Genomic DNA, 220328 nt, shown 5'->3' on the forward strand with positions numbered 1-220328 from the left:
ACGGCGGGCGGGCTCCCCAACGATGGAAGTCCCCGGACACGCTGGAGTAACCCCCTCCAGCCCAGTCCCGCTCGATCACCCCCCGCCGCCGCATCGGTCGCTGGCCATGCGCCCTTTCCATGCGACGAGGTGAGACAAGGATACGGGAGGTTTCAGCGCAGCGGCGGTTGTGACGCTGATTTTTGTGCAGCGCGTTGAAAAAGCTGGAGTTTCGCGCGCGCCGAGCGGGGATAGAGCCGCGCCGATCCCCGCGAGGTCTTCCTTCTCCCCTTGCGGGAGAAGGTGGCCTGCAAAGCAGGTCGGATGAGGGGTCGAAAGCCCTGTCCGGAGAGTTCTGAGAGACCCCTCACCCGACCCCACGTCGTGGGGCCACCCTCTCCCGCAAGGGGAGAGGGATCGCGCGCCAAGCCCGCCTTCGCCCACGAAGGGCAGCCATCCTTACATCTCACGGCGAGACGATCGCCGGGCTGCAGCCTCCAAGAGATGTAAGGTTCGCACCGACCCCTGCGGGTCGGCTTTCGACCCGTTGCGGACGTTTGTTGGTGCCTTAGCCGAGCTCCGCGACACCCTCGGCTAGCGCGAAGAGGGTAAGCAAACCAAGCAGAAGCATCACCACGACATAGCCTGCCAGATTTTCCCGGCGACGGATGAAGTGAGGCTTCCACGGAGAGCCGCCGACGCACACCGCGCCTGACTTGAGGCCGAACGCCCACATTCCTCCAAACAGGGCGGACACCAGAAAATAGAAGATGGGCATCGCAAAACTTCCGGCGCTATTGGCGTCGCACTGTAGCTAGACGTTGTTCCGCTAACCACCCTAAGCCGGCCATCGGCGTTGTCCGCCGCCAGGCTCGGCCTCCCCCTCCGCAAAACCCCTTAGGCGGCGCTCCCTATTTGCGCGCGGGCCGGCAACCGCTTAATCCGCTGGGCATGACCGACGCCCTCTCCCTCGACCAGAAGAAAGCCACCGCCCGCGCCTGGTTCGAAAGCCTGCGCGACCAAATCTGCGCCGAATTCGAGCGCCTGGAGGACGAGGCCCCCGCCGACCTCTATCCCGGCCAGCCCGGCCGGTTCGTCCGCAAGCCGTGGGACCGCGAGGCCGGCGGCGGCGGGGTGATGTCGATGATGCACGGCCGCCTGTTCGAGAAGGTGGGCGTCCACTGCTCGACGGTGTTCGGGACCTTCACCCCCGAAATGGCCAAGAACATGCCCGGCGCCGACGAGGACCCCCGGTTCTTCGCCACCGGCATCAGCCTGATCGCGCACATGACCAATCCGCGCGTGCCGGCCGTGCACATGAACACCCGCTTCATCGCCACCACGAAGAGCTGGTTCGGCGGCGGCGGCGACCTGACCCCCCTGCTGGGCTACCAGCGCCGGCAGGACTTCCCCGACGCCATCGATTTCCACGCCGCCTACCAGCGCGCCTGCGACGCCCACCATCCCGACTGGCACGCCAAGTACAAGGCCTGGTGCGACGAGTACTTCTTCCTGCCCCACCGCAACGAACCGCGCGGCATCGGCGGCATCTTCTACGACCACCACGACAGCGGCAGCTGGGATCGCGACTTCGCCTTCACCCAGGACGTGGGCAAGGCGTTCCTGGAGATCTATCCGCAGCTGGTCCGCCGCCGCATGGGCGAGGCCTGGACCGCCGACGAGCGCGAGCAGCAGCTGATCCAGCGCGGCCGCTACGTGGAGTTCAACCTGCTCTACGACCGGGGCACGATGTTCGGGCTGAAGACGGGCGGGAACGTGGAGTCGATCCTGAGCTCCATGCCACCCGAGGTGAAGTGGCCGTAGGACACTCAAAAACTCCGCTCATCCCGGCGAATGCCGGGACCCAGATGGAATGGCTCTGAGCCTGACGCCATGAGCGCCGAGCCCTTCCAATCATCCTCAACGCCATAGGATCTGGGTCCCGGCATTCGCCGGGATGAGCGGAATTTTGGGGCCTAAACCGGCGGCCAGGTGGGCACGCCGCCCTTCAGGAAGTTCGCCGCGAACCTGGCCACCTGCTCCTGGGTCTCCCCGTCCGGGACCGAGGCCTTGCCCGGCGGGAAGTAGTTGCCGTGGTCGTATTTCGGATCGTTCGGCACGGTGAAGCCCCGCGCGGTGGGCTTGTGGGTACGCGGCCACTTGGCGCCGTAGCGGCCCAGGGCCCCGGCCAGGTCGTCGTCCTTGTCGCCGAAGAAGACGTGGCCGGCCCAGTCGCCGATCGGATAGGCCAGCTTCAGCACCATGTCCTCCAGCGAGGCCAGCCAGGTCAGCTGGTCGCTGTTGGCCACGGTGGTGTTGTAGGGCCGCTCCAGGCTGTCGGCGTCGGTGGCCGCCGCCGTCAGGCACACCCGCGAGGCCTTGCGGCTGAGCCCCGCCACCGCCTCCTGCGTCAGCCGCCCGCCCAGGCTGTGGGACAGGAAGCAGAAGTCGGCCGCCCCGTTCAGGACGGTGTTGGCGAACCGGGCCACGGCCTTGCCGCCGTTGACCGCGTCGCGCCACTCGCCCGGATAGTTGATCGCCGGAATGATGAAGTCGCCCGGCCACAGCACCCCCACCATCAGGAAGTGGGACGGCAGCAGGGGGACCAGCTTCTCCTCCAGCCGCGCCAAGGAGCACAGGCCCTTGGCGTAGGAGATGTTGAAGCCGTGGACGGTGAACACCACGGTGCGTCCGGCCACGCGCGCGGCCGCCTCGCTGTTGGTCAGCGAGCGCATCATCGGCTTGGCGGCCTGACCGTCGCCCTCGATCAGGTAGGGATCCTTGCGCAGGCCGCCGCCGACCGCCTCGTAGCGCAGATTGACGTAGAGACTCATGACCCGCCTCAGCCGTCGCGCGGCTTGACCGCCCGGGCGGCGGCCGTCAGGGCGCCGACCAGGTCCTTGGCGATGGGCGCGATCGGCACGGCCAGCAGGCCCACCAGGGCCGCCACGCGCAGGTCGATGGGCGCGGTCGGCGTGCTGAGCAGGTAGCCCGCCCCTACGGCCAGGACCACGGCGATGGCTCCGGCCAGGGCCCGGGCCTTGTTGCGATAGGCCTGCTCGGCCAGGTCGAAGGCCGCGTCCAGCCGCGCCTCGACCGACGACTCGACCCGTCCGATCAGGTTGATCTCGGGCTCGCCCAGCGGCGCGCCCTTGGACAGCTTGTCGGCCGCCTTGCTGAGCGCCGCCGGATCGACATTGCCGATGCCCGCCAGCTGCTCGGCGGTGTCGGCGTTGAGGCCCAGCCGCACCAGCGAGCGGATCGCCCCCACCTGGTCGTCACGGTCGCGGCCATTGATCCAGTGGGCCATGATCACGGCCTCCCACTGGTCGCCGGCGGCGCGGGCCAGCACCTTGTCGAACAGGCGCAGCACCTTGCGGATGTGGTTGAAGCCGACGCGCGAGACCCCGCCGCCGGGTATGGCCTTCATGACGTCGACCAGGGCCATGGCGGCCAGGCCCAGGCCGCCTGTCGCGGCGATGGTCGCCAGCACGTCGTCGAACTTTTCCATGCGTCCCCCCACCCGAATGGAGGAACGATACGGCGGATTCTCAGGATTGCATACCAGCGTTACGCAATCGATCCGAGCAGAGGCCTCAGGCCTTGGGGCACTTAGCGCCGGTGTCGATCCAGGCCTGGATCAGCGCGCCGAACTCCGCCTGGCTGCCTGGAGCGGGTTTACGGCCCTCGCCAGGGTTCCAGGCCCAGCCCACCAGGTGGTCTTCGGCCATGTGGTGGTGCAGCTCGGCCAGGCTGCGGCCGCCGTTGCGGGCGGGGTTCTTGATCTGGGCGCAGATGGCGCCCAGCGACTTGCCCTGCCAGGCCATTTCGATGGGGGCCAGGGCCCACTTCGGGTCGCCCGGGATCGACTTGATGTTCACCCCGTAGGTCGGGACGTTGGCCGGGCCGTGGCACGACGAACAGGGCAGGCCCACCGGCCCGTGGCCGCTCTGGCCCGCCACCATCGGCGGATTGTGCGGATGGCGGTCGTCGCCCTGGGTGGGGGCGCGCTGGACCGGGTGGCAGTTCATGCAGCGCGGGCTCTCGATCACCTTGCCGGCTTCCGTGAACAGGGCCACCGAGCGGGCGGCCGGATCCTTGATCGACACGAAATCGGCGGGGCTCTTCAGACCCTCGGCCGGAGCGGCGGGCTTGGTCTCGGGCGCGGCCAGGCTGACGCTGGACAGCAGCGCGCCTCCAAGCATCAGCGAACCGGCGGCCAGCACGATGGTGACGGCTTTCATGATCCCGATCTCCCGCGTTTCACCCGCAACGGCCAGGGTGCGCCCAAGGTTGCCAGATTTCCGACGGCCAGGCTTCAAGTTCCTTGGCTTAGAAAGGCCTCGATCCAGGCGGCGACGCGGCTCCGGTCGTTGGCCGCCTCCAGACTGGCCACCGCCGCGTCGGCCTGGGCCTGCGAGAAGCGGCTGCCACGCCGGGCCTCGATCAGGGCCCGCGCATAGGCCGGATCGAACTCGGGGTGGAACTGCATCGAGATGGCCGGGCGGTCGTCATAGACCAGCACCCCGGCGGGGGTGAAGGCGCTGCCCGCCACGGCCCGCGCGCCGGGCGGGATCACCACCACCTGGTCCTGGTGCGAGGCGGGGATCGCGACCTTGCCGGCGACCTCGCCCATCCACGGCTGGGGCTCGGCGATGTCGTAGGCGTGCAGCCCCACGCCCCAGCCCTTGTCGGACTTGACCACCTTGCCCCCGAACGCCTCGGCCATCACCTGGTGGCCGAAACAGACCCCGACCAGGGGCTGCTCGCGCGCCTGCACCAGGAACGCCTTCAGCGGCGCGATCCACGGCAGGTCGTCATAGACCCCCGCCGCCGAGCCGGTGACGATATAGGCGTCGCACTCGCCCGGATCGGCGGGCAGATGTCCGGCCTGGACGTCGTAGGTGACGTAGGTGTGCCCGGGGCCGAGAAGATCCTGGAACATCAGGCCGTAGCGGCCGAACTCGGGCTGCAGGGCTTCAGGCGGTTCGCCGGTCTCGAGCAGGCCGATCTTCATGGGGGCTCCGGGCGCAGCGGGTGATGAGCGGCATTTGTGGGCGCGAACGGCTGAGTTCAAGATTCCTTCTCCCCTTGCGGGAGAAGGTGGCCTGCGAAGCAGGTCGGATGAGGGGTCGAAAGCCCTGTCCGGAGAGTTCTGAGAGACCCCTCACCCGACCCCACTTCGTGGGGCCACCCTCTCCCGCAAGGGGAGAGGGAGATCGTGCGTCCTAGTACACCATCCCCTGCGCCACGGCCTTCAGGCGCTCGATCGCCGAGAACTTGTCTTCGATGAAGTCCTGGTCGATCCACCAGATCTCGACCTCGCGCATCACCTCGCCGACCATCGGGCCCTTGGGCACCCCGGCCTTCAGGACCTCCTCGCCGGTCAGGGGGAAGGCCGGCGGCGTCCAGCTTTCGCCCAGGGCCAGCAGGCCGCGCCATTGCGGGGTGGTGGCCGTGCGCCCCGCCCCGGCCCAGGCCAGCTTCACCCGGTCGCTGAACACCTTCACCCCCAGGGCGTAGACCGCCCGGCGCGTCTCGCGCGGGCTCATCCACGAGACGATGCGCGGCGACTTGCCCACCGCCTCGACCAGCCGCTCCTTCAGGGCGTTGGACAGGCGCAGGCGCTCGGCCATCTGCTCGGCGATCTTGGGATCGTCGGGGATCAGCGAGGCCAGGCGCAGCTCGGGATCGTTCTCGAACAGCTGCTCGGTCTCGATGGTCATCAGCCCCTCGAACCGGGCCAGCGATTTGACGAACGGCAGGATCGAGGACAGCACGCTGGTGGCCGCCATCATCCGCAGGGCGTGGCGCGGGTCGTCGGCCGCCAGCAGCTTCAAGAGCTCCTTCTGGGTGCGCTCGGCCGCGCGGCCCTCGACCATGCCCTTCAGCGCCTTGCAGGCGGCCAGGGCCTTCTGGTCGGCCTCGCCCTTGCCGTACCAGGCGTAGAAGCGGAAGAAGCGCAGGATGCGCAGATAGTCCTCGCGGATGCGGGTCATCGGGTCGCCGACGAACACCACCCGCCCCTCGCGCGCGTCGTTCACCCCCTCGCCGGTCGGGTCGTACAGCCGGCCGTGGATGTCGACATAGAGGGCGTTGAAGCGGAAATCGCGGCGCTCGGCGTCCTGATCCCAGTCCTGGGTGAACGACACCACCGCCCGGCGGCCGTCAGTCGAGACGTCGCGGCGCAGGGTGGTGATCTCGTAGGACTTGCCGCCGGACAAGGCCGTGACCGTGCCGTGGTCGACGCCGGTGGGGATGGCGCGCAGGCCCGCGTCGCCCAGGGCCTCGATCACCTGGTCGGGCGTCAGGGTGGTGGCGATGTCGATGTCGTCGATGGGCTTACCCATCAGGGTGTTGCGCACGCAGCCGCCCACGAACCGCGCGCAGCCCGGAAAGCCCCGGGCCTCGAGCGCGGCGATCACCGCCTGGGTTTCCGGCAACGCCATCCAGGGCGTTATGCCTATGGTCTCGGTGCTCACGCGACTCCCCCACTGGTACGCAACACGTTCCCCGCGCGCGGGGCGACGCATTTCAGACGATTATCGCGAGGGGACAAGCCCGTTGAGAAGCTTAACCATAGATTTCTCCGTGGTTTACCTAACGGAGACTAGCGGTCGTCGGATGTTTCGTCCGGCGCGTGGAGCCGCTCGTACAGGCCCCGCAGCATGCCCGCCGTCGCGCCCCAGATGAACCGCTCGTTCCACGGCATGGCGTAGAAGAACCGCCGCTCGCCGTCGGGCAGGTCGCGGTGCTGGCGCTGGTGGTTGGAGGGATCCATCAGGAAGGCGAACGGCGTCTCGAAGACGTCGGCCACCTCGTCGGGGCTGGGGACGAAGGTCGCGGCCGGATCGACGAAGCCGACCACCGGCGTGACGTGGAAGCCCGTCACCGTGCGATAGCCGTGCAGCAGACCGGCCAGGGTGACGAACTTGGGATCGAGCGCGATCTCCTCCTGGGCCTCGCGCAGGGCCGTCTCCCACGGCGTCTCGCCCGGGTCGCAGCGGCCGCCGGGAAAGGCGATCTGGCCGGTGTGGCTGCGCAGGGTGTCGGCCCGGCGGGTCAGCAGCACCGACAGGCCGTCCTCGTGCTCGACCAGCCCCACCAGCACCGCGGCCGGGCGCAGGGCATGGGGATTGTCGGGGCGCAGGGTCGGATTGAGGTCGAAGTCCGAACGCGGGGCGTCCAGGGCCGGATCGTAGTCGCTGATCGGATCCAGCTTGCCGGCGATCCAGGCGCGACGTTCGTCTCGTGTCAGGCTCACGACCGATGCGCCCCGGCCGGGGCGATGGGGAACCAGGCGCCGTTCGAAGACACGCCCAGGCGCGGTCCTTCGGGCGTGTCGCGCTCGGTCGCCAGCTCGGCCAGCTCGTAGAACACCGCCCGGGCGATCAGGGCCTCCAGGCCGCGCCGCACGTGCACATAAGGCCGGGGCTCGCCGGTGGCCGGGTCGGTCTCGACGCGAATGGGATTGTCGGGACCCGCCTCGACCTCGTCGCCGACATTGGTCTGGAAGCGCAGGGTCTCGCCCACTTGGTCCACCCGCGTGGCGATGAACGGCGCGTCCTCGACCTGGATCTTCAGCTTCTCGACGGGCGTGACCAGGTGATAGCCGTCCGGGTCCAGCCGCAGCACGGTGGAAAACAATCGCACCAGGGCCTCGCGGCCGATGGGCGTGCCCTCGTGGAACCATACCCCGTCCTTGCGGATGCGGATGTCGATGTCGCCGCAGTGCTCCGGATGCCACAGATGCACCGGCGGCAGGCCGCGCCGGCCGGCTTCCTTGGCGGCGGCGGTCACGCCTGCGAGGCCAGAGGGGGTCGGGTCAGCGGTCATGGGTTTCAGGTAGGCCAAGCGGGCGTCGGGCTCAAGGCTCGCTTCGCGAGCCCCCTCCGGCCCTCTGGGCCACCTCCCCCAGAGGGGGAGGATCTGTCGCGGCGCAAATGCTCCCCCTCCGGGGGAGCTGTCGCGTAGCGACTGAGGGGGTCTTCAGCCGATCCGGATCGCCCCCGCCAGTCCCAGCTCACCGCCCTCGACCAGCGGCTTGACCAGCACGCGGCGCTGATCCGCTGGACCCGGCATGATCGCCTTCGACACCGGCGCGGCGGTGAAGCCGATGCGCGAGAAATAGGGCGCGTCGCCCACCAGCAGCACCGCGCGCCAGCCGGCCTTGGCGGCGGCCTCGCAGGCGGCCTCGACCAGGGCCTGGCCCAGGCCGTGCTTGCGCTCGCCGGCGTCGACGGCCAGCGGGCCCAGGAAGGCGACGGGGACGCCGCCCACGGTCACGGGCCACAGCCGCACGCTGCCGATCACCCGGCCTTCGTGCAGAGCCACGAACGAGCAGTCGTCCAGCTTGTGGTTGCCCTCGCGCAGGCGCTCGGACGACTTGGCGAAGCGGCCCGGCCCGAAGGCGCGGTCGACCAGCACCTCGACGGCGCGGGCGTGCTCGGGGCGCTCGACGATGACCGAGGGCGGGATGGACGAAGGGACGACGGCGGAAGACGACATGGCGCTAAACGATCCGGAACACGAAGGGGGACATAGCCCCGGATCGTGACGCGGCCGAGACGGCCGCCACCGGGGCGTTCAGTAGCGGACTCCGGTCCGCGCGGCGCAGGTTCGTCGCAGGCGTCGCATGACGTCCTTCCTCATTCCGAGGGGCGCGAAATAGGGCCTAGGGCGCTTGCCGTCAACGAAATCAACAGAGCTATCAAACAAACGCGATTGCGGCAGCGCTCGGTCGGGGACATGGTCCGCGCCCGATGACCGACCTCCCCCCCGATCCCGACTCCGTCCCGTCCGCCATAGAGGCGACCGACACTTCGATGCGCGCCCTGCTCAAGCAGAACGACTTCCTGTTCTTCTGGGTCGCGCGGTTCCTGGCCACCCTGGCGGTGCAGATCCAGGGCGTGACCATCGGCTGGCAGGTCTACACCCTGGCCCGCGAAACCGGGCACAACGAGGGCCAGGGAGCCTTCCTGCTGGGCATGGTGGGGCTGGCCCAGTTCATCCCGCTGTTCTTCCTGACCCTGACCGCCGGCGAGACCGCCGACCGCCACGACCGCAAGGCCATCGTCGGGGCGGCCATCGGGGTCGACATCCTCTGCGCCGGCGCCCTGGGCTTCCTGGCCTGGTCGGGCCACACGGCCCTGTGGCCGATCTTCGCCGTCGCCGTGCTGTTCGGCGCCGGCCGCGCCTTCCTGTCGCCGGCCTCCAGCGCCATGGGGCCGATGCTGGTGCCGCGTCCGCTGCTGCCGCGCGCCATCGCCTGGAACTCGCTGTCCTGGCAGAGCGGCTCGATCATCGGCCCGGCCCTGGGGGGCCTGCTCTGCGCCATCTCGCCGGCCACCGCCTTCGCCACCTCGGCGGGCCTGTTCCTGGTCGGCGGCCTGTGCCTGCTGGGCATCCGCCAGTCGACCAAGCCGGTCGTCCAGCCAGGCTCGCGCTGGACCCTGATCAAGGAAGGCCTCGTCTATACCTGGCGCAACAAGATCGTCTTCGGCTCGATCTCGCTGGACCTGTTCGCCGTGCTGCTGGGCGGGGCCACGGCGCTCTTGCCGGTGTTCGCTCGCGATGTGCTGCACGTCGGGGCCGAAGGCTTCGGCATCCTGCGCGCCGCCCCGGCGGTGGGCGCCACCCTGGTGGCGATCTTCCTGGCCAGCCACCAGATCCGCCGCCACGCGGGCCTGCTGATGTTCGGCGCCGTGGCGCTGTTCGGGGCGGCCACGGTGGTGTTCGGCCTGTCGAAATGGACCTGGCTGTCGGTCGGCGCCCTGGCCGTGCTGGGCGGGGCCGACATGATCTCGGTCTATATCCGCCAGACCCTGGTGCAATTGGTCACCCCCGACCCCATGCGCGGCCGCGTCGCCGCCGTCTCGGGCCTGTTCATCAGCGCGTCGAACGAGCTGGGCGAGTTCGAAAGCGGCGTCGCGGCGCGCTTCCTGGGCCCCGTCGGCGCGGCGGTGTTCGGCGGCGTCGGGGCGCTGATCGTGACCGGGGCGTGGGCGAAGATGTTCCCGGAGCTGCGCAAGGCGGATCGGCTGGAGTAACCCCCTCCGGCCCTCCGGGCCACCTCCCCCAGAGGGGGAGGATCTACGCCCAGCAATGCTCCCCCTCTGGGGGAGCTGTCGCGGAGCGACTGAGGGGGGTCTACCGCCCTGCCAGCTTGCGCAACGCATCCCCCGTCATCCGCCGCACGGTCCACTCGTCCATCGTGGCCGCGCCCAGGCTGTCGTAGAAGGCGATGGACGGGGCGTTCCAGTCCAGCACCGCCCATTCCAGCCGGCCCAGCTTCTCGTCCACGCAGCGCCGCGCCAGATTGGCCAGCAGGGCCTTGCCCGCGCCCGAGCCCCGCGCCGTCGGACGCACGAACAGATCCTCCAGATAGATCCCGTGCCGGCCCACGAAGGTCGAGAAGTTGTAGAACCACAGCGCGAAACCCACAGCCTCGCCGTCGATCTGCGCGATGTCGCAGAAGGCCTTGGGATTTTCGCCGAACAGCGCCACCGTGACGTCGTCCTGCGTGGTCGCCACCTCGTCGAGCAGCTTTTCGTACTCGGCCAGGTCGCGGATGAACCCCAGGATCAAGGCGCTGTCCTCGGGGACGGCCGGGCGGATGGTGACGGGCATATGGCGGTCTCTTCGGACTATCTGGATTTCGTGCTCGAGCAGCTCGCCCCGGTCGGACCGCTGACCCATCGCGGGATGTTCGGCGGAGTCGGGCTCTACGCCCAAGGCCTGTTCTTCGCCCTGATCGACGACGACACCCTCTATCTCAAGGGCGACGAGGCCCTGCGGCCCGACTTCGAGGCGGCCGGCAGCACCCAGTTCGCGCCGTTCGGCATGAGCCCCATGGCCTACTGGTCCGCCCCCGCCGAGGCGCTGGACGAACCGGACCTGATGGTCGACTGGGCGAGGCGCTCTATCGCCGTGGCGGCGGCGAGGAAGACGCGGCCTCCGAAATAATTCGCTCATCCCGGCGAATGCCGGGACCCAGATCCTATGGCTGTGTGGATGATTGGAAAAGCTTGGCGCTCATGGCGTCAGGCCCAGAGCCATTCCATCTGGGTCCCGGCATTCGCCGGGATGAGCGGTGTTTGAGTTACCCGATCACCACGCCGGGCGGCGGGACGCTGTCCTCGGGCACGAAGAAGTCCGGCATCAGGGTGGCGGTCGGGTCCACGCGATACTTGTCGAAGTCGCGCACGCCTTCGCCATACAGGAACGTGTCGTCGATCACGAACTGGCCGGTGAATTCGCGAGACGGCTTGAGGAACATGGCGTGGGCGGCGTCGGCCATGATCTCGACGGTGCGGCAGTGCTTGAGGCCTTCCTCGCCGGTCAGGGCGAACTGGATAGCGGCGGTGGCGATGGCGGTGCGGGGCCACAGGGCGTTGCAGGCCACGCCGTCGGCGCGGAACTCTTCCGCCATGCCCAGCATGCACAGGCTCATATTGTACTTGGCCATGGAGTAGGCCACGTGCGAGGCGAACCAGCGCGGATTGAGGTCCAGCGGCGGCGACAAGGCCAGGATGTGCGGATTGGCCGACTTCTTCAGGTGGGGCAGGCAGATCTTCGAGGTCAGGAACGTGCCGCGCCCGTTGATCTGGTGCATCAGGTCGTAGCGCTTCATGTCGGTGGCCAGGGTGCCCGTGAGCGAGATCGCGGACGCATTGTTCACGCAGATATCGATCCCGCCGAAGGTCTCGACCGTCTTGTCGACGGCGGCCTGGACGCTGGCCTCCTCGCGCACGTCGACGATCAGCGGCAGGGCCTTGCCGCCGGCCGCCTCGATCTCCTCGGCGGCGCTGTAGATGGTGCCCGGGAGCTTCGGGTGGGCCTCGGCGGTCTTGGCGGCGACCACGATATTGGCCCCGTCGCGGGCGGCGCGCAGGGCGATGGCCAGGCCGATGCCGCGCGAGGCGCCGGTGATGAAGAGGGTCTTTCCAGCGAGGGTGGTCATGCTTCTGCTCTCGATGCGGTTCTGGCCAGGATGACCCCGGCGGCGACGAAGCCCAGGGCGAAGCACCAGGCGGCCAGGCGGTGCGCCAGACCCTGATCCTTCAGGACCAGACCGGCAAGACCGATGACGAAGGCGGCGATCCACAAGGACGCGGCCATGCGGAAGGGGCCGCGTTTCAGCAGCAGCGCGGCGCCCACCACGACCATGCCGATCGACCAGATCGCCGAGGCTATCGTGTAGGACGCCTCGCCCCAGATCCCCGCCGCCGAGGTGCGCACCAGCAGCACCCCGCCGACGGCGATCACGAAGCCCAGCAGTCCCAGCCAGCCCATGACCCGCCCGGCCACCGACTGCACGCCCAGCATGCCGAAGAGCAGCAGCACGTCGATCAGCACATAGGTCGACAGCTTCAAGGGCTGGCTCAGGTGCGGATAGAGGGCCGGGCCGACGATGTCGATCAGCCCGCCCAGGATCGCGGCGACGCCCGCCAGGCGCCACACGGTCTGCTGGCGCATCAGGCCGCGTCCGCCCCGGTGGTCTCCACCGACAGGGCCCACAGCCGCTCGGCGGCCTCGGGGTCCAGCGCATGGGGCATGACGCCCGACCAGCCGGAGGTCTCGCCCCAGGGCGCGGCCTCGTGCAGGTCTTCCAGATAGAGCCCGCCGACGCCGTCCAGCTCGGCGCCGACGGCGGCCCAGACGCTGGTCGAGGCGCCCTGGGCGGGGGTCTTGAAGCCGTCCAGGATCTTGCCGTTCTCGTCGATCCAGCCCATCGCCCGCTGCTCCTCGATGGGCAGATGGCGCTGCAGCGGGGTCATGATGCCGCCGGGCATGACCGAGAAGGCCCGCACATTCCGGTCCTTGAAGCGCTTGTCGAAGCCGACCGCGAACAGGGCGTTGGCGGTCTTGGCCTGACCATAGGCCTCCCACTTGTCGTAGGGATGGCTGCGGAAGTGCGGGTCCTCGAAGTTCATCGGCGCGCGGCGGTGGCCGATCGACGACAGCGACACCAGCCGCGAGCCCCAGCCCGATTTCGCGCCCTCCACCAGGTTCGGGGCCAGCAGCACCGACAGCAGGAAGTGGCCGAAGTGATTGGTGCCGATCTGCATCTCCAGCCCGTCCTCGGTATAGGCGAGCGGGCAGGCCATGACCCCGGCGTTGTTGATCAAGAGGTTCAGCGGCCGGTCGCCCCAGCGTTCGGCGAAGGCGCGGATCGACTTGAAGCTGGAGAGGTCCAGCATCGACCAGCTGGCCTTGGCGCCCGTGGCGACAGCGTCGATCTCGGCGACGGCGGCCTCGGCGAGGTCCGGCTTGCGCACGGCGATGACCACCTCGGCCCCGCCCCCGGCCAGGGCCTTGGCGGTCTCGATCCCGATGCCCGTGGCCCCGCCGGTGACGATGGCGACCTTGCCGGTCAGGTCCTGGCCGGCCACCACCTCGCGGGCGTCGGTATAGGGCCCGAAGGCGGATTTGATACGCTCGGCCATGACGTGTCGCTCCCTGATTTTATCGTTGAGGTGACGCTACAACTTCAGAGCCAGAATTCCCAAGGCGATCGCCACGAGCCGGGGACATGCACTTGTGCGTGTCCCCATCAAGAAGCGCCGTGCCGAGACTTGGGGACACGCACAAGTGCATGTCCCCGGCCGTGTCAGCCAACCTTCGAGAAATCCGGCGCCCGGCGCTCAGCGAAGGCCATGAAGGCTTCGCGCGCTTCGGCGGTCTGCAGGCGTTGGCCGAACAGCTCGCCTTCCTTGTCCATCAGGGCCGAGATCGCCTCGGCGTCGCGCATCAGGCTCTTGGTCACCGTCAGGGCGCCCAGCGGACGCTTGGCCAGCTGGGCGGCGGCCTCCTGGGCCTTGGCGCGCAAGCTCTCCAGCGGCACGCAGGCGTTGGCGATGCCCCAGGCCGCGGCCGTCTCGCCGCTGACCGCCTCGCCCAGGGCGAACATGGCGTAGGCGCGGGCGTGGCCGATGCGGGCCGGCAGCAGCAGGCTGGACGCCGCCTCCGGCACCAGGGCCAGGTTGACGAACGGCACGGTCAGCTTGGCGTCCGGGCTGGTGAACACAAGGTCGCAGTGCAGCAGCATGGTCGTGCCCACGCCCACGGCCTGGCCCTGGACGGCGGCGACCAGCGGCCGGGTGGCCTTGGCCAGGTTCTTCAGGAACCGCATCACGTGCCGCTCGCCGGTGAAGGCGCCGGTGGCCTGGGCGGCGAAGTCCTGCAGGTCGTTGCCGGCGCTGAAGCTGTCGCCGTCGGCCTGGAACACCACCACGCGGATCGAGGCGTCGGTCTCGGCCCGCTCCAGGCTGTCGGCCAGCACGCCGTACATGGCGTTGGAGAGGGCGTTCTTCTTGTCCGGACGGGCCAGGGTGATGGTCATCACGCCGGCGTCGACGGCGACCGAAACGTGGTCAGTCATGGGGGTCTCCTTTGGGGAATTTCGATTGCAGGCTGACCAGCCAGCGGGACACCACGGCGATCTCCTCGTCCGTGAAGCCCTCGGTGAGATGGGCGTTGAGGCCCTCGACCCCGGCCTTGGCCTCGTGCCGCGCCTGCTCGCCCTTGGGCGTCAGGTGCAGGCGGAAGGCGCGGCCGTCCTTGGGGTCGGGGCGGCGCTCGACCAGGTCGGCGCGCGACATGCGGTCGATCAGGCCGGTCATGGCCGAGGGGGCCAGGTCCAGGGCCTCGGCCGCCTCGCCGATCAGGGCGCCGTCCTTCTGGCCGAGCACGAACAGGGCGCCGGACTGGGCGGCGGTCAGACCGCCCTTGGCGGCCATCTTGGCCTCGACATAGCGCGTCACCCGGCGATGGGCGACGTTGAGCAGGAAGACGAGGCGACGATCGGGCGGCGTGGTCATGGCGCGGGAGATTATAGTTCGCGCACGAAATATCAAACGAATGTTTCGGTCAGAGCCAGGATCCGGCGGGCGGCCTCGACGGCGCCGTCCTCGCGGGCCGCGACCTCGCCCAGGCAGGCCGCCTCGACCACCAGACCCGCATCGTCCAGCAGCCTGTCGACGGCGAACGCAACGGCCGCGTCCCGATAGGCCCCGCGCGCCAGGCCCGCCCCGACGCCGAGGCGGGCGATGCGCGCGCCGTTGTCGAACTGGTCGCCCAGATGCGGCACGACCAGCTGGGGGCGGCCGGCCCGCAGGGCCTGCTGGGTCGTCCCCACCCCGCCCTGGTGGACGATCGCGGCGGCGCGCGGGAACAGCAGGGAGAACGGCGCATAGGCCACGGCGACGGCGTCGTCGGCCCCGTCGGCGACTGACGGGTCTCCGTCCGGCCCGACCAGCAGCACGGCGCGGCGGTCCAGGCGGCGGGCGGCCTTCAGGCTCTCGCGATAGAAGTCGCCCGGGATGTTCACCGCCGCGCTGCCCAGGGTGAAGACCAGGGGCGCGGGTCCGGCCGCCAGGAAGGCTTCCAGCGCCGGCGGCAGGATCGCCGGCCCGCCCAGGTCGCTGTCGTAGGGCGCGTAGCCGACGACCTCAAAGTTGTCGGGCGCGTCGGGCTGGCGCGGTCCCAGCAGCGGCGAATAGAGCCCCAGCGACAGGGCCGCCCCGCGCCCGGCGTCGAAGAACAGGTTCTTCCGGCTGGACGGCAGGTCCAGCTCCCGCCGCAGGACGTCGACCGGACGCGTCCAGCCGTCGGTGGTCGCCCGGCCGATGGCGATGGTCGCGCGATTGAGCCACAGGCGCGGCCCGCCGGTCGCCGGACCCAGCCACGGCGCCTTGGGCAGCAGCGGCGGGTCGTAGGCCGAGAACACCACGGTCGGCTGCAGGGCCACCGAGACGAAGGGCAGGCCCAGGGCCTCGGCCGCCGTCGCCGCCCCCACCGCGAAACTGCCGCCGACGATGGCGACCGCGCCGCGCGAGACCTCGATCATCTGGCGCGTGGCGCTGGCCAGGTAGGGGTTCATGATCTTCTCGAACAGGAAGGTGTCCGAGGCGGCGATGGCCTGGGTCAGCTGGGCCAGGTCCATGCCGAGGTCGGCGTGCAGCCGCGCAAGACTCGGCCCCACCTCGTGGAAGCCCAGCCCCTCGACCTCGACCTTGGCGCGGTACTCGGCCGAAGTGGCGATCTCGGCCGCGAAGCCGACGGCGCGCAGGGCCTTGCCCAGCGCCAGGAACGGATGCAGGTCGCCCAGCGACCCGGCGGTGGCGAGGACGACGCGGCGCAAGGGGCTCAGCCCGCCGCCCGATACCAGTTCACCCCGTCATCGTCGGCCTCGCGCATCGCCAGTCCCCGGCCCATCAGGCAGTTGAGGTGGGCCAGGGCCTCGCCGGTGGCCATGCCCAGCAGGTCCGGCCCGATGGGCCGGGCGAACAGGGCGCCGAACACGTCGACCACCCGCTTGGGTTCGGACAGCTTGCCGGCCAGGCGCGACAGGCCCCGCTCGTGGCCCGAGATCAGGCCGTCGATACGGGCGTGCAGCCCCCGGAACGGATCGTTGTGGGCCGGCAGCACCAGGACATCGTCGGGGACCGTGGCCTTCACCTTGGCCAACGAAGTCAGCCAGTCGGTCAGCGGGTCGGCCTCGGGCTCGGTGGGGAAGACCGAGACGTTCGAAGAGATCTTGGGCAGCACCTGGTCGCCGGAGATCAGCACCCCCAGGTCCTGGCACCACAGGCAGGCGTGGTCGGGCGAATGGCCCTGGCCCGTCACCACGCGCCAGTCGTGGTCGCCGATGCGGAACACCTCGCCGTCGACCATGCGACGATAGCTGTCGGGCAGTTGGTAGATGGCCTTGCCGAAGCCGCCGAACTTGGCCTTGTAGCCGTCGATCCCCTCGTCGTCCCAGCCGGCGGCGTGGAAGAACTTCACCCCGTCCTCGGGGGCCGCGCGGCCGGTGTCGGCCACCAGCATCCGGCACTGGAAATATTCCAGCCGCGTCATCCACAGGCGCGCGTCGAACTTGCGGGCGATCCAGCCGGCCAGGCCGACATGGTCGGGGTGGAGATGGGTGACGATCACCCGGGTGACCGGACGCCCGCCCAGGGCTTCGGCGAAGGCCGCCCGCCAGCCCTGTGCGGTCTCCTTGGTCTGGATGCCGGTGTCGACCACCGCCCAGCCCTCGCCGTCGGCGATGGCCCAGACATTGATGAAGCCCAGAGAGCCGTCCAGAGGCTGACGCAGCCACAGCACGCCCGGCGCCACCTCGACCGCCTGGCCCGAGCCCGCCTCAGGCGCCGTCTCGAACGGAAAGACCAGCTTGGGCCGGCGCGGCTCGGCGCCCTCTTCCCCGCCGACGGCCTTGGCCGCGTCCTCGATCCCGTCGCGCATGTCGCGTCCTCCGCCCAGATCGCCGGCCAGACAGCCGGCCAGACAGGCCGTCCGGGGCCTCGCCCCGCCTGTCGCCATGATTGCGCCCCTGTCGGACGACATCTTGACCCTTGATGCAAGCGGGCCTTAAGTCCGCCGCGAGGAATTACCCCCAGGAGACATATCCCATGAGGCCTATCGCGATCGGCTTGACCGCCGCCCTCGCGCTCGCCGCGCTTATCCCGGCCGCCGTCATTTCGGCGCCGAAGGAGAAGGAAAAGCCCGCCGCCGTGGACGCCAAGTCGCGCGAAGCCGGCATGAAGGCCGCTCCCGCGATCGCCCAGGCCGCCGGCGTCACCTGCACGGTCTCGGACGCCCGACTGGTCGGCTCCGACAAGAAGGCCGCCACCGACTACTACGAAGTCGCCTGTCAGGAAGGCCTGGGCTTCGCCCTGGTCGCCAAGAAGGACGCCACGCCGCAGAGCTACAGCTGCCTGGAGACCGGACAACCGGCCGCCGACGGCAAGCCCAGCTCGCTGAAGTGCATCCTGCCCGGCAACGCCGACCCCAAGGCCGGCCTGGCGCCGTACCTGGCCAAGTCCAACACCGCCTGCGACATCGAGAACGCCCGCGCCATCGGCGCCGGCGCCAAGAACACCTATTTCGAAGTCGCCTGTAAGGGCGGCTCGGGCTACATCGTCACCACCGCCAGCCCGGTCAATGTCGGCCAGGACGTGACGGTCAACAGCTGCCTGCTCTACGAGGAAGGCGCCAACGTCAGCTGCAAGCTGACCGACAAGGCCACCCTGCTGAACGTGGTCGACACGCTGAACACCGCCGCGGCCAAGAACTGCGTCGTCAAGGACAAGCGCTACGTCCTCAGCACCAAGACCGACAACTACTTCGAAGTCGTCTGCGAGGACGGCAAGGGCTACGTCTACCAGCAGACGGCGGCCACCGGCGCCTTCGCCCGCTCGATCGACTGCGCCCAGGCCGGCTTCGTCGGCGGCGGCTGCACCCTGAGCGACGCCGTGGCGGCCCAGACCGAACAGGCCGGCCTCTACACCAAGCTGTCGACCAAGGCCGGCTTCGACTGCAAGGTCGCGAAGTACGGCATGCTGCCCAGCCAGGATCCCCGCAAGGAGATCGTGGAAATGCAGTGCTCGAACCGTCCTGACGGCGGCATCGGCATCTTCACCGCCACCAGCAACACCGTCTACGACTGCGTCACCGCCGAACTGAACGGCTATCGCTGCAGCTTCACCAAGGCCGACGCGGTCTATCCGCGCCTGACCGGCGACCTGAAGGCCCTGGGCAAGGGCAGTTGCACCGTCTCGGGCTCGCGCGTCCTGGGCCAGACCCCGACCCAGGGCTTCGTCGAAGTCGCCTGCTCGGACGGCCTGCCCGGCTGGGTCATGGCCTATCCGCTGAACCAGGCCGCCCCCAAGGCGACCGAGGTGCTGTCGTGCCTGCAGGCCAAGGACATGAACGGCGGCTGCAAACTGCCGACCAACGTCAAGAAGAGCTGATCGGGCTTACGGCCTGAAACGGCGAAGCCCGCCGGGAGCGATCCCGGCGGGCTTTTTCTTGTCTTCAACGGTTGTGGCTAGACCCCCGCCCCGACCTTCTCCAGGCCCGTGGCCATCTGCTTCAGCCGCTTGTCCAGCTCGGCCATGGTGCGGTTCAGCGCGCCCTCGTCGTCGCGCCAGACCTGCAGGGTGCGGGCCCAGACCGCCGACATGGCCGTCAGGCGCGCGGGGCTGGCGTCGACGCCGGCGGCTTCCAGTATGGCGCGGGCGGTGCGGGGAAAGCGCAGGGCCGAGACCACCACGCTCTCCGACCGGCTGATGGCGACCAGGGCCGCGCGGTGCGGCTCCATGGCCTCGATCCGCGCCATGGCCGCGTCGAACAGGCGGTCGTGGGTGGAGGCGTCATCGGCCGAGACCGTGCCCAGGGCGGCGCGGTCGAACCGGGTCGCCAGGTGGTTCAGCACCGCCGTCTTGCCGTCGGCCCGGGCGTAGAGCTCGGCGAACGGGATCTCGGCTTTCAGGGCGATGTCGCGCAGACTGATCTGGGTCCAGGGCCGGTCGGCGGCCAGGGACAGGGCCGCGGCGGCGGCGCGATCGAGGATGTCTTCGGCGGCGGTCATGGAAGGGAAATGGCGGGTGCGGAAGGCGCTGACAAGAACCTTCGCCTAAGACACGGCTGGGGACAGGCACATGTGCCTGTCCCCGATCCGTTCAACCGCCCAGTTCCACCGACCGCTGCACCGCCGCCGCCAGCGCCTTGGGCAGCAGGTCGCCGAACCCGCCCTCGCCCATCAGCACCGAGAGGGCCGCGGCGGTGGTGCCGCCCGGCGAGGTGACCTGCTTGCGCAGTTCGGCCGGCTCCTCGCCGCCCTGGCCCAGCAGGGCGGCGGCGCCGACGATGGTGGCGCGGGCCAGCTGGGCCGAGGCGGCCGGGTCCAGCCCCTGGCCGGCGCCCGCCGCTTCCAGGGCCTCGATGAAGGCGTAGAGATAGGCCGGCGCCGAGCCCGAGACGGCGGTGGCCGCGTGCATCAGGTCCTCGTCGTCCAGGTCGACCACGGTGGCCACCGGCGCCAGCAGGGCGTGGGCGCGGGCGCGGGCATCCGCCGTGTCTGCATAGATGCTGGCCGTGCCCAGGCCGATGGCCACGGCGGTGGTGGGCATCACCCGGGCGACGGCGCGGCCGCCGAACGCTTCGGAAATGTCGGCGGCGCGCACCCCGGCGGCGATCGAGACGATCACCGCGTCGGGGGCCAGGTGCGGGACGACGTCGGCCACGGCCTGGCGCCAGATCTGCGGCTTGACCGCCAGCAGCACGGTCTTGGCGGCGGCGAGGGCCTCAAGGAGCGGATTGACGCTGGCGCCGGCGAAGGCGGCGGGATCGACATTGGGATCGCGGACGATCAGGTCGCCGGCCGAAAAGGCGCCCGCCTTGGCCCAGCCCTCGATCAGGGCCCCGCCCATGCGCCCAGCGCCGAGAAGGAGGATGGGGGTGGTCATGGGCGGCTCCGCTGAAGTCGAGGCGGCCTGCCTAGCAGGTCGCGCGCGGGACCGCATCCGCCAAGGCGGGAATGTGGAGGGGACCGCGGCCGGGGACATGCCCTTGCGGCGTGTCCCCATCAGCTAGCGCCGAGCCAGGGTTTGGGGACACGCCCAAGGGCATGTCCCCGGCTGCGTCAGGCCTGGCCGACGGTCTCGAACATGCAGGCGGCCATGGCCTCGTCCGGGGTCTTGGCGCCGTGCAGCAGGAAGTCGAAGGCCGGATAGAAGCGATCGGCCGCTTCCACGGCGGCGTCGATCATCGAGGCGGCCTGGGCCATGGTCGGGCGCTCGCCCGACGGCAGGGCCAGGGCGTGGCGGAACACCACCTCGCCGTCCTCGGTCCAGACCTCGAAGTGGCCCAGCCAGACGCGCTGGTTGATCATCGACAGCAGTTCGTAGGCGCTGGCGCGCTTGGTCTTGGTGGCGCGCAGGTCCAGCGACAGGCACAGCTGCAGGCAGTCGGCCTCGGGCCGCCAGGCGAACCAGAGTTCGTAGTCCTTCCAGTCGCCGGTCAGGGCGAAGGCCAGGTCGCCGTCCTCGGTGCGGTCGAAGGTGAGGTTCTCGGCCGCCAGGACGTGCTCGACGACCTCGAGCGGATCCATCGCCAGCAGGACGTCGTCTTCTTCCGGTTGGGTGTCCATTTGAACCTTTTGCCCCCGGGGAGAGACGGGTCGTGGGACCCGACCAAATCACCCACTCGGAGGACTCTAATCTGCTTCGCGGGCGGCGTCACAACCACCTTCACGTCGAAAGGGAACGAAACTCGCCTATTCGGCCGCGTTATCGCTACCCGGCGCCGCCTTCTTGGCCGGCGCTTTCCCCGTAGTCTTTTGGGCTTTCAGGGCCGCGACTTCCTCGCGCAGCGCCGCCACCTCGGCCTTCAGGGCCTCGAAATCGTCGCGCCGGATCAGGTCGAACTCGGCGGCCAGGCGGTCGGCCTGGGCCCGCATCGCGGTCTTGGCTTCCTCGCCGGCGGTCTGGGCGATGCCCATGGCGGCCTGGGTCAGCTTGGCGAATTCGTCGAGGAAGGGGTTTTGGCTGTGCATCGAGATTCCAGAACGCGGCGCGGTTTGCGCGTCGCTTATATGGGAAACGAGGGATGAAAGCGAAGAGGAAGCACGCTACAGGTGCGGCCTACTGTCCCGCCAGGAGCTGTTCGGCGTGATCTTTCCCGACATCGACCCCGTCGTCCACATCGGCCCCTGGGCCCTGCAATGGGGACCGCTGGCCCTGCGCTGGTACGCCCTGGCCTATGTGGCCGGCATCCTGCTGGGCTGGCGCTACGCGGTCCGGCTGGTGCGCGATCCCAAGCCGTGGGGCGGCCACAAGCCCACGGCCACGCCGCTGCAGATCGACGACCTGGTGCTGTGGATCACCCTGGGCATCATCCTGGGCGGGCGGATCGGCTACATCCTGTTCTACATGCTGGTGAACGACCAGCAGCGCGACGGCCTGCTCCAGCACCCCATGACCGCCTTCAAGATCTGGGAAGGCGGCATGTCGTTCCATGGCGGCTTCCTGGGCGTCTGCGCGGCGATCGTGCTGTTCGCCCGCCAGCAGAAGATCGACATCCTGAAGCTGGGCGACCTGGTGGCGCCGGTCGCGCCCATCGGCCTGTTCTTCGGCCGCTGCGCCAACTTCATCAACGGCGAGCTGTGGGGTCGGGTCACCGACCATCCGTTCGGCATGATCTTCTGCAACGACACCATCCGGGCCGCCAACCAGGGCCGCTGCCCGGCCGGTCCCGAGCCGCGCCATCCCAGCCAGCTGTACGAGGCGGCGCTGGAGGGCGTGCTGCTGTTCGTGATCCTGTGGCTGGCCGCCCACAAGCTGAAGTGGCTGCAGCGGCGGGGCGCGCTGTCGGCGACCTTCCTGATCGGCTACGGCGTCTTCCGCTTCTCGCTGGAGGGCGTGCGCAATCCCGACCACGGCATGCCCGACTTCCCGTTCGGCCTGACCATGGGGATGATGCTGTCGGCCCCGATGCTGCTGGTCGGCCTGTGGCTGCTGTGGCGCGCCCTGCGCGAGCCGGTCGCGCAGCAAGACGCCCTCGCGGAAGACCATGAGCCTGCTTGACCGCCTGCGGGCGCAGATCGCCCAGGACGGCCCGATCAGCGTCGCCGAGTACTTCACCCGCTGCCTGCACGACCCGCGCGACGGCTACTACGCCAATCGACCTTCGCTGGGGGAAACCGGCGACTTCCTCACCGCGCCGGGCGTCAGCCAGATGTTCGGCGAGATGATCGGCCTGTGGCTGCTGGAGACCTGGAACCGCATGGGCCGTCCCGCGCCGGTGCGGCTGGTCGAGATGGGCCCGGGCGACGGAACCCTGATGTCCGACATCCTGCGCGCCGGGCGGCTGATGCCCGAGTTCCTGGAGGCCGCCGACCTGTGGCTGGTCGAGGTCTCCCCGCCCCTGCGCGCGGCGCAAGGCCGGCGGCTGGCGGACGCCGCCCTGGCCCCGCGCTGGGCCGACCGCCTGGAGGCCGTGCCCGCCGGCGCGCCCCTGCTGCTGGTCGCCAACGAGCTGCTGGACTGCCTGCCGGCCCATCAGTTCGTGCGGACGCAAACCGGCTGGGCCGAGCGGGTGGTGGGGCTGGACGAGGCGGGTGAGCTGGCGTTCGGACTGCGGGCCATCCAGCCCAAATCCCCCCTCCCCCTTGATGGGGGAGGGGTCGGGGGTGGGGGTGTCCACGGCGGCGGACGACACGCGGGCCGCGCCATATCCGCAACCGCCTTCACCCCCATCCCCGGCCCTTCCCCCATCGAGGGGGAAGGGAGCTATCCCGTCGGATCCGTCGTCGAATCCTCGCCCGCCCAGGCCGCCCTGGGTTCGGAGATCGGCCACCGGGTCGCCCGCGACGGCGGGGCGGCGCTGCTGATCGACTATGGCCGCGACGCGCCCGGGCCGGGCGACACCCTCCAGGCCCTGAAGGCGCACGAAAAGGTCTCGCCCCTGGACCAGCCGGGCCAGGCCGACCTGACCGTCTGGGCCGACTTCCCCGCCGTGGCCGCCGCCGCGCGCGAGGCGGGCGCCGGGACGGGGCCCATCCTGTCGCAAGGCGCGTTCCTGCGAGACCTGGGGATCGAGGCCCGCGCCCAGGCGCTCGCGGCCAGTCGCCCCGACCAGGCCGACAAGCTGGCCAGGCAGCTTGATCGCCTGACCGGACCGGCGCAGATGGGTGAGCTGTTCAAGGTCGCCTGCCTGTTCGCCCCCGACCTTTCGCCTCCGCTCTTCGAGGACGTCTAGCGATGCACGACCTTCCCACCGTCCAGTCGCCGCTGCTGGCCGCCGTCGCCGGGGTCAAACACGCCTTCTTCACCCGCCAGGGCGGGGTCTCGACGGGGATCTATTCCAGCCTGAACGTCGGGCGCGGCAGCAAGGACGAGCCGGCCGACGTCGCCGAGAACCGCGCCCGGGCCGCGGCCTGGTTCGGGGCCGCGCCGGAAGACCTCAACACCTGTTTCCAGATCCACTCGACCATCGCCATCGTCGCCGATGGCTCGTGGGGCGACGCGCGGCCCGAGGGCGACGCGGTGGTGAGCAAGACGCCGGGCGTGGTCTGCGGCGCCCTGCACGCCGATTGCGCCCCGGTGCTGATCGCCGATCCGGTGGCCCGCATCGTGGCGGCCGCCCACGCCGGCTGGCGCGGGGCGCTGGACGGGGTGGTCCAGGCCGCCGTCGACCGGATGGTGACCCTGGGCGGCGATCCGGCCCGCATGGTGGCCGCCGTCGGCCCCTGCATCGGGCCCCGGTCCTACGAGGTGGGGCTGGAGTTCCTGCACCGCTTCGAGGCCGACAGCCCCGGCTCGGGCCGATTCTTCGCGCCCGGCGCGGCCGACGACAAGCGGATGTTCGACCTGCCGGCCTTCGTGCTGGATCGTCTGGACACGGCGGGCGTGGGCGCCCGCGAGTGGGTCGGCCACGACACCCGCGCCGAGCCGGACCTGTTCTTTTCCAACCGCAGGGCCTTCCTGGCCGGGGAGTCCGACTACGGACGACTTCTCTCGGCGATCGCGCTCGAGGCATGACCCCGAAACATCGCCAGAAGAATAACCACGATCAATCGAGACTCGGGGTTGTTCCGTCGCCCGAGACTGCTAGAAGCCCCGGCAACGGCGACACCCCTCCCCGAGACAAGACCATGAAGCTGCTGTCCGGCAACTCCAACCGCACCCTGGCCCAGGCCATCGCGGAATATCTCGACATGCCGCTGACCCGCGCCCAGGTGCGCCGGTTCGCCGACCTCGAGGTCTTCGTCACCATCGACGAGAACGTGCGGGGCGAGGACGTCTTCGTCATCCAGTCGACCAGCTATCCGGCCAACGACAACCTGATGGAGCTCTTGATCTGCATCGACGCGCTGAAGCGCGCGTCGGGCAAGCGGATCACGGCCGTGCTGCCCTACTTCGGTTACGCCCGCCAGGATCGGAAGACCGGCGGCCGCACCCCGATCTCGGCCAAGCTGGTGGCCAACCTGATCACCCGCTCGGGCGCCGACCGCGTCCTGACGATGGATCTGCACGCCGGCCAGATCCAGGGCTTCTTCGACATCCCGACCGACAACCTGCTGCCCTCGCGCCTGCTGGCCGACGACATCATCCGCAACTACCAGCTGGGCGACGACCTGATGGTGGTCTCGCCCGACGTCGGCGGGGTGGTGCGCGCCCGGGCCCTGGCCAAGCGCCTGAACGACGCCGACCTGGCCATCGTCGACAAGCGCCGCTCGGGCCCCGGCCAATCGGAAGTGATGAACATCATCGGCGACGTCTCGGGCCGCCGCTGCATCCTGTTCGACGACATCGCCGACTCGGCCGGCACCCTGTGCAACGCCGCCGCCGCCCTGATGGCCCACGGCGCCACCTCGGTCAGCGCCTATGTCACCCACGGGGTGCTGTCGGGCGCGGCCGCCGAGCGCGTGGCCAATTCGGTGCTGACCGAGCTGGTGGTCACCGACTCGATCGAGGCCTCCGACGTCGTCAAGGCCTGCCCCAAGATTCGCTACGTCTCGTGCGCCCCGCTGATCGGCGAGGCCATCCGCCGGATCGCCAACGAAGAATCGGTCTCCAAGCTGTTCGACTAAGGCGGTTCGCGCTCCCGAAGCGAAACAACCGTCACGGGAGCCGTCACAAAGCGTTTCGGCTTTTTGACGGCCACGCTTGTCAAGACGTGGTTAACGGGCTGACTGTCACAATCTCGCCCGCGCGCCAGTGCTATGGGCGGGCGTTCTATTTCATTGGGGATGTTCCGGGTATGCTTTCCACCACGCGTACGCGCGCCGCCTTGACGGCGCTGGCCGTGGCCGCCGCCAGCCTGCTGGCCAGCTGCGAGACGCCGCCGCCCCCGCCGCCGCCCGTCGTGGCCGCCCCGCCGGCTCCGCCGCCGATCACCCTGTCGTCCAGCATCGTCGAGAAGGCCAGCGCCTTCCGCGGCTACATGCAGCGGGCCGGCGCCATCGGCTCCACCTTCGAGAACGGCGACCAGATCCAGGCCTCGCTGAAGGTCGGCGTCGGCTACGAGCCCAAGCAGTTCCTGTCGGGCGCCACGGCCTATGCCGCCGTCCTGGCCCTGCAGGACCCCACCTATGTGGCCTCGGTGCGCGCCTTCGCCGCCGATCCGGCCCAGCGCCAGTCGGTGATCAACCAGATCATCGCCGACCCGGCCTATGTGGTCGCCTTCAAGGGCAGCGACACCGCCGCCGGCCGCATCATCGACACGCTCGGCGGTCAGGGGCTGAAGGTCTACACCGCCGGCAAGGCCGTGAAGCAGGCCGCCTACGACGTGCAGCGCGCCAAGTGGTCGACCCTGCCCGTGCTCGACCGCGACGGCCGCCTGGCCTACGCCAAGACCATGTCGGCCACCCCGGCCCTGGCCGACAGCGCCGACATGGACCAGCTGAAGCAGGCCTCGGTCGGCGGCGTTCCGCTGGTGGACGCCCCGCGCGCCGCCGCCCCGCCCTACAAGCCCCTGGTGATCCGCGGCATGGCCGTGGCCGCCCTGGCCGCCCTGGGCTACGCCGGCGACGACAAGCTGACCCTGATCGACCAGGTGATGGCCGAGCCGGCCAGCGCCATGTGCCTGAACATGGCCAAGCTGAACCTCTACCAGTGCCTGGCCGTGGCCAAGCCGCACTACGAGGACGTCTTCTGCCTGGGCCAGCACATCCTGATCGACACCGGCGCCTGCGTGATCAAGGCCGCCGGCGCCGAGATGCCCTACGAGCCGCCCCCGCCGCCCAAGCCCGAGCCGGCGGCCACCAAGAAGAAGCCGGTCGCCAAGAAGGCCCCGGCCAAGAAGAAGAGCTAGAACTCGTCCTTCTCCCCTTGCGGGAGAAGGTGTCAGCGAAGCTGACGGATGAGGGGTCGCACGGCGCCAGCCATGCGGCCCTTCTTCGTTTGGCGACGGAGAGACCCCTCATCCGACCTCCTTCGGAGGCCACCTTCTCCCGCAAGGGGAGAAGGGCGACCTTTGCGCCCGTTGCAACGGGCGGCCGTTCTGTGTATGAGGCGCGACCCAAAAACGTCGACCGGGCGAGACAATCCAGTCTTGTGCGGCGGCTCCGCATTTCGAGAGCATGGGGCTCTCCAGAGAGACAAGACATGGCCGAGATCATTCTCAACGTCGAACTTCGCGACCGCGCCGGCACCGGCGGTTCGCGCGAAACCCGCCGCCAGGGCAAGGTCCCGGGCGTGCTGTACGGCGGCGCCCAGGCGCCCGTGAACATCGCCGTGAAGACCAACGAATTCCGCAAGGCGCTCTACACCGGCAAGCTGCTGGGCCACCTGGTGACCCTGAAGTACGGCGAAGAGAAGCAATCGGTCATCGCCAAGGCCGTGCAGTTCCACCCCGTCACCGACGAGCCGCTGCACTTCGACCTGTACCGCGTCGACGAGCACCAGCTGATCAAGATCGAAGTGCCGGTGCACTTCAAGAACCACGAAACCTCGCCGGGCCTGAAGAAGGGCGGCACGCTGGAAGTCATCCGCCACACCGTCGAGCTGGCCTGCCCGGCCGACCAGATCCCGGAAGAGCTGGTCATCGACCTGGCCAAGCACGACCTGGGCGACGTGATCCGCATCTCGGAAGTGAAGCTGCCGGAAGGCGTGCGCCCGGCCCAGGACCGCGACTTCGTGATCGCCAACCTGAAGGCCTCGGCCTCGGCCCAGTCGGACGCCGGCGACACCACCGTCGAGGGCTAATCGCCCCTCGGTCGGGTGACCGAACCGATCTAAAGAGCGGGCGGGCCTTCGGGTCCGCCCGTTTTCGTTTGACCGCCCTTTTTCGTTCGAACTGTCGAGCACCAAGCGATGCTGATCCTCGCCGGCCTGGGCAATCCCGAGCCCAAGTACGAGAAGAACCGCCACAACGTCGGCTTCATGGCCGTCGACGCCCTGGCGCGGAAATGGGGCACGTCGCCCTGGCGCGCGCGCTTCCAGGGCCAGGCGTGCGAGGGCCAGGTGTCCACCCCCGACGGCCCGGTCAAGCTGCTGCTGCTCAAGCCGCGCACCTACTACAACGAAAGCGGCCGCGCGGTGGGCGAGGCCATGAAGTTCTTCAAGCTCAAGCCGACCGACGTGATCGTCTTCCACGACGAGATCGACATGGCCCCCGGCCGCTTCCGGATGAAGGCCGGCGGCGGCGCGGCCGGCAACAACGGCATCCGTTCGGTCACCAGCCAGATCGGCGACACGTTCCGCCGGGGCCGCATCGGCGTGGGCCATCCGGGCCACAAGGACGCGGTCATGCACTACGTGCTGGGCGACTTCCACAAGGTCGAGCACCAGTGGCTGGACCCGATGCTGGACGCCCTTTGCGACGCCCTGCCGTTCGCGGCGGCCGGCGACGACGAGCGCTATCAGGCCGAGGTGCTGCGCCTGGCCCCCGCCCCCAAGGCCGACCCTAAAAAAGCCGCGCGCCAGCCGGAGTAAGCCGACGATTGACGTATGCTCGCCCAGGGGACAAAGACCCAAGGTAGAGCTTGGAGTTTCCGATGTTTCCCGCCCTCGGCCTGTCGCTGATCTTCTCTATCGCGCTGTGCGTCCACGTGGTGCGCACGGGCCAGCAGATGTACTGGCTGATGATCATCCTGCTGTTCCAGCCGCTGGGCGGGATCGTCTATCTGCTGGCGATCATCGCGCCCGAGTTCCTGGGCGGGGCCAAGGCCCAGCGGGTCGGCAAGGCCGCGCGCGAGATCCTCGATCCTCAGCGCGAGTATCGGACCGCGACCCAGGCCGTCGACGACGCCCCCACCGTGGCCAACCGCGCGCGCCTGGCGGCGGCGGCCTCGGGCCTGGGCAAGCACGCCGAGGCCGAGCGGCTGTACGCCGAAGCGCTGCAGGGCCTGTACGCCGACGACCCGCAGCTGCTGCTGGGCCGGGCCAACGCCCTGATCGAGCTGGACCGCGCCGCCGAGGCCCTGCCGATCCTGGAGGGCCTCAGCGCCCAGTCGCCTGCCGCCCGCACGCCCAATGTCGCCCTGGCCATGGGCCGCGCCTATCACGCCCTGGGCCGCGACGCCGAGGCCGACACCGCCCTGCGCTGGGCCGCCGCCCACCTGCCCGGCTTCGAGGGCATGGCCCGCTACGCGGTGTTCCTGGCCAAGACCGGCCGCAAGGACGAGGCGCGCGACGCCCTGGTCGAGATCGACAAGCGCCTGGCCAAGACCCATTCCCACTTCCGCAAGGAAGCCCGCGCCTGGCGCGACCTGGCCGCGACGGCGGTGGGTTAGTCCCGCTCGCGCCCGTCGCCGATCAGCAGGTGGCCGACCCAGCTGACCAGCCCGACCACGATCGAGCCGAAGATCCCGGCCCACAGGCCGTCGACCACGAAGCCCTTCATCATCAGCCCGACCAGGCCCAGCATGGCGGCGTTGACGACGAACAGGAACAGACCCAGCGTCACCACCGTTAGGGGAAGGGTGAGCACGAAGACGATCGGCCGGACCACGGCGTTGACCACCCCCAGAAGGACCGCCGCGATCAGCAGGCTGGTCCAGCCGCCCGGAACCTCGATGCCCGGCACGATCTCGGACGCCAGCCACAGGCCGGCGGCGGCGATCAGGGCCCGGATGATAAGACGCAACATGAAAAGCCTCCTTGGGCGTCAAGCGCGACCATTAGATGAGCATGCGCCGCGCCCCGGCAAGGCCGTGCGCCGACTTGCGTCGACCATCCGACAGTGAACATGTTCGTTCAAAGTTATGATACCAACCTCGGCCTTGGCCCGCGGGAACCCACGCCCTGATGACATCGCCGATCCTCGACTCTCCGCGCGCGGCCACCAGGCACCGGCATGACGGGCTGGAGGCGTTCGCCCGGATCGAAGCCTGGATGCGCGCGGCATGAATTTCCAGCTCCCCACCCAGGACCAGATCGACGGCTGCGACCGCGAGCCGATCCACATTCCCGGCGCCATCCAGCCGCACGGCGTGCTGCTGGTCCTGGACCGCGACACCCTGGAGGTTCGCCACGCCGCCGGCGACGTGGCGGGCGTGCTGTCGGTCGAGACCTGGATCGGCAGCGCCATCGGCGCGGTGCTGGACGACCGCCTGGCCCGGCGCATCGCCGCCCTGACCGCCTCCAGCGCGACCGGCGGCTTCGTCGGCACCCTTCCCGCACGCGGGCGCAACCTGGACGTCAGCGTCAGCTACCAGGGCGACAAGGTGCTGCTCGAGGTCGAGCCGGGCCTGGAACAGCCCCTGGCCGGCTCGCAGATCCTGGGCCAGCTGGAGGCCGCCGCCGCAGCCTTCGAACGCTGCGCGGGCCTGCAGGCCCTCTACGACCGCGCGGCCCTGGAGTTCCGCCACCTGACCGGCTTCGACCGGGTGATGATCTACCGCTTCGGCGAGGACGACGCCGGCCAGGTGGTGGCCGAGAGCCGCGCCCCGCACGTGGCCGGCTTCCTCAATCACCACTTCCCCGCTTCCGACATCCCCAAGCAGGCCCGCGCCCTCTATGTGCGCAACTTGGTGCGGGTGATCCCGGAGTCCAACTACGTCCCCGCCCCGCTGCTGCCGCCGCTGGACGCGCCGCTGGACATGAGCGACTGCGCCCTGCGCAGCGTCTCGCCCGTGCACCTGCAGTACCTGCGCAACATGGGCGTCACCGCCTCGGCCTCGGTGTCGATCGTCAAGGACGGACGGCTGTGGGGCCTGGTGGCCTGCCACCACGAGATCCCGCGCCTGCTGCCCTACGACATTCGCGCCGCCTGCCGCGCCCTGGCCGGCGGCCTGTCGCGCCAGATCCGCGCCAAGGAAGAGGCCGAGAGCTATCGCGAGCGCCTGCGCCTGCGGTCGCTGGGCGACGACCTGGTCGACGCCCTGGGGCGGTCCGACACCGGCGACCTGGCGCTGGAGGAGCATGCTCGCGACCTGCTGCGCCTGGGCGACGCCGACGGGGTGGCGGTGTTCCGCAACGACGGCGTGGAGACGGCCGGCAAGCCGCCGGCGCCCGAAGCCCTGTCGCGGCTGCGCGACTGGCTGCTGGAGGCCGAGGCCGGCGGCGCGCCGTCCACCGACCAGGCCGGCGCGGTCCTGCCCGAGATGGAGCCGCACCCGCTGGCGGCCGGGCTGATGGGGGTGGTGATCGAGCGCGCCCCGCTGCTGGCGATCCTGTGGACCCGGGCCGAGCAGGTGGAGACCGTGCGCTGGGCCGGCGAGCCGGTGAAGGCCACGGGGCCGGACGGGGTGCTGACCCCGCGCGCCTCGTTCGACGCCTGGACCCAGACCGTGCGCGGCCGCTCGCGCCCCTGGACCGCCGCCGAGACCGGCGCGGCCCTGCGCCTGCGCGACGAGCTCCTGGAACTGCGCCGCGCCCGCCGCACCGCCGAGCTGAACAGCCACCTGCGCGCCACCCTGCAGGACAAGGACGACCTGCTGCGCCAGAAGGATTTCCTGCTGCGCGAGGTGAACCACCGGGTGCAGAACAGCCTGGCCCTGGCCGCCAGCTTCCTGACCATCCAGATGAAGTCCATCGAGGACCCCGCCGCCCGGGGACCGCTGGAGGAGGCCAGCCGCCGCCTGACCGCCGTGGGCCTGGTCCACCGCCGGCTCTATCGCGGCGACCAGTTGGAGACCGTGGCCCTGGACCGCTACCTGGTCGAGCTGGCCGAGGAGATGACCGGCACGCTGGATCCCGAATGGGCGCGCCATGTGCGGGTCGAGGCCGCCCCCGTCACCGTGTCCACCGACAAGGCGGTGATCATCGGCCTGATCGTCACCGAGCTGTTCATCAACGCGGTGAAGTACGCCTATCGCGGCAAGCCCGGCCGGCTGGACATCGGCCTGGTCGAGGACGGCGAGGGCATGCGCCTGATCGTCGCCGACCAGGGCGGCGGCAAGCAGGGTCCCCGCGTCGGCTTCGGCAGCAAGATGATGGACGCCCTGGTTCGCCAGATGGGCGGAACCCTGGCCTATCGCGACAACGCCCCCGGCGTGCGGGCCGAGCTTTCCGTCGCGGCCTTATAGATTTTTAGGCTTGCGGTTTTGAGAATGAACGTTCATTCTCACTTTGTCTTCGAGGTCACTCGAAGGCGGTTTCGTCCAATACCCGAGCCGGGTTGTCGGACATTACAAATGCGTTACCCGCTCTTACCTTCGCTGTGACGCGTTCCTATCTCACCAATCTGGTGGGGGTGATGGCGCGCGAAACGACGGGCGGATCCGCACCAAGGGGATAGTTTTCCATGGCCGTGAATTCTCTATCGGTGATGTCGCCGGACGGCGGCCTGTCGCGTTACCTCACCGAGATCCGCAAGTTCCCCATGCTGGCCAAGGACGAGGAGTTCATGCTCGCCCAGCGCTGGAAGGAACACCAGGACAGCGAAGCCGCCCACAAGATGGTGACGAGCCATCTGCGTCTCGTGGCCAAGATCGCCATGGGTTATCGCGGCTACGGCCTGCCGATCGGCGAGGTGATCTCCGAGGGCAATGTCGGCCTGATGCAGGCCGTCAAGAAGTTCGAGCCCGACAAGGGCTTCCGCCTGGCCACCTACGCCATGTGGTGGATCCGCGCCTCGATCCAGGAGTACATCCTGCGCTCGTGGTCGCTGGTGAAGATGGGCACGACCGCCGCGCAGAAGAAGCTGTTCTTCAACCTGCGCAAGGCCAAGAGCCAGATCAGCGCCTTCGAGGACGGCGATCTGCGCCCCGAGCAGGTCAGCGCCATCGCCACCAAGCTGGGCGTGCTGGACAGCGAGGTCATCTCGATGAACCGCCGCCTGTCGGGCCCCGACGCCTCGCTGAACGCGCCCCTGCGCGTGGACGGCGAAAGCGAGTGGCAGGACTGGCTGGCCGACGAGGATCAGGTCTCGCAAGAGACGGTCGTCGCCGAGAACGAAGAGAAGTCCCTGCGGATGACGCTTCTGGAAGAGGCCATGGTCGAGCTCACCGACCGCGAGCGCCACATCCTGACCGAGCGTCGCCTGAAGGACGACCCCACCACCCTGGAAGACCTGGCCTCGCAATACGGCGTCAGCCGCGAGCGGGTCCGCCAGATCGAGGTGCGGGCCTTCGAGAAGCTGCAGAAGTCGATGCGCGAAGCCGCCATCGCCAAGAACATGGTCGAGGCCTAAAAGCCTTCCGACCCTGAATGACTGGAGCGCCCCGGATCGAAAGGTCCGGGGCGTTTTTCGATGACCGATCTTCCTCAATTGCTGCTCCTGCCCGGCCTGCTCAACGACGCCGAGCTGTGGCGCGACCAGGTCTCCGGCCTCTCGGACGTCGCCCGCTGCCACGTGCCCGACCTGACGCGCGGCGAGAGCATCCGTGCGCTGGCGCAGCAGGTGCTGGAGGAGGCCGAGCCGAGTTTCGCCCTGGCCGGCTTCTCGATGGGCGGCTACGTGGCCCAGGAGATCGCCCGGCTCGCGCCCGAACGCATCCAGCGCCTGGCCTTGATCGACACCGCCCTCCGCGTCGACACCCCCGAACGCGCCGCCCAGCGCCGGGCGACCAACGCCGCGGCCCAGCGCCCCGGAGCGTTCCTGGGCATCGCCGACCGGCTGATGGCCGCCTATGTCGATCCCTCGCGGCTCGAAGACAAGGACCTGACCGGCCGCATCCAGGCCATGACCCAGCGCCTGGGCCGCGAGGTCTTCGTGCGCCAGAACAGCCTACCGCGCGAGGACGGCGCGGCCGCCCTGCGGGCCCTCTCCTGCCCCATCGTCATCGTCTGCGGCGAGCACGACGCCATCACGCCTCTGGCCGGCCAGTACGAGATGGCCAAGGCCATCGGCTGCTCGCACCTGGTGGTGATTCCGAACGCCGGCCACATGACGCCGATGGAGGCGCCGGGCGCGGTCAACGGCGCCCTGCGCCACTGGCTGACGCGCGCGGCTTGACGCCCCGCCGCCGGCCGCCTACCGCTGGAGCCGTTCCCGTGGGGCGCATCGGCGACCGCCGAAAGGGCTAGGCCCGCCCGCTGAAACCTCAGCCGGAATGCGCCCATGCCCACGCTCGACACCTATCGCAAACACGCCAAGCTGCTGCTCCGCCGTCATGGCGAGGGCGACTATTCGATCGGCGAGCGGCTGCGCCGCCTGCCCCGCTACCGCGACCTGACCGACCGCCAGGTGCTGGACCTGCCCTTCACCCTGGCCCTGGCCCAGGAGATCGTCGCCGTCGAGGCCGGCCACGCCGACTGGGCGGCGCTGAAGGCCGCCAGCGCCGACGCGCCCAAGACCCCGCGCCCGCCAGCGGGGCCGCCGGTGCTGCGGACGGTCACCCCGATCCTGCTGGTGCGCGACGTCGCCGCCAGCGCGGACTTCTTCCGCGACATGCTGGGCTTCCAGGTCGACTTCCTGCACGGCGCCCCGCCGTTCTACGGCGCGGTGTCGCGCGACGGGGTCTGCCTGCACCTGCGCTTCGTCCACCAGCCCGTCTTCGCCCAGGCCGCGGCCGTGGAGACGTCCCTGATCCTGGCCACCATCGAGGTCTCGAACGTGCAGGGCCTGTTCGAGGAGTTGAAGGTTCGAGGCGCCCTGTTCAGCCAGACCCTGGTGAAGCAGCTGTGGGGCGGGACCGATTTCCACGTCCGCGATCCCGACGGCAACGTCCTGTCCTTCGTCTCGTTCGACTAGGTCGGCGAGGACGGATCGCTAAATTTCAGCTGTCATCCCGGCCGAAGAGCCGGGACCGACGCGTGAACTCAGCGCTCCACGTCGGTCCCGGATCAGCGCGCTACGCGCTTGTCCGGGATGACAGTTGAATGGCCCCTACAGCTTCAGCGCCTTCTTCACCGCCCGCCAGTCGACCAGCTTGAAGTTCTGGCGCTCGCGGGTGGTGGAGGCCGCCTCGCCGTCGACGTCGACATCGTCCTGCATGACCACCAGCCCCTCGGCATAGGGACCGACTTGGCCGCCCAGGGCCGCCACGCCGTCGGTGCCGGTCACCCCGTCCACGCCGTTGGCCGCCACCACCGAGAAGCGCCCAGCATAGACAGGCTGCGCACCGTCCACGCGCCAGACGGCGAAGGCGCTGTCGCCCTGGCTGGAGGCGATCAGCCAGGTCTTGGCGCCCTCGCGCAGCAGGGTCAGGCCCTCCACGTCGGGCTTGAGCATGTCGGACGGCGCCCCGGCCACCAGGGTGCGGGCAGCGCCCTTGGCGGGATCCAGGTCGTAGCGCCAGATGCCCTTGGCCTCCTCGCCGATGTAGAGCACGCCCTTGGCGTCGTCGACGACGCAGCCCTCGGTCTGGCTGCCGACCGCGAAGCGCTGCTGCTCGGTGGCCACCGGCTTGCCGTCGGCGCCGACGGCGACGCGCAGTTGCCGGACCTGGCCGTCCGTGCCGTCGACGATCACGACGAAGTCCTGGCCGCGACGGCCCACGCACAGGCCGTAGGGCTCGGCCAGGTCCAGGGGCGCCAGGCCCCACGGCTCGACCTTCAGGGTGGCCGGATCCATCAGATAGAGGGCCGCGCCCATCCGGCCGCGATCGCTGGCCGCGACCAGCACCCGCTCGCCCTTGGCCGTGGCCAATCCGCCACGCAGGTCGACATTGTTCAGCTTGCCGTCGGGAATGAAGCCCGTGACCTTCCCGCTCAGATCGTACGTGTACAGACCAGCCTGCTTGTCGGTGCCGAAGATCACCACGCGCGAGGGGTCCTTGGGGTCGACCCAGATTTCCGGGTCGTCAGCCGCGTCCGCGCGCTGTGTGGCTACCGATTGGGTCTCTCCGGCTGCGGGTACGGGCGTGCCGACGCCGACCAGCATCTTGTCGGAATCCGATTTCGCCTCCGGATCGGGCGCGCCACAGGCGGCCAGAAGGAGAGAAATTCCAACCGTTGTCACAAAACAGAGATAAAAACGTCGAAGAAACATCACTGGCCCCAGGTTCGTGGCGAATTTATGCCCCGCCGCGTGAAATCACGTGCGAACGGCCACGTCAACGGCCGCGCCGATGACCGGGGGTACCTTATGAAGAAGACCGCACTGTTCGCGCTGGTCGCGCTCGCGCCCATCGCCTTGGCCGCCGCGGCCCAGGCCGCCGAGGTCGATGCGCCCATCGCCACGGCCGCGCCCGTGCTGGACGAACCGACCCTGGCGTCGGAACTGGTCGTCCAGGCCAAGATCGCCTACCGCAACCGCTCCGACGAAGCCGCTCCGGTCCTGAACTACGACCTGGACTACTTCCAGCGCTTCGAGCCGCTGACCGCCGGCGACGCCCTCAAGCGCGTGCCCAGCGTGGCCTTCCTGTCGGACGTTCTGGAATCGGACGGCGTGCGCCTGCGCGGCCTCGACCCGGCCTACACCCAGATCCTGATCAACGGCGAGAAGGTGCCGGGCGCCGGTTCGGGCTCGGGCGCGTTCGGCTCGGGCGCCGACTCGGCCTTCTTTGTGGACCGCATCCCCGCCGAGCTGATCGACCGCATCGAGATCTATCGCGGCGCCTCGGCCAACCGTAGCGGCGATGCCGTGGCCGGCGCGCTGAACATCGTGCTGCGCGACTCCTACGCCCTGGACGGCGGCTTCGTGCGCGTCGGCGCCCTGCGCTTCGACGACAGCAAGGTGCGCGGCACCGTGGGCGGCGTCTGGGGCGGCCAGGTCGGCCCCGGCCGCCTGCTGATCGGCGCCAACGTGCAGGGCCGCCGCAACCCCAAGAACAAGTTCAGCTATCGCTATGACGAGCCGGGCGCGCCGATCAACAACAGCGAGGTCCAGACCGACGTCCGCAACGGCACCGACTACTCGTTCAACACCAGCTACCAGACCCCGCTGGCCGGCGGCGAACTGGACCTGAGCGGCTTCTACGTCCACACCGACCGCTACCAGGACGAGGACTCGATCGAGTACAACGAGGACATCCGCGACGACGCCCACCTGAGCACGGTCAACGACAACGACGTCGACATCGAGCAGGACAGCTACTCGATCAACGGCAAGTACAAGCACGACATGTTCGGCGGCTCCACCAGCCTGAAGCTGGGCTTCGCCTCGTTCAAGAACAAGGAAGCCGAGTTCGAGGACGAGACCGAATATCTGCGCGACGCCACCCCCTATCCGGACGGCGACCGCATCACCCGCGACAAGTCCAAGACCGACCTGGAAGACACCGAGTTCTCGGCCAAGCTGGAGCACAAGCGCGACCTCTCCGAGGGCGTGACCCTGCAGTTCGGCGTGCAGTACGAGAAGAAAGAGCGCGACCTGCTGGTCACCGAGGTTCCGCGCAACCGCTACAACCTGCCCAACGCCAGCCCGCCGGCCTTCGGTCCGTACGAAGTGATCGACGGCGGCGACGCCTCGTTCGAACAGACCCGCCTGGATCCGTACGTGATGCTGAACGGCAAGTCGGGCGCGGTGAAGTGGGAAGCGGGCCTGCGCTACGAGACCACCGAGGTCACGCTGGAGGACCGCACCGTCCCCTCGACCACCGACATCGACTACAACTTCCTGCTGCCCTCGGCCTCGCTGCGCTACAACGTGACCGACGACGACCAGATCTATGTCTCGGGCGCGCGCACCATCCGCCGCCCCAGCTTCGACTACCTGTCGCCGGCCCTGCTGACCGCCGAGCTGGGCGACAACGACTTCATCGGCAATCCCGAGCTGAAGCCGGAAAGCGCCTGGGGCCTGGACGTGGGCTATGAGCGCCGCCTGGGCAAGTCGGGCGTGGCCGGGGTCAACGTCTTCTACCGCAAGGTCAAGGACCTGATCGAACTGACCAACACCGGCGCGGAAGGCGACGAGGGTCCCGGCACCTTCGTCTACTCGGCCCGCAACACCGGCGACGGCAAGGTCTGGGGCGTGGAGTTCGACCTGTCGACGCCGCTGACCGTCATCGGCCTGGAAAACACCGGCGTGTTCCTGAACTACTCGTGGCTGGACAGCGACGTGAACGACGAGTTCGGCTCGCGCAAGTTCAACAGCCAGTCCGACTACGTGCTGAACGTCGGCCTGATCCAGGACGTCCCCACCTGGGGCGCCTCGTTCGGCGTCACCTACCGCAAGCAGGGCGAGGCCTATAGCCGCGTCGTGGGCGAGGAAGTGACCACCACCTACGGCGGCGACCTGGAAATCTTCCTCGAAAAGCGGATCGGCAAGGACCTGACGATCCGCCTGACCGGCTCCAACCTGCTGGACAGCAAGAAGGAAGAGACCTTCAACAAGTTCACCACCATCGAAGACCAGAACGACCGGAACTTCGACGAGTACGAACTGGAGCGCGAGAACGCCGGTCCGGTGTTCCAGCTGATCGCCCGCATGGCGTTCTAAGGAACGCCACCGCGCGAAACGACGAAGGGCGGCGTCTCGCGACGCCGCCCTTTTTCGTGTCCGGTCTTCGGATCGATCAGGCCGCGCCGCGACCGCCGTCGTCGTCGGCCGCCATGAAGCCCAGCAGGCCGTCGATGCGCTTGAGCAGCTCGGCGCGGCCCATGCCGCCGGTGGTGACGGCCTCCAGGGCGTTGGCCGCCTCGACCAGGCGCGCGTCCTTGACCGCCTCGCCCACCTTCTTCAGCTCCACCGCCTGGGCGGTGAGGGCGCGGCGGGCCTGGGCCGGATCGGTGTCCAGGGCCTGGGCCGCCGACTTGACGATGCGCAGGGCCTGGGAGAGGCGCGCGGCGGGCGTGCCGGCCGCGTCGGCCTTGCGCTTGCGCGGACCCTTGTATTCGGCCGAGTTGAAGCGGCGGCGGTCGGGACCGACATATTGCACCGCCTCGACCCAGTCGCGGGGCTTCAGGGTCACGGCCTGCAGGCGAAGCTCCAGATCCTTGATCGTGAACGGCTTTCGCATGAACTCGTGGATGCCCGCGTCACGCGCGCCGAAGATCGCCTCGGCCGTCGCTTCGGCCGTGCACATGATGATCGGGTTCTCGCGGCAGGCCAGGTCGCTGCGACGGATCTTGCGGGCCAGGGCCAGGCCGTCGACGCCGGCCGAGGCGTGCTCGACGAAGACCAGCAGCGGATCGACGGTGCGGGCCATCGACCAGCCGGCCTCGATCGAGGTGGCGTGGAAGACCTGGATGTTGCCGACGTGGCGCAGCTGGTCGCTCAGCAGCCGCACGGCCGCGGTGTTCGGGTCGACGACCAGCACGCGCTGCATCTTCGCCGCGATACGCTGCAAGGTGCGGGGATTGCCGTCGAACACGAGACCCGGGAGCTCCAACTCTGACTCGCCGCCATCCTAACGCGGCGATGGTAAAAAACCGCTTATGCCGTCGCGCCTGCGACAAATTCTACTTCAGAACGCTCGGCTGGTGCTTAGGCCCGCGTCGAAATCCTGGAAAATGTCGACGGCTTCGTCCACGTCGGCCACCAGCGGTTGTCCCGGCTGGAAGCGATAGCGCCAGAAGCTGGCGATGTGGGCGATCACCCCGACCTTCTCGCCCAGCGACAGGAACATGTCCGGGGCGCGCAGCAGGAACTCGCGGAACGCCTGGGGCTTTCCGTTGTCGATCAGGTCCTCGAAGGCCCGGTCGTAGACGTCCAGCGCCCGCATGATCGACTTGCGCTCGACCACGATGCCCTGGCGCAGGCGCTTGCGGGTGTCTTCGATGTAGCGGGCGGTCTCGGCCTCGCGGTTGCCGGTCACCGACAGCCGGGCGATCTCGCCGCCCACCGCGTTCAGCTCGGGCCACAGCCGGGTCAGCATCCACTTGTAATAGAGGAAGCCCTTCCAGCTGAAGACGCCCTCCTTGAAGCTCTCGCCGTCCATGACCAGGGTCTCGCGCAGCGGCTCCAGCCGCTCGTCGACGTCGGTGGACAGCAGGGCCTCGACCAGGCGGGCGGTGTGGGCGCCGGGCACCACGCGACCGGCGTCGCGGAAGGCCAGGTTGATCAGCTGCGAGATCTCGCCGGCCACGAAGCTCTGCATCTGTTCCAGGTCGGCGGTCGACAGGGCGAAGTAGCAGGCCGCCACCATCACGCCGTGGCGACGCAGGTGCTCGCGCAGCAGGAACGGGTCCAGCGACGGCAGCTGGTCGATCAGCCGCAGGGTCGCGAGATCCCGGGCCATGTCGGTGTGTTCGTTGCAGGCCTCGCGCAGCAGCTCGACCCAGCCGCGCTGGCCCACGAAGAACGACTGGCCGCCCAGGCCCAGATCGCTGCGCTCGAACGGGATGATGATCTTGGTGGCGTTGGGCCGGATCTCGTCGAACAGGAAGATGTCGTCGGTCCGCAGGCGGTGCTTGACCACCAGGGCGGTGTTGAGGATCCGGTTGCGGAACAGCGGCGCCTCGCCGTGCTCGGGCCGATGGCTGCTCTGCGCCTCGATGGCCAGCAGGTTCAGCACGCGGCTGGTCGAGGCGGTGCGGTCCAAAGCCCGCAGGCTGCGGGTCAGGCGATCCGCCTTGTTCACCGGCCTTGGTTTGCGACGCACTGCGGACAAGGCCCGGCTTCCCCCTCGCTAGAGAAGGAAGCTCATAAACCCTGTCCTGCTAAGCAATCGTAACCATGACCGTATCCGAAGTCGGACAATTTGGCGCGCCGGCCGCCCCTCTCGCACCCACACGCGAGGCGAGAGGGGCGGCGCGGACGATCAACCCTGGAACGGGTCGCGCATCAGGATAGTGTCGTCGCGCTCGGGGCTGGTCGACAGCAGGGCCACCGGGGCGCCGATCAGCTCCTCGACGCGGCGCACATATTTGATGGCGTTGGCGTTGAGGTCCTTGAACGAGCGGGCGCCGGCGGTGCTTTCGCTCCAGCCTTCCATCTCCTCGTAGATCGGCTGGGCGGCGGCCTGATCGCGCATGCCGGCGGGCAGGTAGTCGACGGTCTTGTCGCCGATCTTGTAGCCGACGCAGATCTTCAGGGTCTTCAGGCCATCCAGCACGTCCAGCTTGGTCAGGGCGATGCCGTCGATGCCGTTGATGGCCACGGACTGGCGCACCAGCACCGCGTCGAACCAGCCGCAGCGGCGCGGACGGCCGGTGTTGACGCCGACCTCGCGGCCCACGGTCGACAGGTGCTTGCCCACTTCATCGTCCAACTCGCAGGCGAACGGGCCCTCGCCGACGCGGGTGGTGTAGGCCTTGACGATGCCCAGCACGTAGCCCGGCCCCTTGGGCCCCATGCCCGAACCGGCGGCGGCCTGGCCGGCGACGGTGTTGGACGAGGTGACGAACGGATAGGTGCCGTGGTCGACGTCCAGCAGGGCGCCCTGGGCGCCTTCGAACAGGATGCGCTTGCCGGCCTTGTACGACTGGTCCAGCAGGCGCCAAGCCGGCTGGGCGTAGGCCAGGATCTTGGGCGCGATCTCCATCAACTGGTCGAACAGCGCCTCGCCGTCGGCCTCGGGCAGGCCCAGGCCCCGACGCAGGGCGCCGTGATGGCTGAGCAGGCGCTCGATCTTGGGCTTCAGGGCTTCCGGATCGGCCAGGTCGGCCACGCGGATGGCGCGGCGGCCCACCTTGTCCTCGTACGCCGGGCCGATGCCGCGGCCGGTGGTGCCGATCTTCTGGCTGGAAGCCGCTTCGCGACCCTGGTCCAGGTCCTTGTGCAGCGGCAGGATCAGGGTGGCGTTGTCGGCCAGCACCAGCAGGTCGGGACCGATGATCACGCCCTGCTCGGCGATCTTGGCAATCTCGGAGAGCAGGTGCCAGGGATCGACGACCACGCCGTTGCCGATGACGGAAAGCTTGCCCTGCACCACGCCCGACGGCAGCAGGGCCAGCTTGTAGACCTTGCCGTCCACCACCAGGGTGTGGCCGGCGTTATGGCCGCCCTGGAAGCGAACGACGACGTCCGCCCGGTTGGACAGCCAGTCGACGATCTTGCCCTTGCCCTCGTCGCCCCATTGGGCGCCGACAACGGTCACATTGGCCATGTTCAGATATGCCTTATCACCTGCCGAAAAGCGCCCGCGGCCCTTCGACAGGACTCGGCGGCGGACGTTTCATATCTTGTGATCGGCGCAGCGGCCCCGCTTGAGGAGGCCGCCCGGTTCAGAACTTGTAGACCAGCCGGACCCCGACGTCGTCAAGCCCCTGGTTCTTGCCTTGGTGGAAGATCTGGCCGTTCGACAGGTGGGTGTAGGAAAGCTCGGTCGACCACTTGTCGTTGATGTCGTAGCCCAGGGCCAGTTCCGGCTCGAACAGCACCTGCGAGCCGAAGTCGATGCGGTGATAGTAGAGATACAGGCGGCGATCGATCTCTTCCTGGCTGATGCCCGGCTGGTTCACCGGCGGCAGGCCGGTTTCACCGTCGGTATAGGCCAGGCCCATGCCCGGACGCAGATAGAAGCCGCCCGGCTTGCCCAGCTCGATGCGCCAGTCGAAGCCGGCGGCCACGAAGTTGGAGGTGTTCTCGCTGTTGATCGACACCATGGCGTGGACCTGCGGCTTGCCCAGCCAGCGCAGGCTTTCGATCTTGTCGGTGCGATAGCCCAGATGGATGTCGACGCCGTCCTCGCGGCCCGCGGCGCCCAGGCCCACGGCCTTCCCCAGGAAGGTGACGTCGTGCTTGTAGGCGCCGACGAAGACTTCGCCGGCCAGGGCGGGCGCGGCGACGGCCACGGCGACGACGGCCGCGGCGGCGAACAGGGCTTTCTTCACGGAGTGCTCCCCAGCAGGATCGTGTGTCCTCTTATGGCTTGAACGGCGCAGCTGGCAAAGGGTTTCGGTCGTGTCGCGACGGGGTTAGACGTGTCACCCATGACCACCGCCCCAGCGATCTCCTTCGCCGACATCGAATCCGCCGCCGCGCGCCTCGCCGGCCTGGCCGTCCGCACGCCCCTGATCGAGAGCCCCGCGCTCAACGAACGCCTGGGCGGCCGGGTGCTGATCAAGCCCGAGACCCTGCAGCGGGCCGGCGCCTTCAAGTTCCGGGGCGCCTATAACCGCCTGTCCCAGCTGAGCGAGGAGGAGCGCCGGCGCGGGGTGGTGGCCTTCTCGTCGGGCAACCACGCCCAGGGCGTGGCCCTGGCGGCCCAGCTGGTGGGCTGCCCGGCCCTGATCGTCATGCCGTCCGACTCGCCGACGGTGAAGGTGGAGGGCACGCGCGGCTTCGGGGCCGAGATCCGCTTCTACGACCGCTTCACCGAGGACCGCGTCGCCATCGCGCAGGAGATCGCCGCCCAGCGCGGCTGCGTGGTGGTGCCCTCCTATGACGACCCGCACATCATCGCCGGCCAGGGCACGGCGGGGATCGAGATCGTCGAGCAGGCCCGCGCCTTCGGCGTGGCGCTGGACCGGGTGCTGAGCCCCGTCGGCGGCGGCGGGTTGATCGCCGGCGTCTCCACGGCGGTCAAGGCGCTGTCGCCGGGCACCGAGGTCTGGGGCGCCGAGCCGGCCGGCTTCGACGAGACCCGCCGGTCGCTGGCCTCGGGCCGGCGCGAGACCATCGACGAGGGCGCCCGCTCGATCTGCGACGCCTTGCTGACCCCGATCCCGGGCGAGCTGACCTGGCCGATCAACAGCCGGAACCTGTCCGGGATCGTCGCCGTCACCGACGCCGAGGTGGCCGAGGCCATGCGCTACGCCTTCTCCACCCTGAAGCTGGTGATCGAGCCCGGCGGCTGCGTGGCCCTGACCGCCGCCCTGACCGGCAAGATCGACCTGAAGGGCCAGGCGGCGGCCATCGTCTGCTCGGGCGGGAACGTGGACCCGGTGCTGTACGGGCGGATCCTGGCCGGCGAGATCTAGCCCTTCCCTCTCCTCACCCGCGCAGCGGGGGAGGTGGCGCGATGCGGATACGCATCGTGACGGAGGGGGCGTCCAGCCGCCGCACGACGCCCCCTCCGTCTCGTCGCTGCGCGCCCAGCCACCTCCCCCGCTTTGCGGGTGAGGAGAAGATCGCTAGGGTCCGCGCCCAGCGATCAAGATCTGCTCCAAAAGAGAGGCCCGATGAAACGCCTGCTGCTCGCGACCGCCCTGATCGCCATGCCTGTGCTGGCTCACGCCGCCGACGCGCCCAAGATCGACCCCGCCAAGCTGTCGGCCCATATCAAGACGCTGTCGTCGGACGACTTCGAAGGCCGGGGTCCGGCCACGGCGGGCGAGACCAAGACGGTCGACTATGTGGCGGGCCAGATGCAGGCTATCGGCCTGGAGCCGGCGGGCGACCTGAAGACCGACGGGACCCGCGCCTGGACCCAGGACGTGCCGCTGGGCCGGTTCCAGATCAAGGGTCCGGTCACCGCCCAATTCACCGTCGACGGCAAGGCCACGCCCCTGGCCCAGGGCGAGCAGATCGCCATCCGCGCCGCCATGACCAATGTCGACGCCGTCGCCATCAAGGACGCCCCGCTGGTCTTCGTCGGCTATGGCATCAAGGCGCCCGAGCGCAACTGGGACGACTTCAAGGGCCTGGACGTCAAGGGCAAGGTCCTGGTCGTGCTGGTCAACGATCCCGACTTCGAGACCGGTTCCGGAGACTTCGGCGGCAAGGCCATGACCTATTACGGCCGCTGGACCTACAAGTACGAGGAGGCCGCCCGCCTGGGCGCGGCCGGGGTGCTGATCGTCCACGAGACCGCGCCGGCCGCCTACGGCTGGGCCACGGTCAAGAATTCCAACACCGGCGCCGGCTTCGACATCATCCGCAAGGACCCGGCCAAGAGCCATCCGAACCTGGAGGCCTGGATCCAGCGCGACGTGGCCGTCGACCTCTTCAAGGCCTCGGGCCTGGATTTCGAGGCCCTGAAGAAGTCGGCCCAGACGCGCGGCTTCAAGCCGGTGACGCTGAAGGGCGCGACCTTCTCGGCCGACTACGCGGTGGACCATTCCACCATCGTCTCCAAGAACATCGCCGGCCGGATCAAGGGGACCGCGCATCCCGACGAGACGATCATCTACAGCGCCCACTGGGACCACCTGGGCGTGGGTCCGGCCGACGCCAAGGGCGACACGATCTACAACGGCGCCATCGACAACGCCGACGGCGTGGCCGCCATCCTGGAGCTGGCCCGCGCCTTCAAGAGCGCCCCCGCGCCGCAACGCTCGATCCTGTTCCTGGCCGTCACCGCCGAGGAGAAGGGCCTGCTGGGCTCGGAATACTACGCGGCCAACCCGCTCTATCCGCTGTCCAAGACCGTGGGCGACCTCAATATCGACGCCCTGTCGGCGGCCAGACCGGCCAAGGACATCTCCACCTCCGGCGACGGCAAGGTCGACCTGCAGGACCTGCTGGTGGCCAAGGCCAAGATCCACGGCCGCTATTTCACCCCGGACCCCAAGCCCGAGGCCGGCAGCTTCTATCGCTCGGACCACTTCTCGTTCGCCAAGCGCGGCGTGCCGGCCCTGTCGATCCGCTCGGGCGAGGACCTGGTGACGGGCGGCAAGGAGGCCGGCGCCAAGATCCGGGCCGACTACACCGCCAGCCGCTATCACCAGCCCGCCGACGAATGGTCGCCCGACTGGGACCTGACCGGCCAGGCCCAGGACATCGGCCTGTTCTACGACGTGGGCGCGGACCTCGCCAATTCCCGCACCTGGCCGGACTGGCAGGCGGGCTCGGAGTTCAAGGCGCTGCGGGACACGACGAAAGCCGACCGGAAGTAAGCCTCTACCGTCCGGGATGAAGGCGGGGACACACACTCACTCCAGGCGTTGGAGATTATCCGCGCCGTTCAGGGGTGAGTGTGTGTCCCCAAATCCGTTCCGGGCCGCCAAACGCGTTTGTGAAACCAAAAAATGACAGCCTCCGTCTTCGACCTCTTCAAACTCGGCGTCGGCCCGTCGAGCAGCCACACCATGGGGCCGATGACGGCCGCCAACCTGTTCGTCGGCCGGCTGCGCGACGCGGGCAAGCTGCCGGACGTCGCCCGGGTGGAGACGCGGCTCTACGCCTCCCTGGCCCTGACCGGGCGCGGCCACGCCACCGACCGGGCGGTGATCCTGGGCCTGATGGGCTTCGTCCCCGCGCAGCTCGACCCCGACGCCGGCGAGGCGGCCCTGCTGGAGGCCAAGGCGACCCAGTCGCTGAACCTGGGCGGCGACCACCCCATCGCCTTCGACGAGGCCAGGGACATCGTCTGGGCCGGCCATGAGCGCCTGCCCCAGCATCCCAACGGGCTTACCTTCACGGCCTTCGACGCCGCCGGCGCCGTCCTGGCCGAGCGCGCCTACTTCTCCATCGGCGGCGGCTTCGTGCGCGACGAGAGCGAGATGGGCCGCAACGCCCCGCCCGAGGAAGGCCCGCAGATTCCCCACCCGTTCGAGAGCGGCGCCGACCTTTTGCAACGGGCCGGCGACGCGGGCATCTCCATCGCCGGCGTCATGGCCGCCAACGAGCTGGCGCGGATGGACCAGGACGCGCTGGAGGCGGGGCTCGACCGCATCTTCCAGGCCATGGAATCCTGCATCGACAGGGGCATGCGCGAGAGCGGGACCCTGCCGGGAGGCCTGGACGTCAAGCGCCGCGCCCGCCAGATTCACCAGACCATCCAGGGCCGCCTGGAGCGCCAGATCAGCGATCCGCTGGCGGCCATGGACTTCGTCAACCTGTGGGCCATGGCGGTCAACGAGGAGAACGCCGCCGGCGGCCGGGTGGTCACCGCCCCGACCAACGGCGCGGCCGGCCTGATCCCGGCGGTGCTGCGCTTCTACCACCGCTTCCACAACGGCACGCCGCAGGGGGTGCGGATGTTCCTGCTGACGGCGGCGGCCATCGGCGCGCTCTACAAGAGGAACGCCTCGATCAGCGGCGCCGAGGTCGGCTGCCAGGGCGAGGTCGGCGTGGCCTGCTCCATGGCGGCGGCCGGGCTCTGCGCGGCGCTGGGCGGGTCCAACGACCAGATCGAGAACGCCGCCGAGATCGGCATGGAGCACAATCTGGGCCTCACCTGCGACCCCATCGGGGGCCTGGTCCAGATCCCCTGCATCGAGCGCAACGCCATGGGCGCCATCAAGGCCATCGACGCCGCGCGCCTGGCGCTGTTGGGCGACGGGCAGCATTCGGTGAGCCTCGACAAGGTGATCGCCACGATGAAGCGCACCGGCGAGGACATGAACGAGATCTACAAGGAGACCTCGCTGGGCGGGTTGGCGGTGGGGCTGTCGGTGAACCGGGTTGAATGTTGATCACTTGCCCCCTTCGGGCCTTCGGCCCTCCTTGCCCCATAGGGGGAAGAGGACGCCGCGCTTAAGTCCTCCGCCCCCTATGGGGGCGGACAGACGGCGCAGCCGTCAGGTGGGGGCAAGTGCGCAACCCACCGTCACACCGACACGTTAAGCCCCACCGTTCCCCACCGTCGGAGTTCCCCATGCGCCTTGTCCTGACCGCCGCCGCCCTGCTGGCCCTCTCCGCCTGCGCCGCCCACGCCTCCACGCCCGGATCGTGGAACGACCTGCGCGTCCGCTCCGACAAAGCCTGCGTCGCCGCCGCCAGCGAGCTGCGCAACGTGCGGGTCACCGCCTATGGCGACACCTATCAGTCGGTCACCGTCTCCAACCTGGAAGGCGTCTACAAGCCCAAGCACATGAAGGGCGCGCGCGGCAAAGCAACCTGCGTCTTCGACAAGCGCACCGGCCGCGCCGAGGTGCAGGAGCTGCAGGTCCGTCGCTAGATTTTTCGCTTCCGGTTTTCGCGGCCGCTGCTAGGGTGCGCCGCGAGAACAGGAAGGGAACACGGCATGACTGGCGTCATTCGCACCGGCATCGGCGGCTGGACGTTCGAGCCCTGGCGGGGCGCCTTCTATCCCGACGATCTCAAGCAGAAGGACGAGCTGAAATATGCGTCGTCCAAGCTGACCAGCATCGAGATCAACGGCACCTACTATTCCACCTTCAAGCCCAACAGCTGGCAGAAGTGGCGCGACGAGACGCCCGACGACTTCGTGTTCGCGGTCAAGGCCAGCCGGTTCTGCACCAACCGCCGGGTGCTGTCGGAGAACAACGACTCCCTGGAGAAATTCCTGAGCCAGGGGCTGGAGGAACTGGGCCCCAAGCTCGGCCCCATCAACTGGCAGTTCATGGCCACCAAGAAGTTCGACCCGGTCGACTTCGAGGGCTTCCTGAAGCTGCTGCCCAAGGAGATCGGCGGCCGCCCGGCGCGCCATGCCCTGGAGGTCCGCAGTCCGACCTTCGCCTGCCAGGAGTTCTACGATCTCGCCGCCAAGTACGGCGCGGCCATCGTCTACGCCGTCGACGACGAGGAGCCGACCTGGCCCTGCATCGACGAGCCGACCGCCGACTTCACCTATGCCCGCCTGATGTCGAGCAAGGAGGGCGAGCCCACCGGCATGAGCTCCGAGGAACTGGACGGCATCGTGGACCAGACCAAGGCCTGGGCCAAACGCGGCGACGTCTTCGCCTACTTCATCGCGGGGGCCAAGGTGAGAAACCCGGCGGCGGCGATGGCGCTGATCGGGAAGTTGAAATGAACCCTCTCCCAGAGGGAGAGGGCAGGGTGAGGGGTTAGAACGTCTGACGGCGTCCCGGCAGGGCGTTCGGTGCGAAATCGGTGAGGGCGTAACCCCTCACCCTCCCACCGCTACGCGGCGGGCCCCGCCCTCTCCCTCTGGGAGAGGGTTCGAAGAGGGCAGACACCCCAGCGCCCGCAAACTCGCCTCCACCGCCCGGTCCAGCGGGGTGTGCGGGACCTCGCCCAGGAAGGCGCGCAGCTTGCCGTCGTTCAGCACCAGTGGCTCGCGCCACAGGTAGCGCATCTCGGCCATCTCGCGGAACAGCGGCACGACCGGCGACAGGGCCACGATCAGCGGCCAGGGAAAGCCGCGCACCGGCAGCTTCGGCCGGCCCGTGACGCGCCGCACCGAGGCGGCCATCTCGCCCCAGCTCAAGAGATGCCCGCCGAAATGGAAGACCTCGAAGGCCGACAGCCGGCTCTCCTGGTCCAGCAGCCGGGCCATGGTCTCGGCTAGGTCGGGCAGATAGGCCCAGGCATGGGCCACGCCCTTGTCCGACGGCTCGATCACGGACCGCACCGCCGCGCCCGGCTTGACCACCGCCTGGCCGAACCAGTTGTTGCCGGCGTGCGGTCCGAAGAAGTCGCCGGCCCGCACGATCAGCACCCGCGCGCCGTCCGCCGCGGCCGCCTTCAGTCGCCGCTCCATCTCGACCCGGATCCTGCCCTTGCGGGTGGCCGGGGCCTGGGGCGCGGTCTCGTCGACCAAGGGGAAGGCCTCCAGGCCGAAGTTGTAGACCGTGCCCGGCAGCAGAATCCGCGCGCCCTCGGCCTTCGCGGCGGCGATGGTGTTGTCGATCATCGGCAGCACCAGCTTGCCCCAGTTGCGATAGCCGGGCGGGTTGGCGGCGTGGACGATCAGCTGGACGCCCCGGGTGGCGCGGGCCACGTCGGCGGCGACCATGGCGTCGCCCTCGATCCACTGGACGCCCGGCCGGGCGGGTTGGGGTCGGCGGGTCAGGGCCCGGACGGTCCAGCCGTGGCGGATCAGCGCCGTGGCGGCCTCGCCGCCGATGCCGCCGGTCGCGCCGATCACCAGGGCGGTGCGCGTGTCGTGCGAAGAGGTCATGTCCGTGTCTCCCGTGTTCGATGACGAGAAGATCGCCCCTCCACAGCCAAACGAGAATTGACGAACCGTCTTGATCTGCCATGCATGAATGAATGAGCGAGCCCGACTGGAACCTCTATCGCGCCTTCCTGGCGGTGCTGACCGAGGGCAGCCTGTCGGCGGCGGCGCGCGCCCTGGGCCTGACCCAGCCGACCCTGGGCCGCCAGGTGGCCGAGCTGGAGCGCGACCTCGGCGTGGCCCTGTTCACCCGCTCGCCCCAGGGGCTGAAGCCCACCGAGGCGGCCCTGGAGCTGGCGCCCCACGCCCGGGCCATGGCCGGGGCCGCCGGCGCCTTGGTCCGCGCGGCGTCCGGGGCGGGCGACACCGCCCGGGGGATCGTCCGCATCACCGCCAGCGAGATCGTCGGCGCCGAGGTGCTGCCCGCCATCCTGGCCGCCTACCGGTCGCTGCATCCGGGCGTGGTGGTGGAACTGTCGCTGGACAACCAGACCCAGGACCTGCTGCGCGGCGCGGCCGACATCGCCGTGCGCATGGTCCGCCCCACCCAGGACGCTCTGGTCGCCCGCCGCCTGGCCGACACCCATCTGGGCCTCTACGCCCACCGCCGCTATGTCGAGGCTCACGGCGCGCCCACCGACCTGGAGGGACTGCGCGACCATGCCATCGTCGGCTTCGACAAGGGCACGCCGTTCCTGCGGGGCCTGGTCCAGCGCGTGCCGCTGCCGCCCCAGGGCTTTTCTTTCCGCGCCGACAGCGATCTGGCCCAGCTGGCGGCGGTGCGCGCCGGTTTCGGCCTGGGCTTCGTCCAGCACGGGATCGCCCGCCGCGATCCGGACCTGGTCCCGGTCTGCGCGGGCCAGATCGGCTTCGACCTGCCCGTCTGGCTGGTCATGCACGAGGACCTGCGCGCCACGGTGCGGATGCGCACCATGTTCGACCACCTCGCCGAAGGCCTGGGCGCCTTCCTGGCCGCCTCACAGCCCTGAGCTTGCCCGCTGGAAGTCGGGCGCGGATCAGGCCACTAGGCGGATGGGATTTTCGAGGGGGACGAAGGATGAAGGTTTCGAGCGCTCTGGCCGTGCTGCTATCGCTGACCGCCGGGCCGACCCTGGCCCAGGACGCCCCGGCCGCGCCGATCCCCGCCCAGGTGAAGGCGCTCGAAGGCTGCTGGCATGGCGCGGGCGAGGTCATGGGCAAGCCGGTGACCCTGGACCTTTCCGTCCGGCCGGTCGCCCTGGGCGCGCTGGTCGTGATCGAGGCCGACAGCCAGGCCAAGGCCGATCCCGCCGACCGTTACGCCGCCCACCTGACGATCGGGGCCAAGGCGCCCAAGGGGGCCTTCCCGGCCATGCTGACCGGCTACTGGGCCGACAGCTTCGGCGGCGACTACACCGCCACCGGCGCCGGGGCGGTGCGCGAGGACGGCTTCGAGCTGTCCTACAGTTACCCGCCCTCGAGCTTTCTCAATCGCTGGGCCCTGGCGGGCGACAAGCTGACCTGGACGATCACGGCGCGCGAAGGCGACAAGAGCCAGGCCTTCGCCCGCTACGAAGCCACGCGCGCGACCTGCCCCGCGACCGGGAAACGTGGTTAACCAGACCTCAACGCCGCGCGGCTAGTCTGCCGCCATGCGCCGCGCCCTCGCCTGCCTGCTGATCCTGACCGCCCTGTCGGGTTCGGCCGTCGCCCAGACGGCCAAGCCGACGCGCGTGATCGTCTCGCCGGCGCCCGCCGCACCGGTCCAGGCCGCCGCCCTGCCCCCGCCGCTGATCCCCCTGACCGGCGCCGCCCAGGCCCGCGATCCGAACCAGTGCCGCTCGTCCTGCGACCGCACCTATTTCTTCTGCCGCGCCAACGGCGACGACGACACCTGTCCGACCAGTTGGATGCAGTGCAAGACCCGCTGCACGGCGACCTATTCGCCCCGGGCGCTGGGCAACTGAGACTGCCGCAACGGCAGTTTGACGGCTCGCATAACGCTGATACCCTCACCTGAACAACGATAAGTCAGGGAGGAGGCGATGACCTCCGCTACGCCACCAGCCAGGCTCCCGAAAGCCTGCATCATCGGCGCGGGCTGCAGCGGCTTCACCACCGCCAAGCGGCTGAAGGACGCCGGCGTCCCCTACGACTGCTTCGAAGCCTCCGACGACATCGGCGGCAACTGGTACTACAAGAACCCCAATGGACTCTCGGCCTGCTACGAGAGCCTGCACATCGACACCAGCAAGTGGCGGCTGGCCTTCGAGGACTTTCCGGTTCCGGCCGACTGGCCCGACTTCCCCCACCACAGCCAGGTCTTCCAGTACTTCAAGGACTACGTGGCCCATTTCGGCCTGCGCGAGACCATCACCTTCAACACCAAGGTCGAGAAGGCCGCGCGCACCGACGACGGCCTGTGGGCGGTGACGCTGTCGACCGGCGAGACCCGTCTCTACGACGTGCTGATCGTCGCCAACGGCCACCACTGGGACCCGCGCGTTCCGGAGTATCCCGGCCACTTCGACGGCCCCGCCTTCCACGCCCACAGCTACAGCGACCCGTTCGATCCGGTCGACATGCGCGGCAAGACCGTGGTGGTGGTCGGCATGGGCAATTCGGCCATGGATATCGCCAGCGAGCTGGCCCAACGCCCCATCGCCGGCAAGCTGATCGTCTCGGCCCGGCGCGGGGTGTGGGTGTTCCCGAAATATCTGAACGGCAAGCCGTCCGACAAATCGGCCATGCCGCCCTGGATGCCGCGCAAGCTCGGCCTGGCCATCGTCCGCAAGCTGATCCGCAAGCACGTGGGCAATATGGAAGACTATGGCCTGCCCAAGCCCGACCACGAGCCGCTGGAGGCCCACCCCTCGGTCAGCGGCGAGTTCCTGACCCGGGCCGGCTGCGGCGACATCACCTTCAAGCCGGCGATCAAGAGCCTGGAGGGCCGCCACGTCCGCTTCGCCGACGACAGCGTCGAGCCGGTGGACGTCATCGTCTTCGCCACGGGCTACAAGATCAGCTTCCCGTTCCTGGACGAGCCGGCCCTGGTTCCCGATGCGAACCACCGCCTGCCGCTGTTCAAGCGGATGATGAAGCCGGGCACGCCCAACCTCTTCTATATGGGCCTGGCCCAGGCCCTGCCGACCCTGGTCAATTTCGCCGAGCAGCAGTCCAAGCTGGTGGCCGGCTACCTGACCGGCCGCTACGCCCTGCCCGCCCGCGCCGAGATGGAGCGCATCACCGCCAAGGACGAGGAGCGCCACACCGGCCAGTTCTACGCCTCGGCCCGCCACACCATCCAGGTCGATTTCGGGGTCTATTGCGCCGACCTGAAGAAGGAGATCGCGGCGGGCGAGAAGCGGGCGCGGGCGGCCGGCGGCGCCCTGCCGGTGCCGGCCCGGGCGTCAGAGTCCTTGCCCCTGGCGGCGGAATGAGGCTGAAATCATGACGGGGCGTCATTCGGGCCTCGCCAAGAGTCGCCTACGATGTCGAACATCGCCTATTTCCCCGTCCGCCCGCCCGTCGAGGACAACAAGCCGGGCAAGCGCGAACGGACCAAGGTCGCCAACCGCCAGGCGATCCTCGACGCCGCGCGGGCGGTGTTCGGCGAGCTGGGCTACGAGGCGGCCACGGTGCGCGACATCATCCGGCGCACGGGTTTGGCCAGCGGCACCTTCTACAACTACTACAAGTCCAAGGAAGAAGTGTTCGACGCCCTGGCCGACGACGGCGCGCGGCGCTTTCGGCCGATCCTGCGGGCCGAGTCCGACAAGGCCGTCGACTTCGAGAGCTTCCTGCGCGGGGCGGTCCGCGCCTATTTCGAGTTCCTGGAAGGCGAGCACGAGAGCTGGCGGGTCAACCGGCCGGCCGGCGAGGTCTTCCCCCACGCCCGCGCCACGCCCGAGATCCAGGCGGTGTTCGACGAGGTCCACGCCGCCCTGGCCAAGGTGCTGGAGCACGACCACGCCCCGGCCGTGGACCTGGACTACTTCGCCGCCGCCTGCATCGCCGTGGCCCGCGAGATCGGCGACAAGATGCTGGAGCGCCGCCCCATCGACGTCGAGGGCGCGGCCGACTTCGCCGTCCGGATGATCCTGGGCGGCCTGCCGGCCCTGCCCAGCCCCTGACACTCTCCTAGCCGTCCCGCAAGAAAGAGCCCGAATGGCCGACCCCGCCGTCCAGAAGTTCATCCTCAAGGTCCTGATGTCGCTGCCCAGCCCCGTGCTGCGGGCGATGTCGGGCGGGGGCACGGTCTATCGCGGCGGGCGGACCCTGGACCCGCGTTTCCAGTTCCTGGCGGCGGCCGCGGCCAAGATGCCGTCGATGACCAGTCTCGCGCCAGACCAGGCCCGGGCCGCCAGCGCCCAGGGACTGGCGGCCATGAGCGGGCCGCCCGAGCCGGGCGTGCGCAACGAAAGCCTCTCCATCGAAGGACCGGGCGGGCCGATCAAGCTGCGCGCCTATCGCCCGGCCGACCAGGACAGCGGCGCGCCGCTGATCGTCTTCGCCCATTTCGGCGGCGGGGTGATCGGGGACCTGGAGACCTGCCACGCCTTCTGCGGGATCCTGGCCAAGACCTGCCGCACGGCGGTGCTGTCGGTCGATTACCGCCTGGCGCCCGACCACCGCTTCCCGGCGGGGCTGGAGGACGTGCTGGCCGCCTTCCGCTGGGGCCGCGATAATTCCGCACGTTTTGGGGCCGCCCCTGGTGTCGCGGCCATCGGCGGCGATTCGATGGGCGGCAACTTCGCCGCCATCGTCGCCCAGGAAATGAAGCGGACGGGCGAGGCCCAGCCGGCCCTGCAGCTGCTGATCTATCCCGCCGTCGACGTGGCCAGCGAGACGCCGTCCATGACCACCTATGGCGACGCCTACCCGCTGAGCCGGCCGATCATGGACTGGTTCATGGGCCACTATATAGGCCCTGACGCCGACCCGGCCGACCCGCGCCTGTCACCGGACAAGACGCAGGACCTGTCGGGCCTGGCCCCGGCCGTGGTGGCCACCGCCGGCTTCGACCCCCTGGTCGACCAGGGCGAGGCCTACGCCAAGCGCCTGATCGCGGCGGGCGTGCCGACCACCTACCGCTGCTACGACAGCCTGGCCCACGGCTTCACGGCGTTCACCGGGGCGGTGCCGGCGGCCGACGCGGCTTGCCGCGAGATCGCGCGGCTGGTGAAGGAACAGTTCGCCGCCCAGCGGGCCTGAGCATGCGCGCCCTCGTCGTCGAGACCCTGGCCCCCGACTTCGCCGGCTGCGCGGTGCGGGACGTTCCCACGCCGGCGCCCGGTCCCGGCCAGGTGCTGGTCGCGGTCAAGGCGGCCAGCGTCAACTTCCCCGACCTGCTGATGACGCGCGGCGAATACCAGTTCAAGCCGCCCCTGCCCTTCACGCCGGGCCTGGACCTGGCGGGCGAGGTCGCCGCCCTGGGCGAAGGCGTCACCGGCTGGAACGTCGGCGACGCCGTGGTCGGCGGGGCGCGGCTGGGCGGGTTCGCGCAGTTCGCGGTGCTGGACGCCGACGCCCTGAAGCCCAAGCCCGCGCGGCTGTCGTTCGGCGAGGCGGCGGCCTATGGCGCGGCCTATCTCACCGCCTATGTCGCCCTGGTGCGCCGGGCTCGGCTGGAGCCGGGCGAATGGGTTCTGGTCCACGGCGCGGCCGGCGGCGTGGGGCTGGCGGCGGTGGACCTGGCCAAGGCCCTGGGCGCGCGGGTGATCGCGGCCTCGGCCTCGGACGACAAGCTGGCGGAAATCCAGCGCCTCTACGCCCCCGACGCCGTGGTCAACGTCACCGGCGGCTTCCGCGAGCGCGTGAAGGAGATCACCGGCGGCCATGGCGCCGACGTGATCTACGACCCCGTGGGCGGCGACGTGTTCGACGAGAGCGTGCGCTGCATCGCCTTCGACGGCCGCCTGCTGGTGATCGGCTTCACCTCGGGCCGCATCCCGACCGTCTCGGTCAACATGCCGCTGATCAAGGGCTTTTCGGTGATGGGCGTGCGGGCCGGCGAGTACGGCCGGCAGTTTCCGGAGAAGGGGCGCGAGAACGCCCAAGCGGTGTGGCGCATGGCGGACGAGGGCGCGATCCGGCCGCATGTGCATGCCGAGTTCCCGCTGGAAGACTGGCGCGCCGCCTTCGACCTGTTGGCCGAGCGGCGTGTCGTCGGCAAGGCTGTGATCCGGCCGGATCTCTGAGGGCGAACACTTGCCCCCTACGGATCGCTTCGCGATCGTCTTCCCCCACAGGGGGAAGAAGCTAGGTGCGCGCGTCCTCCGCCCCCTATGGGGGCGGACAGGCGGCGCAGCCGCCAGGTGGGGGCAAGTTCGCGCAACCCATTGCTTTGACTCCGGTTGACAGCGCCCGCCCGTTCCCTTATCCACCGCCCCTCACTCGCGGCGGCCTCGCGGCTTTCGCGTCCCACTATTGTATTCGGAGCCACCTCGTGAAGCGGACATTCCAGCCGTCGAAGCTCGTGCGAGCCCGCCGTCACGGCTACCGCGCGCGCATGGCCACCAAGAACGGCCAAAAAGTCGTTGCGCGTCGCCGCGCCAAGGGCCGTAAGCGCCTGACGGCCTAACAGCCTTTCTCCCGTCTCCATTTCGGCGGGACCCTAGACCATGACGAAAGCCGCCCTTTCCTCGAACCAGGCCCAGCGCCTGCGCCGGAAAGGGCGGCTTTTTTCATGACCGAAGCCCCCCTTCCTTCTGGGCAGGTCATGACATCTCCCCGCCCCCCGAAGATCGAGCGCCTGAAGAAGCGCCCCGACTTCCTGAAGGCCGCCAAGGCGCCCAATCTGGCGCGCGGGGCGGTGTTCATGCAGATGCGCCCGCGCCACGACGACGACCCGCTGATCCGGGTCGGATTCACCGCCACCAAGAAGATCGGCGGATCGGTCGAGCGAAATCGCGCCAAAAGACGCCTTCGCGAGGCCGCCAGGCTGCTTCTCCCCCTTCATGGCCGCCCCTCTTGCGACTATGTGTTCATCGCCCGCGGCGGTACCGGCCAGCGGGCATGGGGGCGTTTGCTTGACGACGTGAAAACCGCGCTGATAAGCCTCGCCGCCGACATCGACCGCGCGGGCCCGGGCTCGCCGCCCGCTCCGCACGCCCCCGCCGCGTCCAATTCCTCCGTTTCTGGTTAAGTCATCCATGCAGCAGCAGAACGACAACAAAAACACGCTGATGTTCCTCGTCTGCGCGTTCGCCATCCTGATCGGCTATCAGTTCCTGTACGCCGGACCTCAGCAGCGCAAGGAAGCCGCCGCCCAGCAGGCCAAGAAGGCCGCCGAGGCCAAGGTCGCCCTGCAGCCGGGCATGACCATCGGCGCGGACGGCACGCCACGTCCCCTGACCCTGTCGCGCGACGCGGCCAAGGCCCAGAGCCCGCGCATCGCGGTCGACACCCCGGCCCTGTCGGGCTCGATCGCCCTGAAGGGCGCGCGGATCGACGACCTCTGGCTCAAGCGCTACACCCAGACGGTCAAGAAGGACTCCCCGCCGGTCGAGCTGTTCCGCCCCGAGGGCGCCGAGCACGCCTGGTTCGCCGACTTCGGCTGGAGCGGCATCCCCGGCGCGCCGGGCACCCAGACCGTCTGGACCGCCGCGCCCGGCCAGACCCTGACCCCGACGACCCCGGTCGTCCTGACCTATGACAACGGCCAGGGGCAGGTCTTCACCCGCACCATATCGGTCGACGCCGACGCCATGTTCACGGTCGCCGACAGCGTCCGCAACGCCGGCCCCAACGGCCTGATCGTGGCCCCCTACGCCTCGGTCCAGCGCCAGGGCATCCCCACCGAAGGCCCGCACGGCCTGGGCAAGACCCAGATCGTCTACGAGGGCGGCATCGGCGTTCTGGGCGGCATCGACGGCGTCGAGAACGGCAAGTACCTGCTGCAGGACAAGGCCAAGTATCCCAAGTGGAAGAAGGATCGCCCCGACCAGAGCGACCTGGCCTCCAAGGGCGGCTGGATCGGCATGACCGACAAGTACTGGCTGTCGGCCCTGATCCCCGAGCAGAACGAGACCATCAAGGGCCGCTTCAAGGTCACCCCGTACAACGGCGTGGACATCTACGAGTCGGCCTTCGCCGGTTCGGCCCGCCAGTTGGCGGCCGGCGCCACCGTGACCAACACCACCCGCTTGTTCGCCGGCGCCAAGACCGTGCCGCTGCTGACCCGCTATCAGTACGGCGGCAAGCCGGTGGTCTGGTGGCAGTTCTGGAACCGTCCGGCCGAGGTGGTGCCCAGCTTCGACAAGGCCGTCGACTGGGGCATGTTCTGGTTCTTCACCCGCCCGATCTTCAACATCCTGGAGATCTTCTACAAGCTGACCGCCAACTTCGGCGTGGCCATCATGGCCCTGACCGTGCTGCTGAAGCTCGCCCTCTTCCCGCTGGCCGACAAGAGCTACGAGTCGATGGCGAAGATGAAGAAGATCGCCCCCGAGGTCGAAAAGCTGAAGGCCAAGTTCAAGGACGATCCTGCGAAACAGCAGCAGGAGATGATGGGCCTGTACGCCAAGGAGAAGATCAATCCGATGATGGGCTGCGTGCCCATGCTGATCCAGATCCCGGTCTTCTACTCGCTGTACAAGGTGCTGACGGTGACCATCGAGATGCGGCACGCGCCGTTCTTCGGCTGGATCGTCGACCTGTCGGCCCCCGAGCCGACCAGCCTGTTCAACCTGTTCGGCCTGATCCCCTGGGATCCGGCGACCCTGCCGTTCCTGGGCGCCTCGATCGCCCACCTGGGCGTGTGGCCGCTGCTCTACGGCATCACCATGTGGCTGACCACGGCGATGAACCCGCCGGCCGGCGACCCCGTGCAGCAGAAGATCTTCCAGTTCTTCCCGATCATCTTCACCTTCACCCTGTCGGGCTTCGCCGTGGGCCTGGTGATCTACTGGTGCTGGAGCAACGTGCTGACGATCATCCAGCAGTACATCATCATGCACCGCTACAAGGTCGAGAACCCGATCGACCAGCTGATCGCCAAGCTGCGCGGCAAGTCCGTCGAGGCCACCTGATGGACGAGCTGGACTACAGCGAAGAGGACATCGAGGCCGCCCGCGTGCTGTTCGCCCAGCCGGCGACCTTCATGATGGGCGCGGTGCGGATGGACGGCATGCCGCCCCCCAGCCTGCCCGAGGTGGCCTTCGCCGGCCGCTCGAACGTCGGCAAGTCCAGCCTGATCAACGGGCTGGTCGGCCAGAACCACCTGGCGCGCGCCTCCAACTCGCCGGGGCGCACGCGGGAGGTCAACTTCTTCGTGCTGGCCGAGAAGCTGCGCCTGGTCGACCTGCCGGGCTACGGCTTCGCGCGGGTGTCCAAGACGGTGGCCGACAAGTTCCAGGACCTGGGCCGCGCCTATCTGCGCGGGCGGGTGAACCTGAAACGCGTCTACCTGCTGATCGACGCCCGCCATGGGCTGAAGTCGGTGGACACCGAGGCCCTGGACGCCCTGGACGTGGCGGCGGTCTCCTACCAGATCGTCCTGACCAAGGCCGACAAGATCAAGAAGGCCGAGCTGGACGAGACGGTCGCCAAGACCCAGAAGGCCATCGCCAAGCGACCGGCGGCCTTCCCGCTCGTCATGGCCACCTCGTCGGAGAAGGGCTACGGCCTGCCCGAGCTGCGCGCCGAGATCGCCCGGACCTGTCTGACCTGAACCGGTTTCCTCCACACGCGGAGGAGTCCACAACATCGCTTCCAGGCCTTAACCTTCCGGCGACGTCCGCCGGCTAAGGCCACGCCTCCCGTTTCCGAGAATCTCCCATGACCCGTCACGAACTGAAGACCTGGCCCCAGTATTTCGCCGCCGTGCGCTCGGGCAAGAAGCGCTTCGAGATCCGCCGCAACGACCGCGAGTTCGCCGTCGGCGACGTGCTGGTGCTGCGCGAGTTCGATCCGGAGCAGGACGTCTATACCGGCCAGGTCGAGGAGCGGCAGATCACCTTCCTGCTGTCGGAAGAGGACTACGGCGTCATCCACGGCTTCGTGGCCATCGGCTTCGGCGAAGTGGTGCATCACGGCGACCTGCCGGCCGACGACGCCCTGACGGCGGGCAAGCTGGCCCAGTGGCACGAGACGGTGTCCAACAACGCCGCCCTGCGCGCCCAGGACTCCCGCAAGGTGGCCCAGAGCTACGCGGCCCCCAACACCGGCCGCGCCGCCATGCCGGTGGCCGCCGACCGCCACAACGCCGTGGCCGCCGCGGCCGAGGCCGAAGCCGCGTTCCACGCCGCCGCCGCGCGGATCGTTCGCGGCAACTAGCCCTCCCTAGCGTCGCCTCAGGACGTAGAGCGCCCCCTCCGCCACGCCCGTCCCTTCCCGCCGCAGCGGGATGGTGCGGTGCGCCAACAGGTCGAAGGCCGGCGCCAGCAGGCGACGGACATAGGCGTCGCCGTGGGCGAAGCGGCCCGAGGTCAGGACCGTCCAGTCCTGCTGGGCCAGTTCGATGCTGACCGCCAGGCAGCCGCCAGGCCGAAGGGCGGCGGTCGCGGCAGCGAACAGTTCGGCCAGGTCGCCGAAATAGATCAGCACGTCGGCGCTGAAGATCAGGTCGAAGGCGGCGGGCCGTTCGCGCAGGAAGGTCACCGCGTCGGCCTGGACCAGTTCGCCATAGGCCTCGCGCTCGCTGGCCTTGGCCAGCATCGCCCCCGACAGGTCGACCCCGGTCAGCCGTCCGCCGAACGGGGCCAGGGGCGCGGCCGCTAGGCCCGTGCCGCAGCCCAAGTCCAGGATCTCGGAAAAGCCGTCGGCGTGGTCCGCCAGCAGCTGGGCCAGCCATTCGGGCGCGCGATAGTCCAGCATGTCGACCAGCTGATAGTCGAACCGCTCGGCGAAGGCGTCGAAATGGGCTTCGACATAGGCCGGCGGCGCCCGCGTCACCGTGGGATCGGCCAGCACCTGCAACATGTAGGCGGGAACGGGGTCGGACGGGGCCTGGGCGACGATCCAGGCGCCCACCGCGCGGGCCGCGTCCAGATAGCCGAACACGCCGAAGACCGCGAACGCCTCGCGGGCGATGGCCAGGGCGTTGTCGGGATAGGGCGCCAGGGCGGCCTCAACGTCGCCGTCGATCATGGTGGCGAAGGCTCGGGCCTGGGCCCGGGTCAGGTCGGCGTTCTCGAGCAGCGGTTCCAGGCGCTCGGCCGCGTCGAAGGCTGAGACGGCGTCGGCGAAGGCCCCGCCCATATAGAGCGCCTGGCCGAGACAGGTCCACCAGAGGGCCGGCGCGCCCGGCGTGTCGGCGGCGCGGCGCAGGCTGGGCGCGGCCTCGGCGAAGCGGCGCTCGGCCATCAGGGTCAGGCCCAGGCCGAAATGCGCCTCGCCATGAGCGGGATCGATGGCCAGCACGGCCCGGAAGGCGGCTTCGGCCTCGACCTGGCGGCCGTCGTTGCTGGCCGCGACGCCGCGATCGAACCAGTCGGCCGCGGTGAGTTCGGTCACTTAGGGGGAGCCGGAGCGGGGCTTACGCCGCCTGGCTGACCTGGGCCGGGAAGACGTCTTCCATGCGCAGATAGGTGATCAGGCGGCTTTCCATCGAGATGATCGCCTGGATGAAGCGCAGCTCGTCGGTGCCCAGGTCCGGGGTCGGCTGCAGGTGCTCGCGCGACACGGTGAAGGTCTCGCTGACGGCGTCCACCAGAATGCCGGCCAGACGGTCTTCGCATTCCACGACCACGATCACGTGGCGGGTCTCGGGAACGGTCACGCCCAGGCCCAGGCGGTTGCGCAGGTCGATGACCGGCATGATCGCGCCGCGCAGGTTGATGACGCCCTTCAGGAAGGCGGGGGCGTGCGGGATCGGCGTGGCCGGGGTCCAGCCGCGGATCTCGCGGACGGTCTTCACGTCGATGCAGAATTCCTGCTCGCCGATGCAGAACGAGATCAGTTCCAGGGCGGGTTCGGCGTGGTCGGTCATGGTCAGGTCCCGAAGGCTCGAAAGGTTCTGGCGAAAGGCCGAAAACCGGTTTCGCGTCGACTGCCAGAAGAGCCCGAGCGCCGTTTAATAACGGTTAATGCGACGCTTACAGGACGGCGTCGAATTGTCGCGTCGGGGCGAAAATGCTCCCTGCGCCTGCCCCCGCTGCACGGGTGAGGAGAAGCGGGCGCCGCCCCTCTCCTCCCCCGCGTAACACAGGGGCGTCTGGCCGACGCTAGTCCGCCTCCGACGTCCCCAGGTCGCCGTCGTCGGTCAGGTTGAACTCGTACCAGACGCCGTTCAGCACCCCGAAGGCCAGCGCCAGGCCCAGGCCAAGGATCCAGGTGAAATACCACATGGCGGAAATTCCTCAGTACAGGGCGGGATCGGTCTTCAGGGCGGCGGTGCTCGTACGGCCCCACAGCACCTTGTAGACCCAGGCGGTGTAGGCCAGGACGACGGGCATCAGCACCACCACCACGATCAGCATGATGAACAGGGTCGAGTGGCTGGACGAGGCGTTCCACACCGTCAGGCTGGAATGGGCGTCCACGGTGCTGGGCAGGATGAACGGGAACATCGAGGCGCCCACCGTGGCGATGATCCCCGCCGCCGAGGCCGACGACCCGCCGAAGGCCAGCGGGGCCGAACGCCGCCACAGGCCCAGCAGGGCGACCAGCGCGCCCACGAAGCCCAGGACCGGCGCGATCAGCATCCACGGATGGCGGCCGAAATTGTCGAACCAGGCGCCGGGCGCGGCGACGGTGGTCATGCGCAGCGGGTTGGATGGGCCGGCGGGGTCGAACGCGCCTTCCAGCCGGAAGCCCAGGCGCGTGGCCAGAAGGCCCCCGACCAGAAACAGCAGCAGGGTGGCGATGCCGGCCCCGGTCCCGAACTTGCGGGCGCGGTCCTGCACCGCCCCGGCCTCGGCCTTCACCCCCAGCCAGGCCGCGCCGTGCAGCACCAGCATGGCGACCGACAGCAGGCCGCAGACCAGGGTGAAGGGGGTGAACAGGCCGAAGAAGGCGCCGTGATAGGTGCTGCGCAGGTCGCCATCCAGCTTGAACGGCGCGCCCTGCAGCACGTTGCCCACGGCCACGCCGAACACCAGCACCGGCACGAAACCGCCGACGAACAGCGCCCAGTCCCAGAACGAGCGCCAGCGGGCGTCCGGCCGCTTGGACCGGTACTTGAAGCCGACCGGCCTCAGGATCATCGCCGTCAGCACCAGGAAGATGGCCAGATAAAAGCCCGAGAAGCTGACGCCGTAGACCAGCGGCCAGGCCGCGAAGATCGCGGCCCCGCCGGTGATGAACCACACCTGGTTGCCCTCCCAGGTGGCGCCGACGGTGTTGATCACCATGCGGCGCTCCTCGTCGGTGCGGGCGACGAAGGGGAGTAGCGCGCCGACGCCCATGTCGAAGCCGTCGGTCAGGGCGAAGCCGATCAGCAGGATGCCCAGCAGGCCCCACCAGATCAGGCGCAGCGTCGGATAGTCGATGGGAAGTTCCATGGGTCCGATCTCCTTAGGCGACGGCTTCGCCGGCCTGGGGGCCGCTGAAGGACGGGAAGGCTTCCTGCTCGGCGAACGGGCCCTTCTTGATGGTCTTGAGGATCAGCCCGACCTCGACCACCGCCAGGGCGCCGTAGAGCAGGGTGAAGACGACGATGCTGGTCAGCAGTTGGGCCACGCTCAGCGACGAGGGGGCGAGGAAGGTGGGCAGCACGCCCTCCACCGCCCAGGGCTGGCGCCCCACCTCGGCCAGCACCCAGCCCAGCTCCGTCGAGATCCACGGCAGCGGGATGGCGGTCACGGCGAGCAGCAGGAACCAGCGCGTATCGTGCTTGCGCAGCGAGACCAGAATGAAGGCGGTGGCGAACAGGGCGATCATCAGGAAGCCGATGCCGGCCATGATGCGGAACGCCCAGAACATCACCGGCACGTTGGGCACGGTGTCCCAGGCCGTCTTCTGGATCAGGGCCTTGTCGGCCATGCGCGGGTCGGCGACGTAGCGTTTCAGCAGCAGGGCGTAGCCGAGGTCGCGGCGGTGGGTCTCGAAGACGCCGCGCGCCGCCAGGTCGGTCGGATTGGCCTTCAGGGTCTCAAGCGCGTTGTAGGCGACGAGGCCGCTTTCGATGCGCGTCTCGGCCTGGGCCACCAGCTCGAAGATGCCGGCCACGGGACGGTCCAGACTCCGGGTCGAGATCAGGCCCAGCACATAGGGGATCTTGATCTCGGCGTGGGTGGTGCGGTCCTTGAGATCCGGGATGCCGAAGGCGGTCAGGCCGGCCGGGGCGGGCTCGGTCTCCCACATGGCCTCCAGGGCGGCCAGCTTCATTTTCTGGTTGTCGGTCAGGGCGTAGCCGCTCTCGTCGCCCAGCACGACCACCGACAGCGAGGACGCCAGGCCGAAGGCGGCGGCGACGGTCAGCGAGCGCTTGGCCACGCTTACGTGGCGGCCTTTCAGAAGGTAGAAGGCGCTGATCCCCAGCACGAAGACGGCGGCGATGGTGTAGCCGGCGCTGACGGTGTGCACGAACTTGGCCTGGGCCACCGGGTTGAAGATGACCGCCCGGAAGTCGACGACCTCCATGCGCAGGGTGTCGGGATTGAAGGCCGCGCCGACCGGGTTCTGCATCCAGCCGTTGGCGATCAGGATCCACAGGGCCGACAGGTTGGTGCCCAGGGCCACCAGGAAGGTGACGAGGAGGTGGGTGACCGGCTTCAGCTTGTCCCAGCCGAAGAACATCAGGCCCACGAACGTGGCCTCCAGGAAGAAGGCCATCAGGCCCTCGATGGCCAGGGGCGCGCCGAAGATGTCGCCGACATAGTGCGAGTAGTAGGACCAGTTCATGCCGAACTGGAATTCCATGGTCAGGCCGGTGGCCACGCCCAGCACGAAGTTGATGCCGAACAGCGTGCCCCAGAAGCGCGTGGTGGTGCGCCAGACGGGCCGCTTGGTCATCACATAGACGCTCTCCATGATCACCAGCATGAAGGAGAGGCCCAGGGTCAGGGGCACGAAGAGGAAGTGGTACAGCGCCGTCAGGGCGAACTGCAGCCGGGATAGGTCGACGACGGCGGGATCCATGAATTGCTCCGGTTGTCGTTGGCGATCGGTCCACCAAGGACTTTCCACCCCTAGACGCGTTGTGGCCAGGGCGCTTTGATCCGGATCAAGGACGCCCTCGTCCCCTGCTCCTAACAACGGCTCATGTCCGCCAGTTTCACCGCCGACCTCGACGCCGTCGCGCGGCCCTGGCTGAAGACCCTGTCCAAGGCGGCCGGACCGTCGGCCCGCGCCGCGTCACTGTGGCTGGTGGTCGACGTGCTCGCCGCCATCGCCTTCGCCGCCGGCCTGGCCCTGGCCATCGACGCCCTGCCGCGCGGCCTTGCCGCCGCCACGCCCTGGCTGGCGCTGATCGCGGTCGCCGCCCTGGCGCGCGGCCTGCTGGCCAGCCGCGCCGCCGACGCCGGGGCCAAGGCCGCCGCCGGGATCAAGGCCAGGGCCCGCCAGGACGCCGTCGCCTCGGTGCTGGGCGGACGCACGGCCGGCGGCGAGGCCCTGGCCGCCGTGGTCGAGGGGGTCGAGGCGCTGGACGGCCATTTCTCCCGCTTCTCGCCGAACCGGACGGCCTCTGTCGTCGCGCCCCTGCTGATCATCGCCGCCATCGCCGTGGCCACGCCCGTGGCGGCCGGGATCCTGCTGGCCACCCTGGTCCCGTTCGGCCTGGTCATGGCCCTGGCCGGCGGGGCGGCGGCCGAGGAGTCGCGGCGGCAGTTCCTGGCCCTGGAACGGTTGTCGGGCCTGTTCCTGGACCGGGTCCGCGCCCTGCCCGTGGTGCTGGCCTTCCAGGCCGAGGGCAGCGTGACCCGTGACCTCTCCGTCGCCGCCGACGACCTGGCCCGGCGCACGATCCGTGTGCTGAGGGTCGCCTTCCTGTCGTCCGGAGCCCTGGAGTTCTTCGCCGCCCTGTCGGTGGCCCTGGTGGCGGTCTATTGCGGCTTCAACCTGCTGCGCCTGCTGCCCTTCCCGGTTCCCGAACAGCTGGACCTCAAGCGCGCCTTCTTCGCCCTGGCCCTGGCGCCGGAGGTCTACGCTCCGCTGCGCCGCCTGGCCGCCGCCTATCACGACCGCCAGGCCGCCGAGGCCGCCGCCCTGACCCTGGCCGCCCTGCCCACTCCGGCGCCGCCTCCCGCCCCGGCCGTCTTCGACGCCCCGCCGGCCATCCGCTTCCAGGCGGTGACCGTGACCTATGACGAGATCCCCGTGCTCAACGGTTTCGACCTGGAAGTCGCGCCCGGCGAGCTGGTCGCCCTGCTGGGTTCCAGCGGCAGCGGCAAGACCACGCTTCTGAATCTGCTGCTGGGCCTGGCGCCCCTGAGCGGCGGCGAGGTGCTGGTCGGGGACGAGCGCCTGTCGCACCTGGGCTCGCTAGCGCCGTCGGTCGCCTGGGCCGGACAGGCGCCGGTGATCCTGCCCGGAACCCTGGCCGACAACCTGGCCCTGGCCTGGCCGGACGCCGGCCGCCGCGACCTGGAGCAGACCGCTCGCGCCGTCGGCCTGGACGCCGTCCTCGCCGGCCGTGGCGGACTGGACGCCGTCCTCGACGAGCGCGGCGCCGGCCTGTCCGGCGGCGAGCGGCGGCGGCTGGGCCTGGCCCGCGCCATCCTCAAGCCCGCCCCGATCCTGCTGCTGGACGAGCCCACCGCCGACCTCGACGCCGCCAGCGAGCTGGCCCTGCTGCCGATCCTGGCCCACACCGCGGAAGGCCGCACGACCCTGATCGCCACCCATTCCGAGGCCGTCGCCGCCATCGCCGACCGGGTGGTGAGGTTATGAGCAGCCCCCTCGCCAAGCTGATCCGCGACCAGCGCAAGCGCCACGCCGACGGCCTGCGCTTGGCCGCGATCTCGGCCGCCATCGTCGGGGCCGGGGCGGTGCTGCTGCTGGGCCTATCGGGCTGGTTCCTGACCGGGGCGGCCATCGCCGGCGTCGCGGGCCTGGCCGCCGCCCAGGCCTTCAACGTGCTGCTGCCCAGCGCCGGCATCCGCCTGCTGGCGATTCTGCGCACCGCCTTCCGCTATCTGGAGCGCCTCTCCGGCCACGCCGCCGCCCTGAAGGCCCTGGCCGCCATCCGCCCCAGGCTCTACGCCGCCCTCGCCGCCGCCCCGCCCGCGCAGGCCCTGGCCCTGTCGCGCGGCGAGGCCTCGGCCCGGCTGGTGCAGGACGTCGACGCGGTGGAGACCCGCTTCATCCGCCTCTCGGCCCCCTGGGGCGCCGGCGCGGCGGTGGCGGCGGGCCTGGCCATGACCGCCCCCGCCGGCTGGGGCGCGGCCGCGACGGTGGTCCTGGCCGTGGCCGTCACCCTGGTCGCCACCCGCGCCCTGGCCCGCCGCCTGACCGCCGGCTCCGGCCCCGCGATCCAGCGGGCCGCCGGAGACCTGAAGGACGCCCTGGCCGCCTATGCCGCCGCCGCGCCCGAGCTGCGGGTCTATGGCGTGCAGGACCGCGCCGCCGCCGAGATCGCCGCCAAGGGCGCGGCGCTGGACGCGCTCAAGCGCCAGGCCGTCGCCGCCTCCGGCTGGCTGATGGTGCTGCAAGGCGGGGTGCTGGGCCTGGCCGTCGCCCTGGTCCTGGCCTTCGCCCACGACGCCGCCACGCCCCTGGCGGCCATGGCGGGACTGGCCACGGCCATGGCGCTGGAAGGTCTCGCAGGCCTGGGCAAGGCGTTCGAGCAGGACGCCGCCGCCGACGCCGCGGCCCAGCGGCTGGACGCGGTGCTGGTCCACGCCCCCGCCGCCCCCTCGAACCTGGCCCTGCTGAATCCCCGCCTGGCGCTGGACGACCTGACGCTGAAGCCCGGCGAACGCCTGGTCCTGACCGGCCCCTCCGGCTGCGGCAAGACCACGGTGCTGGAGCAACTCCTGGCCCTGCGCGCCACGACGGGCCGGACCCTGACCCTGGCCGGCCTGCCGGTCACGCAGCTGGACCCCGGCGTGCTGCGCCGCGCCTTCGCCCACGCCCCACAGGACGCGGCGATGATCGCCGGCACCGTCCGCGCCAATCTGGCCCTGGCCGGCGCCCATTCGGACGAAGCTCTGTGGGACGCCCTGGCCGACGCCGCCCTGGAAGCCCGCGTCCGCGCCCTGCCCCAGGGCCTGGACACGTGGATCGGCGAGAACGGCGAGCGCCTGTCCGGCGGCGAGCGGCGGCGCCTGTCCCTGGCCCGCGCCCTGCTGCGCGACGCCCCCTGGCTGCTGCTGGACGAACCCACCGAGGGCCTCGATCCCGCCACCGAGGCCCTGGTCGTCCAGCGCCTGGACGCGCGCCTCAAGCGCACCGGCCAGGGCCTGGTCCTGGTCAGCCACCGCCCCGCTCCGCGCGCCTTGTGCGAACGGGAACTGCCAATCTCCGCGCCAGGCGCTATAGGGTAGCCGACCCTTGCGCAGCGGAGACCGCTATCACGTGATGACCACGGCTTCCGCCGGCACGCTGCACAGCGACCTGCGTCCTCGGGCCTATCTGGCGGCCCTGGCCACGGTGCTGGCCTGCGCCCTGGTCCAGCTGGCCCTGCCGCCGGGTTTCACCGCGCCCTCGGCCTTCCTGCTGTTCGTGCCGTCGGTGCTGATCAGCGCGGCGGTCGGCGGCCTGGCGCCGGGCCTGTTCGCCACCGTGCTGGCGGCCGGGACGGTGTGGCTGCTGAAGGTGCGCGGCGTTCCCGACCAGGCCACGGCCCTGTCGAGCCTGGTGTTCGTGATGATCGGTTTCGGCATGTCGGTCGGCGGCGGCTGGTTCCACGCCGCCCGGGCCCGGGCTGCGGCCATGACCCATCACCTGCAGTCGATCCTCGACTCGGCCCCCGACGCGGTGATCGTCATCGACCCCGCCGGCCTGATGACCTCGTTCAGCCCCGCCGCCGAGCGCCTGTTCGGCTGGACCGCCGCCGAGGCCATCGGCCAGAACGTCAGCCTGCTGATGCCCGAGCCCGACCGCGTGGGCCACGACGGCTTCCTGGCCAATTACAGCCGCACCCGCGAGCCCCGCATCATCGGCACGGGCCGCGTGGTGGTGGGCAAGCGCAAGGACGGCTCGACTTTCCCCATGGAGCTGGCGGTCGGCGAGACCCGGGGCCTGCGGCCGTTCTACACCGGCTTCATCCGCGACCTGACCGAACGCCAGCACACCGAGGCCCGCCTGCGCGACCTGCAGACCGAGCTGGTCCACGTCAGCCGCCTGACCGCCATGGGCGAGATGGCCTCGACCCTGGCCCACGAGCTGAACCAGCCGCTGTCGGCCATCGCCAACCTGCTGACCGGTTCGCGCCGCCTGCTGGACCGGGGCCGCCCCGAGGACCAGGCCAAGGTCCGCGACGCCGTCGACAAGGCGTCCGCCCAGGCCCTGCGGGCGGGCGACGTCATCCACCGCATGCGCGAATTCGTGCGGCGCGGGGCCACCGAGCGCGCGCCCGAGAGCCTGTCCAAGGTGGTGGAGGACGCCGCCGCCCTGGCCCTGATCGGCGCCCGCGAGCACCTGGTCTCCACCCGCCTGCAGCTGGACCCCAAGGCCGACGCCGTCTTCGCCGACCGGGTGCAGATCCAGCAGGTGCTGGTCAACCTGATCCGCAACGCCGTGGACGCCATGGCCGAGTCGTCGCGTCGGGACCTGCTGATTAAGAGTCAGCTGCTCGACAGCGGCGCCGTCCAGGTCAGCGTCACCGACACCGGCTCGGGCATTTCCGACGACTTCCGCGAGCGGCTGTTCCAGCCGTTCATGACCACCAAGGCCGAAGGCATGGGCGTGGGCCTGTCGATCTCGCGCTCGATCGTCGAGGCCCATGGCGGCCGCATCTGGGCCGAGGCCAATCCCAAGGGCGGGACGGTGTTCCACTTCACCCTGCCGCCGAGACGAGACACCTTCGAGGGGGACCAAAACGATGAGTGAAACCGTGGTCCACGTGGTCGACGACGACGAGAGCGCCCGCGAGTCCCTGGCCTTCCTGCTGGAGGCGGCCGACTTCGAGGTGGTCAGCCACGCCTCGCCCCTGGCCCTGCTGGACGCCCTGCCGCTGGACGGGGCCGGCTGCGTGATCACCGACATGCGCATGCCCGACATGACGGGGCTGGAGCTGGTGCGCGAACTGAACGCCCGGGGCTGCCGCGTGCCGATCCTGATGATCACCGGCCACGGCGACATCCCCCTGGCCGTCGAGGCCATGCGGGCCGGGGTGGTGGACTTCATCGAAAAGCCGTTCGGCGAGGCGCGCATCCTGGACGCCGTGGCCCGCGCCCTGGAGGCCGGCTCGGCCCTGCCCGCCCCCAGCGCCCAGCCCTCCGACGAGGCCGCCGTGGTGCGCCAGCGCCTGGCCACCCTGTCGGAACGCGAGCGCCAGGTGCTGGACGGCGTGGTCGACGGCCACCCCAACAAGGTGATCGCCCGCGACCTGGGCATCAGTCCGCGTACGGTGGAAATCTACCGCGCCAAGCTGATGGCCAAGATGCAAGCCGACAACCTGGCGGCCCTGGTGCGCATGACCCTTTCGACACGGGGTGGTTGAACACGCCCGGATCGTTCAAGCCATCCTAGGTAGTCCCCCTTAGGCATAGGTCCCGACTGTACCGCCCAGCTCTCGGGGAGGAGAGTGTGCGCGCTACCAGATCGGGAGATCGCCATGCTGTCCGTGATCCAGACCACCCCCGCCGTGGTCACCCGCCAACCGGCGGCCTTCGTGCTGGACGGGCTGCATCAGAGCTTCGCGCGCGACCAGACGATCTTCGACGAGGGCGAGCGCGCCGACCGGGTCTATCAGGTGATCTCGGGCAGCTTGCGCACCTGCCGCATCCTGCGCGACGGCCGCCGCCAGATCGAGGCCTTCCACTTCGCCGGCGAGGTGTTCGGCCTGGAGAGCGGCGCCACCTATCGGGCCTCGGCCCAGACCCTCTCGCCCGCCATCGTCCGGGTCATGCCGCGCCCGGCGCTGGAGGCCCTGTCGCACGAACGCGGCGACGTGGCCCGTAGGCTGCTGGAACTGGCCACCGAAAGCCTGCGCCGCTGCCAGGACCACGTGCTGATGCTGGGCCGCCGCGCCGCCTGCGAGCGCGTCGCCGCCCTGCTGCTGGATCTGGCCGAACGCACCGACGCCGACGCCCTGCTGGACGTGCCCATGACCCGCCAGGACATGGCCGACTATCTGGGCCTGACCATCGAGACCGTCTCGCGCACCCTCACCCAGTTCCAGCAGGACGGCCTGATCGCCCTGCCCACGGCCCGCAAGGTGCTGCTGCGGGATCGGGAGATGCTGGAAGCGATGGTGGATTGAGGTCGGTCCCCACCTTTCAGCCGTCATCCCGGGCCTTGTGCCCGGGACCCCTGGTTCAGCTTCCACGTGAGGTACAATGGCGCGCCATCGCGCCACACCACTGCACTTGCGGCGGATAGAGGGGTCCCGGGCACAAGGCCCGGGATGACGGAGTTTATAATTGGCTCAGCTTGAGCTGACCCGCATCCACACCGACGCCGTCTCGCCCGGCGCCAGGACCTTGATCCCGCTGTCCTCGCCGTGGAACGGGTCGGGCCGGTTGGCGACCGGTTCGGCGCAGACGAAGTCGGCGCCCGGCGGCGAATAGACGTGCAGCCAGCGGCACTCGGACGAAGCGGTCAGGGTCGTGCTGGCCCCGCCCGGCGCGGACAGGGCCGCCACCCCGTTCCAGCCCGTGTAGCAGTTGTCGATCAGCTCGCTGACCGCCGTCGGCGCCCCGGCCGCCCAGTCCGAACGCCAGGCGCCGTCGACATGGACGGTGGGCAGGCAGTCGGCGTCGATCATCCACACGCCCGTGACGCCCGCCTGCAGCCGCTCGCCCTCGCGCGCCGGGAAATAGGGGTGGAAGCCCAGGCCCGCGGGCATGGGCGCGTCGCCGGTGTTGGTCACCGACAGCGCCTGAAGCAGGCCGTCATCGCCCAGGGTGAAGGTCTGCTCGGCGCGATAGGCCCAGGGCCATTCGCCGGGGGCGTGGTCGAAGGCCAGCACGGCCTGCGTTTCGCTGGCCGAGACCACGGTCCAGGCGACGCGCCAGCCCTGGCCGTGCAGGGCGTGGGGGTGGTCGCCCAGGTTCGGCGACAGGGTCACGTCGTGGCCGCCGAAGCTGAACCGCCCGTCGCGGATGCGGTTGCAGAACGGGACCAGGGCGAAGTTGCCCGTCTCCAGCACGTCGCTCGCCCCGGCCGGCGCCGGCCGCAGCACGTCGCGGCCGTCCCAGGTGAAGCGGCCCACCGCGCCGCCCAGGGCGGGCAGGATCTCGACGCGGGCGCGGGCGGTCTGGAGGGCGACGGTCATGGAGCCTCGGCAGCGATAGCGGTAACGCGGGCCTGCCTACGTCCATCCCTGCCTGGAAACAAGCGCCCTTCCCTCGCGTCGCCCTAGGCGCGGACGGACGCCCGTCGCATCATCGGCAAAACGAGGTGGGAGGCGGCATGAAGCTCGACGGCGTCAAGGTCCTGGACCTGTCCCTGTTCCTGCCCGGACCCATGCTGACCCTGATGATGGCCGACCACGGGGCCGACGTGATCAAGGTCGAGCCGGTCGGCGAGGGCGAACCCAGTCGCCATATCGGCCTGTCGACGAACAGCCAGACGGTGTGGTTCCGCAACACCCATCGCGGCAAGCGCTCGGTGCAGCTGGACCTGAAGAGCGCCGAGGGCCAGGCGGCGTTCTGGGCCCTGGCCGCCGAGGCCGACGTGCTGGTCGAGGCCTTCCGTCCCGGCGTGGTCGACCGGCTGGGCGTCGGCTACGAGGCGGTGAAGGCGGTCAATCCGGGGATCGTCTACTGTTCGATAAGCGCCTTCGGCCAAACCGGTCCCTATCGCGACCGCCCGGCTCACGACCTGGCCGTCGAGGCTCTGGCCGGGCTGGTCGCGCTGAACGAAGGCCAGGACGGCAAGCCGGCCATGCCCGGCCTGATGGCCGCCGACGCCCTGGCCAGCCTGACCGCGCTCTCGGGGGTGCTGATGGCCCTGCTGCGGCGGGAGAAGACCGGTCGGGGCGACTATCTGGACGTGGCCATGCTGGACAGCCTGATGGCCTGGACGCCCAACGCCACCGGGCCGGTGTTCGCCGAGGGCCGCGCCAATGTTCCGAAAGCCGAACGCTCGTGGGGCGGGGCGGCGATGTTCAATCTCTATGAGTGCAGCGATGCCCGCTGGATCGTGCTGGGCGGCTCGGAGGTGAAGTTCGCGGCGAACCTGCTGGAGGCGCTGGGGCGGAGCGATCTGCTGGACTATGCGCGGTTGCCGCCCGGGCCCGGGCAGGAACCGTTGCGGGCTTTCTTCCGGGAGACATTCCGTACACGGACGCAGAGCGAGTGGGAGGCGTGGTTCGAAGGGCGAGACATTTGCTTCGCGCCGGTGCGGAGCTTGAAGGACGCTTTCGACGATCCGGCCGTGGCGGCGCGGGGGATGATTTCGCGGGACGCCGAGGGGAATGCCGTGGTCGGGACGCCGCTGGTGTTTCGGGAGGAACCGGGGCGGGTGGAGCCGACGGCGCCGGGGTTGGATGAGCATCGCGGCGAAGGCTGGCGAACCTAAGAGCCGGCGCACACCCGCTTGCCCCCACCTGACCGCTTCGCGGTCTGTCCGCCCCCGTAGGGGGCGGAGGACGCACACACTCACCGTCCTCTTCCCCCTCCGGGGGAAGGAGGGCCGAAGGCCCGAAGGGGGCAAGTGGGTGCGCCGCTGAGCCCTACCGCGCCGCCTGCACCACCTTCACCGCCGGCGCGTTCTCCCAGCCGCCGCCCAGCGCCAGGAACAGGTTCACCTGGTCCGCCGCCAGAGCGCCATCCGAAGCCGCCAAAGCCGCCTCCGCCGTGGCCAAGGTCCGCTGAGCATCCAGCCCCGTCAGGTACGGGCTCTTCCCCGCACGATACAGCGTCTGGGCCTGGCCCTCCGCCGTCGCCGCCTCGTCCCGCGCCGACTTCAGCGCGGCGTTGCGGTCCAGTTCGTGGGCGTAGACGGCCAGACTGGTCTCGGTCTCGCGCAGGGCGTTCAGCACCGTTCCGTCGAACCGCGCCAGCGCCGCGTCGGCCCCGGCCTCCGTGGCGCGGATGCGGGCGTGCTCGCCCTCGCCCGGCAGGGTCCAGCTGATCAGGGACGACAGGCCCCAGCGGTTGGCGGGCGCCGTGCCGATGTCGGCCAGCAGGCCCGTCGAGCCTCCGCTGAGACCGAACGAGACGCTGGGATAAAGCGCCGCCGTCGCCACCCCGATCCGCGCCGTGGCTCCGGCCAAGCCGCGCTCGGCGGCGCGCACGTCGGGACGGCGCTTCAGCAGGGCCGCGCCGTCGCCGACCGGCAGAGGCTGGGACAGTTTCGGCGGCGCCACGCAGGCCTCGACCTCGCGCGGGAACTCGGCCGGTGTCTTGCCGGTGAGCGTGGCCAAGCGATAGAGCGCCGCGCGGCGACGGCTCTCGAAGGTGGGCAGGGCGGCGCGCGACAGGTCCAGCTGGGCCTTGGCGCGGGTGACGTCCAGGCTGGTGCCGCGCCCGGCGGCGACCAGCTTGCCAGTGACGTCCAGGCTCCGCGACTGCAGATCGACCGTATGCTGAGCCACTGCCAGTTCGTGACCGCTGGCGCAGGCCTCGACATAGGCCCGGGCGACGTCGGCGGCGACGCTGACGCGGGCCAGATCGAGCGCGGCCTGGCCGGCCTCGGCGTCGGCATGAGCGGCCTCGGCGGCGCGCTTGATCCGGCCCACCAGATCGACCTGGTAGGAGACCTTCACCCCGACGTCGGCCAGGTTCTCGACCGGCAGCTGCTCGGCCTTCAGGAACTGCTCGCCCGACTCCCGCGAGTGCATGGCCGCCGCCGAAGCCCCGGCCGAGAAGCCGCCGGCGTCGTCGGCCTCGGCCGCCACGGCGTGGGCGCGGGCCAGGTTGGCGGCGGCGATCCGCAGGTCGGTATTGGCGACCAGGGCCTGTTGCACCAGGCCGTTCAGCACCGGGTCGTCATAGAGCCTCCACCAGCCCTCGGGCACAGGGGCCTGGCTAACGGCGGGGGTCGCGCTCTCGATGAACGGCCCTTGCGCGGCCGACGCCTTGACCTTGGCGGCCTCGGGGACCTTGTAGTCCGGCCCCACCGTCGTGCAGGCCGCCAGGGCCGACAGCGAGGCGGCGGCCAGCAGAATGCGCAGCGGGCTCATCGGCCGGCTCCCGTCACGACGCCGCGCTTCCCATCCATGCCCAGCACCGCGACCGTCGCCGTGCGGCCGGCGATCATCCGCAAGTCGCCCGGCCTCTGGTCCAGGGCCACCCGCACCGGCACCCGCTGGGCCAGGCGCACCCAGCTGAAGGTGGGATTGACGTTGGGCAGCAGGTTGGCGCCGGCCACGCGGTCGCGGTCCTCGATGCCGGCGGCGATCGACTGGATGTGGCCCTTCAGGGCGCCCGGCTCGCCCATCACCTTGACCGAGACCGGCATACCGACCTTCAGGCCCGACAGCTTTGTTTCTTCAAAGTAGCCCTCGACCCGGAACGAGCGGCTGTCGATCAGGGCCAGGACCGGCTTGCCGGCCGTGACATAGTCGCCGGTGCGCAGGGTCAGGTCCGACAGGAAGCCGTCGGTAGGGGCGTAGACCACGGTGCGGTCAAGGTTCAGCTTGGCCACGTCGCGGGCGGCGGCGGCCTGGGCCAGGGCCGCGTCGGCCTGCTCGACCTTGGCGGCGCTCTGCTCGGTGCTCTCGGCCGCGACCAGTTCGCCCAGGGCGCGGTTGCGGACCAGTTCGCGGCGGGCCTGGGCCAGGGTCGCCCGGGCGGCGGCGACATTGGCGTCGGCCTGGCGCAGGGCCAGGGCGTAGCGCTCGCGGTCGACATAGAACAGCGGCTGGCCGGCCTTGACGCTCTGGTCGTTGACGGCCTGGACCTTGGTCACCAGGCCCGAGACATCGGGGGCCACCTGGACCACGTCGGCGCGGACACGGCCGTCGCGGGTCCAGGGATCGACCTGGTAGTGGGTCCACAGGGCGCGGCCGCCGACCACGGCGGCGGCGACGACGGCGGCGGTGACGGCGAAGCGCGCGCCGGTGAGCAGGACGGTTTTCAGCTTGGGCATGGATCAGACGATCGGCAGGGGGACCGCGACGACCGCGGCCCAGAGGATGACGAACAGGGCGGTGTCGAACAGCGCCGGGTGCCAGACGAAGCGATAGGCGCCGACCCAGGACAGCAGTCGCCGCAGGGCGAAGGACGCGACCAGGGCGATCACGGCCGAGACGAGGACGGAGGACAGCAGGACGCCGTCGAGGTTGATCTCGCCGATCATCGGGCGGGCTCCGGAATGAGGTTGGGCGCGGGGGCGTCGGGGAAGAGGTTGCGGCGTAGGCCGACCAGGCCGGTGACGCCCTGCACCGAGGCCGCGCCGGCGACGTCGCGCAGGGCGGTGTCGACGCGGGTCAGGAGCTCGGCGTCGGGCGGCGGCGTCCGTCCAGCGGCCAGGGCGGCGAACCGCTCGCCCACCCCGTCCAGCACGGCGTCCAGGCTGGCGGCGCGGGGCAGGTCCGGCCTGGCGGCCTGGACGGCGACCAGGTTCATGCCCACCCGCAGGTCGCGCAGGGCGTCGACGCCGACGGGATCGCCGGTCTCGGCCAGCTTGGGGGTCAAGAGGCCCAGGCGGTCGACCAGCACCCCGGCGAAGGCGGTCGGCTCGGGCGCGGTACGCGCACGGGCCAGCCGAGCCAGGCCCGTCCAGGTGCGGCCCAGCAGGCGCTTGGCGCTGGCGTCGGTTCCCATCGAGCGCAGGCCGGCCGTGACCATGATCGCCGCTAGCAGACCGACGAACTGGCCGAGATTGCCATTGAGGAAGGCGGCGAAGTCGGCGCTGAAGCTCTCCTGCAGGGCCAGGGCGTTAGCGAAGCCCATGATCACAGCCAGGGCCGCGCCCATGGTCTTGGGGTTGGGAATGTAGAGCCCCAGGAACACCAGCGGCGGGGCCATCACCGCCACCAGCAGCGGGAAGCCGTCGATGGCCGGCAGGACGGCGAACATGTAGAGCGCGGCCAGCGGCAGGGAGAGTAGCGAGAACAGGCCGAAGTTCTTGATGGCCGGCACCGGGTCGTCCATGGCCGCGAAGAAGCAGCAGAACACCGCCCCCATCACCGGCGCGGCCGCCCCGTCGCCCCAGCCCAGGCCGATCCAGGCCGCGCAGGACAGCAGGATGGCGACGGCCGCCGCGCCGCCCGACAACAGGGCCAGGGGGAAGTCGGCGTGCATCCGGCGGCGGCCTGCCGTGGCGGCGGCGGCCTCCAGGGCGGGCGACAGCGGGGCGTCGGGATCGCTGAGGCGGACCATCAGGGCGTGGGCTTCGTTCAGGGCCTGGACGGCTTCGGCCAGCCGCACCAGCAGGCTCTCGATCAAGAGGCCGCTCCAGTCGGCGTCGCGACGCCCGGCGGCCAGGGCCTGGAGCCGTTCGACCAGGGCCAGGCCCGGCTCGCGCGGGGCGCCGGCCTCGATCCAGGCGGCGACGTCGTCGAGGGCGGCGCGAACCAGCGGATCGCGGACGTCCTTCAGGGCCTCCAGCCGGTCGCCCAGGCCCGACAGCAGCGGGATCAGCAGCAGCATGCGGTCGTGGAAGGCCCGCACCGCCCCGGTGGTCTCGCGCAGGCGCGAGGTGTCGAACGGCAGATGGACGGCCAGCAGGTGGATCTCGCTGGCGGCGGCGGCCAGGTGGCGGCGGTCGCGGTCGATGGCGGCGGCGTCCTGGCCCTTTAGCAGGTCCAGCGCCCAGCGGTCGGCCTCGCCCAGCCAGGCGGCGAGCCGCTGGCGCAGCACCGTCCCGACCGGGCGGGGGAAGACCAGGCTGTGGACCAGGGTGGCGCAGATCACGCCCAGGCCGATCTCGACCGCCCGCGAGACGGCCACGTCGAAGATCGCGCCCGGCTGGTTCACGCTGGGAAAGCCGACGATGGCGGCGGTGTAGCCGGCCAGCATCAGCACGTAGGAGCGCGGCGTGCGGTCCAGCAGCGAGATGGTCAGACAGCCGCCCACCCACAGGGCCATGGCCAGGCACAGCAGCACCGGCGCGTTGACCAGGTTGGGGACCATGACCACGGCGGCGGCCGCGCCCAGCAGGGTGCCGAGCAAGCGATAGACCGCCTTGGACCGCATGGCGCCGGCCAGGGGCTGGCTGACGATATAGGCGGTCGTCATCGCCCAGTAGGGCCGGGGCAGGCCCAGGGCGAAACCGATATAGAGGGCCAGCATTGAGGCCGCGAAGCTGTTCACCGAGAACAGCAGCGTCCATCTGTCGAACTTGGGCATGGCGGGCGCTTAGCCCTCCTGGCCGGGATTTGCGGCGGCGTCCAGGGCGGCCTCGAAGGCCGCGAAGGTGCGGACCGTGGCGGCCAGATCCTCGGCGCTGACATCGACCAGCAGGCGGGTGCGCAGCTCCTGCACGGCGTTCTCGACCACCACGGCCAGGGCGTCGCCCTCGGGGGTCAGGTGCAGGGTCTTGGCGCGGCCGTCCTTGGGATCGTCGCGGCGCTCGACCAGGCCGGCGGCGCACAGTTGGTCGAGGATGCGGACCAGGGAGGGTCCTTCGACGCCCAGCTCCTCGGCCAGGTGGCCCTGGCGCATGCCGCCGCCCGAGCGGGCGATGTGCAGAACCGGCAGGGCGCGGGCGTCCGACAGGTCGTGCTCGGCCAGGGCGCGGTTGACCTCGCGCCGATAGATGCGGGCCAGGCGCAGCAGCGAACCGGTGAAGGTCCGCTCGTCGAGAAGGCGGGGGGTGAGGGCCATGGGAAACCAGATAGGTAGCTTGCTATCGATATTAGATAGCATCCTATCTAGATTGTTGCAACCTTTCGATCACCGGCCGGTTTGCGGAAGACCGGCCACCATCCCTGGCCGCCCAGCAGGCGAAGGACTTGCCTTGATCCCGGCGCCGCGCGATGAACTCCTATCTAATGCGTAGGATTTAGGCGTGACTTCACCCTCCCCACCCGTGGTCGCCGTGATCGGCGGGGGCTTCAGCGGCGTGATGACCGCTCTGCATCTGCTGGCCCAGGACGCGCCGGTGCGGGTGGTGCTGGTCGAGCGACGCAGCCCCATCGGCCTGGGCGCGGCCTACGCCACCGACGATCCGGCCCACCGGCTGAACGTGCGGGCCGGAAACATGAGCGCCTGGCCCGACCGGCCGACCGACTTCGTGGACTGGCTCAAGACGCAGGACCTGGACGTCGGCCCCGGCGGCTTCGCCACGCGCGGCGACTATGGGCGCTATCTGCAAAGCCTGCTGACCGGCCTGGCGGCGGGGCCCGACGCGGCGGGCCGCCTCCTGATCACCCCCGACGAGATCGTGGCGGTCGAGCCCGACGGCGACGGCTGGAGCCTGACCTGCGGCATGGGCCGGACCATCGCCGCCGACGCCGTGGTGCTGGCCCTGGGCAATCCGCCGCCCTGCGCGCCAGAAGCGGTGGACGCCGCTCTGGCCGCCTCAAGCGCCTATGTCGCCGACCCATGGCGGTGGGACCCGGCCGCCCTGGCCGAGGGCGACGGGCCGATCCTGCTGCTCGGCAGCGGCCTGACCATGGTGGACGCGGCCCTGTCCCTGGCCCGCACGGCGCCGGGGCGGCCGCTGATCGCCCTCTCGCGCCGGGGCCTGACCCCGCGCGAGCACCAGGGCGCGCCGCCCTCGCCGCCGCCCGCCCCGCCGTCGCCGTCCCTGTCGCCGCTGCAGGCCCTGGCCTGGCTGCGCGAGACCGCCGAGACCCATGGCTGGCGCACCGCCATCGACGCCCTGCGCCCGGCGACCCAAGGCCTGTGGCGCGGCTGGAGCCTGACGCGCCGCGCCGCCTTCCTGCGCCATGCCCGGGCCTTCTGGGACGTGCATCGCCACCGGCTGTCGCCCCAGGTGGCGCAGACCCTGGCGCGGATGCGGGCTGACGGCGGCTTGCGGGTGCTGGCCGGCAAGCTGGAGCGCGTGGGCCTGCTGGAGGACGGCCGGGTCGGGGTGGTCTGGCGGCCGCGCGGCGAGACCCAGACCTGGCGGCTGGAAGCCGACGCCATCGTCAACTGCACCGGCCCCTCGGCCGATGTCGAGCGCTCGACCGAGCCCCTGGTGGCGGGCCTGGCGCGGATGGGGCTGATCCGCGCCGATCCCCTGCGCCTGGGCTTGGACGTCGACGCCGATCACCGCGTGGTGCGCGCCGACGGCCGCACGCACCAGACCCTGTTCGCGGTCGGCCCGATCACCCGGGGGGCGCTGTGGGAGATCAACGCCGTGCCCGACATCCGCGTCCAGGCCGCCCAGGCCGCGGTGGGCGTGCTTACAGCTCTAGCGCCGCGGCGTGGATGAGCTCCGACAGCTTGGCGATGGCCGGATGCGGCGCGGTTCCGACCCGGCGCACATAGGCCACCTGCGGCATGGCCGGCAGGCCCTCGAAGATCGTGGCGCGGTTCGGACGGAAGAGGGCTGTGCGGCAAGTCACGGCCAGACCCGCTTCGACCGCCGCCCTTAGGGCCGACAGGCTGGGAGTCTCCAGGGCCACGCGATAGGGCCGCCCCTCTCGCTCCAGGGCCGCCAGGGCCGCGTCGCGGAACCGGCACGGCGGGGCCAGGATCGCCAGGGGCAGGACCGGCAGCTCGGTCAGTTCGGCGTCGCCGTGCCAGACCATCGGCGCCACCCGCGCGGCGTTCGGATCGTCCTCCGGCCCCATGCACAGCACCACGTCCAGCCGGTCGCCGGCCAGCAGGTCCAGCAGCTCGGGCGAGCCGGCGACCCGCACCTCCAGCTGGGTGTCGGGATTGAGCTGGCTGAACCGCGCCAGCACGCCCGACAGCAGGGTCTCGGCGAAGTCCTGCACCAGCCCCACCCGCACCGGCCCGACCAGGGCGTCGCCGGTCAGGGCCACCACCGCCCGGTCGTTCAGGGCCAGGATCTCGCGGGCGTGGACCAGCAGGGCCTGGCCCGCCGGGGTCAGGGTCAGGCGGCGGCCGTCGCGGTGGAACAGCGGCGTCAGCACCGTCTCCTCCAGCCGCTTCATCTGCAGGCTGAGCGCCGACTGGGTGACGAACACGCGCTCGGTGGCCTTCAACATCGAGCCGGAGTCGACGATGGCCACGAAGCTTCGCAGCAGTTCGGTCGGCAGGTTGGTGGCCATGGGATACGCGCCTCGTCGGTGGTCTATGAGAAACTCTGATATGACCCCTGAGGATAAGTCTATTGATCCAGTAGGGTTTCAACGCCTTTCTCTGTGGAGCAAAGGCGCTCGCGCCGCAACGGTTACGGAACGGCTCCACCCCCATGTCTTTGGCGGTCACCCTTAGAAATTCTCAAGCTACAGCATGGCGTTGGCCCAGGCTGTCCAACGCCCGGTGGCTGTCGCCGACGGCCCTGCTGCTGCTGTGGGAAGCCGGCTCGCGGCTGGGCGTGATCCCGGCGCGGGTGCTGGCCGCCCCCTCCACCGTGGCCGAAACCTTCTGGCAGATGACGATTTCGGGCGAGCTGCCGGCCAATCTGGCGGTGTCGCTCACCCGAGCCGGAGCGGGCCTCAGCCTGGCCCTGGTCATCGCCGTGACCCTGGGGCTGATCTCGGGCCTGTCGCGCTGGGGCGAGACGCTGGTCGACCCGCTGATGCAGATCAAGCGCACCCTGCCGGTGGTGGCCCTGACCCCGCTGTTCATCGTCTGGTTCGGCATCGGCGAGGTCCCCAAGGTGGCCCTGATCGCCACCGCCGCGGTCTTCCCGCTGTACCTGAACCTGTTCGCCGGCATCCGGGGCGTGGACGTGCGGCTGGTCGAGGCGGCCCGCAGCTTCGGCCTGTCGGGCCGCGATCTGGTGCGCGAGGTGATCCTGCCCGGCGCCCTGCCGTCGTTCTTCGTGGGCCTGCGCTATTCGCTCTCCATCAGCGTGGTGATGCTGGTGATCGCAGAGCAGATCAACGCCCAGGCGGGTCTGGGCCACCTGATCAACAACGCCCGCGACTTCATGCGCACCGACATCATCGTCGTCTGCCTGCTCGTCTACGCCCTGCTCGGCCTCGCCGCCGACGCCCTCGTCCGCACGCTGGAGCGCAAGGCGCTGGCGTGGCGCCCCAGCCTCGTGGAGCAATGACCATGGCCCAGCCCCGCATCCGCAACCGGGCCTTCGACGCCCTCTCGACCAACGCCGAGACGCCGACCGTCCAGTTGAAGGGCTTCACCCGCCGGTTCGGCGACAACGTCGTCATCGACGGCCTGGACCTGACCATCGCCCCGGGCGAGTTCGTCGCCCTGCTGGGCGCCAGCGGCTCGGGCAAGACCACCCTGCTGCGCACCCTGGCGGGCCTGGACTCCGCCGCCGGCCAGGACGTGACCACGCCCGACGCCCGCGCCGTGGTGTTCCAGGACGCCCGCCTGCTGCCGTGGAAGCGCGTATGGCGCAACGTGGCCCTGGGCCTGAAGGGCGCCGACATACGCGCTCGCGCCGAGTCCGCGCTGAAGGAAGTGGGCCTGGGCCATCGCCTCGACGCCTGGCCGGCCACCCTGTCGGGCGGCGAGGCCCAGCGCACCGCCCTGGCCCGCGCCCTGGTCCGCGAGCCGGCCCTGCTGCTGCTGGACGAACCCTTCGCGGCCCTGGACGCCCTGACCCGCCTGAAGATGCACGATCTGGTGCTGTCGCTGTGGCGCGAGCACAAGCCTTCGGTCCTGCTGGTCACCCACGACGTCGACGAGGCCATCGCCCTGGCCGACCGCGTGCTGGTGCTGGACAAGGGCCGCATCGCCGCCGAGGAGCGCATCACGCTGGAGCGCCCGCGCCTGCCCGACAGCCGCTTCCACGCCATCCGCCGCCGCCTGCTGAGCCGCCTGGGCGTCGAGGCTCCGGCCCCGCAAGCCACGCCCGCCCCTGCCCTGGTGGCCTTCCCGACCGGCGAGGTCGTCCTGTGACAGCCGCCGCCCTGCGGTTGGCCGACGCGCCCGCCCTGCCCGACCTAGACGCCGTCCTGCCCGGCCTCACCGCCGCCTTCGCCGCCACCGCCGGCCAGCACGACCGCGAGGCCAGCTTCCCGACCGCCAATTTCGAGGCCCTGCGCGACGCCGGCCTGCTGGCCCTGACCGCGCCCAAGCGCCTCGGCGGCCTGGAAGCCGACCTGCCCACCGCCCTGAAGGTGGTCTCGGCGGTCGCCCGGGGCGAGCCGGCCACGGCCCTGGTGCTGGTCATGCAGTACCTGTTCCACGCCTCGGTCGAGGGCCGCTCCGGCTGGCCCGAGCACCTCAAGCAGCGGGTGATCGGCGAGGCCATCACCGACGGCGCCCTGATCAACGCCCTGCGGGTCGAGCCGGACCTGGGCACCCCCGCGCGCGGCGGCCTGCCCGCCACCATCGCCCGCCGCACGCCGGAGGGCTGGCGGATCAGCGGCCGCAAGATCTACTCCACCGGCTCCACCGCCCTGACCTGGTTCGTGGTCTGGGCGCGCAGCGACGACGCCGAACCGCTGGTCGGCGGCTGGCTGGTCCGCACCGACACGCCCGGCGTGGTCATCGAGGAAACCTGGGATCACCTGGGCCTGCGCGCCAGCGCCAGCCACGACGTGGTCTTCGAGGACGTGCTGGTTCCGCTGGACCACGCGCTGGACCCGCAGCCGCCCGGCTCGCCCCCGCCCTATCCGGCCAGCTTCGCGGCCTGGTCGGCGGTGCTGACGGCGGCGATCTACGACGCCCAGGCTCGCGCCGCCCGCGACTGGCTGGTCGACTTCCTGGCCAACCGCAAGCCGGCCAATCTGGGCGCGGCCCTGTCGACCCTGCCCCGCTTCCAGGAGGCGGTCGGTGAGATCGATGGTCTGCTGCTGTCCAACAAGGTGCTGCTCGACACCGCCGCGCGCGGCGAGGTCGGCGGGGTGGAGGCCAGCCTGGTCAAGCACCTGGTCACCGAGAACGCCATCACGGCCGTCGAGAAGGCCCTGAAGCTGACCGGCAATCCGGGCCTGACCCGCCACAACGCCCTGGAGCGCCACCACCGCGACGTGCTGTGCGGCCGGGTCCACACCCCGCAGTCGGACGTGGTGCTCACCAGCGCCGGCAAGGCCGCCTTCGCGACCTATGAGGCCGCTCGATGAACCGCCTGGTCGTCGCCAGCCAGCTGCCGGACGTCTTCAACAGCGTCTTCGCCCAGCATGTGGGCGACGCCGACATCGTCGCCGTGCCGCCCGGCCCGTCCACCCTGCTGCCCGAAAAGGCCAAGGTCCTGGTCGCCGCCCCGTTCCGCAAGGCCGGCGGCGAGCTGCCGGCCCAGCCGCCCAAGGGGTGGCCGTTCGACGTCCAGTGGGTGCAGCTGGTCTCGGTCGGCATCGACTTCTATCCCGAATGGCTGTTCGACGGCCCCGTCGTGACCTCGGCGCGCGGTTCGTCCGCCGTGGCCCTGGCCGAGTTCGCCCTGGCCGCCATACTGGCCGAGGCCAAGCGCCTGCCCGACATCTGGATCGACCGCGCCGAGCGCTGGAACCAGCAGCCGCTGAAGCTGGTCTCCGGCACGACGCTGGGCCTGGTCGGCTTCGGGGCGATCGGCGAGGCCCTGGCCCCGCGCGCCCAGGCCCTGGGCCTGAACGTCATCGCCACCCGCCGCTCGGACAAGCCGATCCCGGTTCCCAGCGTCGAGCGGGTCGCCGACCTGAAGACCCTGTTCGCCCGCAGCGACCACGTGGTGCTGGCCGCCCCGGCCACGCCGGAGACCCAGCGGCTGATCGGCCGCGAGGTGCTGGCGGCCGCCAAGCCGGGCCTGCACCTGATCAATGTCGCCCGCGGCGCCCTGATCGACGACCAGGCCCTGCTGGAGGCCCTGGACGACGGCCGCGTGGCCCGCGCCAGCCTGGACGTCACCCATCCCGAACCGCTGGGCGAGGGGCACCCCTTCTACAGCCACCCCAAGGTCCGGCTGTCGCCCCACACCTCGGTCCACACGCCCGACACCCGTATCAACCTGGCGACCCGTTTCGCCGAGAACCTCGCCCGCTTCCGGTCCGGCGCCCCCCTGGCCGACGTCGTCGACCTGTCGCGCGGCTACTGAAGGACACCGCTCATGACCGCCATCAGCCCCGCCCATTCCTTTGTAAGGGGGGCGTTCCAAGCTCAAGGCCCGCACCCGGCCAAGATCGAGACCGTGCTGCCCGAGTTCGGCTCGCGTGAAATCCCGGTCCAACCCACCCACGAGCAGGAGCGTCTCTATCGCAAGCAGCGCCTGGCCGCCTCGTACCGCCTGTTCGGCCGCCACGGCTTCGACATGGGCGGGGCCGGCCACATCACCGCCCGCGACCCCGAGCTGACCGACCACTTCTGGGTCAATCCGTTCGGCGTCCATTTCAGCCGCATCAAGGTCTCGGACCTGATGCTGGTCAGCCATGCCGGCGAGATCGTCCAGCCGCCGGCCAAGGTCCCCGCGCGCCTGAACCGCGCCGCCTTCGCCATCCATTCCCAGCTGCACGAGGCCCGGCCCGACGTGGTGGCCGCCGCCCATTCGCACTCGCTGTACGGCAAGGCCTGGTCGGCGCTCGGACGGCTGCTGGATCCCCTGACCCAGGACTCGGCGGCCTTCTACGAGGACCACGCCCTGTTCGAGGAGTTCTCCGGCGTGGTGCTGGACACCAGCGAGGGCCAGAAGATCGCCAAGGCGCTGGGCTCCAAGAAGGCGGTGATCCTGCAGAACCACGGCATCCTGACCGTGGGCCAATCGGTGGAAGCCGCCGTCTGGCGCTACCTGGCCCTGGAGAACGCCTGCCAGACCCAGCTGCTGGCCGAGGCCGCCGGCCCGACCAAGCCGATGCCGCCCGAGGTGGCCAAGCACACCGCCGGCCAGGTGGGCAGCGAGGCCGGCGGCTTCTGGGCCTTCCAGCCCTACTGGGACGTGGTGACCGAAGAAGAGCCGGACCTGTTCGACTGATGATCCTGTCCCGTCGCCATCTTCTCGCCGGGGGCCTTTCCGTCGCCGGCGTCTCGGCCCTGGCCGCCTGCTCGCCCAAGGCCGCCGCGCCCGGTTCGCTGGAAGACCTGACCCTGCGCGCGGCCACCTATCGCGGCAATCTGGAGGCCTTCTTCCCGCAGGCGGGCGTCGCCGACACGCCCTACGAGGTCGCCAAGTCCGAGTTCGCCGGCGGCAACCTGATCGCCGAGGCCATCAACGCCGGCGCCCTGGACGTGGGCGGCATGAGCGAGATCCCGCCGATCTTCGTGGCCGGCGCGCCCGGCAACCAGGTGCGCATCGTGGCGGTGCTGCAGGGCGACGTGAACAACCAGGTCGTCTTGGTGCCCAAGGACAGCAAGGTCCAGGCCTTCGCCGAACTGAAGGGCAAGCGCATCGGCTATGTGAAGGCCACCACCTCGCACTACATCCTGCTGCGCCTGCTGGACGAGGCGGGCCTGAAATGGACCGACATCAAGCCCGTCGCCCTGTCGCCGCAGGACGGGCTGGCGGCCTTCTCCAGCGGGGCCATCGACGCCTGGATCATCTACGGCGTCATCGTCCAGCAGGCCCGGGCGGCCGGGGCGCGGGTGCTGCGCACGGCGCTGGGCATACTGTCGGGCAACTATCTGGTGGCCGCCGCCAAGTCGGCCCTGGACGACCCGCTCAAGCGCCAAGCCTTGGGCGATTATCTGGGCCGCTACGCCAAGGTGGCCGCCTGGGCCAATGCCGACGACGCCCGGTGGGCTCAGGCGAGGAGCGCCGCCACCGGCGTGCCCGCCGCCCTCTATCTGCGCGAGTTCAAGGAACGCAGCGCCCCCACGCGCCTGCTGAAGATCAGCGACGCGGCCATCGCCTCGCAGCAGGGCGTCGCCGACGCCTTCGCGGCGGCGGGCCTGATCCCCGCCAAGGTCGACGTGCGCCCCCTGTGGGACGACCGCCTCAGCAGCGCCCTTCCCGATGCGTAGAAATATTCATAGGTCTTATTGGCGATCTCGATATGAGATAAGCTTTAAATCTACTGATTTTATATGGATTGAGACGCCACGGCTGTTTGCCGCTTATCCCCGATAACAAGAACGGGGATAATCATGTCGTTACGCTCTATTTCGCTCTACTGGATTTCCGGAACCTCGGCCCTGGCGCTGGCGAGCGCCGCCCAGGCCGCGGACACGCCCGCCGAGGCCACCGCCGACGCCACCGCCGCCCCGGCCGTCGAACAGGTGGTGGTCACCGCCGAGCGTCGCGCCACCGACCTGCAGAAGACGGCCATCGCCATCTCGGCCTTCAACGAAAAGCTGCTGGCCGACCGCAAGATCGACAGCATCCGCGACCTGTCGGGCCAGATCCCCAACTTCAGCATCAGCCGCGTCACCATCAGCCACACCACCCAGACCTACGCCCTGCGCGGCGTGGGCGAGAGCGATCCGATCCAGGAGCCGGTGCTGGCCGTCTATGTCGACGACGTCTACATCCCGCGCCAGATCGGCTCGATGGTCGAGTTCAACGACCTGGAGCGTGTCGAAGTCCTGCGCGGCCCGCAGGGTACGCTGTACGGCCGCAACTCCAGCGCCGGCGCCCTGCGCATCATCACCCGCGACCCCGGCGACGACGTCCGCGCCAAGGCCGAGGTGGGCCTGGGCAATTACGGCGCCGTCGACGTGCGCGCCCTGATCGAGGGTCCGCTGGTCGAGGGCAAGCTGGCCGGCAGCCTGTCCTACATCCACCACGAGCGCGACGGGATCACCTTCGACCCGACCCTGAACCACGGCGTCAACCGCATCGACCTGGACGCCTATCGCGGCAAGCTGCGCTGGACGCCGATCCAGAAGCTGGACGTGCTGCTGACGGTCAACGCCCTGAAGGACCGCAGCGACAGCCGCAGCTACGTGCCGGTCACCCAGCCCAATGGCGAGCACCGCACCGACCGCTCCTATTCGGAAGTCGAGCCCAAGCAGGACCTGGACCAGATCAGCGGCGCCCTGCGGGTGCAGTACGAGCTGAACGAGAACCTGAAGCTGAAGTCGGTCACCTCGTACGGCGGCTTCAACCTCAACCCCGTCTATTACGACAACGACGGCCAGGCGGCGCTGATCCAGAAGAACCTGATCCACTACAACGATCAGTACGTCACCCAGGAAATCCAGCTGAACGGCGACTACGGCAAGCTGACCTTCACCAGCGGCCTGTTCTATCTGCACGAGCGGTTCTTCGTGGAGCGCGACGGCTACAGCCGCCGCAACGCCCTGCCCACCGATCCGGTGACGACGCCCGGCAACTACGGCTTCGCCCGCGCCCACAACATCACCAACACCGACGCCTATGCGGTGTTCGGCGAGGCGACCTATGCGCTGAGCGACCGCCTCAGCGTTACCGGCGGCCTGCGCTGGACCAACGAGGAAAAGGAATTCACCTTCGACAACAAGGTGCTGAACCTGCAGGGCCAGGTGGTGGGCCAATCGATCGCCGGCCAGGCCGACAAGATCTTCTCGGCCATCACCCCCAAGCTGTCGGCCCAGTTCCAGTGGACGCCCGACGTCCTGCAGTACGTGACCTATTCGCGGGGCTTCAAGTCGGGCGGGTTCGACAATCGCGCCACCCGCCTGGACCTGGCCACCCGGCCGTTCGCGCCCGAGAAGGTCGACACCTACGAGACGGGCCTGAAGACCGAGCTGTTCGATCACCGCGCGCGGGTGAACCTGGCGGTGTTCTACAACGACTACAAGGACCTGCAGGTCGCCTACACCGACCCCGCCTATCCCGGCAACTCGGTGCGCGGCAACGCCGGCAAGGCCCACACCTACGGCGTGGAGCTGGAGAGCGACGTCCGCGCCACCGAGCGCCTGTCGATCCAGGGCTCGGCCGGCTATCTGTTTGCGGTCTACGACAAGTACAAGAACGCCGGCGGCCTGGGCGTCGACGCCGACGGCCACCGCCTGCTGAACTCGCCGCGCTGGAGCGTCTCGGGCGGCCTGACCTACGACGTGCCGGTGGAAATTCCGGGCTCGATCCGGGTCGGCCTGAACGCCCAGTACCAGACCAAGACCTATTTCAGCGCCCTGCAACGCCCGCAGGACGAGGCCCCGGCCCAGACCTTCCTGAACGGCGTGGTCACCTGGCAGACGCCGGACCCGCGCTGGAGCGTGGTGCTGTCGGGCCGCAACCTGCTGGACTCCGACAAGCCGGTCAGCTCGACCTACACGCCCTCGACCGGGGTCTATTACAAGAACTACCCCGATCCGCGGACCTGGCTGGTCACGCTCAAGTACGCGCTGTGATCCGATGAGCAGCCAGCCCCGCCTTGACCGTCCCAATCTGCAGAAACTGGCAGACTTTGTCGGCGCCTTCGGGACGCTGGTCGACGCCACTTCGGACGAGGACCTGATCCTCGCCGAGGGCGGACGGTTGCTGGCGGGGCTGATCGCCCGCGACGACTGGCTGCCGGACGACTACGCCCAGCCCGACCCGACCCGCTACCAGCAGTACCTGCTGCATTGCGACAGCCGCCAGCGGTTCAGCGTGGTCAGCTTCGTCTGGGGTCCAGGCCAGGCCACGCCGGTGCACGACCACACCGTCTGGGGCCTGGTGGGCGTGCTGCGCGGGGCCGAGCTGTCGCAGCGCTTCGAGCGCCGGGCCGGGGCCTTCGCGGCCACAGGTCCGGTCCACCGCCTGGAGCGCGGCGAGGTCGAGGCGGTGTCGCCCACGGTCGGCGACGTCCACCAGGTGACCAACGCCTTCGACGACCGCGTCTCGATCAGCATCCATGTCTACGGCGCCAATATCGGCGCGGTGGAACGCTCGACCTACGACGCCGCCGGCCGGCCCAAGCGGTTCGTCTCCGGCTACGCCAACACCACCCTGCCCAACCTCTGGGATCGCTCCAAACCCGTCTTGGCGGAACTCAACGCATGACCCTGCTTACCGTCACCCCGCGCGAAGTCCGCCAGGACTGGATCGCCCGCCGCGAGATCGCCCTGCTGGACCTGCGCGAGGAGGACCCGTTCGCCCGGGCTCACCCGCTGTTCGCCTCGCAGCTGCCGCTCTCCCGGCTGGAGCTGGAGATCCTGGATCGCGTGCCCCGCAAGGACGCCAAGATCGTGCTCTACGACAACGGCGAGGGCCTGGTCTCGCCGGCCGGCAAGCGGCTGGCGGCCCTGGGCTACACCCAGGTCCGCGCCCTGGCCGGCGGTCTGCAGGGCTGGAAGGACGCCGGCTACGAGCTCTTCCAGGACGTCAATTCCTACAGCAAGGCGTTCGGCGAGCTGGTCGAGGCGCGCCGCCATACGCCCTCCCTGCCCGCCCAGGAAGTCCAGGCCCGGATCGACGCCAAGGCCGACCAGGTGATCCTGGACGCCCGCCGGTTCGAGGAATACGCCACCATGAGCATCCCGGGCGGCGTCAGCACCCCGGGCGCGGAGCTGGTGCTGCGGGCCCGCGAGCTGGCCCCGAACCCGGACACCACCATCATCGTCAACTGCGCCGGCCGCACCCGCAGCCTGATCGGCGCCCAGTCGCTGGTGAACGCCGGCGTGCCCAACCCGGTCTTCGCCCTGCGCAACGGCACCATCGGCTGGACCCTGGCCCAGCAGACCCTCGAGCACGGCCAGAGCCGCCGCTTCCCCGCCGTCTCCGACCAGACCCTGGAGGAAGCCCGCGCCAAGGCCCGCGACGTGGCCTATCGCGCCGGGGTGCGCCGGATCGACGCCGAGGGGCTGGCCGACCTAGCCCAGGACCGCAAGCGCACCCTCTACCGCTTCGACGTGCGCACGCCCGAGGAATACGCCGCCGGACACATCGCCGGCTTCCGCTCGGCGCCCGGCGGCCAGCTGGTGCAGGAGACCGACGTCTTCGCCCCCGTGCGCGGGGCCCGCATCGTGCTGGCCGACGACCTTGGTCCCCGCGCCGACATGAGCGCCTCGTGGCTGGCCCAGCTGGGCTGGGACGTCTACGTGCTGGACGGCGGCTTCGACGGCGAGCTGGAGACCGGCGCCTGGCGCGCGGCCGCGCCCGCCATCCCGACCGTCGAGACCATCAGCCCCGAGGACCTGGCCGTGGCGCTGGGCGACGGCGCCGTGGTGGTGCTGAACCTGGCCCCCAGCCCCCTCCACCGCAAGGGCCACGTACCCGGCGCCTGGTTCGCGATCCGCGCCCGCCTGGCCGAGGCCTTCGAGCGCATCCCCGAAGGCCTACCCATCGTCCTGACCTCGCCCGACGGCCGCCTGGCGCGGCTGGCGGCGGCCGAGGTCGAGGAGATCTCCGACCATCCCGTCCGCGTGCTGGAAGGAGGCACCGAGGCCTGGGCCGCCACCGGCCGGCGGCTGGACACCGGCCTGCCCCGCGCCGCCTCCGATCCGGAGGACGTCTACAAGCGCCCCTACGAGGGGACCGACAACGCCGCCGAGGCCATGCAGGCCTATCTGGACTGGGAGTTCGGCTTGGTCGACCAGCTGGCCCGCGACGGCTCGCACGGCTTCTTCGTGATCTGAGGCCATTCAAGAACCGAGATTGGCATGACCCTCAAACTCTATTTCGCGCCCGGCTCCTCGGCCTTCGCGCCGCTGATCGCCCTGGAGGAACTGGGCGTCGCCTACGAGGCCCAGCGCCTGGACCTGGCGGCCGGCGAGCAGCGCCAGCCGGCCTATCTGAAGGTCAATCCGCGCGGCCGGGTGCCGACCCTGGCGGTGGACGGCGAGCCGGTGACCGAGGTCCTGGCCATCCTCACCTACCTGGCCCACGCCCATCCGCACAGCGGGCTGCTGCCCCTGGCCGATCCGCTGAAACTGGCCCACGCCTACGAGGTGATGAGCTGGTTCGCCAGCACGGTGCACGTGGCCTTCTCGCAGATCGCCCGGCCCGAGCGCTTCGCCGACGACGAGACGGTGAAAGCGGCCCTCGCCACGCCCGGCGAGGCCCGCTTCGCCCGCACGCTCAACGACATCGAGCGCCTGGCCCAGGGCCCCGGCCCGTGGCTGCTGGGCGAGACCTTCAGCGCGGTGGACGCCTACGCCCTGGTCATCTGGCGCTGGGCCGAGCGGCGCGGGATCGACACCGCCGCCTATCCGGCCTGGAGCGCCAAGGCCGCCCGGGCCCTGGCCCGCCCCTCGGTCAAGCGCGCCCTCCAGAAGGAAACCTCCGCCAAGGTCGCCGCCTGATGAGCCGTCCTGATCGAACCCTTGAGAAAGCCTCGCTTTTTTAGCGCCCGCTCAAACCCGAAACTTTCCGCCAATCCAGATCGGAGCCTCCCCATGCCCGTCGAATTCATCGGCATCATCGGCACCCAGCACCAGTCCGAGATCCATCCGGCCCAAGGCCCGGTGATCGACCGCGACTATGTCGAAGCCATCGCCATCGCCCATGACGAGGGCGGCTTCGACCGCGCCCTGGTCGCCTTCGGCTCGACCTCGCCGGAAAGCCAGCTGGTGGTGGCCCACGCCGCCTCAGTGACCAAGCGCCTGAACTTCATGATCGCCCACCGCCCCGGCTTCACCGCCCCGACGGTCGCGGCGCGCCAGCTGGCGACGCTGGACCAGTTCACCGGCGGCCGCGTGGCCGTGCACATCATCACCGGCGGCGCCGATGACGAGATGGCCAAGGACGGCGACCACCTGACCAAGGACGAGCGCTACGCCCGCGCCAGCGAGTATCTGGACATCGTCCGCCAGGAATGGACCAGCGAAAAGCCGTTCGACTACAAGGGCGACTACTACAACGTCGTCCAGGCGTTCGGGGCGGTGAAGCCGCACCAGAAGCCGCAGATCCCGGTCTATTTCGGCGGCTCGTCCGACGCCGCCATCCCGGTGGCCGGCAAGCACGCCGACATCTTCGCCCTGTGGGGCGAGACCCAGGCCCAGGTCGCCGAAACCATCGCCCGTGTGCGCCACGCCGCCGCCAAGCATGGCCGCCAGGTGCGGTTCTCGCTGTCGCTGCGCCCGGTGATCGCCGAGACCGAAGAGGCCGCCTGGGCCAAGGCCGACGCCATCGCGGCAGAGGCCAAGGCCCTGCGCGAAAAGGCTGGCCTGCCGACCACCGGCCACCGTCCGCCCAATGCCGGCTCGCAGCGCCTGCTGGACGCCGCCGCCCAGGGCACGCGCCTGGACAAGCGCCTGTGGACGGGCGTGGCCGCCGTCACCGGCGCGGCCGGCAACTCCACGGGCCTGGTGGGCACGCCCCAGCAGGTGGCAGAGGCCCTGCTCGACTATTACGACCTGGGCGTCACCACCTTCCTGATCCGCGGCTTCGACCCGCTGAACGACGCCGTCGCCTACGGCCGCGACCTGATCCCGCTGGTCCGCGAGCTGGTGGCCCAGCGCGACGCCAACCCCGCGGCGGCGGCCAGCTGATGGCCTTCGACGCGGACCCGCGCTGGCTGGGCGACGCTGTCCCGCAGGCTCCGGCCTATCTGGTCGACGCCTCGTCCGGCGCGGAGCCGCCCTATGACCTGCACACGCCCCCGGTCGATCCGCCGATCGACTTGGGGGCGTTCAAGGACGCCTTGGCCAAGCTGGCCAGCGGGGTGGCCATCGTCTCCTGCTGGGACGGCGAGACGCCGCGCGGCCTGCTGGTCAGCTCGATCACCGGCCTGTCGGTGGAGCCGCCGCGCTTCCTGTTCTGCGTGCGCAAGGAAGCCTCCAGCCACGACGCCCTGCTGGCGGCGGGCGCCTGCGGGATCGCCATACTGGCCGACGGCGACGAGGCCGAGGCCCTGCGCTTCGCCTCGCCCGCCCAGGCCCACGAGCGCTTCACCGACGAACGTTGGGACCTGGCCTCGCCCCACGCCCCGCGCCTGCACGCCGGCCTGACCTCGACAGCCTGCGTGATCGACCAGGCCATCGACGCCGGCGGCCACACCATCGTGCTGGTCACCGCCACCCATCTGACGGTCCGCCCGGGCGCTCCGCTGGTGGCCTACGACCGCGCGTTTCGCGCGCTCTCGACCTAGACCTACTGCTGGATCTCGCGCCGCCATGCCGCCGGGCTGGCGCCCACTTCGCGGGTGAAGACGCGCGTCAGGTGGCTCTGGTCGGCGAAGCCGCAGCTGAGCGCCACGGTCGACAGCGGCATGGTCTGCGAGCGGATCAGGTCCTTGGCCGCCTCCAGGCGGCGCTGGACCAGCCACTGGTGCGGCGTCGTCCCCAGCGACTGGCGGAAGGCCCGCGAGAAGTGGCCGATCGACAGGCCGCACTGGCGCGCCACCTCGGTCAGGGTCACCGCCCCGTCCAGATTGGCGGCCAGGATCTCCTTGGCCCGCCGCGCCTGCCAGGGCGCCAGACCGCCCCGCACCCCGCGCGACATGGGCACCATGCCGCCGTATCGGCTCGCCACATGAATCGCCAGGGTCATGGCCAGTTGGTCGATGAACGGTTGGTTGCGCCCCGCCCCGCCCTCTCCGACCGCCGGGATCGAGGCCGCCAGGCTGGCGATGGTCGGGTCGTGGAAACCCACGCCCGGCTCGTGCGCCAGGTCGCCGATGGGCGTGGCGTTGCAGCCGGCGGCGACGGCGTCGAAGGCCGCGCGGGGGATGTAGAAATGCACCGCGTGATAGGGCTGGTCCAGCAGCAGGCGCGGTCCGCGACGCAGGTCGTGGATCACGGTCTGGCCGGCGGCGATGTCGCGCACCGGGGCGGCCACGCCGTCCTCCCAATAGTGCTGCCGGGGATAGTCGCGCAGCTGCACGCGGACGATCACCGCGTCCGGCCGGGGCGCGTGCGGGGTCAGGCCCTGGTACGGGATCGGCAGGTGACGAGGGTCCACCGCGACGCCGTGCTTGCCCGCCGACGGTCCGGCGACGAACAGGCTGGGGGCCGGCCTGCCGGACGAAGCCACCGGTTCGGCCGCGCCGCGACTTTCCCTCTCCAGGTCATGGACGAGCATGGCTTTCTCCTGACAGCGCTGGACAGCGACAGGACGATCGCGGCTGCGGGCAAAAGGGTAAATCCCGGAAGGGTAGGCCTCGCACCCCCGATCGGGTGGCGGCGTGTCAGGGAAAAGCCCTAGGTTGCGGCCCGCGCCGCGCTAGCCCAAGCCCGGCCGCTTCGCTAAGCTCCGAACGGGGTAGGCGCGTGTCGCCCTTTCGGGGTTTCGCGCGGCGGACGTCCGTGGAAGCAAGACCCACTCCCGCACTGAATCGCGCCACCCCGCGCCGAGCGAGACCCAAGATGACCACCGCCCTTTCGGGACCCCTGGCCGCCCCGCCCTCCTCCGGCGCGAGGATCCGCGTCCTGCTGGTCGACGATCACCCGATGCTGCGCGAGGGCGTGGCCGCCGTCCTGGCCCTGCAGTCGGACATGGAGCTGGTGGGCGAGGCCGAGAACGGGGCCGAGGCCATCGCCCGCTTCCGCGAACTGCGCCCCGACGTCACCCTGATGGACCTGCAGATGCCGGGCGTGAACGGGCTGGAGGCCATCGAGGCCATCCGCGCCGAGTTCCCCAACGCCCGGATCGTGGTGCTGACCACCTATGCCGGCGACGCCCAGGCCCTGCGCGCCCTGAAGGCCGGGGCCACCGGCTACCTGCTCAAGAGCACCCTGCGCCGCGAGCTGCTGGACACCATCCGCAACATCCACGCCGGGCGCCGTCACCTGCAGTCGGAAGTGGCCCACGAGATCGCCATCCACGCCATCGACGAGGCGCTCAGCGACCGCGAGGCCCACGTCCTGCGCCTGGTGGCCGCCGGCCGAGCCAACAAGCAGATCGCCTGGGAGCTGTCGCTGTCGGAAGACACCGTCAAGGCGCACCTGAAGAGCATCTTCGCCAAGCTGGACGTCGCCGACCGCACCCACGCCGTCACGGTGGCCGCGCGGCGTGGGATCATCGAGCTGTAGCTAGCGCAGCGCCGCCACTTCCTGGACGCCGCCGGACGTGGCGGCCTGGGTCGGGCAGCCCTCGCCCGAACAGGCCGGGCCCTGGGTGTCCAGGTTGGGCTCGGGATCCCAGTCCAGGGTGAAGTCCGGCGCGGTATTGAGGTGCTTGAGCGCCGGCGAGCCGGCCTGGTCGTTGGACGGCAGCGGGTCGATCCGGAACGTCGCGCCCGTGAAGGTCAGGTCGTAATTGGTCGACAGGCCCAGGCTGCCCTGGGTGATCCCGTAGTTGCCGGGCGCCTCGCCGACGCCGCGGACGATGCCGCCGGTGAAGGCGTCGCCGGCCACCAGGTCCCCCACCGTGATGCGATAGGTCAGGGTGGGATCCAAGTTCCCCTGGACCTTGAACGTACCGTCGGCCGACACGGTCACCGCCCGGCGCAGGATGTCGGCCACCCCGTCGCTCACGCCGCCGAGGTCGTAGTTGGCCGCATCCAGCCCGGCCAGGGCCGCGCCCGACACCGTCACGGTCTTGCCCGTTCCGGCGTTCTTGTCGCCAAAGGCGTAGACGCCCGAGGCGGAAACCGCGTCGCCCGACACCACGCCCGTCAGGCCGATCGTGCCGCCGGCGGTCAGCGTGCCGTCATAGGTCTTGTTGCCGGCGATCAGCGTGCCGCTGATCACCTTCCTGAAGATGTCGGCCGTATCGGTCGACACCCCGCTCAGGTCGTAGTTGGCCGCGTCGCCGCCCGACAGGGTCACGCCCGAGGCCGTCACCGTCTTGCCGGCGGCGGCGGTCTTGTCGTCGAAGGCATAGACCCCCGAGGCCGAGACCGTGTCGCCGACCACCACCCCCGTGAGGCCGATGGAGCCGACGGCCGACGCGTTGCCGTCATAGATCTTGTCGTTGGCGGTCAGGGTCCCGGTCAGGATCTTCCTGAAGATGTCGGCCGTATCGGTCGACACGCCGCCCAGGCTGTAGTTGCCCGCGTCGCCGCCCGACAGGGTCACGCCCGAGGCCGTCACCGTCTTGCCGGCGGCGGCGGTCTTGTCGTCGAAGGCGTAGGCGCCCGAGGCGCCGACCGTTTCGCCCAGGATCACGCCCGTCAGCGCGATCGAGCCGATGGCGGTGTCTGTGCCGTCATAGGTCTTGTCGTCGGCGGTCAGGGTTCCGGTGATGACCTTGGGATCGATGCGCAGCGAGCCGGTCCCGTAGGCGAAGGCGTAGTTGAGGTCGGAGGCCAGGGTCCCCGCGCTGGCGGTCAGGCCGTAGGTCCCGACGTTCTTGCTGGTGGCGCCCGAGACCGCGGCCGCGCCCGACCAGGCGTCGGCCTCCAGGTCGCCGTTGACCAGGCCGGTGATCGTCGCCGAGGTGGTCGGGACCAGGCCGTCATAGGTCGCGGTCCGGCTGACCGGCGTCACCGTCAGGGTGGGCTGGTAGGCGTAGACGAAGCGGTTGCCGGCGTTGGGCGCCACGGCCAAGACTTCGTTCGAGAAGTCGTAGGCCGAGCCATAGAAGCTCTTGCCCGACAGGCCGTTGAAACTGTTGGCCGCCGTCGAGCCGGTCGGATTGCCCAGCGCCTGGGTGTAGATCAGCCACCGGCCGCCGGCGTTGGTGGCGGTCACCGCGTCGGCGCCGCGGCCATTGGTGAAGGTCCCGTCCGAGGCCAGCAGGATCGCGTCGCCCGTCCCGTTGGCGGTGACCGTGCCGGTGCTGGCGAAGGTCATGCCGGCGTGCGAGGTCAGGGCCAGGGTCCCCGTGCTGAGCACGGCGCCGCTGATGGTCAGCGAGCGGCCGTCGACCAGCTTGAAGAGACCGCCGGTGTTGGTGAAGGCGCCCAGCTGGACCACTTGGTTGGCGGCCCCGAAATTGGCCCCGCCCACCGACGAGCCGGTCAGCGTCTGGGCGGTGATGACCCCGGTCGAGACCTGGCCGATGGCGTGGTCCGAACGCAGGTCCACCGTCTGGCCGGCGGCCGTGACGGGTCCGTAGAGATCGAAGGCCAGGGTGTCGTGGAAGGCGAAACCGCCGGTCGCGATGCTGACGGCGTCCAGGTACGAGACCTCGTTGTCGCCCAGCAGGACGGCGCCGGTTCCGGCGGTCACGCCCAGCGAATTGGCCTTCAGCACGCCCTGCTGGGCGATGTTCGTCGCCGCGTCCAGGGTCAGGGCGCCGCTGACCTCGATGACCCGCCCAGGCAAGGCGTCGCCGAAGCGCAGATTGCCGGTGGCCGAGCTCACCGACAGGTCGCCGTCGACGAGGGCCGAGATCAGCCGCGTGTCGCCGCCGCCGTTCACCTGCGAGTCCGCGTTCGCGGTCAGACCGTCGACGGTCAGGGCGCCGGTGGGGCCATCGATCTTGACCGCCCCGCTGATCGAGCGCGCGGCGATGATCCGCTGGGCGCCGTTGACGACCTTGATGTTGACCGCGCCCAGCGCGTCGATGGTGGTCAGGTCCGCGCCGGTGGTGTGGTCCAGGTTGACGTCGACCGTCCCGGTCGTGGTCGAGGCCTCGACCGTGGTGGCCGCCCCCGCCGAGGTGACGATGTTGGCCGTAGTGATCGCGCCCGGCGTCGCCGCGCCCAGCACCACGTCGCCGTTCACGGCGGTGACCTGCAGGCTGTTGGTCGCCGTACCGGTCAGGATCGCCGAGCCCAGCCTGGCGTCGCCCAGGTTGGCGGTGACGATGATCTGGTCCCTGGCCGTGGCCGCGCCGATCAGGGCGTCGCCGAGATTGCCGTGCGCGGTGACCCGGCCGCTGGTCGCGCTCAGAGTCGCGACCTGGACGTTGTTGGCTTCCAGATAGACATTGCCCGTGTCGCTGGTGATGGCGCCGCCGGTCAGGTCGCCGTCGACCATCTCGACGCCGACGCCGCCCACATACTGCAGGTCGTGGCCGGTGAAGTCGAAGTCGAAGCCGGCCGGGACCTTGATGAACCAGCTGCCGGCCCGGGCGCCCAGCGGCGACAGGGCGTTGGTCGAGAAGCTGGCGCCGGTGAGGTGATAGTCGTAGCCGGCCGTGACGCTGGTCGCCACGGTCACCGCCCCGGTTCCCGCGTCCAGGGCCACGTCGTAATCGGCCGTCGCCGTGTCGATCGAGACGCCCTGGCCGGTCACGCTGACCTCGCCGTCGCCGACGCCCGTGCCGGCGTCCAGCTGGGCCAGGCCCAGCACCGCGCCGTCCTGGGCGGTGATGGACAGCTTGCGCCCGGCGTGCAGGGCCAGGGCTCCCAGGTCGAGATCGCCCAAGGTGTCGGTGATGGTGACGTCGCGCAGGTCGCCGAAGAACGGGTACGGGGTCAGGGCATTGCCCACGAAGCCCTGGGCGGTGACGGTGTAGTCGCCACCGCTGCTGATGGCGTTGACGTCCAGCGTCCCGGCCATCGCCTCCAGCGTGATGTTGTAGGCCGCCAGTTCGTCGATCACCAGATTGCCGGTCTTCTGGACGACGGTCGCGTCGCCGTCGATCGCCGCGCCGATCACGGCGATGCCGTTGCTGGCCGAGTTGATGTTGACCTTCACGTCGCCGTCGTACGACAGCACCTGCAGGCCGTCCGTGCCGCAACCGCAGCTGGCGTTGGTGACGGCGTAGTTGGCGGCGGTGATCGAGGCCTTGTCGTCGGCGCCGAAGGTGGCCGTGTTCAGGGCCAGCACCGTGACGCCGTCCGGCCCCTCGGCCCCGCGCAGCGTCGCGTCGCCATTGATCGAGGCCACCACGACGGTCTCGCCCGCCAAGGCCTTCTGGACCACGACGTCGCCGGTCGCGGCGGTCGCCTCCAGGGCGAAGCCGGCCGTCACCTCGCCGACGTCCACGTCGCCGCCGATCAGGGTCAGGTCGTCGTCGCTGGCGATCAGGGTGGCCGCCGTGCCGTCCAGCAGGCCGTCGGTCTCCAGATGGGTGCGGCCCGAGCCGTGGACCGTGCCGGTGACCGTCAGGTCGCCGCCGGCGACGTAGAGCTCCAGCGTGCGGCCGGCGGTGGTGCTGGCCGAGCCGATGGTCATCCCGCCGTCCAGCACCTCGGCATAGATGCCGCCCCCCGAAGCCGTCATCGTGCCGAACGCCGCGTCGCCGCTGGCGATGGTCACGTCGATGCCGACGCCTTCCAGGGTGTCGATCTTGGCGCTGGTGTCCAGATGGACCATGGCGTCGCCGCCCCCGACCGAGCGGACGCTGGCCGTGCCCGTGCCGCCGCCGGTGCGGCTGAAGACGTTGGCGGTGGTGATCGCCGTGTAGTCCACGTCGCCCAGCACCGCGTCGCCCGAGGCCGTGATCGCCAGGTCGGCGCCCGAGCCCGAGCCGGCCAGCACGGCCGCGCCCAGGGTGGCGTCGCCGCCGTTGGAGGTGACGGTGATGTCGCGCCCGGCCGTGGCGGAGGTCACGTCGACCGTGCCCGCCGCGATCGCCTTGAAGTCCCGCGTCGCGGTCATCGTACCGGCGTTGATCGTGCCGCCCGCGTCCAGGGTGACGTCGCCGGCGGCCACGCCCGTGCCCTGGGTGATGGCCGTGCCCACATTGACCGCGCCGTCGCTGGACCGCGCCAGGATCGAGGCGTCGTCGGTCGCGCCCACGCCGGTCGACGTCAGGGTCGCGCCGCTGGCCGAGACGTTGCCTTGCACGGTGAGGATCTGCACGTCGTCGCCGGCCGTGGCCGAGGTGACGACGGCGGCGTCGCCCGTGGTGACCGACAGGACCAGGTCGCCGGCCGCCGAACCGCTGTTCAGGCTGCCCGACGTGCCGAACATCTTCAGGTCGCGGGTCGAGCTGCCCGAGCCGAGGGTCACGCTGGTGGCGGCGTTGAGCGTGATGTCGCCCACCGCCGCGCCGGTCCCCTGGGTGTTGGCCGAGCCGACATTGATCGACCCGTTGACCGAGGTGACTTGGACGTTGGCCGCGTCGACCGAGCCCACGCCGGTGGAGGTCAGCGTCGCGCCGCCGGCCGCGACATTGCCGTTGGCGTCGATCGTCAGGTCGCCGCCCGCCGTGGCCGAGGTGGCGATGGTGGCCACGCCGGTGAGGGTGGTGAGGACGAGGTCGCGCGCCGCCGAGCCGCTGGTCAGGGTGGCAGACCCGCCGCCGATCAGCAGGTCGCGCGAGGCGTCGCCCGAACCCAGGGTCGCGGTCGTGACCGAACTGATCGTGACGTTGCCCGCCGCCACGCCCGTTCCCTGGGTGATGGCCGTACCGACATTCACCGAGCCGCTCGTCGAGCGCGCCAGGACATGGGCGTCGTCCAGGGCGCCGACGCCGGTGGACTTCAGGGTCGCGCCGCCGGCCAGGATATTGCCCGTGGTCGCGGTGATCTCGACGTCGTCGCCGGCCGTGGCGGCCGTGGTCACGGTCGCGCTGCCGGTCGTGGCGGTGACGAAGATGTCGCGCGCCGCCGAGCCGTTGGTCAGGCTGGCGGTGACGCCGGAGACATTGATATCGCGCGTCGAGTTGGCCGCACCCAGGCTGGCCGTCGTCGCCGCCTGGATGGTGATGTCGCCGGCCTGCGCGCCGGTTCCCTGGGTCAGCAGGGTGTTGCCGGCGTTGACCGAACCGGTGAAGGACTTGAGCAGGATGTGGGCGTCGTCGCTGGCGCCGATGCCGGTCGATTTCAGGTAGGCGCCGCCGGCGCTGACGTCGCCGGCCGAGGCGGTGATCTCGATGTCGTCGCCGGCGAAGATCCGGTTGGTCACATAGGCGGTCGATCCGCCGGTGACGAACACGTCGCCCGCCGCGTCGATGGTGCTGACGAAGACCTGGTCCGCGATGAGCTTCACGTCGCGCGCCGAATTGCCCAGGGTCAGCGACGCCGAGCCGTTGCTGGTGATCAGGATGTCGCCCGAGGTCGTGGTCGTGGCCGCGCCGACCGAGGTGTTGGCGTTCGAGGAGACCGCGACGCCGGTGGCGCCGGTGATCTGGGTGACCGTCGCGCCGGGACCGCCGGCGGCGACCGAGGCCGCGCCGCTGGTGGCGGTGACTTCGCTGGCGGTGATCGAGCCCGAGGTGGTGGAGATGTCCACCGTGGCGCCCATCGCGGTGGAGACGTTGAGCGCGCCGCTCGTGGCGGTGAGCACGACGTCGCCGGTATTGTTGATCGAGGCGCTGGTGGCCGAGCTGATCGTGTTGATCTGGATGAGGGCGTCGGCGGCCGAACGCAGGAAGGTCAGGGGCGCGGCGGAATCCACGAAGGTGGTGTCGACCAGGCCCGAGCCCTTGGCGAACAGGAAGCCGCCGGCGGTCATGGTCGCGCCCGGCGACACGATCACGCCCTGGGGCGAATAGAACCAGACGTTGCCGGCGGTGGCCGCCCCGACCTTGCCGGTCACCACGCTGCCGTTGTCGAACCGGATCTGGCTGGTGGTCTTGTTGAGGACGATGTCGCTGGCGGAGTCGAACAGGAAGTTCATCGCGTCGCCGCTGCTGAGGTGCAGGTCGGTCCAGTTGATGACCGTCCGGGGCGCGTTCAGTTCGATCTGCAGGGTGATCGCGTCGGGAAAGCTGATAAACGGCTGGCTGCCGCCGCTGGAGACCGAGATGCTGCCCGCGCCGGGAATGCCCGGCAGGGTGCCGGCCTGGGCCGGTTGGGCCAGCATCGTCGCCACGCCGCCCATTAAGGAACCGACGAGGGCGGAAGCCGCCAGCAATGCGGTCCGGCGGGTGTTGCGCGAGGCGGTGGGGCGGATCGACGACGGGGTCATGGCGGACGCTCCGGGAACTTCGATGGTCTAGAACAGGGCGGCGGACAGCGAGATCAGGACGCGCGACGGCGGTTCGTCGCCCACCCCGAACGGGCTGTCGAAGGGCTTGGCCCAGGTCAGGTCCAGGGCCACCCGCGAGGTGAGCTGGGCGCGCAGGCCGACCCCGGCCGAGGTCAGGTCCAGCTTGCCGCCGCCCAGGCCCAGATTGGTCAGCTCGGCGGCGTCGTAGAAGGCGTAGGGCCGCCAGGCCGCCCGGCCGCCGTTCTCCAGCTTGAACGGCAGGGGCAGCGGCGTCGTGCTGAGCTCGAACGAGCCGGAAATCGCGCGGTCGCCGGACGCCGCCGACGGGTCGTAGCCGCGCCCGATGGTCAGGTTGCCGACACCGTATTCCTCGTAGGACAGCAGCGGATCGTCGGTGTGCTGCCAGGCCAGGTTCAGCTTGGCGATCAGGGGCCCCGCGATACGGCCGCCGATCTCGCCCTCGGCCCGCACCACCGTGGCGTCGGGCTTGCCCAGATAACGCGAGGCCTCGAGGTCGCCGTACTTGCTGGCGCCCAGGTTGTGGATGCCCTGGCGCACCTCGACCAGGCCGGTCATGGCCACCGAATGGGCCGCCAGCGAGGCGGGGGCGTAGTGACCGTCCAGGCGCAGGAAGAACACCCGCAGGCTGTCGTCGGTCAGCACGGCCACGCCGTTGCCGAACTCGACCTTCTGGTCGATCCAGTCCAGCCCGAAGCCGATGTTGAGGTTCTGGCGACGATGGCGGACCAGCGGATAGGTGATGCGGACGCTGCCGGCGAAGGACTCGCCCTCCAGCTCCAGCGGCTTGAGGGCGTCGCCCGGCTTGGTCCAGCCCCACGCGCCCGACAGGTCGGCCACCAGGCCGTCGCCGCCCATATAGAAGCGCTCGGCCACCTGGATCACCCGCTGCTCGTCGCTGGACAGGGTGCCGTAGCCGAGGATCGAGGTGCGCTCGCCCAGCGGGGTGAAGCCGTTGAGGTCCAGCCGCGCCAGGGTCAGGTCGCGGCCCACGGTCTTGGAGCCGTAGTTCTGGGCCACCACCGAGCCGTCGACGGCGTCGCGGGCGATGGCGATCTCCAGGTCCAGCGCGCCCTGGCCCAGGGGCGAGGGCCTCAGGGCCGACTGGATGCGGGCGCCGGGCACGTCGGAGGCCAGCAGCAGGTAGCGCTGGGCGACGTCCAGGTCGAACGGAGCCATGCCGCGCAGGTGGTCCAGGAAGCGCACGACCTGCTTCTGGGCCGGGCCGGCGTCGCCGTGATAGTTCACCGAGGCGATGCGCGCCTCGACCACGGTCAGGGTCAGCTTGCCCTCGGCGATCCGCTGCTCGGGAATGACCACGGTGGCCAGCACGCCGCGCCGCAGATAGAGCGAGGCCGCCCGGTCGCGGATGTCGCAGACCACGCTGAGCGGGGCTTCACGGCCGATATATTCGGCATAGGTCGAGGCCAGGGCCTGGTCCGACACGGCCAGCTTTCCAGACGTCGCGCCCTGGAACTCCACCGCCTTCAGCGTGACCTTGATCGGGCTGTCGCGGAAGGCGCAGGGACCGGCCTCCACGCCCTTGAACAGGTCGCCGCGCGGCGCGGCCGCGATGGGGGCGGCATTGGCCGGATCCAGTTCCTGGCGCGACGGCAGGGCCACCTGGGCGGCGGCCGGCGCGGCAAGGGAAACGGCGACAGCCAAAGCCGCGCCGGCGCCCGCCAGGGCGCGACTGATCCTGTTCGACATCTGCAAGCCCACCCCTCCCGTCACCGAACGCGGCGCCCCCCGACGCCGCGGCGTCATGACGCACGATGCTTCAGTATAACATCGGTCGCTGAACGACAATCTTGGATCGTGCCCGCAACTCTTGAGAGAATTTTCGCGCGGCAAAGTCTCGAGCGGACAGATACTCGCCTTTAGCGCAAGTAAAGCTTGAGCGCCTTACGCGGCCTCACCGCGCGTCGTCTTCCTCGGGCAGGAAACCGGAGCGGCGGAGGCGTTCGACCGACTCCCGGGCCACCGGCGCCTGCTCGCCGTTGCCCAGGCGCACGCTCCACGACCGGCCTGTCCGCTTCAGTCCCGCGACACCGGCCCGCGCCACCCACCAGCTGCGATGGACCTGTTCGCCCGGCACTGCGTCGAGCTCGGCGATGGCGTCGCGAAGCCGCATCAGCAGCAGCTCGCTGCCTTTGGCCCCGTGGACGCGGACGTAGTGATCCTCGCTCTGCAGGGCCAGGACCGGTCCCCGGAAGTCCGGCCCCAGGCGGTCCAGCAGGCGCGGGCGGCCCGGCGGAGGCGGCTCGGGTTGGGCCCTCTCGCCGCCTTCTGGAACATGAGGGACTGGGGCCTGCGCCGGCCGCTCGCCCAGCCGCCGGCTGGTCGCCCGCGCCCAGACGACGACGCCGAACACGCCCAGGGCGCACAGCAGCGAGAACGGAACCAGCTCGGCATAGCCGTCCAGGGCCCGGAAGGCGTTCTGGCCCACCGCGCGCCAGACCATCGCCAGGGGCAGGCTGACGGCCGCCACGCCCCAGGCGGTCAGCGCCCCCGCCGGCAGGCCGGCGCGCGCGGCGACCAGGCCCAGCCCCCAGACGCAGGGCCGCACCACCACATAGGCGCCGAACAGCAGCCAGCCCCACTCCTGGACCCGATGCACCAGGGACGCGCCTGTATAGGTCCCGAAAGGCCCCAGAAAGCCGACGAGGACGGCCAGGGCCGACATGGCCCAGGCTTCCAGCAGCGCGCGCCGCAGCCGATCCATCGTCCCCGCCCTCCCGTTTCACGAAGCGTGAACCGGCAGACTACGCCAATTTCCGGGTCCGTCTCATCGCTCCGGAGATACGTCACGCATTCGGCCTTGCGGGCGAACCGCGCCCCTGTACCCGGCGAAGAACGCCACAGGAGCCCCGCGATCATGCCGCCAGTCCGCCTCGCCCGTCTGGGCTTTGTCCCGACCCTCGCCGCCCTGACGGCCTGCGCCCCCGCCCTGGCCGCCGAACCGGCGACGATCCGCACCGCCGAGGGCCTGGGCCGCTACCAGATCGAGACCGTGCCCTTCGATCCGAACCTGATCGTTCGGACGGCCACCTACACTCCTTCCGGCAAGGTGCTGGTCTCCTACGCCAAGGACGCCGCCCAGCCGCGCCGCCGGATCGACCTGGCCACCCAGGGCGACGACGGCGGTCACCTGCGCCCGTTCTTCTCGGCGACCCTGCCCGACCGCCCCAAGGACAACGGCATTCGCTTCATGGTGTTTTCCGACAACCGGCGCGTCTTCCTGGGCGACTTCGTCGTCGAATGCGCCACCAGCCTGGAGACCTGCGAGAACCCGGCCCTGCTGCCCGTCGATTATCCGCCCGAGGTGGCGGACGGCGATCACATCGCCCATCGCTGGTCGGAAATGATCGTCGCGCCCGACGACCGCCACGTGGCCTGGACGGCCCTGCTGGCGAACTATTCGGCCGTCGTGTTCACGGGCGAGCTGGAGCGAACCGGCGCGGGCTACCGGATCGCCAAGACCCGCATCGTCAGCACCGTCGAGCCCTTCGCCAAGGATCCGCTGCACGCGGACGGGGCCATGCCCCAGCCAGTGCGCGGCGGCGAGGTCAAGCAGTTCGTGCGCGGCGGCGCGGCCATCTCCCTGGCCGGCGCCCTGCGGCGGGATCTCGCCGACTCCACCGTGCTGGACCTGGCCACCGGCCGGGTCGAGGCGATCACCGACAACCCCGGCTACGACGAGACCACGATCTTCTCGCCCGACGAGCGGCTAGGCGTGACCATGACCTCGCGGTTCTCGCCGCGCACCGACCTGGGCGTCCTGAGCCTCCTGCCCCGTCCCTATCCCGCCGCCCTGAACATGGGCCTCAACGGCCTGGCCTATAACTACTCCGTCTCGGGCGTGCGCCAGACGCGCCCGGGCAATATCGGCCCGGCCCTGATCCGGATCGCGGACTCCAAAAGCCGGCCGGGCTATGTGGGCGCCGACCTGAACACCGAGGACGACTGGGTGTTCAACTCGCCGATGTCCTGGCGTCCCGACGGGACCCGCGCGATGTGGATGGAGGCCCGGCGCGGCCAGAGCGACACCGCCCGGCGGATGCGGATGGTGCGCCTGCTGGACTATCGCCCCGGACCGCCGGCGCCGGCCAAGACCACGCCCGACGCGCTTGCCTACGCCCAGACCGACCTCTCGACGGTCAAGGACTACGCCCGCAAGGCGCGCGACATCGACGTCAAGGTCTATGGCCGCCGCTCGGGCTTCATCGCCTATCGCCGCACCCCGGCGGGCCTGATCGAAAAGACCTATGCCGACTTCAGCGACGACGGCCGGCAGGTCTATTCCGGCCGCGAGACGATGCAGAGCAACCCGCGCGGCGTCTCGACCTACACCGCCGACGTGACCCTGAAAGGCCCCCGCCCCGGCCGCATGTCCCTGAAACTCAGCTTCAGCCCCGCCACCGACTTCGAACACCCGACGCAGATCCTCTTCGCCCCCGACGCCTCGGGCGCGCCCCAGTCGTCGGGCTACGCGGAATTCGACGGCAAGAGACTGGAGGTCGCCGACCTGGCGCCGTGAGGCCGCGGACACACGGTCGCGACCACCGCGATGGGCGGAGGTGGTTCGGCTAAGTCTTTGAAGAGAAATGGCGCGCCCGGAACGATTCGAACGTCCGACCCTCAGATTCGTAGTCTGATGCTCTATCCAGCTGAGCTACGGGCGCGCACTGCCTTTCGGCGAGGCGGGGGAGATAGCCCGGACGATCCGGGGACGCAAGCGCCTTTTGATGCGGAATGTACGAAGTTTGTGGAGAAGGGCCTCCGGGCCTTGACCGGCGGGGGCCGGCTCCCCTTCTGGAAAGGCAGGACGACCTTGACCGCGCGTGGATCGCGACGGCCTGATCGCCGTTTCGGTAAGTCTCCGTCGAAAGTACGCCATGCGCCTGATTGCCCCGCTCGTTCTCGCCCTGCTGGCCGGCTGCGCGCCCCTGTCGGCGACCGCGGCCCCGCCCGTCGCGGCGACAAGCGCTCCGGCCTACACCCCGCGCGGCATGGTGGCGGCGGCCAATCCGCTGGCGGTCGAGGCGGGCTTGCGGGTGCTGCGCGACGGCGGCACGGCGGTGGACGCGGCCGTGGCGGTGCAGGCGGTGCTGGGCCTGGTCGAGCCGCAGAGCTCGGGCCTGGGCGGCGGCTCGTTCATGGTCTTCTACGACGCCAAGACCGGCAAGGTGACGGCCTATGACGGTCGCGAGAAGGCGCCGAAGGCGGCCACGCCCCAGCTGTTCCTGGGACCGGACGGCAAGCCGCTGAACTTCGTCACCGCCGTGCTGTCGGGACGCTCGACCGGGGTGCCCGGCGCGGTGGGCATGCTGGCCCAGGCCCAGAAGGAGCACGGCAAGGCGGCGTGGAGCACGCTGTTCAAGGACGCCGAGAAGCTGGCCGACGACGGCTTCAGGGTCAGTCCGCGCATGGCCGGCATGGTCAACAACCCGCGCATCCCGCAGGGCCAGACGCCCGACGCCAAGGCCTATTTCACCAAGCCGGACGGCCAGCGCTACCAGGCCGGCGACACCCTGAAGAACCCGGCCTACGCCGCCACCCTGCGCGCCCTGGCCGCCAAGGGCCCCGCCGCCCTCTACGAGGGGCCTTTGGCCCAGGCCATCGTCGACAAGCTGCACGAGGGCGCCCTGCCCTCGACCATGACCCTGGCGGACCTCAAGGCCTACAAGCCGCGCAGCGCCGACGCCCTGTGCAAGCCGTGGAAGGTCTACACCGTCTGCGTGCCCAATCCGCAGTCGAGCGGCGTGGCGGTGATCCAGGCCCTGATGATGCTGGAGCACACCGACATCGCCAAGCGCGGCCCCAAGGACCCGGTGGCCTGGACCCAGCTGGCCGAGGCCGAACGGGTGATGTACGCCGACCGCGACCGCTATGTGGGCGATCCCTCGTTCGTGAAGGTGCCGGTCGAAGGCCTGCTGGACCCGGCCTATGTGGCCCAGCGCGCCAAGCTGATCGGCGAGACGGCCGGGCCGACGCCCAGCTTCGGCTTGCCGAAGGGCGCGCCCGCCGTCGGTCCCGACAGCACCCGCGAGCCGGCCGGCACCACCCACATGGTCATCGTCGATCCGATGGGTAACGTCGTGTCGATGACCACCACGGTGGAGAGCATCTTCGGCTCGGGCCGGATGGTGGGCGGCTTCTTCCTCAACAACCAGCTGACCGACTTCAACTTCGATCCGGTCGACCCGGACGGCGCCCCGGGCGCCAACGCCGTGGCCGGCGGCAAGCGGCCGCGCTCGTCGATGGTGCCGATCGTCGTGCTGGACAAGGACGGCAAGTTCCTGGCCGCCGTCGGCTCGCCGGGCGGCTCGGCGATCCTGTCCTATAATCTGAAGGCCATGGTCGGGGTGTTCGACTGGGGCCTGTCGATGCAGGAGGCGATCAACCTGCCGAACCTCGTGGCGCGCGGCGACACCTTCTCGGCCGACGTCGAGAAGTTCGGGCCTGAGATGACGGCGGCCCTGCAGGCGCGGGGCGTGGCGATCCGCACCGGCCAGAACGAGACCTCGGGCCTGCACGGCGTGATCGTGCGGCCGGGCGGGGTGCTGGAAGGCGGGGCCGATCCCCGGCGCGAGGGCGTGGCCAAGGGGCTTTGAGCCTCAGGACGCCCCCTCCGTCACGATGCGTATCCGCATCGCGCCACCTCCCCCGTTTCACGGGTGAGGAGCAAGCCGCAACGATCCTCTCCTCCCCTGCGTAGCGGGGGAGGTGTCCGCGAAGCGGACGGAGAGGGCGTCCTACGGCTTCGACTTCGCCTTGGGCTTCGCCGGCTCGGGCGGCGGTTCCGGCAGGGGTTCGGGGACGCCCGCCAGGGTCAGGTCGAAGACCGAGCCGCCGGGGCCGGTCTCGACCAGCATCAGGTCGCCGCCGTGGCCCTGGGCCAGCTCGCGGGCGATGGCCAGGCCCAGGCCCGTGCCGCCGCGCCGCACCGAGCCGACGAAGGGCTGGAAGAGGTTGTTGCGGGCCTTCTCGGGCACGCCGGGGCCATCGTCGGACAGGCGCAGGTGGCTGAGGCCCTCGGCGCGGCGCAGCTCGACGAACACCTTGCCCTTGCCGCCGCGGTCGGGCGTGGCCTCGATGGCCTCGCGGGCGTTGCGCAGCAGGTTGGTGAGGATGCGGTGCAGCTGGTCGGGGTCGGCGATCACCTGCTCGCGGCTGTCGATCACCGTCTCCAGGGCCACGCCGGTCGGCTGGAGGCCGGAATCCTCGGCCGCCATCTCCAGGGCCGCGCGCAGGGGCGTGCTGCGCAGCACCGGGGCCGGCTCCTTGGACTTGCCGTAGGCCATGACGTCGCTGGCCAGGGTGATGGCGCGGTCCAGGGCCCGCTCCAGGCGCGGCAGGGCCTGGGCCACCTTGGGGTCGCCCAGGGCGGCCAGGCGGTCCGAAGCCATCTGGGCGCTGGTCAGCATGTTGCGCAGGTCGTGATTGATCTTGGCCACCGCCTCGCCCAGAGCGGCCAGGCGGGCCTTGGCCTGGAGCGCGGTCAGCAGGTCGGCCTGCATCATGTCCAGCTCCCGCTCGGCTCGGCCGATCTCGTCGCGACGGCGCGAGACCACCACCCGGGCGGCGGGATCCTCGGGATCGGCGCGAAACCGCTCCATGGCCTGGGTGATGCGCTGCATGGGCCGCACCAGCAGGAAGTTCAGCGACAGATAGATCAGCCCGCCGGCCAGGCCCGCCACGAAGATGGTCATGCCGGCCAGGCGCCCGACCTGCTCGACCAGCTTGGCCTTCAGCTGGGCGTCGGGCAGCACGATCTCGACGAACTCGGCCTCCTGGCGGAAGCGCGGCTCGGCCATCACCCGCACCATGCTGCCGGGCGCGCTCTTCAGGGTGAAGAACGGGGCGGCCAGCCACGAGCCGGGGTTCTGGCGGCGCAGGTCGACGAGATAGGGCGTCTTGATCTTCAGGCCGCGCGGCTCGGACGGCAGGACCAGGCGCCGAGCGCCGTCCACCTCCAGGGCCACGATCACCACCCCGGCCTGGTCGAGCAGCTGCTGGGAGACCTTGTCGGTGACCCGGCGCTCGGGATCGGCGTCGGCGATGGTCGAGGCCAGTTCGGCCGCCCGCACGCGGTCCAGCAGCCATTGCTCCTCGAAGGCGGCCAGGGCGGGCGGCAGGATCAGGGCGCCGGCGATGGCCACGAAGAGAGCCGTCAGCAGCAGCAGCCGCGCCGACAGGCCTCCGGGCCACGGGAAGCGACGCCCTGGCTTGGAAGGTTGCGGAACGGACGGCGCGACCGGCTCGGTCATTCGTCTGGGTTACTTCACGTCTGGGGCTTGGGCAACGCGGCGGTTTCGCCAATAGCGCCACAGGGGCGGCAGCAAGGCCAGGGCGCCCATGGCGATGATGGGCAGATAGATGCGCGGCGAGAACAGGGTGTGGAGGGTCACCGGCTCGCCCTTGGCGAAGATGTGACCCAGGCCCGCGCCGATGCCGGCATAGACGAAGGAGCTGGGCACCATCCCCAGGAACGAGGCCAGCAGATAGGTCCGCACCGGGATGTTCATCAGGCCCGAGGCCACATTGACCAGCAGCAGCGGGAAGGCCGGGATCAGGCGCAGGGTCAGGAGATAGGAGAAGGCGTCGGCCTTGAAGCCCTCCTCCACCCGGGTCAGCAGGGCGCCGGGCTTCTGGCGCAGGAAGTTTCCGAAGGCCGTGCGGCAGACCAGATAGACCACGGTCGAGCCGCCGGTCGCGCCGGTCACCGCCGCGAAGCCGCCGCCGATGGGTCCGAACAGGAACCCGCCGGTCAGGGACAGGATCAGGGCGCCCGGCAGCGAGACCGAGACGGTAGCCACGTAGATGGCGATATAGATGGCCGCGCACTTCAGCGGATTGGCCGCCGCATAGGCCTGCAGGGCCGTACCCTGCGCCTGCAGGGTCTCCAGGTTCAGCTTGCCGGCCAGGCCCGTGGCCAGGGCCACCACGAGCATGATCAGCAGGGCGCCCAGAGGCCCGAAGCGGCGTAGCCAGGCCAGGGCCTTGTCGGGCGTCATGCCGCGCCGATCGCGTCGGTGACCGAGGCGAAGCCCTCGGCCCGCAGCCGGGCGGCCAGCTCGGCCTTGACCCGCTGGACCAGGCCCGGCCCGCCATAGACCAGGGCCGAATAGAGCTGCACGGCGCTGGCCCCGGCCTTGATCTTGGCCAGGGCGTCGGCGCCGCTGGCGACGCCGCCGGCTCCGATCAGGACCAGGCCCGGAGCGTTGGCGGCGCGGAAGCGGGCCAGCATGGCGGTCGAGGCCGTCAGCAGCGGCGCGCCCGACAGGCCGCCGCCCTCGCCCTTGTCGCGCGAGACCAGGGTGTCGGGACGGGCGATGGTGGTGTTGCTGACGATGATCCCGTTCAGGCCGTTGGCCGCCACCGTCTCGACGATAGCCTCGACCTCGCCGTCCTCCAGATCGGGCGCGACCTTCAGGAAGATCGGATAGTCCACCGTGCCGGCGGCCTTCAGCAGGCCCCGCGCCTCGGCGATCTTGCCCAGCAGTTCCTCCAGCGCCGCCTTGGTCTGCAGGGCGCGCAGGCCCGGGGTGTTGGGCGAGGAGATGTTGACGGTGAAATAGTCCGACAGGCCCCACAGACGGGTCAGGCCCGTGACATAGTCGGCGACCCGGTCGGTCGCGTCCTTGTTGGCGCCGATATTGGCCCCAACCACACCTTCCGCCCGCTTGGCCTTGAGGGCCGACAGGCGGGCGGCGAAGGGCTCCAGGCCCTCGTTGTTGAAGCCCATGCGGTTGATCACCGCCTGGTCTTCGGTCAGGCGGAACAGGCGCGGGCGCGGATTGCCGGCCTGGGCCAGGGGCGTGACCGTGCCGCATTCCACGAAGCCGAAACCGGCTCGCGACATGGCGGCGGGAACCTCGGCGTTCTTGTCGAAGCCGGCGGCCAGGCCCACGCAGTTGGACAGCGGCAGGCCCGCCAGGCTGACCGCCAGGATCGGGTCGTCGGCCCCGGACTGGCGCGGCCCCAGCCCCATCTTCAGACCCTTGATCGCCCAGCCGTGGGCGTCCTCGGGATCGAGCGTGTGCAGGGCGCGGGCGGCGATGTCGTGCAGGCTCATGCGGCCAGCTCGCCCAGCATCGGCACGCCGTCGGCGTCCAGCTCCAGCGCCCGCTCGGCCAGGACCTCGTCCGGCCTCAGCGGGCGGAACAGATGCGGGAACAAGGCCCCGCCGCGCGAGGCCTCCCACTTCAGGGCCTCGCCCAGGTCGTCGGCTTCCAGCGTCAGCAGCATCAGGTCGGCCTGGCCCTTGAAATAGAGCTCGGCGGTCTTCTCGGCGGTGTCGTGGCCCGACAGATGGATGAAGCCGTCGGCCAGGTCGACAGCGGAACCCTCGAAGCTTCCCGCGGCGCGCGCGGCCTCCCACTCGGCGCGGGGGAGGATCTTGTAGACCTTACTCATTCGCCGCCGTGCCCGCCGTTTTCCGAAGCATAGAACAGGTGGCTCAAGGTCGGGGCTCCATCCGCGTCGATCGAAAACACCGCCACCGTCGAGGTGGGGAACTTGCCGCGCAGCCGGGCGACCTGCGGCGGGTCGGTGGGGCCGCCCAGGGCCAGGCGCAGGGCCAGCTCGTGCAGGCCTGGATTGTGGCCCACCACCATCACCGTGCCGCTGTCGGGCTGGGCGTCGCGGATCGCCGCCAGCACGTCCTGGGCCTCAGCGTGATAGAGGTCGCGGCGGGTCGCGGCCTCGACGCCAGGGAAGGCCGGGGCGACCGCTTCCCAGGTCTCGCGCGTGCGGCGGGCCGAGGAGACCAGCGCCACGTCGGGCGACAAGCCGGCCTGCGCCAGGACCCGGCCCATCAGGCCCGCGTCGTTCTGGCCGCGCGGCGCCAGGGCGCGCTCGAAATCGCCACCCGAGGCGGCGTGCTGCTCGGCCTTGCCGTGGCGCATGAGGATCAGTCGGTCCATGCCCCTCCATAGCCTTGCCCGAGGCGCACCGGAAGCGCCCCATTGGCAGGCAGGTTGACAGCACCGCGTCCAGGCGGTCCAAGCGGGCATGGCCGAACTCGACTTCGCCGGACCTGTGCTGTCGGAAGGCGGAACCTGGCGGTTCCCCGCCCATCAGCCTTTGCGGCTGGACTCCGGCGCCCAGCTGGAGAACCTGGAGGTCGCCTACCGCACCTGGGGCGCGCTGAACGACGACGGCACGAACGCGGTGCTGATCTGCCACGCCCTGACCGGCGACCAGCACGTGGCCGGGACCCACCCGGTCAGCGGCAAGCCCGGCTGGTGGAGCCGCCTGGTCGGTCCGGGCAAGCCGATCGACCCGGCCCGGCACTTCATCGTCTGCTCCAACGTGGTGGGCGGCTGCATGGGCTCGACCGGCCCGGCCTCGATCAATCCGGCCACGGGCCAGGCCTACGGCCTGACCTTTCCCGTGATCACCATCGCCGACATGGTGCGGGCCCAGGCCATGCTGATCGAGGCCCTGGGCATCGAGACCCTGCTGGCCGTGGTCGGCGGCTCGATGGGCGGCATGCAGGCCCAGCAATGGGCCGTGGACTATCCGGACAAGCTGTTCAGCGCCGTGATCGTGGCCTCGGCCTCGCGCCATTCGGCCCAGAACATCGCCTTCCACGAGGTGGGCCGCCAAGCGATCATGGCCGATCCCGACTGGAAGGCCGGAGCCTACGCCCAGGGCAAGTCGCGTCCGGAGAAAGGCCTGGCCGTCGCCCGGATGGCCGCCCACATCACCTATCTGTCCGAGCCGGCCCTACAGCGGAAGTTCGGCCGCGAGCTGCAACGCGACGGCCTGTCGTGGGGCTTCGACGCCGACTTCCAGGTGGAGAGCTATCTGCGCCACCAGGGGGCTGCGTTCGTCGACCGCTTCGACGCCAACTCCTATCTCTACATCACCCGGGCCATGGACTATTTCGACCTGGCCGCGGGCCATGGCGGGGTGCTGGCCCAGGCCTTCGCGCGGGCGCGGCACGTGCGCTTCTGCGTGCTCAGCTTTACCAGCGACTGGCTGTATCCCACCGCCGAGAACCGCCACATCGTGCGCGCCCTGACCGCCGCCGGCTGCCGGGCGGCCTTCGTCGAGATCGAGAGCGACAAGGGCCACGACGCCTTCCTGCTGGACGAGCCGGTGATGGACGCGGCGTTGTTGGGGTTCCTGAGCTCGGTGGAACGGGAGCGGGGGATTTGATGACGGGATCGGACGCCTTTCTCCTCCCCTGTGAAACGGGGGAGGTGGCCGCGCAGCGGACGGAGGGGGCGTCCGGCCGCCGCACGACGCCCCCTCCGTCACGATGCGCATCCGCATCGCGACACCTCCCCCGCTTCGCGGGTGAGGAGGAATGAGCGCGATGATCCGCGAAGACTTCCGCGAAATCCTCCGCCTGGTCCGCCCCGGCTCGCGCGTGCTGGACGTCGGCTGCGGCGAGGGCGTGCTGCTGGACCTGCTGACGCGGGAAAAGCAGGTCGACGGCCGGGGGCTGGAGATCGGCGCGGCCGGGGTGGCCGCCTGCATGTCGCGCGGCCTGTCGGTGGTGCAGGGCGACGCCGACCAGGACCTGGACCACTTCCCCGACCGCTCGTTCGACTACGCCATCCTGTCCCAGACCCTGCAGGCCACGCGCAATCCGCGCCACGTGCTGGACGAGCTGCTCCGCATCGCCGACCGGGCCGTGGTGTCGTTCCCCAATTTCGGCCACTGGCGGGTGCGCTGGTCGCTGCTGAGCCGGGGACGCATGCCCGAGACCAAGGCCTTGCCCCTGCCCTGGTGGTCGACGCCCAACATCCACCTGTGCACCCTGGCCGACTTCCTGGCCCTGACCGAGGACCTGGACGTGCGCATCGACGCCTGCGCGGCCTTCGCCGGCGACGGCCCGGCCCGGCAGATCGACCCGACCAAGGCCATCGAGAACTGGCGGTCCGAGACCTGCCTGTTCATGCTCAGCCGCAACCCCGCCTCGGCCGGAACCGTTTCATCGGAACCCCAGGGCGTTTCAGGCGATCTGTTCGACGGATGAAACTTCGCCTCATGACCTACAATGTCCACCGTTGCGTGGGCACGGACCGGCGACTCGATGTCGAGCGGGTGGCCGAGGTCATCGCTGCGGAAAAACCCGACGTGGTGGCGCTTCAGGAGCTGGACGTCCGCCGGGCCCGCACCAAGGGCGTGGACCAGGCCCACCGCCTGGCCGAACTGCTGAAGATGTCGTCCCACTTCCACCCCGCCATGACGGTGGAGGAGGAGCTCTATGGCGACGCCATCCTGACCGCCCTGCCGGAAAAGAAGGTCAAGGCCGACGGCCTGCCTCTCTATCCCCGCATTCCGGGCCTGGAGCCGCGCGGCGCCATCTGGATCACGGTCGATGTCCAGGGCACGCCGGTGCAGATCATCAACACCCACCTTGGCCTGGTGCCCCAGGAGCAGAAGCGCCAGGCGGCCGCCCTGCTGGGCGAGCAGTGGATGGCCCACGAGGACTGGCGGGCGCCGGGCATCCTCTTGGGCGACTTCAACGCCACGCCCTATTCGGCCACCTATCGTCTGCTGAAGGCCGCCCTGCGCGACGCCCAGACCCAGAGCGCGACGTGGCGGCGGCCGCCGACCGCGACCTTCCCGTCGAACTTCCCGTTCATGCGCATCGACCACGTCTTCCTGACCAAGGGCCTGGAGACGGTGGGCGTGCGCTCGCCCTACGGAGCCCTGGCGCGGGCGGCTTCGGACCATCTGCCGCTGGTGGTGGACCTGGAGATCAGTCCTGCAGGTGGTCCGGCAGTTCCGGCTTCGGATCCGTCATCAGTCGGCGCAGTTCCTTCTTGAGGCGGCGGCGGCGGCCCCAGGGCCGCCAGGCGTCGGTGGGCGAGATGGCGTCGCCCAGGCTCCAGTCGGCGATGAACTGCTGCACGCCCGTCAGCGGCTTGATCGGCACCGGCGCCAGCCGCCGGGGCGCGCCGCCCTTGCGGTCCAGTTCGTTGATCGTCGCCGCCAGGCTTCCCAGCCGGTCGTAGGTCTCCAGCACGTGGCCCGTCTCGTGGTCGAGGAAGTGGCCGATCAGCCGCCCCAGGAAGGCCCGCACCGCCGCGCGGCTGGTCTCGTCCTTGCCCTCGAAGGCGATGTCGCACTCGGTGTCCAGGCCGATGGAGCGGTTGTTCAGGTTCGCCGAGCCCAGCCGCAGCATGCGGTCGTCCATGATCGCCACCTTGGAGTGGACGATGATCGCCGCGCCCTTGGGCGTGCGGGCGCTGAAGGCCGAGAAGCGGCCGTGGACGTCGATCTCGCGCAGGCGGTTGATCGCCGAGGTGCGGGCGCTGTCCATGGTCATCTGGTCGAAATAGCTGGGGCTGTGCGCCGGCCCCACCGTCACCACCTCCGGACCGTCCGGCTCGGCCAGGCGCTCGGCCAGGGCTTCGACGATGATCGGCGAGGTCAGGTACTGGTTTTCCAGATAGATCAGCTTGCGCGCCGCCTTGATGCTGGCCAGGTGCATCAGCATCGTCTCGTTGACCTCCGGCTGGTCCTTCCAGGCCGGCTGGGTGCGGCAGATGGCCAGGGGCACATTGCGCAGGTCGGGGATCAGATAGTCGGGCCAGGGCGCCTCTTCGGGCTTGGGCGAGCGCTCCAGCGTCTCGCCCTGCGAGGTCTGCCAGCGGGCGATGAAGAGGTCGCCCAGGGCCTCGGCGGCCTTGCCGTCGACCATCGCGGCCACCTCGTGCCGGGCCGGATAGTGATGGCCGGTGGGCAGGCGGCGGCGGGGGTCGTTGTCCAGGTGCTGGGTGGTGTCCCAGCGGTCCACCCCGATGTCGCCGCCGCTGACCAGGGCCACGGAGCCGTCGACCACCACCACCTTCTGATGATGGCAGGCGCTGGCCGGCAGGGTGTTGTCCAGGTGATACTTCACGCGCGAGCCGGTGAAGAACACCTGGCCGCGATGCGGGCCGAACAGCTGCGAGGCGGCGATCGGGAAGGGCATGTCCCAGACCAGGATCCGCACGTCCAGGCCCGGGTTCAGGGCCGCCTGGCGGCGGAGCAGCAGGCCGATGCGGTCCACGTGCTGGGGATCGCGGCTCTTCCGCACACGGTCCGGATCCAGCCGCGTCAGGGGATCGAACACCCAGGCCAGGATCCAGATCGACGTCTTGGCCGACAGCAGGATTTCCTTCAGCGCGTCGAAGGCCTCGTCGTTGTCGATGAACAGGGCCAGGCGGTCGGCCTGCTCCACGCGCCAGCAGGTCGCGCCGGGCCGCAGCAGCGACATCGAGGTCAGCGAGGATGCATCGTCCGCCATGTCGCCCCCTGCACCACGCCCCTCAGTCGTCACGCTCGTGTACCACGCTCTTGTGCCACGGAAATTCGTCAACGCACGGCGCCATGTTATGGCTCCGCTTGGATAGACCGCCGACGCATGATTGTTGGACGCCGATGACAACCGTTCCGCCCGCCCATCACGTCCTGGCCGACCGCAAGCGCCTGTGGGCGTTCTGGCTGGGCTGCCTGGTGGTCACCGCCGGGGTGATCCTGCACGTGCCGATGTACCTGATGGGCGCCGACATCGGCTACCAACTGGCCGGCATGCCGATGGACTTGGGCATGACCGTGGGGATGCTGCTCATCCCGCCCGGCTGCGTCCTGGCCGGCTGGGGCCTTCTGCCCCGGCGCGGCGTCGACCACCATCTGGAGCACACGGTCGAGGTCACTCCGCCGGAGGACGCGCCGCTGTCCCTGGCCCACTGGGGCCTGATGGTGGTGCTGGTCGTGGCCCTGGTCATCGACATCATGAAGCCGGCCAGCCTGGGCTTCGTGGTGCCCGGCATGATCAAGGAATACGGGGTGGGCAAGGCGATGGTGGCCTGGCTGCCCTTCGCGGCCCTGACCGGCACGGTGACCGGCTCGATCATCTGGGGCGCCCTGGCCGACATCTTCGGGCGGCGGGCCTCGATCCTGCTGTCGGCGGTGATGTTCGTGGGCACCTCGATCTGCGGGGCCATGCCCGATTTCTGGTGGAACGTCGGCATGTGCTTCATGATGGGCGCGGCGGCCGGCGGCCTGCTGCCCGTGGTCTACGCCCTGCTGGCCGAGACCATGCCGTCGAAGCATCGCGGCTGGAGCCTGGTGCTGGTGGGCGGCCTGGGCGCGGTGGGCGGCTACCTGGCCTCGTCCGGCTGCTCGGCCTGGCTGCAGCCGGAGTTCGGCTGGCGGATCATGTGGTTCCTGAACCTGCCGACGGGGCTGATCCTGATCGCCCTCAGCGGCGCCATTCCGGAGTCCGCCAAGTTCCTGATGGCCATCGGCCGCATCGACGCGGCCCATGCGGTGATGAAGCGGTTCGGCTCGGTGGTGCGCGAGAAGGCCGACACGCCCGAAGAGCACCACCACGTCCTGACCCCGCCGCCCATCGAGCGGCGCTTCGCCGGCCTGACGGCGGCGCTGAGCGTGGCGGCCGTGGCCTGGGGCCTGGTCAATTTCGGCCTGCTGCTATGGCTGCCGGCCGAACTGGTGGCCGAGGGGCACAGCGTGGGGGTGTCCAGCCAGCTCCTAGCCAAGTCGGCCCTGATCGCCTTCCCGACCGTGTTCGTCTGCGCGTTCCTGTACAGCCGCTGGAGCACCAAGTGGTCGCTGGCGGCGACCATCGCGGTCAGCGCCCTGGGCGTGGCGGGGGTCCTGACCATCCGTCCCGGCGTCAGCCCCGTGCTGCCGGTGGCCCTGATGATCATTGGCACCAACGGCCTTCTGGCCATCCTGCTGCCCTATACGGCCGAGAGCTTCCCGCTGCGGGTCCGGGGCCGGGCCACCGGCTGGGTGGCCGCGTGCAGCAAGTCGGGCGGGCTGATCGCCCAGCTTCTCGGCATCCTCGCGGCCGTGCCGCCGCTGAAGATCGCCGCCCTGATGATCATCGTCCCGCTGGCGCTGGCCCTGGCCCTGGTGGCCGGGTTCGGGCACGAGACGCGCGGGCGTGACCTGCGGGAGCTGGAAGGCTAGCGTCCGCCCCCGAGAACCAGGAGCCATGGGCATGAGCGATCAGATCACCGCCGGATCGTGCCTGTGCGGGGGCGTGACCTTCCAGATCGCCGGACCGTTCGAGAGCTTCTTCCTCTGCCACTGCTCGCGCTGTCGGAAGGACACCGGCTCGGCCCATGGGGCCAACCTGTTCTCGACCAAGGCGACCTTGACCTGGTTGTCGGGCGAGGACCTGGTCCGGACCTACCGGCTGCCGTCGACGCGGCATGAGCGCAGCTTCTGCGGGACCTGCGGCTCGGCCCTGCCGAGGCTGCAGATGGACGGCGCCCTGCTGGTCGCGCCGGCCGGGAGCCTTGACGCCACGCCCGCCATCCGGCCGACCGCGCACATCTGCTGCGCGGACCAGGCGGCGTGGGAACGGGACCTGGCGGACACGCCCCGGTTCGACGGGCTACCCGGCTGAGCGGAGGCGCCTAGCCGGCGATGGCGGCGGCGTCGCGCTCGCCGGTGCGGATGCGCAGGGCCTGTTCCAGGTCCATGACGAACACCTTGCCGTCGCCGATCTTGCCGGTGTTGGCGGTGCGCTGCAGGGCCTCGACCACCGGCTCGACCACGTCGTTAGCCACGGCGATCTCCAGCTTGACCTTGGGCAGCAGCTTCACCTCGTACTCGGCGCCGCGATAGACCTCGGTCTTGCCCTTCTGTCGGCCGTAGCCCCGCACCTCGGTGACCGTCAGGCCCGAGGCGCCCGCCTCGGTGACCGCCTCAAGCACGGCGTCCAGGCGGCTGGGCTTGATAACGGCGACGATCATCTTCATGGCGCGGCTCCTGATGGCGGCGGCTTGTTCTACGACTCAAGGCTAGGCCCGGGAATCGATGGCTCCAAGGCCTTTGCGGCATTTAGATTACGCGGCGCCTTTCGAACAGGCGCCCGGATCGGAGTGGGCGCTCCCGGCGCGGGGGCCAGCACGCCCGGCGCGAAAACCCGCACCCGGGCCCGGCTGCCCCTTGGCTTGACCGCGAAGGTCTGCTTGACGGCCTCCATCAGGATCAACCCGGCGAAACGCGGCCAAAGGCGCGCCCCGACCTGCTCGAAACCCTCGGCCCACCGGGCCGCCACCGCCATCGGCGGCGCGTAGAGAGCGCGGGTCCAGCCGGCCGGTTCCAGGTCGGCCTCGCGCAGCAGGGCCTCCAGCTGGTGGCGGCTGAACGGGCGGCCGTGCCCGAACGGCGTGCTCTCGGCCCCGGCCCACAGGCCGTCGCGCGAGGCTACGGCCACGATCAGCCGGCCCGACGGCGCCATCACCCGCCACAGCTCGCGCAGCACGGCGGCCGGGTCGTCGGCCTCCTCCAGGGCGTGGACGGCCAGGACGCGGTCGAACATGGCGTTGGGGAACGGCAGGCCGGTCTCCTCCACCAGGGTGGCGGCGTTGGCACCGCCGTTGGGCCAGACCTCGACCCCCTGGGCGGCGGGCATGGCGGCCACCACCCGGCGGGCCTGGGTGCGGGCCTTGTCGAGGAAGGGCGTGGCGTAGCCCAGGCCCAGCACGTCCAGGCCGCGCGCGTCGCCCCACGCCTCCTCGACCTTGCGGCCCAGCATCTCGCGGGCGGCGCGGCCCAGCGGACTGGCGTAGAAGGCCCTGAGATCGAGCACGTCGCGGCGCATTGAGTCTCCCGGTCGATGGCTTCATCTATGTAGGCGGGCCGATCCCTCGCGTCACGCCCGCCCCTGCCGGAGAGTTCGAAGATGTCGCTGACCGTCCACCAGTTCCCCTGCCTCTCCGACAATTACGGCTTTCTCGTGCGCGACGACGCCACCGGGACGGTCGCCACGGTCGACACGCCCGACGCCGACGCCATACTGGCGGAACTGGACAAGCTGGGCTGGGGCCTGGACCTGATTCTCAACACCCACTGGCATCCCGACCACGCAGGCGGCAACGAGAAGGTCAAGGCCGCCACGGGCGCGACCATCGTCGGCCCGCAGGAGGTGACCCGCATCGCCCCGCTGGACCGCCCGGTCGGCCAGGGCGACACGGTGAAACTGGGCGACACCGCCCTGGCGGTGATCGACACCGGCGGCCACACCCTGGGCCACATCGCCTATCACGACGCGGCTGACCGCATCGCCTTCGTCGGCGACACCCTGTTCGCCCTGGGCTGCGGTCGCCTGTTCGAGGGCACGGCCGAACAGATGTGGGGGTCGCTGGCCAAGCTGACCGCCTTGCCCGACGACACCACCGTCTATTGCGCCCACGAATACACCGCCTCGAACGCCCGCTTCGCCCTGTCGGTCGACGACGATCCGGCGCTCAAGGAACGGGCGGACGCGGTCTTCGCCGCCCGCGAGCGCGGCGAGCCGACCGTGCCCACCACCATCGGCCTGGAGAAGGCGACCAATCCGTTCTTGCGCGCGCCCCTGCTGCGCACTCATCTGCCCCCGGCCGAAGCATTCGGCGAGATTCGCGCCGCCAAGGACGGGTTCAAGGGATGATCAAGGAAACACCGCCGCTTGGCCTTTCCGGCGATCTGGGCGGCCGCGAGATCATCCGCCTGCTGGACCTGCAGCCACACCCCGAGGGCGGCTGGTACAAGCGCACCTTCGAGGACGCCCCCACCGACGAGGGCCGCCCCGCCTCCACCGCCATCTATTACCTGCTGCAGGCCGAGGAGATGTCGGCCTGGCACCGGATCGACGCGGTCGAGATCTGGCACTTCTACGCCGGGGCGCCGCTGTCGATCACCCTGTCGCCGCCCGACGGCCAGGGCGCGACCGCCTACACCCTGGGTCCGGACCTGCGGGCCGGCTGCCGGCCGCAGGTGGTGGTGCCCGTGGGCTGGTGGCAGACCGCCGTCAGCCTGGGCGCCTGGACGCTGGTCGGCTGCACCGTGGCCCCGGGCTTCCACTTCGAAGGCTTCGAACTGGCCCCCGCCGACTGGCGCCCGCATTCGCAGGCCCCGCGCCGGACGTAAGGCTCACCTGCCGGCGCAGATCAGCGGGTACTGGCTGGTGTCGGCGATGGTGGTCATGCCGTAGTAGTCGACCAGCACCGACTCCGCCGTGCAGAACGCGCCCTCCACCCAGGCCTGGTCGTTGGAATAGGCCTCGCCGATGATGAAGAGGTTGGCCCCCGGCGCGCCGTCCACCAGGCCGGTGGGCTGGCGGATGCGCTGCATCACATCGCAGATGTCGTAGTGCGCCGCCCAGGCGTGGTAGCCGGCCCCGAACGGGTTGAACGAGAAGTCGTTATAGACCGCCGAGACCGGGTACGGGATCTTCCAGGCGTCGTCGGGGCTGCCGTAGTGCACCTTGGCCAGCTCCAGCAGCACCATGCGGATCATGGTGTCGTTGGCCCGGGCCGGGGCGTGGAGCACCTGGTAGTCCTCCTCCAGCGGTATGGTGCGGCGCTCGTCGACGTGCAGCTCCAGCTCCTGCCAGAACTGGACGTATTGCATGTCGTCGTACGAGGCGAGCACGCCGTAGACGGGGTTGGGATTACCGTCGCTGTTGTTGCCGAAATAGTAGACCTGGCGCAGCGGCAGGTCGGTGATGGTGGGGCCGAAGGTGTTGGGCAGGCCGTCGCTGGTCAGGTCCGGCGGATAGGTGGCCGTGGTCCACCACGGGGTGTCGAAGAACAGCATCACCCGCATCGACGGCTGGCGGATCACTCCGTCCATGTAGAGCTGCACGGGCCGCTGGTTCATGATGTCCAGCATGCCGGCCGGCAGGTCGGCGTAGCGCGTAGCCTCGGCCACCAGGTCCAGCGAAGCCGGCGGCATGGCCAGGAAGGCGTTGGGCGTGGTGAAGGTCTCCCCGCCCTTGAACGGATCGGCCGCCGTGGCCAGGCGGTAGCTGATCACCCCGTCGGCCAGCCAGATCGAGTGCAGCCGGGTGTTGGCCTGCAGCGAGAAGCCGACCCCGGCGTTCGCGGCCGCCGTCCGGGTCTGCTGGAACAGCTCGACGAAGACCTGGGAATAGCCGCCCTGCACGGTCTTGAACTGACCGCCCGGCGCGAACTCGCTGTTGTAGACGGCGGCGTTGGCGGCGTTCCAATTGATGACGTTGGAGGTGTAGCCCCCGGCGTCGGAGGCGTATTCGTAGCCCTCGTTGCCGGCCTGGTCGTAGAAGACGTTCCAGTAGCCGATGTTCCCGGCGATCGCGCCGGGCGGATAGACGAACGAGTTGAAGTCCGACGGCAGGGTCCCGTCGCCGTAGAACTGGCACTGGGCGGTCCGGGTCGAGGGCGCGGGCGTGCCGGTGATCAGGTTGGAGATGTTGGCGAACAGGGTCGAGGCCGGGGCGGCGTTGTTGCCCGGCGTGTTGTAGGGCGCGTGCTGGGTCGCCAGGTTCTTCTGGTAGATGTGCTCGCCGCGCAGATAGAGCAGCGGGTCGGTGGTGGTGTTGAACGGCACCACCTTGGGACCCAGGCCCAGGGCGTTGATCGTCAGGGTGACCAGCTGGTGGCCTTCCCACTGCAGGGTCTGGGGGTTCTGGGCCCACTCGATGAACCGCATGCCGCCGGCCTCGATATAGGACTGGGTCGGGTCGTCGTCGCAGAAGTGGGTGACGATGCGGCCGGCCGGCAGGCGGGTGCCCGAGCCGGGGCCGTCGAAGGCGTAGTCGCCCCATTCGACCAGTTGGATGCTGTCGCCCGCCACGGCCTTGCCGCCGGTGACCAGCCGCCAGGCCGTGTAGAGGCCCGCCGGCCCCGCGCCGAAGATGGTGTAGGTCGTGCCCATGACGCCGTCGCCCCCCAACGCGGCTCCGCGCCGCTTTACAACCATAGCGCGCGCTGACGATATTTTCGCGTCAATCCAGCGTGACCATAAAAAAGGCCCCGGATCGCTCCGAGGCCTTTTCGGGTTCGCGCGGGGCCTCGCCCCTACGGAGCGATCGAGGCCGGCTCGGCCGCCGGCTCGGGGTTGGTGTCGTCCGAGCCGTGCGACCACTTCTTCAGGACCGGCGACAGGGCCAGGAACAGCACGCCGATGCCGATCGAGATCAGGCCGATGATCTTGAACACCAGCAGCGACTGGGCCATGGCGGCGGCGGGGTCCAGGACCTGGCCGCCGATGGTCTCGGTCGAGGCGATGCCGGCGATCCAGCCGCCGAACAGGTTGGCCATGGCCAGCGCCATGTACCAGACCGCCATCACGAACGAGACGATCGACAGCGGCGACAGCTTGGTCATCTGCGACAGCCCCACCGGCGACATGAACATCTCGCCCGAGGTGTGCAGCATGTACATGACCACCAGGAAGACCAGCGGCATGCGGAACGCGCCGTCGGCGAACTGGGCGCCGATCAGCAGGATCAGGAAGCCCGCGCCCACCTGGATCAGCGACAGGCCGAACTTGACCATCGGACCGGGGTTGCGGCCGCGATGGCCCAGGAAGGTCCAGAGGGCGGCGAACACCGGGGCGAAGATCAGGATCCAGCCGGCGTTGATGGACTGGGTCTGGGCGGCGTTGAACGCGGTGTTGACCCACAGCTTGCCCGTCGTGTCGATGTTGGCGGCGGCCAGTTGCTCGGGCGAGCCCAGCACCATGGAGCCCCACTGCACGGGGTGCGACAGCAGGGTCAGGTTGACGTTGGTGGCCGCGAACAGGTTCAGCGACGAGCCGGCCTGCTCGAACAGGGTCCAGAACACCACCGCGCCCAGAACCAGCACCGTGGCCAGCAGCAGACGCTCGCGTTCGACCTTCTCGCATTTGACGAAGGCGAACCACAGGATGAAGCCCAGCGAGCCGAACATGCCGGCGATCAGGGCGCCGCTGACCACCGGGGTGTACTGCACCAGGAAGAAGATCACGCCCACCACGACCAGCGACAGGGCGTAGATCACGGCCTCGCGGTTGAACGGACCCACGACGGCGGCCTTCAGCTCGGCCAGGTTCGGCGGCTCGCCCTTGCCCAGGAGCCAGGGCTTGCCCAGCACGAAGACGACGAAGCCGGCCAGCATGCCCACGCCCGCCAGGCCGAAGCCGACGTTCCAGCCGACATTGACGCCCAGCAGGCCGCAGAGGATGCCGGCCCAGAACGAGCCCAGGTTGATGCCGTAGTAGTAGAGGGTGAAGCCCGGGTCGCGGCGCGGATCGCCCTGCGGATAGAGCTGGCCCACCAGGGTGGCGACATTGGCCTTCATGAAGCCCACGCCGACGATGATCAGGGCCAGGGCCAGCCAGAAGATGTTGAGGTACAGCGGGTCGCGGTCCTTCACGTCCAGCTTGTACTCGCCCTTGGGCAGGACCGAGGGGATGGCCGAGCCGGCGGGCAGGTTCTTGATCTCGAAGTCGCCGGCCTTGTTGGCCGCCACCTCGTAGGGCTTGTCGGCGACGACCATCTTGGCGACCCGCTCCTCGCCGCGGCCCTTGACCTGGAACTCGTAGGTCTGGCCGGCATAGGTCAGGGTCTGGGTGGCGGGACGGCCCTCGACCGCCATGGTCAGGTGACCGGCCACCAGCAGGATGGCGCCGAAGGCGACGGCCTTGCGGGTGCCCAGATAGCGGTCGGCCAGGAAGCCGCCCAGCAGGGGCACGATATAGACCAGCGAAGTGTAGGAGCCGTAGTGGCCGCCGGCGGTCTTCGAATCAAAGAGGAAGTGCTGGGTGAGGTAGAAGATCAGCAGCCCGCGCATGCCGTAGTAGGAGAACCGCTCCCACATCTCGGCCAGGAAACAGATGATCAGGCCGCGCGGATGGCCCCGCAGCAGCTGGATAAGCACGGGAACGCCGGTCACGAGCGTGACCAGAATGCCGGCGGCGACAACGATATTCATTCACGAACCTTGAAACGTACAAAGCGGTCTGGGCGAACAGCAGGTGGTTTCGCCCTCCCCTCCCCAATTGGCGGGGAGAAGATCACGGTGCTTTGCGTTTCACAAGCAATGGCTTGCCGCTTCGGAGCCGGGTTTCGCTCCCGCGCGTTTGATTGGCGACAGCTCCAGTTTCCCGGGAGAATTGGCCATGAACACCCCCGTTTCCGACCATCCGATCACCCTTTCGCGCGAAGACGGTCGCGTGGAGGTGCTTTTCGAGGGTCACGAGATCGCCGACAGCGCCGACGTCGTGATTCTCCAGGAGGCCGACTACGCCCCCGTGCGCTATTTTCCGCGCTCCGACGTGGCCATGGCCTTCCTGCAGAAGACCGACAAGGTGACCCACTGCCCGCACAAGGGGCAGGCCAGCTATTACACGATCCATCGCGACGCCAAGATCATCGAGAACGCGGTCTGGTCGTACGAAAACCCGCTGCCCGGCGTCAGCCAGATCGCCGGACGCCTGGCCTTCTATCCCGAGCATGTCGAGTTCAAGCGCGCCGGCCTGACGCCCGCCGAGACCCGGGCCGTCGACGTCAACGAGGTGGTCAAGCACACCGACAGCGGCTCGGGCGCCAGCCAGGCCGAGCACTGGCAAGCCAATGTCTCCATGCCCGACGACCAGGCCTGGGAAGGCGACGACATCCGCGAGGACGGCCCGCCGCCCGCCGCCAAGCCCTACGAGGGAACCGGCTCCATATAGCCACGTTCCCCTCATCCCACAGTAAAGCGTTCGTTAACCTTTTGGGCGCTGCATGAACAGCAGCGCTAGAGCGCATCAGCCCCCGCTCACAGAGGGGCATGGGAGAGAACGTCGTGGCTTACATCGGTTACAATGCCGGCGTGCGCGTGGCCCCCAATCCGGCCAAGCCGCGCCTCGCGCGGGCCAAGCTGGCCTGGGCCCGGCTGGCGGCGGTGGCCCTCAGCGCCCTGGCCTGGATCGGCCTCGCCGCCGCCGCCCGGGCCATCCTCTAGGCCCCCTCGGCCTTCTAGTAGGCGAAGTCCTCGAACACGCGGGCGATGTCGCCCTTCCACGCGCCTTCGTACAACGACAGCAGACGCTCGGCCGGGGTGATCCCGCTGTGGGCGATCTCTTCCAGTTCGCCCAGATAGATCGTCTCGTCCAGGAAGCCGCCGTTCAGGTGGGCGCGGTTCTTCAGACCCTGGCGGGCGATGGCGACGAAGTCCTTGGCCACGTCCTGGGCGGTGCGGCCGGCCACCTTGGCCTTCAGGCCCAGGCGCGGCACGTCGCGGCGCAGGCCGGCGCGATCCTCGGCCGTCCAGTCCTTGCAGAGGTCCCAGGCGGCCGCGAGCGCGGCGTCGTCGTAGAACACGCCGGTCCACAGCGCCGGCAGGGCGCAGAGGCGGCTCCACGGCCCGGCGTCGGCGCCGCGCATTTCCAGATACGTCTTCAGCCGCACCTCGGGGAACAGGGTGGTGGTGTGGTCGGCCCAGTCCTTGATCGAGGCGCGCTCGCCCGGCAGTTCGTCGATCTTGCCGTCGATGAAGTCGCGGAAGCTGCGGCCGGCCAGGTCGATATACTTGTCGCCGCGCTTGGCGAAATACATCGGCACGTCCAGGGCGTAGCGGGCGTAGCGCTCGAAGTCGAAGCCGTCCTCGAACACGAAGTCCAGCAGGCCCGTGCGGTCGGCGTCGGTGTCGGTCCAGACGTTGGCGCGGGCCGACAAGAAGCCGTTGGGCTTGCCTTCCGTGAACGGCGAATTGGCGAACAGGGCCGTGGCGATCGGCTGCAGGGCCAGGCTCATGCGGAACTTGGCGACCATGTCGGCTTCGCTGGAGAAGTCGAGATTGGCCTGCACCGTGCAGGTGCGCAGCATCATGTCCAGGCCCAGGCCGCCGACCTTGGGCATGTAGTTGCGCATGATCACGTAGCGCCCCTTGGGCATCACCGGCACGTCCTCGCGCTTCCACAGCGGCGAGAAGCCCAGACCCAGAAAGCCCAGGCCCAGCTCGTCGGCGACGGTCTTGACCTCGTCCAGGTGCTTGCCCGTCTCCTCGCAGATGTCGTGCATGGTCAGGAGCGGCGCGCCGGACAGCTCGAACTGGCCGCCGGGCTCCAGGCTGACATTGGCGCCGTCGCGCTCCAGCCCGATGATCGTGGGGCCTTCCATGACCGGCTTCCAGCCGAAGCGCTGCAGGCCGGTCAGCAGGGCGTGCACGCCCTTGTCGCCGTCATAGGGAACCGGGGCGTGGTCCTTCAGGTAGAAGCCGAACTTCTCGTGCTCGGCGCCGACGCGGAACGCTTCCTTGGGCTTGGAGCCCTTGGCGAAATAGGCGGTCAGATCGTCGAGCGTCAGCGGACGCTCCTGGCTCGCGGCTTCGGCCATCGGCCATCCCTCCCAAAACACGCATCAAGAAGGGAGGGGCATACCCTCCGACCCGCCCGCGAACTGTCGTGCTGCGCAGTTGGGCGTTTTCTTAGCGAACCTCAAGGGGGCGCGCACCGGGTTTTGCAACAGAGGGGGTTTCGTTCGGCGCCGGGACGCCCCCTCCGTCCGCTTCGCGGCCACCTCCCCCGTTGCACGGGGGAGGAGAGGATGGCGCGGCTTTCCTCCTCACCCGCGAAGCGGGGGGGGTGGCGCGATGCAAAGCATCGTGACGGAGGGGGCGTCCGGCCCTAACGCCAATCCCCCGCCGCCGCCTGCCACAGGGTCATGGCCGAGATCGCCGCCGTATCCGCGCGCAGGATGCGAGGACCCAGCGACACCGGGACGACGAACGGCAGCGACCGAAGGCGCTCGCGTTCTTCCGGCGCGAAACCGCCTTCGGGGCCGATCAGGATGGCCGCCGGAGCCGGGGCGTCCTTGGCCGCCTCGACCAGCGGGCGGGCATCGCCGCCCTCGTCGCAGAAGATCAGCTTCCGCTCGGCGTCCCAGCCGTCGAGGATCTTGTCCAGCTTCTGCGGGTCCTCGATGGCCGGCACGTCCAGGCGGCCGGTCTGCTCGGCGGCCTCGATGGCGATGGCGTCCAGGCGCCCCAGCTTCAGGAAGTCGACATTGGTCCGCCGCGTCTGGGTCAGGCGCACGCGACGCGCGCCCAGTTCGGCGGCCTTTTCGACCATGGTCTCGACCCGGCCGCGCTTGACCATGGCGATCACCAGGTCGAGGTCGGGGCCGTGCTCCTGGGGCCGGGTCTGCTCTTCAGCCTTCAGCAGGCAGCCGCGCTTGCCCGCCTCGGTGAGGCTGCAGCGCCACTCGCCGTCCTGGCCGTTGAACACCAGGATCTCGTCGCCGACCGACAGGCGCATCACGGCCGTCAGGTATCGCGACTGGTCGACGGAGGGGGCGACGCCGGCGCCGGCCGAGAGGGGATGGGGAACGAAAAGGCGGATCATGGCGTCCTTCTAGCGCAACTGCGCGATCCGGGGGTAGGCTCGACCGATGAGCAAGCTCGAAGACTACGAAGCCGAACTGGCCGATCTGCAGCAGGCGATGATCGGCCTGCAGAGACTGGCCATCAAGGAAGGCTGGAAGACCGTCACCCTCTTCGAAGGACGCGACGCGGCCGGCAAGGACGGGGCCATCGCCCGCCTGACCGAGCACGCCCACCGCCGCGCTACCCGGGTGATGTCCCTGCCCGCCCCCAGCGACCGCGAACGCAGCGAGTGGTACTTCCAGCGCTATGTCCGCCACCTGCCCGCCGCCGGCGAGGCCGTGGTCTTCAACCGCTCCTGGTACAACCGGGCCGGGGTCGAGCGGGTGATGGGCTTTTCCACCGCCCACGAGCAGGAGCAGTTCCTGCGCGACGTGCCGGCCTTCGAGCTGATGCTGGTGGAGAACGGGGTCAAGATGACCAAGTTCTGGCTGGACATCGACCAGGAGACGCAGGCCGAACGCCTGAAGGCCCGCCGCGAGAACCCGCTGAAGGCCTTCAAGGTCAGCGACCTGGACGCCGTGGCCCAGGCCAAATGGGACGACTACAGCGCCGCCCGCGACGAGATGCTGATGCGCACCCACTCCACGCCCGCCCCGTGGATCTGCGTGCGGGCCAACCACAAGAAGGCCGCGCGGATCAACATCCTGCGCTGGCTGCTGCACGTCTCGGCGCCGAAGAAGCTGCTGAAGGGGATCGAGAAGCCGGACCCGGAGGTGATCTTCCGGTTCGAGCCGGCGGCGTTGAAGGATGGGCGGCTGGCGAAGTAGGGCTCGGCGCCACGGGACACTTGCCCCCACCTGGCGACTTCGTCGCCTGTCCGCCCCCATAGGGGGCGGAGCCTAGGTCAGCGCGGCGCGGCTCTTCCCCCTATGGGGGAAGACGACCGCGAAGCGGTCCGTAGGGGGCAAGTGCTGATCAATCCACGTCCCAAGCAAACGCCTTATCCAGCCAATTCCCCAACCGCCCGTCCGGCCGCGCCAAGGCGAAGATCCGCGCCATCTCGGCATCCGACAGCGCGAAGTCGAAGATGTCGAAATTCTCCGCCAGCCGCGCCGGGTTGCGGGTGCGCGGGATCGTCGCCACGCCCTGCTGGACCTGCCAGCGCAGGGTCACCTGGCCGGGCGTCTTGCCGTGGGCCTGGCCGATCTCGATCAGGGTCGGATCGTCGGCGATCTTGCCCTGGGCCAGGGGCGACCAGGCGGTGAGCGTCGAGCCCATGGCCCGGGCCTTGACGATCAGGGTCTTCTGCGACAGGTAGGGATGGTACTCGACCTGGTTGGTGGCGATGGGCGCGTCCGAGGCGCTCTGGGCCTTGGCCAGGACGGCCGACGGGAAGTTCGACACCCCGATGGCCCGGGTCAGCCCCCGGTCGCGCACGTCGTTGAGCGCGGCCATGGTCTCGGCCAGGGCCGGCTTGGGCTTGGGCCAGTGCAGCAGCAGCAGATCCACCTGCGGCACCTTCAACCGCTGGAGGCTGGCCTCGACCGACTTCTGCAGGTCGCCCTGGGCGAACTGGTCGATCCAGACCTTGGTGGTCAGGAAGATCTCGTTGCGCCGCACGCCGGTGGCCGCCAGGGCCGCCCCCACCTCGCGCTCGTTGCGATAGGCCTGGGCGGTGTCGATGTGGCGATAGCCGGCCTCCAGGGCCTTCTCGACCAGGGCCTGGACCTCGGCCCCCTCCAACTGCCAGGTGCCGAACCCGATCACCGGCATCTCCACGTCGCCCGCGCGGATATCGGGGATCGAGTGGGGCATGGCGGTCTTTCCTGAAGGGCGCGGGGGTCAGGCCGATATAGGCGCTGGCGTCGTCCGCGTCAGCCGCCGTTGCAGATGCTGCAGGCCGGTCAGGGCCAGGACGACGAGGTAGAAGCCGATCCCCATCACCACCATCGTCACCAGCACCGCCCCGTAGCCGCGCTTGGCCACGTCCAGGAACGGATAGGGATAGAAGCCGCTGAACGCCCCGTGGACCAGCGACCATGCGCCGTAGGCCAGCGGGAAGACCAGCGCCTTCCAGGCCGAGCCCCATCTGGCCGTCTCGCGCGGCGGAAACGCCAGGAAGTCGGCCAGGAACACCGCCGGCGTCACGGTGTGCAGCAGGGTGTCGGACACCCGCTGCATACCGGTCGGATTCCACAGCCCCGCCAGCAGCACGTGGTAGACGGCGGCCGTCACCGCGATATAGGCCCCGACCGCCACGCGGCTGCCCGCGCGCCCCGCCCAGCGACCCAGCCATCGGTCCGGCGCCAGGACCGGAGCGGCCAGGGCCATGCCGACCGCGATGTTGCTGAGCACGGTGAAGAAGCTGAAGAACTTGACCATCGCCCGGACCGCCTCGGGCGGCGGGCGATCGTGGACCATCAGCCAGAACTGGGTCGCCACCCCGGTCCAGACGATGGTCGAGGCCACGCCACGCCAGATCTTCATGCTCCCGCCCCTTCGCCGGCGTCGTGGGCCTTGAGCAGTTTCTTGGGGGCCTTGGCGCGCCACTGGCGCTCCAGCAGCCGCTCCACCGTGCCGGCCTCCACGCGCGACAGGCGGATCAGCACATAGGGGTAGTTCCTGTAGTGGTCGGTGACGAAGAAGGTCTCCGGCTCGGCCTCGATCAGCATCTCGCGCTCGTCGAACGGCACGCCCGGACAGACCAGGGTGTCGCCGTCGTCCCACACGCGCGTCAGGAACTTGCCGTGCGCCTTCAGGCAGGGATAACCGTAGGCCGTGCCGTCCGTCACGCCGGGCAGCTTGAACGCGAAGGCTCTGACGTCGTCATAGGTCATGGCCAAAGTCCTTGGCGCCATCCACAGCACGACTATAGGGGGAAGATGGACGCCGAGAACCCCCGCCCGCCTCTGCGCTCGATCCTGGCCTCGCCGGTCCTGGTGCTGGGCGCGACCAGCCTGATCGGCGAGTTCCTGCTGGCGCGGCTGAACGCCGACGGCCTGGAGCCGGTGGCCCTCAGCCGCCGCCCGCCCGGCGACGACGTCTGCTGGGTGGACGGCGACCTGACCGACCCGAACCTTTCGGACGAACTGCCCACCGTGGCCACGGTGTTCGCGTTGTCGCCGCTGTGGCTCTTGCCCCAGGCCCTGCCGGCCCTGAAGGCCAAGGGCATGGTGCGGCTGGTGGCCTTCTCCTCGACCAGCCGCTTCACCAAGCTGGACTCGCCCAATGCCGAGGAGCGCGCCGTGGCCGCCTCCCTGGCCCAGGCGGAGAGCGCGGTCGAGGCGTTCTGCGCCGCCAACGACGTGGCGTGGACGATCCTGCGCCCGACCCTGATCTATCTGGAGGGCCGCGACGGCAATGTCAGCCGCCTGGCCGGCCTGATCCGGCGGTTCAAGGTGCTGCCGCTGTCGGGCCGGGGCGAGGGCCTGCGCCAGCCGGTCCACGCCCACGACCTGGCCGACGGCGCCATCGCCGCGGCCACGGCGGCGGCCGCCCACGACCGGACCTACGACCTGGTGGGCGGCGAGACCCTGACCTACCGGACCATGGCCGAACGGATCTACGAGGGGCTGGGTCGTCGCCCGGCGATCGTGAGCTTGCCGCCGTGGCTGTTCCGCCTGCTGCTGACCCTGGCCAAGCCGTTCTATCCCGGCGCCACCGCGACCATGGGCGACCGCATGGCCCAGAACCTGACCTTCGACGACGCGGATGCGCGACGGGATTTCGGGTGGAAGCCGAGGGATTTCCGGCCGAGGTTCTGAATTTTGACCCTCTCCCAGAGGGAGAGGGAGGGGCCCGTCGCGCAGCGATGGGAGGGTGAGGGGTTACGAGGCCTGACGGCGTGCCGGCGCTCCGTCGGACACCGTAACCCCTCACCCCGACCCTCTCCCTATGGGAGAGGGAGAGGGTCCGCCCCCTCCCCCTCCGCGTCGCTCAGCACCATCGCGAACGGCACCTGCGCGCCGTCGCGTTCGACATAGCCGCTGACGATCTTGTGGTCGGGGTTGAGCACGCCCAGGTCGGCGTCCTGGTCGGGGAACATCACGACCCGGCGCTCGCCGATGCAGACCAGCAGTTCGTAGCCGTCATAGGCCCGCCGCGACATGGCCTTCAGGCGCGAATAGTAGGGCTCGCGCTTCCACGACACCGGCTTGCCCGGGTCGACCACCACGTTCAGCCGCTTGCCGTCGCGGTCGGGGTACATCAGGAAGCCGGCCTTGTCGGGGCGCCAGGCGTCGTCGAGCTTGTCGGAGGTCAGCCACAGGCAGTGGAAGCCCCGGCAGGCCGGCGGGCGGCCCTCGTAGTCGCCGCAGCCCGAGCCCTTGCGATAGACGCCGCACCATTCGCCGGCGGGCTTCTGGAGTTCGCTGATGTGCAGCACCTTGCAGCACATGCCGCACGAGCCGCACGATTTGGAAGGGGCGGCGGAAACGGGGTCGCTCATGCGGGGATCTCGCGCACCAGACCGTGATCGACATCGCGGTCGGGCAGGACGGTGAAGCCGCGCCGGCCCACCAGGACGTTGAGGGTCAGGCCCTGGGACGCGCCGCGCGCCGCCCAGGCCTTGAACGTGTCGTGGAACGGCGCCTTGCGCCAGGCCTCGGGCGAGGCCGGATCGACCTCGACCACCAGGGTGCGGCCCTCGTCCTCGCGATGCAGCACGAATCGCGCCCGGTCCGGTCGCCAGCGGTCGTCCAGATTGGGCGCGTGCAGCCAGTAGCAGGAGAAGTCGGCGCAGGCCTTGGGCCGGTCGACATAGATGGCGCAGCCCGCGCCCTTCTTGAAATGGCCGCACCAGACGTGGGGCGCCTTGTCGATGGCGGCCACGCCCATCAGCTTGCAGCACATCCCGCAATCGTCGCAGGTCCTGGCCTCGCCCACCGTCGTCCGCTCCCCAAATCGTCAGGAGACGGATTTATCGCGGTTTCGTGACGGTTTTTCGCGAGCCCCGCCCTCAGGTCTCGCTCCACACCGCCAGCTCGTTGCCCGAAGGATCGGTGAAGTGGAACCGCCGCCCGCCCGGGAAGGCGAAGATCGGCTTGGTGATCGTCCCGCCCGCCGCCGTCACCTTGGCCAGCATGGCCTCGATATCGTGGGCGTAGAGCACCACCAGCGGCTTATCGGCCGAGCCCTCCTGCGGGACCGCGAAGCCGCCGTCCGTCCCCTGGCCCTCGAAGGCGGCGTAGTCGGGGCCGTAGTCGGCGAAGGCCCAGCCGAAGGCGGCCGTGTAGAAGGCCTTGGTGGCCGGCAGGTCGCCGGCGGGCCATTCGATATAGTCGATCTTGCCGTCTTCGCGCATGGCCGCGCCTCCTTGATTGTTCTCTTTATGTTCTAGATCGCCGTCACGGCAGAGTCCAGACGCTGGTGCGCTTGACCGCCATGTCCTCCAGTTCGCGCGTGGTCGGCACCTGGTATTCGGCCAGTTTCACCAGCCCGTCCTTGGGGAAATAGGTGCGGCCCGGATCGCCGATCAGCACGGCCGCGCCCCGCGCCCGGCCCTTGGCCAGCCAGGCCATCACCGCTTCGGCCATCGGCCGCTCGTAGCAGATGTCGCCGGCCAGCAGCACATCGGCCTCCGGGGGCTCGCCCTCCAAGAGGTTGGCGCCGGTGAAGTCGATGGCGACCCCGTTGGCCTCGGCGTTGAGGGTCACGGCGGCCTCGCAGAAGACGTCGATGTCGTTGGCCAGCACGCGGGCGGCGCCGGCCTTCATCGCCGCCACGGCCACCAGGCCCGAGCCGGTGGCGAAATCGACCACGGTCTTGCCGGCGACCGTTTCGGGATGGTCCAGGATGTAGCGCGCCAGGGCCTGGCCGCCGGCCCAGGCGAAGGCCCAGAACGGCGGCGGCAGGCCGATCTCCTCGAGAGCCTCCTCGGTCAGCTTCCAGAGCGGGGTGACCTCGTCGGCCAGGTGCAGCACCAGTTCGGGCGCGTGCGGCGGCGCCTGGAGCACGGTGTTCTGGCGGATGAAGGCGCGGCGGCCTTCCAGCGTCTGGACGATCATGGCCGCCTTAGAGCATCGGGGCGGCCGCGAGGCGAGGCCCGTCTAGGCCGGAACGCGGCTGGACGCGGCCTTCAGCACGGAGATGTAGCCGGGCGCGCTCAGCATGCCTTCGGTCCGCCCCTTGGCCACCAGCAGGCGGTGGGCCCTGGGCAGGTTCCAGCACGGCATGTGCATGAACAGGTGATGCTCGGCGTGGAAGTTGACGTGGTAGGGCGCGATCAGCGCGCGCTCGATCCAGTTGGCCCGGGTGGTGCGGGCGTGGCGGAACGGGTCGGGCTCGTCCTTGGCCACCAGGGCGTGCTCGGCGATGTTGCGCAGGCGGGTGACCAGCGGAAACCAGGTCGCCATCGGCACGATCCACAGGGCCAGCCACGCCCACCACAGGCCAACGGCGCTGAGCGCGACCAGCAGGCCCAGGTTCCACAGCAGGAACGGCGCCTGGCGCGTGACCTCGCCGGTGAAGATCGCGCCCTTGGGCTGGTCGCCCTTCAGCTTGCCCAGCAGCGGACCGAACCGCTGCTTGAAGAAGGTCTGGCCGGTCAGGTCGCGCACGATCTTGCGACGCAGGGAGGCGCGGGTGGTCGGGAACGGAGCCGACAGCACCAGGTCCGGATCCTCGGCCTGCTGGGCGTATTTGTGGTGCGTCAGGTGATAGGGCCGATACTTGGCCAGGGAGGCGCCGGTGGGGGCGGCGCACAGCCACTCGCCGATCCAGTCGTTGACCTTGAGGTTCGGGTGCAGCCCGCCGTGGGCCGCCTCGTGCATCAGGATCGCCAGGCCCAGCTGGCGCGCCCCGATCAGCATCACCGCCAGGACGTAGGTCAGCGGATTGGGCCAGATCACGAACACCGCGCCGGCGCCGATGATCACCGCCCAGGCATGGGCGACCATGGCGATCCCCTTCCAGCGCGAGCGCGCCGACAGCGGGCCCCATTCCTCCGGCGTGAACAGCTCTTGCGGCTTGATACGTGACGCGACGGCCATGGAACCATCATGCCACATTCATCTTCCGCCTTACAGGATGACCCGACGTCACGCCCTTTCCGGAGACCCCATGCGCCTGATCCTGACCGCCCTGGCCCTGACCTTCGCCGTCCCTGTCGCGACTCAAGCGGCCAGCTTCGACTGCGCCAAGGCCCGCACCGCCGACGAGAAGGCGATCTGCGCCAACATGGCCCTGAACGACAAGGACGTGCGCATGTCGGTGCTCTACGACGTCAACAAGCGCACTATGGGCATGGGCAGCCGCGGCGCCCTGATGGACGACCAGCAGCAGTGGCTGCGCGACCGCAAGACCTGCGGCGCCAACCGCGCGTGCCTGAACCGCGCCTACGACCGCCGGCTGGATCAGCTGAACCGGTCGATGGACCGGATCTATCACGCGGGGCCGTTCTAGGGCGGCGAAGACCCCCTCCGGCCCTCTGGGCCACCTCCCCCAAAGGGGGAGGATCTAGGCCGAGCAATGCTCCCCCTCAGGGGGAGCTGTCGCGGAGCGACTGAGGGGGTTTACGGCGCTAGAACCCCGCCGGCTTCCACACGCCCGCCACCAGGGCCAGGAACACCACGAACCCGGCCTGGGTGTTGGACTTGAACAGCGCCAGCGCCCCGACCGGGTCGTCTAGCCGCAAGGCGGCGGCCTGGCGCGACAGGTGGACGGCGAAGAGGCCCGCCAGCGGCAGGAACAGCGGTCCCACGTCGCCCGCCCAGGCCGCCGCGATCAGCAGCACGAAACAGGCGACGTAGAAGGCCAGCACCCCCTTCTGGGCGTGGTCGCCCAGGCGGCGGGCCGAGGACTTCACTCCCGCCAGGGCGTCGTCCTCCAGGTCCTGGACGGCGTAGATCGTGTCGTAGCCCAGGGTCCAGAAGATGCCGCTGGCGTAGAGCAGCACGGCCGGCCAATCCAGGCTGTGGGTCGCGGCCGCGTAGCCCAGCAGCGCGCCCCAGTTGAAGGTCAGGCCCAGCCACGCCTGGGGCCACCAGGTGATCCGCTTCATGAACGGATAGGCGGCGACCAGCGCCAGCGAGGCCACGCCCAGACCGATGGCCAGCCAGCCCAGGCAGATCAGGATCAGGAAGCTGACCAGGCAGCAGCCGATCACGAAGGCCCAGGCCTGTTTGACGCTGATCAGGCCGGCGGGGATCGGGCGCATGGCCGTGCGGCTGACCTGGGCGTCGAAGTCGCGGTCGACGATATCGTTGAAGGCGCAGCCCGCCGCCCGCATCAGGGCCGCCCCCACGAAGAAGGCGATCAGCAGCAGCGGATTGGGCAACTGGCCCTTGCCCGAGGCGGCCAGGGCGATGCCCTGCCAGCCGGGCAGCATCAGCAGCCAGATCCCCGCCGGCCGGTCGAACCGGCCCAGCTTCAGCCAGGGCCGCAGGGCCGGCGGCGCATGGCGGTCGACCCAGTTCCCGGCGGCGGCGTCGGGCAGGATGGCGTTGTCGGGCGTGGTCATGGCCCTGGCTTAGCCTTCCGCTCCGGCCTCGCGCAACGCCGCGCGAACTTCCATAGACGCAGACAATATCGTCGGCAAAAACGATCAATTGGATTTATCGAACGCGAAGGTCCAAAGCTGAGGTCGTTCCGGGACCGAAGATCGACGGTCCCGCCGCGAGACGGCGATCCCCCGCTGTTTTCGCGCTCGAGGAGGGCCGCCGCCCTCAGCCCCCAAGCGGTGGCCCTCCTCCTTAAGCTTCGAAAGGCCTGTTCCAATGCCCGCTCTCATCGACCGCCTGGAAGCCTGGACCCTGCTGGCCCTCGGCCTCGCCGCCGGGATCGCCCTGCCCCACCCGGTCACCACCGCCCTGTGGACCGGCGCGGCGCGGGCGTTCGAGCGGGCGGGCGACGTCGGGATGGTGGAACGGCTGACCTCGGCGACGAAGTTCGGTCCTCGGATCCGAGCCGGACTGCGCGGCGATAGGCTGAGCCACCTGCGCTTCGCCTGACCGCACTTGCCCCCTTCGCGCCTTCGGCGCTCCGTCCCCCTACGGGGGCGGACAGACCGCGAAGCGGTCAGGTGGGGGCAAGCGGGTGCGCCTCTGACCTACCCGCCCCACCACCGCGCCACGGGCAAGGTCAGCGCCAGGCCCAGCATCAGCAGGCAGACCAGGAGATAGGCGGCGATGGCGGTACGCAACTGTCGGGCTGGATCGATCCTCATGGACGGCTCCGGGCGGACAGGGTGGGACGCTCCGCACGATGATCCCGGCCAAGCTCGCCCCGCCATCGGGGAATCCCCTATTTTCCCCGCGCAGAACCCCAAGTCGCCAGACTGGGGCGAGGACTGGCGAAGCGCGCCGCGATCGACCACATTCGGACCGATGACTCCGCCTTCCCGCCCGCCCCGCAAGCGCCTGTCCCGACCCGTGCACTGGGTGCTGGACGGCCTGGGCGCGGCCCTGTTCGCCACGGGCGCCGTCGGAGCCTTCGTGCCGGGCATGCCGACCACGGTCTTCTGGATCGGGGCGGTGATGTGCTTCCTGAAGACCCGGCCCCACGCGGTGCGGCCGCTGCTGCGCACCCCGATCATCGGCCCGGCCATCCGCTGGTATCTGCGCTGGCGCCCATTCGGCGGGTCGAAAAAGCGGCGCTAAAAGCCTATCTGTCGCCCACCATGTCCGATCCCATCGACGACGAAGACGAAACCGGCCGCCGCCGCGCCCTGAGCAACGCCCGGGTGCTGGGCTTCATCGTGCGCTTCTGGCTGCGGCGGAAGGGGCTGTTCGCGGCCGGCGTCGGCCTGACCCTGGTGGCGATCTGCTTCGATCTGGCCCTGCCGTGGGCCTCGGGCCGTCTGATCGACACCGTCACCAAGGGCCCCTCGGCCATCGACGCGGCCTGGATGGCCTGGGTCGCCTTCGTGGGCGTCTATCTGGGCTTCACCGTGATCCGCAACATCGCCATGCGGTTCTGGATCCCCCTGGCCGCGCGCAACATGGAGGAGATGACCAACGAGGGCTACGCCCGCGTCCAGGCCTTCTCGTCCGACTGGCACGCCGACAGCTTCGCCGGCGCCACGGTGCGCAAGCTGACCCGGGGCATGTGGGGCTATGACAGCGTCACCGACGCCACCACCATCTGGCTGGCCCCCAGCCTGATCGTGCTGACCGGCCTGTCGGTGATGCTGCTGCTGCGCCAGCCCCTGGCGGGCGGCGTGGCCCTGGTGGTGGTGGCCGCCTATCTGGCCCTCAACCTGCTGGTCACCGCCCGCTATGTGCGGCCCTACAATCTGAAGTCCAACGCCCTGGACTCCCGGATCGGCGCGGCCCTGGCCGACGCGGTGACCTCCAACCCCACGGTCAAGAGCTTCGGCGCCGAGGCCCGCGAGAGCGCCCGCGTGGCCCAGGTCACCGCCGCCTGGCGCGACGCGGTGATGCTGACCTGGCACAAGTTCACCGACGTGTGGCTGGGCCAGAACCTCTTGCTGGTGCTGCTGCAGGGCGGGCTGACGGCGGCGATGATCCATGCCTGGGCCAAAGGGACCGCCACCCCCGGCGACGTGGCCTTCGCCATCACCGCCTTCATGCTGATGAGCGGCTATCTGCGCAATCTGGGCGAAAACATCCGCATGATGCAGAAGGGCCTGGACGACACCGAGGACCTGGCCGCCTGGGAGGGCCTGGCGCCCCAGATCGCCGACGTTCCCGGCGCGCCCGATTTCCAGCGCGGTCCCGGGGCCGTGGCCTTCGAGGACGTGACCTTCCGCTACCGCTCGGCCGGCGCGCCGCTCTACGACCACTTCAGCCTGAAGATCGCCCCGGGCGAGCGCGTGGCCCTGGTGGGACCGACGGGCTCGGGCAAGTCGACCTTCGTGCGGCTGATCCAGCGCCTGCACGACCTGCAGGGCGGGCGGATCGTCATCGACGGCCAGGACGTGTCGGAAGTGACGCAAGGCTCCCTGCGCCGCGCCATCGCCGTGGTGCCGCAGGACCCGGCCCTGTTCCACCGCACCCTGCGCGAAAACATCGCTTATGGCCGCCCGGACGCCACGATCGAGGAGATCGTCGAGGCGGCCAAGAAGGCGCGCGCCCACGACTTCATCCTGCGCCTGCCCCAGGGCTACGACACCCTGGTGGGCGAGCGAGGCATCAAGCTGTCCGGCGGCGAGCGCCAGCGCGTGGCCATCGCCCGGGCCTTCCTGACCAACGCCCCGATCCTGGTGATGGACGAGGCCACCTCCTCGCTCGACGTCGAGACCGAGGGTCAGGTGCAGGAGGCCGCCGAGGCCCTGATGCACGGCCGCACGACCATCGTCATCGCCCACCGCCTGTCGACCGTGCGCGGCGCCGACCGCATCCTGGTCTTCCAGAACGGCCGCGTCGTCGAGGAAGGCCGCCACGGCGAACTGAAGGCGCGCGGTGGGGTCTATGCGCGGCTGAACGCGGTGTCGGAAGGCGTGGCCTAAGGCTTCTTCGCCGTCTGCACCAACACCTCCTGGCTATCCGAACCGCAGGGCTGGACGGGCGCGATCCGCAGCCGCTTGCCGCCGACGATCAGGTCCTGAGCCGGCAGGGACGGGGCGACATGGATGTCGCCCGCCTCCAGCGACTTCTGGACGCCCTGGCAGGCCGGGGTGGTCTCGGCCGTCTTGGCCCAAACGCCGGCCGCATCGATCTTGAAGATGTCGAAGGTCGATCCGCTGGAGATCAGCACCTCGGCCACGCCGTCGTGGTCGACGTCGAGCAGCACCGCGCTGCACGTCAGGTAGCCGGGCAGGCAGTCCGGCTGCTCCAGAACGCCCCAGGTCTGGTCGACGAAGCTCTTGGGCAGGGTCTGGCCCTTCGGATAGACCGTGGTCTCCTTGAAGCGGTCCGGCGCCGGGACCCCCGCCGTGCGGTAGGGCCGGCTCTCGAGCTTGGTGGCCGCGACGGCCCCGGCCTTGATGGCCGGATCGGGGTGGCGCGTCAGCGCGTCCAGCGCCTCGCGGCCGTAGCGGCCGTCGTCGAAGCGCAGGGCGGCGTAGTCGAAGTCCTTGGCCGAGACCTTGCCGGCCTTGAGCCGCGCCATCTGGTCCTGCGCCGACAGCCGCCGGGGATCGGCTAGGGGCGTGAACAGGGCCAGCAGCACGGCGATCACCACGAAGGCCATGGCGATGTTGGTGGTCTCCAGCACCTTCATCCAGGCGCCGGGCCGCACGGCCGCGACCGTGTAGCCGACCGCGTAGCCGGTCGCGACCAGCACGCAGGCGGCGGCCACGATCCGGTCGGGGCTGAGGCCGTACTGGCCGATGCGCAGGGAGAGGCCATAGGCGGCCAGGATCGTGATCGGGACCAGCAGGACGCCGGCCAGCCGCGCGGCCCATTTCAGCACCACGGCCGTCTTCTCGGTCCCGTCCTGATAGGCCGCGTTGGTCAGCAGGATCAGGAAGGCGTCGGCGGTCAGCAGGATGGCCGTGGCGCTGCGGGTCTTCCACAGCGGCTCCAGCCCCGTGAACGGCAGGGTCAGCAGGAAGGCGCCGGCGATCAGGGCCATCAGCGGCAGCAGCCAGGACAGCAGGGTCAGGGCCACGGTGCGCACCCCGCGCACCAGATTGGCCCGCACGTCGGTCAGCTGGACGGCGGCGGCGAACATCACGGCGGTGGCGGGGAAGGCGAAGGCCTCGTGCTTGATCAGCGTCTCGATGGCGTCGATCCCGATCAGCTTGAACAGGGCCGAGGCCAGGAACAGCAGCAGCCAGAAGGCGCCGGTGAAGCCCAGCGACAGCGCCCCCTGCACCCCGTGCTTCCAGGTGACGTCGAAATAGGTCGGGTAGCGGGCGATCCGCCGCCGCTCCGCGTCGGCCGGCTGGACCAGGTGATGGCCGATGAAGACCAGGGCCGCCATGGCCAGGAAGGTGTGCGGTCCCAGGCCGTCGACGCCCTTGGCCGCCGGATCGCCGCTCCAGACGCCATAGGCGCCCAGGCCCGCGGCCGTCACCACCGCCACGCCCTTCCAGACGGCCAGGGTACGGAAGCGCAGGGCCGACACCCCCGCCAGCACCACGAACGGCACGAACAGGAAGACCATCAGCAGGGCGCCGTAGACCTCGCGCTGGGTGGCGGGCCAGACCTTGGACTTGTCGGCCTGGTAGAGACCGTACAGCAGCAGCCCTTGAGCCAGGCCCGTGACCAGCCGGATCAGGGTAGCGCGGCGGATCGCGCGCGGATCGACGGGATCGGCCGGGGGGAAGAGGTCGGTCATCGCGCTGCAACCTTCAATGTCGTGAAGCCAGAGATCACGCCGGGCGCGCGGCGCCTAGCTTGAGCGTGTTGGGGGCGAAGCTTTCGGAGGCGAGCTTGCCGGGGGGCGGTGCGGACTCTAGGTTCCGCGCCGTTCAGGAGTCCCTCGGCATGGCCTATCGCTCGCTTCGCGAATTCATCGACGTCCTCGAGGCGCAGGGCGAGCTGGTGCGGGTGACCGAGCCTGTCTCCACCGTGCTGGAGATGACCGAGATCCAGACGCGCCTGCTGGCCACGGGCGGGCCGGCGGTGCTGTTCGAGAACGTGATCCTGCCCGACGGCACGCGCTCGCCGATGCCCGCGCTCGCCAACCTGTTCGGCACGGTCAAGCGGGTGGCCATGGGCGTCACCCTGGGCGGCGAGCCGCGCACCACCGCCGGCGAACTGCGCGAGGTGGGCGAACTGCTGGCCTTCCTGCGCCAGCCCCAGCCGCCCAAGGGCCTCAAGGACGCCCTGGACATGCTGCCCCTGGCCAAGACCGTCATGGCCATGCGGCCGGGCACGGTGAAGAAGGCTCCGGTGCAGGAAGTGGTGCTGACCGGCGACGACATCGACCTCTCCAAGCTGCCCGTCCAGACCTGCTGGCCGGGCGAGCCGGCGCCGCTGATCACCTGGCCGCTGGTGGTCACCAAGGGTCCGGGCAAGGACCGCGAGGACGACTTCAACCTGGGCATCTACCGCATGCAGGTCCTGTCCAAGGACCGCTGCATCATGCGCTGGCTGGCCCATCGCGGCGGGGCCCAGCACTATGCCCGCCACAAGAAGGCGGGGAAGAAAGAGCCCCTGCCCGCCTGCGCCGTGCTGGGCGCCGATCCCGGCACCATCCTGGCGGCCGTGACGCCGGTGCCCGACACCCTCAGCGAATACCAGTTCGCCGGCCTGCTGCGCGGGGCCAAGGTCGATCTGGTGCCCGCCAAGACCGTGCCGCTGATGGTGCCGGCCCACGCCGAGATCGTCATCGAGGGCCACGTCCTGCTCGACGAATACGAGGACGAGGGCCCCTACGGCGACCACACCGGCTACTACAACAGCGTCGAGAAGTTCCCGGTCTTCCAGGTGACGGCGATCACCATGAGGAAGCAGCCGATCTATCTGACCACCTTCACCGGCCGTCCGCCGGACGAGCCCTCGGTGCTGGGCGAGGCGCTGAACGAGGTCTTCATTCCGCTGATCCGCCAGCAGTTCCCCGAGATCGTCGACTTCTGGCTGCCGCCCGAGGGCTGCAGCTACCGCATCGCCGTGGTGTCGATGAAGAAGGCCTATCCGGGCCACGCCAAGCGGGTGATGCTGGGCGTCTGGAGCTATCTGCGCCAGTTCATGTACACCAAGTGGGTGATCGTCGTGGACCACGACATCAACGCCCGCGACTGGAAGGACGTGATGTGGGCGATCAGCACCAAGATGGACCCCGCGCGGGACATCACGGTGATCGAGCACACCCCCATCGACTATCTCGACTTCGCCAGCCCGGTCAGCGGCCTGGGCAGCAAGATCGGTCTCGACGCCACCGACAAGTGGGAGCCCGAGACCACCCGCGAGTGGGGCCAGGAAATCCGCATGGACCAGTCGGTGATCGACGCCGTCAGCGAGAAGTGGTCGCGGCTGGGCCTGCCGGGGAACGGGAAACCGATCTGGAAGAAGGCCTAAGCGCGGCGCAGGGCGCTCCAGCCCAGCACCCCGATCGGCGCGAACACCGTCAGGGTCAGCAGGCGCTGGAGCAGCCCGCCCAGTGCCGCGCGGTCCAACGGGATCACGCCGGCCATCAGTGGGATCATGACCAGGAAACCCACGAGGTTCAGCAGCAGATAAACCCGCAGGGGCCGCAACGACGGCGCGCGCCAGCCGCCCAGGGCCAGCAGCGGCGGCAAGGCCAGGACGCCGATCATCGACGGGTTCTTCGGATGCAGCGGATGGGGCAGCGGGAAGATCCCCGCCCAGAAGCAGCCCAGGGCGATGACCAGCACCGCCAACGCGATCGGCCACCGCAGCCAGGCCGGATCCCGCCTCATGGCCGTCGCCAGCCCCGCCGTCCCCGCCAGGCCGCCGAAGCCCGACAGGATCGCCACCCCGTTGAACCAGGTCGCGACGGGCGAGCTGTCCGAGCCCAGCACGCTGGTGGCGTCGCGCAGCAGGCTGTAGCCGGGGAACAACGGCGCCAGGGCCAGTTGGACGCCGAAATAGAGCACGGGCAGCAGGACCGCTCCCCACAACAGGGCGCGTGGCGGTCGGATCGATGAATCGCTCATGGAAGGTCCCCTCGTCGCCGACCATGGCCCGCACGGTCAGGTCCGCACAACCCCAGGCGGCGCCGAAATGTCTCAAGCTTCCGCCCTCCCGGGCCGATGCGTCGCCGAGACCAGCACGAAGCTCAGCATCATCAACAGGAACCACGCCCCCAGCTTGGTCACCGGCACCATGATCCAGCCCGCGCTCTGGCTGGGATAGGCCCAGGCGCCGGCCAGGGTGCCCAGGTTCTCCGCCAGCCAGATGAACAGGGCCACCAGGGTCAGGCCCAGCAGCAGCGGCATCCGCCGGGCCACGCGGTCGGGCGTGAAGACCACGAAGGTCCGGCCGAACATCACCACCGTGGCGGCGAACAGGCCCATGCGGATGTCGGGCCCGTAGTGGTGGGAAAAGAAGTTCAGATAGGCCAGGACCGCCACGGTCCACGGCGCCCAGGCCGGCGGATAGCCGGTGAACCGGAAGTCCATCAGTCGCCAGATCCGGGCGATGTAGCTGCCCACGCAGGCGTACATGAAGCCGCTGAACAGGGGTACGCCGCCGACGCGGAAGGTGCCGGGTTCGGGATAGATCCACGAGCCGTGGGCGGTCTTGAACACCTCCATCACCGTGCCGACCACATGGAAGACGGCGATCACCACCGCTTCGTCCCGCCGCTCCAGCTTCAGGGCCAGCAGGGCGGCCTGGATGGCGACCGAGGCGATGACGAGAAAGTCGTAGCGCGCCAGCGGCGCGGCGTCCGGCCACCACAGGTGCGTGGCGACGATCAGGGCCAGCATCAGGCCGCCGAACAGGCAGGCCCAGGCCTGTTTGAGGCCGAACAGCAGGAACTCGTAGGCCCAGCCGTTCAGGCGCGAACGCTCCGCCCAGGGCCTGGCCCGCGCATCCAGCGCCGCGACCCGTTCCTTGATCCAGGCTTTTACGCCATATGTGCGCCCATGACCGCCTCTCCGCTCTTCCCCGCCGCCGCCGACAAGACCGCGCTCGAGCACGGCCTGGCCATCACCCCGCGCTTCGACGCCGCCGGCCTGGTCGCGGCCATCGCCCAGCACGCCGACACCGGCGAGATCCTGATGTTCGCCTGGATGAACGACGAGGCGCTGAAGCTGACCCTCGACACGGGGATCGCCCACTATTTCAGCCGCTCGCGCAACAGCCTCTGGAAGAAGGGCGAGACCAGCGGCCAGCTGCAGATCGTCACCGAGCTGCGAATCGACTGCGACCAGGACGCCGTCCTGATCAAGGTCCGCCCGCAAGGCGACGGGGGCGCCTGCCACACCGGCGCCCGGTCGTGTTTCTACCGCGTCTGGGAGAACGGGGCGCTGGTCGAACGCGAGGCTTGAGGCTCTTCTCATCGCGCCAACCTGCGCCGACGGCGTCGAGCCGTTGGCGACGAGATTTGCAGACCGTGTGGAGATCGCCGTGACCACCGCCCAAGCCCTGATCGCCTTCGCCGTCGCCGCGGGCCTACTGACCATCACGCCGGGCCTGGACACCGCTCTGGTGCTGCGCACGGCCGCCGCCGAGGGCTGGCGGCGGGCCAGCGCCGTGGCGGTGGGGATCGGTCTGGGGTGCCTGGCCTGGGGCGCGGCGGCGGCCTTCGGGGCCGGGGCGCTGCTGGTGGCCTCGCACACGGCCTACACGATCCTGAAGTGGGCGGGCGCGGCCTATCTGGTCTGGCTGGGCGTCAATCTGCTGAGGAAGCCCCGCGCCAGCTTCGACACCGGCGCCGGCGAAGCCCCGCCACAAGGGGGCCTGGCCTCGGCCCTGGCCAAGGGGTTCTGGAACAACCTGCTCAATCCCAAGGTCGGGGTGTTCTACGTTTCGTTCCTGCCCCAGTTCATCCCGGCGGACGCCAATCCGGCCGCCTTCGGCCTGCTGCTGGCGGCGATTCACGTGGTGCTGGGCCTCCTCTGGTCCGGCGGACTGATCCTGGCCACCGCGCCCATCGCCAAGGCGCTGCGCAGGCCCGGCGTGGTGAAGTGGCTGGACAGGGTGACCGGCGGGGTCTTCGTGGCCTTCGGGGTGCGGATCGCCCTGGAGAGGCGCTAGGCCAGGCTCTTCAGATAGGCCGCGAACATGTCGGCCATGGCATCGCTGTAGGCCACGATCTCCGTGTCCGTGCGCGGCGCCTCCGAGAAGGCCTTGCCGCCCTGCTTGAGGGTCGATGAGATCAGCTCGCCCGCCAGGTCGCGGACGGCGTCGGGCGTATCGGGCAGGACCTCGCGCATGAAGTCGCGGACCACCTGCGTTCCCGACACCCGGGCCGCGCGGGCCTCGGGGGCGTCGCGATAGAGCGGGGCGGCGTCGTCCAGCGCCCCGCGCATGGCCGCCTCCTCGCATTCGGACCGCACGAAGGCGTGGACCAGGGCCCGCAGCCGGTCCAGCGGCGGGGTGGCCGCGTCCTGCAATATGCCGCGCAGCAGGTCGGCGGTCTGGCGCCACTCGTCGGCCTGCAGCCGGAACAGGATCGCGGCCTTGTTGGGGAAGTACTGGTAGACCGAGCCGACGCTGACGCCGGCCTTCTCGGCCACCCGGGCCGTGGTGAACCGCGCCGCCCCTTCCCTGGCCAGAACCTGAACCGCCGCCTCGAGGATGGCCGCGACCAGCTCGGTCGAGCGGGCCTGCTGGGGCTGTTTTCGCGAGGAAATCCGGGGACTTGGACGGTCGGTCACGGCGACGCCTGGCAATGCGAATATCGAACCTGACGAATTAGTCGCATTTTCAGTCGGGCGCAACGACGCGCCTTTTCGAGACTGAAGACACCATGAGCACCCTGACCACCGCGCCCATCGCGCCCCTGCTGGACCGCCTGTTCGAGGAGGCCGAGGCCAACTCGCCCAGGAACCATCCCGACTTCGCGGCCCTGACCGGGGAGGACCACGAGCGCCTGATGCGCAGCAAGACCGACTACGCGGACTTCTACGGCCGCCTGAAGGACTTCCCCCTGGCCGTCTCACGGGAGACGGGGGTGTTGCTCTACATGCTGGCGCGCGGCGCCAAGGCCCGGGCCATCGTCGAGTTCGGGACCTCGTTCGGCATCTCGACCCTCTACCTGGCCGCGGCCCTGCGCGACAACGGCGGCGGGCGGCTGATCACCAGCGAGTTCGAGCCCTCCAAGGTCGAGCGCGCCCGAGGCAATCTGACCGTCGGCGGGGTGATCGACCTGGTCGAGATTCGCCAGGGCGACGCGCTGCAGACCCTGGCCGTCGACCTGCCCGAGACCATCGACCTGTTGCTGCTGGACGGCGCCAAGGCCCTCTATCCGGAGATCCTGGCCCTGGTGGAAAGCCGCCTGCGCCCCGGCGCCCTGATCGTCGCCGACAACGCCGACTACGCCCCGGACTACCTGGCCCGGGTGCGCGATCCGGCCCAGGGCTATCTGTCGATCCCGTTCGCCGAGGACGTGGAACTGTCGATGAAGCTGGGGTGAGGTTCTGGCCGAGCAGCAAACTGATCTGTCATCCCGGACAAGCGCGCAGCGCGCCGATCCGGGACCGACGCCTAAGCGCCGCGTTCCAGGTCGGTCCCGGATCGGCGCCCGGCTCTCGCCGGGCTTGTCCGGGATGACAGCTGCTTTTGACTACCCCTCCGCCAGCGCTTTGACCCCGCCCTCGTCGCCGGGCGTGACCACGAAGCGCTTGAGCACGCGAGTCTCGTACTTCGGCTCGAGGATCGTGGAGACCGCGATCAGTTCGCCCGTGGCCTTGCCGTGCTCCAGGGTCAGCAGGAGGTAGCCCTTGGCCGCCTGGTCGGTGAACTTCACTTCCTTGTTGCGAGCCACGAACGCCGCGTCGACCGGCGCTTCGGGCAGGTAGTCGCCATAGCCGGGCGAGGTCACCGAGGTGACGCCGAACTCGGCCGCCACCCGCTTGGCGCCGGCGTCGTCCCACAGCTCGTTGGCCCAGAAGGCGTGGCTGTCGCCGGCCAGCACGATGGGCCGCGCCTTGACCGACTTGAAGATGTCGTAGACCCGCTCGCGGTCGGCCGGATAGCCGTCCCAGGCGTCGAGATTGCCGGGGGTGTCGATCGCCGACAGGGCCCGGGCCTGCTCCACCAGCTTGGCGATCTTGGGCGGCAGCTTGGCCAGATAGGCGGCGTAGGCCTGGTCGCCCATCTGGGCCTTGAGGTTCGGCGCGGCCACCCGGGCCATCACCACCTGGTTGCCCAGCACCTGCCAGGCCGTGCCGGCCTTGACCGAGGCGTCCACCTGGCGGGCCAGCCACTGCTCCTGGCCCTGGCCCATCATGCGGTGATCGGGGTTCTTCAGCTTGGCGGCGAAGGCGGCGAAGTCGGGCGCGCCGTCCGGACCGGCGAGATCCCGGCCGTAGTCCAGCTGGGGCGTGCGGGCCGTCAGCCGGGTCTCGGTCATCAAGAGGGTGGCGACGTCGCCGAACTGGAAGCCGCGCCAGGCGGCATCGGGCAGGGTCCCGGGCGCCGGTTCGCGGATCGGCATCCACTCGTAATAGGCCTTGATCGCCGCGGCCTTGCGCTTGGTCCAGTCGCCTTCCGTCTTGGGCTGGTGGTTCTCGGCTCCGGTCACCCAGCTGTCGTTGGCGGTCTCGTGGTCGTCCCAGACCACGATCCACGGCGCCCGGGCGTGGGCGGCCTGCAGGGCCGGGTCGGTCTTGTAGAGGGCGTGGCGACGGCGGTAGTCGGCCAGGCTGACGATCTCGCGCGGCGGGTCGGGCACGCGGCTCTTGGCTGTCGGCGAGGTCATGCCGTAGTCGTCGGGCGCGGCGCCGTATTCGTAGATGTAGTCGCCCAGGTGCAGCACCGCATCGACGCGCGGCAGCTTGGCGATGGCGTCGTAGGCGTTGAAATAGCCGTTGGGATAGAGCGAGCACGAGGCCACGGCCAGGACCACGTCCTTGGTCGCGCCCTTGGGCAGGGTGCGGGTGCGGCCCGAAACGCCCTTGCCCAGGGCCTTGCCGTCCTTGGCCTGGCGGAAGCGGTAATAGTAGTCCGCGCCCGGCTTCAGGCCGGTGACGTCCACCTTGACCGTGTGGTCGCGGGCGGCGTCGGCCGTGGCGTGGCCCTGGCGGACGATGGTCTTGAAGCCCGCGTCCGTGGCCACGTCCCAGCGCACGCCGATCGAGGCGGTCGTGGCGCCCTCGGGGGTGGCCCGGGTCCACAGCACCACCCGGTCGTGCAGCGGATCGCCCGAGGCGACGCCGTGCCGGAAGCTGGCCCGCCCCTGGTAGAGGCCACGCGGCGTGGCCGCCATCGCCTGGCCCGCCGCCCCGGCGCCGCCCAGTCCGAACAGGGCTAGCGCCCGGCGTCTATCGATGGTCATGCTCAACTCCCAGGGGTAATGGCGCCGCTTCGACCGGTCGTGCGTTAGCCTTCGGACACAACAGGATCATGACGCATGTCCAGCGAAGGCCTCCACGTTCCGCGCGAGAAACTCCGCGCAAAGACCTTGAACCAGCACTACGCCATCACCTCCCTGATCGAGGAGCTGGAGGCGGTGGACTGGTATCGTCAGCGCGCCGACGACTGCGACGACGAGGAGCTGCGCAAGATCCTGCTGCATAACGCGCGAGAAGAGCTGGAGCACGCGGCCATGGTTCTGGAATGGCTGCGCCGGAACGATCCGGAGACGGACGAACAACTGCAGGAATATCTCTTCACCGAAGGCTCGATCACCGGCCGCGAGGAAGAGGCTACGAAATAACCTCCTCACCCGCGTAGCGGGGGAGGTGGCGCGATGCGGATACGCATCGTGACGGAGGGGGCGTCCGGCCGTCGCACGACGCCCCTTCGTCCGCTGCGCGGACACCTCCCCCGTTTCACGGGGGAGGAGAAGAAAACCCCTACCGCTTCAGCGAGAAGGTCACGCCGTAGTAGCGCGGGTTGCCGGCGATGAAGGTGGGGATGCCGAAGGCGTCGCCGGTGTTGCCGGCGTCCTTGATGTACTTCTCGTCGGTGGCGTTGGTGACGAAGGCGCCGACCTTCCAGTGGGCGAAGGACGGCTGGTACTCCAGGCGCAGGTCGACGAGGCCGTAAGAGTCCTGGAACTCGTCGCGCACCAGGTCGGGCAGCAGGTTGCTGACCTGCAGCGAGGCGATGTCGTTGTCGTCCGAGAAATAGACCTTGGACTGCCAGGTGTAGGTCGGGGTGAAGCTGAAGCGGCCCTTCAGGGCTTCGGCCGACAGGGTGGCGCCGGCCGAGATCTTGTGGTCGGGCGACAGGCGGAAGCGGTTGCCGTCGTAGATGCCGGTGTCGAAGCGGCCGTGGCTGTAGGCGTAGTTGGCGAACAGCTGGGCGAAGGACGCCGCCTCCCAGATCGCCTGGCCCTCGAAGCCGTAGGTCTTGGCCTTGCCGGCGTTGGTGGTGGTCGGCTTGGTGTTGACCAGGATCGTGGTCTGGAAGTTGTCGTAGTCGTAGGCGTAGACCGCACCCTCCAGGCTCAGGCGACCGCCCAGGGTGCGGGTCTTGGCGCCGACCTCGAAGGAATCCACCGTCTCGGCCGAGACCGGGGTGAACTTGGCCGCGCCGCCGGGGGCCGACGGCTGGCCGGTCGACAGCACCTCGGGACGGCGGCCCCGGGCGTAGGAGGCGTAGAGGCTGGTGTTGGGAGTCGGCTTGTAGCGGCCCACCAGGCGCCAGGTCAGGCCCTCGTCGGAGAAGTCCTTGGAATAGACGTCGCCGTTGTTGCTGGTGGGCTGGGAGACGATGCCGAACATCGGGATCGGATAGCCGGCCGAGGTCGGGATGTTGGCCGCGCCGGGCGTGGCCAGGCCCTGGATGAAGCCGGCCTGCTGGGCGGGCGTCAGGGTGGGCAGGATCGAAGGCAGGGCGATCAGGGCGCCCAGGATCGAGCGATCGTCGACGCTGGAGCCGTAGCCGCTGGATTTCTCATCGTGGGTGTAGCGCAGGCCCGCCGAGATCTCGAACTGCTCGTTCAGGCGCCAGGTGGCGTCGCCATAGACGTCGAACGACTGGGTCGTGCCGTAGTTGGTGTAGCGCTCGCGGTGGGCGTGCAGGTTATTGGCGATGCCCTGGGCGGCCGCGCCGGTGATGGCCCCGCCGCTGAGGCCGGTGACCAGGGCCGACAGGAAGGCGTTGTTGGTGAGCAGCGCGGTCGGCTGCGGATTGGGCTTGGTCAGCTGGCCGGTGATCAGGGCCAGGGCGTAGCGCTCGTCGATCTGCGAGTCGACCAGGGTGCGGGCGTCCTCGTCGAAATAGCTGACGCCCGCGAAGGCGCTGATCGGGCCGCCGGCGTCGTAGTTCAGGCGGAACTCCTGGCTGTACTGCCGGCCGCGCGCGTCCTCGGCGAAGGTCAGCATCGGCAGGGCGAAGCCGTCCGGATCGAACACTTCGGTGGCCTGGAAGCGGCGGGCCGCCGTGATCGACGACAGTTTCCAGGCGTCGTTGAAGCGGTAGTCGACCAGGGCCGTGGCGCCCGAGACGAAGCGCTTGAGGCCCAGCTGCGCGCCGCCCAGGAAGCCGGGACCGGCCGACAGGGCCGCGCCGGTGTTGGGATCGCGGTCGCCGATGGCCTGGCCGGTGGCCGTGTTGGTCGGGTTGAAGGTGTTGGACTTGAACGATGTGCCGGTCGGATGGTCGGCCTGGTAGTTCAGGATCAGGTCGGCGTTGAACTTGTCGGTCGGCGACCAGTGGGCCGACAGGCGCAGGGCGCCGGTGTCGGTCGAACCCAGGTTGCGGCCGCCCGCCAGGTTCTCGATGGCGCCGTCGCGCTCCTTGTAGCGGCCGGCCAGGCGGATGGCGAAGGTGTCGCCGACCGGCACGTTGGCCATGCCCTCGAACAGGCCGTAGCCGTGGTCGCCGCCCTCCGCCGCCAGACGCCAGTCCAGCGCCTTGGGGTCGGCCTTGTTCTGGATGATGTTGACCGCGCCGATCAGGGCGCCGCGGCCGAACAGGGTCGATTGCGGCCCCTTGGCCGCCTCGATGCGCTGGACGTCGAACAGCTCGACGTACGAGCCGCGCGACTTGGAGATCGACACGCCGTCCTGGAAGATCGACACGCGCGGCTCGACCGTGGCCTCGCCGCTGTCGGAGGTGATGCCGCGCATCACGAAGCCGGGGTTGTTGGGCGACTGGTTCTGCACCTGGAAGCCGGGCACGAACAGCGACAGCTTGTCGAACTCCTGCACGCCCAGCTTTTCCAGCGTGTCGCCCGAATAGGCGGTCAGGGCGATCGGAACGTCGAGGGTCTTCTGCTCGCGCTTCTGGGCGGTGACGACCAATTCCTCGATGGTGGTCGGGTCGGCCGGCGCGGTTTCGGCGGCTTGGGCCGTGGCCGCGACGAGGGCCAGGCTGCTGACAGCCCCCATGAGCAAGGTGGTGCGGATCGCGCGCATCGACTATCCCCTCAAATACGCAAGGCTTAGGAACCTGAGCCGTTAGGCGTTGGCGATGTCGTCGATGCGACGCACATATGACGGAGCCATGAAGAAGCCTTGATCCAGCCGACCGCCCAGGCCCCAGACCCGATCGATGATGAAATCGACGACATCGACGCCCCTCAAACGGGCGTTGGCGAGACGCTGCGGGTCGAACTGGACGCCGACCTGGCCGGCCAGCGGCTGGACAAGGCGCTGGCGACCGCCGCTCCGGACCTGTCGCGGGCTCGCCTGCAGGCCCTGATCGCGGCCGGACAGGTGTTTCTGGTCGCGGACGGCCGCGAGCCCCGCGCCATGACCGACGGCAAGGCCAAGGCCCCGGCCGGGACCTACGAGGTGCGGGTGCCGCCGCCCGTGGCCGCCGAGCCCGAGCCCGAGGACATCCCCCTGGCCGTGCTCTACGAGGACAACCACCTGATCGTGGTCGACAAGCCCGCCGGCATGGCCGCCCACCCCGCGCCGGGCTGCGAGACCGGCACCCTGGTCAACGCCCTGCTGTTCCACTGCGGGGCCAGCCTGTCGGGGATCGGCGGCGTAGCCCGGCCCGGCATCGTCCACCGCCTGGACAAGGAGACCTCGGGCGTGATGGTGGCGGCCAAGACCGACGCCGCCCACCAGGGGCTGTCGGCCCTGTTCGCCGAGCACGACATCGACCGCATGTACCTGGCCCTGACCCGGAGCGCGCCATCTCCGGCCGCCGCCACCATCGTCACCCGCATCGGTCGCTCGCCCGGCGACCGCAAGAAGATGGCGGTGCTGAAGGCCGGCGGCCGCGAGGCGATCACCCACTACAAGGTCGAGAAAAGCTTCGGCCCGCCCGACAAGCCGCTGGCCTCGCGCGTGGCCTGCCGCCTGGAAACCGGCCGCACCCACCAGATCCGCGTGCACATGGCCAGCAAGGGCAGCCCGTGCCTGGGCGATCCGGTCTACGGCGCCGGCGCCCCGGCCGCGCCGGTCAAGGCCGCGCTCACCGCCATCGGCTTCTCGCGCCAGGCTCTGCACGCGGCCGTGCTGGGCTTCGTCCATCCGATCACCGGCGAGACGCTGCGGTTCGAGACCCCTCTGCCGCCGGACATGGCGGCCCTGGAGGCGGCGCTGGAGGCCCTCTGACGGGGAGCTTCGCCTTGCAACCTGGATACATTCAGGCCCTAATTCGGTTACAGACCACGCTCAAAGTGGCGGGGTCGGAGGTTTCGTCCATGTTCGCGTCCCGCATCGCCCTGCCCGCCCTGATCGCCGTTTCGCTGGCCCTGCCCGGTGCGGCGTTCGCCCGTCCGGCCGCGCCTTCCGCCGACGACGAGGTGGTGACCACCGCCGGCGCCCGCGCCACCCGCCCGCCGACCGAGGCCGAGCTGGAGAAGGCCAAGGCCGACGCCCAGGCCCGCGCCGAGGCCGAACGCGCCAAGCCGGCGCCCGTCGACCCGCTCTCGGCCTGGATGGCCCAGGCCCCGCCGCTCGGGGGCGATCCCATCGACTACACCCCGCGCGCCGAACGCGACGTGAACGGCTACCCCCTCGACAAGGACGGCAAGCGCCAGGTCCACGGCGAGGTCGGCGCCAGCATCGGCACCGGCGGCTATCGCAGCGGCTACGCCTCGGCCCTGATCCCCATCGGCGAGACCGGCACCCTGGGCGTGGCCGTCAGCCAGACCGACTTCGGCAAGCACGGCGGTTATGTCTATGACGGGTACGGCTATGGCGGCGGCTACGGCGGCTATGGCTACGGCCGGCGCGGCGGGACCTCGCAATCCCTGGCCCTGTCGTTGGACATGCGCGGCGGCTCGGGCCGGAGCAAGTCCGACACTCCCGACGGCTGCGCCCCCGGCTTCCGCGACGGCGACCGCTATGTCGAGCCCCTGTGGGTGACCCAGATGCGCGGCGACCGCGCCTGCGACGCGGCCTCGCCCGAGGGGCGCTAACTCTTCTTCCTGTCATCCCGGACGAGCGCGCAGCGCGAAGATCCGGGACCGACGCCTGAGCTCAGCGCTCCAGGTCGGTCCCGGATCGGCGCCCGGCGTCGCCGGGCTTGTCCGGGATGACAATGCAAATTATCGCTGAGACTTATCGCCTCGGGGGCGAGCTTGGTGGCGCGGCGTTCGCCGATACTTAAGAGCTTGCGGTCAAGGTGCCCGCCTCAGGGCGTCATCGGACCGATCTATGCAGCCGGAAATCACCGCTTTCCATCACCCCGCCACCGGGCGGGTGACCTATCTGATCGCCGATCCGGCCACCTTGCTCTGCGCCTTCGTCGATCCGGTGCTCGACTACGATCCCCTGACCCAGGCGGTCGACACCGGCTTCATGGACGCCATCATCGCCCAGGTGCGCGAAAAGGACCTGGGCCCGACCTGGATCCTGGAGACCGGCGTCCACACTGACCATCTGTCGGCCGCCGGCCACGTCAAGTACGAGACCGGCGCCTCGATCTGCATCGGCGCGGGCGTGCTGGACAGCCTCAAGCGGCTGGTCCCGGTGCTGGGCTCCGACGGCGTCGACCTGGAAGGCTGGGACTTCGACAAGCTGGCCCAGGACGGCGAGGCCCTGCCCATGGGCGGGATCGAGATCACCGCCATCGCCCTGCCCGGCCGCCTGCCCGGCGCCACCGCCTACCAGATCGGCGACGTGGTCTTCACGGGCTCGGCCATTCTCGCGCCCGACCAGGGCCTCCCCGACAGCGACGCCCCGGGGGCCGACGCCGCCGGCCTGCACGCCGCCGCCCGCCAGCTGCTGGCCCTGCCGCCGGAAACCCGCCTCCTGCTGGGCCAGGCCGAAGCGACCGCCTGCGACAGCACCGTCGCCGCCCAGAAGGTCGGCAACATCGACGCCGGCGACGCCGTTTCGGCCGAGGCCTTCGTGGCCCGCCGCGCCGGCGCGGTCTCGCCGCCCGGTCCGCTGGCCGCCCCGGCCCTGCAGGTCGGGATCCGCGCCTTCCGCCTGCCGCCGCAGGGCGAGGACGGCAAGCGCTTCCAGACCGTCGACGTCAGTTCCATTTAAAAACGCACTTGCCATGCGCCCGCCTCGCCGGATAGATGCTTCGCACGCGAAGAATCCGGAGACCCCGCCATGGCCGAAGACAAGAGCGCAGAACTGACCGCCGCCCAAGCCGACAACCTGCCGGGCCTGCTGGGCCTGGAATGGAAGGAAGCCGTCTCGGGCCGCGTCACCGGCCGCATGACCGTGGCCAAGCACCACATGGCGCCGAACGGCTTCCTGCACGCCGCCAGCGTCATCGCCCTGGCCGACAGCGCCTGCGGCTACGGCTGCGTGGTTTCGCTGCCCCAAGGCGCCAGCGGCTTCACCACCATCGAGCTGAAGTCCAACTTCCTGGGCACCGCGCGCGTCGGCGAAGGCGTGGCCTGCGAGGCCACCCTGGTCCACGGCGGCCGCAATACCCAGGTCTGGGACGCCGTCGTCACCGCCGAGGCCACCGGCAAGACCATCGCGCTTTTCCGCTGCACCCAGATGGTTTTGTACCCAAGGCCTGAGGCGCGGCGGGCCCCGGCGCGGTGGGATGTGGAAAACCGGCCGCCGCGACATAAAAGCTTGTCACAGGCTCTTGCGCTCTTGGAACGACGCCGCTAGGTATCCCGCCCTCACTCAAGGCCGCTCCCGGGCGGCCCGCGAAGACCCCCTGGAGAGGTGGCAGAGTGGTCGAATGTACCGCACTCGAAATGCGGCGTGCCTGGAAGGGTACCGTGGGTTCGAATCCCACCCTCTCCGCCATATCCTGAAAATAAGTAGCTGATCCAAGAGACCAGCGGCCCGGTGAAAGCCGACGCTCGCCCCTTGCTCTGCGGCTCGGGTAAGAGCGGGGTCGGGGCAGAGGTCCCTCTGCCCCTTTCCGTCAATCGGCTACGATTCAGCCGGCTTCGGAATGCGCCGGAGGTGACGTTCGACGGCGATCACCAGGAACAAGAACATCACCACCAGGAAACCGCCGAAGATGTAGACGGCCTGCATGAGCTTTGGCCCGCCGCTGCTCTTGATGGCTTCACGGCGGTTCTTCTCGGCCATGGCCTTGTCATTAACCTCCGCGGTCTTCCGGAGCCATAGCGTACGGAATCCGGCGTCAAACTCTGCGAACGCCTGGCCTGGCCCCTTGATACCGTCCGGATAGGCCGGCTGGCAGTCCTGAACCGGCATTGGGCGGATCACCGGACATCCGATGGGCGACTGCCACCACTCATCGCAATTCGAGCTCAGCGAGTCCCAGACCCGGCGGTTCACGTAGCGCGTCGAGCACGACTTGGCCGTCTTCTCCGCCGCGCGGTATTTCGTCAGCTGAGCAATATAGACCGGCGTCGCCGAAACGCCCCGGGCCGCCGCCGTAATTTGCATGGCGAAGTCCGCATCATGGGCGAAAGCGGCGAGCGTTGCGTCCTCGCCCGTGGCAAAATTCTCAACGGTGTAGCCCAGCCGGGTCGCCAGGTCGGACTTCGAGAGGATCGGGTCTTCGGGTTTGCGATACTTGGCTGCACTATCGCGATAGACAGCGTAATAGGCCTCGAAAGGCCCGGCGAGGAACGCCGCATGTTCCTTCTTGGCCGCGTCGGGGATCGCCTCGAGTCCCTGGTCCGCCGCGTCCTTCTCTTTCTGCTTTTGCGCCAATTCAGTCGCGACTTCCGTAGGCGCGACAATCACCTTTTCCGTCTCGACCTTGGTCGAGGTCATGAGACTAGTCAGCCCGTTGAAGGCGACCACGGCCGCCACGATCAAGGCGATGGTGGCGAATACGAGCACGATGATCCGCAGGATCGCCAGGTAGACGACCTCCAACCGGTCTGCGCCGGCCAACAACTTTTCCATTTAAGCCCCCCAATGAACCACTGGAGGGCGTGTTATGGTCCGACGTTCCACGTACGGTAAAGCTTGTTTTTAGATACGCTCACGGATGGCTTGCCGACGCCTGAGGGCTAGCCGCCCATCCAAGATCCAATAGACAGCCACCACTGTACGGCGCCACTTGCCGGCATTCTCCTGGAACCGCTCCTTCGGAGAAGCCGAAACGGCCGGCCCGGATCACCGGGCCGGCGCGCTTGCGGGGTGGTTAGACGAGGATCGTCTCGACCTCGACATTGCCCTTCACGGCCTTCGAGTAGGGGCAGATCTCGTGGGCGGCGTGGAGCAGCTGGGTGGCGATCTCGCGGTCCAGGCCGGGGACGGTGACGTTCAGGCGGCCCTTCAGGAAGAAGCCGTCGGCGCCGTTGAGCAGCTGGATCTCCGCATCGACCGACGGGTGGGCCGGCAGGACGATCTTGCGCTGATGGGCGGCCAGTTCGAAGGCGCCCAGGTAGCAGGTCGACCAGGCCGCGCCGAACAGGTTCTCGGCGGCCGGGTGCGGCTGGGCCAGCTTGACGTCCACGACGCCGTTGTCGCTGCGGGCGGCGCCGTCGGGGCCGCTGGTGATGTGGGTCTTGCCGGTGAACAGAACCTTGGCGGTCATGGCGGGTTTCCTTCTGTCTGAATTTATATCGCATCCGATCCAATCGGACGCGCTGTAATTAGTCGCATGCGATCGACCTGTCAACATCCTTCCGATTTAATCGGATGCGATTTATATAGAGGGCGACCCGTCACGCTCCCGAGGCGACCGCCATGCCCACCTCACCGCCCCCCTCGCCACCTGTCGCCTCGCCCACTGGAGGCCCAAAGCTCTCCAACTTCCTGTGCTTCGCCGTCTATTCGGCGAACCTGGCGTTCGGCCGCGCCTACAAGCCGATCCTGGAGGCCCTGGGCCTGACCTACACCCAGTACATCGCCCTGGTGGCCCTGGCCGAGGAGGACGACCAGACGGTAGGGGCGCTGGGCGAGAAGCTGTTCCTGGAGTCCAACACCCTGACCCCCCTGCTCAAGAAGCTGGAGCAGGCCGGCTATGTCAGCCGCCGCCGCGATCCGGCCGACGAGCGCCAGGTGCGGATCGGCCTGACGCCCGCGGGCCGCGCCCTCTTGGAGACCGATCCGAACATCTCGCTGGTCGAGGCCACGGGCCTGGGCGACGACTTTCCGGCCGTGCAGGAAAGCGTGACCCGCCTGCGCGACAACCTGATGCGCGCCACCAAGCCGGCGAAGGGCGCGGCATGAGCCGCCCCTGGTGGAAGGACGCGGTCGTCTACCAGATCTATCCGCGCTCGTTCATGGACTCGAACGGCGACGGGGTCGGCGACCTGCCGGGGATCCTCCAGCGGCTGGACCACCTGAAAGATCTGGGCGTCGACGTGGTGTGGCTCAGCCCCCACTTCGACAGCCCTAACTCCGACAACGGCTACGACATCCGCGACTACCGCAAGGTGATGGCGGAGTTCGGGACCATGGCCGATTTCGACGCCCTGCTGGCCGGGATGACGGCGCGGGGCATGCGACTGATCATCGACCTGGTGGTCAACCATTCCAGCGACGAACACGCCTGGTTCGTGGAGAGCCGGTCGAGCCGCGATAACCCCTACCGCGACTACTACATCTGGCGCGACCCGGGTCCGCACGGCGGCCCGCCCAACAACTACGACGCCTTCTTCGGCGGCCCGGCCTGGACCTTCGATGAAGGCAGCGGCCAGTACTACCTGCACTATTTCGCCGCCAAGCAGCCCGACCTGAACTGGGAGAACCCCAAGGTCCGCGAGGAGGTCCATGACCTGATGCGGTTCTGGCTCGACAAGGGCGTGTCGGGCTTCCGCATGGACGTGATCCCGTTCATTTCGAAGCAGCCGGGGCTGCCGGATCTGACGCCATCGGAGCGCCGCGCCCCGCAGTTCGTCTATGCCGCTGGGCCGAAGCTGCACGACTATCTGCGCGAGATGCGCCGCGAGGTGTTGGATCACTACGACACCCTGACCGTCGGCGAGGCCTTCGGGGTCACGCCCGACGGGGCCCGCGACCTGATGGACAGTCGGCGCGGCGAGCTGAACCTGGTGATCAATTTCGACATCGTGCGGATGGACATCGACGGCTGGCGCAAGACCACCTGGACCCTGCCCCGGCTGAAGGCGCTCTACACCCAGCTGGACCAGGCGGCCGGGCCATTCGGCTGGAACACCCAGTTCCTGTCCAACCACGACAATCCGCGCTCGGTCTCGCACTTCGGCGACGACGATCCGGCCTGGGTCGAGCGCTCGGCGAAAACGATCAACACCCTGATCCTCACCCAGCGCGGCACGCCGTTCCTCTACCAGGGCGAGGAGCTGGGCATGACGAACTATCCGTTCGCGACCCTGGAAGACTTCGACGACCTGGAGGTGGCCGGCCGCTGGAAGGACGTGAAGCACCGGGTGTCTGAGGCGGAATACCTGGCCAACGCCCGGGCCATGGGCCGCGACAACAGCCGTACGCCGATGCAGTGGACCGCTGGCCCAAACGGCGGCTTCACGACGGGCAAGCCCTGGCTGGCGGTCAATCCGAACACGGCGGCGATCAATGCGGAAGACCAGGCCGCGCGGCCGGACTCGGTGTTGGCCCACACCCGCGCCCTGATCGCCTTCCGCCGGGGCTCGGTCGACCTGCGCGAGGGCGACTATCGCGACATCGACCCCGACCATCCGCAGGTCTTCGCATATCGCCGAGGCGGCCTCTTGGTACTGCTGAACTTCGGGCGGGAGCCGGTGCGCTACGTCGTTCCCGCCGAACATGCGATCAAAGGCGTCGCCTTCGGGACCGCCGAGGTCGAGGGCCAGACCGTGAGCCTGGCCGGCTGGACCTCGGCGATCCTGGCGGTGGCTTAGACGCGGGGCGGGTCGAGGAAGGTGTGAAGGGCGACGATCTTGCCGCCCTCGACCACGATCTCGTCCCGGCCGGTGATCCGGGCGGGATCGTCCGGCGGCCCGAAGGCCCAGGACAGGCAGCCGCCGTCCTCCAGGACATCGGGCGCGCCGATCTCCGAGAAGACGTAGTCCGGGAACCGGGCTTGCAGCGCGGCGACCGCCTGTTTCAGGCCGCGATGGCCGACGTGGGCGCCGTGCGGATCGGAGAAGACCGCGTCGGGGGCGTACAGCGCCCGGATCGCGACCGCGCGCTTGGCCGGATCACGCTCGCCGAACACCTCGTGGAGGTTGCGGGTCAGCAGGGTTTCGATGGACATGACCGCCTCCCTCAGACCTGGGCCACGCCGCCGTCGATGGCCAGCTCCGAGCCGGCCATGAAGGCGGAGTCGTCCGAGGCCAGGAACAGCACGGCCTTGGCCACCTCGTCGGGCTCGGCGACGCGGCCGATCGGCACCTGGCCGGCCATGTAGTCGAGCAGGCCCTGCTGCGCGGCGGGGTCCGTACCGGCCAGCTCGACCAGGCCCGGGGTGCGGATCGGGCCGGGGCTGACCACGTTGACGCGGATGCCGCGGTCCTTCAGGTCCAGGGTCCAGCTGCGGGCCAGGTTGCGCACGGCGGCCTTGGAGGCGCTGTAGACGCTGAAATTGGCCGTGCCGGTGCTGGCCGTGGTCGAGCCGGTCAGGATCACGCTGGCCCCGTCGCGCAGCAGCGGCAGCGCCTTCTGCACGGTGAAGATCACGCCCTTCACGTTGCGGCCGAAGATGTCCTCGTACTGTTCCTCGGTGATCGCGCCCAGGGGCAGCATGTCGCCGCCGCCGGCGTTGGCGAACAGGGCGTCGATCTGGGCGTGGCGCTGCTGGACGGCGTCGTAGAGGCGGTCGATGTCGGCCAGCTTGGACATGTCGGCCTGGACGCCGACGGCCTTGCCGCCGATCGCCTTCACCGCCGCGTCCAGCTCGGCCTGGCGACGGCCGGTGACGAACACCATGGCTCCCTCGGCCGCGAACTGCTTGGCGGTGGCCAGGCCGATGCCGCTGGTGCCGCCGGTGACGACCACAACCTTGTTTTCGAACTTGCCGCTCATCTGAAGTCTCCTTGGCTTGTGCGGCGAACCGTTCGCCGTGGACAAGGAGATGCGCTTGGAACGATCTGGCCGGTAGCCAGGCAATGCGGTACTAAATGTTCCAGATTTGGAACGATCCATGCCCGACCTCAACGACTACCTGCTGTACGCCGCCGTAGTCAGCCATGGCGGCTTCGCCCCCGCCGGCCGCGCCCTGCGTCAACCGAAGTCGACGCTGAGCCGCCGGATCGCCCAGCTGGAGGCGCGGCTGGGCGTGCGGCTGATCGAGCGCACCACCCGCCGCTTCCGCGTCACCGAGGTGGGCCAGGCCTTCTACGAGCGCTGCCGGATCGTGGCCCTGGACGTCGAGCAGGCCGACGCCGTCGCCGCCGAGGCCAAGAGCGAGCCGCACGGGGTGATCCGCTTCAGCTGTCCCACCGGCCTGGTCGAGACCCTGTCGGCCAGCCTGCCGCAGTTCCTGGCGCGGTTCCCCAAGGTGCGGCTGCAGGTGATCGCCGTCGACCGCGCCGTGGACCTGATCGACGAGCGCATCGACGTGGCCTTGCGGGTACGGACGGCGCTGACCACCGACGCGGCCCTGACCATGCGCACCCTGGGCCGCTCGCGCCGGATCCTGGTGGCCGGGCCGCAGTTGGCGGCGCGCTGCGCCGGGCTGGGGATCGAGGGGCTCGAGAGCCTGCCCACCCTCAGCCCCACCGACCAGTCGGGCGAGCTGACCTGGGACCTGCTGGGTCCGGACGGCGCGACGTGCGCGGTCCGGCACGAGCCGCGCATGACCTGCGGCGACTTCCTGGCCCTGCGCGACGCCGCGGCCGCCAACGCCGGCGTCGCCTTCCTGCCCGACCACGTCTGCCGGACCGACCTGGCGACTGGCCGCCTGGTCCACGTCTTTCCCGAGTGGCGCTCGGAGGACGGGATCGTCCACATCGTCTTCACCACCCGCCGCGGCCTGCCGCCGGCGGTGCGGGCCTTCATCGACCACCTGGCCCTGGTGTTCAGCCGCGACCGGCCGGTGGGGTAGGGCCAAAACGCAAAAAGGGCGCCCGTCGGTGACGGACGCCCCTTCCACAGTCTCGAGCCGAAAAGCCTAGGCCTTGAAGAAGGCCAGCAGGTCGGCGTTGATGACCTCCGGATGGGTGGTGGCCATGCCGTGCGGCAGGCCCGGATAGGTCTTCAGCGTGCCCTTCTTGAGCAGCTTGATGCCGATCAGGGCGCTGTCGGCGATCGGCACGATCTGGTCGTCCTCGCCGTGCATCAGCAGCACCGGCACGTCGACGCTCTTGAGGTCCTCGGTGAAGTCGGTTTCCGAGAAGGCCTTGATGCAGTCGTAGTGGGCCTTGGTGCCGCCCATCATGCCCTGGCGCCACCAGTTCTCGACCACGGCTGGCGACACCTTCGCGCCCGGACGGTTGAAGCCGTAGAAGGGCCCTGCGGCCACGTCGTGGAAGAACTGGGCGCGGTTGGCCAGCTGGGCGGCGCGGAAGCCGTCGAACACCTCCAGCGGCAGGCCGCCCGGGTTCTTGTCGGACTTGACCATGATCGGCGGCACCGCGCCGATCAGCACGGCCTTGGACACCCGGCCCGGCTTGGCGCGGGCCACATAGTGGATCACCTCGCCGCCGCCGGTGGAGTGGCCCACGTGGATGGCGCCCTTCAGGTCCAGGTGGTCGGTCAGGGTGGCGACGTCGGCGGCGTAGGTGTCCATCTCGTTGCCGGTGTCGGTCTGGCTGGACCGGCCGTGACCGCGACGGTCATGGGCGATGACGCGGAAGCCCTGCAGCAGGAAGAACATCATCTGGTTGTCCCAGTCGTCCGCGCTCAGGGGCCAGCCGTGGTGGAACACGACGGGCTGGGCGGTCTTGGGACCCCAGTCCTTGTAGAAGATCTGCGTGCCGTCCTTGGTGGTGACGAAACCGCTGCTCATTTTGCTGTCTCCGGGGGTTTGGGGCGAAGCCTTGGGGGTCGCCGCGGACGCGGACGACGGCGCGAGGGCGGGCAGCGAAGCCGCCACGGCCAGGCCCAGGCCGCCTACGACGACGCCGCGCCGCGAGGCGCCCTTGTCGTCGGACGTCGAAGAGCTGTCGGGGGGAGTGGTCATGAGGCCCGTCCTTGCGATGTCGAGAAGACCCGGCCGTCGGCCGAGCGCGACGGGACCTTAGGCGGCCTCCGCCCGCCCGGCTTGGACGTGCCTGCCGTGACTTGAAGGTTCCCCGCCCTCGAAGGCTCCGGCGCTCTGTCGGCTATGGGACGGAGACGTTGCGAATCTTCAAGCCGGGCCGCCCGACGCGAGTCCAGTCTGTCGGCTATCGTCGGGCCGGTCGTCGCGCCCGACCGCTTGTACAAGGAGGCCGCCCATGAGCGAGGCCCTCGTCATCGACACGCCGGACGGCGCTTTCCAGGCCCTCGTCGTGCGTCCCCCGGCCGCCCCCGGACCGGCCACGCCGGCCCCGGTGGTCGTGGTCATCCAGGAGATCTTCGGCGTCAATGACGGCATCCGGCTGATCGCCGGCGAGCTGGCCGCCCAAGGCTATATCGCCGTCTGCCCCGACATGTTCTGGCGCTTCGAGCCGGGGCTTTCGATGTCGGAGCACAGCGAGGCCAACTGGGCGAAAGCCATCGACTTCTACACCCGCTACGACTTCGACAAGGGCGTGTCCGACGTGGTGGCCACCATCGCCAAGGCCCGCACTCTGGAGGGGGCCTTGGGCAAGGTCGGGGTCACCGGCTACTGCCTGGGCGGACTGATGACCTTCCGGGCCATGGCGGCCAGCGACGCCGAGGCGGGCGTGGCCTATTACGGCGGCGGCACCGAGCGCTACGTGGCCGAGGGCGAGCGGATCACCAAGCCCCTGCTGATGCACCTGGCCGGCGACGACGAATATATCGGCCCCAAGGCCCAGGCGACGATCCACGCGGCCCTGGACGGCAATCGGCTGATCGAGATCCACACCTATCCAGGCCGCAACCACGCCTTCGCCCGCCCCGGCGGCGACCACTACGACGAAGCCGACGCCAAGCTGGCCAACGGCCGCACGGCGGCGTTCTTCAAGGCGCATTTGTTGGACTAGAAACCCCAAAGCCTGTCATCCCGGACAAGCGCGCAGCGCGCCGATCCGGGACCGATGCGGGAACTCAGCGCTTCGGGTCGGTCCCGGATCTTCGCCCTTCGGGCTTCGTCCGGGATGACAGCTTGGAGGGCGCCCCTACGCCGGCAGCAGGCACCGCACGGCTTCGCCGATCCGCTCGGCGTCGGGGCCCAGCACCACGTGCACGGACCGCTCGCCGACCCGGACCACGCCGCGCGAGTCCAGGGCCTTCAACGCCGCCTCGTCGACGGCGGCGTTGTCGCGCACCACCAGGCGCAGGCGGCTGGAGCAGGCCCCGACCGCCTCGACATTGGCCATGCCGCCCAGGGCCGCCACCAGGGTCTCGGCCCGGGCGTCGTCGGCGGCGGTGGGCAGGGCCGAGGCCTTGGCCGGAGCGGCGGCGGGTTTGGCGACCACGGCTTTCACCGGACCGCCGGCCATGGCCGCGCGGATCTCGCCGGCCACCTGGTCGGCGATGGGACCCAGCACGACCTGCAGCGCCTTGTCCGACGGCTTGACGATCCCCCGCGCGCCCAGGGCCTTGAGGGCCGGCTCGCTGGCCAGGGACTGGTCGACGACGATCAGGCGCAGGCGGGTGGTGCAGGCGTCGACGCTGGTCAGGTTGCCCGCCCCGCCCAGAGCCGCCAGGAAGTCGGCGCCGCGTCCGCCGCCGGTCGCCACCGGCTCGGCCAGCGCCTCGTCGTCGGCCTCGCGGCCCGGGGTCTTCAGGTCGAACTTGACGATGAAGAAGCGGAAGAGGCCGTAATAGACCCCGGCATAGAGCGCCCCTAGCGGCAGCAGCCACAGCGGATGGGTGGCCTTGCCGAAGTTCAGCACATAGTCGAACAGGCCCGCCGAGAAGGTGAAGCCCAGCTTGATGTCCAGGGCGTTCATCGCCGCCATGGCCACGCCCGTCAGCACCGCGTGCACGGCGTAGAGCACCGGGGCCAGGAACATGAAGCTGAACTCGATCGGCTCGGTCACGCCGGTCAGGAACGAGGTCAGGGCCAGCGAGGTCAGCATGCCGCCGACCGCCTTTTTCTTCTCCGGCCGGGCGGTGTGGTACATGGCCAGGCACGCGGCGGGCAGGCCGAACATCATCACCGGGAAGAACCCGCTCATGAAGGCCCCGGCGCTGGGGTCGTCGGCGAAGAACCGCCGGAGATCCCCGGTGGCCCCGTGATAGTCGCCGATCACGAACCAGGCGATGTTGTTGAGGATGTGGTGCAGGCCGGTGACGATCAGGATCCGGTTCAGGAACCCGTAGACCAGAAGGCCCAGCTCGCCCGAGCCGACGATGGCCCGGCTGGCCCCGTCGACCACCCCGTTGATGCCGTCGTAGCCCAGGCCGATCAGGAAGGCGATGGCCAGGCCCGCCACGCCGCTGATGATCGGCACGAACCGCCGGCCGCTGAAGAAGGCCAGGTATTCGGGCAGCTTGAAGGTGGAAAAGCGGTTGTAGAACACCCCGCCGATCAGGCCGGAGGCGATGCCGATGGGCACGCTGAGCTTGGCCAGGGCCTTGGCCTTGTAGGCCGCTGACGCCAGGCCCGCATGGGCCTCGATCAGGCCGGCGGTGACGTCGGCCGGCACGTGCAGCAGGGCCTTGGCGCCCTCGGTGGCGATCAGGAAGCAGACCACGCCGGCCAAGCCGGCCGCGCCGTTGTTCTCCTTGGCGAAGCCCACGGCCACGCCGATGGCGAAGAGGAGACCGAGGTTGGAGAAGATCGCGTCGCCGGCCGCGGCCACGAAGGCGATGTTCAGCAGGTCCGGCTGGCCCAGGCGAAGCAGCAGTCCCGCCACCGGCAGGACGGCGATGGGCAGCATCAGGGCGCGGCCCAGGGGCTGGAGGAATTCGAGCGGGGACTTCATCGCTTTAAGCTCCAGCCTGGAAGGCTTTGCAAAGATCACGGACGGCTTCCGGCGAGGCCAGTTCCAGGGCCTGGCGGGCCAGGGCCTGGCAAGCCTCGACGTTCAGGGTGCGGACCAGGGCCTTCACTTCCGGCACGGTCGCGGCCGTGGCCGACAGCTCGGTCACACCCAGGCCGACCAGCACCGGCACGGCCACGAGGTCGGACGCCAGGCCGCCGCAGACGCCGACCCAGCGGTGATGCTTGGCCGCGCCCTTGCAGGTCTGGTCGATCATCCGCAGCACGGCCGGATGCAGGGCGTCGATGCGGGCGGCCAGTTCCGGATTGCCCCGGTCCATGGCCAGCACGTACTGAGTCAGGTCGTTGGTGCCCACCGACAGGAAGTCGGCCTCGGCGGCCAGCAGGTCGGCGGTGACGGCGGCGGCCGGGGTCTCGATCATCACCCCCAGCTCGACGCGCTCGGTGATCCCCATCTCGCGCTTGGTCTCGTCCAGCAGGGCGCGCACGGCCCGCAGCTCGTCGAGGCTGGCGATCATCGGGACCATGATCTTGCACTGGCCCAGGGGCTTCACCCGCAGGATGGCCCGCAGCTGGGTCTTCAGCAGGTGCGGCCGCCACAGGCTGACGCGCACGCCGCGCAGGCCCAGGGCCGGGTTCTCTTCCGCCGGGATCGGCAGGTAGGGCGCGGCCTTGTCGCCGCCGACATCCAGGGTGCGGATGATCAGCGGGCGGCCGTCCAGGGCCGAGGCGATGGCCTGGTACTGGCGGGCCTGCTCGTCCTCGTCGGGCGGGGTCTCGCGCTCCAGGAACAGGAACTCGGTGCGCAGCAGGCCGCTGCCCTCCGCGCCGTTGGCGGCGGCGGCCAGGGCGTCGTTCAGCGAGCCGACATTGCCGAACACCTCGATGCGCTGGCCGTCGGCCGTGCGGCTTTCCTGGTGGGCGGCGGCCTTGGCGGCGGCCTTGCGCTCGTGGCGGGCGGCGATGGCGGTCTGGGCGGCGGCCAGCTGGGCCGCGTCGGGGCCGACGCGCAGCGTGCCGTTCTCGGCGTCCAGGATCAGGCCCGCGCCCTCGGTGACGTCCAGCACGCCGGGACCGGCGGCGACGATGGCGGGGATGCCCATGGCGGCGGCCAGGATGGCCACGTGCGAAGTCGGACCGCCCTTGGCCGTGCAGAAGCCCGCCACCTGGCCGGCCTCGACGCCCATCAGTTGGGAGGGCAGCAGTTCGTCGGCCAGCAGGATGGCGCCCTGCGGCAACACCCGGGCCTCGTCCTCCTCGCCGGAGAGGGCGCGCAGCACCTGGCGCTCCAAGTCGATCAGGTCGTCGACGCGCTCGGCCAGGCGACGGTCGCCCAGGCCGCGCAGGGCCTCGACATAGCCGCCGACGGCGCGCCGCCAGGCGAAACCGGCGCTCTTGCCCTCGGCGATCAGCCGGTGGGCCGAGGCGGTCAGTTCGGGGTCTTCCAGGAAGGCCAGGTGGGCGCCCAGGATCGCCTTGCGGGCGGTGTCGCCCTTGGCGGCGGCCTTCTCGATCTTGGCGCGGACCACGGCCAGGGCGTCTTCCAGCGCGCCGCGCTCGAAGCCCATGCCGGCCCCGGCCTCGGCCACCGCGATGTCGGACGACACGAACCGCACGGCCTGGCCGATGGCCAGACCCGGGGCGGCCATCACGCCGCGCAGCAGACCCGGCTCGGCGGGCGGGGCGGCGCGGACGGCTTCGACCACTGCCACCGGCGCGGCGGTCGGCGGCAGGGCCGCGCTCTCGCCCATGCCGCCCTCGATCAGCTCGGCGATGGCGGCGACGGCGAAGTCGGCGTCAGGCCCGCTGGCGGCGATGCTGATGCGGTCGCCATGGCGGATGGCCAGGGACATCACCCCGACGGGGCTCTTGGCGCTGGCCCGGCGATTGACGGCGACCAGGGCCACCTCGGCGGCGAACTTGCGAGCGCTTTCGGCGATGCGGGCGGCGGGACGGGCATGGATGCCGTGCTGCAGCGGCACCACGACCTCGCGCGCCACCTCGCCCTCGGCCACGGCCAGCACCGCGCCGGCGCCGCCGACCGGGGCCAGTTCCATCAGCACGTCGCCGACCTCGGTGGCGTGGTCTTGCTCGCGGCGCACGATCTGGAAGGCGTCGGGATTGGTGATCACCACCGGGGTGATCAGGCTCTTGGCGCGCTGGCTGAGCAGGTCGAGATCGAAGCTGATCAGCCGGTCGCCGGCCTTCACGACGTCGCCGTCCTTGACGTGGACCTCGAAGCCCTCGCCACCCAGGGCCACGGTCTCCAGCCCCACGTGCATCAGGATCTCGGCGCCGTTGTCGGCGCGCAGGGTCACGGCGTGGCGGGTGCCGTGCACGGCGATCACCCGTCCGGCGCAGGGGGCGTGCAGGGTCGAGCCCAGGGGGTCGATGGCCAGGCCGTCGCCCAGCATCCGCTCGGCGAACACCGCGTCGGGCGTCTCGTCCAGCGGAGCGATCCAGCCCTTGAGCGGCGAGGACAGTACGAGATTGGACACCGGTACGCTTCCTGCTTTGGAATTCTAGTTCTTGGTGGGCGTCAGCGTGACCTGATCGAGCACCAGGGTCGGCTCGACGTTGCGCGCTGTAAAGCTCAAGCAGAGGTCGTGGACGCCATCGCGCTTGGCCAGCTTGCCCACGACCGTCTCCACGCCCGGTCCGCGCGCCGCGGCGCCCAACGGGATGGCGGCAATGCGCCCGCCGGCGCAGCTGTCGAGCCGCACCTCCAGCTCGCCCTCCGGCGTGGCGGGCGGGCGCAGGGCGATCTTCTCGCGGTCGGCGCCGATCTGGAAGTTGAACGGGACCTGGCCGACGCGGGCGGTCAGCTTCAGGGCCGTGGAGAGGTCCGCGCCCTTCCACACCCAGCACGGGTTCATCAGGTTGACGGCGAACACCGCGCGCGGGCCGTTCACCGGCGCGTCGTCCTCCAGCGACAGGTTGATGCCGTCGCCGCACAGCTCCAGTTGCTGGCTCTTGCGGGTCTGGGCGGCCAGCAGGGTGATCGGATAGTCGCGCGTCCGACCCAAGGTGTCGTCGCCGAGGAAGGTGCGCGCCTTGACCGTCTTGCCCGGCGCGACCGTCAGGGCGGCGTCGTAGAGGCTGGAGGCCTTGGTCGGCGCCTTGCCGTCGGTGGTGTAGCGGATTTCGCCCAGGCCCAGGCCCGAGGCCAGGGCGACCGAGACCTGGCCGTCGGCGGTCGGGCGCAGGGTCGCCTGGGGCTCGTAGGGCACGGTGTCGTGGGCCACGCCCAGCACGTCCAGGCGGGCGCTCTCGGCCGGCAGGCGGGCGGAGAAGCTTCCCCAATCGTGCTTGTCGGTCGGGGTCCAGCCGTTCTCGGCCACGGCGATCAGGCGGGGGAAGGTCATCTTCTCCAGCCGCTCGTCGGTGCGCATGTGCTCGGTGAAGGAGTTGGCCTGCAGGCCCAGGATGTGGGCGCGCTGGTCCTGGGTCAGGGCGGCGGGCGCGGCGTCGAAGTCGTAGACGTCCTTGAGGCTGACGATCTTGATCCGGCCGGGCGGCTCGTCGGGCGAGGCGCTCTGGCGGCGGTCCATATAGAGGTGGCTGTCGGGCGCCAGCACCGCGTCGTGGCCCTGGGCGGCGGCGGCGACCGCCCCCTCCACGCCCCGCCAGGACATGACCGTGGCGTTGGGGGCCAGGCCGCCTTCCAGGATCTCGTCCCAGCCGATCATCCGGCGGCCGCGACTGTTGATGTGCTTTTCGGCCCGCTGGATGAACCAGCTCTGCAGCCCGTGCTCGTCCTTGACGCCCAGGGCCTGGATCTGGGCCTGGACCTCGGGGCTGGCCTTCCACTGGTCCTTCACGGCCTCGTCGCCGCCCACGTGGATGTAGGGCGAGGGGAAGAGGTCCATCACCTCGTCGAGGATGTCGTTCAGGAAGCCGAACGTCTCGTCGCTGGGTCGGTAGAGATAGGGGAACACGCCCCAGTCGCCCATGTTCGCGCGCGGCGGGGTCTTGGTCATGCCGTACTGCGGATAGGCCACCAGCGGCGCCAGGGCGTGGCCCGGCATCTCGATCTCGGGAACGATGACGATCCCGCGCGCGGCGGCGTAGGCGACGAGGTCGCGCACCTGGTCCTGGGTGTAGTAGCCAGCGTAGCGGATGGGCTTGCCGGTCTTGGGATCCTTGCCCGCCGCCCCGGCCGGGACGCGCCACGAGGCTTCCGAGGTCAGCTTGGGATACTTCCTGATCTCCAGCCGCCAGCCCTGGTCGTCCACCAGGTGCCAGTGCAGCGTGTTGAGCTTGTGGGCGGCCATGGTGTCGAGGATCGACTTGATGGTGTCGATGCTCTGGAAGTGGCGGGCGCTGTCCAGCATGAAGCCGCGCCAGGCGAAGCGCGGGGCGTCGTCGATGCTGACGGCGGGCAGCTGGGCGGGGCCCTTGGCGGCGTCCTGCACGGCCAGCTGCCAGACGCTGACCGCGCCATAGAACAGGCCCGCGCGCTTGGCGGCGGTGACGGTGACGCCCGAGGGGGCGACGCTCAGGGCGTAGCCCTCGGCCTTGTCGCTGGAAGAAGTCCCCCGCGCCAGGACGATGGCCGCCTCGCCGGCGGCGGGCGCGCCTTCGACGACGGCGAGCTTCAGGCCCCGGGCCTTCAGCAGCATGTCGGAAAGCTGGCCGGCCACCACCTTGGCCTCGACATCGCCCTTGGCGACGAAGATGCGGGTCTTGGCGGTGAGGGCGAAGGTCCCCTGCCCCAGGCTGGCCTGGGCGGGCGCGGGCGTCAGGGTGAGGAGGGGTTCCGCCGCGAGGCTCGCGCAGGCGAAGGCCAGGACGGCGGCGGACGCCGACAGGCCGCCCGCGACGCGGAGGGCGAGCTTGGCGAGGGGCGTCGAAACTTGGGTCATGTAAGGGCGCTCGGCTGACATGCGGCTAGGTTAGCGGCGGGCGGCAAAAAGCGGGCGGAGCGTTTGACCGCTCCGCCCAGACTCCGTGCTTGCAGTCAGGAGGAAAGGATGGGCGGCGGACGACACGGAGTTTCCTCCGCGCGCCCGCCTGGCCCGCTTTAGAAGTTCACGCTGAGCGTGGCCTGCAGCTTGCGGCCCGTGCGGTAGACGCCGCGCGGCAGGCTGATGGTGTTGGCGTAGGCGTAGTACTCGCTGTCCAGCAGGTTCTGAGCCGACACCGACAGGTTGACCTGTTCGTTGAAGGCGTAGCCCGCGGTCGCGTCCAGACCCTTGTAGGCGCGGACGAACATCTGGTCGCCACGGTCCAGGCCCGTGAAGTACTTCGAACGCCAGTTGTAGGTCACCCGAGCCGAGAACGGACCGTTCTCGTAGAAGGGGCTGATGTTGATCTGGTTCTTGGAGTTGTAGGGCAGCGGCGCGCCGTTGTCGGCCGAGCCGTCCGCGTAGGTGTAGTTGGCCAGCAGGCCGAAGCCCAGGGCGTAGGTCTGCTGGTAGGCGATCGACACGCCCTTGATCGAGGCCGAACCGGCGTTGGTCGGACGGCTGATCTGGTAGGTGGTGACGGCGTTGCGCGCTTGGTTGAAGTGCTGCTCGGCGACGGTCTGCTGCAGGATGTAGTTGCTGATGTCCTTGTGGAACAGTTCCGCCGACAGGATGGCTTCCTTGGCGAAGTACCACTCGACCGAAGCGTCGACGTTGGTGGACTTGTAGGGGTTCAGGTCCGGGTTGCCGCCGCCGCCGGTCAGGATCTGGTCGGAGAGCCAGAAGTAGTTCGACATGTCGGCATAGTTCGGACGCGAGATCACCGAGGCCGCCGCGAAGCGGAAGACCACGTCGTCGGTCACGTCGACGATGACGTTCACGCTGGGCAGGAAGTCGTTGTACTTCTTGCTCCTGACCTGCCAGGCCCAGTCGGCGGCGGTGGTGCCGCAGCCCGACGCGGTCTGGTTCACGCAGACATAGCCGCCGCTGTCGGACTCGGTGTGCACGTAGCGCATGCCGAAGTTGCCGCGGACGTTCTCGGCCTCGAAGTTGGCCTGGCCGTACAGGGCGTCGATCTTTTCCTCGATGCCCCAGTTCTGGGCCGTGAACTCGGCGTTGCCGAAGATCGTCGGCACCGGCTTGGCCTGCCACGGACGCAGATAGCCGCCCGAGGCGATGTAGTCGGCCAGGGCCGCGCCGTCGATCTTGAAGCGGCCCTGCATCTGGTCGGTGACGCCGTCGAAGCCCTTCAGATAGTTCGAAGGCACGATCGAGGGGCTGAACTGCGAGGCCGAGGCCGGGTTGCCGTACACCGAGACGGTGACGCCCGACATGGCCTGGTCGGTCTCGTGCTTGCGGTACTTGTAGCCGACCTGCACGCGCTTGATCACGCCGTCGAAGTTCCAGCCGGCGTCGACCTGGGCGTAGGTTTCCTTGTCGGTGGTCGGCTTGGAGACGATGTTGCCGCCCCAGCCGGCGTTGTAGCCCGGAGCGCCCGGTTGCGAGGGATCGCCCGCGCCCCAGCCGCCGTCGAACGAGAACTTGGAGGCGTCGGCCAGCGGGTTACCGTCGGCGGTCGGGTTGGTGTAGGTCAGGACGCCCGGAGCGCCCGGCGTGCCCGTGAAGTCGACGGTGTAGTCGGCCCAGTTCAGGAACTCGCCGTACAGCTGCCGGCCGGTGCCGCCGTCGGCCTTGGAGTAGCCCACGTCGCCCGAGACGTCGAAGTTGTCGCCGGTCCACTTGCCGTTGAAGTGGTAGGTGTCGGAGTTCAGCTCGGACTCGCGGTACTGCACGTCCAGGACGCTCAGGGCGTGCTTGAACGAGGCCTTGCGGATCACGTTGTCCTGGATGGTGATGTCGGTCAGGGCGCCCAGGCTGTTCCAGGTGTTGCCCTGGAAGGCGAACAGCGACTGGTTGGTGTTGTCGTAGCTGGCCTTGATCTTCAGCCAGTCGAAGTTCACTTCCAGGGCGTCGTTCGGCTTCCACTGCACGGCGGCGGTGTAGCTGTCGCGGACGCGTTCCTGTTCGAAGTAGGAGACCGACAGCGAGTTCACGCCGCGGGCGTTCGGATTGGCCGCCAGGGTGGTGGCGCAGGTGCCGGTGCAGTTGCCGTTGGTGATCGAGCTGACCGGGTTTTCCGGGTTGCCGCCGTTATAGTAGCTGGCCGGAATGGTGCCGTAGGACTCGATGCCGTCGCGGCGCAGCTGGTCCTTGGCGTGCTGGGCCGAGAAGATGGCGCCGAAGGTCTGGGCCTCGTTCTTCCAGCTCAGCAGGACCGAGGCCTGCGGATCGGACTTCTTGGAGCGATCGTTGTAGAGATAGCTGAGCGCGCCCGAGATGGTCGGGCTCTTCAGGTCCAGCGGCTTGCGAGTGTTGACGATCACCGTGCCGCCGATGCTGCCTTCGTCGATGCGCGGCTCGGGCGACTTGTAGACCTCGACCTTGCCGACGATCTGCGGCGCCAGCAGGGCATAGTTGAAGGTGCGACCGGGTTGATCGAGGATGAACCAGTCGGCCGAGGCCACGGTCTGGCCGTTCAGCAGGGTGCGGTTCAGCGCCGGGTCGGTGCCCAGGATGCTGACCTTCTCGCCCTGGCCGAACTGACGGTCGACGGTCACGCCGGGGACGATGGTCAGGGCTTCGGCGACGTTGGAGCTCGGAAACTTGCCGACGTCCTCGGCGGTCACGACATCGATGATCGCGTCCGAATTACGCTTGGATTCGATCGACTGCTGCAGCGAGGCGCGGATGCCGGTGACGATGACGGCCTCAACGGCGTCCGGCTTGTCCTGCGCGAGGGCCGGCGCAGCGGCGGCGACCGCCAATGCGCTGGCCGTGACGGTCAGAATGGTCTTGTGGAAATTTCTCATACTCGGCTTCTCCCCTTTTTCCAGACCCTTGGGCCTGGAGCCGAACCCCAAGCCCAATCCGATACCAATTCTTCTGCGGACATCCGCAGAACGCGGTACTTCTCAGGCCTCGGAACGCGACTGTGACGGAAATTTATCGGATGACAAGGCCAAAAAAGAACCAATTACAGACCATGTTCTTATTGGTACGAAAATGGTCATATGCTATCCCGGTGGTCACGGGGTGGCGCGGTTTTGCGCGGGGGTGCGAAATTGACGATGTTTTCTGAGAGGATCGGCGGACTGGACGGACACGGCCAGGATCACGCGCCGCTCTATAAGCAGCTGCAGCGCGCCCTGCGCGAAGCCATCCAGAAGAAGATCCTGGCGCCCGACGACGCCCTGCCCGCCGAACGCGACATGGCCGAGGAGTTCAGCATCTCGCGCATCACCGTGCGCAAGGCGCTGGACGGCCTGGTCAGCGAGGGCCTTCTGACCCGCCGCCAGGGCGCGGGCACCTTCGTCGCCGCGCGCGTGGAGAAGAGCTTCTCCAAGCTGACCTCGTTCACCGAGGACATGATCTCGCGCGGGCGCGTTCCGCGCAGCGAATGGATCAGCAAGGCCATGGGCGCCGTCACGCCGGAGGAATCCCTGACCCTGGGCCTGTCGCCCGGAACCCCCGTCTTCCGCTTCGCCCGCATCCGCTACGCCGACGGCGCGCCCATGGCGCTGGAATATTCCACCGTCGCCGGCTTCGCCCTGCCCTCGGCCGAGGTGGTGGGCGTTTCGCTCTACGAAGCCCTGGAGGCCACCGGCCACCGCCCCGGCCGCGCCCTGCAGCGGCTGCGCGCGGTGCTGTTCACGGCCGAACAGGCCGACCTGCTGGGCGTTCCGGTCAAGGACGCGGGCCTCTTGATCGAACGCCGCAGCTTCCTGCCCGACGGACGGGCGGTGGAAGTGACCCAGTCCTATTACCGCGGCGACGCCTACGACTTCGTCGCCGAACTGAACGCGCTGTCCTGAGCGCCCGAGGCGCTCAGGATCCGACCCGCCGGGGCCCGAGGCCCTCGCGATCTTATGTGAAGGGAACGCCCGTCTTGGAGGCCAATGTCTTGACCCGACCCGCACCCCCTGCTTCCCCCCCCCTAACTGGGCAGGCGCGGCTGACGGCGGAATCGACCCGCATGTTCCTGGAGGCCGGCCAGGCCTCGCAAGTCGTCGCCGCCCAGCTGGGCGCCAACGCCGCCCGCGCCGCCAAGATCGCCGAGCGTCTGCGCAGCAAGCCGCCCCGCGCCGTGGTCACCTGCGCCCGAGGCAGCAGCGACCACGCCGCCACCTTCGCCAAGTACCTGATCGAGACCCGCGTCGGGGTGCTGACCTCGTCGGCCGCCCTGTCGGTCAGCTCGGTCTACGCCGCCCAGCAGGACCTGGGCGACGTGCTCTATCTGGCCATTTCGCAGTCGGGCAAGAGCCCCGACCTCCTGGCCGCCGTCCAGGCCGCCAAGGACGCCGGCGCCTTCGTCATCGCCCTGGTCAACGTCACCGACTCGCCCCTGGCCGCCCTGGCCGACGAGGTGCTGCCGCTGCAAGCCGGCCCCGAACTGAGCGTCGCGGCCACCAAGTCCTACATCGCCGCCCTGGCCGCCATCGCCCAGCTGGTCGCCGCCTGGACGGGCGACGAGGACCTGGCGAGCGCCCTCTCCACCCTGCCCGCCCTGCTGGCGCAGGCCTGGGCCCTGGACTGGACGCCGGCCGTCGAGCGGCTGAAGCTGGCCCGCAACCTCTACGTCCTGGGACGCGGCGTCGGCTTCGGCGTCGCCCAGGAGGCGGCCCTGAAGTTCAAGGAGACCTGCGGCCTGCACGCCGAGGCCTTCAGCGCCGCCGAGGTGCTGCACGGCCCCATGGCCCTGGTGAAGGAGGGCTTCCCCGTCCTGGTGTTCGCCCAGAACGACGAGAGCCGCGAGAGCGTCGACGCCATGGCCAAGGGCGTGGCCGAGCGCGGCGGCGACGTCCTGCTGGCCGGCGCCGGCGAAACGGGCGCCGGAGTCCTGCCGGCGCTCGCCGCCCACCCGGTGATCGAGCCGATCCTGATGATCCAGAGCTTCTACCGCATGGCCAATGCGCTTTCGGTGGCGCGCGGCTACGATCCCGACAGCCCGCCGCACCTCAACAAGGTCACAGAAACCGTCTGATGCAGTCCGTACTCGTTAATGGCCGCATCCTGACGCCGGAGGGCATCGTCGAGGGCAAGGCCCTGGCGATCGCCGACGGTCGGATCGTCGGCGTCGTCGACAACGCCGACCTGCCGGCCAGCGCGGCCCGCCGCGACCTGGACGGCGGCCTGCTGGTCCCCGGCTTCATCGACACCCAGGTCAATGGCGGCGGCGGGGTGCTGTTCAACGACTCCACCACGGTGGAGGCCATCGCCGCCATCGGCGCGGCCCACCGCGCCTACGGCACCACCGGCTTCCTGCCCACCCTGATCAGCGACGACCTGGCCGTGGTCGACGCGGCCCTGCGGGCTACCGAACAGGCCATCGAGGCCGGCGTGCCCGGCGTGCTGGGCGTCCACATCGAGGGTCCGTTCCTCAATGTGAAGCGCAAGGGCATCCACGATCCCAGCAAGTTCCGCGTGCTGGACGACGAGGCCGTGGCCCTGCTGAGCTCGCTGAAGCGCGGCAAGACCCTGGTCACCCTGGCGCCGGAGACCACCACGCCCGAAATGGTGGCGCGCCTGAGCGCCGCCGGGGTGATCGTCGCGGCCGGCCACACCAACGCCGCCTACGGAACCGTACGCAAGGCGCTGGACGCGGGCCTGAGCGGCTTCACCCACCTGTTCAACGCCATGTCGCCCCTGACCAGCCGAGAGCCCGGCGTGGTCGGCGCGGCGCTGGAGAGCCAGGCCGCCTGGTGCGGGATCATCGTCGACGGCCGCCATGTCGACCCCGTCACCCTGAAGATCGCCCTGCGCACACGGCCGCTGGACCGCTTCATGCTGGTGACCGACGCCATGCCCACCGTCGGCATGGCCGACAAGAGCTTCGACCTGCAGGGCCGCCACATCCGGGTGGTCGACGGCGTCTGCGTCGACGACGCCGGCACCCTGGCCGGCTCGGACCTGGACATGGTCGGGGCGGTGCGCAACGCCGTCTCGATGCTGGGCCTGCCCCTGGAGGACGCCGTGGCCATCGCCTCGGCCGCCCCGGCCGCCTTCCTGGGCCTCGCGGGCCAGCGTGGCGTCATCGCCGCCGGCCAGGCCGCCGACCTGGTGCTGCTGGACGACGACCTGAACGTCCGCGAGACCTGGATCGACGGGATCGCCAATACATAGTCGCTCATCCCGGCATTCGCCGGGATGAGCGGATAGTTTGATAAAAAGAAGGGCGCTGGTTCGCACCAGCGCCCTTTGCTCGTTCCGGGGAGGAAGAGACCTAGAACTTGTACTTCACGCCCAGATAGTACTGGCGACCGTAGTGCACGTACTCTTCCGAGCTCATGCGCGTGGAGTCGTCGACCTTGCTGTCTTCCTGGTCGGTCAGGTTGATCAGCTCCAGGGTGACCGTGAACTTGTTGAACGCGTAGCTGACCTGACCGTCGAGGTTGAAGGTCTTTTCCTTGATCCGCACGTCGTTGTTGTTGGTCGCCGAGGGGGCGACCTGGATCAGGTAGGCGTCGCGATACGAGCCCGAGATCCGCGCCTTGAAGCCTTCGTTCTCATAGTAGAGCGTGGCGTTGAAGGCGTCGGGCGACAGGTTGATCAGCGGCTGGGTGACATAGACGGCCGGAGCCGTCTGGGCGCGCGGGTTGCCGCCGTAGGTGGGCGACTTGATGATGTAGTCGATGTCGCTCTTGACGTGGGTGTAGTTCAGGATGCCGCCGAACTTGTCGAACGGCGCCGGCAGGAAGGTGAACGGGCGCTGGGCGCTCAGTTCGAAGCCCTGCAGCTTGCCGCCGGGGCTGTTGACGTTGGTGGTCACCGTGAACAGCGTGGCCGGGGTGTTGTTGTTGGTCAGCAGGCTGTTGGGCAGCCCCGTTTCGGACCAGGCCATGACCTCGGCGGTCTGCTGGATGTAGGACTTGATGTCCTTCTGGAAGAAGCCGGCCGACAGCAGGGTTTCCTTGTCCGGATACCATTCGAAGCTGAGGTCCAGGTTGTTGGCCAGCATCGGGTTCAGGTCGGGATTGCCGCGCGTCAGGGTCTGGGCGCTCTGGCTGATGGCGGTGTAGCCCGGCGACAGGTTCGGCAGCTGCGGACGCGTCATCACCTTGGCGGCGGCGAAGCGGACGAAGAAGTTCTCGAACGGCTGGGCCGAGATGTTCAGCGCCGGCAGGGTGTTGGTGTACTCGCGCGAGGTCGTCTGGATACCGTCGCGGGGCACGGTCTCGTTGATGTTGCCGAACGGCGTGGAGACCACCACCGGCGCGGTGCTGCCGATGTTGTAGTGGCCCAGGGCGTCCTGGACGGTCTTCACGTAGCGCACGCCGATGTTGCCGCGCACCGGGATGTTGAAGACGTCGTAGTCGAAGTCGCCCTGGATGTAGAGGGCGGTGTCCTTCTCGGTGATCTGACGCACCGCGCCCAGCTGGTTCAGGGTGCTCAGGCGGAAGTCGCCGTTGGCGTTGATGCAGTCGCAGTCGTAGCCGATGACCGACTTCAGCTTGTCGAGGTCAGGCGCGATCCACGAGGTGGGCACGCCGGCCGGCAGGTCCAGACCACGGCCGAAGCCGGTGATCAGGCGCGAGACGTCGGCGATGGTGACGCCGGCCGGCAGGGCGAAGCCGGCTTCAGCCGTGTAGGAGCCCGCGGCGCTGTTGGCCAGCTGGCGCGAGTACAGGCGCTTTTCCCACGAGGAGAAGCCGTACTTCTTGTAGTCGTAGCCGTAGCGCAGCTTGAAGCCGTCCAGGATCTCGTAGTCGACGTCGGCCCGGAAGGTCTTGAAGGTGTTGACCGCCTTGCTGGGACGCAGGCGCAGCAGCGAGGCGTCGCCCTTGTCGCTGGTGGGACGGTACTCGAAGCTGGCCGGGTTGGTCGGATCGAAGCCGTAGCTGAACGACGGCAGCTTGTCGTTGGCCGAGTAGTCGTAGCTGTAGCCGTCGGTGTCGTAGCGGTCGAACGAGAAGGTCGTCTGGACCGGGTTGTCCTGGATCGAGCGCGACTGGCCGTAGACAGCGTTGAAGTGGCCCCGCTCGCCGAACTTGGTGTCGTAGGTCAGGGTGAACTGGTTGAACTCGGTCTTCAGGTCGTCGTGGCGGTACTCGACCCGGGCGTCGACGTCGTCGAACGTGCCCTTGATCAGGTGGCCCTTCTGGTCGGCCTGGAAGTTGACCACGTCGGTCTGGGGCAGGCCCGCGCCGCTGCGGCTGAACGAGATGACTTCCAGATAGGTCTCGTCGCGGTTGTTGGTGAACTCGGCGACCAGGGCGTCCAGGGTCAGGGTCGAGTTCTCGGTCGGGCGCCATTGCAGCGAACCGGTCACGCCCAGGCGCTTCTGGTCATACTGCAGGCGGCCGTAGCGCGGGATACGCGGGTGCCACAGGTTGTTGGCGGTGCCGGCGGCCGCGGCGACGGTCGGCGAGGTGCCGCCCGTGACGGTGCCGATGGTGGTGCAGGCCGGCGAGGTGGCGGCGGTGGCGCCGCCGGTGGCCGCGCCCGGGGTCGACGGGTTGTAGGCCGCGCCGAAGCAGGGGAAGGCGGTCGAGCTGTTGAACGCCACGCTGGGGTTTTCCCAACGGCCGGTCGAGGAGCCTTCTTCCAGGGTCTTGCGCTCGGCATAGGCCACCGAGATCAGGGCCCCGATCTCACCGATGCCGGTGTCCCAGCGGTTGCTGGCCAGGAAGGTGAAGCGCGGGTCGTTCTTGCGCGACAGGTCGTTCCAGCCGACCTTGGCGCCCATGCTGAGCGCCGGGCCGCTGAAGTCGAACGGGCGCGAGGCCTGCAGGTCGATGATGGCGCCCAGCGAGCCTTCCTCGTTCATGGCCGAGGTCGACTTGCGCACGGTGACGCTGTTGAACAGCTCCGAGGCGAAGATCGAGAAGTCGAACTGACGGCCGCGGTTGGCGCCGCCCGAGCTGTCCTTGCCGCCGGTGGTGGCCAGGGCTTCCAGGCCGTTCAGGCGCACGACGCTGAAGTCGGGGCCCAGGCCGCGGACGGTGATGGTGCGGCCTTCGCCGCCGTCGCGGTCGATCGACACGCCCGGCACGCGCTGCAGCGACTCGGCCAGGTTCAGGTCGGGGAAATCGGCGATGTCCTGGGCCTTGATCACGTCGACCAGGTCGTTTTCGCGGCGCTTGATGTCCAGAGCGTTGGCGAGGCTGGCGCGGAAGCCGGTGACGACCACCTCTTCGACCGCCGAATCCTCGGTGGCGGGCGCCGTCTGGGCCGAAGCCGCGCCGGCCATGGCCAGCGCCATGAGCATCGCGCCGCTGGACGCTCCGAGCTTGAGCGCGCGGGTGCGCGCCTTAGAGACCTGAGACAATGGATCCTCCTCCCGTGACCACGTTTCTTTTGAACGATGCTTCCGCATCGCCCGGCCGAAGAGTGCGTACGCGCTTCACTTCCCGCGCGGCCGTTTCCTTGGCCGTCTATTCTGACACCGGTGTCACATCGGGGTGCGACGTTGTCCTGACACCGGTAGCAATCACAGCGGTATCAAATGAAACCGCCCTCCACAAGATGGCTGCAACAAGGCGGAGTGTAGCGGAGCCGAAATCGTGTCGTTTCGGTCACAATTGGGCGAAGCTTGTTCGCCCACGCGGTCCGCGCCCGGCCGCGTCCTCGCGGATCAGGCCTCGTCGATCCGGCGCTGGCTGACCTTGTTGAGGCCGTCGATGACGGCGCGACGCTGGTCGGGCGTCAGGTCGGTGGTGCGCAGCAGGCGCAGGGCGTTGATGTGGACGTCGATGGCGTCCCAGCGCCAGGTCCCCGCCTCGGCGCAGTTGTCCACCAGGGCGCAGAACGAGATCGCCGCCTGGTCCACGCACGAACCCGGCAGGAAGCCCGATACGTCGATGATACGCAGGGCCAGGGTGTAGAGGTCCTGATAGGCGGCGGACGCCCGCGTGGCGGCGGCCGACCGGCCGAAGCGGGCCTCGATCTCGGCCAGGGCGGCGTCCAGCACGGCCAGGGATTCGGCGCGCAGGGGCTCCATCGCCGCGTCGGCGGCTTCCAGGGCGTCCTTGGCCATCACGCCGCCGGCGGCCTTGACCAGCATCGACAGGCGGTTGGGGGCGCGGAACTTGCGGACGACGCTCATAGGATCACCTTCTGGGAGCCTTCCGGCTCCTGGACTTGCGCGCCGGGCGGGCGGATGGGCATGGGCGGGTCGTCGCGGCGGCGGCCCTTGCCGTTGGGTGGCGGGCCGTCGTTCTTGAACCGCCGGTCGGGACCCAGATAGGCGTCGCACTCGATGAACTGGCGTTCTTCCTTGGCCGCCCACAGGATGCGCTCCAGCAGCACCTTGGGCGAGATCGGCTTGGCGACCGTGAAGTTGGCGCCGCTGTCGCGGGCCTTGAACACCTGGGACGGCGGGGTGTGGCCCGAGACCAGGATCACCGGCAGGTAGCGGTTGGCCTCCAGCGCCCCGCGCCGCAGCCACTTGACCAGCTCGTAGCCGTCGATCGAGGCCATGTTGGTGGCGCTGATGATCAGGTCGAAGGTGTGTTCGCGCAGCAGGGCCTGGGCGGCCTTGGCGCTGTCGGCGCGGGTCAGGTTCTTGATGCCGAAGCCCAGCACGATCTGGGACAAAAGGTTCAGCGACGCGATGCTGTCGTCGACCAGCAGCACGGCCACCTTTTCGAGGTTTATACGGGTCGAGGCGTGCAGCGCTTCGGGCATCAAAGGATTTCCGAGCGAAGTGGCTGCCGGTTCGCGTGAAGGAAATGCGTCACGACAAAGCCCTAGAAGAAGTCGAGCTCGCCGGCCTCGGCCTTTTCAAACTGCTCGGCGTCGCGCAGGCGCACCACCAGGTCGGCCAGGCCCAGGCCTTCGAGCAGCGGCTCGATGGCCATGCTCCATTCGCCCGAGGCGTGCTGGCCGATGCGGGTCAGGACGTCCGACAGGCCGTGCAGGCGCTGGCTCAGCTCGTCCAGGGCCTGCAGGCGCGACAGGTTCTCCAGGGCCGCGCCGCCGCTGGCCAGGTCGCCGGCGATGTGCTCGCAGTCCCGGCAGATGGTGGCCGCCGCCGCCAGTTCCGCCGCCAGGCGACGCGAAAGCTCGCCCACCGGGAGTTGGCCCGGGATGGCGAAATCTTCGGTCGGCAAGGCAAGCGGCTGTGCGGTCATGAGCGTCAGAACAGATCCACGTCGCCGCTGGACGCGGCGGGCATCGGGGGAGGCGCGGGACGACGGACGTCCTGCGGGGCGTTGTCGACGGCCACCAGGCGCTGGCGGACCCGGCCGGAAGCCGGCCAGAACTCCACGCGGCGGGCCGAAAGTCCGCCCGTGCTGGACGAGACGATCGGAATGCCTTCGTCGCGCAGGAAGCGCTCGGCGAAGGCGGCGTTGCTGGCGCCGACGTCCGAAAGGCCGTCGAACAGCTTGCCGCCGCCGAAGATCTTGGCTTCCAGACGGTCGCGCCGGGCGCCCTTCTTCAGCAGCCCGTTGATCAGCAGTTCCATGGCGTAGGCGCCGTAGCGGACCGCGTCGCCGCCGTCCTTGCGGTCGCCCGCGTCGGGCAGCAGGAAGTGGTTCATGCCGCCGATGCCGGTGGTCGGATCGCGCAGGCACGCGGCGATGCACGAGCCCAGCACCGTGGTCATGACCACGTTGGGATCGGACGACACGTGGCTTTCGCCCTGGGTGACGTGGACCTTGATCGAGGGTCCGTCTTCGGAGTGCGCTTGGCCCATCATGTCAGTTGACCGAAGACCTGTTCGATCTTCTCCTTCAGGCCTTGGACGGTGAACGGCTTGACGCAGTAGTTGTTGACGCCGAACTGCACGGCGCGCTGGACCAGCTCGCGGTCGGCCCGGCCGGTCAGCATGACGAAGGCCGTCTGTCGGATCGGCGGGTGCGAGCGCACGGCGCGCAGCAGGGCCAGGCCGTCCATCTTCGGCATGTTGAAGTCCGAGATGACCAGGTTGGCCGGCTTGGCCAGGAGGTTCTTCAGAGCCTCCTCGCCGTCGGGCGCCTCGCGGATGTCCTTGAAGCCGATCTGCTGCAACGCGTTGCGGATCAGCGCCCGCATGGTCAGCTGGTCATCGACGACGAGAACGGAAATGGTGCTTGCTTGGGGCATGGGTTCATCGCCTCGCGGAGGCCAGATCGAGAATGGATTGGCCCATGGAGGACAGGGAAACCTGCTTCTCCACCGCGCCGAGTTCAAAAGCCGTTCGCGGCATGCCGTAGACGACGCAGCTGGCCTCGTCCTGACCCAGGGTCCGGGCGCCGGTCTTGCGCATGGTCAGAAGACCCTGCGCGCCGTCGCGGCCCATGCCGGTGAGGATGACGCCGACCGCCTTCTCGCCGACCGCCTGGGCCACCGAGTTGAACAGCACGTCGACCGAGGGCCGGTGTCCGCTGACGGGGTCGCCCTGGGTCAGGCGGCAGCGCAGCCCGGCCGAGCGAACCACTTCCAGGTGGGTGACCCCGCCCGGAGCGACATAGACCTTGCCCGGCTCCAGCAGGGCGCCGTCGACGGCCTCGGCCACCTTGGCGCCGCTGGCGCGGTCCAGGCGCGCGGCGAAGCTGGCGGTGAAGGTCGCCGGCATGTGCTGGGTGATCACCGTCGGTGGGCAGGTCTCGGGGAACTGCGTCAGGATCGACAGCAGCGCCTCGACCCCGCCGGTGGACGAGCCGATGGCCACCACGTCGCCCGAGGGCACGTAGTTCTGGCGGCGGGCCGTGGCGGGGGCGGCGTCGGCCTTGGTGCGCACCGAGGCGCGGGCCGCGGACTTGACCTTGTCGGCCACCTCGTTGAGCGCCTCGGCGGTGCCGGTGGCCGTGGTGGGCTTGCCCACGCAGTCCACCGCGCCCAGCTCCAGCGCGCGCAGGGTCATCTCGGCCCCGGCCTGGGTCAGGCTGGAGACCATGACCACCGGCATCGGCCGCAGGCGCATGATCTTCTCGAGGAACTCGATGCCGTTCATGTTCGGCATTTCGATGTCGAGGGTGACGACGTCGGGATTGAGGGCCTTGATCATGCCCCGGGCCTCGAACGGGTCGCCGGCGGCGCCGACCACCTCGATCTCGGGGTCACGGTTCAGAGCGGCCGTGATCAGGCTCCGCATGGTCGCGGAGTCGTCGACGACGAGGACGCGAATCTTGGCCATCAGCGACCCACCTTGCGATAGGCGGTCAGGCCGGCGCTTTCAAAAGCAGTAATGGAGGCACCCACGCGTTCGGAATGGCCGACATAGAGCTTGCCGCCCGGGGCGACCAGCGGCGCGAAGCGCTGCCAGACCCGCTCCTGGGTGGGCTCGTCGAAATAGATCACCACGTTGCGGCAGAAGATGGCGTCGAACGGACCCTTCATCGGCCAGCTGGGGCCGTTCAGGTTCAGTTCGCGGAACGCGACCATCTGGCGGGCGGCCTCGCAGACCCGGAAGCTGCGGCGGTCGTTGGGATCGCGTTCGAAATACTGGCTGCGCATGTTGGCGGGGATGCCTTCGAGGAGCTGCTCCTCGTAGACAGCCGCGCGGCCGGTGGCCAGCACGTTGGTGTCGATGTCGGTGCCCAGGATCCGGATGTCCAGATCGGCGGCGTTCGGCCACACCGACAGCACCGTGAAGGCCATCGAATAGGGTTCCTGGCCCGACGAGCTGGCCGCCGACCACAGGCGCAGGCGGCCGCCGGCGCGGACCTTGTCGGCCATGGGCTCCAGGATGTTGGCGCGCAGGTCGTCGAAGTGGTGCGGCTCGCGGAAGAACCGGGTGACGTTGGTCGTCAGGGCCCGCAGCATGTGCTGCTGCTCGTCGACATTGCCCTCCTGGGCCACGAACGAGCAGTACTCGCTGAAGGTCTTCAGGCCCAGGGTGCGCAGGCGCTTGGCCAGGCGCGAATAGACCAGCGTCGCCTTGCTGTCGGGCAGGCTGATGCCGGCCTGATCGTACAGCAGGGCGGCGATACGCTTGAAATCGGCCGTGGTGAAGGCGAACTCGCCGTCGACCAGGGCTTCGCGGGAAGAGGTGGAATGAGCGGTCATCTTAGGCGGCCAGGGCCTCGCGCTCGGGAAGCAGGCGATCCAGCGAGATCTCGCTGATCATCCGTCCTTCGATGGAAATGATGCCGCGCACGAAGTGGCGGACGTTCTCGCAGGCGATGTCCGGCGTCGGCTGGCACATCTCGTCGGTGATCGACAGGATGTCCGACACCGCGTCGACCAGCAGGCCCACGGTGCGGCTGTCGGCCTGGACCACGATAAATACGCTGCGCACGCCCGGCTCGGTGGTCTTCATGCCCAGGCGCGAGGCCAGGTCCATGATCGGCAGCACCGCGCCGCGCAGGTTGATCACGCCGCGCATGTAGCTGGGCGACTGCGGCAGGGTGGTGGCCGGCGACCAGCCGCGGATCTCGCGGACGGCCATGATGTCCACGCAGTATTCCTGCTCGCCGACCTGGAACGAGATCAGTTCCCGGGTCTCTTTGCTGGCGGTGGGTGTGGCTTCGGTCATCGGCTTATTCCGCGGCGATGAGGGTGGGATCGGCGGGGGCGGACGGGCCGCGGCGGCGCAGGTTGATCACCGCGTCGACGTCCAGGATCAGGGCCACGCGGCCGTCGCCCAGGATCGTCGCGGCGGCGACGCCTTCGACCTGCTGGTAGTTCTGTTCCAGCGACTTGATGACCACCTGGCGCTGGCCGTGGATGGCGTCGGCCACCAAAGCGGCGCGCGAGCCGTCCTCGCCCTCGACCAGCAGCACCACGCCGTCGCTCGGCGGGGCCGCGTGGTCGCGGTAGTTCAGGGTCAGGCCCACGTCGATCAGCGGCACGAAGCTGTCGCGCACGGCCAGGACCGAGCCGGTCGGACCCAGCGGGCGGATTTCCTCGCCCTTGGGACGCAGGCTCTCGACGATGCAGGCCAGCGGGATGACCAGGGTCTCGCCGGCGACGTCGACCACCATGCCGTCCAGGACAGCCAGGGTCAGCGGCAGGCTGAGGGTGAAGGTCGAGCCCAGGCCCGGACGCGAGGAGATCGAGATGCGGCCGCCCAGGGCCTGCACCGAACGCTTGACCACGTCCATGCCGACGCCGCGGCCCGACACGTCCGAGATCTTCTCGGCGGTCGAGAAGCCCGGCAGGAAGATCAGGTTGTCGATCTCTTCGTCGGTCAGCTGGACGTCCGGCGAGATCAGGCCCTTCTTGACGGCGATGCCGAAGACCCGCTCGCGGTTGATGCCCTTGCCGTCGTCCTGGACCTCGATGACGATCCGGCCGCTGCGGTGCAGGGCGGCCAGGCGCACGACGCCTTCCGGATTCTTGCCGGCCGCCTTGCGCTCCTCGGGGCTTTCCAGCCCGTGGTCGATGGCGTTGCGCAGCATGTGGGTGATCGGATCGGCCAGACGCTCGATGACCGTCTTGTCGACCTCGGTGTTCTCGCCGTCCATCACCAGGCGGGCCTGCTTGCCCGTCATGTTGGCGACTTCGCGGACCAGGCGCGGCATGCGCTGGAACACCGACTTCACCGGCTGGGCGCGGATGGCCATCACGCTGTCCTGGATCTGGCGCGTGAGCTGTTCCAGCTCGTCCAGGCCCATGGCCAGGTTGGAGGACGGGGCGATGCCGTATTCGCCGACGCGCTGCGCCAGCATGGCCTGATTGATCACCAGCTCGCCGACCAGGTCGATCAGGTGGTCGATGCGCTCGGGATCGACGCGGATCACCGACTGGCCGGGACCGGGCACGTCGATCTGGGCCGGCTTGGCGCCGCCGGAGGCCGGGGCGGGGGCGGCGGGGGCGTTGGCGGCGACCGGCGGCGCGGCCGGAACCGGCGCCGAAACGGGAGCCGGCGCGGGCGGGGCGATCTCGGCCACCGGAGCGACGGGGACCGGCGCTTCGACGGGGGTTTCGATGACGACCGGGGCGGCTTCGGCGACGATCTCCTCGACCACCGGCGGGGCGGCGGCCACGTCCATCAGCCCGGCCAGCACGTCGCCCACCGGCGCCTCGCCGCGGACGATTTCCAGCTCGCAGTCGCCGTCGACGAATTCGAAGACCTCGCGGATCGCCTCTTCGCCTTCCTCGGTCTCGACCCGGACGCTCCAGGTGACGTAGGCGGCTTCGGCGTCGAGGAATTCCAGGGTCGGCAGGGCGCTGTCGTCCAGGGTGGCCTGGATGGGCCCGAGGCGCGCGAGCTCGCGCAGCAGCAGGCCGGTCTCGTTGGCCTTGCGGTAGAGGTCCGACTTCGGACGGATCGCCACGGTCCAGACATTGCCGTCGAGCACGGCCGCGTCGGCGGCCTGGGCGTCCAGCGTGATGGTCATCGGCTGGAAGTCGAAGCCCAGGTCGTCGTCGTCCAGGGCGTCGTCGTCGCCGGCGATCACGATCGGGGCGGCGTCGACATACTGGGGCGTCTCGACCACAGGCGCGGCGGCGACCGGAGCCGGCGCGGCGTTGGGATCGGTGGCGATCTTCAGCTCGGCGGCCATGGCGGCCGAGGCGTCCATGTCGACCACGCCCAGGCCGCGGGCGGCGCTGACATGGTCGGCCAGCACGTCCGAGGCGCGCAGCAGCAGGGCGGTCAGGTCATGACTGCCGGGGATCTCGTTGGACCGCAGCGCGTCGAGAAGCGTCTCGAACACGTGGGCGAAGCGCACCAGCGGCTCCAGGCCGAACGCGCCCGCGCCGCCCTTGATCGAGTGCACGGCCCGGAAGACGGCGTTGACGGTGTCGCCGTCGTCGTTGCCGTCCTGCATGGCCAAGAGCCCGCCTTCAAGATCCGCGAGCAGTTCCTCGCATTCCTGAAAGAAGGTGACCTTGATGGCCTCTAGCTCGTCCATTCCCCGACTTCCTAAAAAGCGTCTCAGTAGTACCTAGAACACTCGGACGATCAGGCCGCGACGCGGCGGATCGCCTCAACGAGCTTCTCGGGGTTGAACGGCTTGACGATCCAGCCGGTCGCGCCGGCTTCGCGAGCCCGCTGCTTCTTGCTGGGGTCGCTTTCCGTGGTCAGCACCAGGATCGGGATGGCGCGATAGTCGTCGTCGACCCGCACCGCCTCGATGAAGCCGAAGCCGTCCAGCTTGGGCATGTTGATGTCGGTGATGATCACGTCGGGGCGATGGGCGGAGAGGACCTCCAGACCATGCTCGCCGTCGACGGCTTCGACGACGTTGAACCCGGCGCCGGCGAGGGCCATGCGCAGCATGTCCCGCATCGTACGCGAGTCATCGACCGTGAGGACAGTACGCGTCACGATGCAGCTCCTTGCAGTTCGGTCTGGAGAAGAGCCCCTTCGGCCCCAAACAGACGGATGGTTTCCACGAACGCCTCGGAAGGCGCGGTGATCGAAAAGGGTTTGCCGTCTTCGGCCCAGGCCTTCTTGGCGGCGAGCAGAACCTGGAGGCACAGACCGCCGAGGCGGCGCACCTGGTCGGCATGGACTTCGATGTCCTGGCCGCGGCGCTCGACGAAGGCCTGCTTGAGCGGACCCGAAGCCTTCAGATCAAGGGTTTCGGGCAGGGCGATCGCTGTCGACATCAAAACTCCTCCCAGCCGTCGCTGGCGGGGGCGGCCGCGGTCGCCGCACCGCCGCGTCCGGGACGGGCGAAGGCGTTGAGACGGGCGCGCTGTTCAGCCACCGGATTGGCGGCGGGGGCGTGGTGGGCGGCGTCGGCGACCTGGGGACGCTCGAACGAGGCCCGGCCGCTGCCGACGTTGAAGCGACCGATCAGGCGCACCAGCTCGCCCGTCTCGCCCTTCAGCGAGTGGGTGGCGGCGGTCGACTGCTCGACCATGGCGGCGTTCTGCTGGGTCACCTGGTCCATCTGGTTGACGGCGGTGTTCACTTCGTTGAGGCCGGTCGCCTGTTCGGCGGCCGAGGCGGCGATCTCGGTGACCAGGGCGTCGATCTCGCCGACCTTGCTGACGATCCGCTGCAGGGCCTCGCCGGTCTGGCCGACCAGGCTGACGCCTTGGCTGACCTGCTGGGTCGAGGAGGAGATCAGCGTCTTGATCTCCTTGGCGGCTTCGGCCGAGCGCTGGGCCAGGGCCCGGACTTCCTGGGCCACGACCGCGAAGCCTCGGCCGGCGTCACCGGCGCGAGCCGCTTCGACGCCCGCGTTCAGGGCCAGCAGGTTGGTCTGGAAGGCGATCTCGTCGATCACGCCGATGATCTGGTTGATCTGCTTGGACGAGTCCTCGATGGCGCCCATGGCCGTGACGGCCTCGTGGACCACCTGACCCGAATGGGTGGCTTCGCCGCGGGTGCTGGAAACCACTTCCGAGGCCTGCTTGGCGCCCGAGGCGGTGCGGCGGACCGTGGCGGTCAGCTCGTCCAGGGCGGCGGCGGTTTCCTCGAGGCTGGCGGCCTGCTGCTCGGTGCGGCGCGACAGGTCGTCCGAAGCGTGGGCGATTTCGTCGGCGCCGGTGCGCAGGCCGTCCGTCGAGGCCGCGATGACCTTGATGGTTTCCTGCAGCTGGGTGATGGCGGCGTTGAAGTCGTCCTTCAACTTGCGGTAGTCGCCCGGGAAGTCGGCCTGGACGCGGAACGTCAGGTCGCCCTTGGCCAGGTGCTCCAGCGCGTCGGCCAGCGACGACACCACCAGGGCGTTCTCGCGGGCGGCGGCGGCGGCGGTCTCTTCCTTGGCGCGACGCTCGTCGGCGGTCAGGGCGGCCGACTTCTCCTGCTCGGCGCGCATCTGCTCCAGATGGATCTGGTTGTCGCGGAAGACCTTCAGCGAGCGGACGATGGCGCCCAGCTCGTCGCCGCGGGTCATCTTCTCCAGGTCGATCGTGTTGTCGCCCTTCGACAGCTTCTCGGTGGCGCCGGCGATGTCGCCGATCGACTTGCGGGTGGTCATCACGGTCAGGAAGGCCAGGGCGCCGACGGCCAGCAGGGTGATCACCGACAGGGCGATCGTGGCGCTCATGGCGGCGGCGGCCTCGGCCTTCTTCTTGGCGGTCTCGGTGGCGATGCGCTTGTTGGCGGCGGCGACGACCTGGTCCAGCTGGCCGGTCATCTTGGCGTATTGCTCTTCGAAGGGCGCGATGAAGCCGACGGCCATGCCGAAGTCGACGCCGATCATGCCGCTGACCGTGTCGATGGCGCTGTGGCACTCGTCGAGCGACTTGATCAGCTCGGCGATCTTGCCTTGCTCGTCCTTGGGCAGCTTGCCCTTCAGGGCGGTCAGGTCCTTCTTGACCGCGTCGGTCTCGGCCAGAACGGCGGCCATGCGCGCGTCGTTCTTCTCGAGTTCGATGTTGCCGGCCTTGTGGGTCAGCACGGTGTAGAGTTCGCCGTTGATGTTGGAGATGCGCTTGGAGAGCGCCTGGATCTCCATGTTCTCGCGCATGTCGGTTTCGACGACCTGCTGCAGCGCCGCCGACTGGCTCTTCTGCACGACGATGGCCCCCCCGGCCATCAGCGCCAGCATGAGCAGTGCGAAGGCCGGCGCGAAGCCGATTTTGATGATCAATGGCAGATCGACGAGCCGGAAGCGCTTCATCGGAGTTGTCCCCTCTTGCGGCGGTCCGTGCGCACGGATCACCAACGTTCAAGGGGGATCATCACGGTATATTCCTAACAGTTCCTGACTTTGGTTAAGAGGAATTGACGGCGCCGTTGTCGCACCCCCCGGGCAACTCCCTAACGGCCCCGCCGCACGGGCTTTTCAAGGCCCTCCCGCACGCCGTCGCACGCGCCCTCGCGCACGAGTCTTATAGAGACGGAAAAGACTCTGGTTTCAGGTGAAACTTAAGTCGTGACCGAATAGACGTGGTTACCGATCAGTAAAGATCAACTTTCTTACGGTGACTCAGGATATTTTAACTCGCCTATGAAAAAAAGCTCAGGCGTCCAGACGGCGCGACCGTCCAAAGGGCGAGACAACACTACTAGGAGCAGCGGGATGAAATATCCGATCGCTATTGCCGCGGGAATCGCTGGCAGCTTTTTCGTCGCTCAGGCCGCTTCGGCCGCCGGCGGCTTCGAAGACCAAATGGGCCGCTGCCTGCAGCAGTTCGCCAACACCCGCGACGCCGCTCAAGTGATGCTGGAATGCACCGCTGACGCCGGCAAGCTCACGGAATGCAAGGTCGTGGACAACAGCGCCGCGGGCAAGGGTTTCGACAAGGCCGCCATGTGCATCGCTGAAAAGCTGCCGATGGGCGCCAAGACCGGCACCGTGAAGGTTCCGTTCCGCTTCCCGGGCGGCGCGTAAGACTTAAAAGCTTCCCCGGGCTTTCACCGGGGGATCTTAATACGCCTCCGCTGGCTCCGTCGGGGCATCCTTACAGGGGATGCCCCGGCTAGAGCCGGCGGGGGCGTTTTGCGTTTCGGGCCTATTCGCGCTATTTGCGGCCCCGCCGCGAAAAACGACCGCCCCATCTGGGCCGTCGCGCACAAGCCGCCTCACGAGGCCGGCCAGCGTCTCCCAAGCCATCCCCGGCCACAGGTCCGGGACACTCGGAGCGCTATCCCATGCCAAATCCCATCGTCATCGTCGGCGCCGGTCTCGGCGGCCTGATGCTCGCCCGCATCCTGCACCTGCACGGCGTGCCGGCCACGATCCTCGAGGCCGAGGCCTCGGCGGACGCCCGCGCCCAGGGCGGCCTGCTCGACATCCACGCCCATAACGGCCAGCCGGCTCTGAAGGCGGCCGGGCTGTTCGACGCCTTCCTGAATCTCGTCCGGCCCGCCGAGGACGCCAAGCGCATAGTCGACAAGGACGGCGTGGTGCTTTTCGACCACCCCGGCGGCCACGGCGCCGAGCGGCCCGAGGTCGACCGGGGCGAACTGCGCAATCTGCTGATCTCGTCCCTGCCCGCTGGAACCATCGCCTGGGGCCGCAAGGTCGCCTCGGTCGCGGCGCTGGGCGGCGGACGCCACCAGGTGATCTTCGCCGACGGTTCGACCGCGACCACCGACCTGCTGGTCGGGGCGGACGGCGCTTGGTCGCGGGTGCGCCCCCTGCTGTCGGACGCCCGGCCCGCCTATACCGGCACGACCTTCGTCGAGACCGTGCTCTTCGACGGCGACAGGCGTCACCCGGCCAGCGCCCGGGCCATCGGCAGCGGCACCCTGATGGCCGTCGCCCCGGGCCAGGGGATCCTCGCCCACCGCCACGCCGACGGCACGCTCCACACCTATGCGGCTCTCAACAGGCCCGAGACCTGGTTCGACCTTTCCGATCCGCGCGCGGGCCTGGCGCGGATCGCCCGGGAGTTCGACCGCTGGGCCCCGCCCCTCACCGCCCTGGTCTCGCAGAGCGACACCGATCCGGTGCTGCGGCCGATCCATGCCCTGCCCGTGGACCACCGCTGGGACCGGATCCCGGGCGTGACCCTGCTGGGCGACGCCGCCCACCTGATGTCGCCCTTCGCCGGCGAAGGCGCGAATCTGGCCCTGTACGACGGCGCACGGCTGGCCCAGGCCATCCTCGCCTCGCGGGGCGACCTGGAAGCCGCCCTCGCCGCCTACGAAGCCGACCTCTTCCCCCGCAGCGCCCGCGTCGCCGCCGAGACGGCCCGGAACCTGGACCGCTTCTTCGACGACACCGCGCCCTACGGGGTGGTGGAGCTGTTCGGGGGACATGCTCTCACGGCAGAGCGCTAACGGGTTCGCAGGGCGATCGATGTGAGTGCGTGTCCCCAAAGTCGTCCGCTGAGGCGCCGTGACCGAAGGTGGGGACACGCACTCACCCCATGGCCGTAGATCAGCCCACTGCACTGCCGTGAGAGCATGTCCCCCGAGTCTCCAACGCAAAACGCGCCCGCCTTGGGGCGGACGCGTTCGCGAAATCGGCGGTGTGGTCGGAGCTAGAACTCTTGCCAGCCCTCGTCCACCGCCACGGCCGTGTTGCCGGAAGCGCGGCGCAGGGGGGCCGAGGAGCCCGGGCGCGACATCTGGGGACGCGGCGCCGGCGGCGCGGCGGACGGGCGGCCGACCGAGACGGCCGGCGCCAGCGGCGGGGCCGAACGGCCCGAGCCCGACAGGGTGAAGCCGCCCAGCAGGCGCCCCAGCTCCGCCGACTGGCCCTTCAGCGAATGGGTGGCGGCCGTGGTCTGCTCGACCATGGCGGCGTTCTGCTGGGTGACCTGGTCCATCTGGTTCACGGCGATATTGACCTGGTGCAGGCCGGTCGACTGCTCCTGGGCCGACGAGGCGATGCCCGTGACCAGGTCGTCGATCTCGGCCACCTTGCCGACGATGCCGCGCAGGGCCTCGCCGGTCTGGCCCACCAGGCTGACGCCGGCCTCGACCTGGCGGGTCGAGGTCGAGATCAGGTTCTCGATCTCCTTGCCGGCCTCGGCCGAACGCTGGGCGAGAGCCCGCACCTCTTGGGCGACCACCGCGAAGCCCTTGCCGGCGTCACCGGCCCGGGCGGCCTCGACCCCGGCGTTCAGGGCCAGGAGGTTGGTCTGGAAGGCGATCTCGTCGATCACGCCCAGGATCTTGCCGATCTCGCGCGACGAGGTCTCGATCTGGCCCATGGCGGCGACGGCGTCGGCGACCACGGCGCCCGACTTCTCGGCGTCGGTCTTGGCCTCGGCGATCACCGACGAAGCCTGCTTGGCGCCATTGGCCGTGGTGCGCACGGTGGCGGTGATCTGGTCGAGGGCGGCGGCGGTCTGCTCCAGCGAAGCGGCCTGCTGCTCGGTGCGGCGCGACAGGTCGTCGGCGGCCAGGCCGATCTCGTCGGCGCCCAGGCGGATGCCCTCGGTGGCGCCGGCCACCTGGCCCATGGCCTCTTCCAGCATGCGCAGGGCGTTGTTGAAGTCCGACTGCAGGGCCTTGAAGTCCTGGGCCACGTCGCCGTTCAGGCGGGCGGTCAGGTCGCCGCGCGCCACGCGGGCCAGCGCCTCGCCCAGGGCGGCAACGATGGCGCCCTGGCTGGCGGCGTCGCGCTTGCGTTGCTCTTCCAGCGCCGCGCGCTCGGCCTCGATGGCGTCCAAATAGGTGGAGATGGCGATGTCCATGTCCAGCAGCAGGGCCTTGGTCAGGGCCGAGACGGCCGCGCCGGCGCTCTCGCCGCCGTCGCCCTTGCCGAACATGCCCTTGGGCCACTGGTCCTTGACCACCGCGCGCATCAGCTTGTCGGCGATCAGGGCGTAGCCGCCGATGTACCACTGCGGCTCCAGGCCGATGCGGGCGTGGACCTGGCCGACCGTGCGGACCGCCGTGCCGTAGTCGTCGCCGAACTCGGCCTTGACGATGTTGCGCCAGTGGCCCTGCTGGCGGGCGCTGGCGGCGTTGATCTGGCGGTCGTCGCTGAAAAAGGCCCGCGTCTTCGCATTGGCGCGGACCTTGCCGTAGAAGCTGTCCAGAGCGCCCGCGATCTCGCGGTCGATCACCGGCGCCACCGAACGCAACGCCTTGCGGGCGTCGTGGTCCATCTCCATGAAGGCCAGGCGTTCGTTAAGCGACGGATCACGGCTCATGACGGATTCCCTTACAGAGTAGGGGTCTCTATCGAGCCGACATGGTTAACAGATTGAGTAAGGTCGGGCGCGATCCGCGCGACAAAGCGCCACGTAGGGGCAGAAGAAGCCCTCTCCCAGAGGGAGAGGGAGGGGCCCGCCGCGAAGCGGTGGGAGGGTGAGGGGTTAGGGACGTTTGACGGCGTGCCGGCGCTCCGTCTGACGCCGTAACCCCTCACCCCGGCCCTCTCCCTCTGGGAGAGGGAGAAGCAAGCCCTACCCGCCCCGCTTCAGCGTCTCCCGCGCGATGACCAGCTGTTGGATCTGGCTCGTCCCCTCGTAGATCCGGAAGATCCGCACGTCGCGGTACAGGCGCTCGATGCCGTAGTCGGAGACGTACCCCGCCCCGCCGAAGATCTGCACCGCGCGGTCGGCCACCCGGCCCACCATCTCCGAGCCGAACAGCTTGGCGGCCGCCGCCTCCAGGGTGACGTTGTCGCCGGCGTCGCGCTTGCGGGCCGTTTCAAGAACAAGAGCCCGGGCCGCCAGGGCCTCGGTCTTGCTGTCGGCGATCATCGCCTGGATCAGCTGGAAGCTGGCGATGGGCTGGCCGAACTGCTTGCGCTCGCTGGCATAGGCCACGCAGTCGGCGAGCAATCGCTCGGCCACGCCCACGCAGACCCCGGCGATGTGCAGCCGGCCCCGGTCCAGCACCTGCATGGCCACCTTGAAGCCCTCGCCCTCCTCGCCCAGGCGGTTCCAGGCCGGCACGCGGACATTGTCGAAGGTGACGTCGTGGATGTGGGCGCCCTGCTGGCCCATCTTCTTCTCGGGCTTGGACACCTCCAGCCCCGGCAGGTCGCGCGGCACCAGGAAAGCCGAGACGCCCGAGCCGCCCTTGGCGTCCGGGTTGGTGCGGGCCATCACGGTGAACAGCGAGGCCTTGCCGGCGTTGGTGATGAACCGCTTGCCCCCGTTCAGCACATAGTCGTCGCCGTCGCGGGTGGCGCGGGTCTGGACGGCGGCGCTGTCGGAGCCGGCCTCCGGCTCGGTCAGGGCGAAGCTGGTGACGATCTCGCCCGAGGCGATGCCGGGCAGCCACTTGGCCTTCTGGTCGTCGGTGCCGTACATCACCAGCCCCTGGCTGCCGATGCCGACATTGGTGCCGAACACCGAGCGGAAGGCCGGCGAGGCGCGGCCCAGCTCGATGCCGACCAGGCACTCTTCTTCCATGTTCAGGCCCAGGCCCCCGAACTCTTCCGGGATCGACAGGCCGAACAGGCCCAGGCCCTTCATCTCCTCGATGACCTCGGCGGGCACCGCGTCGTCCTCGGCGACCTTGGCCTCGATCGGCCGCAGCCGCTCGGCGACGAACCGGCGGACCGTGTCGATCAGCTGCTCGCGGGTCTCGAGGTCCAGGGCCATGGCGTTCCTTCCGCTTCAAACGTTTGTTTTGAGGCAGACTGTAGCGATGGCGTGGGGGAATGGAAGAGCGGTTGGCGGAGGCGCGCTTCCCTCCCCTTTATGGGGAGGGGGGACCAGCGAAGCTGGTGGGTGGGGCCTCCGGCGCCCATGGCTTGAGTCAGCAAGCCCCACCCGACCCCTTCGGGGCCACCCTCCCCACAAGGGGGAGGGAAATCTGGATTAGGCCCGCGCCAGCAGGCTCTTCCTCATGCCGTAGGCCACATAGACCACCGCCCCGATCAGGTGCGCGTACAGGAAATAGAGCTGGGTCTTCTGCGGCAGGCTGTAGAACAGATAGAGGCACCCCAGGATCGCCCCCGGCGCCACCACCTGCCACAGCGGGGTGGAGAACAGGCGCGGACGGTTGGGCTCGCGACGGCGCAGGATGATCACCGCCGCGCCTACGGCGATGAAGGCCCACAGGGTGCCGGCGTTGGCGAGTTCGGCGATGTCCTTCAGCGACAGCAGGCCCGACAGCACCGCCGACAGGACGCCGGTCAGCAGGGTCATCAGCACGGGCGTGCCGGTCTTGGGGTTCACGCGCGACAGGGCCTGGGGCAGCAGGCCGTCGCGAGCCATGACGAAGAAGATGCGGCTCTGGCCGTACATGAAGGCCAGGATCACGGTGGGCAGGGCGATCACGGCGGCCAGGGCCACCAGCGAGGCCATCTTCGGATGCCGCAGGGTCTCCAGGATGAAGACCAGCGGGGCCTCGCTCCTGGAGAACACCTCGGCCCGCGAGGCGCCGATGGCGACGGCGGCCACCACCATGTAGATCAGGGTGCAGGCCAGCATCGAGCCGACGATGCCGATGGTCAGGTCGCGCTTGGGGTTCTTGGTCTCCTCGGCGGCGGTCGACACCGCGTCGAAGCCGTAGAAGGCGAAGAAGATCAGGCTGGCCGCCGCCATCACCCCCACCTTCACCCCGTCGGGACCCGGCGTCGCGGCGAAACCCTGCGGCATGAACGGGGTGAAGTGGCCGGCGTCGAAGGCCGGCAGGCACAGGGCCACGAACACGACCAGGGCGGCGATCTTGATCACCACCAGCACCATGTTGACCGTGGCGCTCTCCTTGGTGCCCAGGGCCAGCAGGCCCGCCACGGCCATCGAGATGATCACGGCCGGCAGGTTGATCAGGCCGCGCGTGCCGTCGGCCAGCACCACGTGGGGTCCGGCCAGCAGGAACTCGGGAAAGCCGGCCATGCGGAAGAGACCCGCCGCGTGGGCCGACCAGCCCACCGCCACGGCGGCGCAGACCAGGGTGTATTCCAGGATCAGGCTCCAGCCCACGAACCAGGCGAACGGCTCGCCGGCCGCCACATAGGTGTAGGTGTAGGCGCTGCCCGAGGCCGGGATCATGGTCGACAGCTCGGCGTAGCACAGCGCCGCGCAGGCGCAGACCGCGCCGGCGATCAGGAACGACAGCATCACGCCCGGCCCGGCCAGACCCGCCCCGACGCCGGTCAGGGTGTAGATGCCCGTGCCGACGATGGCCCCCACGCCCAGGGCGATCAGGTGATACCAGCTCAGGGTCTTCTTCAGGGCGTGCGCGCCCTCGCCGCCGGCGGTGTCGATGGCCTTGCGGCGCGTCCAGATGGTCACGTGTCTTCTCCCGACTCTTGGGGCGGACCTTGGGGCAGCGGAGGGACGTAGCCAAGGGGGAGATTATCCTCCGCCGACGACGTTTCCTGACAAGTCCGTGCAGCCAGCGTCGCTGCTCGCTCATGAAACGTCCTTCTCCCCTTGCGGGAGAAGGTGGCCTGCGTAGCAGGTCGGATGAGGGGTCGATAAACAGGACCGCCGCAACAGACGAAACGACCGGACGCGGCTTTGACGTCTGAGAGACCCCTCATCCGTCAGCTTCGCTGACACCTTCTCCCGCAAGGGGAGAAGGAGAGCTGAAACCTCAGATCACCGCGTCGAACGCCGCCCAGTTGGGGATCTCGACGCCCGCCTTCTTTCCCCGGTTGGCGATGCGCGTGTAGAGCGCCTTCACGCAGCGGCTGCCGGTGGTCTCGAACAGGAACGGGAAGATGCCGTGAACGAAGCAGGCGAGCCCCCCCAGCAGCATGGGGCCGGCGAAGCTCCAGGCCACGCCCATGTGCTCCACATAGGTCTCGTCGACGGTGCGCGGGTGGCGGGTGAAGGCGTCGAGCATGGCGGTCCCCCTGGAGATGATCGTTCCAGGATCGCCGCGTTCGGCGAGAATGACATGGTCGAAATCGCGGCCTCATGGCATTCAGGGAGAATTCCATTCTCCACACAGGCCCTCTCAGAGAATGATCCCGCTGGACCAGATCGACCGCCGCCTGCTGGCTCTCCTGCAGCAGGACGCCACCACCCCCATCGCCGAGCTGGCCGAGCGGGTGGGGCTGTCCCAGACCCCGTGCTGGAAGCGGATCAAGCGGCTGCAGGACGCGGGCGTGATCACCGCCCGCGTGGCCCTGATCGACCGCGAGGCCCTGGACCTGTCGCTGACCGTGTTCGTGGCCGTGAAGACCGGCCGCCACGACGAAGCGTGGCTGGAGCAGTTCGCGGCCGGCGCCAAGGCCCTGCCCGAGGTGGTGGAGTTCTACCGGATGAGCGGCGACGTCGACTATCTGCTGAAGGTGGTGGTCCGCGACATCGCCGCCTACGACCGCTTCTACAAGCGCCTGATCGCCACCGCCCCGCTCAACGACGTGTCGTCCAGCTTCGCCATGGAGCAGATCAAGTTCACGACGGCGCTGCCGATTACGTAGCGAAGTTATCCACAGGGCTAACCTCCCTTCCCCCTTGATGGGGGAAGGGTCGGGGATGGGGGTGATCCGCTGAGCCGGCGACAGCGTGGCGTCAACCGCCGCATCACCCCCACCCCTGCCCCTCCCCCATCGAGGGGGAGGGGTTAGTCACGTCTATCCCCGCTCCCGCCGAGACAGACTTCAGTCGATTCAACTTCTTGCGGGAAAACGCACGTTTCTTATCAGCGGCCTCCGAAACGGCCGCACACTCTTGGCATGACCCAAGCCCTCGCCCTCCCCGCCCTCACCCCTGCCTCCCGCTGGAGCCAGGCCCTGCAAACCAAGCTCATGGCCGCCATCGACGCGCTCTGGGCGATCCTGGAGCACAGCCTCGATCCCGCCGAGATCAAGCAGGTCCGCGACCGGGCCAAAGCCATCGGCGAACTAGCCGCCATGGCCCGCAAGGTGGCGCAGGTCGTGCCCCCACCGCGTCCGGCCAAGGCCAGCGCGCAAGACGGGGACACACACGCGCGGCAAGACCTCGCCGAACCTGTCGAAGACCTCGAAGCGCGTGTGTGTCCCCCACTTCGGCCGCAAGCTGCCCAGGCCGAGCACGCCCGCCGGGCGCTGGAGAAGCTGAAGGGCGGCCGGCGCGGACGGCTCTGAGGCCTCGTCCCGCCCTCATGGATCTGGGGTCGAAATATCCGAGATCAAGAATTGGCGGCCGGGCTTTTATGCGCAGTCTGGGAAGCCCTCGATCACGCCTGAAGGGCCACCCCGATGACCGCCGCCGCCACGCCATTCGCCCAGACGTTCTTCCACGGGACCAAGGCCGACCTGAAGGGCCACGACCTGATCGTTCCCGGCCACGCCTCCAACTTCGGCCGCCGCCAAGCCGCCGCCTTCGTCTATGCGGCCGCCACCCTGGACGCGGCCGTCTGGGGCGCCGAGCTGGCCGCGGGCGAGGGGCCGGGCCGCATCTATCTGGTCGAGGCCACGGGCCCGCTGGAGGACGATCCCAACCTGACCGACCAGAAGTTCCCCGGCAATCCAACCCGCTCGTACCGCACGCGCGAGCCGCTGCGCATCCTGGGCGAGGTCACCGGCTGGCGGGGCCACGCGCCCGAGCAGATCCAGGCGATGCGCGACGGTCTCGCCGACCTGGCGCGGCGCGGGGTCGAGGCGATCGAGGACTGAAAGTTTCAAACGGGCAAGCTCAACCGGGGTGCGCCCATACGCCTCATAAGCCTCAGCTTCCGATTTCGCTAAGTTATTAGCGGTAACATGTCGGAGCATCATGTTCTCGGTCCTGAATTGCATCGCCGCCGACCATGACCTCCGTCTGGTCCTCCTGGCCGCCCTGGCCTGCGCCGGGGCGTGCGTCGGCGCGTTCGGCTGCCATGCGCGGGCCCTGCGGGCGACCGACAGCAGCGTCCAGTGGCTGTGGATCGGCCTGACCGGCGTGGTGGCCGGGGCGGGCGTCTGGGCCACCCACTTCATCGCCATGCTGGCCTATGAGCCCAGCCTGCCCATCGCCTACGAGCCGGCGGTGACCACCGTCTCGCTACTGATGGCGGTGCTGGGCATGTGCGCCGGCTTCGCCCTGCCCGTGGCCTTCGCCAACCGCCGGGGCGCGATCGCCGGCGGCGTGGTCACGGGCCTGACCATCGGGGCCATGCACTTCACCGGCATCGCCGCCATCCGCACCCAGGCCCATGTGGAGTGGAACCAGGCCTATGTGCTCGCCTCTCTGCTGATCGGCATGGTCGGCGCCTCGGCGGCCTTCCTGGCGCGACTGCACATTCCCGGACACCGGGGCCGGCTGGTGGCCAAGGCCTTCCTGCTGCTGGCCATCGTGGGCCTGCACTTCACGGCCATGACGGCGGTGACCCTGGTCCCCGACCCGGCCGCTCCCCTGCCCGCCGAGCTCCTGAGCCGCGACGCCATGGCCGCCGCCACCGTGGTGCTGGCCCTGCTGGTGCTGGCCACCGCCGGCGCCCTGGTGGGGATGGAGCGGCTGGGCCGGCAGTCGACCCTCAGCGGCCTGCGCCGGGCGCTGGACGCGGTCTCCTCGGGCCTGGCCTTCTACGACGCCGAGGGGCGCTTGCTGTCCTGGAACCGGGGCTATGCGGCCCTGGCCGGCGAGGCGGGCCTCACGCTTCAGCGCGGCATGGCCCGCGACGCCATGTCCGACGCGGTCTTCGCGGCCGGCTGGCGAGGCCAGGCGCCCGACGGCGTGCTGGACGAGGGCGACGATCCGGCCCTGCGCCTGCGCGGCCACGACGTCGACATCCGCCTGCCCGACGGCCGCTGGCTGCATCACGACCTGTTCGACACCGCCGACGGCGGCCACGTCTCGGTGGTGGCCGACATCACCGCCCGCCAGGAGACCGCCCGGGCCCTGGCCGAGGCCCGCGACAGCGCCCTGGCCGCCAGCCAGGCCAAGAGCCGCTTCCTGGCCAATATCAGCCACGAGATCCGCACCCCGCTGAACGGGGTGCTGGGCATCGCCGAGGCCCTGGCCCTGACCGAGCTTTCGCCCCGCCAGCGCGACATGCTGGGGGTGATCCGCTCCTCCGGCGAGCTGCTGGACGGGCTGATGGGCGACCTGCTGGACCTGGCTCGCGCCGAGGCCGGGGCCGTGGAGCTGCGCCCCGAGGCCGTCGACCTGGCGGGCCTGGTCCACGCCGCCCACGACCTGTTCGCCGCCCGCGCCGACCAGAAGGGCCTTGCCTTCCGCGTCGAGATTGCCCCGGACCTGGGCGCGGCCCTGTGCGACCCGCTGCGCCTGCGCCAGGTGCTGGGCAATCTGGTCAGCAACGCGGTGAAGTTCACCGACGCGGGCGAGGTCACGATCCTGGCCGACCGGGCGGGCCAGCGGGTGACGTTCTCGGTGCGCGACACCGGCGAGGGCTTCGACGAGGCGACCAAGGCCGTGCTGTTCGGCCGCTTCCAGCAGGCCGACAACAGCTCCACCCGCCGCCACGGCGGCGCGGGCCTGGGCCTGGCGATCTGCCGCGAGCTGGTGACCCTGATGGGCGGGACGCTGGACTGCGTCAGCACGCCGGGCGCGGGCTCGACCTTCACCCTGGATCTGGACCTGCCCGCCCTGGCGACGGCGCCCTCCGAGGCCCTGGCCGACGACGCCGAGGTCGCGCGCCCGGAGCGTCCGTTCCGGGTGCTGGTGGTCGACGACAACGCGGTCAACCGCCGGGTCCTGGGCCTGATCCTCGACGCCGCCGGCCTGGAGCACGCCGAGGCCGAGGACGGCTCGGAGGGGGTGGAGGCCGCCGTGGCCGGCGAGTTCGACGCCATCCTCATGGACATCCAGATGCCGGTCATGGACGGGCTGGAGGCCATCCGCCGCATCCGCGCCTGGGAAGACGGCCAGGGCCGCGCCCGCACCCCGATCTACATCGTCACCGCCAACGGCCCCCAGGGCGAGGCGGGCGCGTCCGTCGGCGCCGACGGTTTGCTGCACAAGCCGGTGTCCCCGGCCCAGCTGCTGGGCGCGCTGGGGCCGCATCTGGGGGCCTGGGCGGCTTAGTCTTCGCCTTTCCCTCCCCCTCGTGGGGAGGGTGGCCCTGGCAACGCCAGGTTCGGGTGGGGGCTGCTGAGTCAGCCCAAACCTCCCAACATCCCGGCGAAGGCCGGGACCCAAGCGGCTTGGGACGATCCTGGCTCCGCGCGACGCCATCGACTCGGCTTGGGTCCCGGCCTTCGCCGGGATGTTGGGATAGGGGATGAACGCCCTGCCCCGTCATCCCTCCGCCCGCAGCGGCGAGGCCTCGCCTTAGACCCTTGGAGCGAGCCTGCTCTGGCGTCTGGCCGTGTCAAGGACCGGCCGCCGGCCGGCCGCGCCGCGGTGGCCCCTGCGGGGCCATCCTTGACACGGCCAGACGCCAGAGCTCCGATCCGCCAAGGGTTTAAGGTGAGGCCCCATCCGGGGCGGACGAGGCTTTGACTGCCCATGACCGGCCGATGCTGCGGAACGATGCATGCGATGACGCTGACGCGGGAGGACCTGCGGGCGGATCCCGACCTGTCCGAAGGCATGGACCTGTCGGCATGGACTCCGATGGTCGAATGGAGCGAAGACCTCGGGACCTTCGTCATCGGCCATGTCGCCATCCGCCACTGCCCGTGGTGCGGCGCGGCGCTGCCCGACGGGAGCCAGGAGGCGCTGGCTCGCCTGCGCGGATCGGGCGTCTGCCTGGACTTCGCCGCGCCGAACGGCCTCGAAGCGTCGGTCGACGGCGTGCCCGTCGATCCCGACAAACTGCTGGCGGAACTGCGCGAACTGACGAAGGACCAAGACTAGGCGGCGGGTCGTTTCAATCCGGCCTCGCGCGATGGCCCGCGCAGGCCATCCTTGACACGGTTGGACGCCAGAGCTCCGATCCACCAAGGATTGAAGGTGCGGTCCATCCGCGTGAGTGGATAAAGATTTGAATCCAGCTTCTCTACGGGACCAAAAGTCGTGAAGAACTTCAAGTCGTCGCCTCGAGTTTGCTTTAAACCCGATACTCAAGTCAGATTTGAACGATTTGGAAGAGGAGATCTTATAAAATCTCTTAATCGTCGTCATGCTGAACTGATTAAACGTCGCCAATACTTCGTCGAATACGGCGATTCGGAATTGATCACAGAATCAAAAAGATCGATATTGAATGTTAATGTTCTACAACAAGTTCATCTACACAGAACAGAAAGATTACTCTTTTCAGCAGGATCGATGATATCTGAAGAAAATATGTACGGACTCACCCTGTTAATTCGCGGACACATCGAATCAACCGCCGCTCTAGGCTTCCTATGCGACCGGATTCAATCTTTCACAAATGGAAATATACCATTTGAGAAAATAATATTTGACATTTCTTATACTTTAATGGGGGCAAAGCACTCCCTCTTTAAAGAAATGCCCGATCCTGTGAATGTTTTGACAGCGATCGAAAAGGCAGATCGTTACTATGAACGTAAGTTTAAACTCGACAAAAAAGGCATGCTCACCGACTGCTACGCCTGGCTGAGTGACTTTGCACACCCCAATTTCCTTTCAGGAGACTCTGCGCTCCACCTAAATCAGGATCTTCACCGCTTTGAGTTTCGACACAACCAAAGACTAGGACAGGAGGAATTAGAACACCTCGCCTACCTGGATATAAGCGCCGAACTCTTTACTATATTTTTCGATGACCTTGGAGAGATGGCACCCAAAGCATTTTTTGAAGAAACTACTACACCTTAGCAAGCCGCAACACGCGAAGGTGTCATGAGGCGCCCTCGCTCGCACTACCCCTCAATCCGGCCAGAGATCCTGCACATCCCCCTTGCGGTTCAGCATGTGCGTGGCGCGCTTGATCAGCATCAGCAGCCGTTCCCGCCGCCCGTCGCTGTCGTAGGTCAGGGACGCCCGCGCCAACCCCTCCAGCATGAACCGCGCCAGATCCCGGCTCGCCTGGAACCTGGGCCCCGCGCCGGCGTGGAGGATCTTCAGGAAGTGATCGCCCGCCTGGGCGCGGTCGAACTCGGCCTGGGCCGGGGCCAGCAGGGCCTGGACGGCGGGGTCGGTGCGGCCGGCGGCTTCCAGTTCGGCGAAGGCCAGGAACGGCACCGTCTGCAGCAGGTCCCAGTAGCTGTCGATGGCGTGCTCGGTCACGTCGCCGCCCGGCGGCAGGGTGTCGGCGGCGGCGCGGAACAGGGCCGAGCGCTCGGCCTGGACGTGGGCCACGGCCGCCTCGACCAGGGCCTCGCGGGTGGGGAAGTGGTAGAGCATCGCCCCGCGCGTCAGCCCCGCGGCGTCGGCGATCACCGGATTGGTCGCGGCGTGATAGCCGATCTCGGCGATCAGCTTCATCGCGCAGTCGAGAATCCTCGCCCGCGTCTTCAGCGACTTCGGCGTATCCTTGGCGAGGCGGGCGGCGTCCATGGTTCTGATCTAGTGAAAGCGATGCTGCACCGCAACAGCCCAGGCCAGCCCGAGCTTGGCCTTATGGGGCAAAGATTTGCCCGATGGTGAAATTCCAGGCGTTGGTGCGACGCGGCGCCGCGCCCGGCGCCTCGTCCGTTCCCGTCCGGTTTCACGAAAGCGACATGCAATCAGCTTAATCGGCGGCTCTACGCGCCCCTGCGGAGATGTTCAGGCGGCGCGGCTGGTCCGGGGGGACCGGCCCCGGAAACGCCGACCAGAACCGCCGGAGGGGCTAGCATGGTCACCGACACCGAAATCCGCAGCTATCGCTCGATCTTCATCAGCGACATCCACCTGGGCACGCGCGGCTGCCAGGCCGAGCTGCTGCTGGACTTCATCCGCCACGTGGAATGCGACAAGCTGTACCTGGTGGGCGACATCGTCGACGGCTGGAAGCTGCGCAGCGGCTGGTACTGGCCCCAGAGCCACAACGACGTGGTCCAGAAGATCCTGCGCCTGGCGCGCAAGGGCGTGGAGGTGATCTACGTCCCCGGCAACCACGACGACCGCGTGCGCGACTTCTGCGGCACCCACTTCGGCGGGGTGGTGGTGGCGCGCGACGTGATCCACGAGGCCGCCGACGGCAAGCGCTACCTGGTGGTGCACGGCGACGAGTTCGACGGGGTGGTGCAGCACGCCAAGTGGCTGGCTTTCCTGGGCGACTGGTCGTACAGAACCATCCTGATGCTGAACACCTTGCTCAACAGGGCGCGTCGCAAGATGGGGTTCGGCTACTGGAGTCTGTCCGCCTTCTTGAAGGTCAAGGTGAAGAACGCCCTGCAGTTCATCGAGAATTTCGAGGCCGCGGTCGCCGACGAGGCCCGTCGGCGGGGCGTGGACGGCGTGATCTGCGGCCACATCCACAAGGCCGAGATGCGCGAGATCGACGGCATTCTCTATGTGAACGACGGCGACTGGGTGGAAAGCTGCACCGCGCTCGTGGAACATATGGACGGACGGCTCGAAATCCTGGAATGGTCCAAGCTTAGGTCCTGGTCGGTGATCGACCGGGCGCGGGCGCTCGTCATCGAGCCCCCCATTGCGGAGCCTGCCGCCGCCTGATGCGGATACTACTCGCCACAGATGCTTGGGAACCGCAGGTCAATGGCGTGGTTCGGACCCTCACCAAGGTGATGGCCGAGCTGAAAGCCATGGGCCACGAGGTCGACGTCGTCAGCCCCGACCAGTTCCCCACCTTCCCGCTTCCGACCTATCCGGAGATCAAGCTGGCCATCGGCGCCTACGAGCCGGTGATGGAGCGCTTCAAGTCGTTCGAGCCCGAGGCGATCCACATCGCCACCGAGGGTCCGATCGGCCTGGCCGCCCGCCGCATCTGCCTGGAGTGGAAGCTGCCGTTCACGACCAGCTACCACACGCGGTTCCCCGAATACGTCTCGGCGCGCCTGCCGCTGCCGCTGTCGGCCGGCTACACCTACATGCGCTGGTTCCACAAGCCTTCGGGCCGACTGATGGTGGCCACCCCCACCATGCGCGACGAGCTGATCCGCCACGGCTTCCGCAACATCTCGCCCTGGACCCGGGGCGTGGACACCGACATCTTCAAGCCGCGCGAGCCGGGCGATCCGGACGTGTTCGAGGGCCTGGCCCGGCCGATCTTCCTCAATGTCGGCCGCGTGGCCGTCGAGAAGAACATCGAGGCCTTCGTGGGCCTGGACCTGCCGGGCACCACGGTGATCGTCGGCGACGGCCCCCAGCGCGAGGAGCTGGCCGAGAAATATCCCAACGTGGTGTTCGCCGGCGCCAAGTTCGGCGAGGAGCTGGCCCGCTACTTCGCCTGCGCCGACGTCTTCTGCTTCCCGTCGCTCACCGACACCTTCGGCCTGGTGATCCTGGAGGCCATGGCCGCCGGCGTCCCCGTGGCGGCCTTCTCGGCCCCGGGGCCCATCGACATCATCCCGGGGTCGGGCGCGGGGGCCTTGGCGCCTGGGCAGACCGACGGGCTGAAGGAGGCGTGCCTGGCGTGCCTCGACATCGACCACGCCGTGGTGCGCAAGTTCGCCGAAGGGTTTTCTTGGCGCGCCTGCGCCGAGGAGTTCTACAAGAACCTGCAGCCGTATCCGGAGCCGGAAAAGACGCGGTTCTGGCGGCGGCTGCGCAGGTTGGCGCGGTTGCGGCGTAGGCCGGCGGCGTAAGACTCCGCCACGGGACACTTGCCCCCTACGGATCGCTTCGCGATCGTCTTCCCCCATAGGGGGAAGAGTTCGCAGTGGCGCGGCTCCGCCCCCTATGGGGGCGGACAGACGGCGAAGCCGTCAGGTGGGGGCAAGTGGGCGAGCCACGGCAGTCGGCTTGGTTTCCTTCTCCCCTTGCGGGAGAAGGTGTCAGCGAAGCTGACGGATGAGGGGTCTCTCAAAAATCAAAGCCGCGACAAGCCGAAAGGCCGGTCGCGGCTTTTGTGTTTATCGACCCCTCACCCGACCCCACTTCGTGGGGCCACCCTCTCCCGCAAGGGGAGAGGGGAGCGAACTATTTGAGATCTCGAACAGCCAGATAGGCCTCCTGCTCTGCCGCCTCTTCGTCCGAGTAGACGTAATCGTCGAGCCCCTGGACCGGCACATACTCTTCGTAGCCGAGCCGTTCGTTGCGCAGCCGCGTCGCCTCGTTCCATGAGGAGGCCCGCAATTGGAAGGCCATTCGCAAGCCAGGCATCAAGGTCGGCCTCAAACGATCGTTGTGCTCGTTGACCCGCCCGAACTCGCCTCCGTCTTCGTTCTCCCAGTACTCGTGCAGCAACGCGGGCACGCCCCCTACTCCCCCTTGCGCACGCACCGCAGGATCAGCTTGTCGATCCTGGACCCGTCCATGTCCACGATCTCGGCGTCGAAGCCGTCCAGGGGCACGATCTCGCCTTCGCGGGGGATGCGGCCCAGGCGGTCGAGGATCAGGCCGGCCACGGTGTGGTAGCCGCCCTCGGCCTCGAAGTTCTCGCCCAGGGCGTCGTTGAGGTCCTGGATGTCGACGCGGGCGTCGACCAGCCAGGTGCCGTCGTCGCGGCGCAGGATGCGGGTCTCGGTCTCGTCGTGGTCCTCGGGGAAGTCGCCGGCGATCATTTCCAGCAGGTCCAGCGGGGTGATCACCCCCTGGATCGAGCCGAACTCGTCGACCACCAGGGCCATGTGCAGGGCGGTCTGCTTGAACACCGCCATGGCCCGCAGCAGCGACATGGTCTCGGGGATGGCGATCGGCTGCTGGACGTGGCTCTTGAGGTCGATCGCGTCGCCGCCGAGGCAAGCGTCCAGCAGGTCCTTCTTGAGGATCACGCCGATCTCGCCGTCCAGGTCGTCCTGGCTGGCCACCACGATGCGCGAATAGGGGCAGGCGCGGATCTCGGCCAGGATCGTCTCCTGGGTGTCCGACAGCGAGATCCAGAAGAGGTCGCGGCGCGGGGTCATGGCCACGCGAACCGGGCGGTCGCCCAGGCGCAGGACCTCGTTGATCATCGCCCGCTCCTCGGGCTCGATCAGGCCGGCGTCGGCGCCTTCGGCCAGGACCGTCTCGACCTCCTCGGCGGTGATGTCGTTGGTCCGCTCGTCGCGCACGCCCATCAGCTTGAGGATGGCGGCGGTCGAGGCGGTCAGCAGGGTGACGAACGGGCGCAGCACCGTGGCCACCACGGCCAGGAACGGCGACATGCGGCGGGCGATGGCGTCGGGAAACAGCAGGGCCAGGCGCTTGGGCACCAGCTCGCCCAGGATCACCGAAACATAGGTCAGGCCGATGACGACGATGGTGGTGGCGATGGCCTCGGAGTGGATCCCGATCACCGGGAAGGGCTCGAGCCACTTGTCCAGGGCGCCGGCGATGGTGGCCTGGCCGTAGGCGCCGGCCAGGATGCCGATCAGGGTGATGCCCACCTGCACGGCCGACAGGAACCGGGTGGGGTGTTCGGCCATGGCCAGGGCCAGCTTCGCCCCCCTGTCGCCCCGGTCGGCATAGGTCTGGAGCCGGGCGCGGCGGGCCGAGACCACCGCAAGTTCGGACATGGAGAAGACCCCGTTCAACAGAACGAGGAGCAGGACGACGGCGAGCGCGAGGAGGATCATGGTCCCTTGCAGGGTGAAGCGGCCGGGCAGGCCGCGATCAGACCACTATACAAAAGAAAACGCCGCGGCCCACCAGGGACCGCGGCGCTGTCTCTAAAGCTTGCGAATTCGGCTTATTGAGCCGGACGCGCCATCGCCGTCTTGTTGGCGGCGACTTGCTTTTGGGCGTCGTGCTGACCGGGGGGCAGCGGGATCAGACCGCGGCTCTGCAGGTAGCCGCCACGACCGGTCGCGGCGTCGGAGGTGAACTCCTGCACGAACTCGGCCAGGCCCGGCGTCACGCCGATGTTGGCCTTCTTGACGTAGATGAACAGCGAGCGCGACAGCGGGTAGGAGCCGTCGGCGATCGACTGGGCCGAGGGACGCACGCCGTTGACCGAGGCGCCCTTGATCTTGTCCATGTTCTCTTCGAGGTACGACCAACCGAAGACGCCCAGCGAGCCGGGGGTCTTGGTCAGGGTGCCGACGATGGCGTTGTCGTTCTCGCCGGCGTCGATCCAGCCGTCGTTACGCAGCGGGTCGACCAGCGACTTGAACTTCTTTTCGTTGTCCGAGCGCAGGGCGTCGGCGGTCGGGAACTTGCGGGCGCCGGCCTCGATGGCCAGTTCCACGAAGGCGTCGCGGGTGCCCGAGGTGGGCGGCGGGCCGTAGACGTTGATGCGGTTGCCCGGCAGGCCCGAACCGATTTCGTCCCAGGTCTTGTACGGGTTGGCGACGAACTGGCCGCCCTTCAGCACTTGCTTGGACAGGCCCAGGTACAGGTGCTCGGTCTTGAAGTTGTAGTCGGCGCCGTCCTTGTCGGTGGCGACGACGATGCCGTCGAAGCCGATCTTGATGGCCACGATGTCCTTCACGCCCTTGGCGGCGCAGGCGTCGAATTCCGACTTCTTCATCGGACGCGAGGCGTTGGCGATGTCGGGGAAGCCTTCACCGGCGCCCGAGCAGAACAGCTTGATGCCGCCGCCGGTGCCGAGGCTTTCGACCTTCGGAGCCTTCTTGCCGGTCTTCTTGGCGAAGTTTTCGGCGGTGCGGGTGGCGAACGGGAACACGGTCGAGGAACCGGCGGCCCACACGTAGTCGCGGGCGGCGTGAGCGGGGGCGGCGGCGAGGCCCGACAGGGCGACGGCGGCGGCCGCGCAGGAAAGCAGCTTCTTCATGGAGGACTCCTGGAGTCTCTGGAGCGTTTACGAAAGAAGAGATCGGGCCGACCTGCTCCCTCTTTCAAGGGATGGGGCCGGCCCGGTTGGTCTTAGAAGTCCAGCTGGGCGCGCAGCTGGAATTGCTTGATGTCCGTGCCGCGGTTGGCGACGACCGGATCGACCGAGCCGTCGGTGTAGTTGGCTTGGAAGCGGACATAGGCGGTGGGGTAGTAGTTCACGCCCAGGGTCCAGGCGGTGTACTTGCCCGCGTCTTGCGACAGGGTCTTGGACGCCGTGGTCGAGGCCGAGGAATAGGCCTCGGTCAGGTCGGCGTAGTCGTAGCGCAGAGCCAGTTCCACGCCGCCGAAGCCGCCGGCGGTGATCGGGTTCAGGATCTTCGGACGCTTCACTTCGCCGGCGACCGGATCGTAGTTGCGGGTCTCGCCCGTCGGCCAGAAGCTGACGAAGGCGTAGCCGACCTTGACGTCCGGGTTCGAACCCGGGGCCGTGGTGGCCAGACGCTCGACGGCGATGTTCGAGTACTCGCCCTGGATCGAGAACGGACCGTGGATCCACATGCCTTCGGCGGCGACGGTGGTGTCGCGGTCACCGATGGCGCCGGTCTTGTAGTACAGACCGCTGGTGCCGTAGTTGGTGTCGGTGCGGCCTTGATAGTTGAAGGCGCCTTCGTTGCCGTGGTTGCGATAGCGACCCGAGACGGCCAGGTGGACCTTGTCGGTGTCGGTCAGCAGCGGGGCGTAGTGGAAGCGGCCCGTGAAGCCCAGACGCTCGTTGGAGTTCTGGTTGGTGTTGGTGGCCGACGAGGTGTTGTTGATGTCGGCGCTGTTGATGCTGTCGCCCTGGACGGCGCCGGTGACGCTCCAGTTGGGGCCTTGCACCTTGCCCACGACGCTCAGCAGATAGCTGTCGACGCCGAAGTCACCGTACGGACCGCGGTCCATGAAGGTGGTGAAGCGGGTCGAGGTCAGGTTTTCCAGGCCGGTGGCCTTGACGTTACCGATCAGGATCGAGGTCATTTCGGTCGGCTTGACCTCGATGACGACGTCGTCCCACGACGGCGAGCCGCCGTTCACCCAGCCGCCTTCGGCCTTGTAGGCGATGTAGTTGTTCAGCTTGCCTTCGATGCCGATGAACACCTGGCGGCCGCGGATGTTGCTGGTCTTGTAGTCGGTCGCCGTGCCTTCGCGGTCCACGTCCTGGAACACGCCGTCGACCAGGATCCGGCCACGGACCTTGAAGTAGACGTCGTCGTTCGACCATTGCGGCGCGCCCTTCCAGGCGGTCGTGTTGTCTTGCGCGTGAGCCGCGACGCCGAGGCCGCAGGCGAGCATGACGCCCAGCGCCGCGCCGCTGACCAGCGAGGTCTTGATCCGCATGTGAGAATTCCCCTTTGAGGCTTTGCCCCCCGCCCGTTCGTCCGGGTCAGGTAGGAGCGCTTTACGGGGCTCTCGTGACGGTTCCGCCACGCTTGCGTGACAGCCTTATGACAAGCCTTTTCAGGATGTTAATTGTTGCCCGAAGGCCACATGAATCTCGCCTAGAGCAGCCGTGTGCGGATGATCTGCGACAGCATGTCGATCATCGACACCGCCACCACGATCACCAGCACGATGCAGCCGGTCTGGTCGAACTGGAAGGCGTTGATCGAGTCGAACAGGATCTGGCCGATGCCGCCCGCCCCGATGATGCCCAGGACGGTGGCGGCCCGGGCGCTGCTCTCGAAGCGGTAGAGGGCGTAGCTGGTCCACAGCGGGGCCACCTGCGGGATCACGCCCCAGACGATCTCCTGCAGCTTGACCGCGCCGGTGGCGCGCACGCCCTCGACGGGCCCCTTGTCGATCGACTCGACGGCCTCGGCGAACAGCTTGGCCAGCACGCCGCCGGTGTTGAACATGATCGACATGACGCCGGCGAACGGCCCCAGGCCCACGGCGGTGATGAAGATCAGGGCCACCACCAGGTCGGGGATCGAGCGGATCAGGTCCAGCACCCGGCGCACGGGCTGCTGGATCCAGACCGGGGCGATGTTGCGCGCGCCCAGCAGGCCCAGCGGGATGGCCACGATGATCGCCAGGGCCGTGCCCCACAGCGCCATCTGGACGGTCTGCCACATCTTGCCGATGAACAGGCCCCAGTCCATCGACAGGAACAGCGTCAGGTCGGTGAACGGCTTGAAGAACAGCTGGGCGAACGCCCCCGTCCGCTGGGTGTCGGTGAACAGCTGCGGGAACTTGTCGATCTCGGCCGGCTTGAAGCTGAGGATCAGCAGCAGGATCACCCCGCCCCACAGCAGGGAGTCGAAGGCCAGGGCCGAGGTCGAGCGCTTGGGGGGCGCCGGGATGGCGGATTCGCTCATGGACGCCTCAGTTGGCGGGCGTCGGAGCGACGCCGGCCTTGCCCTCGGCGACCACGCGCTGGGCCTTGATGTCGTCCAGCGCCTTCTGGGCGGCGGCGACCTTGGCCGCGTCGCCGGCCTCGCGGGCCAGGCCCAGGGTCTCGGTGGCTTCCATCTCGCGCACGGTCAGCAGGTGGGTGTCGTCGGCCGGCTTGAAGCCGCCGATCGACAGCTTCTTGAGGTTGGCGCGCTGCTGGACGGCCTCGGGCGAGTCCCCTTGGGCGTAGGTCAGGAAGAACTGGCGCAGCTTTTCCTTCACGACCGGGTCCAGGTCCTTGCGCCAGACGATCGGGTCTTCCGGCAGGGTCGGCGATTCCCAGATCACCCGGATCCTGTCGGTCACGCCTTCGCCGCGGGCCTTGGAGAGGTTGATGGCGGTGGAGTTGTTGGTCGCCGCGTCCAGCTTGCCGTTGGCCACCGCGAACAGGTTGGCCTGGTGGTTGGCGCTGATCACGGTCTTGAAGCAGTCTTCCGGCTTCTTGTTGGCCGGGATGAAGACGTAGGTCATCGGCGCCAGGGTGCCCGAGGTCGACTTCTTGTCGCCGATGCCGAAGTCCAGCGTCTTGTCGCACTTCAGCAGGTCCTGGACCGTCTGGATCTTGCTGGAAGCCGGCACGATGATCACCGACTTGTAGCCGTCCACGCCCGAGGGGTCGAAGGTGCGGGCGAAGACCTGGCCGTTCGAGCGGCGCACGGCCTCCAGGCCCGACTGGTTGGAGAACCAGCCCAGATCCGTCTGCTTGGCGCCCATGGCCACGATCAGCGACGAATAGTTGGACGAGAAGAACGGCTTCACCTTCAGGCCGGTCTGCTTTTCCATGTCGGCCAGGATGGGCTTCCAGTAGCCCTCCATGTTCTGGGCGGACTCGGTCGACAGGATCGAGAAGGTGACGGTGTCCTGGGCCGCCGGGGCGGCCTTCTTGTCGGAGCACCCGGCCAGGGCCAAAACCGAGACAAGGCTCGCGGCGGCGAGGCTCACGCCGGCGACGGCGGCGAAACGGCGGCTGATCATTGCGGGGCTCCTTCCCAGAACACGTCCTCGAATTCCGGGCCGTAGATATCGATGAGTTTGTCGCGGCCCAGGCCGCTGGCCGGGCCGTCATAGACCTTCTTGCCGGCCTTCAGCGCCACCACCCGATCGCAGTAACGCAGGGCGTAGTCGACCTGGTGCAGGGTGACGACGACGGTCAGGCCGTCCGACTTGTTCAGATCACGGAGGATCTCCATGACCTTGCGCGCCGAGACCGGGTCGAGCGAGGCGACCGGCTCGTCGGCGAGGATGATCTTGGCCTTCTGGACCAGGGCCCGGGCGATGGCGCCGCGCTGCTGCTGGCCGCCCGACAGGGTGTTGGCGCGCTGGCCGGCATAGTCGGCCACGCCGACGCGGTGCAGGGCGGCCATGGCGGCCTGGCGGGTCTCGGCCGGCCAGGCGCCAAACAGGCCGCGCACCGTCGGGATGCGGCCCAGCGAGCCGAGGGCGACGTTGGTGAACAGGCTCAGACGTCCGACCAGGTTGAACTGCTGGGCGATGAAGCCGATGCGGATGCGCGCCTTGCGCACCTGGTCGCTGACCTTGCCCTTGGCCTGGACCGGGCCGCCGAAGGCGGTGATCGTGCCTTCGCCGCCGTGTTCCTTGCTGGGCGCGTCGATGGTCTGCAGCCCGTCGATCGAGCGCAGCAGGGTGGACTTGCCCGAGCCCGACGGACCGATGAGCGCGATCATCTCGCCACGACCGACGTCGAGCGATACGGCGTCCAGCGCCCGGCGCGACCCGAAGGTCTTGGAGGCGGCGCGGATCGAGAGAACAGGGTCCGACGTCATGGTCGGGGCGAATCCTTAACGAGGTTTTCAGCTTCGGGAAATGCGTTCGTCGGTTTGGGGCACGGACGCAACGGATTTGTGACGGCGCTTGGATCAATTCACCGGCCGGGCGAGCGGGCCGGGGAACGAAAACTGCACAGGAAGCCTTGCCGGAGAAGGCTTGGAACCCCGCGTCCAAAAGACTCTTTACATCGCCGGGGTATGACCCTATTTCGCTCGCTCCGGCGGACCCGAAGTCCTCATAAGCGCTGCTAACGCCGGCCTGGGTTTAACTTCTGCAGGGGTCTACGTGAATTGCACACGTACCATACTCCCCTGGACCTGGTCCGTGAGCGGTCACCGGAACGTCCCGTCGCACTTGTGCGACCCGACGCGGTTTCCGTAGCGGCGCGCTGGTTCCAGGCTGAATTCAAGGGCGATGTCTTTTACGCGGTGAAGGCCAACCCTTCGCCGTGGGTGATCCGCGAGCTGGCCGACGCCGGCGTGCGGTCGTTCGACGTCGCGTCCCTCAACGAGATCGAGCTGGTGGCCGAGCAGGCCCCGGGCTCGCGCATGGCCTTCATGCACCCGGTCAAAAGCCGGGTGGCGATCTCGGCCGCCTATTTCGATCACGGCGTGCGGACCTTCTCGTTCGACACCCATGAGGAACTGGCCAAGATCCTGGACGCCACGGGCCAGGCCAAGGACCTGAACCTGATCGTCCGCATGGGCGTGCAGGCCGAGGGCGCGGCCTACAGCCTGTCGGGCAAGTTCGGCGTCGAGCCGCACAACGCTCCGGACCTGCTGCTGGCCGCCCGCCGCTCGACCCAGGACCTGATGGGCGTGTCCTTCCACGTCGGCAGCCAGTGCATGCGCCCCACCGCCTACCAGGCGGCGATGGCCCAGGCGTCTCGCGCCCTGGTCCGCGCCGGCGTTCTCGCCGACGTCGTGGACGTGGGCGGCGGCTTTCCGTCGATCTATCCGGGCATGGTCCCGCCCGACATGAGCGAATACCTGGCCGCCATCGACCGGGGCTTCGCCGACATGATGGTGCACGAGACCACCGAGCTGTGGTGCGAACCCGGCCGGGCGCTCGTCGCCGAGGCCTCGTCCCTGCTGGTCAAGGTCGAGCTGAAGAAGGGCGACGCGCTCTATCTGAACGACGGCAGCTACGGCTCGCTGTTCGACGCCGCGCACATGAAGTGGCCCTTCCCGGTCAAGGCCTATCGCAAGAACGGCCCCAATGGCGGTGAAGTCGTGGACGAGGGTCTGAAGCCCTTCCGCTTCTACGGCCCCACCTGCGACAGCGTCGACCACATGCCCGGCCCCTTCTACCTGCCGGAAAGCGTCGACGAGGGCGACTACATCGAGATCGGCATGCTGGGCGCCTATGGCGTGGCCATGTCGACCCGCTTCAACGGCTTTGGCGAAACCGACACCATCGAGGTGCAGGACGCGCCGATGGCCTCGATGTACGGCCTGGCCAAGCGCTCGATCCCCACCCCGCGTCCCGAGACCGAGGAGCGCAAGATCGTGCGCTTCTCGCGTCCGAAAGGCGCGGCGGGCAAGAAGCGCCGTCGCCGGTAAGGGGCGGCGGTAAAAATCCGTCGCTAAGTCGTCTTAGTTCGCCACTAAGACGCGTTCTGAGTTAAACGCGCCATGCCCGGGGTCACCGACCTCGGGCATGGTTTCGTTTCCATTCCCCCGTCGGTCGCTCCGTCCCGGCGAAGGGCTTCCTTCAACGACGGGCGTCCAAAGTCAGGGAAACCGAAGCGATGAACGCGCCCGTTCCGAACAGCCAGAAGGCCCAGCTCCTCCAGAACGTGGTCGAGCACATCGACATCACGTCCTTCGACGCCCGGCCGATCATCGACTCCATGCGCAAGATGTCGTTCAGCTCGCGCGACACCGCCCGCGCGGCCGACATCTTCAACATGGCCCTGGAAGACCAGGGCTGCTCGCCGTGGCTGATCCTGGCCGGCTCGACCTCGGCCGGCGGCTGCATGCACGTCTACCGCGACATGGTGAAGAACGGCATGATCGACGCCGTGGTCGCCACCGGCGCCAGCATCGTCGACATGGATTTCTTCGAGGCCCTGGGCTTCAAGCACTATCAGGCCGCCGGCCCGGTCGACGACAACGTGCTGCGCGACAACTACATCGACCGCATCTACGACACCTATATCGACGAGGAAGAGCTCCAGAACTGCGATCACACGATCCTGGAGATCTGCAACCGCCTGGAGCCGCGCGCTTACTCGTCGCGCGAGTTCATCTGGGAGATGGGCAAGTGGCTGAGCGAAGGCAACGCCAAGAAGCCCGGCTCGCTGATCCAGACCGCCTATGAAGAGGGCGTGCCGATCTTCTGCCCGGCCTTCGTCGACAGCTCGGCCGGCTTCGGCCTGGTCAAGCACCAGAAGGAACGCATCGCCGCCAAGCAGCCCTATCTGATGATCGACGCGGTCGCCGACTTCCGTGAACTGACGGACATCAAGATCGCGGCCGGCACCACGGGCCTGTTCATGGTCGGCGGCGGCGTGCCCAAGAACTTCGCCCAGGACACCGTGGTCTGCGCCGAGATCCTCGGCGTCGAGGCCGATATGCACAAGTACGCCATCCAGATCACCGTGGCCGACGTGCGCGACGGCGCCTGCAGCTCCTCGACGCTGAAGGAGGCCGCCAGCTGGGGCAAGGTCAACACCACCTACGAGCAGATGGTGTTCGCCGAAGCCACCACCGTGGTGCCGCTGATCGCCTCGGACGCCTATCACCGCGAGGCCTGGAAGGGCCGCGAGAAGCCGCGCTGGAACAAGCTGTTCGGCAAGTAGGCTTGATACGGACAGGCTGAGAATGCAGGGTCCCCGAAGTTGCTTCGGGGACCCTTTTTCATGCGCGTCTGGTTGGTGATGGGGGCTCTGGGTCTGGCGCTGGCGGGGTGCGCGGGGGCCGATCATCCGGTCACGGGGCGCTATCTGGCCAAGGGCGCCTATGACGGCCGCAAGGCGGTGCCGCCGCCGCCCGCCGCCGGTTCGCGCGAGGCCGAGCGCGACCGCGCCGTCTTCCTGGCCACCCGCAGGATGAAGGGCGACGCCCGGTGGGCGATGGCCCGGAACGACGCCAGGAAGGCCCGCCTGCTGGCCGATTTCGGCTGCGCCCTGGGCTTCACCCCCAGCCGCGAGACCACCCCGCGCCTGGTCGCCCTGCTCAAGCGGGTGCGCCACGACGCCCGGGCGGCCGTGTCCGGGCCCAAGCGGCTCTACGACCGCAAGCGGCCCTATGAGACGCAAGGCGGGCCGATCTGCGTGCGCAGCGGGGCGATCACCGCGCTGACCTCGGACTATCCGTCCGGCCACGCCACCTGGGGCTGGACCGTGGGCCTGATCCTGGCCAAGGCCCAGCCCGGCCGCGCCGACGCCGTCCTCGAACGCGCCCGGGCCTATGGCGAAAGCCGCGTGGTCTGCGGCGTGCACAACGCCTCCTCGGTGGAAGCCGGCCGCGCCAACGCCACGGCCCTGGTCGCGGCGCTGGAAACCTCGCCGGGGTTCCGGGCCGACCTGGCGGCGGTGAGCGCGGAGATGGACGCCGCGCGCGCGGCGGGGCCGGCGCCGGATGCGGACCAGTGCGAGGCCGAGAGAGCCCTGCTGGCGACGCCGTTGAGCTGAACCCCTTGCCCCCTTCGGGCCTCCGGCCCTCCTTCCCCCGGAGGGGGAAGAGGACGGTTCGCGCTGGCGTCCTCCGCCCCCTGCGGGGGCGGACAGACCGCGAAGCGGTCAGGTGGGGCAAGTGGGTATCCTTTTAAACCCTTGATGGCGACACCGCGAGGCGCCACACCCTGACGTAAGAAACTCGAGAATGATGGTTCAGGTCGTGAATTTTACAAAGGAGGACGGCCGGAAAATCCTGCTCGTCCTGGCCACCAACTGGCTTAGCAGCACGCTTCTCGCCGCCTTGCTCCTGGTCCTGTCGAAGCGGCATTTCATCGACACCTTCACCACGGTCTTCGCGATCTGCTGCGGCGCGGTGATCGTGGCGCTTGTGGCGAAGAAGGATCTTCTTTCCACCCTGCTGATGCTGGGCGGCGCGGTGATCCTGTTCGCCATGACCGTGGTCGCTCATTCGGCGCTGTTCCCTCCGGACGTGGTCCCGATCTGAACGATCGACCGCCCGGCCTCGACTCCCCCACCCGCCACGCTAAGCTCCACCGAAGGTTGGAGCCGACATGACCCGAGCCGCGCGTTTCCTGTTCCTGGCGATGGCGTGCCTCGCCGTCCTGGCGCCCCGCCCTGCCCGCGCCGACGAGCGCTCCGTCCCCGACATCACCAGCGCCGCCCAGTACGAGACCCTGGCCCGCACCGCGCCCGGCGGGCGCTATTTCAACACCCCGCAGCTGATGTTCGTCATCGACCGCGCCGACCGGAAGGCCGACCCTGCCGGCCGCCTCTACTTCGTCAACTCGAAGAAATACGACTTCCACATCACCTTCGTGCAGCAGACCTACCTCTCCAACCGCCCGGTCGAGGCGCTGATCGACGCCAACTATTCCAAGCCCAATCGCCGCTTCACCTTCGGCTCGGTGGTCTATTATCCGGGCCTGAAGCGCTACGGCGTCGAGTTCTTCGAGGGCGACGCGGTGGACGCCGCGGTGCTGACCGAGGCGATGAAGACCCTCCAGGCCCACTTCTTCGCCCCCCTGGCCTTCAAGCCAAACTCGCGCCAGCAGTATGAGCTGGCCACCACGGTCGGCGGACTCCAGATCATCGACGGCTCGGCCGCCTACGGCTCGCGCGAGGTGCTGGTGCTCAACCCCGGCAAGGCGGTCGGCCGTCTACGGATCGTCGGCGAGATCACGCCCCAGACCGACCTGCGACCGGACGATATCGTCATGCTGGACGTGCCGCCCGTACAGCTGGAACCGGTGGCCGGGATCATCACCACCGCCTTCTCCACCCCGCTCAGCCACGTCAATCTGCTGGCCAAGAGCTGGGGCGTGCCCAACGCCTATCGCCGCGACGCCAAGACCGCCTTCGCCGCCCTGGACGGCCAGGTGGTCGTGATGACCGCCAAGGCCGACACGGTGACCCTGCGCCCGGCCACTCCCGCCGAGGCCAAGGCCGCCGCCGCCAAGGCCCGGGGCGCGGTCCAGATCCCCAAGGCGGACCTCGCCTATACGGGCCTGCCGAGCCTCGCCGAGCAGCGCCGGAGCGACAGCGTGCGGGTGGGCGCGAAATCGGCCAATCTCGGCGAGGTGACGTTCAAGGCCGCCCGGGCCCGCTACACCGACTTCTCCGTGCCGCCCGGCTTCGCCATCCCCTTCTCGGCGTATGACCGGTTCGTGAGGGCCAACGGCCTCGATAAAAAGATCGACGCCCTGCTGGCCGATCCGGCCCTGAAGGCCGACCGCGCCGCCCGCCACGCCGCCCTGGCCAGACTGCGCGCCGCCTTCGCCGCCGGCACCATCGACCCGCTGCTGATGGAACAGGTGAAGGCCCGCCGCGCCGCCGTGATCGGCCCCGGCGGCGTCTTCGCCCGCAGCTCGACCAACGCCGAGGACCTGCCCGGCTTCAACGGGGCGGGCCTCTATACCAGCGTGCCCAACGTCACCACCGACGCCCAGCTGGCCGACGCGATCCGCACGGTCTGGGGCTCGGTGTGGAACGACACCGCCTTCGAGGCCCGCGAGGCCGCCCGCATCGACCACCGCGCCGTCAAGGCCGCCGTCCTGGTCCAGCAGGGCATGAACGCCGAGGCCTCGGGCGTGATGATCACCGAGAACCCCTTCGACGCGGCCGAGCCCGACGCGGTGTTCATCAACGCCAAGAAGGGCCTGGGCATGCGGGTGGTCGAGGGCAAGCGGGTGGCCGAGCAGCTGATCTATCACGGCCAGACCGACGGATCGCTGCAGGTGCTGACCCGCTCGTCCGACGACACCATGCTGACGTTCGACGAGCACAGCGGGGTCCGGGAGGTGAAGATCGAGGAGGGCCGCTTCGTCCTGACCGACGGCCTGGCCTTGCGCCTGGCCAAGGCGGGCCTGGCCATCGACGCCTGGCTGGGCGGCGGGGCGCAGGACATCGAGTGGCTGACCATCGGCGAGCGGCTCTACGTGGTGCAGGCCCGGCCGTACCTGCGGGGGCACTGATCGGGGACGCGCGCTTGCGCCACGTCGCCCGCGCCTCTACCTCTGGGCCATGGCCCATGCCGCTTGCGACCACGATCATCACCACCACGGCGTCGCCGGACAGGCCCTCGCGGCCGAACTGGCCGCCGCCGAGGCGCGCTGCGTCTCGGCCG

208 protein-coding genes, 2 tRNA genes and 4 pseudogenes (1 of these 214 running past the window's edge) are annotated in these 220328 nt (G+C 69.4%); 105 read left to right on the forward strand and 109 right to left on the reverse strand.

The features are described from left to right. A pseudogene (locus AC07OA_RS18710) lies at positions 1-173 on the forward strand (hypothetical protein); the annotation flags it as partial. A gap of 374 nt (positions 174-547) precedes the next feature. Here the strand turns inward: AC07OA_RS18710 and AC07OA_RS18715 are convergent. Further along, on the reverse strand, positions 548-757 hold the full coding sequence (locus AC07OA_RS18715; RefSeq protein ID WP_494665331.1) for a hypothetical protein: 210 nt from the start codon (positions 755-757) through the stop codon (positions 548-550). Positions 758-930: 173 nt separating this feature from the next. On the opposite strand from AC07OA_RS18715, the gene hemF reads away from it, so the two are divergent. After that, the gene (gene hemF, locus AC07OA_RS18720; RefSeq protein WP_494665332.1) at positions 931-1803 is read left to right on the forward strand and encodes an oxygen-dependent coproporphyrinogen oxidase; all 873 of its coding nucleotides are present in this window, start codon (positions 931-933) and stop codon (positions 1801-1803) included. A gap of 152 nt (positions 1804-1955) precedes the next feature. Here the strand turns inward: hemF and AC07OA_RS18725 are convergent, their stop codons facing one another. The 8 genes from AC07OA_RS18725 to AC07OA_RS18760 form a co-directional block, all read right to left on the reverse strand. Beyond that, complete coding sequence (locus AC07OA_RS18725) at positions 1956-2813, reverse strand: alpha/beta hydrolase (protein WP_494665333.1); 858 nt, start codon at positions 2811-2813, stop codon at positions 1956-1958. A gap of 8 nt (positions 2814-2821) precedes the next feature. Then, positions 2822-3490 (reverse strand): hypothetical protein, encoded by a 669-nt coding sequence (locus AC07OA_RS18730; protein WP_494665334.1) that lies wholly within the window; start codon positions 3488-3490, stop codon positions 2822-2824. Between the two features lie 85 nt (positions 3491-3575). Next, positions 3576-4223, reverse strand: coding sequence for an Isoquinoline 1-oxidoreductase subunit (locus AC07OA_RS18735; protein WP_494665335.1), 648 nt, complete (start codon positions 4221-4223; stop codon positions 3576-3578). Between the two features lie 74 nt (positions 4224-4297). After that, entirely contained in the window at positions 4298-4996 is a 699-nt protein-coding gene (locus tag AC07OA_RS18740) for a glutamine amidotransferase-related protein (RefSeq protein ID WP_494665336.1), read from the reverse strand. Between the two features lie 211 nt (positions 4997-5207). Next, positions 5208-6461 (reverse strand): CCA tRNA nucleotidyltransferase, encoded by a 1254-nt coding sequence (locus tag AC07OA_RS18745; protein ID WP_494665337.1) that lies wholly within the window; start codon positions 6459-6461, stop codon positions 5208-5210. Between the two features lie 128 nt (positions 6462-6589). Further along, on the reverse strand, positions 6590-7237 hold the full coding sequence (locus tag AC07OA_RS18750; RefSeq protein WP_494665612.1) for a CoA pyrophosphatase: 648 nt from the start codon (positions 7235-7237) through the stop codon (positions 6590-6592). Between the two features lie 2 nt (positions 7238-7239). Further along, positions 7240-7815 (reverse strand): DUF1285 domain-containing protein, encoded by a 576-nt coding sequence (locus AC07OA_RS18755; protein WP_494665338.1) that lies wholly within the window; start codon positions 7813-7815, stop codon positions 7240-7242. A gap of 153 nt (positions 7816-7968) precedes the next feature. Continuing rightward, on the reverse strand, positions 7969-8487 hold the full coding sequence (locus tag AC07OA_RS18760; RefSeq protein ID WP_494665339.1) for a GNAT family N-acetyltransferase: 519 nt from the start codon (positions 8485-8487) through the stop codon (positions 7969-7971). A 254-nt stretch (positions 8488-8741) separates the two neighbouring features. Between AC07OA_RS18760 and AC07OA_RS18765 the strand changes: the two genes are divergently transcribed. Continuing rightward, positions 8742-10028: an MFS transporter gene (locus AC07OA_RS18765; RefSeq protein ID WP_494665340.1), complete on the forward strand. Its 1287-nt coding sequence runs from the start codon at positions 8742-8744 to the stop codon at positions 10026-10028. A gap of 100 nt (positions 10029-10128) precedes the next feature. On the opposite strand, the gene AC07OA_RS18770 is transcribed toward AC07OA_RS18765, so the two are convergent. Then, complete coding sequence (locus tag AC07OA_RS18770; RefSeq protein WP_494665341.1) at positions 10129-10608, reverse strand: GNAT family N-acetyltransferase; 480 nt, start codon at positions 10606-10608, stop codon at positions 10129-10131. Here AC07OA_RS18770 and AC07OA_RS18775 point away from each other — a divergent pair, their 5' ends adjacent. After that, positions 10609-10944, forward strand: a complete 336-nt coding sequence (locus AC07OA_RS18775) for a TfoX/Sxy family protein (RefSeq protein WP_494665342.1) — start codon at positions 10609-10611, stop codon at positions 10942-10944. Positions 10945-11080: 136 nt separating this feature from the next. Here AC07OA_RS18775 and AC07OA_RS18780 read toward each other — a convergent pair whose 3' ends face one another. From AC07OA_RS18780 to AC07OA_RS18810, 7 genes are all read right to left on the reverse strand, one after another. After that, entirely contained in the window at positions 11081-11941 is an 861-nt protein-coding gene (locus tag AC07OA_RS18780) for an SDR family oxidoreductase (protein ID WP_494665343.1), read from the reverse strand. Further along, entirely contained in the window at positions 11938-12456 is a 519-nt protein-coding gene (locus AC07OA_RS18785) for a hypothetical protein (RefSeq protein WP_494665344.1), read from the reverse strand. Before AC07OA_RS18785 ends, AC07OA_RS18780 begins: the two co-directional genes overlap by 4 nt. Continuing rightward, positions 12456-13427, reverse strand: a complete 972-nt coding sequence (locus AC07OA_RS18790) for an SDR family NAD(P)-dependent oxidoreductase (RefSeq protein ID WP_494665345.1) — start codon at positions 13425-13427, stop codon at positions 12456-12458. Before AC07OA_RS18790 ends, AC07OA_RS18785 begins: the two co-directional genes overlap by 1 nt. Before the next feature lie 164 nt (positions 13428-13591). Continuing rightward, positions 13592-14362 (reverse strand): enoyl-CoA hydratase, encoded by a 771-nt coding sequence (locus AC07OA_RS18795; RefSeq protein ID WP_494665346.1) that lies wholly within the window; start codon positions 14360-14362, stop codon positions 13592-13594. After that, a complete protein-coding gene (locus tag AC07OA_RS18800; protein WP_494665347.1) occupies positions 14355-14801 on the reverse strand; it encodes a MarR family winged helix-turn-helix transcriptional regulator in 447 nt (148 codons plus the stop codon). The genes AC07OA_RS18795 and AC07OA_RS18800 overlap by 8 nt, the downstream gene beginning before the upstream one ends. A gap of 32 nt (positions 14802-14833) precedes the next feature. Continuing rightward, complete coding sequence (locus AC07OA_RS18805; RefSeq protein WP_494665348.1) at positions 14834-16123, reverse strand: nucleotide disphospho-sugar-binding domain-containing protein; 1290 nt, start codon at positions 16121-16123, stop codon at positions 14834-14836. 5 nt (positions 16124-16128) lie between these two features. Then, positions 16129-17226 (reverse strand): MBL fold metallo-hydrolase, encoded by a 1098-nt coding sequence (locus AC07OA_RS18810; RefSeq protein WP_494665349.1) that lies wholly within the window; start codon positions 17224-17226, stop codon positions 16129-16131. Between the two features lie 167 nt (positions 17227-17393). Between AC07OA_RS18810 and AC07OA_RS18815 the strand changes: the two genes are divergently transcribed. Then, positions 17394-18734 (forward strand): hypothetical protein, encoded by a 1341-nt coding sequence (locus tag AC07OA_RS18815; protein WP_494665350.1) that lies wholly within the window; start codon positions 17394-17396, stop codon positions 18732-18734. A gap of 77 nt (positions 18735-18811) precedes the next feature. Here AC07OA_RS18815 and AC07OA_RS18820 read toward each other — a convergent pair whose 3' ends face one another. From AC07OA_RS18820 to AC07OA_RS18835, 4 genes are all read right to left on the reverse strand, one after another. Continuing rightward, positions 18812-19354, reverse strand: a complete 543-nt coding sequence (locus AC07OA_RS18820) for a TetR family transcriptional regulator (RefSeq protein ID WP_494665351.1) — start codon at positions 19352-19354, stop codon at positions 18812-18814. A 91-nt stretch (positions 19355-19445) separates the two neighbouring features. Further along, positions 19446-20231, reverse strand: a complete 786-nt coding sequence (gene proC, locus AC07OA_RS18825; protein ID WP_494665352.1) for a pyrroline-5-carboxylate reductase — start codon at positions 20229-20231, stop codon at positions 19446-19448. Positions 20232-20407: 176 nt separating this feature from the next. Then, positions 20408-20914: a type III secretion system chaperone family protein gene (locus AC07OA_RS18830; protein WP_494665353.1), complete on the reverse strand. Its 507-nt coding sequence runs from the start codon at positions 20912-20914 to the stop codon at positions 20408-20410. A gap of 126 nt (positions 20915-21040) precedes the next feature. After that, entirely contained in the window at positions 21041-21319 is a 279-nt protein-coding gene (locus AC07OA_RS18835; RefSeq protein ID WP_494665354.1) for an accessory factor UbiK family protein, read from the reverse strand. A gap of 115 nt (positions 21320-21434) precedes the next feature. On the opposite strand from AC07OA_RS18835, the gene lgt reads away from it, so the two are divergent. From lgt to AC07OA_RS18875, 8 genes are all read left to right on the forward strand, one after another. Next, positions 21435-22349 carry a prolipoprotein diacylglyceryl transferase gene (gene lgt, locus AC07OA_RS18840; RefSeq protein ID WP_494665355.1) on the forward strand — a complete coding sequence of 305 codons (915 nt, stop codon included), beginning with the start codon at positions 21435-21437 and terminating at the stop codon, positions 22347-22349. Beyond that, positions 22336-23523, forward strand: coding sequence for a class I SAM-dependent methyltransferase (locus AC07OA_RS18845; protein ID WP_494665356.1), 1188 nt, complete (start codon positions 22336-22338; stop codon positions 23521-23523). The genes lgt and AC07OA_RS18845 overlap by 14 nt, the downstream gene beginning before the upstream one ends. Positions 23524-23525: 2 nt before the next feature. Further along, entirely contained in the window at positions 23526-24305 is a 780-nt protein-coding gene (gene pgeF / locus AC07OA_RS18850; protein ID WP_494665357.1) for a peptidoglycan editing factor PgeF, read from the forward strand. A gap of 113 nt (positions 24306-24418) precedes the next feature. Beyond that, entirely contained in the window at positions 24419-25357 is a 939-nt protein-coding gene (locus tag AC07OA_RS18855) for a ribose-phosphate pyrophosphokinase (protein ID WP_494665358.1), read from the forward strand. Positions 25358-25527: 170 nt separating this feature from the next. Then, positions 25528-26580: a hypothetical protein gene (locus AC07OA_RS18860; protein ID WP_494665359.1), complete on the forward strand. Its 1053-nt coding sequence runs from the start codon at positions 25528-25530 to the stop codon at positions 26578-26580. Positions 26581-26873: 293 nt separating this feature from the next. Then, positions 26874-27473 (forward strand): 50S ribosomal protein L25/general stress protein Ctc, encoded by a 600-nt coding sequence (locus AC07OA_RS18865; protein WP_494665360.1) that lies wholly within the window; start codon positions 26874-26876, stop codon positions 27471-27473. Between the two features lie 108 nt (positions 27474-27581). Continuing rightward, entirely contained in the window at positions 27582-28202 is a 621-nt protein-coding gene (gene pth, locus AC07OA_RS18870) for an aminoacyl-tRNA hydrolase (RefSeq protein WP_494665361.1), read from the forward strand. A gap of 62 nt (positions 28203-28264) precedes the next feature. After that, positions 28265-29002 (forward strand): tetratricopeptide repeat protein, encoded by a 738-nt coding sequence (locus AC07OA_RS18875; protein WP_494665362.1) that lies wholly within the window; start codon positions 28265-28267, stop codon positions 29000-29002. Here AC07OA_RS18875 and AC07OA_RS18880 read toward each other — a convergent pair. Next, complete coding sequence (locus AC07OA_RS18880; RefSeq protein ID WP_494665363.1) at positions 28999-29358, reverse strand: phage holin family protein; 360 nt, start codon at positions 29356-29358, stop codon at positions 28999-29001. The genes AC07OA_RS18875 and AC07OA_RS18880 overlap by 4 nt on opposite strands. Positions 29359-29614: 256 nt before the next feature. On the opposite strand from AC07OA_RS18880, the gene AC07OA_RS18885 reads away from it, so the two are divergent. The 4 genes from AC07OA_RS18885 (at position 29615) to AC07OA_RS18900 (ending at position 34347) form a co-directional block, all read left to right on the forward strand. After that, positions 29615-31738 (forward strand): histidine kinase dimerization/phosphoacceptor domain -containing protein, encoded by a 2124-nt coding sequence (locus AC07OA_RS18885; RefSeq protein ID WP_494665364.1) that lies wholly within the window; start codon positions 29615-29617, stop codon positions 31736-31738. A 218-nt stretch (positions 31739-31956) separates the two neighbouring features. Then, entirely contained in the window at positions 31957-32844 is an 888-nt protein-coding gene (gene rpoH / locus AC07OA_RS18890) for an RNA polymerase sigma factor RpoH (RefSeq protein ID WP_494665365.1), read from the forward strand. A gap of 60 nt (positions 32845-32904) precedes the next feature. Then, complete coding sequence (locus AC07OA_RS18895) at positions 32905-33609, forward strand: alpha/beta fold hydrolase (protein WP_494665366.1); 705 nt, start codon at positions 32905-32907, stop codon at positions 33607-33609. 105 nt (positions 33610-33714) lie between these two features. Continuing rightward, complete coding sequence (locus AC07OA_RS18900; RefSeq protein ID WP_494665367.1) at positions 33715-34347, forward strand: glyoxalase superfamily protein; 633 nt, start codon at positions 33715-33717, stop codon at positions 34345-34347. Positions 34348-34482: 135 nt separating this feature from the next. Here AC07OA_RS18900 and AC07OA_RS18905 read toward each other — a convergent pair whose 3' ends face one another. Further along, entirely contained in the window at positions 34483-35478 is a 996-nt protein-coding gene (locus AC07OA_RS18905; RefSeq protein ID WP_494665368.1) for a phytase, read from the reverse strand. A 204-nt stretch (positions 35479-35682) separates the two neighbouring features. On the opposite strand from AC07OA_RS18905, the gene AC07OA_RS18910 reads away from it, so the two are divergent. Then, positions 35683-37977, forward strand: a complete 2295-nt coding sequence (locus AC07OA_RS18910) for a TonB-dependent receptor plug domain-containing protein (protein WP_494665369.1) — start codon at positions 35683-35685, stop codon at positions 37975-37977. A gap of 76 nt (positions 37978-38053) precedes the next feature. On the opposite strand, the gene AC07OA_RS18915 is transcribed toward AC07OA_RS18910, so the two are convergent. From AC07OA_RS18915 to AC07OA_RS18930, 4 genes are all read right to left on the reverse strand, one after another. Beyond that, positions 38054-38851: a response regulator transcription factor gene (locus tag AC07OA_RS18915; protein WP_494665613.1), complete on the reverse strand. Its 798-nt coding sequence runs from the start codon at positions 38849-38851 to the stop codon at positions 38054-38056. 93 nt (positions 38852-38944) lie between these two features. Next, positions 38945-40090 carry a hypothetical protein gene (locus AC07OA_RS18920; protein ID WP_494665370.1) on the reverse strand — a complete coding sequence of 382 codons (1146 nt, stop codon included), beginning with the start codon at positions 40088-40090 and terminating at the stop codon, positions 38945-38947. A gap of 150 nt (positions 40091-40240) precedes the next feature. Then, entirely contained in the window at positions 40241-41527 is a 1287-nt protein-coding gene (locus tag AC07OA_RS18925; protein ID WP_494665371.1) for an adenylosuccinate synthase, read from the reverse strand. A gap of 118 nt (positions 41528-41645) precedes the next feature. Continuing rightward, positions 41646-42254 carry an acyloxyacyl hydrolase gene (locus tag AC07OA_RS18930; protein ID WP_494665372.1) on the reverse strand — a complete coding sequence of 203 codons (609 nt, stop codon included), beginning with the start codon at positions 42252-42254 and terminating at the stop codon, positions 41646-41648. Between the two features lie 99 nt (positions 42255-42353). Here AC07OA_RS18930 and AC07OA_RS18935 point away from each other — a divergent pair, with 99 nt between their 5' ends. Next, positions 42354-43343, forward strand: a complete 990-nt coding sequence (locus tag AC07OA_RS18935; RefSeq protein WP_494665373.1) for a threonine ammonia-lyase — start codon at positions 42354-42356, stop codon at positions 43341-43343. Positions 43344-43351: 8 nt separating this feature from the next. Here AC07OA_RS18935 and AC07OA_RS18940 read toward each other — a convergent pair. After that, a pseudogene (locus AC07OA_RS18940) lies at positions 43352-43465 on the reverse strand (hypothetical protein); the annotation flags it as partial. A gap of 79 nt (positions 43466-43544) precedes the next feature. Between AC07OA_RS18940 and AC07OA_RS18945 the strand changes: the two are divergent. The 4 genes from AC07OA_RS18945 (at position 43545) to AC07OA_RS18960 (ending at position 48022) form a co-directional block, all read left to right on the forward strand. Next, positions 43545-45200 carry a M28 family metallopeptidase gene (locus AC07OA_RS18945; RefSeq protein WP_494665374.1) on the forward strand — a complete coding sequence of 552 codons (1656 nt, stop codon included), beginning with the start codon at positions 43545-43547 and terminating at the stop codon, positions 45198-45200. 132 nt (positions 45201-45332) lie between these two features. Further along, positions 45333-46721 carry an L-serine ammonia-lyase gene (locus AC07OA_RS18950; RefSeq protein ID WP_494665375.1) on the forward strand — a complete coding sequence of 463 codons (1389 nt, stop codon included), beginning with the start codon at positions 45333-45335 and terminating at the stop codon, positions 46719-46721. Between the two features lie 182 nt (positions 46722-46903). Beyond that, on the forward strand, positions 46904-47206 hold the full coding sequence (locus AC07OA_RS18955; protein WP_494665376.1) for a hypothetical protein: 303 nt from the start codon (positions 46904-46906) through the stop codon (positions 47204-47206). Between the two features lie 66 nt (positions 47207-47272). After that, the gene (locus tag AC07OA_RS18960; RefSeq protein WP_494665377.1) at positions 47273-48022 is read left to right on the forward strand and encodes a DUF72 domain-containing protein; all 750 of its coding nucleotides are present in this window, start codon (positions 47273-47275) and stop codon (positions 48020-48022) included. A gap of 96 nt (positions 48023-48118) precedes the next feature. Here the strand turns inward: AC07OA_RS18960 and AC07OA_RS18965 are convergent, their stop codons facing one another. After that, positions 48119-49132 (reverse strand): NAD-dependent epimerase/dehydratase family protein, encoded by a 1014-nt coding sequence (locus AC07OA_RS18965; RefSeq protein ID WP_494665378.1) that lies wholly within the window; start codon positions 49130-49132, stop codon positions 48119-48121. A 92-nt stretch (positions 49133-49224) separates the two neighbouring features. On the opposite strand from AC07OA_RS18965, the gene AC07OA_RS18970 reads away from it, so the two are divergent. From AC07OA_RS18970 to AC07OA_RS19025, 12 genes are all read left to right on the forward strand, one after another. After that, positions 49225-50118, forward strand: coding sequence for a LysR family transcriptional regulator (locus AC07OA_RS18970; protein ID WP_494665379.1), 894 nt, complete (start codon positions 49225-49227; stop codon positions 50116-50118). 68 nt (positions 50119-50186) lie between these two features. Then, positions 50187-50726, forward strand: a complete 540-nt coding sequence (locus tag AC07OA_RS18975) for a hypothetical protein (RefSeq protein ID WP_494665380.1) — start codon at positions 50187-50189, stop codon at positions 50724-50726. Between the two features lie 34 nt (positions 50727-50760). Further along, positions 50761-51075: a hypothetical protein gene (locus AC07OA_RS18980; RefSeq protein WP_494665381.1), complete on the forward strand. Its 315-nt coding sequence runs from the start codon at positions 50761-50763 to the stop codon at positions 51073-51075. A gap of 78 nt (positions 51076-51153) precedes the next feature. Continuing rightward, positions 51154-52548, forward strand: coding sequence for a flavin-containing monooxygenase (locus tag AC07OA_RS18985; RefSeq protein WP_494665382.1), 1395 nt, complete (start codon positions 51154-51156; stop codon positions 52546-52548). A 51-nt stretch (positions 52549-52599) separates the two neighbouring features. Beyond that, positions 52600-53241, forward strand: coding sequence for a TetR/AcrR family transcriptional regulator (locus AC07OA_RS18990; protein ID WP_494665383.1), 642 nt, complete (start codon positions 52600-52602; stop codon positions 53239-53241). Between the two features lie 34 nt (positions 53242-53275). Continuing rightward, positions 53276-54322 carry an alpha/beta hydrolase gene (locus AC07OA_RS18995; RefSeq protein WP_494665384.1) on the forward strand — a complete coding sequence of 349 codons (1047 nt, stop codon included), beginning with the start codon at positions 53276-53278 and terminating at the stop codon, positions 54320-54322. A gap of 2 nt (positions 54323-54324) precedes the next feature. Beyond that, a complete protein-coding gene (locus tag AC07OA_RS19000) occupies positions 54325-55308 on the forward strand; it encodes an NADPH:quinone oxidoreductase family protein (protein ID WP_494665385.1) in 984 nt (327 codons plus the stop codon). A gap of 248 nt (positions 55309-55556) precedes the next feature. Continuing rightward, positions 55557-55691 carry a 50S ribosomal protein L34 gene (rpmH, locus tag AC07OA_RS19005; RefSeq protein WP_004622337.1) on the forward strand — a complete coding sequence of 45 codons (135 nt, stop codon included), beginning with the start codon at positions 55557-55559 and terminating at the stop codon, positions 55689-55691. Between the two features lie 138 nt (positions 55692-55829). Further along, complete coding sequence (rnpA, locus tag AC07OA_RS19010; RefSeq protein ID WP_494665614.1) at positions 55830-56255, forward strand: ribonuclease P protein component; 426 nt, start codon at positions 55830-55832, stop codon at positions 56253-56255. A 7-nt stretch (positions 56256-56262) separates the two neighbouring features. Then, positions 56263-58140, forward strand: coding sequence for a membrane protein insertase YidC (gene yidC / locus AC07OA_RS19015; protein WP_494665386.1), 1878 nt, complete (start codon positions 56263-56265; stop codon positions 58138-58140). Further along, a complete protein-coding gene (gene yihA, locus AC07OA_RS19020) occupies positions 58140-58781 on the forward strand; it encodes a ribosome biogenesis GTP-binding protein YihA/YsxC (protein ID WP_494665387.1) in 642 nt (213 codons plus the stop codon). The genes yidC and yihA overlap by 1 nt, the downstream gene beginning before the upstream one ends. A 107-nt stretch (positions 58782-58888) precedes the next feature. Further along, a complete protein-coding gene (locus AC07OA_RS19025; RefSeq protein ID WP_494665388.1) occupies positions 58889-59386 on the forward strand; it encodes an ASCH/PUA domain-containing protein in 498 nt (165 codons plus the stop codon). Positions 59387-59392: 6 nt separating this feature from the next. Here the strand turns inward: AC07OA_RS19025 and AC07OA_RS19030 are convergent, their stop codons facing one another. From AC07OA_RS19030 to AC07OA_RS19050, 5 genes are all read right to left on the reverse strand, one after another. After that, the gene (locus AC07OA_RS19030) at positions 59393-60565 is read right to left on the reverse strand and encodes a class I SAM-dependent DNA methyltransferase (RefSeq protein ID WP_494665389.1); all 1173 of its coding nucleotides are present in this window, start codon (positions 60563-60565) and stop codon (positions 59393-59395) included. Between the two features lie 22 nt (positions 60566-60587). Then, a complete protein-coding gene (locus AC07OA_RS19035) occupies positions 60588-61040 on the reverse strand; it encodes a chemotaxis protein CheW (protein WP_494665390.1) in 453 nt (150 codons plus the stop codon). Positions 61041-61275: 235 nt separating this feature from the next. Then, positions 61276-61398: a cytochrome bd-I oxidase subunit CydX gene (gene cydX / locus AC07OA_RS19040; protein ID WP_494665391.1), complete on the reverse strand. Its 123-nt coding sequence runs from the start codon at positions 61396-61398 to the stop codon at positions 61276-61278. Positions 61399-61410: 12 nt separating this feature from the next. Further along, entirely contained in the window at positions 61411-62553 is a 1143-nt protein-coding gene (gene cydB / locus AC07OA_RS19045) for a cytochrome d ubiquinol oxidase subunit II (protein WP_494665392.1), read from the reverse strand. Between the two features lie 13 nt (positions 62554-62566). Next, positions 62567-64132, reverse strand: a complete 1566-nt coding sequence (locus AC07OA_RS19050) for a cytochrome ubiquinol oxidase subunit I (RefSeq protein ID WP_494665393.1) — start codon at positions 64130-64132, stop codon at positions 62567-62569. Positions 64133-64255: 123 nt separating this feature from the next. Here AC07OA_RS19050 and cydD point away from each other — a divergent pair, with 123 nt between their 5' ends. From cydD to fixK, 5 genes are all read left to right on the forward strand, one after another. Continuing rightward, on the forward strand, positions 64256-65884 hold the full coding sequence (gene cydD / locus AC07OA_RS19055; RefSeq protein ID WP_494665394.1) for a thiol reductant ABC exporter subunit CydD: 1629 nt from the start codon (positions 64256-64258) through the stop codon (positions 65882-65884). Continuing rightward, positions 65881-67479: an amino acid ABC transporter ATP-binding/permease protein gene (locus AC07OA_RS19060; protein ID WP_494665395.1), complete on the forward strand. Its 1599-nt coding sequence runs from the start codon at positions 65881-65883 to the stop codon at positions 67477-67479. The genes cydD and AC07OA_RS19060 overlap by 4 nt, the downstream gene beginning before the upstream one ends. A gap of 34 nt (positions 67480-67513) precedes the next feature. Beyond that, on the forward strand, positions 67514-68986 hold the full coding sequence (locus AC07OA_RS19065; RefSeq protein WP_494665396.1) for a PAS domain S-box protein: 1473 nt from the start codon (positions 67514-67516) through the stop codon (positions 68984-68986). Beyond that, the gene (gene fixJ, locus AC07OA_RS19070; protein ID WP_494665397.1) at positions 68979-69599 is read left to right on the forward strand and encodes a response regulator FixJ; all 621 of its coding nucleotides are present in this window, start codon (positions 68979-68981) and stop codon (positions 69597-69599) included. The genes AC07OA_RS19065 and fixJ overlap by 8 nt, the downstream gene beginning before the upstream one ends. Positions 69600-69713: 114 nt before the next feature. Continuing rightward, a complete protein-coding gene (fixK, locus tag AC07OA_RS19075) occupies positions 69714-70361 on the forward strand; it encodes a transcriptional regulator FixK (protein WP_494665398.1) in 648 nt (215 codons plus the stop codon). 165 nt (positions 70362-70526) lie between these two features. Here fixK and AC07OA_RS19080 read toward each other — a convergent pair whose 3' ends face one another. Continuing rightward, complete coding sequence (locus tag AC07OA_RS19080) at positions 70527-71375, reverse strand: aldose 1-epimerase (protein WP_494665399.1); 849 nt, start codon at positions 71373-71375, stop codon at positions 70527-70529. Between the two features lie 137 nt (positions 71376-71512). On the opposite strand from AC07OA_RS19080, the gene AC07OA_RS19085 reads away from it, so the two are divergent. Further along, positions 71513-72622: a CaiB/BaiF CoA transferase family protein gene (locus AC07OA_RS19085; RefSeq protein WP_494665400.1), complete on the forward strand. Its 1110-nt coding sequence runs from the start codon at positions 71513-71515 to the stop codon at positions 72620-72622. A 154-nt stretch (positions 72623-72776) separates the two neighbouring features. On the opposite strand, the gene AC07OA_RS19090 is transcribed toward AC07OA_RS19085, so the two are convergent. The 5 genes from AC07OA_RS19090 to AC07OA_RS19110 are packed head-to-tail and all read right to left on the reverse strand — an operon-like array spanning position 72777 to position 77724. Next, complete coding sequence (locus AC07OA_RS19090; RefSeq protein ID WP_494665401.1) at positions 72777-74228, reverse strand: efflux transporter outer membrane subunit; 1452 nt, start codon at positions 74226-74228, stop codon at positions 72777-72779. Further along, on the reverse strand, positions 74225-75136 hold the full coding sequence (locus tag AC07OA_RS19095) for an efflux RND transporter periplasmic adaptor subunit (protein ID WP_494665402.1): 912 nt from the start codon (positions 75134-75136) through the stop codon (positions 74225-74227). The genes AC07OA_RS19090 and AC07OA_RS19095 overlap by 4 nt, the downstream gene beginning before the upstream one ends. A 3-nt stretch (positions 75137-75139) precedes the next feature. After that, a complete protein-coding gene (locus tag AC07OA_RS19100) occupies positions 75140-75346 on the reverse strand; it encodes a DUF1656 domain-containing protein (protein ID WP_494665403.1) in 207 nt (68 codons plus the stop codon). Beyond that, positions 75343-77340: an FUSC family protein gene (locus AC07OA_RS19105; RefSeq protein ID WP_494665404.1), complete on the reverse strand. Its 1998-nt coding sequence runs from the start codon at positions 77338-77340 to the stop codon at positions 75343-75345. The genes AC07OA_RS19100 and AC07OA_RS19105 overlap by 4 nt, the downstream gene beginning before the upstream one ends. 9 nt (positions 77341-77349) lie before the next feature. Beyond that, complete coding sequence (locus AC07OA_RS19110) at positions 77350-77724, reverse strand: MarR family winged helix-turn-helix transcriptional regulator (RefSeq protein WP_494665615.1); 375 nt, start codon at positions 77722-77724, stop codon at positions 77350-77352. Positions 77725-78001: 277 nt separating this feature from the next. Between AC07OA_RS19110 and AC07OA_RS19115 the strand changes: the two genes are divergently transcribed. Beyond that, complete coding sequence (locus AC07OA_RS19115; RefSeq protein WP_494665405.1) at positions 78002-79375, forward strand: FAD/NAD(P)-binding protein; 1374 nt, start codon at positions 78002-78004, stop codon at positions 79373-79375. On the opposite strand, the gene AC07OA_RS19120 is transcribed toward AC07OA_RS19115, so the two are convergent. Beyond that, positions 79347-80180: a LysR substrate-binding domain-containing protein gene (locus AC07OA_RS19120; protein WP_494665406.1), complete on the reverse strand. Its 834-nt coding sequence runs from the start codon at positions 80178-80180 to the stop codon at positions 79347-79349. The two genes, AC07OA_RS19115 and AC07OA_RS19120, sit on opposite strands and share 29 nt — an antisense overlap. A 143-nt stretch (positions 80181-80323) precedes the next feature. Here AC07OA_RS19120 and AC07OA_RS19125 point away from each other — a divergent pair, with 143 nt between their 5' ends. From AC07OA_RS19125 to AC07OA_RS19180, 12 genes are all read left to right on the forward strand, one after another. Then, the gene (locus AC07OA_RS19125) at positions 80324-81133 is read left to right on the forward strand and encodes an ABC transporter permease (RefSeq protein WP_494665407.1); all 810 of its coding nucleotides are present in this window, start codon (positions 80324-80326) and stop codon (positions 81131-81133) included. 2 nt (positions 81134-81135) lie between these two features. Beyond that, on the forward strand, positions 81136-81945 hold the full coding sequence (locus AC07OA_RS19130; protein WP_494665408.1) for an ABC transporter ATP-binding protein: 810 nt from the start codon (positions 81136-81138) through the stop codon (positions 81943-81945). After that, complete coding sequence (locus AC07OA_RS19135) at positions 81942-83114, forward strand: acyl-CoA dehydrogenase family protein (protein WP_494665409.1); 1173 nt, start codon at positions 81942-81944, stop codon at positions 83112-83114. The genes AC07OA_RS19130 and AC07OA_RS19135 overlap by 4 nt, the downstream gene beginning before the upstream one ends. Beyond that, positions 83111-84061 (forward strand): D-isomer specific 2-hydroxyacid dehydrogenase family protein, encoded by a 951-nt coding sequence (locus AC07OA_RS19140; protein ID WP_494665410.1) that lies wholly within the window; start codon positions 83111-83113, stop codon positions 84059-84061. The genes AC07OA_RS19135 and AC07OA_RS19140 overlap by 4 nt, the downstream gene beginning before the upstream one ends. Before the next feature lie 12 nt (positions 84062-84073). Then, positions 84074-84931: a class II aldolase/adducin family protein gene (locus AC07OA_RS19145; protein ID WP_494665411.1), complete on the forward strand. Its 858-nt coding sequence runs from the start codon at positions 84074-84076 to the stop codon at positions 84929-84931. Beyond that, positions 84931-85917 carry an ABC transporter substrate-binding protein gene (locus tag AC07OA_RS19150; protein ID WP_494665412.1) on the forward strand — a complete coding sequence of 329 codons (987 nt, stop codon included), beginning with the start codon at positions 84931-84933 and terminating at the stop codon, positions 85915-85917. Before AC07OA_RS19145 ends, AC07OA_RS19150 begins: the two co-directional genes overlap by 1 nt. A 123-nt stretch (positions 85918-86040) precedes the next feature. Further along, a complete protein-coding gene (locus AC07OA_RS19155; protein ID WP_494665413.1) occupies positions 86041-88227 on the forward strand; it encodes a TonB-dependent receptor in 2187 nt (728 codons plus the stop codon). 4 nt (positions 88228-88231) lie between these two features. Continuing rightward, positions 88232-88861 carry a cysteine dioxygenase family protein gene (locus AC07OA_RS19160; RefSeq protein ID WP_494665414.1) on the forward strand — a complete coding sequence of 210 codons (630 nt, stop codon included), beginning with the start codon at positions 88232-88234 and terminating at the stop codon, positions 88859-88861. Next, positions 88858-90435: a rhodanese-like domain-containing protein gene (locus tag AC07OA_RS19165; RefSeq protein WP_494665415.1), complete on the forward strand. Its 1578-nt coding sequence runs from the start codon at positions 88858-88860 to the stop codon at positions 90433-90435. Before AC07OA_RS19160 ends, AC07OA_RS19165 begins: the two co-directional genes overlap by 4 nt. 24 nt (positions 90436-90459) lie before the next feature. Then, positions 90460-91101, forward strand: coding sequence for a glutathione S-transferase family protein (locus tag AC07OA_RS19170; RefSeq protein ID WP_494665416.1), 642 nt, complete (start codon positions 90460-90462; stop codon positions 91099-91101). Positions 91102-91194: 93 nt separating this feature from the next. Continuing rightward, positions 91195-92289, forward strand: a complete 1095-nt coding sequence (locus AC07OA_RS19175; protein ID WP_494665417.1) for an LLM class flavin-dependent oxidoreductase — start codon at positions 91195-91197, stop codon at positions 92287-92289. Next, entirely contained in the window at positions 92289-92888 is a 600-nt protein-coding gene (locus AC07OA_RS19180) for a flavin reductase family protein (RefSeq protein WP_494665418.1), read from the forward strand. Before AC07OA_RS19175 ends, AC07OA_RS19180 begins: the two co-directional genes overlap by 1 nt. 2 nt (positions 92889-92890) lie before the next feature. Here AC07OA_RS19180 and AC07OA_RS19185 read toward each other — a convergent pair whose 3' ends face one another. Continuing rightward, complete coding sequence (locus AC07OA_RS19185) at positions 92891-93820, reverse strand: helix-turn-helix domain-containing protein (protein WP_494665419.1); 930 nt, start codon at positions 93818-93820, stop codon at positions 92891-92893. A 284-nt stretch (positions 93821-94104) separates the two neighbouring features. On the opposite strand from AC07OA_RS19185, the gene AC07OA_RS19190 reads away from it, so the two are divergent. Then, the gene (locus tag AC07OA_RS19190; RefSeq protein WP_494665420.1) at positions 94105-94770 is read left to right on the forward strand and encodes a response regulator transcription factor; all 666 of its coding nucleotides are present in this window, start codon (positions 94105-94107) and stop codon (positions 94768-94770) included. On the opposite strand, the gene AC07OA_RS19195 is transcribed toward AC07OA_RS19190, so the two are convergent. The 3 genes from AC07OA_RS19195 to AC07OA_RS19205 form a co-directional block, all read right to left on the reverse strand. After that, the gene (locus AC07OA_RS19195) at positions 94771-101430 is read right to left on the reverse strand and encodes a YDG domain-containing protein (protein ID WP_494665421.1); all 6660 of its coding nucleotides are present in this window, start codon (positions 101428-101430) and stop codon (positions 94771-94773) included. It abuts the gene before it with no gap. 27 nt (positions 101431-101457) lie between these two features. Then, positions 101458-103179 carry a ShlB/FhaC/HecB family hemolysin secretion/activation protein gene (locus AC07OA_RS19200; protein ID WP_494665422.1) on the reverse strand — a complete coding sequence of 574 codons (1722 nt, stop codon included), beginning with the start codon at positions 103177-103179 and terminating at the stop codon, positions 101458-101460. 205 nt (positions 103180-103384) lie between these two features. Beyond that, positions 103385-104194 carry a LytTR family DNA-binding domain-containing protein gene (locus AC07OA_RS19205; RefSeq protein ID WP_494665423.1) on the reverse strand — a complete coding sequence of 270 codons (810 nt, stop codon included), beginning with the start codon at positions 104192-104194 and terminating at the stop codon, positions 103385-103387. 153 nt (positions 104195-104347) lie between these two features. Here AC07OA_RS19205 and AC07OA_RS19210 point away from each other — a divergent pair, with 153 nt between their 5' ends. Next, positions 104348-106009: a hypothetical protein gene (locus AC07OA_RS19210; RefSeq protein WP_494665424.1), complete on the forward strand. Its 1662-nt coding sequence runs from the start codon at positions 104348-104350 to the stop codon at positions 106007-106009. A gap of 68 nt (positions 106010-106077) precedes the next feature. On the opposite strand, the gene AC07OA_RS19215 is transcribed toward AC07OA_RS19210, so the two are convergent. Continuing rightward, positions 106078-106154, reverse strand: a tRNA-Arg gene (locus AC07OA_RS19215). Positions 106155-106367: 213 nt separating this feature from the next. Between AC07OA_RS19215 and ggt the strand changes: the two genes are divergently transcribed. Beyond that, entirely contained in the window at positions 106368-108086 is a 1719-nt protein-coding gene (gene ggt / locus AC07OA_RS19220; RefSeq protein ID WP_494665425.1) for a gamma-glutamyltransferase, read from the forward strand. A gap of 141 nt (positions 108087-108227) precedes the next feature. Here ggt and AC07OA_RS19225 read toward each other — a convergent pair whose 3' ends face one another. The 5 genes from AC07OA_RS19225 to AC07OA_RS19245 are packed head-to-tail and all read right to left on the reverse strand — an operon-like array spanning position 108228 to position 112400. Then, a complete protein-coding gene (locus AC07OA_RS19225) occupies positions 108228-109742 on the reverse strand; it encodes a sensor histidine kinase (RefSeq protein WP_494665426.1) in 1515 nt (504 codons plus the stop codon). Positions 109743-109751: 9 nt separating this feature from the next. Next, positions 109752-110489 carry a TVP38/TMEM64 family protein gene (locus AC07OA_RS19230; RefSeq protein ID WP_494665427.1) on the reverse strand — a complete coding sequence of 246 codons (738 nt, stop codon included), beginning with the start codon at positions 110487-110489 and terminating at the stop codon, positions 109752-109754. Beyond that, positions 110486-111550: a quinone-dependent dihydroorotate dehydrogenase gene (locus AC07OA_RS19235; protein WP_494665428.1), complete on the reverse strand. Its 1065-nt coding sequence runs from the start codon at positions 111548-111550 to the stop codon at positions 110486-110488. Before AC07OA_RS19235 ends, AC07OA_RS19230 begins: the two co-directional genes overlap by 4 nt. Further along, positions 111547-111891, reverse strand: coding sequence for a DUF952 domain-containing protein (locus tag AC07OA_RS19240; RefSeq protein WP_494665429.1), 345 nt, complete (start codon positions 111889-111891; stop codon positions 111547-111549). The genes AC07OA_RS19235 and AC07OA_RS19240 overlap by 4 nt, the downstream gene beginning before the upstream one ends. Then, on the reverse strand, positions 111888-112400 hold the full coding sequence (locus tag AC07OA_RS19245; protein ID WP_494665430.1) for a SixA phosphatase family protein: 513 nt from the start codon (positions 112398-112400) through the stop codon (positions 111888-111890). The genes AC07OA_RS19240 and AC07OA_RS19245 overlap by 4 nt, the downstream gene beginning before the upstream one ends. 88 nt (positions 112401-112488) lie before the next feature. Between AC07OA_RS19245 and metX the strand changes: the two genes are divergently transcribed. The 3 genes from metX to AC07OA_RS19260 all read left to right on the forward strand — a co-directional run bounded on the left by metX (position 112489) and on the right by AC07OA_RS19260 (position 115263). Then, on the forward strand, positions 112489-113640 hold the full coding sequence (gene metX / locus AC07OA_RS19250; protein ID WP_494665431.1) for a homoserine O-acetyltransferase MetX: 1152 nt from the start codon (positions 112489-112491) through the stop codon (positions 113638-113640). Between the two features lie 151 nt (positions 113641-113791). Continuing rightward, positions 113792-114466 (forward strand): methionine biosynthesis protein MetW, encoded by a 675-nt coding sequence (gene metW / locus AC07OA_RS19255; RefSeq protein ID WP_494665432.1) that lies wholly within the window; start codon positions 113792-113794, stop codon positions 114464-114466. Then, positions 114463-115263 (forward strand): endonuclease/exonuclease/phosphatase family protein, encoded by an 801-nt coding sequence (locus AC07OA_RS19260; protein ID WP_494665433.1) that lies wholly within the window; start codon positions 114463-114465, stop codon positions 115261-115263. Before metW ends, AC07OA_RS19260 begins: the two co-directional genes overlap by 4 nt. Here the strand turns inward: AC07OA_RS19260 and AC07OA_RS19265 are convergent. Further along, positions 115196-116728 (reverse strand): phospholipase D-like domain-containing protein, encoded by a 1533-nt coding sequence (locus AC07OA_RS19265; RefSeq protein ID WP_494665434.1) that lies wholly within the window; start codon positions 116726-116728, stop codon positions 115196-115198. The two genes, AC07OA_RS19260 and AC07OA_RS19265, sit on opposite strands and share 68 nt — an antisense overlap. Positions 116729-116862: 134 nt before the next feature. On the opposite strand from AC07OA_RS19265, the gene AC07OA_RS19270 reads away from it, so the two are divergent. Beyond that, positions 116863-118419 (forward strand): MFS transporter, encoded by a 1557-nt coding sequence (locus AC07OA_RS19270; RefSeq protein ID WP_494665435.1) that lies wholly within the window; start codon positions 116863-116865, stop codon positions 118417-118419. A 31-nt stretch (positions 118420-118450) separates the two neighbouring features. Then, entirely contained in the window at positions 118451-118861 is a 411-nt protein-coding gene (locus AC07OA_RS19275) for a GFA family protein (protein WP_494665436.1), read from the forward strand. A 10-nt stretch (positions 118862-118871) separates the two neighbouring features. On the opposite strand, the gene AC07OA_RS19280 is transcribed toward AC07OA_RS19275, so the two are convergent. Together AC07OA_RS19280 and AC07OA_RS19285 are read right to left on the reverse strand one after the other, a co-directional pair. Beyond that, positions 118872-119216 (reverse strand): P-II family nitrogen regulator, encoded by a 345-nt coding sequence (locus AC07OA_RS19280; protein ID WP_012284474.1) that lies wholly within the window; start codon positions 119214-119216, stop codon positions 118872-118874. A 29-nt stretch (positions 119217-119245) separates the two neighbouring features. Then, positions 119246-120064 carry a class I SAM-dependent methyltransferase gene (locus AC07OA_RS19285; protein WP_494665437.1) on the reverse strand — a complete coding sequence of 273 codons (819 nt, stop codon included), beginning with the start codon at positions 120062-120064 and terminating at the stop codon, positions 119246-119248. Positions 120065-120145: 81 nt separating this feature from the next. Between AC07OA_RS19285 and gloB the strand changes: the two genes are divergently transcribed. Continuing rightward, positions 120146-120892: a hydroxyacylglutathione hydrolase gene (gloB, locus tag AC07OA_RS19290; protein ID WP_494665438.1), complete on the forward strand. Its 747-nt coding sequence runs from the start codon at positions 120146-120148 to the stop codon at positions 120890-120892. Beyond that, on the forward strand, positions 120889-121371 hold the full coding sequence (locus tag AC07OA_RS19295) for a cupin domain-containing protein (protein ID WP_494665439.1): 483 nt from the start codon (positions 120889-120891) through the stop codon (positions 121369-121371). The genes gloB and AC07OA_RS19295 overlap by 4 nt, the downstream gene beginning before the upstream one ends. 3 nt (positions 121372-121374) lie before the next feature. Here AC07OA_RS19295 and AC07OA_RS19300 read toward each other — a convergent pair whose 3' ends face one another. Further along, positions 121375-123138, reverse strand: a complete 1764-nt coding sequence (locus AC07OA_RS19300; RefSeq protein WP_494665440.1) for a flavin monoamine oxidase family protein — start codon at positions 123136-123138, stop codon at positions 121375-121377. A gap of 143 nt (positions 123139-123281) precedes the next feature. Further along, complete coding sequence (locus AC07OA_RS19305) at positions 123282-125177, reverse strand: peptide MFS transporter (protein WP_494665441.1); 1896 nt, start codon at positions 125175-125177, stop codon at positions 123282-123284. Between the two features lie 187 nt (positions 125178-125364). Here AC07OA_RS19305 and AC07OA_RS19310 point away from each other — a divergent pair, with 187 nt between their 5' ends. Both AC07OA_RS19310 and AC07OA_RS19315 read left to right on the forward strand, forming a co-directional pair. Continuing rightward, positions 125365-125919, forward strand: coding sequence for a DUF427 domain-containing protein (locus AC07OA_RS19310; protein WP_494665442.1), 555 nt, complete (start codon positions 125365-125367; stop codon positions 125917-125919). A gap of 113 nt (positions 125920-126032) precedes the next feature. Further along, positions 126033-126191: a hypothetical protein gene (locus AC07OA_RS19315; protein ID WP_494665443.1), complete on the forward strand. Its 159-nt coding sequence runs from the start codon at positions 126033-126035 to the stop codon at positions 126189-126191. Between the two features lie 14 nt (positions 126192-126205). Here AC07OA_RS19315 and AC07OA_RS19320 read toward each other — a convergent pair whose 3' ends face one another. Both AC07OA_RS19320 and AC07OA_RS19325 read right to left on the reverse strand, forming a co-directional pair. Then, entirely contained in the window at positions 126206-127564 is a 1359-nt protein-coding gene (locus tag AC07OA_RS19320) for a glutamate--cysteine ligase (RefSeq protein WP_494665444.1), read from the reverse strand. 290 nt (positions 127565-127854) lie between these two features. Continuing rightward, positions 127855-128571: a 16S rRNA (uracil(1498)-N(3))-methyltransferase gene (locus AC07OA_RS19325; RefSeq protein WP_494665445.1), complete on the reverse strand. Its 717-nt coding sequence runs from the start codon at positions 128569-128571 to the stop codon at positions 127855-127857. A 46-nt stretch (positions 128572-128617) separates the two neighbouring features. Here AC07OA_RS19325 and ppk2 point away from each other — a divergent pair, with 46 nt between their 5' ends. Further along, a complete protein-coding gene (ppk2, locus tag AC07OA_RS19330) occupies positions 128618-129379 on the forward strand; it encodes a polyphosphate kinase 2 (RefSeq protein ID WP_494665446.1) in 762 nt (253 codons plus the stop codon). 148 nt (positions 129380-129527) lie between these two features. Here the strand turns inward: ppk2 and AC07OA_RS19335 are convergent, their stop codons facing one another. The 3 genes from AC07OA_RS19335 to AC07OA_RS19345 are packed head-to-tail and all read right to left on the reverse strand — an operon-like array spanning position 129528 to position 131389. Next, positions 129528-130367, reverse strand: coding sequence for an aldo/keto reductase (locus AC07OA_RS19335; RefSeq protein WP_494665447.1), 840 nt, complete (start codon positions 130365-130367; stop codon positions 129528-129530). 27 nt (positions 130368-130394) lie between these two features. Beyond that, complete coding sequence (locus AC07OA_RS19340) at positions 130395-131039, reverse strand: Pr6Pr family membrane protein (protein WP_494665448.1); 645 nt, start codon at positions 131037-131039, stop codon at positions 130395-130397. Next, complete coding sequence (locus AC07OA_RS19345) at positions 131036-131389, reverse strand: MmcQ/YjbR family DNA-binding protein (RefSeq protein ID WP_494665449.1); 354 nt, start codon at positions 131387-131389, stop codon at positions 131036-131038. Before AC07OA_RS19345 ends, AC07OA_RS19340 begins: the two co-directional genes overlap by 4 nt. 45 nt (positions 131390-131434) lie before the next feature. Between AC07OA_RS19345 and AC07OA_RS19350 the strand changes: the two genes are divergently transcribed. Continuing rightward, positions 131435-132316, forward strand: a complete 882-nt coding sequence (locus AC07OA_RS19350) for an NAD-dependent epimerase/dehydratase family protein (RefSeq protein ID WP_494665450.1) — start codon at positions 131435-131437, stop codon at positions 132314-132316. Here the strand turns inward: AC07OA_RS19350 and AC07OA_RS19355 are convergent. The 6 genes and pseudogenes from AC07OA_RS19355 to AC07OA_RS19380 all read right to left on the reverse strand — a co-directional run. After that, positions 132315-132431, reverse strand: a pseudogene (locus AC07OA_RS19355) (hypothetical protein); the annotation flags it as partial. The gene AC07OA_RS19350 and the pseudogene AC07OA_RS19355 overlap by 2 nt on opposite strands. 13 nt (positions 132432-132444) lie before the next feature. Further along, positions 132445-132999 (reverse strand): YkgJ family cysteine cluster protein, encoded by a 555-nt coding sequence (locus AC07OA_RS19360; protein WP_494665451.1) that lies wholly within the window; start codon positions 132997-132999, stop codon positions 132445-132447. After that, a complete protein-coding gene (locus AC07OA_RS19365; RefSeq protein WP_494665452.1) occupies positions 132996-133436 on the reverse strand; it encodes a YkgJ family cysteine cluster protein in 441 nt (146 codons plus the stop codon). The genes AC07OA_RS19360 and AC07OA_RS19365 overlap by 4 nt, the downstream gene beginning before the upstream one ends. Positions 133437-133509: 73 nt before the next feature. Further along, complete coding sequence (locus tag AC07OA_RS19370; RefSeq protein ID WP_494665453.1) at positions 133510-133854, reverse strand: VOC family protein; 345 nt, start codon at positions 133852-133854, stop codon at positions 133510-133512. A 43-nt stretch (positions 133855-133897) separates the two neighbouring features. Further along, positions 133898-134557 (reverse strand): class I SAM-dependent methyltransferase, encoded by a 660-nt coding sequence (locus tag AC07OA_RS19375; protein WP_494665454.1) that lies wholly within the window; start codon positions 134555-134557, stop codon positions 133898-133900. A gap of 42 nt (positions 134558-134599) precedes the next feature. After that, positions 134600-135541: a fatty acid desaturase family protein gene (locus tag AC07OA_RS19380; RefSeq protein WP_494665455.1), complete on the reverse strand. Its 942-nt coding sequence runs from the start codon at positions 135539-135541 to the stop codon at positions 134600-134602. Positions 135542-135611: 70 nt separating this feature from the next. Between AC07OA_RS19380 and AC07OA_RS19385 the strand changes: the two genes are divergently transcribed. Continuing rightward, a complete protein-coding gene (locus tag AC07OA_RS19385; RefSeq protein ID WP_494665456.1) occupies positions 135612-135953 on the forward strand; it encodes a lysozyme inhibitor LprI family protein in 342 nt (113 codons plus the stop codon). Positions 135954-136071: 118 nt separating this feature from the next. On the opposite strand, the gene ubiA is transcribed toward AC07OA_RS19385, so the two are convergent. Next, the gene (gene ubiA, locus AC07OA_RS19390) at positions 136072-137010 is read right to left on the reverse strand and encodes a 4-hydroxybenzoate octaprenyltransferase (protein ID WP_494665457.1); all 939 of its coding nucleotides are present in this window, start codon (positions 137008-137010) and stop codon (positions 136072-136074) included. 256 nt (positions 137011-137266) lie between these two features. Between ubiA and AC07OA_RS19395 the strand changes: the two genes are divergently transcribed. From AC07OA_RS19395 to AC07OA_RS19405, 3 genes are all read left to right on the forward strand, one after another. Further along, complete coding sequence (locus AC07OA_RS19395; RefSeq protein WP_494665458.1) at positions 137267-137500, forward strand: hypothetical protein; 234 nt, start codon at positions 137267-137269, stop codon at positions 137498-137500. A gap of 375 nt (positions 137501-137875) precedes the next feature. Further along, positions 137876-138148 carry a DUF454 family protein gene (locus AC07OA_RS19400; RefSeq protein WP_494665459.1) on the forward strand — a complete coding sequence of 91 codons (273 nt, stop codon included), beginning with the start codon at positions 137876-137878 and terminating at the stop codon, positions 138146-138148. Positions 138149-138168: 20 nt separating this feature from the next. Beyond that, positions 138169-139959: an ABC transporter ATP-binding protein gene (locus AC07OA_RS19405; RefSeq protein WP_494665460.1), complete on the forward strand. Its 1791-nt coding sequence runs from the start codon at positions 138169-138171 to the stop codon at positions 139957-139959. On the opposite strand, the gene AC07OA_RS19410 is transcribed toward AC07OA_RS19405, so the two are convergent. After that, positions 139956-141734: a DUF4153 domain-containing protein gene (locus tag AC07OA_RS19410; protein WP_494665461.1), complete on the reverse strand. Its 1779-nt coding sequence runs from the start codon at positions 141732-141734 to the stop codon at positions 139956-139958. The genes AC07OA_RS19405 and AC07OA_RS19410 overlap by 4 nt on opposite strands. A 149-nt stretch (positions 141735-141883) precedes the next feature. On the opposite strand from AC07OA_RS19410, the gene AC07OA_RS19415 reads away from it, so the two are divergent. Next, positions 141884-143419 (forward strand): UbiD family decarboxylase, encoded by a 1536-nt coding sequence (locus AC07OA_RS19415; RefSeq protein WP_494665462.1) that lies wholly within the window; start codon positions 141884-141886, stop codon positions 143417-143419. Here the strand turns inward: AC07OA_RS19415 and AC07OA_RS19420 are convergent. Together AC07OA_RS19420 and AC07OA_RS19425 are read right to left on the reverse strand one after the other, a co-directional pair. Beyond that, on the reverse strand, positions 143416-144018 hold the full coding sequence (locus tag AC07OA_RS19420; protein ID WP_494665463.1) for a DUF998 domain-containing protein: 603 nt from the start codon (positions 144016-144018) through the stop codon (positions 143416-143418). The genes AC07OA_RS19415 and AC07OA_RS19420 overlap by 4 nt on opposite strands. Before the next feature lie 72 nt (positions 144019-144090). Further along, the gene (locus AC07OA_RS19425) at positions 144091-144903 is read right to left on the reverse strand and encodes a DUF817 domain-containing protein (protein ID WP_494665616.1); all 813 of its coding nucleotides are present in this window, start codon (positions 144901-144903) and stop codon (positions 144091-144093) included. Between the two features lie 48 nt (positions 144904-144951). Here AC07OA_RS19425 and hisI point away from each other — a divergent pair, with 48 nt between their 5' ends. Further along, positions 144952-145356 (forward strand): phosphoribosyl-AMP cyclohydrolase, encoded by a 405-nt coding sequence (gene hisI / locus AC07OA_RS19430; RefSeq protein WP_494665464.1) that lies wholly within the window; start codon positions 144952-144954, stop codon positions 145354-145356. 79 nt (positions 145357-145435) lie between these two features. Continuing rightward, on the forward strand, positions 145436-146065 hold the full coding sequence (locus AC07OA_RS19435; protein WP_494665465.1) for a LysE family translocator: 630 nt from the start codon (positions 145436-145438) through the stop codon (positions 146063-146065). Here AC07OA_RS19435 and AC07OA_RS19440 read toward each other — a convergent pair. After that, positions 146062-146688, reverse strand: coding sequence for a TetR/AcrR family transcriptional regulator (locus tag AC07OA_RS19440; RefSeq protein WP_494665466.1), 627 nt, complete (start codon positions 146686-146688; stop codon positions 146062-146064). The genes AC07OA_RS19435 and AC07OA_RS19440 overlap by 4 nt on opposite strands. Positions 146689-146780: 92 nt before the next feature. Between AC07OA_RS19440 and AC07OA_RS19445 the strand changes: the two genes are divergently transcribed. Further along, complete coding sequence (locus AC07OA_RS19445) at positions 146781-147446, forward strand: O-methyltransferase (protein ID WP_494665467.1); 666 nt, start codon at positions 146781-146783, stop codon at positions 147444-147446. 150 nt (positions 147447-147596) lie between these two features. Here the strand turns inward: AC07OA_RS19445 and AC07OA_RS19450 are convergent, their stop codons facing one another. Further along, the gene (locus tag AC07OA_RS19450; protein ID WP_494665468.1) at positions 147597-149309 is read right to left on the reverse strand and encodes an alkaline phosphatase D family protein; all 1713 of its coding nucleotides are present in this window, start codon (positions 149307-149309) and stop codon (positions 147597-147599) included. A 75-nt stretch (positions 149310-149384) separates the two neighbouring features. On the opposite strand from AC07OA_RS19450, the gene AC07OA_RS19455 reads away from it, so the two are divergent. Further along, positions 149385-149690, forward strand: coding sequence for a ferritin family protein (locus AC07OA_RS19455; RefSeq protein ID WP_494665469.1), 306 nt, complete (start codon positions 149385-149387; stop codon positions 149688-149690). 139 nt (positions 149691-149829) lie between these two features. Here the strand turns inward: AC07OA_RS19455 and AC07OA_RS19460 are convergent, their stop codons facing one another. Then, entirely contained in the window at positions 149830-152340 is a 2511-nt protein-coding gene (locus AC07OA_RS19460) for a TonB-dependent receptor (RefSeq protein WP_494665470.1), read from the reverse strand. A 99-nt stretch (positions 152341-152439) separates the two neighbouring features. On the opposite strand from AC07OA_RS19460, the gene AC07OA_RS19465 reads away from it, so the two are divergent. From AC07OA_RS19465 to AC07OA_RS19485, 5 genes are all read left to right on the forward strand, one after another. Continuing rightward, complete coding sequence (locus AC07OA_RS19465) at positions 152440-153492, forward strand: RluA family pseudouridine synthase (RefSeq protein WP_494665471.1); 1053 nt, start codon at positions 152440-152442, stop codon at positions 153490-153492. A gap of 89 nt (positions 153493-153581) precedes the next feature. Beyond that, positions 153582-154301 (forward strand): hypothetical protein, encoded by a 720-nt coding sequence (locus AC07OA_RS19470; RefSeq protein WP_494665472.1) that lies wholly within the window; start codon positions 153582-153584, stop codon positions 154299-154301. 238 nt (positions 154302-154539) lie between these two features. After that, the gene (locus AC07OA_RS19475; RefSeq protein WP_494665473.1) at positions 154540-155376 is read left to right on the forward strand and encodes an MBL fold metallo-hydrolase; all 837 of its coding nucleotides are present in this window, start codon (positions 154540-154542) and stop codon (positions 155374-155376) included. A 69-nt stretch (positions 155377-155445) separates the two neighbouring features. Beyond that, positions 155446-155964, forward strand: a complete 519-nt coding sequence (locus AC07OA_RS19480) for a PaaI family thioesterase (RefSeq protein ID WP_494665474.1) — start codon at positions 155446-155448, stop codon at positions 155962-155964. 51 nt (positions 155965-156015) lie between these two features. Next, a tRNA-Ser gene (locus tag AC07OA_RS19485) sits at positions 156016-156105 on the forward strand. A 129-nt stretch (positions 156106-156234) separates the two neighbouring features. On the opposite strand, the gene AC07OA_RS19490 is transcribed toward AC07OA_RS19485, so the two are convergent. Then, positions 156235-157188, reverse strand: coding sequence for a hypothetical protein (locus AC07OA_RS19490; protein WP_494665475.1), 954 nt, complete (start codon positions 157186-157188; stop codon positions 156235-156237). A 241-nt stretch (positions 157189-157429) separates the two neighbouring features. After that, positions 157430-157825, reverse strand: a complete 396-nt coding sequence (locus AC07OA_RS19495; RefSeq protein ID WP_494665476.1) for an Ohr family peroxiredoxin — start codon at positions 157823-157825, stop codon at positions 157430-157432. Positions 157826-157977: 152 nt separating this feature from the next. On the opposite strand from AC07OA_RS19495, the gene AC07OA_RS19500 reads away from it, so the two are divergent. Further along, positions 157978-158463, forward strand: a complete 486-nt coding sequence (locus AC07OA_RS19500) for a MarR family winged helix-turn-helix transcriptional regulator (protein WP_494665477.1) — start codon at positions 157978-157980, stop codon at positions 158461-158463. After that, the gene (locus tag AC07OA_RS19505; RefSeq protein WP_494665478.1) at positions 158460-160094 is read left to right on the forward strand and encodes an alpha-glucosidase; all 1635 of its coding nucleotides are present in this window, start codon (positions 158460-158462) and stop codon (positions 160092-160094) included. Before AC07OA_RS19500 ends, AC07OA_RS19505 begins: the two co-directional genes overlap by 4 nt. Here AC07OA_RS19505 and AC07OA_RS19510 read toward each other — a convergent pair. Together AC07OA_RS19510 and AC07OA_RS19515 are read right to left on the reverse strand one after the other, a co-directional pair. After that, positions 160091-160450 (reverse strand): nuclear transport factor 2 family protein, encoded by a 360-nt coding sequence (locus AC07OA_RS19510; protein WP_494665479.1) that lies wholly within the window; start codon positions 160448-160450, stop codon positions 160091-160093. The two genes, AC07OA_RS19505 and AC07OA_RS19510, sit on opposite strands and share 4 nt — an antisense overlap. An 11-nt stretch (positions 160451-160461) precedes the next feature. Continuing rightward, complete coding sequence (locus AC07OA_RS19515; RefSeq protein WP_494665480.1) at positions 160462-161217, reverse strand: SDR family oxidoreductase; 756 nt, start codon at positions 161215-161217, stop codon at positions 160462-160464. A 118-nt stretch (positions 161218-161335) separates the two neighbouring features. Here AC07OA_RS19515 and AC07OA_RS19520 point away from each other — a divergent pair, with 118 nt between their 5' ends. Beyond that, the gene (locus tag AC07OA_RS19520; RefSeq protein WP_494665481.1) at positions 161336-162238 is read left to right on the forward strand and encodes a LysR substrate-binding domain-containing protein; all 903 of its coding nucleotides are present in this window, start codon (positions 161336-161338) and stop codon (positions 162236-162238) included. 66 nt (positions 162239-162304) lie between these two features. Here the strand turns inward: AC07OA_RS19520 and AC07OA_RS19525 are convergent, their stop codons facing one another. Then, on the reverse strand, positions 162305-163141 hold the full coding sequence (locus AC07OA_RS19525) for an alpha/beta fold hydrolase (protein ID WP_494665617.1): 837 nt from the start codon (positions 163139-163141) through the stop codon (positions 162305-162307). 430 nt (positions 163142-163571) lie between these two features. On the opposite strand from AC07OA_RS19525, the gene AC07OA_RS19530 reads away from it, so the two are divergent. Then, entirely contained in the window at positions 163572-164285 is a 714-nt protein-coding gene (locus tag AC07OA_RS19530; RefSeq protein ID WP_494665482.1) for a dienelactone hydrolase family protein, read from the forward strand. A 135-nt stretch (positions 164286-164420) separates the two neighbouring features. Here the strand turns inward: AC07OA_RS19530 and nagE are convergent, their stop codons facing one another. The 4 genes from nagE to AC07OA_RS19550 all read right to left on the reverse strand — a co-directional run bounded on the left by nagE (position 164421) and on the right by AC07OA_RS19550 (position 173969). Next, complete coding sequence (gene nagE / locus AC07OA_RS19535; protein ID WP_494665483.1) at positions 164421-166175, reverse strand: N-acetylglucosamine-specific PTS transporter subunit IIBC; 1755 nt, start codon at positions 166173-166175, stop codon at positions 164421-164423. A gap of 4 nt (positions 166176-166179) precedes the next feature. Continuing rightward, on the reverse strand, positions 166180-168690 hold the full coding sequence (ptsP, locus tag AC07OA_RS19540) for a phosphoenolpyruvate--protein phosphotransferase (protein WP_494665484.1): 2511 nt from the start codon (positions 168688-168690) through the stop codon (positions 166180-166182). A 24-nt stretch (positions 168691-168714) separates the two neighbouring features. Then, positions 168715-171057, reverse strand: a complete 2343-nt coding sequence (locus AC07OA_RS19545; protein WP_494665485.1) for a family 20 glycosylhydrolase — start codon at positions 171055-171057, stop codon at positions 168715-168717. A gap of 158 nt (positions 171058-171215) precedes the next feature. Beyond that, the gene (locus AC07OA_RS19550; RefSeq protein ID WP_494665486.1) at positions 171216-173969 is read right to left on the reverse strand and encodes a TonB-dependent receptor; all 2754 of its coding nucleotides are present in this window, start codon (positions 173967-173969) and stop codon (positions 171216-171218) included. A gap of 258 nt (positions 173970-174227) precedes the next feature. Between AC07OA_RS19550 and AC07OA_RS19555 the strand changes: the two genes are divergently transcribed. The 3 genes from AC07OA_RS19555 to nagA all read left to right on the forward strand — a co-directional run bounded on the left by AC07OA_RS19555 (position 174228) and on the right by nagA (position 177279). Beyond that, positions 174228-174971 (forward strand): GntR family transcriptional regulator, encoded by a 744-nt coding sequence (locus AC07OA_RS19555; protein WP_494665487.1) that lies wholly within the window; start codon positions 174228-174230, stop codon positions 174969-174971. Positions 174972-175045: 74 nt separating this feature from the next. Further along, positions 175046-176140, forward strand: coding sequence for an SIS domain-containing protein (locus AC07OA_RS19560; RefSeq protein WP_494665488.1), 1095 nt, complete (start codon positions 175046-175048; stop codon positions 176138-176140). Further along, a complete protein-coding gene (gene nagA, locus AC07OA_RS19565; RefSeq protein ID WP_494665489.1) occupies positions 176140-177279 on the forward strand; it encodes an N-acetylglucosamine-6-phosphate deacetylase in 1140 nt (379 codons plus the stop codon). Before AC07OA_RS19560 ends, nagA begins: the two co-directional genes overlap by 1 nt. Positions 177280-177379: 100 nt before the next feature. On the opposite strand, the gene AC07OA_RS19570 is transcribed toward nagA, so the two are convergent. The 13 genes from AC07OA_RS19570 to AC07OA_RS19630 form a co-directional block, all read right to left on the reverse strand. Further along, positions 177380-180364, reverse strand: coding sequence for a TonB-dependent receptor (locus AC07OA_RS19570; RefSeq protein ID WP_494665618.1), 2985 nt, complete (start codon positions 180362-180364; stop codon positions 177380-177382). Positions 180365-180730: 366 nt separating this feature from the next. Continuing rightward, positions 180731-181201, reverse strand: coding sequence for a chemotaxis protein CheE (locus tag AC07OA_RS19575; protein WP_494665490.1), 471 nt, complete (start codon positions 181199-181201; stop codon positions 180731-180733). Then, positions 181198-181782, reverse strand: coding sequence for a response regulator (locus tag AC07OA_RS19580; protein WP_494665491.1), 585 nt, complete (start codon positions 181780-181782; stop codon positions 181198-181200). Before AC07OA_RS19580 ends, AC07OA_RS19575 begins: the two co-directional genes overlap by 4 nt. A 62-nt stretch (positions 181783-181844) precedes the next feature. Continuing rightward, positions 181845-182228, reverse strand: coding sequence for a DUF8776 family protein (locus AC07OA_RS19585; protein ID WP_494665492.1), 384 nt, complete (start codon positions 182226-182228; stop codon positions 181845-181847). A 5-nt stretch (positions 182229-182233) separates the two neighbouring features. After that, on the reverse strand, positions 182234-182797 hold the full coding sequence (locus AC07OA_RS19590) for a chemotaxis protein CheD (protein ID WP_494665493.1): 564 nt from the start codon (positions 182795-182797) through the stop codon (positions 182234-182236). Further along, positions 182794-183183 carry a response regulator gene (locus AC07OA_RS19595; RefSeq protein ID WP_010918325.1) on the reverse strand — a complete coding sequence of 130 codons (390 nt, stop codon included), beginning with the start codon at positions 183181-183183 and terminating at the stop codon, positions 182794-182796. The genes AC07OA_RS19590 and AC07OA_RS19595 overlap by 4 nt, the downstream gene beginning before the upstream one ends. A gap of 4 nt (positions 183184-183187) precedes the next feature. After that, the gene (locus tag AC07OA_RS19600) at positions 183188-184216 is read right to left on the reverse strand and encodes a protein-glutamate methylesterase/protein-glutamine glutaminase (protein ID WP_494665494.1); all 1029 of its coding nucleotides are present in this window, start codon (positions 184214-184216) and stop codon (positions 183188-183190) included. Continuing rightward, positions 184216-185088 carry a CheR family methyltransferase gene (locus AC07OA_RS19605; protein WP_494665495.1) on the reverse strand — a complete coding sequence of 291 codons (873 nt, stop codon included), beginning with the start codon at positions 185086-185088 and terminating at the stop codon, positions 184216-184218. Before AC07OA_RS19605 ends, AC07OA_RS19600 begins: the two co-directional genes overlap by 1 nt. A gap of 1 nt (position 185089) precedes the next feature. Continuing rightward, the gene (locus AC07OA_RS19610; protein WP_494665496.1) at positions 185090-185557 is read right to left on the reverse strand and encodes a chemotaxis protein CheW; all 468 of its coding nucleotides are present in this window, start codon (positions 185555-185557) and stop codon (positions 185090-185092) included. 4 nt (positions 185558-185561) lie between these two features. Beyond that, complete coding sequence (locus tag AC07OA_RS19615; RefSeq protein WP_494665497.1) at positions 185562-187880, reverse strand: chemotaxis protein CheA; 2319 nt, start codon at positions 187878-187880, stop codon at positions 185562-185564. Positions 187881-187930: 50 nt separating this feature from the next. After that, on the reverse strand, positions 187931-188296 hold the full coding sequence (locus AC07OA_RS19620) for a response regulator (protein WP_028038734.1): 366 nt from the start codon (positions 188294-188296) through the stop codon (positions 187931-187933). Beyond that, positions 188293-188580: an STAS domain-containing protein gene (locus tag AC07OA_RS19625; RefSeq protein ID WP_494665498.1), complete on the reverse strand. Its 288-nt coding sequence runs from the start codon at positions 188578-188580 to the stop codon at positions 188293-188295. The genes AC07OA_RS19620 and AC07OA_RS19625 overlap by 4 nt, the downstream gene beginning before the upstream one ends. Next, complete coding sequence (locus AC07OA_RS19630) at positions 188580-190547, reverse strand: methyl-accepting chemotaxis protein (RefSeq protein WP_494665499.1); 1968 nt, start codon at positions 190545-190547, stop codon at positions 188580-188582. The genes AC07OA_RS19625 and AC07OA_RS19630 overlap by 1 nt, the downstream gene beginning before the upstream one ends. A 402-nt stretch (positions 190548-190949) precedes the next feature. Between AC07OA_RS19630 and AC07OA_RS19635 the strand changes: the two genes are divergently transcribed. After that, entirely contained in the window at positions 190950-191261 is a 312-nt protein-coding gene (locus AC07OA_RS19635; protein ID WP_012284370.1) for an energy transducer TonB, read from the forward strand. Between the two features lie 260 nt (positions 191262-191521). Next, on the forward strand, positions 191522-192655 hold the full coding sequence (locus AC07OA_RS19640; protein ID WP_494665500.1) for an FAD-dependent oxidoreductase: 1134 nt from the start codon (positions 191522-191524) through the stop codon (positions 192653-192655). A gap of 203 nt (positions 192656-192858) precedes the next feature. Here the strand turns inward: AC07OA_RS19640 and AC07OA_RS19645 are convergent, their stop codons facing one another. The 5 genes and pseudogenes from AC07OA_RS19645 to AC07OA_RS19665 all read right to left on the reverse strand — a co-directional run bounded on the left by AC07OA_RS19645 (position 192859) and on the right by AC07OA_RS19665 (position 198082). Next, positions 192859-194481 carry a globin-coupled sensor protein gene (locus tag AC07OA_RS19645; protein ID WP_494665501.1) on the reverse strand — a complete coding sequence of 541 codons (1623 nt, stop codon included), beginning with the start codon at positions 194479-194481 and terminating at the stop codon, positions 192859-192861. A gap of 103 nt (positions 194482-194584) precedes the next feature. Next, a pseudogene (locus AC07OA_RS19650) lies at positions 194585-194699 on the reverse strand (hypothetical protein); the annotation flags it as partial. Between the two features lie 37 nt (positions 194700-194736). After that, positions 194737-195885 (reverse strand): acyl-CoA dehydrogenase family protein, encoded by a 1149-nt coding sequence (locus AC07OA_RS19655; protein WP_494665502.1) that lies wholly within the window; start codon positions 195883-195885, stop codon positions 194737-194739. A 219-nt stretch (positions 195886-196104) separates the two neighbouring features. After that, positions 196105-197526 carry an amino acid permease gene (locus AC07OA_RS19660; RefSeq protein ID WP_494665503.1) on the reverse strand — a complete coding sequence of 474 codons (1422 nt, stop codon included), beginning with the start codon at positions 197524-197526 and terminating at the stop codon, positions 196105-196107. Between the two features lie 304 nt (positions 197527-197830). Continuing rightward, positions 197831-198082 (reverse strand): DUF6356 family protein, encoded by a 252-nt coding sequence (locus tag AC07OA_RS19665; protein WP_494665504.1) that lies wholly within the window; start codon positions 198080-198082, stop codon positions 197831-197833. Positions 198083-198203: 121 nt separating this feature from the next. Between AC07OA_RS19665 and AC07OA_RS19670 the strand changes: the two genes are divergently transcribed. From AC07OA_RS19670 to AC07OA_RS19695, 6 genes are all read left to right on the forward strand, one after another. After that, positions 198204-198665, forward strand: coding sequence for an Lrp/AsnC family transcriptional regulator (locus tag AC07OA_RS19670; RefSeq protein ID WP_494665505.1), 462 nt, complete (start codon positions 198204-198206; stop codon positions 198663-198665). A 255-nt stretch (positions 198666-198920) separates the two neighbouring features. After that, positions 198921-199310 (forward strand): hypothetical protein, encoded by a 390-nt coding sequence (locus AC07OA_RS19675; protein WP_494665506.1) that lies wholly within the window; start codon positions 198921-198923, stop codon positions 199308-199310. A gap of 114 nt (positions 199311-199424) precedes the next feature. After that, entirely contained in the window at positions 199425-199841 is a 417-nt protein-coding gene (gene arr, locus AC07OA_RS19680) for an NAD(+)--rifampin ADP-ribosyltransferase (RefSeq protein WP_494665507.1), read from the forward strand. Positions 199842-199941: 100 nt separating this feature from the next. Continuing rightward, a complete protein-coding gene (locus AC07OA_RS19685; protein ID WP_494665508.1) occupies positions 199942-202191 on the forward strand; it encodes an ATP-binding protein in 2250 nt (749 codons plus the stop codon). A gap of 456 nt (positions 202192-202647) precedes the next feature. After that, positions 202648-202965: a hypothetical protein gene (locus AC07OA_RS19690; protein ID WP_494665509.1), complete on the forward strand. Its 318-nt coding sequence runs from the start codon at positions 202648-202650 to the stop codon at positions 202963-202965. A gap of 159 nt (positions 202966-203124) precedes the next feature. Next, positions 203125-203895 carry a hypothetical protein gene (locus tag AC07OA_RS19695; protein ID WP_494665510.1) on the forward strand — a complete coding sequence of 257 codons (771 nt, stop codon included), beginning with the start codon at positions 203125-203127 and terminating at the stop codon, positions 203893-203895. Positions 203896-203946: 51 nt separating this feature from the next. Here AC07OA_RS19695 and AC07OA_RS19700 read toward each other — a convergent pair whose 3' ends face one another. Continuing rightward, positions 203947-204576: a TetR/AcrR family transcriptional regulator gene (locus AC07OA_RS19700; RefSeq protein ID WP_494665511.1), complete on the reverse strand. Its 630-nt coding sequence runs from the start codon at positions 204574-204576 to the stop codon at positions 203947-203949. 279 nt (positions 204577-204855) lie between these two features. Between AC07OA_RS19700 and AC07OA_RS19705 the strand changes: the two genes are divergently transcribed. Both AC07OA_RS19705 and AC07OA_RS19710 read left to right on the forward strand, forming a co-directional pair. Then, positions 204856-205680, forward strand: coding sequence for a UDP-2,3-diacylglucosamine diphosphatase (locus AC07OA_RS19705; protein WP_494665512.1), 825 nt, complete (start codon positions 204856-204858; stop codon positions 205678-205680). Beyond that, on the forward strand, positions 205680-206771 hold the full coding sequence (locus AC07OA_RS19710; protein WP_494665513.1) for a glycosyltransferase family 4 protein: 1092 nt from the start codon (positions 205680-205682) through the stop codon (positions 206769-206771). The genes AC07OA_RS19705 and AC07OA_RS19710 overlap by 1 nt, the downstream gene beginning before the upstream one ends. Positions 206772-207105: 334 nt before the next feature. On the opposite strand, the gene AC07OA_RS19715 is transcribed toward AC07OA_RS19710, so the two are convergent. The 7 genes from AC07OA_RS19715 to phnC all read right to left on the reverse strand — a co-directional run bounded on the left by AC07OA_RS19715 (position 207106) and on the right by phnC (position 214058). Continuing rightward, complete coding sequence (locus AC07OA_RS19715) at positions 207106-207381, reverse strand: hypothetical protein (RefSeq protein ID WP_494665514.1); 276 nt, start codon at positions 207379-207381, stop codon at positions 207106-207108. 5 nt (positions 207382-207386) lie between these two features. Next, the gene (locus AC07OA_RS19720; RefSeq protein ID WP_494665515.1) at positions 207387-208682 is read right to left on the reverse strand and encodes a hemolysin family protein; all 1296 of its coding nucleotides are present in this window, start codon (positions 208680-208682) and stop codon (positions 207387-207389) included. A gap of 113 nt (positions 208683-208795) precedes the next feature. Then, entirely contained in the window at positions 208796-209839 is a 1044-nt protein-coding gene (locus AC07OA_RS19725; RefSeq protein WP_494665516.1) for a substrate-binding domain-containing protein, read from the reverse strand. 92 nt (positions 209840-209931) lie between these two features. Further along, positions 209932-211218 (reverse strand): OprO/OprP family phosphate-selective porin, encoded by a 1287-nt coding sequence (locus AC07OA_RS19730; protein WP_494665517.1) that lies wholly within the window; start codon positions 211216-211218, stop codon positions 209932-209934. Between the two features lie 161 nt (positions 211219-211379). Beyond that, positions 211380-212198, reverse strand: coding sequence for a phosphonate ABC transporter, permease protein PhnE (gene phnE / locus AC07OA_RS19735; protein ID WP_494665518.1), 819 nt, complete (start codon positions 212196-212198; stop codon positions 211380-211382). A gap of 7 nt (positions 212199-212205) precedes the next feature. After that, the gene (gene phnD / locus AC07OA_RS19740) at positions 212206-213249 is read right to left on the reverse strand and encodes a phosphate/phosphite/phosphonate ABC transporter substrate-binding protein (protein WP_494665519.1); all 1044 of its coding nucleotides are present in this window, start codon (positions 213247-213249) and stop codon (positions 212206-212208) included. After that, entirely contained in the window at positions 213246-214058 is an 813-nt protein-coding gene (gene phnC, locus AC07OA_RS19745; RefSeq protein ID WP_494665520.1) for a phosphonate ABC transporter ATP-binding protein, read from the reverse strand. The genes phnD and phnC overlap by 4 nt, the downstream gene beginning before the upstream one ends. A gap of 294 nt (positions 214059-214352) precedes the next feature. Here phnC and AC07OA_RS19750 point away from each other — a divergent pair, with 294 nt between their 5' ends. From AC07OA_RS19750 to AC07OA_RS19775, 6 genes are all read left to right on the forward strand, one after another. Beyond that, the gene (locus AC07OA_RS19750; protein ID WP_494665521.1) at positions 214353-215624 is read left to right on the forward strand and encodes a type III PLP-dependent enzyme; all 1272 of its coding nucleotides are present in this window, start codon (positions 214353-214355) and stop codon (positions 215622-215624) included. Positions 215625-215812: 188 nt separating this feature from the next. After that, positions 215813-216865 carry a 1,9-bis(guanidino)-5-aza-nonane synthase gene (locus tag AC07OA_RS19755; RefSeq protein WP_494665522.1) on the forward strand — a complete coding sequence of 351 codons (1053 nt, stop codon included), beginning with the start codon at positions 215813-215815 and terminating at the stop codon, positions 216863-216865. A gap of 60 nt (positions 216866-216925) precedes the next feature. Beyond that, positions 216926-217699, forward strand: coding sequence for an acid phosphatase (locus AC07OA_RS19760; RefSeq protein WP_494665523.1), 774 nt, complete (start codon positions 216926-216928; stop codon positions 217697-217699). Positions 217700-217904: 205 nt separating this feature from the next. Continuing rightward, positions 217905-218189, forward strand: a complete 285-nt coding sequence (locus AC07OA_RS19765; protein ID WP_494665524.1) for a hypothetical protein — start codon at positions 217905-217907, stop codon at positions 218187-218189. A 67-nt stretch (positions 218190-218256) separates the two neighbouring features. After that, the gene (locus AC07OA_RS19770) at positions 218257-220176 is read left to right on the forward strand and encodes a PEP/pyruvate-binding domain-containing protein (RefSeq protein WP_494665525.1); all 1920 of its coding nucleotides are present in this window, start codon (positions 218257-218259) and stop codon (positions 220174-220176) included. Positions 220177-220225: 49 nt separating this feature from the next. After that, positions 220226-220328, forward strand: the 5' portion of a protein-coding gene (locus tag AC07OA_RS19775) for a transcriptional repressor (RefSeq protein WP_494665526.1). 380 nt of this gene lie beyond the right edge of the window; only the first 103 of its 483 coding nucleotides appear in the window; the start codon lies at positions 220226-220228; its stop codon lies off the right edge, out of view.

Source organism: Caulobacter sp. GW821-FHT09B08, assembly GCF_059418225.1.

What these genes read in the sequence shown, in the direction of transcription:
- AC07OA_RS18715 (WP_494665331.1), bottom strand. Translation starts at nt 757, where the DNA reads ATGCCCATCTTCTATTTTCTGGTGTCCGCCCTGTTTGGAGGAATGTGG.
- hemF (WP_494665332.1), top strand. Translation starts at nt 931, where the DNA reads ATGACCGACGCCCTCTCCCTCGACCAGAAGAAAGCCACCGCCCGCGCC.
- AC07OA_RS18725 (WP_494665333.1), bottom strand. Translation starts at nt 2,813, where the DNA reads ATGAGTCTCTACGTCAATCTGCGCTACGAGGCGGTCGGCGGCGGCCTG.
- AC07OA_RS18730 (WP_494665334.1), bottom strand. Translation starts at nt 3,490, where the DNA reads ATGGAAAAGTTCGACGACGTGCTGGCGACCATCGCCGCGACAGGCGGC.
- AC07OA_RS18735 (WP_494665335.1), bottom strand. Translation starts at nt 4,223, where the DNA reads ATGAAAGCCGTCACCATCGTGCTGGCCGCCGGTTCGCTGATGCTTGGA.
- AC07OA_RS18740 (WP_494665336.1), bottom strand. Translation starts at nt 4,996, where the DNA reads ATGAAGATCGGCCTGCTCGAGACCGGCGAACCGCCTGAAGCCCTGCAG.
- AC07OA_RS18755 (WP_494665338.1), bottom strand. Translation starts at nt 7,815, where the DNA reads ATGACCGCTGACCCGACCCCCTCTGGCCTCGCAGGCGTGACCGCCGCC.
- AC07OA_RS18760 (WP_494665339.1), bottom strand. Translation starts at nt 8,487, where the DNA reads ATGTCGTCTTCCGCCGTCGTCCCTTCGTCCATCCCGCCCTCGGTCATC.
- AC07OA_RS18765 (WP_494665340.1), top strand. Translation starts at nt 8,742, where the DNA reads ATGACCGACCTCCCCCCCGATCCCGACTCCGTCCCGTCCGCCATAGAG.
- AC07OA_RS18770 (WP_494665341.1), bottom strand. Translation starts at nt 10,608, where the DNA reads ATGCCCGTCACCATCCGCCCGGCCGTCCCCGAGGACAGCGCCTTGATC.
- AC07OA_RS18775 (WP_494665342.1), top strand. Translation starts at nt 10,609, where the DNA reads ATGGCGGTCTCTTCGGACTATCTGGATTTCGTGCTCGAGCAGCTCGCC.
- AC07OA_RS18780 (WP_494665343.1), bottom strand. Translation starts at nt 11,941, where the DNA reads ATGACCACCCTCGCTGGAAAGACCCTCTTCATCACCGGCGCCTCGCGC.
- AC07OA_RS18785 (WP_494665344.1), bottom strand. Translation starts at nt 12,456, where the DNA reads ATGCGCCAGCAGACCGTGTGGCGCCTGGCGGGCGTCGCCGCGATCCTG.
- AC07OA_RS18790 (WP_494665345.1), bottom strand. Translation starts at nt 13,427, where the DNA reads ATGGCCGAGCGTATCAAATCCGCCTTCGGGCCCTATACCGACGCCCGC.
- AC07OA_RS18795 (WP_494665346.1), bottom strand. Translation starts at nt 14,362, where the DNA reads ATGACTGACCACGTTTCGGTCGCCGTCGACGCCGGCGTGATGACCATC.
- AC07OA_RS18800 (WP_494665347.1), bottom strand. Translation starts at nt 14,801, where the DNA reads ATGACCACGCCGCCCGATCGTCGCCTCGTCTTCCTGCTCAACGTCGCC.
- AC07OA_RS18810 (WP_494665349.1), bottom strand. Translation starts at nt 17,226, where the DNA reads ATGCGCGACGGGATCGAGGACGCGGCCAAGGCCGTCGGCGGGGAAGAG.
- AC07OA_RS18815 (WP_494665350.1), top strand. Translation starts at nt 17,394, where the DNA reads ATGAGGCCTATCGCGATCGGCTTGACCGCCGCCCTCGCGCTCGCCGCG.
- AC07OA_RS18820 (WP_494665351.1), bottom strand. Translation starts at nt 19,354, where the DNA reads ATGACCGCCGCCGAAGACATCCTCGATCGCGCCGCCGCCGCGGCCCTG.
- proC (WP_494665352.1), bottom strand. Translation starts at nt 20,231, where the DNA reads ATGACCACCCCCATCCTCCTTCTCGGCGCTGGGCGCATGGGCGGGGCC.
- AC07OA_RS18830 (WP_494665353.1), bottom strand. Translation starts at nt 20,914, where the DNA reads ATGGACACCCAACCGGAAGAAGACGACGTCCTGCTGGCGATGGATCCG.
- AC07OA_RS18835 (WP_494665354.1), bottom strand. Translation starts at nt 21,319, where the DNA reads ATGCACAGCCAAAACCCCTTCCTCGACGAATTCGCCAAGCTGACCCAG.
- AC07OA_RS18845 (WP_494665356.1), top strand. Translation starts at nt 22,336, where the DNA reads ATGAGCCTGCTTGACCGCCTGCGGGCGCAGATCGCCCAGGACGGCCCG.
- pgeF (WP_494665357.1), top strand. Translation starts at nt 23,526, where the DNA reads ATGCACGACCTTCCCACCGTCCAGTCGCCGCTGCTGGCCGCCGTCGCC.
- AC07OA_RS18855 (WP_494665358.1), top strand. Translation starts at nt 24,419, where the DNA reads ATGAAGCTGCTGTCCGGCAACTCCAACCGCACCCTGGCCCAGGCCATC.
- AC07OA_RS18860 (WP_494665359.1), top strand. Translation starts at nt 25,528, where the DNA reads ATGCTTTCCACCACGCGTACGCGCGCCGCCTTGACGGCGCTGGCCGTG.
- AC07OA_RS18865 (WP_494665360.1), top strand. Translation starts at nt 26,874, where the DNA reads ATGGCCGAGATCATTCTCAACGTCGAACTTCGCGACCGCGCCGGCACC.
- pth (WP_494665361.1), top strand. Translation starts at nt 27,582, where the DNA reads ATGCTGATCCTCGCCGGCCTGGGCAATCCCGAGCCCAAGTACGAGAAG.
- AC07OA_RS18875 (WP_494665362.1), top strand. Translation starts at nt 28,265, where the DNA reads ATGTTTCCCGCCCTCGGCCTGTCGCTGATCTTCTCTATCGCGCTGTGC.
- AC07OA_RS18880 (WP_494665363.1), bottom strand. Translation starts at nt 29,358, where the DNA reads ATGTTGCGTCTTATCATCCGGGCCCTGATCGCCGCCGCCGGCCTGTGG.
- AC07OA_RS18885 (WP_494665364.1), top strand. Translation starts at nt 29,615, where the DNA reads ATGAATTTCCAGCTCCCCACCCAGGACCAGATCGACGGCTGCGACCGC.
- rpoH (WP_494665365.1), top strand. Translation starts at nt 31,957, where the DNA reads ATGGCCGTGAATTCTCTATCGGTGATGTCGCCGGACGGCGGCCTGTCG.
- AC07OA_RS18895 (WP_494665366.1), top strand. Translation starts at nt 32,905, where the DNA reads ATGACCGATCTTCCTCAATTGCTGCTCCTGCCCGGCCTGCTCAACGAC.
- AC07OA_RS18900 (WP_494665367.1), top strand. Translation starts at nt 33,715, where the DNA reads ATGCCCACGCTCGACACCTATCGCAAACACGCCAAGCTGCTGCTCCGC.
- AC07OA_RS18905 (WP_494665368.1), bottom strand. Translation starts at nt 35,478, where the DNA reads ATGCTGGTCGGCGTCGGCACGCCCGTACCCGCAGCCGGAGAGACCCAA.
- AC07OA_RS18910 (WP_494665369.1), top strand. Translation starts at nt 35,683, where the DNA reads ATGAAGAAGACCGCACTGTTCGCGCTGGTCGCGCTCGCGCCCATCGCC.
- AC07OA_RS18925 (WP_494665371.1), bottom strand. Translation starts at nt 41,527, where the DNA reads ATGGCCAATGTGACCGTTGTCGGCGCCCAATGGGGCGACGAGGGCAAG.
- AC07OA_RS18935 (WP_494665373.1), top strand. Translation starts at nt 42,354, where the DNA reads ATGACCACCGCCCCAGCGATCTCCTTCGCCGACATCGAATCCGCCGCC.
- AC07OA_RS18945 (WP_494665374.1), top strand. Translation starts at nt 43,545, where the DNA reads ATGAAACGCCTGCTGCTCGCGACCGCCCTGATCGCCATGCCTGTGCTG.
- AC07OA_RS18950 (WP_494665375.1), top strand. Translation starts at nt 45,333, where the DNA reads ATGACAGCCTCCGTCTTCGACCTCTTCAAACTCGGCGTCGGCCCGTCG.
- AC07OA_RS18955 (WP_494665376.1), top strand. Translation starts at nt 46,904, where the DNA reads ATGCGCCTTGTCCTGACCGCCGCCGCCCTGCTGGCCCTCTCCGCCTGC.
- AC07OA_RS18960 (WP_494665377.1), top strand. Translation starts at nt 47,273, where the DNA reads ATGACTGGCGTCATTCGCACCGGCATCGGCGGCTGGACGTTCGAGCCC.
- AC07OA_RS18965 (WP_494665378.1), bottom strand. Translation starts at nt 49,132, where the DNA reads ATGACCTCTTCGCACGACACGCGCACCGCCCTGGTGATCGGCGCGACC.
- AC07OA_RS18970 (WP_494665379.1), top strand. Translation starts at nt 49,225, where the DNA reads ATGAGCGAGCCCGACTGGAACCTCTATCGCGCCTTCCTGGCGGTGCTG.
- AC07OA_RS18975 (WP_494665380.1), top strand. Translation starts at nt 50,187, where the DNA reads ATGAAGGTTTCGAGCGCTCTGGCCGTGCTGCTATCGCTGACCGCCGGG.
- AC07OA_RS18980 (WP_494665381.1), top strand. Translation starts at nt 50,761, where the DNA reads ATGCGCCGCGCCCTCGCCTGCCTGCTGATCCTGACCGCCCTGTCGGGT.
- AC07OA_RS18985 (WP_494665382.1), top strand. Translation starts at nt 51,154, where the DNA reads ATGACCTCCGCTACGCCACCAGCCAGGCTCCCGAAAGCCTGCATCATC.
- AC07OA_RS18990 (WP_494665383.1), top strand. Translation starts at nt 52,600, where the DNA reads ATGTCGAACATCGCCTATTTCCCCGTCCGCCCGCCCGTCGAGGACAAC.
- AC07OA_RS18995 (WP_494665384.1), top strand. Translation starts at nt 53,276, where the DNA reads ATGGCCGACCCCGCCGTCCAGAAGTTCATCCTCAAGGTCCTGATGTCG.
- AC07OA_RS19000 (WP_494665385.1), top strand. Translation starts at nt 54,325, where the DNA reads ATGCGCGCCCTCGTCGTCGAGACCCTGGCCCCCGACTTCGCCGGCTGC.
- rnpA (WP_494665614.1), top strand. Translation starts at nt 55,830, where the DNA reads ATGACATCTCCCCGCCCCCCGAAGATCGAGCGCCTGAAGAAGCGCCCC.
- yidC (WP_494665386.1), top strand. Translation starts at nt 56,263, where the DNA reads ATGCAGCAGCAGAACGACAACAAAAACACGCTGATGTTCCTCGTCTGC.
- yihA (WP_494665387.1), top strand. Translation starts at nt 58,140, where the DNA reads ATGGACGAGCTGGACTACAGCGAAGAGGACATCGAGGCCGCCCGCGTG.
- AC07OA_RS19025 (WP_494665388.1), top strand. Translation starts at nt 58,889, where the DNA reads ATGACCCGTCACGAACTGAAGACCTGGCCCCAGTATTTCGCCGCCGTG.
- AC07OA_RS19035 (WP_494665390.1), bottom strand. Translation starts at nt 61,040, where the DNA reads ATGACCGACCACGCCGAACCCGCCCTGGAACTGATCTCGTTCTGCATC.
- cydX (WP_494665391.1), bottom strand. Translation starts at nt 61,398, where the DNA reads ATGTGGTATTTCACCTGGATCCTTGGCCTGGGCCTGGCGCTGGCCTTC.
- cydB (WP_494665392.1), bottom strand. Translation starts at nt 62,553, where the DNA reads ATGGAACTTCCCATCGACTATCCGACGCTGCGCCTGATCTGGTGGGGC.
- AC07OA_RS19050 (WP_494665393.1), bottom strand. Translation starts at nt 64,132, where the DNA reads ATGGATCCCGCCGTCGTCGACCTATCCCGGCTGCAGTTCGCCCTGACG.
- cydD (WP_494665394.1), top strand. Translation starts at nt 64,256, where the DNA reads ATGTCCGCCAGTTTCACCGCCGACCTCGACGCCGTCGCGCGGCCCTGG.
- AC07OA_RS19060 (WP_494665395.1), top strand. Translation starts at nt 65,881, where the DNA reads ATGAGCAGCCCCCTCGCCAAGCTGATCCGCGACCAGCGCAAGCGCCAC.
- AC07OA_RS19065 (WP_494665396.1), top strand. Translation starts at nt 67,514, where the DNA reads ATGACCACGGCTTCCGCCGGCACGCTGCACAGCGACCTGCGTCCTCGG.
- fixJ (WP_494665397.1), top strand. Translation starts at nt 68,979, where the DNA reads ATGAGTGAAACCGTGGTCCACGTGGTCGACGACGACGAGAGCGCCCGC.
- fixK (WP_494665398.1), top strand. Translation starts at nt 69,714, where the DNA reads ATGCTGTCCGTGATCCAGACCACCCCCGCCGTGGTCACCCGCCAACCG.
- AC07OA_RS19080 (WP_494665399.1), bottom strand. Translation starts at nt 71,375, where the DNA reads ATGACCGTCGCCCTCCAGACCGCCCGCGCCCGCGTCGAGATCCTGCCC.
- AC07OA_RS19085 (WP_494665400.1), top strand. Translation starts at nt 71,513, where the DNA reads ATGAAGCTCGACGGCGTCAAGGTCCTGGACCTGTCCCTGTTCCTGCCC.
- AC07OA_RS19090 (WP_494665401.1), bottom strand. Translation starts at nt 74,228, where the DNA reads ATGAGCCCGCTGCGCATTCTGCTGGCCGCCGCCTCGCTGTCGGCCCTG.
- AC07OA_RS19095 (WP_494665402.1), bottom strand. Translation starts at nt 75,136, where the DNA reads ATGCCCAAGCTGAAAACCGTCCTGCTCACCGGCGCGCGCTTCGCCGTC.
- AC07OA_RS19100 (WP_494665403.1), bottom strand. Translation starts at nt 75,346, where the DNA reads ATGATCGGCGAGATCAACCTCGACGGCGTCCTGCTGTCCTCCGTCCTC.
- AC07OA_RS19105 (WP_494665404.1), bottom strand. Translation starts at nt 77,340, where the DNA reads ATGCCCAAGTTCGACAGATGGACGCTGCTGTTCTCGGTGAACAGCTTC.
- AC07OA_RS19120 (WP_494665406.1), bottom strand. Translation starts at nt 80,180, where the DNA reads ATGGCCACCAACCTGCCGACCGAACTGCTGCGAAGCTTCGTGGCCATC.
- AC07OA_RS19125 (WP_494665407.1), top strand. Translation starts at nt 80,324, where the DNA reads ATGTCTTTGGCGGTCACCCTTAGAAATTCTCAAGCTACAGCATGGCGT.
- AC07OA_RS19130 (WP_494665408.1), top strand. Translation starts at nt 81,136, where the DNA reads ATGGCCCAGCCCCGCATCCGCAACCGGGCCTTCGACGCCCTCTCGACC.
- AC07OA_RS19140 (WP_494665410.1), top strand. Translation starts at nt 83,111, where the DNA reads ATGAACCGCCTGGTCGTCGCCAGCCAGCTGCCGGACGTCTTCAACAGC.
- AC07OA_RS19145 (WP_494665411.1), top strand. Translation starts at nt 84,074, where the DNA reads ATGACCGCCATCAGCCCCGCCCATTCCTTTGTAAGGGGGGCGTTCCAA.
- AC07OA_RS19150 (WP_494665412.1), top strand. Translation starts at nt 84,931, where the DNA reads ATGATCCTGTCCCGTCGCCATCTTCTCGCCGGGGGCCTTTCCGTCGCC.
- AC07OA_RS19155 (WP_494665413.1), top strand. Translation starts at nt 86,041, where the DNA reads ATGTCGTTACGCTCTATTTCGCTCTACTGGATTTCCGGAACCTCGGCC.
- AC07OA_RS19160 (WP_494665414.1), top strand. Translation starts at nt 88,232, where the DNA reads ATGAGCAGCCAGCCCCGCCTTGACCGTCCCAATCTGCAGAAACTGGCA.
- AC07OA_RS19165 (WP_494665415.1), top strand. Translation starts at nt 88,858, where the DNA reads ATGACCCTGCTTACCGTCACCCCGCGCGAAGTCCGCCAGGACTGGATC.
- AC07OA_RS19170 (WP_494665416.1), top strand. Translation starts at nt 90,460, where the DNA reads ATGACCCTCAAACTCTATTTCGCGCCCGGCTCCTCGGCCTTCGCGCCG.
- AC07OA_RS19175 (WP_494665417.1), top strand. Translation starts at nt 91,195, where the DNA reads ATGCCCGTCGAATTCATCGGCATCATCGGCACCCAGCACCAGTCCGAG.
- AC07OA_RS19180 (WP_494665418.1), top strand. Translation starts at nt 92,289, where the DNA reads ATGGCCTTCGACGCGGACCCGCGCTGGCTGGGCGACGCTGTCCCGCAG.
- AC07OA_RS19185 (WP_494665419.1), bottom strand. Translation starts at nt 93,820, where the DNA reads ATGCTCGTCCATGACCTGGAGAGGGAAAGTCGCGGCGCGGCCGAACCG.
- AC07OA_RS19190 (WP_494665420.1), top strand. Translation starts at nt 94,105, where the DNA reads ATGACCACCGCCCTTTCGGGACCCCTGGCCGCCCCGCCCTCCTCCGGC.
- AC07OA_RS19195 (WP_494665421.1), bottom strand. Translation starts at nt 101,430, where the DNA reads ATGACCCCGTCGTCGATCCGCCCCACCGCCTCGCGCAACACCCGCCGG.
- AC07OA_RS19200 (WP_494665422.1), bottom strand. Translation starts at nt 103,179, where the DNA reads ATGTCGAACAGGATCAGTCGCGCCCTGGCGGGCGCCGGCGCGGCTTTG.
- AC07OA_RS19205 (WP_494665423.1), bottom strand. Translation starts at nt 104,194, where the DNA reads ATGGATCGGCTGCGGCGCGCGCTGCTGGAAGCCTGGGCCATGTCGGCC.
- AC07OA_RS19210 (WP_494665424.1), top strand. Translation starts at nt 104,348, where the DNA reads ATGCCGCCAGTCCGCCTCGCCCGTCTGGGCTTTGTCCCGACCCTCGCC.
- ggt (WP_494665425.1), top strand. Translation starts at nt 106,368, where the DNA reads ATGCGCCTGATTGCCCCGCTCGTTCTCGCCCTGCTGGCCGGCTGCGCG.
- AC07OA_RS19225 (WP_494665426.1), bottom strand. Translation starts at nt 109,742, where the DNA reads ATGACCGAGCCGGTCGCGCCGTCCGTTCCGCAACCTTCCAAGCCAGGG.
- AC07OA_RS19230 (WP_494665427.1), bottom strand. Translation starts at nt 110,489, where the DNA reads ATGACGCCCGACAAGGCCCTGGCCTGGCTACGCCGCTTCGGGCCTCTG.
- AC07OA_RS19235 (WP_494665428.1), bottom strand. Translation starts at nt 111,550, where the DNA reads ATGAGCCTGCACGACATCGCCGCCCGCGCCCTGCACACGCTCGATCCC.
- AC07OA_RS19240 (WP_494665429.1), bottom strand. Translation starts at nt 111,891, where the DNA reads ATGAGTAAGGTCTACAAGATCCTCCCCCGCGCCGAGTGGGAGGCCGCG.
- AC07OA_RS19245 (WP_494665430.1), bottom strand. Translation starts at nt 112,400, where the DNA reads ATGGACCGACTGATCCTCATGCGCCACGGCAAGGCCGAGCAGCACGCC.
- metX (WP_494665431.1), top strand. Translation starts at nt 112,489, where the DNA reads ATGGCCGAACTCGACTTCGCCGGACCTGTGCTGTCGGAAGGCGGAACC.
- metW (WP_494665432.1), top strand. Translation starts at nt 113,792, where the DNA reads ATGAGCGCGATGATCCGCGAAGACTTCCGCGAAATCCTCCGCCTGGTC.
- AC07OA_RS19260 (WP_494665433.1), top strand. Translation starts at nt 114,463, where the DNA reads ATGAAACTTCGCCTCATGACCTACAATGTCCACCGTTGCGTGGGCACG.
- AC07OA_RS19265 (WP_494665434.1), bottom strand. Translation starts at nt 116,728, where the DNA reads ATGGCGGACGATGCATCCTCGCTGACCTCGATGTCGCTGCTGCGGCCC.
- AC07OA_RS19270 (WP_494665435.1), top strand. Translation starts at nt 116,863, where the DNA reads ATGACAACCGTTCCGCCCGCCCATCACGTCCTGGCCGACCGCAAGCGC.
- AC07OA_RS19275 (WP_494665436.1), top strand. Translation starts at nt 118,451, where the DNA reads ATGAGCGATCAGATCACCGCCGGATCGTGCCTGTGCGGGGGCGTGACC.
- AC07OA_RS19280 (WP_012284474.1), bottom strand. Translation starts at nt 119,216, where the DNA reads ATGAAGATGATCGTCGCCGTTATCAAGCCCAGCCGCCTGGACGCCGTG.
- AC07OA_RS19285 (WP_494665437.1), bottom strand. Translation starts at nt 120,064, where the DNA reads ATGCGCCGCGACGTGCTCGATCTCAGGGCCTTCTACGCCAGTCCGCTG.
- gloB (WP_494665438.1), top strand. Translation starts at nt 120,146, where the DNA reads ATGTCGCTGACCGTCCACCAGTTCCCCTGCCTCTCCGACAATTACGGC.
- AC07OA_RS19295 (WP_494665439.1), top strand. Translation starts at nt 120,889, where the DNA reads ATGATCAAGGAAACACCGCCGCTTGGCCTTTCCGGCGATCTGGGCGGC.
- AC07OA_RS19300 (WP_494665440.1), bottom strand. Translation starts at nt 123,138, where the DNA reads ATGGGCACGACCTACACCATCTTCGGCGCGGGGCCGGCGGGCCTCTAC.
- AC07OA_RS19305 (WP_494665441.1), bottom strand. Translation starts at nt 125,177, where the DNA reads ATGAATATCGTTGTCGCCGCCGGCATTCTGGTCACGCTCGTGACCGGC.
- AC07OA_RS19310 (WP_494665442.1), top strand. Translation starts at nt 125,365, where the DNA reads ATGAACACCCCCGTTTCCGACCATCCGATCACCCTTTCGCGCGAAGAC.
- AC07OA_RS19320 (WP_494665444.1), bottom strand. Translation starts at nt 127,564, where the DNA reads ATGGCCGAAGCCGCGAGCCAGGAGCGTCCGCTGACGCTCGACGATCTG.
- AC07OA_RS19325 (WP_494665445.1), bottom strand. Translation starts at nt 128,571, where the DNA reads ATGATCCGCCTTTTCGTTCCCCATCCCCTCTCGGCCGGCGCCGGCGTC.
- ppk2 (WP_494665446.1), top strand. Translation starts at nt 128,618, where the DNA reads ATGAGCAAGCTCGAAGACTACGAAGCCGAACTGGCCGATCTGCAGCAG.
- AC07OA_RS19335 (WP_494665447.1), bottom strand. Translation starts at nt 130,367, where the DNA reads ATGCCCCACTCGATCCCCGATATCCGCGCGGGCGACGTGGAGATGCCG.
- AC07OA_RS19340 (WP_494665448.1), bottom strand. Translation starts at nt 131,039, where the DNA reads ATGAAGATCTGGCGTGGCGTGGCCTCGACCATCGTCTGGACCGGGGTG.
- AC07OA_RS19345 (WP_494665449.1), bottom strand. Translation starts at nt 131,389, where the DNA reads ATGACCTATGACGACGTCAGAGCCTTCGCGTTCAAGCTGCCCGGCGTG.
- AC07OA_RS19350 (WP_494665450.1), top strand. Translation starts at nt 131,435, where the DNA reads ATGGACGCCGAGAACCCCCGCCCGCCTCTGCGCTCGATCCTGGCCTCG.
- AC07OA_RS19360 (WP_494665451.1), bottom strand. Translation starts at nt 132,999, where the DNA reads ATGAGCGACCCCGTTTCCGCCGCCCCTTCCAAATCGTGCGGCTCGTGC.
- AC07OA_RS19370 (WP_494665453.1), bottom strand. Translation starts at nt 133,854, where the DNA reads ATGCGCGAAGACGGCAAGATCGACTATATCGAATGGCCCGCCGGCGAC.
- AC07OA_RS19375 (WP_494665454.1), bottom strand. Translation starts at nt 134,557, where the DNA reads ATGATCGTCCAGACGCTGGAAGGCCGCCGCGCCTTCATCCGCCAGAAC.
- AC07OA_RS19380 (WP_494665455.1), bottom strand. Translation starts at nt 135,541, where the DNA reads ATGGCCGTCGCGTCACGTATCAAGCCGCAAGAGCTGTTCACGCCGGAG.
- AC07OA_RS19385 (WP_494665456.1), top strand. Translation starts at nt 135,612, where the DNA reads ATGCGCCTGATCCTGACCGCCCTGGCCCTGACCTTCGCCGTCCCTGTC.
- ubiA (WP_494665457.1), bottom strand. Translation starts at nt 137,010, where the DNA reads ATGACCACGCCCGACAACGCCATCCTGCCCGACGCCGCCGCCGGGAAC.
- AC07OA_RS19395 (WP_494665458.1), top strand. Translation starts at nt 137,267, where the DNA reads ATGCCCGCTCTCATCGACCGCCTGGAAGCCTGGACCCTGCTGGCCCTC.
- AC07OA_RS19400 (WP_494665459.1), top strand. Translation starts at nt 137,876, where the DNA reads ATGACTCCGCCTTCCCGCCCGCCCCGCAAGCGCCTGTCCCGACCCGTG.
- AC07OA_RS19405 (WP_494665460.1), top strand. Translation starts at nt 138,169, where the DNA reads ATGTCCGATCCCATCGACGACGAAGACGAAACCGGCCGCCGCCGCGCC.
- AC07OA_RS19410 (WP_494665461.1), bottom strand. Translation starts at nt 141,734, where the DNA reads ATGACCGACCTCTTCCCCCCGGCCGATCCCGTCGATCCGCGCGCGATC.
- AC07OA_RS19415 (WP_494665462.1), top strand. Translation starts at nt 141,884, where the DNA reads ATGGCCTATCGCTCGCTTCGCGAATTCATCGACGTCCTCGAGGCGCAG.
- AC07OA_RS19420 (WP_494665463.1), bottom strand. Translation starts at nt 144,018, where the DNA reads ATGAGCGATTCATCGATCCGACCGCCACGCGCCCTGTTGTGGGGAGCG.
- hisI (WP_494665464.1), top strand. Translation starts at nt 144,952, where the DNA reads ATGACCGCCTCTCCGCTCTTCCCCGCCGCCGCCGACAAGACCGCGCTC.
- AC07OA_RS19445 (WP_494665467.1), top strand. Translation starts at nt 146,781, where the DNA reads ATGAGCACCCTGACCACCGCGCCCATCGCGCCCCTGCTGGACCGCCTG.
- AC07OA_RS19450 (WP_494665468.1), bottom strand. Translation starts at nt 149,309, where the DNA reads ATGACCATCGATAGACGCCGGGCGCTAGCCCTGTTCGGACTGGGCGGC.
- AC07OA_RS19455 (WP_494665469.1), top strand. Translation starts at nt 149,385, where the DNA reads ATGTCCAGCGAAGGCCTCCACGTTCCGCGCGAGAAACTCCGCGCAAAG.
- AC07OA_RS19460 (WP_494665470.1), bottom strand. Translation starts at nt 152,340, where the DNA reads ATGCGCGCGATCCGCACCACCTTGCTCATGGGGGCTGTCAGCAGCCTG.
- AC07OA_RS19470 (WP_494665472.1), top strand. Translation starts at nt 153,582, where the DNA reads ATGTTCGCGTCCCGCATCGCCCTGCCCGCCCTGATCGCCGTTTCGCTG.
- AC07OA_RS19475 (WP_494665473.1), top strand. Translation starts at nt 154,540, where the DNA reads ATGCAGCCGGAAATCACCGCTTTCCATCACCCCGCCACCGGGCGGGTG.
- AC07OA_RS19480 (WP_494665474.1), top strand. Translation starts at nt 155,446, where the DNA reads ATGGCCGAAGACAAGAGCGCAGAACTGACCGCCGCCCAAGCCGACAAC.
- AC07OA_RS19490 (WP_494665475.1), bottom strand. Translation starts at nt 157,188, where the DNA reads ATGGAAAAGTTGTTGGCCGGCGCAGACCGGTTGGAGGTCGTCTACCTG.
- AC07OA_RS19495 (WP_494665476.1), bottom strand. Translation starts at nt 157,825, where the DNA reads ATGACCGCCAAGGTTCTGTTCACCGGCAAGACCCACATCACCAGCGGC.
- AC07OA_RS19500 (WP_494665477.1), top strand. Translation starts at nt 157,978, where the DNA reads ATGCCCACCTCACCGCCCCCCTCGCCACCTGTCGCCTCGCCCACTGGA.
- AC07OA_RS19505 (WP_494665478.1), top strand. Translation starts at nt 158,460, where the DNA reads ATGAGCCGCCCCTGGTGGAAGGACGCGGTCGTCTACCAGATCTATCCG.
- AC07OA_RS19510 (WP_494665479.1), bottom strand. Translation starts at nt 160,450, where the DNA reads ATGTCCATCGAAACCCTGCTGACCCGCAACCTCCACGAGGTGTTCGGC.
- AC07OA_RS19515 (WP_494665480.1), bottom strand. Translation starts at nt 161,217, where the DNA reads ATGAGCGGCAAGTTCGAAAACAAGGTTGTGGTCGTCACCGGCGGCACC.
- AC07OA_RS19520 (WP_494665481.1), top strand. Translation starts at nt 161,336, where the DNA reads ATGCCCGACCTCAACGACTACCTGCTGTACGCCGCCGTAGTCAGCCAT.
- AC07OA_RS19525 (WP_494665617.1), bottom strand. Translation starts at nt 163,141, where the DNA reads ATGAGCAGCGGTTTCGTCACCACCAAGGACGGCACGCAGATCTTCTAC.
- AC07OA_RS19530 (WP_494665482.1), top strand. Translation starts at nt 163,572, where the DNA reads ATGAGCGAGGCCCTCGTCATCGACACGCCGGACGGCGCTTTCCAGGCC.
- nagE (WP_494665483.1), bottom strand. Translation starts at nt 166,175, where the DNA reads ATGAAGTCCCCGCTCGAATTCCTCCAGCCCCTGGGCCGCGCCCTGATG.
- AC07OA_RS19545 (WP_494665485.1), bottom strand. Translation starts at nt 171,057, where the DNA reads ATGACCCAAGTTTCGACGCCCCTCGCCAAGCTCGCCCTCCGCGTCGCG.
- AC07OA_RS19550 (WP_494665486.1), bottom strand. Translation starts at nt 173,969, where the DNA reads ATGAGAAATTTCCACAAGACCATTCTGACCGTCACGGCCAGCGCATTG.
- AC07OA_RS19555 (WP_494665487.1), top strand. Translation starts at nt 174,228, where the DNA reads ATGTTTTCTGAGAGGATCGGCGGACTGGACGGACACGGCCAGGATCAC.
- nagA (WP_494665489.1), top strand. Translation starts at nt 176,140, where the DNA reads ATGCAGTCCGTACTCGTTAATGGCCGCATCCTGACGCCGGAGGGCATC.
- AC07OA_RS19570 (WP_494665618.1), bottom strand. Translation starts at nt 180,364, where the DNA reads ATGCTCATGGCGCTGGCCATGGCCGGCGCGGCTTCGGCCCAGACGGCG.
- AC07OA_RS19575 (WP_494665490.1), bottom strand. Translation starts at nt 181,201, where the DNA reads ATGAGCGTCGTCCGCAAGTTCCGCGCCCCCAACCGCCTGTCGATGCTG.
- AC07OA_RS19580 (WP_494665491.1), bottom strand. Translation starts at nt 181,782, where the DNA reads ATGCCCGAAGCGCTGCACGCCTCGACCCGTATAAACCTCGAAAAGGTG.
- AC07OA_RS19585 (WP_494665492.1), bottom strand. Translation starts at nt 182,228, where the DNA reads ATGACCGCACAGCCGCTTGCCTTGCCGACCGAAGATTTCGCCATCCCG.
- AC07OA_RS19590 (WP_494665493.1), bottom strand. Translation starts at nt 182,797, where the DNA reads ATGATGGGCCAAGCGCACTCCGAAGACGGACCCTCGATCAAGGTCCAC.
- AC07OA_RS19595 (WP_010918325.1), bottom strand. Translation starts at nt 183,183, where the DNA reads ATGCCCCAAGCAAGCACCATTTCCGTTCTCGTCGTCGATGACCAGCTG.
- AC07OA_RS19600 (WP_494665494.1), bottom strand. Translation starts at nt 184,216, where the DNA reads ATGGCCAAGATTCGCGTCCTCGTCGTCGACGACTCCGCGACCATGCGG.
- AC07OA_RS19605 (WP_494665495.1), bottom strand. Translation starts at nt 185,088, where the DNA reads ATGACCGCTCATTCCACCTCTTCCCGCGAAGCCCTGGTCGACGGCGAG.
- AC07OA_RS19610 (WP_494665496.1), bottom strand. Translation starts at nt 185,557, where the DNA reads ATGACCGAAGCCACACCCACCGCCAGCAAAGAGACCCGGGAACTGATC.
- AC07OA_RS19615 (WP_494665497.1), bottom strand. Translation starts at nt 187,880, where the DNA reads ATGGACGAGCTAGAGGCCATCAAGGTCACCTTCTTTCAGGAATGCGAG.
- AC07OA_RS19625 (WP_494665498.1), bottom strand. Translation starts at nt 188,580, where the DNA reads ATGTCGACAGCGATCGCCCTGCCCGAAACCCTTGATCTGAAGGCTTCG.
- AC07OA_RS19630 (WP_494665499.1), bottom strand. Translation starts at nt 190,547, where the DNA reads ATGAAGCGCTTCCGGCTCGTCGATCTGCCATTGATCATCAAAATCGGC.
- AC07OA_RS19635 (WP_012284370.1), top strand. Translation starts at nt 190,950, where the DNA reads ATGAAATATCCGATCGCTATTGCCGCGGGAATCGCTGGCAGCTTTTTC.
- AC07OA_RS19640 (WP_494665500.1), top strand. Translation starts at nt 191,522, where the DNA reads ATGCCAAATCCCATCGTCATCGTCGGCGCCGGTCTCGGCGGCCTGATG.
- AC07OA_RS19645 (WP_494665501.1), bottom strand. Translation starts at nt 194,481, where the DNA reads ATGAGCCGTGATCCGTCGCTTAACGAACGCCTGGCCTTCATGGAGATG.
- AC07OA_RS19655 (WP_494665502.1), bottom strand. Translation starts at nt 195,885, where the DNA reads ATGGCCCTGGACCTCGAGACCCGCGAGCAGCTGATCGACACGGTCCGC.
- AC07OA_RS19665 (WP_494665504.1), bottom strand. Translation starts at nt 198,082, where the DNA reads ATGCTCGACGCCTTCACCCGCCACCCGCGCACCGTCGACGAGACCTAT.
- AC07OA_RS19670 (WP_494665505.1), top strand. Translation starts at nt 198,204, where the DNA reads ATGATCCCGCTGGACCAGATCGACCGCCGCCTGCTGGCTCTCCTGCAG.
- AC07OA_RS19675 (WP_494665506.1), top strand. Translation starts at nt 198,921, where the DNA reads ATGACCCAAGCCCTCGCCCTCCCCGCCCTCACCCCTGCCTCCCGCTGG.
- arr (WP_494665507.1), top strand. Translation starts at nt 199,425, where the DNA reads ATGACCGCCGCCGCCACGCCATTCGCCCAGACGTTCTTCCACGGGACC.
- AC07OA_RS19685 (WP_494665508.1), top strand. Translation starts at nt 199,942, where the DNA reads ATGTTCTCGGTCCTGAATTGCATCGCCGCCGACCATGACCTCCGTCTG.
- AC07OA_RS19690 (WP_494665509.1), top strand. Translation starts at nt 202,648, where the DNA reads ATGACGCTGACGCGGGAGGACCTGCGGGCGGATCCCGACCTGTCCGAA.
- AC07OA_RS19700 (WP_494665511.1), bottom strand. Translation starts at nt 204,576, where the DNA reads ATGGACGCCGCCCGCCTCGCCAAGGATACGCCGAAGTCGCTGAAGACG.
- AC07OA_RS19705 (WP_494665512.1), top strand. Translation starts at nt 204,856, where the DNA reads ATGGTCACCGACACCGAAATCCGCAGCTATCGCTCGATCTTCATCAGC.
- AC07OA_RS19710 (WP_494665513.1), top strand. Translation starts at nt 205,680, where the DNA reads ATGCGGATACTACTCGCCACAGATGCTTGGGAACCGCAGGTCAATGGC.
- AC07OA_RS19720 (WP_494665515.1), bottom strand. Translation starts at nt 208,682, where the DNA reads ATGATCCTCCTCGCGCTCGCCGTCGTCCTGCTCCTCGTTCTGTTGAAC.
- AC07OA_RS19725 (WP_494665516.1), bottom strand. Translation starts at nt 209,839, where the DNA reads ATGAAGAAGCTGCTTTCCTGCGCGGCCGCCGCCGTCGCCCTGTCGGGC.
- AC07OA_RS19730 (WP_494665517.1), bottom strand. Translation starts at nt 211,218, where the DNA reads ATGCGGATCAAGACCTCGCTGGTCAGCGGCGCGGCGCTGGGCGTCATG.
- phnE (WP_494665518.1), bottom strand. Translation starts at nt 212,198, where the DNA reads ATGAGCGAATCCGCCATCCCGGCGCCCCCCAAGCGCTCGACCTCGGCC.
- phnD (WP_494665519.1), bottom strand. Translation starts at nt 213,249, where the DNA reads ATGATCAGCCGCCGTTTCGCCGCCGTCGCCGGCGTGAGCCTCGCCGCC.
- phnC (WP_494665520.1), bottom strand. Translation starts at nt 214,058, where the DNA reads ATGACGTCGGACCCTGTTCTCTCGATCCGCGCCGCCTCCAAGACCTTC.
- AC07OA_RS19755 (WP_494665522.1), top strand. Translation starts at nt 215,813, where the DNA reads ATGAACGCGCCCGTTCCGAACAGCCAGAAGGCCCAGCTCCTCCAGAAC.
- AC07OA_RS19760 (WP_494665523.1), top strand. Translation starts at nt 216,926, where the DNA reads ATGCGCGTCTGGTTGGTGATGGGGGCTCTGGGTCTGGCGCTGGCGGGG.
- AC07OA_RS19770 (WP_494665525.1), top strand. Translation starts at nt 218,257, where the DNA reads ATGACCCGAGCCGCGCGTTTCCTGTTCCTGGCGATGGCGTGCCTCGCC.